The organism is Hymenobacter sediminicola (assembly GCF_014250515.1).
GTDB classification, from domain to species: Bacteria; Bacteroidota; Bacteroidia; order Cytophagales; family Hymenobacteraceae; genus Hymenobacter; species Hymenobacter sediminicola.
On the sequence record NZ_CP060202.1, the window covers coordinates 3,917,501 to 4,148,186 of the forward strand.

A 230,686-nucleotide genomic window follows, 5' to 3' on the forward strand; every position below is an offset into this window, starting at 1 on the left:
CGCCACTAGTGTATTGCTACACCCGTTCGACTTGCATGTATTAGGCCTGCCGCTAGCGTTCATCCTGAGCCAGGATCAAACTCTCCATTGTATAAAAATCCTAATCTGTGGCGAACCACAGACGATGTCGAGTGCTGATCCGACTCGTGTTAACGAGCTGTTTACTTCTTATTTCTACGCGTGGTCTTCTCTCGTGTTCCTGCGCCGAAGCCCAGGGAAAGAAGCCCTTTCATTTGTCTTTCCATCCATTCAAAGAACGTGCGTCGTTTCGCATTTGAAACAACGTAGTGACTCTACTTGTGAGTCGGTGTGCCGGCTTCCGATCGAAGCGGGCTGCAAAGGTAACACCGTTTTTGCTACAACCAAGAAAAAGATGTTCTTTTTTTCTTGGCCTGTCCGCTCCGCCTCTCGGTCGAGGCGCGGCGGGCTGCAAAGGTAACTCCCTTTTCTGACTTTCCAAATCCTGCCAGAAAAACGTTTTAGGGTTTTTCTCAGAACTCGTGCCGCCTCCGATCGAAGCGGGCTGCAAAGGTAGCAGCTTCTTTTCTTTGTTTGCAAGCACGCAAGCAAACTTTTTTTTCGAAGCGGGTTCCGTTTCCTTCCGAAGCGGGCTGCAAAGGTAAGTAGACTTTTCTACGTTTGCTACCCCGCCACTTAACTTTCTTTTCCGGCCCGGCTAGCCAGGCCTCCCCTCCGCGTTTCGGATTGGGAGTGCAAAAGTAGGCAGCGTATACCAGGTTTGCAACACTACTGGCCAACTTTTCTACCCCTAGCTGCGCAGCGGGCCATCCAGCGGGTGCCCCGGACGCTGTGACAGAACTACTTATCCGAAGCCGTTAGTTCACTACGAAGTAAAAAAATGTTAGCGCGCCATTTCTACGCTGAAGAAATCGGTTAAATCTGGGGCATATAAGCGAGGACGTGTAGTTTCATAGTGGTGTATGACTTGGCCTAGTCGCTTTAGAAAAGGCAATCCAACGCTGGTGTATTCGTAGGCACCGTCGTTGATAATGCCATCCTTATTCACGTAGATGACAGCGCTGAGCATAAACTCACTATTCCGGGTAGAGTCGGCGAAGTAGGCTACATCGGCGAGGTAGCCGTGTGACATGCCTACTACATTATATATGTGTACTGCAGATTCAGCAGGTACTTTGGGACTGCGTCCGTAGTAGAGGTACTTTTTGTAGGCATCAAAATACATTTCGGAAGTATAGGGCTGATAACCGGAGCCATGTGGAGTCTGGTGCAGATAGTGGCGCAGGAAGGCATAATCGGCAGCATTGAGCTGAAATTGCTGGTTAGCTGGTATAGCCTCTGGGAATATGATGGCCTTCAGAATATCAGTTACGTTCTGGAGGGGCAGATAATTGGCGGTGGTGAAGTCATATGGTTTCTGAATAATACGGCCACCAGCTTGATGAGCTTTGCCTTTGAGAACTTGGCCTAGCGGATAGTTGAATGCTGTGGCATTGAAAACGGCTTTTTGCTGATAGACTAGCTGCTTCGTGGTGGAGCTGTAGAAGTCGATGGGATTGGTGTGTCGATTAGCAACTGTGTCGCAGGGCGCAAAACGGCGTACAATGCGGGCCTCGGGGTAGCCAAGCTGCGCTAGTCGCTCATTAAGTGGGCGCTGACCTAGAAACTCATACAGACGGTTGTAAGCTCCGTTGTCGCTGACGAGCAACATGCGCTTGATGTAGTTCCCAACTGTATTGACGCGGTCAGAATCTGCGGCCGGATTGTAGGCAGCCGCCGTCTGGCACCGAAAGGCTGTGCGGGTTGCCATGGCACTACGCCGGTTGAGTCCGGGCTGCTTCAGAAGATTGAGCTTTTCGAGTGCCAGCGCAGCAGTTGGTAGCTTCACTAAGCTGGCCGGATTGAAATACTGCTGGGCGTTGAGGTGGAAGGAATGCTGAACGAAATGTGGTTGATTCTGCGCGTCTCGGTTGATTTGGGTATAGATGATCTGCAATTCGTAGTCGGAAGCGCGAGCGACGATAGGCGCTAAGCTGGCATCGGTACGGAGCAAACTATCAAGCAAGGGACTATCTGGTGAGGCCTGAACTGCAGAATGTGACTGACGAGGTACGGAGATACCACCTACCAGTACAAAGGGCCCTGCTACAACAAGTAGCGCCGAAACAACTACCAGAAGAAAATAAGAGGAGCGCATCAGAAGTTGTATTGTCCCAAACGGTTTAAACGCAGAAAGAGGGCATCAGGAGTGCTATTTCGCCCACAGTACGGGCAAACCCAGCAGCGAAGAAGCCACAACCGAGGCTGTGGCTTCCAATGCACTCTATATACTATAGAGTAGTACGCATAAATTAGGAAGAAACTAAAGTGCCTGCTGTCGGCGGGCTAGGAGCAGATTGGAATCGTTCTGACGCCAGTTGTAGCCGGTGCCGAACGGCAGAGGACGCGGCCGGTTGGTGGTATCGGCGTAGGCTTTGGTCAGCTCGGGCTGGTAGCGGTTGGCAAACAGGTTGATGGGCCGCTTGTAGGTGCCATAGTACGTTAGGTGCCAATCGGTGGGGCGGAAATACTTCATGGCAATGCCGGAGTCGTCCTGCAAAATGTAGTTGCTCTGCTGCAGAATGAGGTTGCGGACTTTGCTGAAATACGCTTTGTGCATCAGGTAGGTGGCCGACTTGATGTAGGTAGTGAAAGGCCCGAGGCTTTTGGCGTACTGCATCACAGCCTCCTTGTTGGTTCCCATCTTCCAGTCGCTGATGTCAGCGGAGAAGTAATATACCGTTTGCTCCTCCCCTGTTTTGCTGAGCATGGTCATTTCGACGCCGGGAATGACTTTGGGGCCGGGCTTGCGGATGATGGCACTGTCGGCGGCGGTAAGCTGGCCGTCGGTGTTGAGCTGTACATACCGAATATCCTGAATCTGGTGACCGGTGCGGGTGGCGAACAGCATCATTAGAGGCAGGGCGCCATCTAGCTCCAACGATTTAAGGTCGATGGCCATGTCGTTGGTGCGGAAGAAGCTGAAATTAAGCACTGACCAAAGCGAGGCTTTCACGGCCGGAAACAGCTTGGGGTTTTCGAGAGTAGCACGGCGCGGCACAGAGCCAACCGGCTCCAAGCCTACCAACACGTAGGTTTTGCTGCCCGGGAACATGGTCACCACATTCAGCAGATCGGGGCCACTGAATGGATAGAATACGGTGGAGCTGGCGGCCCGCACTGAATCCAGTTCGGTGGCAGCCCACTGCTCTATTTTGTTGGTGCGGGTTGTATGGTAGTTGGTCCAGCTTTTTTCTGCATCGGTAGCAAAGGCCTGCCAGGCGGGCAGCGCAGTGAGAGGACGCAAGGTGCTGCGTTGGCTCACCTGCTGGCCTGCCAGATAGGCGGCTACATCGTGGGTGTAGGCAGTATCGGGCCGGGCTGGGAGTGGTGGCGGCGCAGCTGCTGTGTCGGGCCGGGTGGCGGCTACAGGCGGGGCAGCTTGTTGCGTTTGAGGCTTCTTCTGCTCAGAGCAGGCAGCTAGCACTACCAGCACGGCCGGCAGAACAAGCCGATGGAAAGTAAACTTCATGGAGAGCAACAGAGGAATGTAAGAACTGAAAGCGCAGGCAATATTAGCAGTCCGCGCTTCAACGTGGGCCAGCGGCAGCAGAAATGGCGTGAGGGAGCATGAAAAAAGGGAAGGAAAGCTCCTCCCCTTTTTTTGGGTAAGCTATATGCAGCGCTGTTATTAGTCGAGCACCACTTTGCGGGTGATGGTGTGGCCCGCAACCTGTACGCGCAGCGTGTACAGCCCCTTAGCCAGATGCGCTACATCGAATGACTGCTTCACTACGCCAGCGCGCACGGCTACCGACTGGACAAGCACGGTCTGGCCAAGCGAGTTGATAAGCACTGTCTGGCCGCTAGTACTGCCACTGGCTCCACGAATATCGAGAGTGAATGAGCCGGTATGGCTGGGGTTGGGGTACACGCTGACCTCGCCGCCCGGCAACTCGTTTTTGCTGGATAGCACGCCAGTACCCGCCTGAATGGTAAAGGCGCCCTGTGGGTCGTTGGAGCCAAAGGCCGACACAGCCACGAAGTAGCGGGTAGCCGCCGACAGGTTGCTTACTACCAGACCGCTAGCGGCAGTGTTCGTGGCAGCAGCTCCCTGGCAGGCAATCTGGGTGAACGGCCCATTGCAGCTGGCCGCCGAGAATACCCGCACCTGGCCGGCTGGCCCCCTACCCACGACAATGCTTACTGGCGTAGCGGAGCCAGCCGGCGTCGTGAATTCAAACCATACGTCTTTGGGAGAGCTAGCCAGCACGCAGCCGATTGCAGAATAACCATTGGGAATGGTAAACGTAGCGCCTAAACTATTGCCAGAGACAACAGCGCCGTAAGTCCCCGTGCCCAGTGGCAGCGTAGTAGCGTTGCAGGGCTCATCGTTGACAGTGGGCGGAATCAGGGTCGTGAAGCTGGCCGTCACCGGCACCGACGTCTGGCCCACAGCGCAGCTGCTGACCACACTCACCGTGTACTGCGTCAAGCCCTGCAAGCCCGTCAGCTGCACCGGAGAACCTGTGCCCGTCACCGTCACGGCCGGACCCGTGCTGGGCGTGGCCACGACCGTGTAGCTGCTCACGCCCGTGATGGGCGCGAAGCTGACCGTGGCGCTGGTGCCGGTGATGTTGCTCACGGCCAGGTTGCTCACCCGCGCGCACGAGGCAATCGACACGTTGTCCAGACCAATATCGGTGGTGCCGTAATCGGAACGAGCCCGGAAGCGAATAACAGTAGTGGCCGAATTGCTACTCAAGGTCAACGTTTTTGGTTGGAAATTGGCTGCTACACCCAAGCGCAACAGTTGCGGGCCGAAGGTCAGGCCGCCATCAGTGGAAATCTGCACCGTCAGCGAGTCGGTGCCGCTGGTGTTGATGTAGTCAAAGCTCAGCTCCCGGTTGCCCGCGCCCGTCATGTTCACATACAAGTCCATCGTCCCGATCTGGCCGCTGGCGGCGTAGTATGTATGGAAGCGGGCTGAGTGAGCACTGCCCTGTGCGCCAGCCTGGGTATAGGCACCAACCGTTGGGCTGGTCCAGGCAGCGGCGGCGCCATCATCTTCGCGGCGCCAGGAGTTGTTGCCGGTCAGGGGCGTGTTGCGCCAGTTGTTGCTGGGCACGTCGCGCGTGTTGCACCGGCTGAGCCAAGTGCTTTCAAACGTCTCGTTGAACGGCACGGCCGCATACAGCGGCGTCACGCAGTCTGTCCGGAACGTAATAGGGCCAACATTTCCAGAAGAAGTGCCACCGCAGTCCTGGCGCACATAGAACTGGTATTCGGTGCTGGCGGTTAGGCCAGCAATAGTGGTGCTGGTACCCGTGATGCCAGTAAGCTGCTGGCTACCCACATCGCCCGGCGTGAAGCCCGTTGGACCATAGAACACGGTATAGGTGCCGGTACCGGCGCTGACCCACGATACGCTTGCTGAAGTGGCTGTGGTGCTTATTACCGCCAGACCTACCGGCGCCAGACAGCCATTCAACGATTCCACCCGCACGTTATCGATGCCGAGGTCGGAGGTGAAAGCAGTGGTTACTTTGGCGCGGAACCGAATGACAGTGGTAGCCGAAGTGCCCGCCAGCGTGATATTCTGAGCCTGGAACCCTTGAGCAACCGTTCCGCTAATGCCCAGCTTAGCCACGGCCGCCCCGAACGTATTGCCCCCATCATTTGACACAAAGACAAACAGCGAGTCGTTGCCGGCAGTGTTGATGTAGTCAAACAACAGACGTTTGGTGCCAGCAGCACTCAAATTGACGAACAGGTCGAGGCTGCCCACGGAATTGGCGCCAGCATAGTAGCTATGGAAGCGCGCGGAGCGGCTGCCTTGGCTGGCTGCGGGCGTATACACGCCAACCGTCGGGCTGGTCCAGCCGGCTGAAGCCCCATCATCGTCGCGGCGCCAGGAGGTATTGCCAGTGGCCGGGTCGTTGCGCCAGCTGGTGGTCGGAATGTCGCTGGTGTTACAGCCGCTGGCCCAGGTATTCTCGAAGCTTTCCAAAACCGGCAGCGTGGCGTAGGTAGGTGGCAAGCAGGCGGTGGTGAAGCTAAACGGACCCGCAGCCTGGCTTACGTCGCCGTTGCCGCAGTTTTTCACCACATAAAACTGATACGCTGTGTTTGGCGCCAAGCCAGTTGCGTTTACTGCAGCGCCGGTAGTGGTGAGGGTAGTGCCGGCTGTAGCCGGGTTGAAGCCCGGCGCGCCATAAATCACCGAGAAGCCAATACCAGCCGTACCCGGCATGAAGCTCAGGGTGGCACCGGTTGTGGTGATGTTGGCGGCGTTCAGGGCAGTGGGCGGAGCGCAGCTTGGAGCGGCTCCAACGGTGATAATGTAGTCTTCGGTTTCGCCCGAGCCAAAATTGACACAGGCGTCGCCGGCACCGTTCACGTTGCCAATGAGGCGGCTACGGATGCGCAGGCCTGTCTGGCCCAGAGGTGCGGTCAGCGGAATCGTGATGGTTGTAGTGGCGGGCTGGCCGGCAATGCTGCTGGTCGTGACCTGCGTCCATTCTGAAGCTTCAAACGTGCCGTTCTGGTTGAAATCAATCCAGGCAGAGATAATACCTGCTTCCGGCGTCGTGACGCCCAACTGGTAAGTCAGGCTCTGGAGCAGTGTGGTGGTGGTGGTGCCCGAAGCGGGGTACGAGGTATAGCCGCTGCCGTTGATGGTGTTGCACCCGGAGTTCAGGTTGCTCAGCGTAGAAATGGTGACGGACGCAATGTTGGCGTTGCCGGTTCCGCAGTAGGCCCCCAGATTGGTGTTGCAGTACGTGAAGGTTGAAGTCGTAGTGAACTTCACTACGGAGCAGCCTGTAGCCGCACCGTTGGCATTGCGCGGCACTATCCGGTAGTAGTAGTCGGTGTTGGCCTGCAGCGCAGCAGGCGTATACGATGTGGTAGTTTGGTTGCCGACAAAAGCGGGAGTTGCCGTGGTGCCGAAATACACGTCGTAGCTGGTAGCTACGCCGCCACCACTGGCCCACGTAATAGTAGGAGTGCGCGCTACGCTAGTGGCATTGTTAGCCGGCACGAAGTTGATAGCACAGTTCGGAGCGCCGCTCAGCACATCCAGCGCCACGTTATCAACGCCAATATCCGTCGTGAAAGTCGTCGTTACCTTGCCCTGAAAACGGACAACCGTGGTGGCCGAGGTAGAAGTAATGCTGGCACTTTGCGGCACTAAGCCTTGCGCCGCCGTACCGCTCATGCCCAACCGCAGCACCGGAGCGCCAAACGTGGCCCCGCCGTCCGTTGATACCAGAATTTTCAGCGAGTCATTGCCGGCGGTGTTGATGTAGTCGAACGTCAGCACTTTGTTGCCGGCAGCACTCATGTTCACATACAGGTCAAGGTTGCCGCTATTACCTGTGCCGGCATAGTAGCTGTGGAAGCGTGCGGAGCGGTTGCCCTGGCTGCCGGTAGGCGTATACAGCCCTACCGTTGGGCTGGTCCAGGCAGCGGAAATACCGTCATCGTCGCGGCGCCATGCATTGTTGCCCGACGCCGGATTGGCGCGCCAGCTAGCGGAGGCAGCATCACGCGTATCACACACATCGTTCCAGGCACTTTCGAAGCTCTGGGTCAGTGGCAGGGTAGCGTAGGCGGGCACATTCACGGACACCTGCACGGGCGCCGACGTAGCCGATTGGCCACTGCACGTGAGGCGGGCCCGGTAGTAGCGCGAGGCCGTGAGAGTCGGGGTTGTGTAGGTGGGGTTGGTAGCACCTGCAATGTCGGTGTACGCACTACCGTTGGCCGATTCCTGCCACTGGTAGTCCATGCCAGTGCCGTACGAAGCCCCCTGCAACGACAGCACAACGGTGGTGCCCGCACAAGGCGAGGTAGCAGAAGCCTGCGCGGTACCGGCCGTGGGCGGGGCTGAGCAAGGGCCACCAGGAGTGTAGGTGATGCGTAGCGTAGGCCGCCGGTCGCCATATGAGACGCTGGTCAGGCTGGTAGCGCCCGTCAGGGCTAGGTTGCTAGCGAAGCCCAAGCCGAAACCGACGGCAGGGTTGGTCACGAAATTGACGGGAGCAGAAGCCGAACCTTGCTTTTCCCAGTCGGTAAGCACCAATAGATTGCCACCTGTGTAGACGAAGGGTTGCGTCAGCGTAACACTAAAATAGTCGCCGGCTACGCCAGTTACCTGCTGCGTATTCGAACTATATACCGAGGACGCAGCAGCCGACAGTGTGCTCCACATTTGGGAGGTACCTAAGCCGGCTAGGCCCGAGTTTTCCAGTAATATGGTGAAGGTGTTGGTGCCCGTCACAGTCCCAGCATCCGATTTCAGCCAAGCCAGCGCCGTGATGGTAGCGCCGGCCGGCAGTCCTAGTTCGGCTGGCGTGTAGAGGTGGGCGTAGCGGGAGTAGTTGAATAGAGAACCTGCATCATTGGCCGAACGATAAATAGGCCCGTACAGGTAGGAACTGGTTGCGGGTGCGCCCACCGGCACCCCAGTAGACCCAACGGTAACCGTCTGGGCCCGGGCACCAGTTGCCGCGTATAGCCAGAATAATAGCAACAGCGGCCAGCAGCCAATAGCCGAACGACAGGACACCTGACACGCGAGTAAGCGTAGATGCATAGAGTAGGAGGTAAAAGTGAAAAATAGTGCTGCCCGAAGTCAGTTCAATTCTAATTTGGGCTAAATATACCTTGAGGCAGCCATTAGCTTTTGCCTATTTTTTATTGGCTTATTGCCTCTCCTGCTTACGAGCAGCAGTGAGGTTAATTTGCCGTTTCTGCCCCGTAAGGGTTTGGAAGCCGGATTTCCAGAAACCGGTCCGGTGCGGCCAGCGGAGCAAACCCGAACTGGGTATAGAGGCTGTGGGCGTCGAGAGTAGCCAGCATGCGGCGGCGCAGCCCTTGCAGCTCAGCCTGTGCCCACACCACCTGCATCAGCCACTTGGAGAGCCCCTGCCCTCGATACGCCGGCAGCACAAATACGTCGCAGAGCCAGGCAAACGTCGCGTAGTCTGTCACGACTCGTGCAAAGCCAGCCTGCTGGCCATCTGGTGCATACAATCCGAAGCACAGAGAATTGGCAATAGCCTTTTCCAACAGAGGCAGCGGTATATTCTTTGCCCAATACGACTCTTCCGCCAGATACTGATGGATGGCCGCTACATCAAGCCGGGAAGAGTCAGTGCTGATGGTGAAACCAGCAGGATGCTGTAAATCGGGAATCGACATAGCAGACAGTTGAAGCAGGAAGGAGTGGTTGAATAAACACTGCCAGGCAGGTCCGGGCTCAGCAAATCTACACGTGAATACCTAACGGAGTTTGTGGCCAAAAACCAATGACGCGCATTCCTAGTATGACAATTATAGTTCCTTCACCATCAACTCCTTTCATTATGAAACGCATTGCTACTCTACTGCTGCTGGCGGGCTTGGCAGGGCCAGCCTGCGCCCAGCAGAATCCGGCGCTGGCCACCTATCCGGTAGGCACCACTACCCTCACGCTTTCCGCACTGAGCACCGGACTTGATACGCCATGGGAAATTCTGTGGGGCCCCGACGGTTTTCTGTGGATGACGGAGCGCGGCGGGCGCATCAGCCGCGTGAATACTACGACCGGCCAGGTACTACCGCTGCTGACTGTGGCCGACGTAACTGAAACCGGCGAGAGTGGCTTGCTGGGCATGGCGCTCCACCCCGATTTCAGCCTTAGCCCTTATGTATACATCGTATACAACTACACGGAAACTGGTACTCTAAAGGAAAAGCTGGTGCGCTACACGTACTCGGCCACGGCGGGCACGCTCTCCAACCCGCTGGTACTACTCGGCAACCTGCCCGCTACCACCACGCACAGCGGTTCCCGCCTGCTCATCTTGCCCGACCAGACGTTGCTGATGACGACCGGCGACGCGCAGCTTCAGCCAGAAGCGCAGAACATTGCCTCACTCAATGGCAAGATCCTGCGGCTGAATCTGGACGGCACGGTACCGGCCAACAACCCGACACCCGGCAGCCCGGTGTATACGTTGGGGCACCGCAATCCGCAGGGCCTGGTCCGGGCAGCAATAGGCCGCCTCTATAGCTCGGAGCACGGACCCAACAACGACGACGAAGTGAACCTGATTGAACCCGGCCGCAACTATGGCTGGCCTAACGTGGAAGGCTTCTGCAACCTGCCAGCCGAGCAAACCTTCTGCACCGCCAACAACGTGCGTGAGCCTTTAGTGGCCTACACTCCTACCCTGGCAGTAGCTGGCATTGCGGCTTATAGCAATCCGGCTATTCCGCAATGGAATAACTCGCTGCTTATGGTCAGCCTGAAAGCCGGTACTCTCACAAATTTGCAGCTCAACACTGCCGGCGACCAGGTAACCAGCCAAGCCAATATCTGGACCGGCACTTACGGCCGCATGCGCGCTATTTGTGTCTCACCACAGGGGCGCGTCTATATCGGTACCAGCAACCGAGACGGCCGGGGAGCACCAGCCACCACCGACGACCGTATTCTGGTGCTTGAAAACCGTGCCTACACGCCCAATTCTGTACGCAGCCGCCAGTCTGATGCGTTGGCTCTGTGGCCTAACCCGGCGGCGGGCTCAGTTTCAGTTCGGTTGCCGGAACCTGCCAGCAGCTCGCTCACGATACATGATGCGCTGGGCCGTGTTGTTCAGACCGTAGCCATGGCCGGCCGCAAAGAAGCCACCCTTGATATCCGCCGATTGGCCCCAGGCCTCTACATGCTGCAGACACAGATGGGCAACAATGTGCTTGCCCGCCAACTGGTGGTGGAATAAGCTCTCCACGCCACTCTACCACACAAAAAAAGAGCGACGCTGGGCGTCGCTCTTTTTTATTCAGGACCTGTAAAGCCGAACTAGTCGAGCACCACCTTACGAGTGATGGTATTTTCGCCGACTTGCAGTCGCAGGGTGTAGAAGCCCTTAGCCAAACCCTGTACGGGCAGCGCTTGGTCTACAGAGCCACCACGTACTGGTACTTGCTGGATCATCACGCGCTGGCCCAATGCATTCAGCATTTCTGCTTTTACCGAGCTAGTCGTGTTGATTCCGCGCAGGCTCAACGTCAGAGTACCGTCGTGGCTGGGGTTCGGGTACACACTAACCTCACCTTGCGGCAACTGCCCTATACCTGTAGAAAGGATAGTGGCAACTGCAATAGTGAACGGTCCTTGTGCATCGCTCGAGCCGAAGCCTGATACCGAGATGTAGTAGGTAGTACCGGCTGTCAGAGCAGGCAGAGTCAGTTGGCCGGCCGCAGTGTTGGGGCCAGCGCTGCCTTGGCAAGCAATCTGGGTGAACGGGCCGTTGCAGCTGGCCGCTGAGAATAGCCGTACTTGCCCAGCCGGGTTACCAGTCACCTGCACCGACAAGGTATTGGAAGAAGCAGGGGCAACAAACCGGAACCATACGTCCTTCGGATTGGCGGCCGTAGAGCAGCCAGGGTTGGCGTAGCCGTTGGCAACAGTAGCAGTAGCACCGAGGTTAGAAGACGCTAGCGGTGCGCTGCCAGTAGTCAGCGTAGTAGCGTTGCAGGGCTCATCGTTGACAGTAGGCGGAATCAGGGTCGTGAAGCTGGCCGTCACCGGCACCGACGTCTGGCCCACAGCGCAGCTGCTCACCACACTCACCGTGTACTGCGTCAAGCCCTGCAAGCCCGTCAGCTGCACCGGAGAACCTGTGCCCGTCACCGTCACGGCCGGACCCGTGCTGGGCGTGGCCACGACCGTGTAGCTGCTCACGCCCGTGATGGGCGCGAAGCTGACCGTGGCGCTGGTGCCGGTGATGTTGCTCACGGCCAGGTTGCTCACCCGCGCGCACGAGGCAATCGACACGTTGTCCAGACCAATATCGGTCGAGCCATAGTCGGCGCGGGCCCGGAAGCGGATAACAGTACTAGCCGAAGTCGTGTTCAGCGCCAGTGTTTTAGGCTGCCAGGCCGTAGCCAAGCCAAAGCGCAACAGTTGCGGGCCAAAGGTCAGGCCGCCATCGGTGGAAATCTGCACCGTCAGCGAGTCGGTGCCGCTGGTGTTGATGTAGTCGAAGCTCAGCTCGCGGTTGCCCGCGCCCGTCATGTTCACATACAAATCCATCGTCCCGATCAAGCCGGCGCTGGAATAGCCGCTGTGAAAACGGGCCGAGTGAGCACTGCCCTGTGCGCCGGTTGGCGAGTACAGATAGCTGCCAACCAAGTCCCAGGCGGCAGCAGCACCATCATCTTCGCGGCGCCAGGAGTTGTTGCCGGTCAGGGGCGTGTTGCGCCAGTTGTTGCTGGGCACGTCGCGCGTGTTGCACCGGCTGAGCCAAGTACTTTCAAACGTCTCGTTGAACGGCACGGCCGCATACAGCGGCGTCACGCAGTCTGTCCGGAACGAGCCAGCGTTGGAGCGGGCTGAAGTGCTGCCCGAGCAGATCTGCGTCACGTAGAACTGATATTCGGTGCTGGCAGTAAGGCCCGGAATGGTTACCGAGTTAGTCGCGCTGGTAATAGTCTGCCCGCCAGTACCCGGTGTGAAGCCTGTAGGACCGTAGTTGATGGAGAACGTGCCACTACCACCCGTCACGGTCCAGCTTACAACAGCGGAGTTAGCCGTAGTAGAAGTTACCGTCAGGTTGCGTGGCGTTGGGCAGCCGGTAGCCGGAGGCGGCGTAAAGGCATACACTTGGCCAGAAGCAGGAACCGTGGCAATCGACGTGGTTTCCACCGTAGAGCTGGCCGTAGGCGAGGCGCTGGTATTGTTCAGCGAGAGGAAGTCAACAGGTGTTGAGGTTCCCGATATGCCGATGGAGGCCGAGGCCGAGTTAGGCGTGCCATTTTCGGGGCGGTACACAAACTCCACGCGGTTGGTGGTTTCGTAGAGCTTCACCTGAAACGAGACGACTGGCGCAGTAGCACTGTAGTTCCATTCCCAGCTCAGCCACTCGAAGGTGAACACGCGGTTCGGGGCCGTGCCTGTGGTCTGGTACTTGGCGGCGCTACCGGTTCCTTCACCGGCCAAGTCGTCCCAGAGGGGCGCTACCAGCGGGCGAATAGCGGCAGCAGCGGCGTCCAGGTCGTTGGTCAGGCTGCTGGAGGCGGCACTGTTGAACGAGAGAAAGCCGTTGGAGCTGGCGTACACGTTGGTGTAGGGCACACCATCGAAGGCAAACGAAAAGCCGATGGGAATAGCGCCCGATATGGCATCGTCATCCTGCACCGCTGCTACTACCGTAGCCGTAGTTGGCAGCGGAGTGAACGTACCCTGGGAAGCGGCAAACTGGTAGGTATCTACCTGGGCCTGTGCTGTACTCATTGCCAGCCCTAAACCAGCTACGGTAGCCAAAGCTCTACCCCAGTAGGTGCGAGCCCGAACTTTAGTCTGTAAAAGTTTCTGCATGCTTGCTAAGTGTTTGAATGGTTGGGTGAAAAAAGAAATGTATCTGGGCGGTATGAAGCTGTAATAAATAGAAAAAACCGCCTATTACATAACCTAACTCCTATTTATTCATCAAAACTTCTCTCTTCTCAGCCACAAGAGCCAACCACTCTATAGCCGAAACCCGATGTTTCTTTAGAACTCCTGTGAGAAAAGCAGTAGGTCACTGACATTACTTGTTAATGCCAGCTACTCATCTACTGTCGAGTTTAGTTTTTAGAGTATTACTTCTGCAATAAATCCCATAATTATGTTATAAATCTCCTAGTTTGAATCATATTCAAGGCATGATTCTTGTGCCTTATTTTTCTAAATGACTGTAGAGTGTATGGTCATTGGAGGAAAATGTGTTTATCTTACCGCTGCGTTTTTCCTCCACCCTGTTTTGTTTCTTTTCCTCACTAACAATTCACCCATGCAAAAACTGTTACGTGCCACCTACCTGCTGGTCACGGCGTTGTGTTTGACTCTTGTCGGGATGCAATCCGTCGAAGCTTCCCACTTTCAGGGTGGGCAGTTGACCTACGAATCCTTAGGCAACAACCGCTACCGCCTTATCCTGCGCGTATTCCGGGATTGCAGCGGCTCTGACCTTTATACCACTGCCCGGTTTGTTTGCCGGCCAACCGGCTGTACTACCACAGGCCCGCTGGTGCAGACTTATACAGTACCTCTGAAGGGAGGCTCTACCATCGGTTCTCCGTACTGCGCTACCGCTCCCGGCGGCACCAGCCCCTGCGACGCCGGCCTGCCCACCAACTACGAAACCGGCCGCTACGACACCGTTGTGACGCTGAACCCCGCCGCCGAATGGCGCATCAGCGTAGAAGACAACGCCCGCCCGGAACTGGCCAACATCAACGGCAATACCAACATCTACTACGAGGCTACGCTGAACAACCTGGCGAACGGCCAGACCATTCAGAACAACTCGCCCCAATTTGACCTGCTGAACGTTCCGGTACCGTTCGTGTGCTGGAAGCAGCAGACTACCCTCAACTTTACGGCTACGGATATTGATGGTGATGAATTGGTGTACTCGCTGGACCGCCCACTGGTGAGCTGCAACAACCCCAACACGTATAATTCAATAGGTGCCGGAACTGGTGGTGTAATTGTGTTGCCCCCCGAAAACGGCCAGCCGTGCGTAGCTATTCTGCCTACTGCTCTGGGCTCCTACAGCCCCACGTTCCCTATTGCTTCTTTCTCAGTAACTGGTAACTGCCCAGCAAAAACGGCTGTTCCCGATTTCCGCTTTAACGCCAGCAACGGCAGCTTTACGTTCACCCCCTACCTCTACACTCCAGGCACTACTACAGCGCAGCAGGCGCAAAACAAGTATGTAGTAGTAGGTAAAGTGTCGGAATACCGGGTTATCAACGGTGTGCGTACGCTCATCGGTTCGGTACGTCGCGACATTCTGGTGGTAGTTATCGACTGCTCGAATGCTATTCCAGGCGCTCCTGTTGCTACCGGCAACAACACCAACTCCGGTGTTTCCATCGTTAACTCCGTCGACTCGACTTTCATTGAAGCTTCGACCTGCAACTACACTCGTGTTCTGGTTCGTTTCACCGACCCGAATCCTGCTGACTTGCTGACGGTAACGTTCCCTCCCCTCGACCCAGGCACTCCGCTGCCAGGCCAGCCTCAGCTGCCTACTTATCTGCCACAGGACGTAGGGACTTTCCGGGTAATTGGCCAGGGCACGCGCAATCCGATTGGTATATTCGATATCCAGCCCGACGTACTGTTCACAAACCAGACGTTCCGCATTCCGGTACAGATCCGCGACAACGGTTGCCCAATCATCGGTCAGCAGACCCGTATCATCGTGCTGTCGGTGAAGCAGCGCAACCCAGCCAAAGTAGTAGCAGCAACGGCCCAGCCTTTCGTGTGCGCCGGTACTCCCGTAAACCTGACGGCCACTCCTACCCGTCCTGACTCCGTATTGGTCAACATTGGTACGCCAAGCGCCTCCGGTAAGTTAGCCACCTACACCTACCAGTGGAGCGCGGCCAATGGTCTGGCTACTGCCGACCAGAACAAGCAAAACGTTACGGTACGCCCGACTCAGACCACGCGCTACTACGTGCGGATTAATGCCACGGACTTCCGTCAGTTCCCGGTAGCTACCTGCGTAGATACCACCTCTATTCTGGTGCGCGTTGCGCCTCCAGTAACTGCTAACTTCACTGCTACTGGCCGCCCCGGATTCAATTTGGATGGTATCACCAGCAAAGAGAGTGTGCCGCCGCGTATCTTCTCCTTCGTGAATACCTCGAAAGGCAACAACCCTTCGCCGGCCGATACGGCTTCCGTTACTTCCCGCTGGACGTACCAGCGCACCGCTGACGCTAACGGCAACCCCGTAACGGAAACGGCACAAGTATTCTCGAACCGCTTTACTCCCCGCGACCTGACCCTACGTGAAGGTGGTACATATGTATTCACGCTGCGCCTTTCGAACCGCGCTGGTACTACCGAGTGTACGCCAAGCCTGAAAACGCAGGAGGTTAAAGTTCCGAGCCTGGTTATCCCGAACGTCTTCACGCCCAACAAAGACGGCAAAAACGACGTGTTCGTGCTGACAACTGAAGAAGTAGGCAGCAAGGTGCAGATCTTCAACCGTTGGGGCCGCCTGATTAAGGAGTATGCCAACTACCAGAACAACTGGGATGGTGGTGAGCAGCCTGCAGGCGTTTACTACTACCTGTTGACCGACAAGAGCGGTAAAACCACGAAAGGCTGGGTAGAGCTGGCTCGCTAGTTCAACTCTCTGCTTTCTTACAAAGGCCCCGCGAATCTCGCGGGGCTTTTTTGTGTGTCGTGTGCTACCCTCCAACCTATTATGACTTTAAGATACCAGACAGCCAGTAGCTCTTTTGCAGCAGTAAGGCAGCGGTAGGAAGCCCCAATTCATATTTTACACGTATCGGCAAACCTTTTCTCACCAGTCATAGTATTTATGTTGCCTTAAAAATATTTTTAGACAAGTCTAAAAACTATATTTGCTTGTCTGTTTCGCTACACACCTCATGACCCCAGCACTACAACCGCCTCCGACCCGGCCAGTACCACCTGCCGACGCGGGCTGGCGGCGCGCCCGCACTTCGGTTTCTCTGAGTGAAGTGCATGCTAGCATCAAAGTTCCGGCTACTGATGCCTCCTTCTGGCGCAAGATGAGGGCCTTTTGGGGACCTGGCTTGATGGTGGCTGTAGGCTATATGGACCCTGGCAACTGGGCTACTGATATTGCCGGTGGGTCGCAGTTTGGCTATACGCTGCTGTCGGTTATTCTGGTATCCAATCTGTTTGCCATGCTGTTGCAGCATCTGGCAGCCAAACTGGGTATCGTGACTGGGCGCGACCTGGCACAGGCCTGCCGGGACCATTTTCCCAAGCCGGTTTCCATGGTGCTGTGGTTTCTGTGCGAAATAGCCATTGCCGCCTGCGACCTTGCTGAAGTCATCGGTTCGGCCATTGCCCTGAATCTGCTCTTTGGTCTTCCGCTACCATGGGGCGTAGTGCTTACCATTCTGGACGTGCTGGTCGTGTTGCTGTTTCAGAGTCGTGGATTTCGTGTGATTGAAAGCATTATTGCTGGTCTGACAGTCGTAATTTTTGGATGCTTCCTATACGAAATCATTGTATCGGACCCTGATTACTTCGGAATTCTGGGTGGCTTAGTACCACAGCCGCAAGTCGTGACCAACCCCAAGATGCTCTACATTGCCATCGGAATTCTGGGCGCTACGGTCATGCCCCATAACCTCTATCTGCATTCGAGCATCGTGCAGACACGTGCCATTGAGCAGACGGAGCCCGGCAAACGCATGGCCATCAAGTTTGCAACCATCGACTCGACCGTTGCGCTTTTCCTCGCTTTTTTCGTGAATGCGGCTATCCTCATTACAGCTGCAGCGGCATTCCACCGCAATGGCCTACACGATGTAGCCGATATCAGCGACGCACACAAACTGCTGGCCCCAGTGCTGGGTGCCGGCGCAGCCAGCGCTGTGTTTGCGGTGGCGCTACTAGCATCCGGCCAGAACTCCACACTGACAGGTACACTGGCTGGGCAGATTGTGATGGAAGGCTTTCTGGATCTGAAGCTGCGTCCTTGGTTGCGACGCCTTATTACCCGGGCTATTGCGGTGGTGCCAGCGCTTATCGTGACGCTGATTTACGGCGAGAAAGGCACTGGGGAACTACTGGTGCTCAGCCAGGTCATCCTATCCTTTCAGTTGAGCTTTGCGGTGGTGCCGCTGGTGCTTTTTACCAGCAGTAAAGCCAAAATGGGCGTATTCGTGAACCGACCATGGGTGCAGGTGCTAGCTTGGATAGTGTCCGGCATTATCATCGTGCTGAATGTGTACTTGCTGTACGAGACATTTTTCGGATAATCTCCCCAGAAACGCAGTGGCTTTTTAGTGCTGCGTTTTTTTGGAATAACGTTTTTAGGCCGTTCTAAAAAATAATTACAGCATAGCCTAAATAACTTCCTTATGAAACAGCTTTTACTTACGCTCCTGCTGATATGGAGCGCTGCTTCTGCGGGTTGGAGCCAGCCGGGAAGTATACGGGGTACAATACGGGCCGAGGGAAAAGTGGTACCGTTTGCCAGCATTGGGTTGAAAGGCACCAGCACTGGTACCACCACCGATGAGCATGGGGCTTTCAGTTTGCCAAAGCTGACTCCGGGCAACTACAGAGTGGTTGTAACGGCCATAGGGTTTCAGCCCGCTGAACGCAACGCAACTGTAGCGGCTGGGAAAGCTACTACGATGGTGGTTGTGCTTTCGGCTTCGAGCAGTGCGCTAGGCGAAGTAGTGGTGAGCGGTACCCTGGGTGAAGTCCTTAAGAGCGAGTCGCCGATAGCCGTGGAATTGTACACGCCTCGCTATTTCCAGAAGAATCCAAGCCCCTGTCTTTTTGAAAACCTAACGATGGTGAATGGCGTGCGCCCCCAGCTCAACTGCAACGTGTGCGGAACCGGCGACATTCACATCAACGGGCTGGAAGGCCCCTACACGATGGTGCTGATTGACGGAATGCCTATCGTCAGCTCGTTGAGCACGGTGTATGGGCTGAGCGGCATTCCGAGTAGCCTAGTGGACCGAGTGGAAGTGGTAAAAGGCCCCGCCTCTACGCTGTATGGCTCAGAGGCAGTGGGTGGCCTGATCAACGTCATTACAAAGAACCCAGCCAAAGCCCCGCGCTTTTCGGCCGATATCTTCGGCACCTCACACCGCGACCTAAACCTAGACCTGGGCACGGCCGCAAAAGTGGGCACCGCTTCTACCCTGCTCAGCACCAACCTATATGGCTACAACCAGCGCCGCGACGTGAACCGCGACGGTTTTACGGATGTGCCCACGCAGCACCGGGTATCGGTGTTTAACAAATGGAGCTGGCAGCGGCCCGAGCAGCGTGCGGCCAGCCTAGCCGGCCGCTACTATTACGAGGACCGGTTTGGGGGCCAACTGGGCTGGCGGCCCGAGTTCCGAGGCGGCGACAGTGTGTATGGTGAGAGTGTGTATACCAGCCGCTACGAGCTGCTGGGCCAGTACCAGTTGCCGGTGGCGAGCCAGAAACTGATGCTAAGTGGCTCGTTTAACCAGCACCGCCAAAACTCAGCCTATGGCACCACGCGCTACAACGCCACGCAACGGGTGGGCTTCAGTCAGCTGACTTGGGCTAAAAACCCAAATATTCGCCACAACCTGCTGCTGGGTGCGGCTTTTCGCTCTACCTGGTACGACGACAATACACCGGCCACCGGTAGCGAGCAGCGCAATCAACCCGACCTGATTAACCTGCCGGGCGTATTTGTACAGGACGAGTTCCGGCTCACGCCCGATGCTACCCTGCTAGCCGGTCTGCGCTACGACTACAATCCGCGGCACGGCAACATCCTGACGCCGCGCCTCAACTACAAATGGGGCACTGTGGACGGTAGCCGCGTATTTCGGGTAGGCATCGGCAATGGTTACCGGGTAGTAAACCTCTTTACGGAAGACCACGCTGCCCTCACCGGAGCCCGCCAGGTGGTAGTGCCAGAAGCGCTGCGGCCGGAACGCAGTTGGAATGCCAACATAAACTACACGCGCTTTGTCACGACCAGAGCGGGTGGCACGCTCACCTTCGATGGCAGCCTGTTCTATACTTATTTCACCAACAAAATCAGCCCCGACTACGACACCGACCCCAACCAGATTATCTACCGCAACCTCGACGGCTACGCTATTTCGCGGGGCATTTCACTGAACACTGATTTCGCCTTTTCGCGGCCTCTGAAGCTGATTGCGGGCGTTACCATAATGGATGTTTTCAGGCGCGAACGACTTGCCGAAGGTGAGGCCCTGCGGCGGGTAGCACAATTCCATGCGCCAGTATTTTCGGGCACCTACACCGCCAGCTACACTTTCACGCAACTGGGCTTGACGGTAGACTATACCGGACAGGTGAGCGGACCGATGCAGTTGCCGGTACAGCCCAACGACTTCCGTGCCAGCCGCTCGCCGTGGTTTTCGCTGCAGAATCTGCAGGCCACTAAACGGCTGGGGCCAGGCCTGGAACTGTACGGTGGGGTGAAAAACCTGCTTGACTTCCTGCCCCGCCACGCGCTGCTACGCCCCTTCGACCCGTTCGATAAAGCCGTGAGCCAGAACAACCCCAACGGCTATACTTTCGATACCAGCTACAACTTTGCGCCGCTGCAGGGCCGGCGTACGTTTCTGGGGGTGCGCTATAGTTTGTAGGTATTTCTGCCTGAACTCAACAACACCTGTCTGCACTGCGTAGGCAGCGCATTTCCCGCTCGTATGCTGCTTACCCTAACATTGGCTTTGAGCCTGGCCAGTTCGCCCACCGCTCCTGACACGCTTAAACGGGCCAGCCAAACTCGTCCGGCTGATGCGGAACAGGGACCAAAACGGCAATTGCGGCCACTCAACGCCGACCGTCCTGGCGTAACAGAGAGCCCCAACACCGTGGGGCGAGGGCGCATGCAGCTAGAAACCGACCTTGTGCGCCTTATTACCAGCAAACCTAGCCAAGAACCCCGTTCACGCGTGATGCGTCTGAATGCCTTTGCCATCCGGGCCGGCCTCACCGACCATACCGAAGTGCAGGTGTTCGTGGACCCGTACACTGTGGAAAAGCAGTGGGAAGCGGGAGAGCCGATGGAACGAAGCGCCGGCTTCGGTGACGTAGCATTGCGCGTAAAGCACAATTTTATTGGCGACGACGACGAAGCTGACGCACTGGTAGTGGCTGCCATCGGCTTTGTGCGTTTGCCCACCGGAGGGAGCCAAGGAACAGGCGGCTACGAATACGGAATACTAGTGCCGGCAACCTACAATTTTCAGCATGAATGGCATATCAGTGCCCAGGCGGCCTCGTTCTTGAGCTACGACCGGGACGCCAAGCAACATGCCGTAGAACTGGCCCCATCCGTTGCCGTTGACCACGGCTTCAACGACTGGCTGGCCGCATTTGCAGAATTCTCAACCAGCAAAAACCTGAAAACCCATCAATGGAATTCGGCGGTCAGCACGGGCCCTATATTTCATATAAGTGAGCGGGTACAACTGGATTTTGGCCGACGTTTCGCTATCAGTAGCAGTGCAGAACGAGAGTATTACGTGGGACTTGTGATAGAGCGTTGATTCAGCTTTATAGGTAGCATAAGCACAAAAGCAACGCCATTAGCTGTCCGGCAGAACTCACAATCAAACAAGTCCTTTCAGGCGCTCAAACCGGCTGCCTAGAATAGCCTGGTCGTCGGCTTCCAGCCAGTCGTGCAGGAGGGTGGCATAGAGGCTGCGGAAGTCGAGTTGGTGGCGTAGGTCTCCATCGAGCAGGTTCTGCAAATCGGGCGCGTTGTTGAGGACGCCTTTCTGCTGCAGCCCGCCGCCCACAAGCAGCACATTGTTGGCGGTACCGTGGTCGGTGCCGTTGCTGGCATTCTGGCTTACGCGGCGCCCAAACTCCGAAAATACCAGCACCAGCGTATCATCGAAGTTGCCTGCTTTCTGCAGGTCTTCGGCAAAGGAGCCCAGGCCTTCCGACAAATCACCGAGCAGCTTGCCCTGCTGCTCCTGCTGGCGCACGTGCGTATCGAAGCCGGTGAGCGAGACATAAAACACGCGCGACTCAATACCGGAATTAATCAGCTCGGCGGTGGTTTTCAGGTTGCGGCCAAATTCCGTGTTTGGGTACGTTACCACCGATTTGTAGACTTTGCTGGTCTGGTACAGATAGTCGGCTGAAGACGAGGTTTCGGCCAGTGTCTTGTACAGATAATCCAGCTCCGACACGGTTCCAGCAGGCTTCTCGTCGCTCACCTGCGCAATAAAACGGTTCTGGGTTATCTGATGAAACTTGGTCGGATTCTTCAGAGCCAAGCCTTTGCGCAGGTCGCCTTTCATGGCCAGACTCAGGGTGTCGTCCACTTCTAGTCCGTTGTACGGCACTTGGCAGGATGGGCAGTTGGAGTCGAGGTAGCGGCCCAGCCAACCCGTGCTCAGGTACTGGTCGGAGGCAGAGCCGCTTTGCCAGATGTCCATGGAGCGAAAATGCGACCGGTCGGGGTTGGGGTAGCCCACGGAGTTGAGCACAGCCACCTGCCCTTGGTCGTAGAGGCCTTTCAGCCGTGTCATGGCTGGGTTAAAGCCGAGGTCTTTATCCAGCGTCAGAATGCCGCTTTGCTCTCTGATGCCGAGCGTGGGCCGGGCTTTGTAGTACAGGTCGTTACGGTACGGAATAACGGTATTCAGCCCATCATTGCCACCGCCCAGCTGCACCACCACCAAGCGGCGGCCTCGTGCGTCGCGCAGGCTTTTAAGGCCTTGCCGGTCCAACGCGTGCAGAAATTTAGGAACGAAGAGCAGGCTGCTGGCCAGCACTGAAGTCTTAAGAAAGTCGCGGCGGGAAGTAGTCATGGAGAGAACTTAGAAATGAGAGCCCAGCACCTAGAAGTGGGGCCACGGAACAATCCGATGTTCTGCGGCCTAAATCCCGAGGTCTGTCTTAATTACATCAACTGGTATTCTGGCAGACTGAGCAGGCTCGTGACCATAGCCCGCAACCTTCCTTCGGCAGGGGCTTTGTCGGCAGCCTGCTGAATGAGAGCCAGGTTTTCGGAGCGAATCGGGACCTGCAACACAAATGCGCTGAGTTGCGCGACCTGCTTTTCCGAGGGTGTTTTGGCCAGAAGCGCCTGCACCGGCCCCAGCTTCACGGTCGTTTTCACCTGCTGCTGAAAGGTGCGGTCGGCCCGCGTCAGGTTAGGAGCTATGTCGTTTTCATCCTGCTTCAGCGCCACATTAAACTCGGCATTTTTGAGCAACACCGAGGGTAGTTGCAGCCGGTACAGCAGCGACGACGAATCTATCCAGTTGCGGCCGCCGGGCCAGCCCGCCACGTTTGGCGGCTCAAATAGCGTTTGCCCCAGGGCCTTCTGAAATACAATGAGCGGTTTGTCATCCGCGAGTTGTAGCCCCATGGTGCGCTTGATACCCGCTAGCAGCTCTACCGGCGACTTGATGCGGGTACCCACATTGGCCGGCGCATAGAACCAGTCGGCTGAGAACATCTGCTCTAGCAGAGCACTGATATCGTAGCCGCTTTTAAGAAATGTTTGTGCCAGCGGCTGAATATGCGCCGGATTAGGCGTGTCGTTCACGAAGAACCGGTAGAGCTTGGTGGTGATGTACTCGGCAGTGCGTGGCTGCTCCAGAATAATGCTTAGTACCTGCTCGCCGGTGAAGTTGCCGGTGCGCCCCAGAAAGGTCTTGCTGCCGTCGTCGTGCTGCTTCTCCCGAAACACAAAATGTCCCTGCGCATCGTAGCCCCAACCCGTGAAAGCGCGAGCCGCTTCCTTGATGTCGGTTTCGGTGTAGTTGCCGCGGCCCATTGTGAAGAGTTCCATCACCTCCCGGGCGAAGTTCTCGTTGGGCCGCTGCTTGCGGTTTTGCTGGTTATTGAGGAACTGCAGCATAGCCGGCTCCTTGCTCACGGCCAGCAGAAGATCAGAAAACTTACCCAGCGCAAGCTGCCGGATAGTGTTGTTGAGGTGCAAAGCGGCATCGGGGCGGCGCACCCGGCAGGCAAAATGGCCGTGCCAGAAGAAAGTCAGCTTTTCACGTAGCTGCGCCGGCGAAGTAGCCATCCGCTCCATCCAGCCGGTATTCATGGCGTAAAAAGCATCCCGAATACTCTGGTTCTGCAGTTTGCGCTGCTGGGCATTCATGTCTTGGCGGCGCAGCAGCGGCGGCTGAGTACGCCCCTTCGGCTGGGCGGGCAGCGCCGAGCGGCTTGGTAGCGCAGGCAGTTCCGTACCGGCAGTCATAGCCGTTTGGTCGGGGGTAGTTACCATGCCTGACTGTGGCGTGCCTGCTGCCGGAGCAACCAACCGAAACTGCGCCAGCGGCTCAGTATAGCGCATGGTTGGGCCATCGAGCAGCTCAACTTTCTCAGAGTCGCGCAGCAATTGGCGCAGGGCTTTGCGCGGCGAAAGGCCAGCGGCTATGTCTTCGGGCCGTGGCCCGAACCCGGCGCGCCAGTACAGGTGCTGCAGTTGCTGTTGCGTCGTCGTCATGGTGCTTGGACGCAATTCTGAGCTACAGGTTTAACTATGCTTCACGCCATGCAGGCGCTGCCAGAAACTCACTCAGAACCGCGCACCCAGCACCACCGTCTTTTTGTATTCTTGCTTGCCGCCGCCACTGGGCTGAAACAGCTCTATCAGTAGCACATAGTAGCCCACGGCCGCTTTCTGGCCCCGGTCGGTGAGGCCGTCCCATTGGAAAAACCCGCTGGTAGCCAATGTTTGGTTGCGAACCAGCTTGCGAGTGAGGCGGCCTTGTGCATCATATACCGTAACGCTGGCCGCATACCCGGTACCATCCAGTTGATAGTTGAGGGTGGTAAAGTCCTGCATACCATCCTCATCGGGGGTGAATACCTCGGGCTCGACACTGAACTGCTGCCCGCCGCCCGTTGCGTCTTGCTGCTGCGAGTTGCGGCGGCCCGGCGTGGCATACCCCACGCTACTGGCGGCCGAGTGGAAATTGGCAGCCGCGCTGGGCCCTTCCGCCCGAATTCGCTCCAACGACACGCCGTTTACATCATCGAGCAGCTTTAGATGCTGGTCTTTGCTGTAGCTGTAGCGGTCCAGCCGCTGGCCGCGGCCGTCGTAAACAGCCACTATACCCGCATCATCCGGGAAAGTAGGAAACGCCGGCATAGCCAGAAATGCGGCCGGGTCGGAGCTGGTCGGATACTGGCTCTGCACGATATCCGGGCGAGTTGTAAGCACTACCAGTTGCCCGGGCGCCAGCACGTAGGCTCCACTGCTTATCTGTTCAGCATCAGCGGTGCTGTCGGGCTTGATGTTGGCCAGCTGCCAGCCTTGCATATCCAGGTACTTGCCGGAGCGGTTCAGCAACTCCACGAAATCCACGGCGTTGGTGCGCGGGTTGAACAGAATTTCATTGATAACGACGTCGCCCGGCGTTGCGGCCGATGGTAGCCCAAACGAAGCAGAAGTAGCCGGTCCGGCCGCATTCCCCACACAGTCGGTGGCGCGCTGCACCGTTACGGTCAGCGCCTGGTTGGCTTGCAGAGCCGTTCCCAGCGTTAGATCTACAGTGCGAAAATCAGGCCCTGCGGGAGCAGCGCGGGTAACCGTAACGGCTGGAGTCAGGCTGTACAGAGCCGCATTAGCCGCCGCAAGACTATCGAGCTTCTCCCCAAAAAACAGCCGGACAGTAGTCGGATTCAGAGCCAATGCGCGTAGTAATACAGGCGCCGTACGGTCAGGGTTGGAGGTGCGCACGGAGTTGGCGCGGCCGGGCGTGCCGCCGCTGGCGTCGGTGCTGGCCGTCCAGTTTTCGATACCAGCGCAAGGGTTGGCAGGGTCTACCATTTCCAGGCTCCACCCTCCCTCCTTCTTACGGCTATCCTTGTACCACGTATCAGAGTAGCTGATTTCGAACAAGGTCCGCCCGTCTCGACTGCGCAACAGCAGCTGGTCACCGGCATTAGTTAGGCTCGGAAAATTACTCAGCCCGAACACCTTGCCGTACGCAGCAAATTGCGGCACCCGAGTGCTGCCGCACACCACCGCGTATTCGCCGGGCAGCAGCGTGGCGCCGGCCGGGAATACTGCCGGGTTGCCGGTCTGGCCCGGTTTCAGGAGTCGCACGCCCGCCAGGTCCAGCACCGCCGTAGCCGATGGATTATGAATTTCCAGATACTCTGAGGACGGCAAGCCCACAACCGGCGTTTCGTCCGCGAATATTTCGGTGATAAGTACTTGGTTGATGGTTGGTGCTACTGCCGTACCAGTATAAGTAAAGCTGATAGCCAAGGGACCAGTGGCGGTATTGCTGTAGAGGTCGGAGATGTTGCGGGCCTCTATGGTATTGGGACCCAGCGGCAACGCGGCGGCCAGCGTCAGGTGCACGAGGGCCGGGTCGGTGGCGTCGCGCTGCGCGGCCGTAACGGCCGGCGCGCCGGTAGCTGTCAGGCGGTAGTTGGCCGCAACCTGGGCAGCGGCTACGGGCTCATTGAAAGTTACGTCCAACTGCTGCGCGCCCGCAACACCGGCACTTAGTAGTCGGGGCGCCGCAGAATCCTGCACCCGAAAATCATCGAAATAGAACGCCCTGTTGTTGGCGGCCGAATACGTGAGGTACACCCCGAAATAAAACCCGCGCTGGTAGGTAGCATCAGAGGCGCTGCCTTCGCTGGTATAGGTAGTGCCGCCCGTCAGGTCGCGCTCTAGGGTCCATACGTCAGTAGCCGAACGGCTTACGCGCACCCGCACCAGGTTGTTGGTGAGCGAGCTGAGAGTGGCATCAGCCCCATTTACGACGTAGACTGGGCTGCCGGTGGCATCCTTACGGAACAGGGACACCTCGTCGGGAGTGCCGCCAAGACGTACGAAATAGCCACGGTTACCAGTTGCTTTCAAATCTGCCTGCTCCGATACCAGCCACACATCGGCGTAGTTGCCACTGCTGGTAGCTAGGCGCAGATTGGCCCAGAATTCCCATACAGTGCCACCTGTAGCGGCTTGGCAAGGCGTCACGAGTTGAAGTTGGGTGCCGGTAGTGGCCGAGCCGTCGCTTTGCAGTTGCTGGCTCGTAACCTGAAAAGAGGTAGCGTCGCCGGTCCAAGAGGGATTTTGGGTAAATTCTCCATCGGCAAAGGTTTCGGTCAGCTGAGCCGTAGCGGCCAAAGGGAGCAACACCGCTAGTAGCGGCAGCATTAGTTTCTTCACGGAGATAAGCAACTACAAATGAGTCCGCACGGCCTAGACGAAGGCAAGTCGCGCAGTGTTAAATAATGCGAAGAGAAATATAGAAAACATTCTATTCCGTACCAAACCCTCATCTTTTCCCGAACTTTGTCTTTCTAAACACGCAATTCCATGAAAGTAGCCGTAGTAGGTGCCACCGGCTTGGTCGGGGGCGAAATGCTGAAAGTATTGGCCGAGCGCAACTTCCCGGTCACCGAACTTCTGCCCGTAGCGTCCGCCAAATCGGTAGGACAGGAAATTGAATTTCAGGGCAGAAAGTACAAGGTTGTGAGTATGGATGACGCCATTGTGGCGCGCCCGGCCGTGGCCATTTTCTCGGCCGGCGGCTCCATTTCCAAAGAGCAGGCGCCGCGCTTTGCCGAAGTAGGCACTGTAGTTATCGATAACTCCTCGGCTTGGCGCATGGACCCCACCAAGAAGTTGGTGGTGCCCGAAATCAACGCCAAAGAGCTGACTGCCGACGATAAAATCATTGCCAACCCCAATTGCTCCACCATTCAGATGGTGGTGGCGCTTAACAAGCTGCACGAGCGGTATAAGGTGGAGCGTATTGTAGTAAGCACCTACCAAAGCGTGACGGGCACCGGCAAGCAAGCCGTAGACCAGCTGCAGGCAGAGCGTGCCGGCCAGACGCCCAGCAACCCCGCCTACCCGCACCGTATCGACCTGAACGTGCTTCCCCACATCGACGTGTTCGAGGACAACGGCTACACCAAGGAGGAAATGAAGATGGTGAAGGAAACGAAGAAAATCTTCGGCGACGACTCCATCCGTGTTACGGCTACTACCGTGCGTATTCCGGTCATGGGTGGCCACTCGGAGGCGGTGAATGTGGAATTTGCCCAGGAATTCGACCTCGACGAAGTGCGCGAAATTCTGCGTCAGACGGAAGGTGTGGAAGTGGTGGATGACGTGAAAAACAACGTGTACCCAATGCCTAAAGACGCCCACGGCAAAGACGCCGTACTTGTTGGCCGCCTCCGCCGCGACGAAACCCAGCCGCGCACCCTCAACATGTGGGTGGTGGCCGACAACCTGCGCAAAGGGGCTGCTACCAACGCCGTACAGATTGCCGAAACCATGCTAAAAATGGGCCTGCTGACAGCCTAAGTCTTTCTATTACGCCCTTATCCGTGGTTATGCATTCGTATTTCCGGCCGCTCCTACTGGGTAGCTTGCTGTTTATTTCTGGTCACACCATTCAGGCCCAGACGCAGGGGCCCATCGAAGACAAAGTATTCAGCTATGTTGAAAAGATGCCGGAGTTTCCCGGTGGTCAGCAAGCATTGTTTCGCACGCTGAGCCAGACGGTACAGTATCCAGAGGAAGCCATAGCGAAGCAACTTGAAGGCCGCGTGCTCGTCAGCTTTGTGGTAGCCTCCACCGGACAGGTGCAGCAGGTGAAACTGGCGCGGGGCCTCGATCCGCTGCTTGATGCCGAGGCACTCCGGGCGGTGGCGGCGCTGCCGGCTTTTATCCCGGGCAAGCAGGCAGGCAAAGCTGTTGCTGTTGCCTACACGCTGCCCATCGTATTTAAGCTACCTCTCGCAACAGAGGCGCCGGCCACGCCAGCCGGTTCACGCCCTGTTGCAGAAGCCCACGCCCCGCATCCGGTAGGCGGCCAAGAGGCCTTGGAGGCTTATTTGCGTACCGCTTCCTTTCCCGGCGCAGCCCGGCAGGCCAACTTCTCTGGGGTAGTCTTCGTGGCTATCAAAGTCGATTCGCTGGGCGCACTTACGTCGGCGAAGGCACAGCCCGGCCCGATGGCCAAAGAGCAGCTCAAGCGCCTGAAACCGGAACTACTAGCTGCTGCCGAAGACTTGCTCAGCAACGGGCCCGCCTGGGCTCCGGCTCTCAAGAAAGGCCAGCCGAGGCGTGGCGGCCACTTGGTTCCATTGGTCTTCGATGCATCGGCCGGTACGGTCAGCCTCTATCCGCGTGTGCGCCTGTTTCCCGATGAGCCACCTACGACCGAAGGGGGCCCGCAGGCACTGTCGAATTTTATTGGACGAAACGTGAAGTATCCTTCCGCCGCTTTGCGCAGCCGAACCAGCGGTACCGTTAAAATTTTCTTTGAAGTGAGTGAGCAGGGGCGCGCTGAAAACCCGCTGGTGCTACAGTCCGTTGCGCCGGCGCTGGACGAAGAGGCACTACGGGTTATTGCTCTGCTACCTCCGATATTTCCAGCTCTGGAAAAGGGCAAGCCCGTGCGGACCTTCTTCGTGGTTCCCGTTACATACCGTATGCGGTAGTGGAGCTCATCGCACCTTGAGCAAACGAGTAATCGTGGTATCCACACGCCTGATGACATCTGGGTAACAGGCATAAACTCTTTATACAGCACAACGCCCTGAAGTATGTACTTCAGGGCGTTGTGCTGTATGCATGAAGATGGGTTGCTCTACTTACTTAAATATCCCACCCGCAAAGTCTACCACGGCGCGGCGCGTCAGCTCCGGCTCCTCGAAGTAGCCTAAGTGCCCAACGTCGCTTAGGAGTAAGGCGTGGCTTTGGGCCGGCAAGGAAAGTTGCGGTAGTAGGCTCTCGGTCGGCACGGCCACATCGTCTTTGCCCGCAATAAACAGGACCGGAAAGCGGGCATCCTGCAGCACCTTGGTACGGTCAGGGCGGTTTTTCATAGCCTCCAGCGCACCCAACACGGTGGCTTCGGGTGTGGTCTTGCCAATTTCTTCCAGAAACTCGCGCTGCTCCAGCATACACTCCCGGTTGGCAGGCGCAAACAGTGGCCGAATAAACGATTCCATGAACTTCTCGACGCCGTGGCGGCGCACAAAATCCATGTTCTTGTCGCGGTTGGCCTTTTTCTCGCTAGTATCAGGCAGGGCAGTGCTATGGAACAGCACAAGGCCAGCCACCATTTCGGGATAACGCTCGGCGAAGGCAAGTGCCACGTAGCCCCCCATACTGTGGCACACCAGTAAAGCTTGATCCACATTCTTCTGTCGAAGCTGCTCAGCCACATAGCGGGCCTGAGCCTCCATGGTATAGTCCCGAATGTCGTGTACGTTGGTACCATGGCCGGGCAGGTTCAGCGTCAGCAGGCGGTAGCCGTCGGGAAAGTCGCGGGTGAATTCAGTCCAGACTTCGCGGGATTCGGCAAAGCCGTGGAGGAACAGAATGGTAGGCTGAGAAGACATAAAGCAAAAAGTGAGGGCGCGATTCAACGCTGATTCAGCCCCCAAGTACGTAGATTCATAGGACTCCGCTGGCGCCTAAACCGGTGGCACTGTCCGTTTAGTCCAGAAACCTACGCTTCCAATCCAGCCACCAATACCGACAACAGCCAGCCTGGAGTAGGCTGGCTGTTGTCGGTATTCTCCTGAAATGCCTCGTTTATCTGTGATTGAGCTGAATAATCTGCTCGCTTGTGGCCTGCACTACCCGCAGGAAATAGAGGCCCCGCGGTAGGTCTGCTACTTCCGGCAGATTTATTTCCTGTGAGCCACTCCCGAGTTCAAGTTTCTTCCGGAATACCTGCCGGCCAGTGCCATCCAGCATTTCAATAGTTGCCGGTCCGGCCACACTAGTCGTTACTACTACGCGGACTGCCTGCTGAAACGGGTTAGGATAAGCTTCAACACTGAGGCCTTTGCCCGTGCCTTTCAACACCTTCACAGAAGAAGTGTAGACCTCACCGGAGGCATCGTGCTGTACTAACCGATAATATAGAACCCCAGTTTTGCTGCGGCTACGTTCGGTGTCCGTGAACGAGTAATTAGTGCGGGCTGTGGTATTGCCTTGGCCAAGCTGCTTATGGATGGCAGTGAAGTTCGTACCATTGAGACTAAGCTCTACCATAAAATGACTGTTATCATTTTCTGAAGCTGTGACCCAGGCTAGGTGCGGCTGCTCCCCCTGCCACACCGCCGTGAAGCTTACCAGCTCAACTGGCAATGGGTTCGGAGTACCGATGTACAGGGTAGTATTGGCAGAATTACAGGTCAGAGCGGAATTGACGGCAGCAGCAGTGTAGGTGGTTTCAGCCGTCGGATTCACGACAATCTGGTTGCCAGCAGCACCTAGCGTGGTTGTTACCCCATTGGATGTTTCTGTCCACACGTATTGCCCGCTGGTACTGCCCTGCGCTGTCAGAGTCACGTACTGGCCCGGCATGATATAGTTGTCAGCGTCGCTGGAGGAAATTGACACTGGAGTGGCAATGTTGATTCTCTGCGTCACGTTGCCGCTACCACAGGTAGGGATATTCGTTTCTACTGTGTAATACGTAGAATTTCTAGCCACAACCGTCAGCGTACCTTCTGTATTAGCATCAATTCTAACACCCGCTGCATCCCGAAAAGTGTAGATCGTATTGGCTGGTGCACCCGTAGCAGTCAGGGTTACTGTAGTGCCAGGGCACACAGTAGACGTTACCGGCGCACCACCCTGCAGCGCAGCAGTAAGGTTTAGCGTGGGCGTGAGATTGACATCGATTGTTGCCAGCTTATTATTCCCGCAATCAATAGTGTGAAAGAAACGAAATTGTGTAGCTCCGGAGGATCCAACCGGTAGCGTGAACGTGTAGCTCTGTCCAGGCAGCGTGGATATGGTTCGGATAACCGAGCCTGTCGTAACACTTCTTATTTCCAGGGTTCCGGCAGCAGTATTGCTAGCTTCCGTCAGTGTAAACGTGGCGTTGCCGCTACCATCCGGGCAGTAGGTAGCATTGCCTGTAGCATTGCCATTCGTGTAATCCTGAGCAGTTGCGCTACCCGGATAGAGAATGGAAAATTGCCCTGAGCATGCCCAAACAGAGTGGGAAAACCCAGCAAGCAGAAGTACCAAACCCAAAAGCTTTTTGTACACAGTTTGCATAGTCACTTGGTTGTAGTGAAGTGTGATTTGTCTTAGAATGAGAAATAGCAATCCACAACGGCCGACTTAGAGCAGTGTCGCCCTGTTAGGCTGCATTATTTCACCCCTTAGTGCCGAGTCGAGTTTGCCTGACAAATTGTAGAAAGAGACGCCAACCACCTACTTCCCACCAATAGCATTTCTTCACTCAGTACCACCCTGCAATGTACATTTTCCTTCTTAACAAATAGTATTATATATAATTATCATTGCAAGTAACTAATAATCAACACATAAACTCACATATATCGAAAGTCAACTAGAACTGATTGTTTTTATTTGTTCATATATATATGATATCATATTATTGCACCTTGATTTGCATAATCCAAGTACAGCATTTAGGGAACACCCCCACTTGTGTAATGCACTGGGAGCTTAACCCAGGTTGGGAAGAACCCTGAAGTTGCAGAATATAAAAAGGGGAGGCGGCCTTTCTGGCCGCCTCCCCTTTTTATATTCTGCAACTCGTTTTACTTAAACAGCAGCTTGCTCGGTCTGCTTCACGAACTGTACGCTGGCCGACAGCTTTACGTCCTCACTCACCACGATGGAACCGGCTTCGGTTACGCCGCTCCAAGTCAGGCCGAAATCTTTGCGGTTAATTTTGCCAGTCACATCAAAGCCGGCTTTCTGGTTGCCATAAAAGTCGCCGGCCTGGCCACCATACTCCACATCGAACGTTACGGGCTTCGTGACACCGTGCAGGGTCAGGTCGCCGGTAAGCTTGTATTCGCCTTCGCTTTCTTTCACAAAGGAAGTCGAAACGAACGTCAGCTCGGGATGGGTAGCAGCATCGAAGAAATCAGCGCTTTTCAAATGCTCGTCGCGCTGCGCCTGGTTGGTGTCAATGCTGTCGATTTTGGCCGAGAAGCGCACTTGAGCATTTTCAAACGAGTCACCTTCGGTAGTAGCGGTGCCTTCAAACTGCTTGAATGAGCCCGTTACCGTCGAGATAACCAAGTGCTTCACTTTGAACTGTACTTCGGAGTGCGTGGGGTCAAGTACCCAGGAGGTAGTAGCCATGATGGTAAGTGGTTGATGTTGGAGACAATTCAATAGACTCAGTCTGCTTTCGACAGCACTAAATCTATGTCAAATGTAGCAACATTATTTCAATCAATGTACATACATGAATAAATATTTTCTTATGGATCATGACCAATATGTAGGAACAGCAAAGCCGGAACTACTGCTCCGGCTTCACGAAAACATATAATAAGTTTGGTTTTACTATAACAGCACCGTTTCTACCGGAGCCTGAGCAACTACCTTTCCGGCCATTTCGCGCAGGGCGGCGGCAATACCGTCAGCGTCGAAGCCGCACTCTTTGTAGAGCTCGTCCTGGGTGCCGTGCTCCACAATGCGGTCCGGGATGCCTAGGCGGCGCACCGGAACAGCATAGCCATGGTCGGCAAGAAACTCCAGTACTGCCGCGCCGAAGCCCCCCTGCAGGCAGCCGTCTTCTACGGTCACAATAGCCTTGTACTGGCGGGCAATATTATGGAGCATTTCCTCGTCCAGGGGCTTGCAGAAGCGCATGTCGTAGTGGCCCGGATTGAGGCCTTCGGCTCGCAGTTTATCAGTAGCTTTTACAGCGTAGTTGCCGATGTGACCGATACTGAGCACGGCCACGCCTTCACCTTCGCGTACTACGCGGCCCGTGCCCACAGTAATTTTTTTCAGCGGTTTGCGCCATTCCGGCATCACACCTTCACCACGTGGGTAGCGGATGCTGAACGGACCGGCGTTTTCGGGCAAGGTAGCCGTGTACATCAGGTTGCGCAGCTCCTCCTCGTTCATCGGGGCCGACACCACCATATTGGGGATGCAGCGCATGTAGGCCAGGTCGTAGCAGCCGTGGTGGGTGGGGCCGTCGGCACCAGCGAAACCAGCACGGTCGAGGCAGAACACTACGTGCAGGTTCTGCAACGCTACATCGTGCAGCACCTGGTCGTAGGCACGCTGCATGAACGAGGAATAGATATTGCAAAACGGTACCAAACCCTGTGTGGCGAGGCCAGCCGAGAAGGTAACGGCGTGCTGCTCGGCAATGCCCACATCGAAGGCACGGTCGGGCATGGCCTTCATCATGATGTTGAGCGAGCAGCCCGAGGGCATAGCCGGCGTCACGCCCATGACTTTGTCGTTCTGCTCGGCCAGCTCCACGATGGTGTGCCCGAACACGTCCTGGTATTTGGGTGGCTGGGGTTTCTCGTAGGTTTTGGTATGGATTTCACCTGTCACCTTATCGAACAAACCAGGGGCATGCCAGAGCGTCTGATCCTTTTCAGCCAGCGCGTAGCCTTTGCCCTTCACCGTCACGCAGTGCAGGATTTTGGGGCCCGGAATGCTTTTCAGGTCATTGAGGATAGTAGCGAGGTGCTGGACATCATGGCCATCCACGGGGCCAAAATAGCGGAAGTTCAGTGCCTCAAACAGGTTGCTCTGCTTGAGCAGGGTCGCCTTCATAGCCGACTCTACTTTGCGGGCAATCTGCTGAGGATTGGGGCCAAACTTACTAAGCTTGCCCAGTACATTCCACAGTTCGTCGCGCACCTTGTTGTAGGTGCGGGAGGTCGTAATATCGGTGAGGTATTCCTTGAGTGCGCCCACATTGGGGTCGATACTCATGCAGTTGTCGTTGAGAATCACCAGCAGGTTGGACTTCTCCACTCCAGCGTGGTTTAGCGCCTCAAACGCCATTCCGGCCGTCATAGCACCGTCACCAATCACAGCAATATGCTGGCGGTCGAATTCCTTCTTGTAGTCAGAAGCAACGGCCATGCCCAGCGCTGCTCCAATGCTGGTAGAGCTATGGCCAACGCCAAAGGCATCGTACTCACTTTCGCTACGCTTGGGAAAGCCCGACATGCCGTGGTAGCGGCGGTTCGTCGGGAACCGGTCGCGGCGGCCCGTAAGGATTTTATGACCGTAGGCTTGGTGGCCCACATCCCACACCAGCTGGTCGTAGGGCGTATTGAAGACATAATGCAATGCAACGGTCAGCTCTACTACGCCCAGCGAGGCGCCGAAATGGCCTCCGTAGATCGAAACCGAATCAATAATGAACTGACGAAGCTCCTGGCTTACCTGCACCAGTTGGTCCTGGCTGAGCTTTTTCAGGTCGGCAGGTGAGTTTATAGCTGCCAGCAATTCACCGGGTTCGACGATCATAAAATGGAAGGAGGCAAGTGGGAATAAGTAGCGGGGCAACAGGCGAGTAGCCCAAAAGGTTAGGACTCTGCTGGGAAAGTACGCGCGCTATAGAGCAAAGGTACGATTTTTCCTGCCTGTCGGTTGGAACGTGAGGGCCATAGAACTACGGCATTTTTATGCTGCTTATTGATGCGTAGAAGGTAGGCAATGGCAACGTATAAACAGAAATTTTTACGGCTCTATAAGTATTTCCAAGCCTGTGTAATGGCTGTGTAAACTATGCACGTGCTGTTCTGCCCTGCCAGAAAATGTACCTTTGTCTCCTCACCTGCCTCCTGCTCATGCCCCAGCCCGCCCCCGTCGACGAACAAGCTCAGGACCAGCAACTACTCGACCGGCTTCGGCCTTCGCGCATCATTCTGCCGGTTCTGATTGGGTTGAGCGTGGTGGGGTTTATGTTCTGGCGTAGCTACAAGCCCGGCGACCTGGCTCCGCTCGCCAATGCCAAGCCCCTGTGGCTGCTTTTGATGCTGGTGGTACTAGTAGCCCGCGATGCCGGCTATGTGTACCGAATTCGGTATCTGACGGAGAAAGTGCTGAGCTGGCGGGCTTCGCTGGACGTCATTATGCTTTGGGAGTTTTCGTCGTGTGTGCTGCCTTCGGCGGTGGGTGGAACGGCTGTAGCGCCAGTACTGCTGCACAAAGAAGGTATTCCACTGGGCAAATCGGTGGCCTACATAATGGCTACGGCCATGCTCGACAACCTGTACTATGTGCTGGCGGTGCCGCTGGTAGTGCTCATTGGAGGCGACGCATTGTATCCGCATGAGGCGCTGCAGGGCGGCCTGATTGCTACGCTGCGTATTGGCTTTATCCTGAGCTACGTATTCGTGACGGTGTATGCAGGGCTGATGCTGTACGCTATTTTCATCAATCCCCGGTCTGTGAAACGGCTACTGATCCGCCTGTTTTCTATGCGGGGGCTGCGGCGGTGGCGCGGCAAAGCGTACAAACTCGGCAACGAACTGATTCTGGCATCGGTGCAGCTGCGTGGCAATGGCCTAGCCTATTGGCTGCGAGCCTCGCTCAGCACCGCCTTCGTCTGGACGGCGCGCTACTTAGTTATCGGCTGCCTGATTGCGGCATTTATTGATGTGTCATGGCCGGAGTTCTGGCTGATTTTTGGGCGGAATCTTACTTACAAAGTTATTCTGCTGATTGCCATTACGCCGGGTGGCGCAGGCATTGCGGAAGGCGCCTTCCCCACATTCTTCGGCAAGTTCATCGGCACTCCCACCATGACGAACTTCATGGTATTGCTCTACCGCATTGTCACTTACTACCTCTACCTCGTGCTGGGTGCCATCTTCCTTCCACGCTGGATTACGCGTATTTTCGGCAAACCAGAAGCGGAGAAGGTCATGTCATCCTAGACGATATAGCCACTACTATCAAACAGAAGAAAGCCCTTTCACATTGCGTGAAAGGGCTTTCTTCTGTTTTCAGACTGTTTCTGGAGCAGCGCTATTCCTTCTCTAAACGCAGTTCAGCTCCGGCACCGCTTTTCAGCGTCAGCTTGTCATCAGTCAGCGTCACGACGTCGAAGGTGTTGCTTTGGGCAGCGCCATCGGGAGTCATGGTGATTTTCTTACCAGCTTGGTCGAAATCATACTTGCCGTTAACAGCTCCGGCAGGTGAGGTCATGTTGTACTGGCCGTTAGCGAAGAAAGTAATCCGCTCGTCTTCCTGCGCGTCGGTCTGCTTCACTTTGTCGCCGGTAGCATCCAGTTCCTTATCGGTCTTCCATACTTTGCTGGTAGTACCGTACAGCATATTTACTCCTTCTACTTTCCCTTCTTTGCTTCCACAGGAAGCCGTGAAGAGCGAAACCAGCACGAGCAGGCTGGCCAGGTAGCGGAACGGATGGGAGAGGGTTTTCATACGTTTCTTGATGGTTGGTTGGGAGATGAGTACTGCTCTTGATGCACGCGCCAAGCACTGGCTGGCATTGTAGCAGTTGTTGGGCTTCTTACGGCAGCAACCCGCAAGTTGTTCAATACTTCAAAGCCTGAATATGACGCACGGATGCTCATAACTTATTGTTGGCCTTGGCGTAAAAAGCCCTGACCAGCAACCGTTGTGTTTCTCGTCAATCTTTCTCCCTCTCATCCAAAACCAACGCACGACTATGGGACTGTTTGATTTTCTCTCGAATGAAGGCGAAAAAAAGCCCGTTGAGCCCGCTAACAAGCCCGCTGCCGGAGGTGGTACCGATTTTTTCGGCAATGCCAACGCGAATGCTGAGCAAGGTGAAACCTACACCGTAGTAAGCGGTGATTCGCTGTCGAAAATTGCCAAAAACCATTACGGAGATGCTGCCAAATGGCACCAGATCTACGATGCCAACAAAGGCATCATCGGTTCTAATCCCGACCACATTGAGGTAGGCCAAGTGCTTACGATGCCTAAATTATAGATTTCCCCACACAGGAAAAGTTATAAAAGCCACTCAAATCTGAGTGGCTTTTTTATTGCTCTAATTGGCCGAAGACACTTGTTTTACCCCTACTGATCCGGGCACTATCAGTATAGTTCTGCCACCTGGTTTGGATGCCTGTGGTTAGCCTGAGCGTAGATCACCATGCATCTAAAAATCATATTACTTTGATTTATAATATGTTAATAGCATTTTATAAATACTGCTAGCAATCTGTGCTGACACGTAAAATATTTTTCGCAGCTATTGCGGATATCAAATTTGCGCGTATACCTTTGCAACACCAACTCGGTACTCCCCCGCTCGCGGCGGGGCAGTTTTCATAGGATTTATACAGAAGCGGCGAGAGAACAGGCTCCCTGACCCGCTGGCAACCTTCGACCGCGCGAAAGGTGCCAATTCCTGCCCGACCGGCTTTTGCCGACGGGGCATATAACTCGAGTGCCATGGAAAACACCCTCGCTTTCGTTCTGCCGTACCCTGCCGCCCCGGTTGCCTCTTGGCATACCGCCTCGCCGCTGGGTTTCCGCGTTTCTGAGCCTGCCATTGCGGCTTCTACTTCTAGACTGCGAAAGCGCTGTTGCGGCGCGTGTTGTTGCTAGCCTGATTTCCGGTTAGCCAGCGCTCCTGCCTTCCCCAACGCCTATGCCCGGCATTCCCGTGGCGGCCGTTGGCGGACCCTCCCACAGTTTACTGTTTGCCGTGCTGCATCGTCAGCCGATACTGAGGCTGTGGCCCCTGTGCGCATTACAGTAGCCGTTTCAGCGTATTTCACTTCGCTTTTCCTCCTGCTTCTTTCTTAAAATCAAAGACTACTATGTCTACTCCAGCCCTTCATTTCGAGACGCTCCAACTCCACGCCGGCCAGCAGCCCGACCCCGTAACCGGGTCCCGCGCAGTGCCTATTCACCAAACTACTTCCTACGTGTTCAAGAATGCAGAGCACGGCGCCAACCTGTTTGCGCTGAAGGAGTTCGGCAACATCTACACCCGTTTGATGAACCCGACTACCGATGTGTTTGAGCAGCGTATTGCGGCGTTGGAAGGCGGCGTAGCGGCGTTGGCTGTAGCATCGGGGCAGGCCGCGCAGTTCATTGCCCTCAACAACATTCTGCAGGCTGGCGACAATTTTGTGAGTACCACGCATCTGTATGGTGGCACCTACAACCAATTTAAAGTGGCCTTCAAACGGCTGGGCATTGAGGTTCGCTTCGCTGATGGCGACCGGCCAGAAAAGTTTGAGGCACTGATTGATGAGAACACCAAGGCACTCTACCTCGAGACCATCGGCAACCCCAGCTTCAGCGTGCCGGACTTCGAGCGGATTGCGGCCATTGCCAAGAAGCACGACCTGCCACTAATCGTCGATAATACGTTTGGGGCGGGCGGCTACTTGTTCCGGCCCCTGGAGCACGGCGCGCACATCGTGGTAGAATCGGCCACGAAATGGATTGGCGGACACGGCACCAGCATCGGGGGCGTGATTGTGGATGGTGGCACCTATGATTTCGGCAACGGCAAGTTTCCGCAGTTTACGGAGCCGAGTGAGGGCTACCACGGGCTGGTATTCAATGAGGTATTTGGCAAAGGCGGGCCATTCGGCAACATTGCCTTTATTATCCGGGCCCGGGTAGAAGGGCTGCGCGATTTTGGGCCTTCACAAAGCCCATTCAACTCTTTCCTGTTATTGCAAGGCCTCGAAACGCTGAGCCTACGCGTGGAGCGCACTGTGGAAAACACGCTGCGCATCGCGACGTGGCTGGAACAGCATCCGCAAGTGGAAGCGGTGAACTATCCGGGTCTGAAAAGCAGCCCCTATTACGGGCTAGCTCAGAAATACCTGACCCGCGGTGCTGGCGGGGTGCTCACCTTCGCCATCAGAGGCAGCAAGGATACGGCGACTCAATTTATCGACAACCTGAAACTGGTGAGCCACTTGGCCAACGTCGGCGACGCCAAAACGCTCATCATCCAGCCCTCAGCTACTACGCACCAGCAGCTTTCCGAAGCCGAGCAGCGCGCCGCCGGCGTTACGCCAACGTTGCTGCGTTTGTCGGTGGGCATTGAGCACTTCGAAGATATTCGCGCTGATCTGGCGCAGGCGTTTGAGGCGGTGCGCAATGCCGTACCGCAGAAAACCCAGACTTCGGACAGCACGCTGCTGCCGGAGCCGCAACCCGAACATGCCGCTACGCTGGAGGTCTAGAGAGAGGGGTAAAGTCCGGCCGTTTTGAGAGGGCGGCCGGCTTCACCTCCAGACTAGCGGTACGCGGGCAAGAAGCTGCTTTTTTTGTGAGAGAGGGAAGTAGCCCTACTTGTCCGCCCATAGCCGGGGCTGAGCTGGCAGAAGCTGGCTCAGCCTGCGGGCTATACTAATAAAAGGCATTCTGAAGCATGGCTTCAGCTGCATTCCGAAATGGGTATCCGTTTCAATTTCATTTGACGAGTTATGAGCGACGAACCGCACTTCTTCCGGCTGCCCCGTGCTTTACGGCTGGAAAGTGGCGCCGTGCTGCCGCAGGTGGAAGTAGCATACCAGACCTACGGCCACCTCAAGCCCACCCGCGACAACGTGGTATGGGTATGCCACGCCCTGACCGCCAACGCCAACGTGCTGGACTGGTGGCCCGGCCTGTTCGGAGCAAGCTGCTATTTCGACCCTGCGGACTGGTTTATTGTCTGCGCCAATGTGGTGGGCTCTTGCTATGGCAGCACCGGTCCGCTTTCCGTGGACGAAACAACCGGTCTGGCGGCTTATCAGGAGTTTCCGCTTCTCACCGTCCGCGACCTGGTGGCGGTGCATGAGGCGCTACGGGAGCATCTGGCCCTGCACCAAATTCATACCCTAATTGGTGGCTCATTGGGCGGGCAGCAAGCGGTGGAATGGGCGGTGCAGCGGCCGGCCTTGTTTGAAAATCTAGTGCTACTGGCCACCAATGCGCGTCATTCGGCTTGGGGCATTGCGTTCAATGAAGCGCAGCGGCTGGCTATTCTCGCCGACCCAAGTTACTCTACCACTGCTCCCGATGGGGGCGCCGCTGGCCTGCGGGCAGCTAGGGCGGTGGCCCTGCTTAGCTACCGCAGCTATGACGCTTACCAGCGGAGCCAGACCGAGCCCAACGAGGAAGCGCTGGACGACTATAGGGCCAGTTCCTACCAGCGCTACCAGGGCGACAAGCTGGTGGCCCGCTTCAACGCCCACTCCTACGTGGCCCTTTCCCGGACAATGGACACGCACCATGTAGGGCGCGGCCGAAGCGGCATTCGGGCGGCGCTGGAGCGGATTCGGGCCCGTACACTGGTGATTGGTATTACGTCGGATGTGCTATTTCCGCCTGCCGAGCAGCAGTTACTGGCACGCTACATCCAGGGGGCCATGTACGCCGAGATGGACTCGCCCTTCGGCCATGACGGATTCCTGATTGAAACCGCTCAAATCACACATGTACTCGAACGATTTTACGTCCAGACCTATGTTCATTGATTCTGTGCCGTTTACCGGGTTATCGGACGGTTTAACTCAACCAGACTATACTTTTCGCTTCGAGGAGCAACCTGCAGCTGCTATTGACAAGGCTTTTGCAGCCAGCTTTGGCCAAACCATCAGCTTGGTAAGCAGTCTGCAGCGCCTCCCCAACGGTCAGATAGTGCAACTGTCTCTTCCTCAACTGGTCAGTTTTACTCCTTCTCTTAGCGCCGAAACAGAGGTGTTCGAGAATGACTTCGCCGCTGGTTTCTCCTGTTTTTCCGATGCGGACCTGTTGTCTGACTTAGAGCTGGAAATCTACCTTCGCACTAAGGAAGAACGGATTATCGACCTGCTTGATTTCAGCGAAATTCTGGAGGAAGCAGATGAGGATGGCTATGTAGTTGGGTACGTAGCCCTGGCACATCTTATCCGGCACCGTGACACGCTGCGCAAATACGGCGTGTATCTGCTGCGCACGGGGCCGCTGCGGGCCGTCAGCGCCGAAACGCAGGAAGTGCTGGCTGCCTCTGCCGCCTAATCTTCTCCCCTGACGCTATGCAACCAAACGCCAGCAGCGGCGCAAAACTCCGATAGTGGGAGTTTCGCGCCGCTGCTTTTTGCATGAAAACGTCTTATTCAGCTATTCGAACAGCAGCCGGACAGTGGGTAGTTGTTCGCCGCGCAGCAGATACGTTCCGGCTTTCAGTCCTTCCCTCAACAGCAACTGGTTAGCTTCTTCCCAGCGGAAGCGGCGTACCACTCGGCCGGTAGCATCCAGTAGCTCTACTTCCTGTGGCCTGAAGACTGTACCGCGCGGCACCGCCAGTCGAATTTCGTTGGAGGCTGGTACTGGGTACGCGCTGGGTGCTTGGCCGGCTGACCTGCTTCCCGATGCGGTGCTCAGGACTGTGCCTGGCTGCCGCAGCAAGGGGCGCAGAAAGTCCCGGATAGTGCGAAATGTAGTATCGGCGTACGCCAGTCCATTGGCGCTGGTGCTTTCGAAAGGAATATGGCCGGCTCCGCGCAGGGTACGTAGGGTGTTGGGCACTCCTACAGCCGTAGCGCGCGGGTTCAGCAGGCCACTGCCCACTACGTATTTGGGCGGCAGCGAGGAGCCTACGCGCCCTTTGAAGTATGGCACCACATTGTCGGCGGTGCCGTGTACGCTGCAGAGTGGTGGGTTGCCGGGCTCGATGTAGCTGGTGCTTTCGGTGGCACCGCTCAGGTTGAGCACAGCCAGCACAGCGCTGCTGTAGCCTGGGTTACCACTCTGCCCCTCAATGCCGCCCAAACTGGCAAGTCCCACGTAGCCCGGTACCTCCGAAGCTTTATCTAGGTAGCCGACCTGCAGAGCGCAGAAGCCGCCAGCGGAGGAACCGCCTACCACGATGTAGCGCGGGTTTGCCCGGTAGAGCCGCGTGGTGGCCGCATCCTGTCGGAAAAAGCGTACGGCAGCGCGCATGTCCTGCATTCCCCGAATGGAAGCTTTGGCAATATTGACGGTATCAAAGGGCAAAAACAGCAGCCGGTAGTCGATGCTGGCCGTGACGTAGCCGAGGCGGGCAAATTGGGTGCACACCTTCACCATGTAGGCATCGGTGCGGCTGCCGGTTACGAAACCACCTTGGTGGGCAAAAATGATGACCGGCCGGCGGCTCACGGTGTCGCCGGTGGGCTGGTAAATGTCCATGGCCAGCGGCTGCACTGCTCCCAGAAAGTTGATGGCGGAACCATACACCACGCCGCTCGTGACCGTTACGTTCGAGAATAGTGGCTGATAGTAGCGCCCGCCAGTCGTATCAATCTGGGCCGAAGCGGCTACCTGCAGGCCCAGCCAAGCAAGTAGCACGAGTAGGAGTTTCTTCATGACTGACGGCTAGCTTTATGAGAAGGTGTACCTTCTCAGGACGTGGAAATGCGAGGCAGGGTTCCGTAAGTTTACAGCTCGTACACTACCTGTTTCTGTTATGCCCGCTACTGCCCCCGCTCCCCTCCGCTCCGGCGACCAAGTGGCCATTGTTTGTCCTGCCCGCTCCGCTTCGCACGAAGAACTGGCTGCTGCCGTGGCCGTGCTCGAAAGCTGGGGTCTACGTGTTGTGCTCGGCGACAGTACCAATATCCGCCACCACCAGTTTGGCGGTGAGGACGACATGCGCCGCCGCGACTTCCAGCAGCAGCTCGACAATCCGGATATACGCGCTATTTTGAGTGCACGCGGCGGCTACGGCACCACCCGCATCATCGACCAGATTGACTTTTCGCGCTTCGCCGACAACCCCAAATGGATAGCCGGCTTCTCCGACATTACTACGCTCAACTGCCATCTATTGCGGCTAGGGCACCAGAGCATTCATGGCGTGATGCCGCTGCTGTTTGACCAAGCAGGAGGCGAAGACTCGCTCGAAAGCCTGCGCCGGGCACTATTTGGAGAAACCGTACGCTATGCAGTGTCCGCACACCCGCTCAACCGCTTGGGCACGGCCACCGGTGAACTGGTCGGCGGCAACCTCAGCCTGCTCCAGACGCTCACCGGCACGCAATCAGACGTTTCTACGGCCGGGCGCATTCTGTTTCTGGAGGACATTGATGAGTACCTGTATGCCATCGACCGAATGATGGTGCACCTGGACCGCACCAATAAGCTGCGCGACCTGGCTGGCCTTATAGTAGGGCATTTCACCAACCCGCAAGACAACACCGTGCCCTACGGCCAAACACCCAACGAAATCATTCAGCACTACGCCGACAAATACCGCTTTCCGGTGGCGCATGGCTTCCCGGTAGGTCACGAGCCCCACAACATGGCCCTTATCTGCGGCCGCAAGGCCCGCCTGACGGTGAGCCCGGACGGAACGCAACTAGAGTACCTCTAAACTCACTTCCGATGGCTATTTCGATTCGACGGGTGCAGACGCCCGAAGCCCTGCCTTTCTTGCTGGAGCTGATTGGTCTGCTGCAGGATTCCGTGGACAACGGCGCTTCCGTGGGGTTTCTGCCACCGCTGGCTGCTGCCGAAGCCACACATTTCTGGCAGGATGTGCTGGATGCGGTGCAGGCCGACCACCGCATTCTGTTGCTGGCCACCGATGAAACCCAGGTGATAGGCTCCGTACAGCTCGACTTGGTAGAGAAGCCCAACGGCCGCCACCGTGCCGAAGTCATGAAGCTGCTGGTACACTCCCGGGCGCGGCGCCAGGGTCTGGGCCGCCAGCTGATGCAGGCCCTCGAAGAGCAGGCCCGCCAGCACCAGCGCAGCACCTTGGTACTGGACACACTACAAGGCGAGCCATCCGAGCTTCTGTACCAAAGCCTGGGCTACGTGGCCGTTGGCGCTATTCCACAGTTTGCCCGTGTAGGCAACGGCGCACTGGAGCCAACGGTCATCTACTACAAGTTGCTAGAAGACTGAGCGACAGGCCAAGCTTAGTTGCGTGTCCGCTGCTGACGCAGGAAACCGAGCACGGTTTCGTTGAAAAGAGGGCCGTTTTCCTGGGGCGCGTAATGCGTCAGGTTGGGCAGGATAATCACCTGCCCCTGCGGAATATGTTGAGCAATCAGGCGGGTATGGGCTTCTTTGATGATATCCTTTTCGCCGGCTACTACCAGCACCGGGGCCGTAATTGCTTGCAACTGCTTGGGAGTCATCTGCGGGTATTTCAGGAGCATAGTAGTCAGCCGATGGCCCAGGTGCCACTCCTTTTTGAATGGTCCTAATAGCGTGAGTAATAGCCGGTCTTGCCGCACTTGGCGCAGCATGGACGCAACCACGGCCGTAGTATCGGAATACAGGTTGGCGCCCATCGTGACGAGCGTGCGCACCTGCTGCGGATAGCGCAGCGCCATACTCAGGCCAGTATTGCCCCCGTCGCTCCAGCCAACGATGTGCGCGGCCGGAATGTGAAGCGTGTCGAGCAATGCGTGCATATCGTCGGCAAACAGGTCGTAGGTAAGCGAGCCTTTCGTGCTGCCCGACTGGCCCTGGTCACGTGTATCCACGGCAATGACCTGATATTCCTGCGCCAATGCCCCGATCTGGCTCTGGAAGCTACCAATCGACTCGCCGTTGCCATGGAGCAGCAAAAGCGGCTCTCCCGCGCCATAGATTTCGTAGTATAGCCGGGCCCCATTCACGGTAGCGTAGCGTCCAGCCTGCGGGTTGTGGCCATAGTGCACAATACCGCGCCCTTCTATCTGTAGAAACCGGTTGTCGGTGCTGTCCGTGGCTAGCTGCCGAGTAAAGCCCAACACAGGCCAGTTATGTTGCCAGCCCGCTGGCAGTCCCGCTCCGGAGATAGGAGCAGCTTCCTCAAAACTGCTATTCCGTAGCGGCACCTGCTCCCACTGGCCTCGGCGGCGCGCTACTTCCAGCCGAAAGTCATCGAACCCGAAGCGTCCATTCAGGTAGTAACCGGCGAAAACAGTGAGCGTATCCGCTTCCTTATCGAGAGTACCCGTGATGGTATAGGTGCGCCACTCGTTGGCAACTGCTTTTTGAGGCAGATATGAGAAGGAACCACTGCGGTGCTTCGTTTTCATCACTGAAGCCGCTAACCACGCATCCGCTTTGCCGGAAGAGTCTGATGCTACCTTGATGCGCGCTGATACGCGGTAGGGCAGGCCAGCATAGGAAGCCACGCTCACTTTTTGCAGAAACCCATCCACTACGGCAATCCTCGGAGCAGATTGCGCCATAACTCCTACGGGCAGAAGCAGGTACACAATGGCTAGCCATATTCGCTTCAAAAGCATATTGGGTGAGGTATAAAGGGGAGGATAATAGTTTTATTAAAAAAGCCCCGGCAACATACGCAGCCGAGGCTTTTCAGTGCTTTGATACCCGGTGCTTACTCGCCGTAAATCGTCTGAAGCACCGTTTGTCCTACTGCCTTTAGCGTGCGTTTGTCGATGACGCTCATGTTGTCCTGGGTGGTGTGGTGGTAGGCCGGAAAGTAGTCGTCGCCGACGGGCAGGTGGTCGATGATGTCGATGGTGCGTATGCCAGCCTGGTTCGTGAAGACGTGGTCATCGGTAATGCCCGGCGAATCCTGGAACAGGAAGTAATCGGAGTAGCCGATCTGGGCGGCAATGTTCCAGACCTTATCTACCACGTCGCGGGCACTCTGGCGCGAGAGGTCTTCACGGCTGAATTTTCCGTTTTTGGCGCCTACCATATCCAGCAGAATGCCATATTCGGGCTTATAGTTGGCGGGCAGCATGTTCTTGGCCCAATACTGCGAGCCTAGGCACCAGCTGGAGCCACCCGACGATTCCAGACCAGCCAGTTGGTTTTTCAGCTCGCCCTGGGTGCTCGAATCATAACCATAGTCCTCCGAGTCGAACAGGATGAAGTCGACGCCGACGGCCGGTGTGAGGCTATCGGGCTGAGCGGCCAGAATCCGGGCCATTTCCAACGCAATACCTACACCGCTGGCGCCATCGGAAGCACCGTCCAGGGGCGCATTTTTGTTCTTTTCATCCTTGTCGGCAAACGGGCGCGTGTCCCAATGCGCGAAAATGGTGACGCGGCGGGCAGCCTGGGGCTGGAACTGCGCGATGATGTTGCGCGACTTCAGCATCTTGCCATCAAACGCCATAGCCTCAAACGGCTGCTCACGCACCGTCAGTCCGTAGGCTTTGAACCTGTTGATAATCCAGTCACCGGTCTTGACGTGCGCTGCCGTATTAGGCACGCGCGGCCCAAATGCCACCTGCTTTGCCACGAAGGCGTACGCCGAATCGGGGTTGAAAACGGGCGCCACCGGTAGCTTGGCCGGCGTTTCTGTTTCGGTGGTGGTTTTCTTGTCGGGGCAGCCGGTGAGCACCAGCAGAGCGGCCAGGGCCAGAGGCGCGAGACGGAAGAGTTTCATTGTATAAGTAAGGCTAAAGAACGTCCTGCAAAGCTTGCCGAAGCCCCTTTACTGCAACGAAGCGGTGGAGGGGCTTCGACAAGCTTCGCAGGACAGGAAATTACTCTTCGCTGTAGGCCCAGTCGATGCCGGCTTTGGTATCCTTCACCACAATGCCCTGCGCCTTGAGGGCGGCCCGAATCTGGTCTACTTTGTCGTAGGCTTTGGTGGCTTTGGCTTCCTGGTAGAACTCCAGCGTAAGGCTGAGCAGGTCCTCGGCGCTGGCGCGGGGCTCATCCACGAGGCCCAGTACATCCTGCACCAACGCGCGGTAGGCTTCCGTGGCTTCCTGCACGGCGGCAGCACTCACCGTAGCCAGCGTGGCCGGGTTGGCATAGAATCCGTTGAGCTTGCGCAGCAGATTAAACAGGCTGGCAATGGCGCGGGCCGTGTTCAAGTCGTCGTTCAGGCCCACAAAGCAGTCGGCTACCAGCTTGCGCAGTTCGTCGTCACCGGCCATGGTATCAGGGGTCTTCCCTTCGGCTACCGGAGCCACCGTGCGTGCTTTTATTACTTCCGAAGAGAGACTGGCTTCGCGTAGCTTGTCCAGCAGGCGCAGGCCGTTCATCAGCTTGCGGTAGCCTTTGCGGGCCGCCTGCAGGCCTTCGTCGGTGATGTCTACGGTGCTGCGGTAGTGCGCCTGCAACAGGAAGAAGCGGGCCGTCATGGGCGAGTATGCCTGCGCCAGCGTGGTATTGGTGCCGTCGAACAGCTGACTAATGGTAATGAAGTTGCCGAGCGACTTGCTCATCTTGGCCCCGTTCACCGTTATCATGTTGTTGTGCATCCACACCTGCGCCTCGTTGGTGGGGTGGTCGCAGGCCTGGCTTTGGGCTATTTCGCACTCGTGGTGCGGAAACATGAGGTCGAGGCCGCCGCCATGAATGTCGAACTCGGCGCCGAGGTACTTGCGGCTCATGGCCGAGCACTCCAGATGCCAGCCCGGAAACCCGTCGCTCCACGGTGAGTTCCAGCGCATGAGGTGGCGCTCATCAGCTTTTTTCCAGAGGGCGAAATCCAGCGGGCTGCGCTTTTCGTCCTGCCCGGCTAGGTTGTCGCGGGAGCCAGCCAATAGCTCTTCTACCACGCGGTTAGAGAGCTTACCGTAGCCGCGCCCAGCGGCATTGTAGGCCGGCACATCAAAATACACCGACCCATTGGCCTCATAGCCAAAGCCGTTGCTGATGATCTGCTGAATCATCTCAATCTGCTCGATGATATGGCCGCTGGCCCTAGGCGTAATATCGGGCGGCAGGCAGCCTAGGGCCTCCATGTGGCCCTGGTAGAGGTTGGCAAATTGTTCGGCCACCTGCATGGGTTCCAGTTTCTGCGCTTTGGCGCGTTTGCTGATTTTGTCCTCCCCCTCATCGGCATCGCCTTCAAGGTGGCCGACGTCGGTGATGTTGCGCACGTAGCGGACGGTATAGCCGAGGTAGCGCAGGTAGCGCGTCAGCACATCGAACACTACCGGGCCGCGGGCATTGCCTACATGAGCCTCGCTGTACACAGTCGGTCCGCAGAGATAAACGCCCACGAAAGGTGCGTGTAGGGGTTCGAAGGGAGCTTTGCGGCGGGTAAGCGTATTGTAAAGCGAAAGAGGGTGCTGCATGGCCGCAAAGGTATCAAATAGAAGCATGAAGAATAAGGAGCAGATGATAAGGATACGCCGCTTCGCTCGCCACAGTATTCCATTCCGTGTCGAGCCTGCTTGCAGATGTAGCGTCCAGTGCCGTTAGCTGGTCTGCTGTACCGTCAGCACCACTTGGAAGGGCCGAAGGCGCGCTACTTATCGACTTTTGCTTTCCGAATCAGCCGATATGTAGCCAAGGTGGGAAAGTGGTCGGAGTAGGGAATTTCGTAGTGCACCCAGAAGTCGTCTACCTGCCACTGAGGCCCGGCAAACTGGTTGTCGATGCGCACAAAAGGCAGGCGGCCGTTGTAGGTGCTGCCGACGCCATTGCCGACACTGGCCCAGGCGTTCTGGAAACGGTCGGCGAGCTGATCGTAGCTATAGCTGTAGGGCAGGTCATTTAGGTCGGCGCAGAGCAGCAGCGGGTATGGGCTGGCCTCGAAGCGGCGGATAAGGGTATCCATCTGCCAGCTGCGGGCTATCATACCGCGCTTAAAGCGGCGCATCAGGCCCAGTCCCTTCTTTTTCAGCCCCGACTTGCTGGAGTAGCTGTCCACGATGTCCTGCTCATCCATGCTCATACTTTGCAGATGGAAGTTGAACACCCGGATAGTATCGCCGGTGGGCAGATGCAGGTCGGCCCACATGGCGTGGTTCTGGGTGAGCTTGCCAAAGCTCACGGTGCCTCGGTGCACAATAGGATAGCGCGAGAAAATGGCCATGCCAAATTCAGAGCCTGCCCCATTGGTAAGCGTTTTGGAAAGGAAGCTTTGCCGCCCGCTCTGCTCCCCAATGCGCTCCACAGAATTGAACACGTTCTTCTCTTTGCTGGTGGAAGTACGCGGCTCGTTGTAGAACTCTTGCAGGCAAAGCACTTCGGCAGGGCTGTCGGCGAGCCACTGAATCATCTTTTTGGAGGACGCCAATTCCTTGTCGCGTAGCTGCGGATACACGTTGAAGATGCGCACGTTGGAGCTGAGCACCCGAACGCGCGGCCCGGTCGTGCTGTCGGCCTCGGCGGAAGGCAGCGGGGCAATACGCAACGGATGCACCGCCAGCCCGCGCTGGAAATGCGGCCACGTGAGCACCGCTACCAGCAACGGCAGCGCTGCCACCCGCCAATTGCGCAGCAGCCAGTAGAACACAGCCAACAGATTCAGGCCGAGGGCTATAGGTAGTGTGAGGGCCCCAAAGGCGGCAGGCCAGAAAGTATAGGCAGGCACCTGCACGCAGGCAATGGCGACAAGGAGCCAGCCAATAATGAGCAGGGTACAGGTGAAAGCAAACGAACGACGCACGGCAGAAGCAGCCCGGCCCATAGGCCGGCAGTGATGCTACAAAGGTAAGCGGAAGCCGGCTAGGCGCAGGGCCCGATTATTGCGCACGAATCAAGACCTGTTTTCGTTGTACTTTTAGCTTCTCTGCTTTACAATTTATTTATGCTTCTTTCTACTGTACGCTTCTTTTGCGCCGGTTTTCTGCTGGCCGCAATTCCCATTTCATACGGTCTAGCCAACCCTATAAAACCTGGTGCTGTGGCCCCCGAAACAGCATCGTTGGAGTTCGTCGAAAACAAAGGCCAGTGGGATGGTCCGGCGCGCTACGCAGCCGCGTTGCCTAGTGGCCGCCTGTTCCTGACTCCAACTGGCTTCACCTACAGTTTCCTCGACCCGAAAGCGCTGGGGCACCATGCTGGCAAAAACGAAGCAGGCGTGGCTCCCAAGCCGTCCAATCCTGACGAGTTACGCGGCCATGCTTATACCGTCACGTTTGAAGGTGCCAACCCCGCCCCGACTATGGCCGGCGAACAAGGTACCCCGGCTCCTTACAACTATTTCCGGGGAAAAGACCCTAAGCGGTGGGCCAGCAACGCCCGCGGCTTCCGGCGCCTCCGCTACACGAATCTGTATCCGGGCATTGAGGCGGTCTTGTATGAAAATGCTGCGCAGAAGCTCGAATACGACTTTGAAGTAGCACCTGGCGGCAAGCCAGCCGTCATTAGAATGCGCTATACGGGCCTGGACAAGCTCAGCCTTACATCGGATGGTAGCCTGCTGGCACAGACTTCCGTAGGGGATGTGACGGAGCAGGCGCCTAAGGCTTGGCAGGAAATAAATGGCCAGCGGGTGGCTGTGCCGTGCGCTTTCGAGTTGCAGGGCAATACCATCAGCTTCCGGCTGGGCAAGTATGACCGGCGCCGGGCCCTTACCATCGACCCCACAGTTATTTTTTCCTCCTTCACAGGCTCTCAGGCTGATAACTGGGGATTTACGGCCACCTACGACGCGCAGGGCAACATGTATTCAGGCGGTGCCGTCTTCGATAGTGGCTTCCCTATTTCGCCCGGTGCATTCCGCACTACCTTCAGCGGGGGTACCGATGTAGGCATCATTAAGTACAACACGGCTGTGAGTGGCTCTGCTGCCCGCCTATATGCCACCTATGTGGGTGGCAACAGCGCAGAGGTACCGCATAGCATGGTTGTTAATCCGCAGGGCGAGTTGGTAATATTGGGCTCTACTGGCTCCAACAACTTTCCTGTGACTGCCGGCGCATACGATATTACTCACAATGGCGGACCGCAAATCAATCCCGATAATGATTATGAGCCGCTCAAATATCACAACGGAGCGGACTTGTTCATTGCCAAACTCTCGGCCAACGGTACTACTCTACTTGGGAGCACTTATGTGGGCGGCTCCGGCACCGATGGAGTGGTTTCGGTTTTTACGGCTGGCGGCACCGTCGACGGATTGCCTGGCTCGCCCGTCGTCAACTACGGCGACCAGTTTCGGGGAGATGTCACGACAGATGGCGACGGCAACATATATGTGGCCTCGGTTACCAGCAGCCCCAACTTCCCTACTCCCAACGGCTACCGCACCAGCTTCCAGGGCGGCTCCTTTGATGCGGTAGTACTGAAACTCTCGGCGGACGTGCGCAGCCTGCTCTGGTCTACCTATCTGGGCGGGGCCAATTCTGATGCAGCTTACTCGCTGCAAGTAGATGCCACGCACGGCGTATATGTAGCTGGTGGCACACTGAGCACCAATTTTCCAACCACTACTGGCACTGCACAGCCCACATTCAGGGGCATATTAGATGGTTTTATCACACATTTGAGCAGCACTGGCTCCTCTGTGCTACAGTCCTCGTACATCGGCACCACTGCCTATGATCAGGCTTTCTTCGTGCAGCTAGACGCGGCTAGCAACGTGTATCTGCTGGGCCAGACGCAGGGCAATATTCCTATCAGCCCGGGCTTATACGGAGCACCGAATGGCCGGCAATTCATTCAGAAGCTCGACCCGGCTCTCAGCAACACGCTCTACAGTACCCGTTTCGGCAGCGGCAGCACCCTTTTTCCTGACATTTCCCTCTCTGCTTTCCTCGTCGATGACTGTGAGCGTATCTACATCAGCGGCTGGGGCGGCAGAGTGAATGATCCGGGAGTTGATGATCCTACCATTCCGCGGAATTTCAGTTCCACGCTGGGGCTTCCCGTTACGGCCAACGCCATTCAGGGCAACACCGACGGCTCTGACTTCTATCTGGCGCAGTTTCGGCCCGGCATGACGGCCTTGGAGTACGCCACGTTCTACGGTGAGCAGGGCGGCCGGGGCGAGCATGTGGACGGTGGCACGTCGCGCTTCGACAAGAAAGGCGTCATCTATCAGGCAGTGTGCGGCGGCTGCGGCGGCACATCTGCCTTCCCAATACCACCGGGCGCCAATACCTATTCGGCTACCAACCGCGCCAACAACTGCAACAACGCCGCGTTTAAAATCGACTTCGGCATTATTGTGGCAGACCCGGGCCCGAGCCGTTACGTGTGCGTCAATAGTGCTCCACTGGCCTTGACAGGTTCACCTGCTGGGGGCACCTGGACCGGGCCCGGCGTTACGGCCATTCCGGGCGGCGGCTACCAGTTCACGCCGGTTCCAGCCCGCCTTGGGGTCAACATTCTCACTTACTCGGTGGCGTCTACCGGTACCTGCGTCAGCACCCGTCCGCTGAAAATCACGGTTACACCGGAGCGGCCCGTTGCTATTACCCCTGTTCCACCTAAGTGCGTTACGTCGGGCAGCGTGAACATGGTAGCAACTCCGGCCGGCGGCACATTCAGCGGCCCTGGTATATCGGGCAATGTTTTCAATCCTGCCACCGCCGGCATTGGCACCCACACGCTCGTCTACTTAGTTTCTGACACATTAGGCTGCGGCGTAGGCACACAAACGGTAGTCGTCAGCCAACTGCCGCAGGTACAGGCCGGCCCTGACACCACGCTTTGCGCCGACCAAACTAATCCGTTTCAACTGCGTGGGATGACTCCGGCCGGCGGCACGTGGAGCGGCACCGGGGTCACCCCAAGTGGGCTTTTCACCCCACCCAATACCAACAACCGGGGTGGTATTTTTTCCCTCACCTACAACTATACATCCAACAGCTGCACCAACTCAGATACGCGCACCGTGTTGCTAGCTCCTACTTCCGCTGCCAATGTATCGTTGAACCTGCCGGAATGCGCGGCCTCGCCACGTTATACCGGACTCGCCCCTTTTACCTGCCAGTTCGAGCCCATCTTGCCTGGCGGCAGCTACGACTGGGATTTTGGCGACGGTTCGCCGCACTCTACCGAAATCAGTCCATCTCACTTGTATGAGAACAGCGGCACTTATAATGTGCGGCTGGTGGCCCGCTATGCCGGCTGTGTAGTAGAAACGGCCTTCGCTCCGGTGGTGGTAGGCGACATACTAGTCCCCAACATCATCACCCCCAACGGCGACTCGCTCAACGATTCTTTCAAGCCACGCTTTAGCTGCAAGCCAACCCGCCTGCAAGTGTTCAACCGCTGGGGCACCATGGTATTCGAAACCAAAGAGTATCATAATAACTGGGGCGGCCAGGGCCTTCCCAACGGCATCTACTACTACTTGCTGCGCGACACGGATAATCGCCGTGCCAAAGGCTGGGTTGAGATAACCCGGTAGGTACTAAAGGCCCAGCAGAAGGCTGGCGCTTGCTTTCGGCGGTTTCTTGCCGTATATTTGCGCAGTATTCTGATTGTGAAGAGGGGACGTAGCGTCCCCTCTTTCTTTTATCACCCGGTTCAAGTCCAGATGAATTTCGATCAAAACCTCATTGCGGAGATGCTTCAGGATAGCCTTGCCGGCTTCGATTTGTTTGTCGTAGACCTGAGCGTATCTGATGCCATCCGGCCCAAAATCACCGTCACCCTCGACAGTGAGCAGGGCCTGGGCATTGATGAGTGTGCGCAGGTGAGCCGCCGGCTGGCCCGGCGCATTGATGAGCACTATGGTGAAGATGCCACATACTCGCTAGAAGTCACTTCACCCGGTGCCGACCAGCCTCTTACCGACCTGCGCCAGTATACCCGGCATGTGGGCCGCACCTTCAGCCTGAAGCTGCAGGACGGTACCGAGAAAACCGGCACGCTGGAAGCCACCGAAGCCGAGGGCATCCAACTGGCCGAAGTAGTGAAGGATAAGAACAAAAAAAAGACGCTCCCTGCCGTTCTGGTGCCGTTTACCGACATTCAGGAGGCTCGAATCGTCATTTCCTTTAAATAGAATGATTGCTCGTTAGAAATTGTTGGTTAGTGTTGAGCATTTCTGCCTTGGCAGTCTGACTCCCACATTCACCCGCCGTTCCCGACCAGTAACACCCAATAACTAACAGTTTAAATCAGATGAACAGCAACGTCCTGATTGAATCGTTTGCCGAATTCGCCCGGAGCAAAAACATCGACCGCCCCACGATGATGAGCATCCTGGAAGATGTATTTCGCACGATGATTCGCAAAAAGTACACCGATGACGCCAACTTTGACGTCATCCTGAACGTGGACAAGGGCGACCTGGAAATCTACCGCAACCGCGAAATCGTGGATGACAATTCGGAAGATATCTGGGACCATGATAAAATTCCGCTGGCCGAAGCACAGAAGATCGAGCCCGACTTTGAGGTAGGCGAACAGGTAACGGAAGAAGTAAAGCTGGAGGATTTTGGTCGCCGGGCCGTGCTGATGGCCCGCCAGACGCTGATTCAGCGTGTGAAAGATCTGGAGCGTGACCACCTCTACCAGACGTATAAAGATCAGGTAGGCGAAATCATTGCCGGCGAAGTGTACCAAGTGTGGAGCCGTGAGGCTCTCATTCTCGATAAAGACGAGAATGAACTGGTGCTACCCAAAGGAGAGCAGATTCCGAAGGACCGCTACCGCAAAGGCGACTCCGTGCGGGCAGTAGTCCACAAGGTGGAAATCATTAACGGGACGCCTAAAATCATCCTTTCGCGGGCTGCACCAGCTTTCTTGGAGCGTCTGTTCGAGCAGGAAGTGCCCGAGATTTACGATGGCCTGATTACCATCAAGAATATTGTGCGCGAGCCAGGTGAGCGGGCCAAAGTAGCCGTAGAAAGCTACGATGACCGGATTGACCCGGTAGGTGCCTGCGTTGGCATGAAGGGCTCCCGTATCCACGCCGTTGTGCGTGAGTTGGAGAACGAAAACATCGACGTGATTAACTACACCGACAATCTGGAGCTTTACATTGCGCGGGCTCTGTCGCCGGCCAAGCTCACGTCGATGAAGATAAACGAACAAACTGGTCGGGTTTCGGTGTTCTTGAAGCCAGATCAAGTCTCGCTGGCTATCGGCCGGGGCGGTGCCAACATCAAGCTGGCTAGCCGCCTCGTCGGTATGGAAATCGACGTATTCCGGGACGCCGGCGACTACGAAGAAGATATTGCCCTCGACGAATTCTCGGATGAGATGGAGTCTTGGATTATTGACGAGCTCAAGAAAATCGGCCTCGATACGGGTCGGTCCGTATTGGCTGTGAGCAAAGAAGATATTGTGCGCCGTACGGAGCTGGAAGAAGAAACTGTAGAAGATGTTTTCCGCATCATCCGCAACGAATTTGAAGGCGAAGAAGAGAGCACCGACGAAGCAGAAACCTCCACTGCCAGCGACAACGCGCAATGAGCGCGCGGGCTTCGGCCCGGCAAAGGCGTTAGATCGAGCCAGCCGGCTTGATTTAACACCGGCTGGCTCCATTTAAAATAGTACCTTTGCACCAAGATAAGAGTATCGTTCGCGAGCATAGAATGGCGGAAGCAGCAACCAAACGGCTTAGTCAGGCAGCCAAAGACCTGAACGTTGGGATGAACACTATTGTGGAAACCCTGACGAAAAAGGGATTTCCGGTAGAAAACAAGCCTACAACCAAGCTGACTTCTGAGCAGGTAGCGTTGTTGGACAAGGAATTTGCGTCCTCGGCTCAAGACAAGCTAGAAGCCGCCAAGCTCAGCCAGGCCAAGCGCCAGAGCGAGCTGGAGGCTTCTTCGCATGCCCGTCCGGCAGAGCCTGCAGCCCCAAAAGCGCCGGCCCCTAAACCAGTTGAAGCACCGGCCCCAGTGCCAGCACCAGTTGCCCAGGCAGCTCCAACTCCAGCCCCTGCACCCGTCCCTGAAGCACCTAAAGCTCCAGGCCTTAAGGTGCTGGGCAAGATTGAGCTTGATGCCAAAGGACGCCCGGTGCCTCCCAAAGCGGCTCCAGTGGCAGCCCCCGCTCCTATTCCGGTAGCAGAACAGGCGCCCAAGCCTGCTCCTGTTCCAGTAGCAGAAGTGAAACCTGCGCCGGCTCCAGTACCAGAGGCTGCTCCGGCCCCCGTTGTTACTCCGGCACCAACGGCTCCGGTTGCTCCTGTAGCTGTAGCGCCAGAGCCCAAACCGGCTCCGGTTGTACCTACCCCTGCACCAGTAGCTGAGAAGCCAACCCCCGCTCCGGAAGCTGCTCCAGTGTCAGCAGTGCCATCTGTGGAATCTACATCTGCGGCGCCTACTGCCGATGCTGCGGGCGAAGAAGCCGGCACTATCGTAGCGAAAGCCGATCAGCTGAAAGGCTTGACGGTACTAGGCAAGATTGAGCTGCCAATGGATTCGTCGCGGCGTGGAGGCCGTGGGGCGCGCCCCGTTGCTTCCTCCGATGTGCGCAAAAGCGGCCTGGCAGCCGACAAAAAGAAGCGGCAGCGTTTGCCTGGCCCAGGAGGCGCTACGCAGCCGGGCTCAGCCAACCAAGGTACCCAGCAGGGCCAGGGCGGCGGCTATCAGGGCAACCGTCCGGTTACTCCAGCTAACCAGCGTCCAGGTGGTCCCGGCCAGCGTCCTGGTGGTCCTGGCCAGCGTCCCGGCGGTCCAGGTCAGCGCACGCAACCTACTGTTCCGCTCACTCCTGAGCAGAACGACAAGCAGATTCAGGAGCAGATCAAGGCCACGCTGGCGAAGCTCAGCGGCGGCCGTGGTGGCAACAATAACAACCGCGCTAAGTACCGCCGCGACAAGCGGGCAGGTGTAGCTGAGGACCGTGAAGCCCAGCGCGCTCAGAACGAGCTGGACGCCAAAACCCTCAAAGTAACCGAGTTTATCTCCGCCAACGATTTGGCGTCGCTGATGGACGTTTCGGTGAACGAGATTATCAAGGTCTGCCTGAACATGGGCATGTTCGTGTCCATCAACCAGCGCCTCGATGCCGAAGCCATTACTGTCATTGCTGACGAGTTTGGCTACGATGTGGAATTCCTGTCCGCTGAGGAAGAGGATACAGTCATCGAAATCACCGACAGCGAGGAAGAACTGCAGCCGCGCGCTCCTGTGGTAACCATCATGGGTCACGTTGACCACGGTAAAACGTCGTTGCTTGACTACATCCGTAGCGCTACGGTAGCCAAAGGCGAAGCCGGCGGTATCACGCAGCACATTGGTGCCTATGACGTGATGACCAAATCGGGCAAGCGCGTAACCTTCTTGGATACGCCGGGTCACGAAGCCTTTACGGCCATGCGTGCCCGTGGTGCCAAGGTGACGGATATTGCCATCATTGTGGTAGCGGCCGACGACTCGGTGATGCCGCAGACGAAGGAAGCCATCAACCACGCACAGGCAGCTGGTGTTCCGATTGTAATTGCCCTCAACAAAATTGACAAGCCTGGTGCTAACCCCGATAAAGTTCGCGAGGAACTGTCGGTGATTAACATCTTGGTGGAAGAATGGGGCGGTAAATACCAGAGCCAGGAAGTTTCGGCTAAAACCGGCCTGGGCATCGACGACCTGCTGGAGAAAGTCCTGCTGGAAGCCGAGATTCTGGAGCTGAAAGCCAACCCAGACCGCAACGCCATTGGTAGCGTTATCGAAGCCTCGCTGGACAAAGGCCGTGGCTACGTGACCACCATTCTGGTACAGACGGGCACCATGAAAGTGGGCGACATCGTGCTGGCGGGTCCGCACTATGGCCGCGTGAAGGCCATGACGGACCACCGCGGCAAGAAGATGAAGCAGGCTGGCCCCTCCACTCCGGTGCAGGTACTGGGTCTGACCGGTGCTCCGCAGGCTGGCGACAAAATTCAGGTGATGGAGTCGGAGCGCGAAGCCCGCGAACTGGCCACGCAGCGTCAGCAGCTGGCCCGTGAGCAGAGCATGCGCACTAAGAAGCACATCACGCTGGACGAAATTGGTCGTCGTCTGGCTATCGGTTCGTTCAAGGAACTTAACGTCATCGTGAAAGGCGACGTGGATGGCTCGGTGGAAGCACTGGCCGACTCCTTGCTGAAACTGAGCACGCCGGAAGTGGCCGTGAATATTCTCAGCAAGAGCGTGGGTGCCATTTCGGAATCAGACGTATTGCTGGCCTCCGCTTCGGATGCCATCATCATCGGCTTCCAGGTACGTCCCTCGCAGAGCGCCCGTAAGCTGGCCGAGCAGGAGCAGATTGATATCCGCCTCTACTCTATCATCTACAATGCCATCAATGAGGTGAAGGATGCCATGGAAGGCATGCTGGCCCCAACGGTGAAGGAAGTAGTGGTAGCCAACGCCGAGGTTCGCCAAGTATTCAACATCACCAAAGTAGGTACCATCGGTGGCTGTATGGTGACGGACGGTACTTTCACCCGCAAAACCAAAGTGCGCCTCGTGCGCGACGGTATTGTGGTGTACGCCGGCGACATTCAGGACCTCAAGCGCTACAAAGACGATGTGTCGGAAGTACGCCAAGGCTACGAGTGCGGTATCTCGATTAAAGGCTTCAATGATCTGCGCGAAGGCGACAACATTGAGGGCTTCGAAGAACAGGAAGTGAAACGGACGCTCTAAGCGTAACCCGTTCTACTAGCTGCAACGCCCCCTACTGCTCCGGCAGTAGGGGGCGTTGTCGTTTGTGGGTGGTTGTCACATCATTATGCTATTGACCTCGGCATGGTAGAAAGATAGTTTTGTATCAGTTCATGATTGGATTGAATTACAACACTTTCATTCAACCGCTTATATGAAAGCAACCCATATTTCACTCTTGGCAGTGGCAGCCTTTACCAGCAGCATTGCAGCAGCCCAAACAAAGCCTGCTGCTCGCACTACATTGGTGAAAACGACTACCAAGACTACCACAACTCAGAAGACTACACCGGCCACTAAAACAACCACGGCACCACGCCCGGCTGCACGGCCCGCTTCAGCTACCCGTACGACTGTCACTGCTAAACCAGCTATTGCCAAGCCTACTTCTCAGACTACTGCTACTACTCCAGCAGCTCCGCTGCCGGCGGCTCCTGCTGAGGCTACAGATAGCAAGGTAGTATTGCCGGGAGGTGCGGTTTCTTTCGCGAAAGGCACTGTGGTTGCTAATCTGGGCGTCGGAATTGGCCATGGCTACGGCTATGGATTCGGGTATGGCGGCGCCCTTAAAGCAACGCCAGCGTTGAGCCTTTCAGTAGAAAAAGGTATTGTGGACGGAATTGGCCCCGGCGTGATAAGCGTGGGCGGCCTGATTGGCTACAAAGGATATAACTACGACTGGAGTGCAGCTGGTGATACGTACGAGGCATCCTGGAAAAACTTCATCGTGACCGTACGGGGAGCATACCACTACAATTTCACGACTAACCCAAAACTGGATACCTACGCAGGCATCAGCTTGGGTGCCCGTATCGAGAACTACTCCAACAATTACAACGACACTGACTTAGGAGGCTCCTATGGTGGCACCTACCTGACCTCAGGAATCTTTCTGGGTGGGCGCTATTTCTTCACCGACAACATCGGGGCCTTTGCTGAACTAGGCTATGACATGAGTTACCTGAAACTAGGACTCTCAGCCAAGTTCTAGCACACTCCGCTCCGCTCCTTTTCCCTACTGCTATGAACAACTTCGCAACTCTTCTGATCCTCACAGAAATATTTCTGCTTGCTTCCTGCGGACAGTTGGATGAGGCCCGCAGTACCTACACTGCCGTAGCTACAAGTGCCCGGGCTGCGAAGAATATGGGAGCCGCACTAGCGGCAGCCGAGAAGAACCGGGCAGTCCGGACCGAACGGGGCGACACAGCTTCCCTCAACTACAAGGACTTGCAGCGGTATCTGCCGGGCAGCATTGCCGGTTTCATGCCGGTAGGTGAACCCAAAGGGGAGTCTGTGAACATGAGTGGTATCAGCTATTCCAGCTGTGAGCAGACGTACAAGAAAGGTGACCAGCACTTAAAGGTGCAATTGATAGACTACAATGGGGCAAATGCCCTCTACGCTGGCGCTACAGCTATGATGTCAGCAGGCTTTTCGCAGGAGAATGATGAAGAACTGATGCGGGGCTGCGACCTGGGTATAGCCAATGTGAAGGGCTGGGAAACGCTGCAGAAGAAAGAGCACAAAGCCAGCGTAGCCTTAGGAGTCGGCGACAGATTCTTCGTGGCAGTTGAGTCGGATGGGCAGAATGACACCGACTTCGTGAAGCAGGTGGCCCGCGACATCGACCTGAATGCGCTGGCTAAGCTGTAGCGCGAGGCGCCTACAAGTCTGCCTCACTCATCGGTAACGTTCTAACCCCTTCGCTATGAGCCGCCCTTGTTCCCCCTTGAGTAAACGCCCTGCTTCCTGCTACTGCTATATGCCAGCTCCGGTCTGCTACCTCTCCCTCTGCACTATCTCAACTGGCCTCTCTACACTAGCTACTTCAGAGCCGTCAATGGCTCTTCCCGGGCCCGGCTGGGACCCAGCCAAGCGTCAACTATCCTAATACCACACCTATTATGCTGCCAGCCATGCAGCACTACCGCAACTCAGTTCTTCTTTAGCAGCATCGAGGGCGAACGGTGGCCTCGAAACCGCTGAAGATGCGAAAAGCCCCGGAGCGATGCGCCGGGGCTTTTTTTCTTTTACATCTTACAGGATTCTTGTGCCTTTAGAAAGGCAAGAACCGCTTCTTCTTTTTGTGATTCAACGGCTTGCCCTTAGGGTCGATGCCAGGAGCAGCACGCCCTTCCCCCTTCTTCATCATGGCATTACGAGTATGCTTGCCTGCCTTAAATTTGCGCACCGTAAATCCACCAGAACCTTTCTCGTACTGCCGCGCCGGACCCGAAGACCGTCCGAAGCTAGTATTGGCCGAACCACCTGCACGTGCCTCCAGCAGTTCAATTTGCTGGTCGCGCTTGGCATCCTCGGGATTCATGTTCATGCGCCGCTGCATGTTGGCAATATCGGCGGAAGAAGCCTTGCGCTTACTTTTGCGTAGGCCCTGCTCGTTGGCCTGCCGCACCTGGTCTTCAGACGTAGGACGAGGAGCCTGAGCGTGAGCGGGCTTACTGAGCAGGCCAGCAGAGGCCAACAAGGTGGTTGCAATCAGTTTTTTCATGCGCTGAAGCGGGTGGAAAAGCATTGAGTACCGACCAAGGAAAGCAAAGGGGGTGGCTTTGGACCTATGGCGCGGCAACGGGTGGGTCCCCAAGTTAGTTCAAAATCTTTAAAACTTGTAAGTCAGTCCGATACCTAGTGTTTCCTTGAACTGTATGCGTCTGCCGCGGGCTGTAGGATCTCCGTTCTGCTCGTCCACGTTTAGAGGCACCAGAATATCATCATCGTATACGAGGGTAGTAGCCACGCTGGCACTGAAGAACTTATTGACCTTGAAATCCAGCAGGTTTTCCCAGTTCACATCCACGTTCTGTGGATTGTGGGCGTAGTTGCTGAACAACTCCAGCCGGGTCTGGTAGGTAATGTTAGGCAGCAGCGGCCGGCGGTAGCGGGCATTGATGTAAGCGCCTAACTCCTCGCGCAGCCTTTCGCCGGTACCAGCTACAGGCCGGCCGTCGGAGCCAAGACGGGCTGCTCGCACGCCAAAAGCACCGGCATCGGCCAGCGCCTGATCGGCGACTACTGTGAACTTACCTGTTACGGGAGAAAGAAACAGTGAAAAGTCATCATTGGGCTTGTACTCAAAGCCCAGAGAAGCCAAGATGTAGGCGGGCGCAAAGAACTTCGACAGCAGTGAATCCGTCCTGACGATATCGTTGGTAGGGGTCAGTTGGGTTTTGAGGTTTAGCTGGCCGGCATAAGACCATTTGGGAGCGAAATTGCGGGCATAGCGTGCATTCAGTTCCAGGCGGTCATCGTTCTTGCGCACTCTCGATTTGCCGGCTTTCAGCAGGCCGTAAATCAGGTTGCCGGCTAAGTCCACGGAGTGCTTGTCTTCGCGGTAATGCGCATAGATGTTGCCCAGACCCAACAACGACAAAGAGCTTTGCCCGCCTGGCGCCCAGTTGCTTAGGCTTACCTGGCTGAAATTAAGCGTACCGGCTCCGCCTCGCCGCCACCCTTGGGCTGTGTCAACTTCAGCAGATATCTTGTACGCGGCTTGCGGAGCCGGTACCCGGTTCGGAATCGGATCCTGACCGTAAGCCAAGGCCACAGGCAACCATACACATAAGGCAGCCAACAGGGAACGTCGGCCGAAGAAATGGGAAACAGTTTTCATATCGTAGGCTGAGAAAGTGAATGAAAGCCAAAAAGCCGGCCTCTGCCCCGCTAGTCAGCAGAGAAAAGGCCGGCTTTTATAAGCGGCAATCGAAACTGGTGTATTAGCTGCGGGTGCGCAGCGCATCCCGGATTTCCATGAGCAGCACCTGGTCTTTAGTTGGGCCCGGATCAGCAACAATTACTTCCTGTGGCTTCTTAAAGCGGTTTGCTAGCTTCACAATCCAGAAGATGGCAAACGCCATCAGTATGAAAGCAATAACAGCGTTCAGAAACAGTCCGTAGTTGACGGTGGCAGCCCCGGCTTTCTTCGCTTCCTCCAGCGTTTTGTAGGTCGAGCCATCGAGCGCAAGGAACCAATCTTTGAAATCCATTCCGCCGGTGAGCAGGCTCAGCACAGGCATCAGAATATCGTCGGTCAATGATTTGACGATGTTGCCAAAAGCCCCACCGATGATAACACCTACGGCCAGATCCAGTACGTTCCCTTTGGAAATGAACTCTTTAAACTCAGAAACGAATCCCATATACGTGAAGGGTTTTGGTGGAAGAGAGAATAGAACTCGGGCAATATAATATCTTTTTAATTCCTTCTACTGTCCGGGTTAGTTCAGCAGTAACAAAATAGTAAGAGCCTTTTCTGCCCTTTTTCTACCAGCACTCCCTAGCTCTATAGCCGGTGTGGCCGCGGGCATGAGGGCTGGCGTTTTGCGCTATCTTTGCTCATCCGCTGATCTATTTCTTCCTTCTGCATGGCCACTTTCGACAATCTGCTGTATGACCTTGATGCTGCATCCGGCATCCTGACCATCACGCTGAACCGCCCTTCCAAGCTGAATGCACTGAATGCTGCCACGATTAAGGAAATCGGCACGGCAATGCAGTTGGCCCTCGATGATACCGCCGTGCGCGGCATTATTCTGACCGGGAGCGGAGAAAAGGCATTTGTGGCCGGAGCAGATATTGCCGAACTAGCGGCTGTTGAGAGTGAGTCGTTGGCGCGCCGAGCGTCAGAATCAGGCCAGGAAGTATTCTGCGCTATTGAGGAAAGCCCGAAACCGGTTATTGCGGCCGTTAATGGCTTTGCATTGGGCGGAGGCTGCGAGTTGGCTATGGCTTGCCATATGCGTATTGCTGCTGATACGGCCCGTTTTGGCCAGCCAGAGGTGAACCTGGGCCTGATTCCGGGCTATGGTGGTACGCAGCGCCTTACGCAGCTGGTAGGCAAAGGAAAAGCACTGGAATTGATGCTGACCGCCGACATGATAAAAGCTGATGAAGCCCTGCGTCTCGGCTTGGCGAACCATGTGGTGCCGGCCGCTGAGCTGATGGACTTTACCCGAGCTTTGCTGGGCCGCATTCTAACCAAAGCGCCTCTGGCCGTTGGGCTGGTCATCGACAGCGTGAATGCCTACTATGCAGATGAGCGCCACGGCTACCAGGTAGAAGCTAATGCCTTCGGGCAGTGTTTTGCCTCCGATGATTTCAAAGAAGGCACTCAGGCATTTCTGGAAAAGCGCCCGGCGGCATTTACCGGCAACTAGTAAAGACCGAAGCAACAACGCCCATGCAGCAGTTTGGCAAAGCCCTTTGTTGGGTTAGAACAGGCACTTTGCTTTGGCGAGATACTCCGGTTATGCCGCTGCACAATCGTCATCAGTACCATATTAAATGAGCGTAGCGAAGAAGCTTGCCTCGCAGACCGCCGTGTACGGTATCAGCAGTATTGTGGGCCGGGTGCTCACCTATTTGCTGGTACCCGTGTACACGGCCCGCTTTGCGGCAGCCGAATACGGCATTGTGACCGGACTCTACGCCTACGTATCTTTCCTGAACGTGGTATTCACGTACGGTCTGGAAACGACGTTTTTCCGCTTCGCCAACCGGGCTGGTGCCGACCGGCAGCTTCTCTATGACAGAGTGCTTAGCCTATTATTGGTTAGCAGCGTGGTGCTTGCTGGGCTGCTGGCGTGGCAAGCTGGCCCACTGCTGCAACTGCTGGGGTTGCCGCCCGGCCACGAGCGGTATGCCGTGTGGCTGGCCCTAATTTTGGGCCTCGATGCGGTGGCGGCTATTCCGTTTGCCCGCCTTCGGTTGGAAAACAAGGCCCGCAAGTTTGCCGCCATTCGCATGGCCAATATCCTGCTGAACGTAGGGCTGAACCTGTTTTTTATTGTAGTGTGCCCCGATGTGCTGGCTGGCAAATACCTGACTGACCTACAGCCGGTGGTAGCACGCCTCTACGACCCCACCATAGGCGTCGGCTACGTGTTCTTGGCCAACTTGGCAGCTAGTGCCTTCACGCTGCTGCTGCTAGGCCGCGAATTGGCCGCTTTCCGGTTCCGCCTGAGCCTGGAGCCTTTGCGCCCATTGCTCACCTACGCCTACCCCATCATGCTGATGGGCCTGGCCGGCATGGTCAACGAGACACTGGACCGGATTCTGCTGCCGACCTGGCTGCCGGAAGGCTTCTACCCAGGCAAGAGCAGCCTGACGGCCGTAGGCATTTATGGAGCTTGCTACAAGCTTAGCATCTTTATGAGCCTCGTGATTCAGGCGTTCCGCTACGCCGCCGAGCCGTTCTTCTTTGCCCAAAGCACCGAGAAGAATTCGCCGGCCACTTTCGCGCAGGTACTGAAGTGGTTCACATTGTGCTGTGCCCTGATTTTTGTGCTCATCAGCGTGAATCTGGAGGTATTTGCGGAGCTATTTCTTAAGCGTGCCGAATACCGCGAGGGTATAGCAGTCGTACCGGTGCTGTTGCTGGCCAATCTGTTTCTGGGGGTGTATTGGAACCTGTCCGTATGGTTCAAGCTCACAGACAAGACCTACTACGGCACCTACATAGGGGCCGCCGGCGCAGTACTGACCATTGCACTGAACTTTCTGCTGATTCCGGTGCTGGGCTATATGGGTTCGGCCCTGGCTACGCTGGCCTGCTACTTTATGATGGCAGCCATCTGCTGGTGGCTGGGCGAACGGCATTTTCCCGTGCCGTACCCGGTAGCGAGGCTGCTGGGCTGGCTGCTGGTGGCCACTGGTGTAGTGGCCCTGGGCTGGCTGGTTTCGGTGGAAAGCTACTGGCTCCGACAGGCGTGGCACGGGCTGCTATGCGCCGGGTTCCTGGGGCTGATGGTGGCCGTCGAGAAGCCGCAGCGTGTGCTAGCCCGGCGCTAGCCGCGGGTGCTTTCCTCCTCCGCACGACCAATTACCTCGCGTGAGTCTGTCTGAATCGACTGGACCGCTAAAACGAGTAATCAAAAACTACCTTTGTCTTATGCAGATTCCCGTTATCAACCGTTCCCACCATCCGCTGCCTGAGTACCAGACAGCCCATGCCGCTGGCCTTGATGTACGTGCCAACCTGGAGGCGCCTATTACGTTGAAGCCCCTGCAGCGCGCCCTGGTTCCAACTGGTCTGTTTATGGAAATTCCGGTGGGCTATGAGGTGCAGGTGCGGCCTCGCAGCGGCCTTGCCTACAAGCACGGAATCGGTATCGTGAACAGTCCGGGTACCATTGATGCTGACTATCGTGGCGAACTGAAGGTGCTGCTGGTAAACCTTTCCGACACGGAGTTCGTGATACAGGATGGCGAGCGTATTGCCCAGCTGGTTGTGGCCCGGCACGAAGTCGTTTCGTGGCAGCCGGCCGAGGTGCTGAGCGAAACGCAACGCGGCGCGGGCGGCTATGGCAGCACAGGCGTGCAGTAGCCAATTGAGTCGAGAAGAGAGAAGCTGACGTGCTGTTAGCGGCTCTGCTACAGAAGATTCAATAGATATTTTTACAATTCACCATCCAAACTCCTCATAACCAACTTACCCGATGAGAATCATTGTCCCGATGGCAGGCATGGGCAAGCGTATGCGCCCGCACACCCTCACTGTTCCGAAACCACTCATTCCCATTGCTGGCAAACCCATTGTGCAGCGTCTGGTGGAGGATATTGCCAAAGTATGCGGCGAGCCGGTGCAGGAAGTAGCTTTCATTATTGGCCGCTTTGGAGCAGAGGTGGAGAAAAGCCTTGTGAAGATTGCAGAGTCAGTAGGCGCCAAGGGCACGATTCATTACCAGGACGAGCCGCTGGGCACGGCACACGCTATTCTATGTGCTCAAAGCGCCCTGACTGGTCCCGTGGTAGTAGCCTTCGCCGACACGCTTTTCAAGGCAGATTTCACGCTTGATTCCAGCGTGCCCGGCACCATCTGGGTGCAGAAAGTAGACGACCCGAAACCCTTTGGCGTGGTCAAGCTGAATGAGCAGGGCCAGATTACAGACTTCGTCGAAAAGCCTCAGGAGTTTGTCTCGGACCTGGCCATCATTGGTATCTACTATTTCCAGGACGGCGAGTATTTGCGTAGCGAGTTGCAGTACCTGCTCGACAATGACATCAAGGACAAAGGCGAGTACCAGCTCACCAATGCCCTCGAAAACATGAAAAACAAGGGCACTACGTTCGTGCCCGGCCGCGTTACGGAATGGCTTGACTGCGGCAATAAGGACGCTACCGTTTTCACCAACCAACGCTACCTGGAGTACCTGCAGGAGCGTGGTGAAAACCTGGTAGCTGACTCAGCCAAGGTGACCAACTCCGTTCTGATTCCGCCAGTGTATGTGGGCGAAGGCGTAATTATCACGGATTCGGTAGTAGGCCCACACGTTTCGCTGGGCAACCAAACCAACGTGCGTGGGTCTGTTATTACGAATTCCATCGTGCAGCAATCGGCCACGGTGCTTCACGCCAATGTCACCAATTCCATGATTGGCAACTTTGCCACCGTGGCCAGCACCCCCGACGACCTGAGCTTGGGCGACTACAATACGCTGCGCGTATGATAATTTAGTAGCCGCTTACGTTACGCAGAAGCGCGGGGCCATTCCGCCGTTTTGGGTATCTTGACCTTCTTCCGTTTCTTCTGACTGGCGGATCTGCTCCGCGCTCCTGTCTTCATGCGTCGCGTTTTTCCTTCCCTATTCCTCCTGCTGGCTTTGCTGTACCTGCCCGAACCGGGAAGGGCACAGCAAAGCCAGTCTGGTACTACGGCCACTCCGAAGGCAGAGGCCAAGCCCCGCAAGCTGAGCCGCAAAGAACGCAAGGAACTGGCCCGTCGGGCCGAGTTGGATGCCGTCAGCAGCCAGCGCCAGCTCACTGAAAAGGACCGTGAGGCCAGTGAAGCCTTCTTCGTGGAGGGAGTGAAGTATGTGATTCTGGAGGACTACAACAAGGCGCTGGAGCGGCTGCTGAAGGCGTATGCCCTCAATCCCGGCAATGCGGCCATCAGCTATAAAATTGCCGAAACCAACCTGCTTAGCGGCAACCTGAAAGACGCCAGCAACTTCGCGCAATCGGCTGTCAAGCTCGACCCCAAAAACGCCTATTATTACCTGCTGCTGGCCCAGACCTACGCTTCGCAGAAGCAGTATGACCAAGCTGCCAAAGTATATACCCAGTTGATTCAGGATGTGCCGGATTCCGGCTACTACCTTTTTAATCTGGCAGATCTGTATCTGGCCCAGGGCAAGCTGAACGAGGCGCTGGCCACGCTGGAACGCGCTGAGAAGCAGTTTGGCCCGCTGGATGAGGTATCGTTCAAGAAACAGCAGATTTACCTCAAGCAGAACAACCTCGACAAGGCGCTGCTGGAAGGCGAAGCGTTGATCAAGGCCAACCCCGACGAAATACGCTACGTGCTGGCACAGGCCGAAATGTATGCTGCCAACAACCGCCTGCCTGATGCTGTGCGGGTAGCCGAACAGGCCCTCCGCCAAGACCCCGAAAGCCCACAGGCCCGCATGATTCTGGCCGATGTGTACCGGCAGCAGGGCAACGCCGCTGAGTCGGAGAAGCAGATTAAGCTGGCCTTCGAAAGCCCGGGCCTCGATATTGATGACAAGGTGCGTGTGCTGGTGGATTTCATTAAGCAGCTGCCCAATCCCAAGATTGAGAAAACAGCCCTAGACCTAGCCGCCATCACGGTGCGGGTGCACCCGAAAGAAGCCAAAGCCTACTCCGTGGCCGGCGACATTCAAACCCTGACCAACCATAAGGAGGATGCCCGCAACACCTATTTGCAGGCCATTAAGCTCGACAACTCCCGCTACCAGATCTGGCAGCAGGTAGTCTTGATTGACGCGGAGCTGAGCCAGACTGATTCGCTGCTGCGACACACGGACCGCGCGCTGGAGCTGTTTCCGAACCAGGCACCGCTTTGGTTTTATAATGGGGTAGCCTACGTGCTGAACAAGCAGCCCGCCAAAGGCGTGAAAGCGCTGGAATATGGCCGCAAGCTGGCCACCGACAACCCCGAGCTGCTAGCCCAGTTTGACACTCAGCTTGGTGATGCCTACCACGAGTTGAAGGAGTATGCCAAGTCGGATGCGGCCTATGAGGCAGCGCTGACATTTGATGCCAACAACGCACAGGCTCTCAACAACTACAGCTACTTTCTGTCGGTGCGGGGCGAGAAGCTAGACCGCGCCAAAGAAATGTCGGGCAAGCTGGTGAAGCAGTTCCCCGATAATGATACGTATCTGGACACTTACGCTTGGGTGCTGTATAAGCAGAAGGACTATGCCGGCGCCAAGCAGTATCTGGAAAAGGCACTACTTACCAGCAAAGATGCCACGGTAATTGAGCACTACGGCGACGTGCTGTTCCAGCTGGGCGACAAGGATAAAGCCCACGCCGAATGGCTGCGGGCGAAAAAGATAGGCGGTGCATCAAGCCTGATTGACCGCAAAATCAAAGACAAGAAACTATATGAGTAAACACATTGCGCTGAGCCTGCTTCTGGCCATCATCCTGCTGGGCAGCTGCACCCGGAAAGCGGTTCCTACCAAATCGGGGGCGACCACCAAGCGGCCTGTTCCGGAAGCCGTGCGCGCTACCAATGTGGAGTTCCGCTTCCTATCGGCGAAAGGCAAAGCGCAGTTCGATTACCAAGGCAACCAGCAGGCAGCCAACATCAATGTTCGTATCCGCAAAGACAGTGTCATCTGGATTTCGGCTTCACTAATTGGCTTAGAGGGCGTACGTGCTTATATCACCCGCGACTCAGTGCAGGTGCTTGACAAGCTGCACCGCGAATATTACGCCGGTGACTATGCCTACCTGAGCAAGCGCTTGAATGTGCCCGTCAACTTCGACATGCTACAGGCGCTGCTTCTTGGCAACTACCTCCCTCCTCTCGACCCAGCCACCGAACCCAAAGTGGCCACGGAAAACTCGATGCAGCGGGTCAATTATGAGCAGGTAGGCCTGCTTGTGCAGCAGCTCATCGAGTTGGGAAAGGCCCGCGTGCAGCAGCTTACGGTAGAAGATCCGGCTACTCAGAACAAGGTGACCGTGGACTACACCGATTTCCGGGTGCTGGAACGGGCGCCGCAGTCTTTCGCCTACAATACGCTTTTGCAGATTCAGCAGGGCCAGAACAAACCCACCACTGCTACGCTCAGCTACCGTACCGTTGATGTAGACAAGGAGCGCCTGCAATTCCCGTTCTCCATTCCAAAAGGCTATGCCCGGAAGAAGTAAGCGCTGGCTGGCAATTGTCTTGCTGTGTAGCCAGCTGGGAGCACTCAGCCTGAGCAGCGTGCTGCTGGCGCAGCGTGCCCAGACTACCCGAAGAACTACGACTACCAAAAAAACGAAGGCCCAGCTTGAGCGGGAGCGGCAGGCCACACTGCGCCGAATTCGTGAAACCAGCCGTATTCTGGAGCAGACCCAACGCCAGAAAGAGGCCTCTTTGGGCCAGCTAAACGCGCTGAAGGAAAAGCTGACTGTACAGCAGGGCGTTATCCGCAATATTTCCTCGGAGCTGTACTACATCAAAACCGATGTGCAGCAAACCGAAACGCAGGTACAGAAAACCAAGCAGAACCTGGAGCAGCTGAAAGCTGAGTATGGTCGGCTTATCTACGCCGGTTCCAAAACGGCCAACAGCTACAACCGCATCATGTTTCTGTTTGCGGCTGAGTCGTTCAACCAGTTTATGTTGCGCCTGCGCTACATCCGGCAATACTCAGAAGTGCGCCAAGCCCAAGCTGCGCAGATTGCAGGCACCCAACAGCGCCTGAGCCAGCAGCTCAACGGCCTGAAAGTGAAACAGGAGCAACAAGGCCAGCTGCTGAACACGCAGGTAGCCGAGAAGAACAACCTGGTAACGCTCAAAACCCAGCAGGACCAAGTCGTAACCAAGCTCAGCAAACAGGAACAGGGGCTACGGCAGGAACTGGCCGACCGCCAGCGCGCCATCAGCCGGCTCGACAACCTGATTGCGGACCGGGTGCGAGAAGAAATTGCGCGTGCCGCCCGGGTGGCAGCCGCCAAAGCAGCAGCACGCGCGGCTGCCCGCGAGCGGGCCGAGCGGGCTGCCGCTTCCACGCCCGGCCGTACTTCCACAGAAGCTCCTGCGCGCACTTACTCTGAACCCGCGGAACCGGCAGAGCCCGTCCGCACCGACCGGGTTACTCTAACTCCGGAAACGGCAGTGCTTTCCTCATCCTTTGCTGATAACCGTGGCAGTCTGCTTTGGCCAGTTGCCAAAGGCTTTATCTCGCAGCGCTTTGGCCGCCACAATCATCCGGTACTCAAGAATGTGGTGGTAGAGAATCGTGGCATCGATATTCAGACCGGCTCTGGTGAGGCAGTACGCTCTATTTTCGATGGCAAAGTGTTGACCGTAGCCAGCGTACCTGGCATGAACAACATCGTCATGATTCAGCACGGCGAGTATTTCACGGTATACGCCAAGCTGCGGAGTGTGAGCGTGAGCGAAGGCCAAACGGTGAAGATGCGCCAGCAGATTGGAACCGTGTATACCTCTTCCGAAGGCACTTCCGAGGTGCAGTTTCAGGTGTGGCGCAACAGCTCCAACCTCAACCCTGAAAACTGGCTGGGACGCCACTAGCGTGCCGTTGCCGCATAAAAAAACACCGCACACGGTACGGTGTCTTTCTGAGCTATGAAAACAAACTTAGCTATCAGCATCTCCTGTGTACCGAACCAGCCAAAGCTGGCCTACAGCAAAACAGGCGCCCACCGATAACATGCCGAAATATAGCATGTTGCCTAGCCAGATGGCAGGAAAATTCGGTGAAAGCCTGATTTTTCACGCTGAACAGTACGCTTTCCTTCTGTCAGTTTTGCAACCAACATTAGATCAGGTTTAGCCGGCTCAGCAGAATGGATTTGTAGGAGTTGCCGATAGGAATAAGCGTGGGAGACTGACGGTCCTGCGGCCGGCCCACGTCCACCTGCACCGAGTCGCCTTCGATGGCCATAATCCGGTCCAGACAGACGATATACTTCCGGTGAATACGGGCAAATTCGCGGGCTGGCAGCTTTGTTTCTAGTTCTTTCATTGTGCTGTACACCGTATACCGCTCCCGCGAGGTATAGATGTTTACATAGTCACCGAGGGCCTCTACGTATCGGATATCTTCTGTATGCACCCGAATCAGGCGGTGCTCCTGCTTCACAAATATCTCGTTGCGGCTTCCCATAAACATCGACTGTGCCGCATCATTGGCCATCCGGATCAGTCCGTCTAGTTTTTGGCTTTCCTGCTCCAGCTGCAAACGGGCGCGCCGCAACTCTAGATGGGTTACCGCTTCTTTGGCCAGAATGCGTAGCGCATCACGTTGCTGGGCCGTAAGCTGGCGGGGCTCGGTATCAATCGTGCAAATCGTGCCCAACGCCTGACCGTCCGGCGTAATCAGGGCTGCGCCGGCATAGAAACGCACGTTCGGGTCATTCACTACTGACGGATAATGCTGAAAGAGCGGATCCTTTTGCGCATCCGGCACCTCAAACACATCATCAATCTGCAGCGCGTACTGGCAGAACGTAAAATTTCGGTCTACTTCTTTGACATCGAATTCCACGTTGCAGGCCTTAATCCATTGCCGCTTGTCATCAATGAAAGACATCATCGACATCGGCGTACCACAGATGTAGGAGGCTAGCCGCACCAGATTGTCGAAGGCGGCCTCAGACGGCGTATCCAGAACCTGGTAGTTACGCAGTGCTTCCAGCCGATCAGCTTCTTTAGAATGAAGGGCGTGTTTTGGAAAGCCAATACTGGTTTCTATTTCCGATGATACTTTAACGGATGTCGACTTCGGCATAAAGCAGAGAAATGAGCGGGATTCAAACGCTAAACGGCAGGTACACCGCTCCGGCAGAAAAGGAAACAACTAAACGATCAACTTGCTTTTTTACACGCCAGACAGCTGCTCTATTCTGTTGAACCAGCCAATTTTCCCGACGAGCATTTGCCTATAAAGATAGGAGTTGTATTCGTTTGCCCTGAGCCGCTGGGAAAGTCTTCCTCGGTGTAACGGGCACTTTTTTTAAAATTATGAGGTACCTTTACCAATCCTATTGTATGTGCGTATGCGTACACTAGGCTTTCAACTCCCAATCGGGCTCATGCCCTCCTCCAGTATGTTACTTTCCTCGCTTTTCCTGATCGGCAATTTCGGTACGACCGAGATTCTGCTGATTGTAGTTGCTATTATTCTGCTGTTTGGTGCCAAACGTATTCCAGAACTGTTCCGGGGAATGGGCCAGGGCATCCGCGAGTTCAAGGACGCCTCAAAGGAGGAAAAGCCAGAGTTTCGTGACCGTCCGGTGAATCCTAACGACTCCAACCAGCCTCGCTAACAACGCACCCACACCATGCAAACGCCACTTCTTTTTATTGGCGACATTGGGGGTAGTGAGCTGATGCTCATCCTGGTCGTCATTCTTATCTTCTTTGGAGCCAACAAGATTCCTGAGTTGGCTCGTGGCCTCGGCAAAGGCATCCGGGAGTTCAAAGATGCTTCTCGTGAAATCCGCAGCGAATTTGAAAACGCCGGCCAGCCCCAACAGCCCTACCAGCAGCAGTTCAACCAGAACTACGTAGCACCGGCTCCGGAGGTGGCACCTCAGCCTCTGCCCGATGACGCTTACACGCCTTCTGACGCCGCTCCGGTTTCGCCCGGCACTGCCTACGTTCCGCCGGTAGCTCCTCCCATGGATGGTGGTATTACGCCGCCAGTAGCTCCTGCAGCTGAGCGTCCCCGTCTTGACCAAATGTCCTAACTGATTTATTCGATTTGAGACGCTTTCATTCTCTCACGGAAGTTCGCCACGAGCTGACGGCAGGCACCACGACCTGCCGTCAGCTCGTGGAGTATTATCTGGACAACATTGAGCGGCAGAATGGCCGCCTCAATGCTTTTCTGGAAGTATGGCCCGATGAAGCACGTGCCCAGGCTGATGCCATAGATGCTAAACTGGCGGCCGGTACGGCCGGCAAGCTGGCTGGTATGGTTATCGGGCTGAAGGATGTGCTTGCCTACAAAGACCACGCCTTACAAAGCAGCAGCCACATCCTGGACGGCTTTAAGTCGTTATACACTGCTTCGGCGGTGCAAAGGCTACTGGATGAGGATGCCATCTTCATCGGCCGCCAGAACTGCGACGAGTTTGCAATGGGCGCTTCCAACGAGACGTCTTATTTCGGGCCGGTACGCAATGCCTTGGACGAAAAGCGGGTTTCGGGTGGTTCTTCAGGAGGCTCGGCTGTAGCGGTACAAGCCGATATGTGCTTGGCTTCTATCGGTTCGGACACAGGTGGGTCGGTGCGTCAGCCAGCGGCTTTCTGCGGCATTGTCGGCTTTAAGCCTACATACTCGCGTATTTCTCGCTATGGTCTGGTTGCCTACGCCTCGTCGTTTGACCAGATTGGTACGCTCACCCGCTCTGTAGATGATGCGGCGCTGCTACTGGAAGTAATGGCCGGTGCCGATAACTTCGATAGCACTGCCAGCCAGCGTGATGTACCCTCTTACAGCCAACTACTGGAACCGGCACCACACTACCGCATCGGCTATATCCGTGATGCAGTAGAACGCCCCGGCCTCAATCCAGAGATAAAAGAAGCACTGGAGCACAAGCTGGAAGAGCTACGTGGCCAAGGCCATGTGGTAGACGCGGTGGATTTTCCCTACCTCGACTACATGGTGCCTACCTATTACATCCTGACCACCGCCGAAGCCAGCTCCAACCTGAGTCGCTTTGATGGGGTGAAGTATGGCTACCGGGCTCCGGATGCTACTGACCTAGCTTCGCTCTACAAAAAGACTCGCTCACAAGGATTTGGCCCGGAAGTGCAACGCCGTATTCTGCTAGGCACCTTTGTGCTTTCGGCTGACTATTACGACGCATACTACACCAAAGCGCAGCAGGTACGCCGACTCATCAAGGACAAAACTGACGAATTACTTCGCCAGTACGATTTCTTGGTGTTGCCAACCGCGCCTACCACGGCCTTCCGTATTGGGGAGGTGAACAAAGACACCCTGGCCATGTATCTGGCCGATATATTTACGGTGCAGGCATCACTAGCTGGCGTACCGGCCGTGTCGGTACCCGCGGGCAATGACTCGGAAGGGTTGCCAATTGGGCTGCAGGTTATAAGTGGCGCGTTCCGCGAAGAACATCTTCTGGCCTTCGCCAAATCCCTTACGGAAACCTTGACTCCGGCATAAACAGGCTGTTTTTAGCATAAAAGCCAAAACGACGAGTGGTGCCTGCCACTCGTCGTTTTGGCTTTTTACCTTGCAGTTGTACTTGCGCTGAGTATATTTAACCCGATTTGAATCAGGGCCTTTCGTTTTATAACACGATACCCCGGACAAGGAAATGAAGAAAAAATTGCTCCGTGTTGTAGTAAGCAGCGGCTTGCTGGGCGCCACTCTTGTGCCGGCAGTGTTGGCCCAGACTCTGCCCGAAAGGCTGCCAGAATCCCCCCGCCCTATCGGTTCTGACGATACCACACAGGTAGTGGATCTGCAACTGCTGCCCGACTCGCTGGTGGCGGCCCCTGTGCTGCTGGATTCGGCGAAGCTGGTCTGGATGCAGACTCCACCGGAGCTACGCGACTTAGTAGGCGACCGTATCAATTGCTTCGAAACCGATGCCCCGCACGCCTTCAATCCGGCTGTTATGCCGTTTGTGCTGTATTTTACGGAGCGCAACCGGAAGTACATGCAAAGGGTACTGGAGCGAGAGAATCTGTATTTCCCGCTGTTTGAGAAATACCTCGCCAAATACAACCTGCCTGTAGACCTCAAATACCTTGCGGTTGTAGAATCGGCCTTGATTCCAACGGCTAAGTCGCACGTGGGAGCTACCGGTCTGTGGCAGTTTATGGGGCCCACAGCCGGCGACCTGCGCCTACGCCGCGACGAGTGGGTAGACGAGCGGATGAACCCGGAGAAGGCAACAGAAGCTGCCTGCAAGCACCTGCGTTACCTCTACGGCGTTTTCCACGACTGGGAGCTGGTGCTGGCGGCGTATAACTGGGGAGCGGGCAGCATGCAGCGGGCTATGCGGCGTACTGGCAAAAAAACGTTCTGGGACCTATATCCACACCTGCCGAAAGAAACGCGCAACTACGTGCCCACTTTCACGGCCATTATGTACTCGATGAAGTACGCGCAGGCCCACAAACTGCACTCACCAGACCTGAACTACCGATACGCCGAAGCTATGGATACGCTGCAGGTAGGCGGCCGGGCCCTCGACCTGCATCGGCTTAGCCAGGCGTGCGGCTTCGCCGATTCCTCAGCGCTATTACGCTACAACCCTGAGTTGAAACGTAGCTGGTTGCCGGAAGGCTACCGGAGCTACGCCGTGCAGGTACCTGCCACGGCCCGCCCACAGCTCGCCATGGTAGACCGGGGCACTCTGTTTGACTACTGCCGTCCTCGCACGGATATACCCACTCCACTGGCCCCGATTATGGCCCGCCTGCAGGGTGTCGAAGCATTTCCGGTGCGCACCATGGCAGCCAGTGGCACGCCACGTGAAGAAGATGCCACTCCTGGCCCACGATTCCGGCGCGTACGCCACACCGTACGGCGAGGCGAAACGGCCGCTGCCGTTGCCGGGCGTTATGATGTTAGTACTGCCCAGTTGGCCCGCTGGAACGCTCTGCGCCAAGGCCGGCCGTTGGTTCCGGGCAAACAGCTGGTGGTATTTGTGCCTGTAGCCATGCCGGCCGCAGCGCCCACTACTGCTACGGCACGTAAGCTGAGTAATCCTGCTCGGCTCCCTATAGCGTCAGCAAAAACTGCCTCTATTTTTCAGCCAGAAAAACAAGCTATTTTATCTACAATAGAAGAAGTAGTGGCAGCGGCAGAACCCGTCAAGAGTGCTGTCCTGAGTGGCAACCCGCAAGCTATTAGCGAGGAAGTAGCGGCCACTGCCGCCACTGCCGCCACGCTAACAACTTCCGACGACAGCCTGCCGGCTTTCTACCTGGTTCGGCGCGGCGACAATCTGGCGAAGATTGCCGAGAAGCGCGGCCTGACGGCAACTCAGCTCATGGCCTGGAACGAGTTGAGTTCGGAGAAAGTAGTACCTGGGCAGAAGCTCGTGCTGCGGGCGCCGGCGAATGAAGAAGCTGAAGCGGTAATAGTGCCAGCCAGAAAGCCCCGTCCTTCTGAAAAAGCCAGTGCAACCGTAGCGGCCAAGTCAGCCCAAGCAGCACGAATGGCCGACAATAAAGTGCACATGGTACAGAAGGGCGATACGCTCTATAATATCTCGCGCCGCTACCAGGGCGTAACCGTGGAACAATTGCGACGCCTCAACAACCTGACTTCGGATGAAGTGAAGCCCGGGCAGAAGCTGATTGTAGCACGATAACAGAACTCAGTACCAGTACCACTCCTGCCGGTTCCGGAATATCCGGGTCCCGGCAATTTTGCGTCCGACGAAACCGAGGCACTAGGCTAATAGTTGTAGGCGCCGGAGCAAGTTGCTCCGCTTCTACCGACTCTACTCATGAAAAAGATACCCATAGAAATCTGGTCAGATATTGTTTGCCCGTTCTGCTACATCGGCAAGCGACGCCTCGAGAAAGCCTTGGCCAGTTTTCCGCACTCCGACGCCATCGAAATCAAATGGCGCAGCTTCGAGCTGGATCCGGAGGCGAACCCAATGCCGGGCGAAAACCAGTACAAGCGTCTTGCAAGCAAGTATGGTAAAACAGAAGACTGGGCCCGGCAGATGAGTGCTAACATGACCCAAATGGCCGCTGAAGAAGGCCTAGCCTTCGACTTCGACCATGCCGTACCGGCCAATACTTTCCGGGCACACCAGTTGGTACACTTGGCGGCACAACATGGCCTACAGGATGCCGCCAAGGAGCGTCTGTTCAAAGCCTATCTAGAAGAAGGTCAGGACATCAACGAGGTGGCCACCCTCATCCGCCTAGCGCAGGAGTTAGGTATCCCCAACGACCAAGCGGAAAAGGTACTGGCCGCCGATGCATTTGCGCAGGAAGTCCGTCACGACGAATACCAGGCCCGGCAGATTGGCGTGCGGGGTGTACCTTATTTCGTCTTCGATGATAAGTACGCAGTTTCTGGGGCCCAGCCCGCCGAAATGTTTGCGGAAGTGCTGGCTCGGGTCTGGGAAGAGGCGCGGCCCCAGCCCGTACAACTTACCGGTACCGAAGGCGCTGCCTGCGACATTGATGGCAATTGCTAGACAATACCTTACCGCACAGAAAACGGCCGCTTCAGCAATGAGGCGGCCGTTTTCTGTGCGGTAAAAGCACATGGTATGTTAAGCTGGTTGCGGCATTTGCTCCAGCTGCTGGCTAATGAACTCTACTTCCTGTGGGGATAGTTGTACGTCAATGGCACGCGCGTTCTGCACAGCTTGCTCTGGGTTGCGGGCTCCTGCCAGCACCACCGAAATACCTGGCTGCGCCAGAGTCCAGCGCAGCACCAACTGGCCAAGAGTGGCATTTTTGCTCTCTGCCATTGGCCGGATTTTGCTCAGAAACGCATTTACACGCGCCACGTTTTCAGAGGCAAAAAGCGGATGCTTGGCACGTAAGTCACTTTCTTCAAACACCTGCCCTGGCTTAATCTTGCCGGTAAGCAGGCCTAGCTGCATCGGGCTGTACGCCAAGATGGCCTTGTGATGCGCCAGGGTGTATGGCACCAAGTCCTTTTCAATATCACGCCGCACCATGCTATAGGGCACTTGGTTGGAAGCCAGCGGCAGCACCTTTTCTGCTTCCTGCATCTGCTCCACCGAATAGTTGCTTACACCCACAGCGCGGACTTTGCCTTGCTCCACCAGCCGAAGTACGGCCTCCATGGTTTCGTGGATGGGCGTGGTTTTGTCGGGCCAATGAATCTGGTATAGGTCAATGTAGTCGGTGCCTAGGCGGCTCAGGCTGTCTTCGCACTCCTTGATGATGCTTTCGGGCGCGGCGTACTTATACACGTCGATATCCTGGCCGTCGTTGTTCTTGGTTTTCATGGCGAAGTCACCTTTTGCCACATCCCAGCGCATTCCAAACTTTGTCAGCAGCTGTACCTTGTCGCGAGGCAGCCCTTTGATGGCTTCGCCCACAATCTGCTCACTCAGGCCCTGTCCGTAAATCGGGGCGGTGTCAATGCTGGTCACACCCAACTCAAAGGAAGCACGAATAGCTCCTACGGCATCATTTTGCTCGGTACCGCCCCACATCCAGCCACCGGCAGCCCAGCTGCCAAAAGCAATGCGTGAAACATGCACCCCGGAATTTCCTAGCTCTGTGTACTCCATAACGTCTGTCTACTGCAGTATTTGGCTCCGTTGCCAGCCTGCGAGGTGAGGTATAAGCCAGTTAGCCGGATAAGGTTCCGGAAATCTGCCCTGTGGCACTTTGTCAAAGCCAAGATGTAGCCTTTGCAGCCGCTCGTCGGTCAGGCACTGATTTTATAACGGAAAAGCCGCTGGCCCAGAAAAGCGGAGCAGTAACGCCAGTGATGCAGAAAGAAATTCTGGCTCGAATGCCTCGCCAATCTTAGCTTGATAGTCCACAGACGTCATCGACTAGCCAAACAGGAGGCCAGCCCTGTTTGACACTACTTAGCATCCCTGTCATCCTGTGTATTCGCCAAGTTAAACCTGGGCAAAAAATAATTGATTGAAGTACCTTTGATTTTGATACTTTCCGTGCCTTCCCCGTATACAGGCAATCTGAAAGGCCTTCTGTTTGTAACTTTATGAAGAAAAGTTTATACGCTCTTTTCCTGTTTTGTGCATTCCTTTTCACTACTCAGGTTTTTGCCGCCGATGGTCCAGTCCTGAACGGCCAGTGGCGTGGCCCATTGAAAGTACCGGGTGGCCAGCTTGAGCTGATCATAACCATCATTCCGCTCACCAACGGTGGCTACTACGCGGCCCTTGATGTGCCGCAGCAGCGTATCTACCGCATGCCGGTGGAAGTGACGGTGAAAGGCAATGAGCTTAGCCTGGAAATCGAGCAGGCGGGCAGCAGCTTCGTTGGCAAGATTCAGAACAATGGAGCCCTGCTTTCCGGCAACTGGAAGCAGCCCGGCCTGAGTGGCCCTCTGCAGTTGCAACGGGCCAAGTCCTCGGAAATGGCCGCCGGGAAAGTTCGCCTCACCCCTCCTTATCGTGAAGACGAAATCAGCTTCACCAATCCCACTGCCCGGCTGCGTTTGAGCGGCATGCTCACGGTGCCGGCCGGTCCGGGGCCTTTCCCGGCCGTTGTGCTGGTTTCCGACTCTGGGCCGCAGGACCGTGACGCCGGCGAGCAGGAATACCGCATGTTCAGTATCCTAGGCGACTACCTGACGCGCCGTGGCATTGCCGTGCTGCGCTTCGACGACCGGGGCACCGGCAAGTCGCAGGGCATTTATCTCACAGCTACCACACAGGATTTGGTAGGCGATGCGCAGGCTGCAATGGCCTTTTTGCGCGGCCGTGAGCTCATTAATCCGCAGGAAATCGGGTTCATTGGGCACGGCGAAGGTGCCAACGTAGCCCTGCTGGCCGCCGCCGATGCTGGCCCCGCCAAACCGGCCTTTGTCATATCGATGGCCGGCTATGGCTTGCCAGGTCGCCACGTTCTTACCCGGCAGCAGTTGGAAATTATGCGTCTTATCGGCGCCAGCCCGGCACAGGTGAAGGCTTCTATGGAGTTGCACGCCGATATGATTGATATTATCCGGCAAACTCCCAACGATGCACAGGCACGCGGCAAAGTGGCGGCTACGCTTCGCATGAGCAATACCGACCTCGACCCGCACATGGCGCGGGCCCGCGCTGTACAGCTCACTTCGCCTTGGTCGCGCTACTTCATCGATTTTGAGCCTATGCGTAAGCTACCGGATGTGAAGTGTCCGGTGCTGGCCATTAACGGGGCCGATGACCTGCAGGTGGAAGCCACAAACAACCTTGCCATGCTGCGCAAAGGCCTGCGTTCCAACCGCGACGTTACGACCCGCCGCCTAACCGGCGTGAACCACTGGCTACAGCCCAAAATGGAAGAATGGGCTATTGTGAACGGAGAACAACAGCCTACCTTCTCGCCGAAGGCGCTGGATGTTATGCGCGAATGGATTGCCAAACGCACTACCCAGCCCAATGCGCTACCCGTCACAGTGAAGCGTGCGGCACCAGCCAAGCCGGCCAAGGCCCCTCGGAAGCCTCGGGCTGCCGCGCAACAGCAAGCCAGCCGCTAGCCTGCAGACTCCACAGGTTGCCGTATACTTGCGTTTCTGATTGCCGACCTTTTATTCCGAGCAGATGAAACGTATTTTTTCAGGAGTACAGGCTTTGCTTTGCGCACTGCTCCTGAGTGGCAGCTTTGGTGCTACCGCCCAAGGCTCAAAGTCGGTGGCGGGTCCTTGGAATGGTATCCTGGAAACGCCAAATCCGGCACAGCTCATTATCAACATCAGCGAACCGCCGAATGGGCCACGTATTGCTGCGCTGAGCGTTCCGCAGCAAAAAGTAACCGATATGGCCTTCTCCGGTGCAGAAATGCAGGGAGACAGTTTGGTGCTGCTTTCCGATTTTCTGGGGCTGCGCTACGCCGCTAAGCTTTCTGTCGATGGCCAGCAACTCAAAGGCCTTTGGAAGCAGAACGGGGAAAAATGGAATCTGACGCTGACCCGGGGCCTGCCCGCCCCACCGCCCCCACCCAAGCGCCCGCAGGACCCGACTCCGCCACTCCCTTACCGCGAGCAGGAAGTTAGTTTTCAGAACCCACGAAGCAACCAGCAACTGACCGGCACGCTCACGCTGCCCGCTGGCAAAGGTCCTTTTCCGGCAGTGGTACTGGTATCAGGGTCGGGGCCGCAGGACCGGGATGAGGCTCTCATGGGCCACCGCCCGTTCCTAGTACTGGCTGACTACCTGACGCGCCGGGGCGTTGCCGTGCTGCGCTACGACGACCGGGGCGTGGGCAAATCAGGCGGCACGTACGCAACGGCTACCACCGCCGACTTCCTGACCGATGCGCAGGCAGCACTGCAGTTCCTGCGTACCCAGCCAGGTATTCAGCCGAAGCGGGTGGGCATGATTGGGCACAGTGAGGGAGGGACTATTGCGTTGCTGGCAGGTGCTCAGCCCGCGCCGCCCGCCTTCATTGTGTCGCTGGCCGGCGTGGGCGTGAGCGGCACCGAACTGCTGATTCGCCAACAGGCTGACCTATTGCGCACGGCTGGCCTCGACACTGCCCATCTGCAGCAGTTGCGCCGCACCCAGCAGCAGGTTCTACAGATTATCACCACTACTCTCGACAACCCGCCTGCTATATCCAAGGTGGTGCCTTTGCTGAAACAGGCCAGCCCCGGCGTTACGGAATCAGCCCTCACAGCCATGGCAACCCAAATGACGGCCCCTTGGTATCGGCATTTCCTAACTCTCAATCCACAGCCCGAACTGGCGAGGGTGAAAGCGCCGGTATTGGCCCTCAATGGCAGCAAAGATTTGCAGGTTGCCGCTGACCTGAACTTGCCCGCCATTGAGAAAGGCCTGAAAGCGGGCGGCAACCGCGACGTGACTATTCAGCAGCTTGATGGGCTAAATCACCTGCTGCAGACTGCTACAACGGGGTTGCCATCGGAGTACGGCCAGCTGGATGAAACCATTTCCCCCGCAGCACTGCAACTCATTGGTAACTGGATAGCCAGCCACACCAAGCGCTAACTGACCACAAAACAAAAGTGGCCTACTCAGCACAATGCTGGGCAGGCCGCTTTTGTTTGCACTCTAGCGCTTACTGCGCTTACGCTGCTAGGCTTTCACCTTCTCTGGAGTCATATCAAGCCGGCGCAATTTGTCGGCGCGCCAGGCCGTGATGCCCACTACCAGAATGGTCATGCCTCCGCCAAACACGACGGAACGCACCACGCCCAACAACCGCGCCGCTGCTCCCGACTCGAACGAGCCGATTTCGTTGCTGGAGCCAATGAAGATGTTGTTCACGGCTGAAACCCGGCCTTTCATGTACTCCGGCGTATAGGTGTGCAGCAGTGTGGAGCGCACGATAACGGAAACCGAATCGAAGACTCCCGTCATAAAGAGCAGGAAAAGCGAAAGCCAAAAGTTGGTAGACAGAGCAAACAGAATAGTGGCTACCCCGAAGCCTGCTACTGCCCACAGCAATTTGCGGCCCGCGTGGCGCTTAAGCGGAAAGTAGGTCAGAAACACTGCCATCAGGACCGAACCCACTGCGGGAGCCGATTCCAGATGCCCTAGCCCGGCGGCCCCTACTTTCAGAATATCCACTGCAAACACCGGCAGCAGCGCCACAGCTCCCCCAAATAGCACCGCAAATAGGTCGAGCGACAAGGCGGCCAACACGAGCTGGTTCTGAAAGATAAACTGCAGCCCACTCAGCACACTGTCTTTCAGGCCCAGCTTCTCTCCCTCCAGCGGCGGCAGCGGCCGTGACGCAATCTGCAGGAACTGCAGTAGTGCCAGGCCCAGCAGCACCGAAGCCACCGTATAAGAAGCAGCCACGCCCAAGTGCGCAATCAGGTAGCCCCCAATGGCCGGCCCCATGACGGAGGCAGCCTGGTACGTTGTGCTGTTCCAGGTCACGGCATTGGCTAGTTTGTCGCGGGAGGGCAGCAACTGCGGCATAAATGAGAATAGCGCCGGCCCCAGAAAGCCGCGCGCAATGCCACTCAAAAATATTACGCTGTAGAGTGGCAGCGTATAAAACGACTCTTTTGCCAGCAGCCCAATGCCGGCCGGCGAAGCAAAGAACCATAGCGCGGCTGCACAGAGCACCAGCACTCCTACCGCAGCCACAATAATGTTCTTGCGCCGCACCGAATCGGCAACATGCCCGGCATACAGCGACACTGTGATACTAGGAATGGCCTCCGCCAACCCAATCAGGCCCAGAGCCAGCGGATCATTGGTCAGCTTGAATATCTGCCAGCTGACGACCAAGCCCTGAATACGCGTAGCAATAGTCAGGAATATCCGCGCCGAAATCAGACGACGAAAGTCCGGTAGACGTAGTGCGGCATACGAGTCGTGGCGCGGAATAGAAGAATCGGGCATAGAAGTGTGTCACAGGCGAAGAAGCGGCAAAGGTAGAGGCTACGCATCGGCAAGCCCCGTATTTCTGCGGCGCTGCTCTTGTTTGCCGGCTGCTTCTTCGTAAAATTGATTGAAACCGGCCCTCTATTATTTCCGGCCGACTTCCCCACCATTATGCCCCAATCCGTTCAGGTCGCCGATTTTGCGGAACTCACTTTCCGGGAAGACCTCCGCGTGCTGCTAGCCCGCTGGCTGCGCCCTATTTCTTCACTTGAGCTGCAACAGAGCTACGAGGCGCTCCTGGCAATGGCAGCACCCCACCGCTGCCGCTTCTGGCTGCTTGATTTGCGCCGCCGTGGCACCAGCACTGAAGACGACACCCATTGGGTACTGGAAATATTTTTGCCACAGCTGGCCCCTCGCTTGGGCGGCCGGATCTATCTAGCCTTTCTTGTCTCGCCGGTTCACTTGGCCGTCATTGACCAGGAGAGCGGTGCACCGCTGGTGGCAAATGCCCATTGCCATGCCCGGCTTTTTACGGATGAAGGACTAGCCTCTGCTTGGCTGGCGCGGCGGCACCAGCATGAGAGTGTATAGCACTAGCACCCATGCTATTTTTTCTACCCCTGAATCAAGTACTTATCAAAAAAACTAGCGGAGCTTACAATAGAAAACATCTAATTGTCAATGTTCTATGAAAAGGTTTTGAAAAACCAGAAAAAAATTTCGCTTTGGGCATTCTAGGCATTGTGATTAGTCCGGCAGTTACATACATTTGGTTCAAGAGGTTCTTCATCATTCGCTCATCTCGAGTTTTTTCACGGTAACTGCACAATATGGCATAAAGCTCTACGTTTCTTAACCTGTAGTTCTTTATGGAAACCATGCAGCCGAGCGACTCCGCTCTTATATCCCTTTACATTGCTGGCAATGAAGAGGCCTTCGCGCATTTGCTCGAACGGCACAAGGCCCGTGTTTTCACGACAATCATGTTGATTGTGCGCGATGAAGACGTGGCCGAAGACCTGCTGCAGGACACATTCATAAAGGCGATTCACACCATGAAAGGTGGCCGCTACAATGAGGAGGGCAAATTCTCCTCTTGGATCTGCCGTATTGCCCACAATCTGGCCATTGATTTTTTCCGTCGGGAGAAGCGTAGCCCCCTACTTAATCTTGACACAGCCAGTCATGCCTTCAATTCACTCTCGCACGCCGAAGAGGGAGTGGAGGCGGCTCTTACGCGGGAGGAAACCTATGCCCGGCTTCGGGAGTTAATACAGGACCTGCCTGCAGCACAAAAGGAAGTACTCGTGATGCGCCATTACGGCGACATGAGCTTTCAGGAAATTGCTGATGCAACGGGGGTAAGCATCAACACCGCCTTGGGGCGGATGCGCTACGCACTGATTAACCTGCGGAAAAAAATGGCCGCACAGCCCGTTTTCTATGATCAAAACCTTTACCCACGAGAAACTGCTCCGGTACGTATACAACGAATTGCCAGCTAATGAGCAGCAAGAGATAGAGCAAGCCTTGCAGCACGACGCCGAACTGGCGGCCACCTGCGCCGACCTGCTGCTAGCCCAACGCACCCTCGACAGCCTGCGCCACAAACCTGGCCAGCGCAGCACCGAGGCTATTCTGCAGTACTCCCGCACGTTTCTACGCTCGGCGTAGGAACTTCTCTCCCCTTTTCGTCATCCTGCCTAGGCTGTTTCACGCACAGCTTAGGCAGGATGCTGTTTTTAGGGGATATTTGTGCGTATTCTTTTGCCATTGCTTTATGCGGAAGTCCGAGCGTTACCGTCGCTTTCTGGAATATTTCACGACCAATTTCCCGCAGCCGGAAACGGAGTTGCATTACCGCAACCCCTACGAACTGATTGTGGCGGTAGTACTAAGCGCGCAGTGTACGGATAAGCGCGTAAATCAAGTAATGCCTGCCCTCCTGGAGCAATTCCCGACGCCTGAGCAACTGGCTGCAGCCACAGCCGACGACATTTTCCCGTTCATTCGCAGCGTTTCCTACCCTAATAATAAAGCCAAGCACCTAGCTGGGCTTGGACGCATGCTCTTGGCTGATTTTGGCGGCGAAGTACCTAGCAGCATCGAGGAACTGCAACGGCTACCTGGCGTAGGGCGCAAGACGGCCAACGTAGTTGTTTCGGTGATTTATAATCAGCCCGCTATGGCCGTGGATACGCACGTGTTTCGGGTTTCGCACCGGTTAGGACTGGTGGCCCGTACGGCTACTACGCCATTGGCTGTTGAAAAGGAATTGGTGCAGCATATCCCGCAGGATCTTATTCCGAAAGCGCACCACTGGCTGATTTTACATGGCCGCTACATTTGTGTAGCTCGCCAACCCAAATGCGCCATTTGTCCACTCACTGAGTGGTGCAAATACTACGCTGAGGTAGTTGCCAAACAAATCACCCCGAATGCAAAACCTGCTTCAGCAAGCCTTAATGCAGAAAATAAACAGGCACCTAGTACAACTTAGTATATAAATGGCCTTCTTAAGCACAAACATCAAGGACTAGCAAGCTTGTTCGAGTATCTTCTGTACCGATACCGCCATCTGCTCGCGGTCAAAGGCACTTATAGCTACTTCACGTCCGGCTTTACCAGCGGCTTCTAATTGTGCAGGCGCAGCAAGCAGCTTAGCGAGCAGTGCGCTCAACGCCGCAGCGTCGCTGGGAGGCGAGTACCAGCCACAGCCGTATGTTTCCACCAAGTCTCGTGTCCAGCCATTATTTGTCACGATGACGGGTGTGCCGACGGCGAGGCTGTCGTAGAATTTCGCCGGCGAATTTGTGTCCAGCACGGACATTCCTAGGAACGATACCACCGACACTTCCGCCAGCCGAAACCAGCTAAATACAGCGTGCCTGGGCTGTGGTAGTACCAACCGTATAGCCGAACAGCGGGCAGCGGCTTCCCGTACTCGTGGCTCATCGAACCCGAGCCCCAGAAAAAGCCACGTCAGGTTAGGCACCTGAGTGGCCAATAGCTCTGCTGCTGCCAGCAGCGTCGGAATATCGTTGGCGCGGCCCAGTGTACCAGCATAAAGCACTATACGGCGTCCTTCCAAACCCTGCTCGCGCCGCAAAGCCTCCAAAGCTACATCAGTTGCGCTGGTGGCCAAATCCAGGTCGGTGCCATTGAGCACCGTAGTAACCTTGGAAGGCAGTGCCAATGGAGCTTCTGCACTTGGGGCTCCCAAAACGGTTTCCACGTAGCGCGTCATGTCCGGCGAAAGTGCCATAATATGCTGAGCGCTCCTGTACAGGCTTTTTTCTAGCGCAAACAAGCGCCGCTGCGCCCAGCGGTTCGGTATAGCGCCCATGGCAATAGGAAACGAAGGCCACAGATCCTGCACTTCGAATACCCAAGGCACCTTTCGCCAGCGTGCTACCCGCGCCGCAGCCCAGGCCGCTGTCAGGGGCGTGCTGATACCCCAGATGACATCGGGCTTATCAATTCGCAGACCTTCCTGCACCGCGTAAGCCGCATATTGCCCGAACGCCAGGCCGCGCCGCGCAACTCCCATCCGGTTTTCATACGGCACTTCAGCAGCCCGCATCTCTACCCCTTCTGGCAACCACGGAAACTGCTGCGTAAGCCGTTGCCGCTCCCATGTGCGCGTCGTAATTAGCGTGATACGATGTGTGCGGGCCAAGTGCGCCAACAGCGAATAGTGCCGGCTGGTGGCCGGGCAATCCGGATTGGTGTGATACTGGCTGAAAACGGCTATGTGCACGTTGTAACAGTTACGAATGATGCCGTGTAAGTCGATGCTGCGCAGCTACTGAACTCTTGCAGAACCGGCTTCTTAGCGCTTTATGCAGCCTTCCCTTTACCGTTCGGCCCGGCGTGGACGCGGCCGGTAGTGCGACTCCGTCAGGATATGCTGCGGGTTCTTGTCGGCCATGAGCTGGGCCAGCGTCACGTTAGGATGTTCAGCCATGTACTTGCGCACAATCTGCCAGCCTACCCAAGCTCCAATCCGGCCGGGGCACGTTTTGTCGATTTCCGGGATATTGGGCCGTTCGCCCACATATTTCTGCACCGTGAACGGAGCTGTATTGTAAAGGAGCTTCTTGTCCAAGAAGTGCGCCCAGATCTTGCCTTCGTTGAAGTACACTCCCTGAAGTTCCTTATCGGTGTAGCCTATCAGTAGCGAATCGGCGGTGCAGGGCAGCACCCGTTCTGCAAAGTAGAGCGACTTGCCATACTGCACCATTTCGCCCAACATAGTCTGGTTGGTTAGCTCCTTCTTGTTGTACTTGCTGCTGATGGCCAGCGCGGCGGTTGGCAGCACGTACTCTGGGCGGTAGCGGCGTAGAATATACTCGGGCACATTAGGGCGGTACTTTGCTTTGTCACCCACGAAGAAGTCCAGCCCCAGCACCATCAGGCTGTCGTTCACAAACATATCCTGACTCAGGCCCGATACAAACGTCTTAACCGGCGGTACCCGGAAATCGGGGAAATTATATCGAATATGCTTGAACATGCCCTCCAGACCGTTTTTCAGCATTTCAGAGTCCTGAAATATACTGTCGGTTTGGCGGCCGAGCTGCTGCAGGCCGGGGTTGGTAGCCAGGCGCGTAAGGGTCGCCGCCAGCATACCGTCGGAAGGAAACTGCCGGCGCTGCAGAAATTGGTTGGCGAACAGCGGATGTTCCACCAAAAAACGCTTTGCATCCCCGTCCGTTCTGATCTGAAAAAACGGCTTTTCCAGCCGCTCCAACTGTACCGGGGCCGATACATTAGCCACCGCCGGGTCCGGCGCACAGGATTTTTCGTTTTGTCCGCAGGCAGCCAATAAGGCGGTACAGAAACTGAGCACAACGGGTAGAACGGGGCGCATAGCTAAGGGAAAGTGAGGCACGCTTCTATCTTTGAGGCGAAAATAGCCAAAACCAAACGCCGGACGACGTAGCTTCGTATCTAACGCCCACTCTAGCCTACTTCTGCCATGAAAAAAATGATTCTCGCTGCCCTCCTTGTTGGAGCATCGGCTGCTACGGCTTCGGCCCAGGTTGAAATCGGGCTGAAACTCTCGCCTTCCGTTACCAGTCTGCGTACCGAGTCTCCCAGTGCCTTGGGCTTCCAGAGCGAAGGCAGCAAGCTTACTATCGGCGGCGGTCTTGTTGTAGACTACTTTTTCGGGCAGAACTATGCCTTCAGCACCGGGGTAATGCTCACGGGCAAAGGCGGCAAATTCAGCTATTACGACCCAGCCACCAACCTGCGCTACGAGCAGAAGCTGGGCCTGCAGTACATCGAAGTTCCGGTTACGGTGAAGCTCTTTACCAACGATATTGCCACCGACACCAAGCTCTATTTCCAGTTGGGCGGCTCCCTGAATGCAGCCATTGCCGGCAAAATAAACGGCAACAAGCGCTATTCCGACCCCGGTAAGAATAACCTCGAAAGCAAAGCTTCTGACCACGCCATTATCCCGGATGCAGCGGTGCTGTTGGGCACAGGCGTAGAGTATCAGGTTGGCCAAAGCACGAAAGTGTTTGCCGGAGTCAGCTACCACCGGGGCCTGCTCAACATCGAAAAGTACTTCGAGGATGAGCGGGACTTCTCGGATGTCTCGCTCAAAAACAACGAATTTAGATTGGATCTAGGGCTCAAGTTTTAGCCATCCATCAGCAACGAAAAAGCCCGTTCTGCAGCATGCAGAACGGGCTTTTCTTCTTTCAGGAGGAGTTGTCGCAGACAACTACGCTTGTTTAGTCGGTGATTTCAATCTCAATTTCGCGGTCCTGCAAGCGGGCCATGGCCGCAGCGGCTGAGTGCAGTTCGATTTCCTCACCATGCTCATCCTCGATGCGGTAGTCCGTCAGACCTAGGCTGGTATCCTTCGTGACTTTAATCCACTTGTAGTACTTGAGGTACCACTTCATCTGCCGGCTTACCAGCCCTTTGGTGTAGTACGCGTGCAGGAACGGATGCACATGCAGCGTAATACCCGACTGGTTTTGCGTCACCAGCAAATCCTCGATGCTGTTGTCGATTTCGTCAGTTACCTGGATCGAAGCCGAGATTTTGCCGGTTCCACCGCAGGTGGGGCATACCTCGCCAGTCACGATTTTTTCGGCTGGACGTACGCGTTGCCGCGTAATCTGCAGCAATCCGAACTTGGTGATGGGCAGAATGGTGAAGCGGGCTTTGTCGTGCTTCATGATCTGATACACAACATCCTCCACCTTCTTGCGGCTTTCCCCCGACTTCATATCGATGAAGTCGACGACGATGATACCGCCCATGTCGCGCAGCCGAAGCTGGCGGGCCACCTCTTTGGCGGCCAGCATGTTCACCATCAGTGCTGTAGCTTCCTGGTCGCTTTCCTGGTTGCTCTTGTTCCCGGAGTTGACGTCGATGACGTGCAGGGCTTCGGTATGCTCAATCACCAGGTAGCCGCCGCCAGGCACCGTCACGGTTTTGCCAAACAGCGTTTTCAGCTGCTTTTCAATCCCGAGATGCTCAAACACCTTCACCTTGCCGGTGTAGTGCTTCAGCAAGCCCAGTTTATCAGGCGCAATCTGCTCCAGATAGCCCCGAATTTCGTCGTAGCGGGCCGTTGTATCTACCGTAATAGCGTCAAACGACTCGTTGAGCATATCGCGCAGCATAGAGCTTGTGCGTCCCAACTCTCCCAGCACCTTGTCGCGCTCCTTGGCGATGCGCAACGCCTGGAAGAGTTGCTCCCACTTGCCCACCATGCTTTGCATGTCCCGGTCGAGCTCCGCTACCTCACGGCCCTCGGCTACCGTCCGGATAATGACGCCAAAATTGTCGGGCTTGATGGAAGCAATGAGCCGCTTGAGCCGCTCCCGCTCCGTCTTGCTGACAATCTTCTTCGAAACACTGATGGTGTTTGAAAACGGTACCAGTACCAAATACCGGCCAGCCATCGAAATGTCGGTGGACAAACGCGGCCCCTTGGTCGAAATCGGCTCTTTTACTATCTGAACCAGCACTTGCTGGCTCTTCTTTAGCGTGTCGGCAATCTTGCCTACTTTATCCAGTGGCTTTTCCAAGCCAAAGGATTTGAGGGCAGCTACCGCTGTTTTCTGCGACTGTACGCCCCGCACCCACTTGCTAAGCGAGGGAAATTGCTCGCCTAGGTCGCCGTAGTGCAGAAACGCATCTTTTTCGTACCCGATGTCAATGAACGCAGCGTTCAGACCGGGCATAACTTTCTTGACCGTGCCCAGGAAGATGTCGCCCACCGAGTAATTGGTGTCGTTGCGGTCGAAATGATATTCGATGAGCCGCTTGTCCTGTAGCAGGGCAATCCGTTCTCCTTCCTGAGTAGAATTAATGATTAATTCGTTACTCAATGGATTGGGTTGTTAGGTAATCCCGAGAGCCACAGCTCGCCCCCGAAACCGGCAAAGGGAAGCCGGTACGCGTAGGTACCGGCTTCCCTTGCAAGCCTCGGGGAAAGCGAACTAGTGGCCACTCTCGGGGATACAAGATGAGAGATAGACGGTGACTTGCGTTTAGCCGACAAGCCCCGCCAGCAGACCCCGCAAGGGATTACTTCTTCTTGTGACGGTTTTTGCGCAGGCGCTTCTTCCGTTTGTGGGTAGCAATCTTATGACGCTTTCTTTTTTTTCCGCAGGGCATGTTTGATGAGGTTAAGGGTTAGTAGAAAAGGTACTTAATTCAATTTCTGAAGCTGCTCGTCAACCGAGGCCGTCAGGCCAGGATCAGTGCTCAGGCTTTTGGCTTTCTGGAAAGCTTTCCGGGCATCTTCTTTCGCTCCAGTCTGAGCTAAAGCGACGCCAAGATAAAACTGTCCGTTGACGTTTTCAGGATTTACCTTCGTTAGCTCCCGAAAACGCTCTACTGCTTTCTCGTATTGATTGCTCTGCATCGAGAGCAGACCAAGGTTATAAATGGCCTTTTCGTTCTGCGGATCAATGGCCAATACTTCGCGTAGCAGCACCACACCCTGCACCGGATTTTCGCCAGCCATGAAGGCCATACCCAGGTTGGTTTTGGCATCCAAGTTCTCCGGGTTGTTTTTCAACACTTTCCCATAGAGCTCTTGGCACTTGGCTCCTAGCTGCTTCTGGCGCTCCTGTGTAGTTGCGAAGCTGAATGCTTCGAAGTACGCATCAGCTGCCCGTTTCCAGGCCTGTTCGCCGGGGCGGGCCTGCGCCAGTTGCTCCAAGTAATACCCGGCGCTGTCGAACTTCTCCACTGCCTTATACTTGATTGCCAAGTCCGAGGCTACCCGAAGCTTGGAAATTGGGTCTTTTTCAGCCGAGTACTTCGCCAGCAAACCGTTGATTTCGCGGCGTTGCGCCGGCGCTACCACCATGTGCGGCTGCTCCGGTGTGGCACCGGGCTCGTCGTGGCTGCCGGCCGGGTGGCCGTGCTCGTCTAGTTCGGTGGTAGAAGGGGCCGCCGCGCCATTGTCGCGGTTAGCAGTGCGGGCAGCACTCTGCGCCAAGTCGCCTTTGCCTTCCTTGGGCTTGACAATCACCTTGGGCAGCAGAAACAGCCCAGCTACCAACGCCAGAGCGACGGCAAGCAGAATCAGCTGATGTGAGTTGGTGCGTGTAGCCATCCGAAAAAAGCAGGCCGCCGGGCTTCCATAAGCAGGATGCCCAGCGGCGCCGCCAGCAGTGCGTTATGCCTGAGCCAGAGGCTTAGGCGTTAGCTAGTTCCTTGATTTTCTTGCTGTTCTTGATCTTACCGATGAACGTTTTCGACGGCTTGAAGCTCGGAATAAAATGCTCGTCAATGATGATTGACGTATTTTTCGAGATGTTGCGAGCGACTTTCTTCGCACGTTTTTTGTTTACGAAGCTGCCGAAGCCGCGTACGTAGATGTTGTTGCCTTCGGCCATCGAATCCTTCACGACTTTGAAGAAGGCTTCCACGGTAGCCGAAACGTCTGCTTTCTCAATGCCAGTCTTGTCGGCAATTTCGGCGATTACTTCTGCTTTAGTCACGCTGGTAGGTACTATGGGGTGAAAAATGAGTGCTGGGCAAAAAGTCCAATTCAAGACGTAAGCCCTTGCCCGGTAAGCTGTTCGCTTGCGAATTGGGGCCACAAAGGTAGCCCCCTTTTTTGGTTTTGCAATAGTTTTCACAGCAATAGAAACGGGCTTCTAAAAACCATACAACTTATTCTTTTTCAAACACTTGAATCATCTACTCTCTTCTGTTACGCACCCCTTTTTTGCTAAGACTCTCTTGGAATGGTACCCGCGGCATCGCCGCGACCTGCCTTGGCGCCATACCCGAGACCCATATGCTATCTGGCTGTCGGAGGTGATCCTACAACAAACACGCGTGAAGCAGGGTCTTCCCTATTATTTCACCTTTATCAACTCCTATCCAACGGTGCAGCACTTGGCTGCGGCTCCTGAAGACGAAGTGCTGCGCCACTGGCAGGGCTTGGGATACTACAGCCGCGCCCGGAACATGCACCACACGGCTCAGCAGGTAGTGCGCGAATACGATAGTCAGTTTCCGACTTCTTATGCAGGCTTGCTACAGCTACGGGGGGTCGGCCAATACACGGCGGCGGCTATTGCTTCCTTCGCCTTCAATGAGCAGGTAGCGGTGCTGGATGGCAATGTGTTCCGGGTGCTGGCTCGCGTATTTGGCCTTACGCAAGACATTGCCGCGCCGGCTAACCGCAAAGTATTTCAGCAGTTGGCTGATACTCTCATTCCGGCGGACCAGCCAGCAGAATTCAACCAGGCCATTATGGAGTTTGGTGCTATTCAGTGCACACCCCTAAAACCTGACTGCCTATTTTGCCCATTGCAGAGCCATTGTTACGCGTTTCAGCATGGCATGGTCAGTGAGCTTCCGGTAAAGAGTAAAGCCAAAGCCGCCCGCACCCGCTTCTTTCACTATCTGGTGCTACGCCATGCCGACACGATATACATGCGCAAGCGGGGCCCTAAAGACATCTGGGAAGGACTCTACGACTTTCACCTGCAGGAAACAGAGTCCGGAGAGCTAGCGGCGGTAGCACTAGTGGCGGCCGTCGAGGCAGTAGGCGGCCAGCTAGATCTACAGCAGGTAGAAGAGCCGGTTCAGGCTATGCGTCACGTCCTGAGTCATCAAAAAGTAGAAGCCAAATTCCATGTTGTATGGCTGCAGGAGCCGCTGCCTGCTTCTAGCCTGCAATCAACGGGGCTAGCCGCTTTCAGTAGCTCAGAAATAGAAGAGTTGCCCAAACCCATTTTAATTGCTAACTATATTAGCAATTCGATTAAATAACCAGCTAATTTATTTGGAATTGCTTCTGAGTTTTAATATCTTTAAAGTAAGATAAAGTGTCTCTCTTACCTTTTCTCACATTATAATATTCTACTGATGGCAGGCATCAACAAAGTAATTTTGGTAGGGAATCTGGGCAAAGACCCAGAGGTGCGCCACCTCGAAGGCGGTAGCAGTGTAGCAAACTTTACGCTGGCTACCAACGAGTATTACCGCGACAAGCAAGGCACCCGCATTGAGCGGACCGAATGGCATAACATCGCCGCTTGGCGGGGTTTGGCTGAAATGGCGGAGAAATACCTCAAAAAGGGCCAACAGGTATATGTAGAAGGCAAAATCCGGACGCGCCAATACCAAGATAAGGACAACCAGACCCGCTATATCACCGAAATCATTGCCGACGAAATAACCATGCTGGGCGGCCGGCCGCACGCTACTGATGGCCACAACAGCCAGCAGGAAGCTGCGGCAGAGGCGCCTCAAACGTTCCGACAGGAGCCAGAACTGGACCAACTGCCCTTCTAATCTGGCTACTCCTACAAAAAGCCCTGGCACGCAGCCAGGGCTTTTTGCGTTGCAACGGTTGCCGAAACCTGTGGCGACGGCCGGAAAATATCCAGCATTTTCACGTTTGGTTTCGCGTTACCTTTGAGTTGTACTTCTGCATTGCTGCCAATGCCTGCTTTCCGATTCTCTTGTGTGCTTTCAGTCTTAGGACTGCTTGCCACGGCTTGCACTTCTTCCGGCTCTGAGGGTGACTATACGCCCAAACCGAAAGGCTACAACCGTATTGACCTGCCGCCGCATGCCTACCAGCCGCTGGCGCCAGGCCACCCCTACACGTTCCAGTATTCGCGCTATGCCAAGGTGCTGCGCGACTCGTCTTATCTGGCGCAGCCGCACTGGATCAACGTGTATTATCCAAAGCTGCAGGCTAATGTGCAGATTACGTATGCAAACATTGCCGGCAAACCGCAGCTCTATACCAAGCTGCTAGAGGATGCGCGCAAGCTTACCAGCAAGCACGAAATCAAGGCTACCGCCATTGATGAAAACATCCTGAAAACGCCCAACGGCATGCGGATAGCCGTATTTGAGTTGCAGGGGGAAGTTCCCAGTCAGTTTCAGTTTTATACCACCGACAGTACAAAACACTTCTTCCGCGGAGCCCTCTACTTCCGTACGGCTACTGCCAACGACTCGTTGGCGCCGGTGATTGACTACGTGAAAAAGGACATTGTGCAGCTGCTGAACACGCTAAAATACCAGTAACCAGAGCTGATAGCTGACTGCTAGTTGCTGTTGGCTATCTGCTCGGTTCCTGGCTAACAGCCAATAGCTAACAGCTATTAGATGAGTAATTTCTTTCAGACCAAGATTGAATACCTGCGCGGGGTGGGGCTGCAGCGGGCTCAACTGCTGCAAAAAGAGTTGAACCTATTCACCTACGGTGATTTGATCCAGCGGTATCCGTTCCGCTACCTCGACCGCACGCAATTTTACAACATCTGCGACCTGCACGACGACTTACCTTACGTGCAGGTGAAAGGCATTCTGCGCAACCGTGAAGTAGTAGGAGAAGGCCCCAAGAAGCGCATGGTGGCCAAAATAGCGGATGCCAGCGGTGAACTGGAGCTGGTGTGGTTCAAGGGAGTGAACTACCTGGAGAAAATCATCAAAAACCACCAGGAATACATCGTTTTTGGCAAGCCTACCATGTTCAATGGGCGGCCCCAGATGGCACACCCAGAACTGGAAGAAGTAACCGAAGCAAAACCAGGCCAGAGCTACCTGCAACCTGTTTACAACACCACCGAGAAGCTCAAGAACTACCACCGCGTGGATAGCAAGGCTATTGCGCGCATGGTCTTCGATCTGCTGAAGCTTGCGCTGCCGCAGGTGCACGAAACGCTTTCGGAAGACTTGGTGCGGCAGTATGGGCTGATGGACAAGGCCACTGCCTACCAGCAGATTCACTTTCCGCAGAGCACCGAATTGCTGCAGGCGGCACGGTTTCGGCTCAAGTTTGAGGAACTGTTCTACGTGCAGCTTAAGCTGCTGCGCCAGCGCGACCAGCGCAAAGTAGAATTGGCCGGACAAATATTCCGGGAAGTGCCGTCCCTGGTGCATTTCTACAAAGAGGTGATGCCTTTTGACCTGACCGGGGCTCAGAAGCGCGTCATCCACGATATCTACAAAGACTTCTGCTCCGGCAAGCAAATGAACCGGCTGTTGCAAGGCGACGTGGGCTCGGGCAAAACTATTGTGGCCTTCATCAGCATGCTAATGGCAGCTGATAACGGCGCACAAAGCTGCCTGATGGCGCCCACTGAAATTCTGGCTGACCAGCACTATGTAGGCCTGAAGCAGTACGCCGACCTGCTGGGTCTCAACATCGGGAAGCTGACCGGCAGCACCCGCACGGCCGAGCGGCGCGTGCTACACGAGCAGTTGCGTTCTGGTGAAATGCACATGTTGGTTGGCACGCACGCGTTGCTCGAAGATGTAGTGCAGTTCCGCAACCTGGGCCTCACCATCATGGACGAGCAGCACCGGTTTGGTGTAGCACAACGCTCCAAGCTCTGGCAGAAGAACCCGCATGTGATACCCCATGTGCTGGTGATGACGGCGACACCCATTCCGCGCACGCTGGCCATGACGCTCTACGGCGACCTAGACGTGTCTGTAATTGATGAGCTACCGGCTGGCCGCAAGCCTATCGTCACGGTGCACCGCTTCGACTCAAACCGCCTGAAAGTGTTCGGCTTCCTGCGCGACCAGATCAACCTGGGCCGGCAGGTATACATCGTCTACCCGCTGATTGAGGAGAGCGAAGCCATGGCCGATTACAAGGACCTCATGGACGGCTACGAAAGCATTGCGCGCGCCTTTCCGGAGTTCCAGATCAGCATCGTGCATGGGCGCATGTCGGCGGCCGAGAAGGATGCTGAGATGCAGCGCTTCGTGGAGCGCAAAACCCAGATTATGGTGGCTACCACCGTCATTGAGGTAGGCGTGAACGTGCCCAATGCTTCTGTAATGGTGATTGAAAGCACTGAACGGTTTGGCCTATCGCAGCTGCACCAGCTGCGTGGCCGCGTGGGCCGGGGCGCTGAGCAGAGCTACTGCATTCTGATGAGTGGCTACAAGCTCAGCAAAGACTCCCGTACGCGCATCGAAACGATGGTGCGCACCAACAATGGATTTGAAATTGCCGATATCGACCTGAAGCTGCGGGGGCCCGGCGACCTGATGGGCACCCAGCAAAGCGGCGTGCTGGACCTGCTGATAGCCGACCTGGCCAAAGATGGCCGCATTCTGGCCGAAAGCCGGGCAGCGGCTCAGGCTCTGCTCAACGACGACCCCGCCCTGGCTAAGCCTGACAATCAGCCCATCCGGCGGCACATCGAGAGTTTACCTGCTACAGCCGTCAACTGGAGCCGAATCAGCTAGCAGCTAGCCTGCTGGCATCGTTGCGGGCTGGGCATAAAAAAAGCGACCCTCAACGGCCGCTTACCGAAAATTCTATTGAAAGCTTGTAGCTGAATGGCTGACAGGCTCCATGGTGTGCCACTGGGAATCCCCCGCCGGGGCGTCGGACTGGACTGTGAGCTGCTGCAGAAGTGACACCGGCTGAACTGGAGTTACCTGGACTGAGCGCATGGCTTTTGCCATATCCGACAGGTTTGATGGTTCTTTTGCTACCTTACCGATGATGATGAGAGCGAAGAGAAGAATGAAGCGAAGTAAAGATTTCATATTGAGTGTGTAGCTGCCCCGACTAGCGAAAGCGCGGCGGAACAAAGTTAAGGCCAAATTTCTTCTCCGCTGGTAGCTTTCTGATTACCAGTAAGCTCTACAGTGGATGAAAACTCCCATTCAATGCTCTGGAGAAAGAAAATTGCCGTCTACTTATTTTTCAGAGAGTAGATAATCAGCACTTCTCATTCTCCTTCCATGCAGGCTGCAATTAATATTTCGCCTGCAAAGTAAACGGAGAGCAGGCGCAAAAGTGACCTTCTCAGCATTATGGAAGCATGAACAAATCGTTACCCGACGGCCGGTTGCCTGAACGGGTGCGGGGCGTGTACGGCAAGAGCTTGGAGTTGGATACCTTTGGAGAATACATTTTTTTGGGTTTTGTCCATTACTCCACGTAACCTGCTTTCTTCGTGCGTTTTAAATATCTACTAGCTGCCAGCTCCCTTGCTTGCGGCCTGCTGTTTACTCCCACTGTAGTGTGGGCTCAGAAAGTAAAGTCAGCCTCTTTCAGCTACATTCCGGAGCAGTCTGATGACCGCTACAACCAGCGTGTAGCACGCAAAACGCTGCCTTTGGCTAAAGGAGGCTTCCTCATTCTGGCGCACAAATCGGCTACAGAATATGCTGTGGAGCGCTACGACGCCGACCTCAAGCTGCAATGGGCTGCCTCTTTGCCCCTCACCGCTGAGCAGGCCATTGACGGGTTTGCCAGCAGCAACAGTCAGGCTGTTGTCGTGATTCATCAGAAAAACGGGGCTTCTCAGACACTGTCGGCGCAGGCTATTGACCTCAGCAACGGACAGAAGGCACCGCTAAAGAAACTGATAGATACCGGCATCCGCGACCGGCGCCCCGGCGTCGCTTTTTCACCCGATGGCAGCAAGCTGGTAGCTTGGCGCTACCTCACCCGCGACGTGCAAATACGGTCCATCAGCGCCAGTGTTTATGACGAAAAGCTAACCAAGGTGAAAGACCGGGCCTACGACTTCAGTGACCAGGGTGCTTTCTTTTCCACTACCATCCACGTCGGCAATGACGGCACGCAGTACGTGACGCTCGTGAGCGACGAGATGAAGAAGCTGACAGTACGCCGCTACCTCAACACAGCCAACAACATCAAAGTAATGTCGGTAGCGGTAGGCGGTGTTTTCGGCGGCAAAGTCGTCAACGTGTTTGACTCTCGCTTTCTGCTGCAGCCCGACAATACCCTGTATGCCGCGGCCATTTGCAACGAGCGGGAGAGCGGACTTTACTACAGCCTGAAAGTGGTCAAGTTTGACTTCTCGGGGGAAGGGGATATGAAGTTTGCGCCCGAGTTTCGCTTCACGCCTGAGTACCTAGCCGAAACCAATAAGGCCAGCGCGACCAATGCCAAGCGCCTAGAAGACGTGTATCTCACGGATTTACTCATTTCGGAAGAGAAACAGCTGGTTGTGGTAGCAGAGAAGAAATATGAGGAAGGCGGAGACGATTCGCCTGGCCATACCCGCGAACTGCATTTGTTTGGATACAATGAGTTTCAGGCCCCTAGCTGGCACAGCATAATTGCTAAAGACCAAGTAGCCCCTGCTACTGAGGGCTTCAGCAGTATCGGCTACCGCGCCACCGTATTCGGGCAGGATATTCAGTTTGTAACCTGGGAGAAACTCAAAAACAAGTCCGATTTGTACCTGCGCCGGGTAAACGCGCAGACAGGCGTAATTTCGGAGCCAAAGGGTTTGGGCCTGAACGTGGCCGCCGACCAGAACCCTTCCTATGTGAAGGATTTCACTGGCTGGCTTGATGCCAAAACCCTCATCGGCGTCAGCCGCCCCAGCAAGAAATCAGCGGCCCTCATGCTGAACAAGATTGTGGTAAAGTAAACCACGGATTCTTTCTGATGTAAAAAAGCCGCCTCTGTTCCCAGAGGCGGCTTTTTCGTTTGTATTGCGGTTGGCTTATGGAAAGATGCCGAGGGACTGGTAGCTGACGCCGATTTTCTCGATGGCGCTGTAGAAAGCGGCTGTGCGTAGGTCAGTGATACTTGGTATGTCATCCATTACCTTACGAATGGACTGGTAGGCGGTAATCATCGTGTCCTCAAGGCCAGAACGCACAAGATCTATTTCGTCGGCGCCGTGGATGATGAGTTGCCGCTCCTCGGGAGTAACGGTTTTGCCGGTGGTGCGCTCAATGGTGGTAACCAAGCGGCGCATAGCAGCCTCCTCAGCGCGTTTGCCCATACGGCCAAACCGCACGTTCGACAGGTTTTTCAGCCACTCGAAGTACGATACTGTCACGCCGCCAGCGTTGAGGTATAAGTCAGGCAGAATGATAATGCCTTTCTCCAGCAGGATTTTCTCGGCTCCCTGCGTGGTAGGACCGTTGGCTCCTTCCGCAACAATTTTGGCCTTGATGTTGGCTGCGTTGCCCTCATGAATCTGGTTTTCCAACGCGGCGGGCAGCAGTACGTCGCACTCGTATTCCAGCAAATCCAGCGACTCAGCTATGTCTTTTGCGCCGGCGAAGCCCAGCACGGAGCCCGTTTCCTGGCGGTGCTTGAACACGGCTGCCACGTCGAGGCCTTTCTCGTTGTAGATGCCGCCTTCCCGCTCGGCAATGCCGGTGATAAGGGCGCCTTCTTCCTGGCAGAAATGCGCCGCGTAGTAGCCCACGTTGCCCAGGCCCTGCACAATAATGCGCTTGCCGGCAATACCGCTACTCAGGCCCGCTTTCTTCAGCATGGGCTCATCGAGCAGCAGTTCCCGCAGGCCGTAGAACACGCCCAGTCCCGTGGCCTCGGTCCGCCCCCGGATACCGCCCTGCCCGACGGGTTTGCCGGTCACACAGCCCAGCGCGTTGGTGTCGCCGTACTTGAACGTCATGTACGTATCGGCAATCCAGGCCATTTCGCGGCTACCGGTACCGTAGTCAGGGGCCGGCACGTCCATGCCCGGGCCGATCAGGTTTTTCTTGATCAGCTCACTGGCGTAGCGTCGCGTTACGCGCTCCAGCACGTTGACGGGCGTGGTGCGCGGATTGATTTTCACGCCACCTTTCGCGCCACCGAACGGCACGTCCACCAGCGCACACTTAAAGGTCATGAGCGTGGCCAGAGCCATTACTTCCTCCTCGTCTACATACACGCTGTACCGGATGCCGCCTTTGCTGGGCAGCTTGTGGTGACTGTGCTGCACCCGGATACCTTCGAACACCTGCACATGACCGTCTACCTCCACCGGGAAGTTGACCTTATAAATGCTGTTGCAGGCCCGGATTTGGGCAATGATGCCGGGGTCGAGTTTGGAAAAGCTTGCCGCATGGTCGTAAAACCGCAGCACGCTCTCGTAAAAGTCTTTGCCCTGTACCTGTTCGTTGGCCATAAGTGGATGGAATGAAGGTGGGAGTATCTCCTTGCAAACGGCAGCCCGGCCGCTGGCGTTGTGCCAAGGTTCGTTTTTGAGCCTGATTTAACGGTGTAGAGACGCGTATTCGCGTCTCGTCATTGCTGATGTTGTTTACCCAACCAGCCAGAATAACTCTAACAGCCCACGCCATAGCCAAAGGTCTGTGTGGTGCGGACGACGAGACGCGAATACGCGTCTCTACACCATCCTGACCTCTAAAACACAACAAGCCGCCCCCGAACCGGGAGCGGCTTGTTGTTACTCAGATTCTCATCGGTTTCACAACCCGCAGAAAGCGCCTGCCAGCACTGTCTACAACATCCGTCAAATCCGATGAATCCGGCTAAATCCCTGATTTAGTAGGTGTACTCGTTGGCGGCAATGAGGTGGTCAGCAATGCGACGACGGGCCTCCTTGGCGTTGTAGAGGTCGGCTTTGGTGAACCGCTTCAGGCCCATAGCCAGCAGGCGCTGCTCGTCACCCTCAGTCATAGTGCCGATGGCGTCTTTGCCAAACTTGTTCACCTGATCTACCGTGTCGTAGAGATACACGCGGGCAATATCGATTTGCGTCGAAACGGCCTCCTCGCCTTTGGTGGCGGCTTCCTTCTCTACGCGCAGCAACGTGCTTTCGGCGGTGTACACCTTGATGGCCATGTCGGCAATGTTCATCAGTACTTCCTGCTCTTTGGCGAGCGAGTTCATGTACTTCTGCACGGCCGTACCAGCTACCATCAAGATGGCCTTCTTCAGCTTGGCAATGGTCTTTTTCTCAGCAGCAAACAGGCCGGTTTCCTCTTCCAGATTGAAGTCCGGAATGGCCATCAGCTCCTGCTGCACGGCCTGGGCGGGGCCCATCAGGTCCAGTTCGCCTTTCATGGCCTTCTTCAGGATCATGTCGACGGCCAGCATGCGGTTGATTTCGTTGGTACCCTCGAAGATGCGGTTGATGCGCGAATCCCGGTAGGCGCGGTCCATGGGGTAATCGGCCGAGAAGCCGTAGCCACCGTAGATCTGTACGCCTTCATCCACCACGTAGTCGAGCACTTCTGAGCCTTCCACTTTCAGAATGGCGCACTCCACAGCAAACTCGCGGGCAGCCCCCAGCAGGGCCTCGTTGTGGCTCTGGCCTTTGCTGAGCAGCTCCTGCTCCATGCGGAAGATGTCCATGCCGGCGCGGTAAATAGCCGATTCTACGGCGTAAATCCGCACGGCCTGCTGGGCCAGCTTGTACTTGATAGCGCCGAACTTGCTGATGGGCAGCTTGAACTGCACCCGCTCGTTAGCATACTTCACACTCAGCGTGGCAGCCATTTTGGTAGCACCCAGGCAAGCGGCAGCCAGCTTGATGCGGCCGATGTTCAGGATGTTGAAAGCAATGAGGTGGCCTTTGCCAATCTCGCCCAGCACCGCCGATTTCGGCACTTTCACGTCGGACAGGAACACCTGGCGGGTCGAGGAACCCTTGATGCCCATCTTGTGCTCCTCGTTGCCGAGGCTCAGGCCGGGCGTGTTTTTCTCCACAATGAAGCCGGTGAACTTGTCACCATCCACCTGCGCAAACACGATGAATACGTCGGCGAAACCGCCGTTGGTAATCCACATTTTCTGGCCGTTGAGCACGTAATGCTCACCGTCCTCGGTGGGCATGGCTTTAGTTTTGGCGCCCAAGGCGTCGGAACCGGAGCCAGGCTCGGTGAGGCAGTAGGCACCCATCAACTCGCCGTTGGTGAGGCCGGGCAGGTACTTGGCCTTCTGCTCGTCGTTGCCGAAGTACAGAATGGGCAGCATGGCAATGCCGGTATGCGCCGCGAAGGCCACCGGGAACGAGTGGCCACCGCCCACACCCTCCGTCACGCGCAGCGACGTGGGGAAGTCCATGTCCAGTCCGCCGTACTGCTCAGGAATGCTCACGCCGAACAGGCCCAGTTGACCGGCTTTTTCCATCAGGCCGCGCATGAGGCCTTCCTCGTGGTTATCGAGGCGCTCCAGCAACGGCTGCACCTCCTTCTCCACGAAGTCGAGAGCAGTCTGGTGCATCATGTTCTGCTCCTCCGAAAAATCGGCGGGCGTGAATACGTCCTGGGCGTCGGTTTCCTTGATGATAAACTCGCCGCCTTTCACAAGTTGGTTGGTTACTTCCATGACCGGGTGAGGGTTGATGTGGGAAAATTCGAAGTCAAAAAGAAGAGAAACTACTCGGCTTACCTACTATTTACCGGCAAGTAAGCCCCGTTGTTTTGTCGTACCGAAAGATACAAAAATTTGTTATGCTTGCCGACTAGTTCACGAAAAGAAAACCCCAGTTTGATGTGGGGTTTCTTTTTGCGGTTCGGCAGAACGTGTAGAGACGCAATATTTTGCGTCTCCTTTTTGCTGACGTTGTTTAGCATGGGCGGTGCCAGCCGTTCAACGACGAGACGCAAAATATTGCGTCTCTACACCGTTCCAACTACGCAGCTTTGGCTTGTGCCGTGAGCGGCTGAGTTTTCCGTCCGAAGCTGGGCTTCGGGCCGCCCACGGCACAAGCTAAAGCATGTGCTGTTACTAGTCGAGCTATGGCTTGTTTTTTAACTGCTCCAAACCACCGCTTTTGATTAGTTGCTGTGTGTCTTTGTACTGGTATTGCATGAAGGCCGCAATTGCCGATAAATAGGCCAGCTGTTTGGTCTCAGGCAATGAATACTGCTTAAGGAAGCTACCATAATCGGACAGTATTTCGGATACTGAGCCATTCCTCAGGATAATGACCTTGCCCTTTTGATTGATAAAGAGCTGGCCGGAATCATGAGAGCCTGACAGGAACATGTAAACACCATCCGTAAACTGTTTCTGTGAACGATTAAGAACATTAAAAACAGGAACGTATAAGTATTCCCCTCCTATTGTCATTGGCGCGCCATCCCGCTTCTCCAAATAGTGACACAGTTGGGCAACAATAGGCGTTGAAACCTTTACTGCTTCACGCATGGAAAAATCGAACCGTTGCGCCTGAGCTTGGTAGTTTGCTGAAACTGTAAGCCAGAAAAAAGTGAAGATGAGCAGCAGTGAAGCACCTTTGTTGCCTGGTAATCGAGACTGATTACTTGTGCGGTAGAGATGCTTCACTGCGTTCAGCATGACGTGCTTTTAAGCTAAAGCATGTGCTACTTCAGCAGCTCGTAGATGCCGGCTACGCCCTGGCCGCCCCCTACGCAGGCGGTTACCATGCCGTACTTTTGGCCCCGGGCGCGCAGCTCGTGGAACAGCTGGATGCTGAGCTTAGCGCCGGAGCAGCCCAGCGGGTGGCCAAGGGCAATGGCGCCGCCGTTCACGTTCACTTTGCTCTGGTCCATGTGCAGCTCGCGCATCACTGCGAGGCTCTGGGAGGCGAAGGCCTCGTTCAGCTCGAACAGGTCGATGTCCTGAAGCTTCATACCGGCCTGGCGCAGTGCCTTCGGCACGGCCTTGATGGGGCCCATGCCCATGATGCGCGGGTCGATGCCTTCGGTGGCGTAGGTCACCATGCGGGCAATCGGCTCCAGATTCAGCTCCTTCACCATGCGCTCCGACATGACGATGACGAAAGCGGCACCGTCGGAAGTCTGCGAGGAGTTACCGGCCGTTACCGAGCCGTTGGCGGCAAACACGGGGCGCAGCTTGCCCAAGGCCTCCAGGGAAGTATCGGCGCGGGGGCCTTCGTCGGTATCGACTACGAACGAGCGGTTTTTCTTTTTGCCGGTGGCTTGGTCGAGGTAGGTTTCCTCCACGGTTACGGGCACAATCTGGTCCTTGAACTTGCCTTCCTGAATGGCTTTGATGGCCTTCTGGTGCGAGTTGTAAGCAAACTGGTCCTGGTCTTCGCGGGTGATGCCGTAATCCTGGGCCACGGCTTCGGCGGTGAGGCCCATGCCGAGGTAGTAGTCGGGGTGCTTCTGGGCCAGGTTGTAGTTGGGCACGGTTTTCCAGCCCACGGTGGGCACTAGGCTCATGCTTTCGGTACCGCCGGCCACGATGCAGTCGGCCATACCAGCGGCAATTTTACCGGCGGCCATGGCAATGGTTTCCACGCCGGAGCCGCAGTAGCGGTTCACGATGAGGCCCGACACATTCATCGGCAGAGCCAGCAGCGAAATCAGGCGGCCCATCTGCAGGCCCTGCTCGGCCTCGGGTACGGCGTTGCCCACAATCACGTCGTCGATGCGGGTGGGGTCCAGCTGGGGCACCGAGGCCACCAAGTGCTTGATGACGTCGGCGGCGAGGTCATCGGGGCGGGTGAAGCGGAAACCGCCGCGGTTGGCCTTGCCAACGGCCGTACGGTAACCGGCTACGATATATGCGTTCATGGTTTCAAGTCTTAGAGAAGGTGGGGAAGTAGAGGTAGGCTACCTCCCCTCCTTGGAAAGGAGGGGTTGGGGGTGGTTGACGGCTGGTAGAACAGTTTTTAGAACTAGCTCTAGTATTGTTCTGACGTCATTCAACCACCCCTAGCCCCTCCTTTCCAAGGAGGGGAACTAGTTTTTAGCTCTAGTTTCTCAAGGGTTTGCCGGTCGTCAGAATCGACTGAATACGCTCCAGCGTTTTCCGCTCGCCGGTGAGGCTGAGGAAGGCTTCGCGCTCCAGGTCCAGCAGGTACTGCTCCGATACTTCGGTGGGACTGCTCAGGTCGCCGCCGCACATGATATAGGCCAACTTGTTGGCAATTTTCACGTCGTGGTCGGAGATGTAGCGGCCTTCCTTCATGGCGTGTACGCCGGTCAGGAACATGCCCAGAGCGCCTTTGCCCTGCACCTTGATGTTGGTTTTCTGCAGCGGCTGGGTGTAGCCATCCTCGGCCAGCTCAATGGCGGCGGCTTTGGCCTGAGCCAGTACGCGGTTGGAGTTCACCACCACTTCGTCGCCGCGGCGCAGGAAGCCCAGGTCGAAGGCTTCGTGGGCCGAGGTGGATACTTTGGCGGTGCTCACCGTCATGAAGGCGTTGCGCAGCAGGTTGTACTCCGGCTCACCTTCCTCGTATTTGAGGGCGGTGCGCAAGGTCATTTCCTTGGTGCCGCCACCGCCCGGAATCAGGCCCACGCCGAATTCCACAAGGCCCATGTAGGTTTCGGCCGCCGCAACTACCCGGTCGCAGTGCAGGTTCAGCTCGCAGCCGCCGCCCAGGGCCAAGCCGTGGGGTGCGCCCACCACCGGAATGCTGCTGTAGCGCATCCGCATCATAGCCTGCTGGAACTGGGCAATCATCAGGTTCAGCTCGTCGTACTCCTGGTCCAGCGCGAACATGTACACGAGGCCCAGGTTGGCCCCAGCCGAGAAGTTCGGCGCGTCGTTGCCCACCACGAGGCCGCGGAAGTCCTTTTCGGCCAGCTCCACGCCTTTCAGCAGGCCCTGGATGACGTCGGAACCCAGTGCGTTCATCTTCGAGTGGAACTCCACATTCAGAATCCCGTCGCCCATGTCGAGTACCGAGGCCCCAGCGTTTTTCCACAGCACTTTGCCCGTGGCGCGCAGGTTATCCAGAATAATGAAGTTCTCCATGCCCGGAATGGCCTGGTAGCTCTTCGACTCGATGTCGTAGAACTGCTTCACGCCCGCTTCGCTCACTTTGTAGAAGGCGGTGTGGCCGGCGGCTACCATCTCCTCTACCCACGGCGCTACGGTTTTGCCTTCAACCTTGGCCAGCTCCAGACCCTTCTGCACGCCCAAGGCATCCCAGGTTTCGAAGGGGCCCAGGTCCCAGCCGAAGCCGGCGCGCAGGGCGTCGTCAATCTTGTAGAGCGAGTCGGTGATTTCCGGAATCCGGTTGCTCACGTAGGCAAACAGACCGGCGAAGGTCTTGCGGTAGAAGTCCCCGGCTTTGTCTTTGCCGGCGGCCAGCACCTTGAAGCGGTCCGCCAGCTTTTCAATCGGCTTGGTGGCTTCCAGAGTGGCAAACTTCACCTTCTGACTGGGCTTGTATTCCAGCGTATTCAGGTCGAGGGCCTGAATTTCCGACTTACCGCCGGCGCCCTTCACTTTCTTGTAGAAGCCTTGGGCGGTTTTGTCGCCCAGCCATTTGTTCTCGGCCATCTTCTTGATGAAGTCGGGCAGCTGAAACACGTGCTTGGCTTCGTCGTTGGGCAGGTTCTGGGCGAGGCCGTTGGCCACGTTGATCATCGTATCCAGACCTACCACATCAGAGGTGCGGAACGTGGCCGACTTGGCGTGGCCGATAACCGGCCCGGTCAGCTTGTCCACTTCCTCCACCGTCAGGCCTAACTCGCTCATCACCTGCACCACGTCCATGATGGCGAAAACGCCCACCCGGTTGGCAATGAAAGCGGGCGTGTCTTTGGCCAGCACTGTGGTTTTGCCCAAGTACAGGTCGCCGTAGTGCATCAGGAAATCCACCACCGACTTGTCGGTTTCCGGCGTCGGGATGATTTCGAGCAGCTTCAGGTAGCGGGGCGGGTTGAAGAAGTGCGTGCCGCAGAAGTGCTTGCGGAAGTCGTCAGAGCGGCCTTCCGTCATCATGTGAATCGGAATGCCCGAGGTGTTCGACGTGATGAGCGTGCCGGGCTTGCGGTACTGCTCTACGCGCTCAAACAGGCTCTTTTTGATGTCGAGACGCTCTACTACCACCTCAATCGTCCAGTCGCAGCCGGCAATGTCCTTGAGGTTATCGTCAAAGTTGCCGGTCTTGATGCGGCTCACGTCCTGCTTGCGGTACAACGGCGAGGGGTTGGCCGCAACGGCCGCCTGCAGCGAGCTGTTCACGATGCGGTTCTTCACGGCCGGGTTGTCCAGCTTCAGGCCTTTGGCCTCTTCAGCGGGCAGCAGCTCCTTGGGCGCAATGTCGAGCAGCAGTACCTGCACACCGATGTTGGCGAAGTGGCACGCAATGCGCGAGCCCATCACCCCGGAGCCCAATACGGCTACTTTTTTGATGGTACGATTCATTCGTGGGGAGGAATGAGGTGGGAAGAAATAAGTTGTTGGTTGTCAGCTATCAGTCACCGGCCCAAGGCCGAAACTAGTCGTCATGCCGAGTTTCTGAACAAACAAGCTCCCTTTCAAGCGGGAAGCCAGCCTATAAAAAAAGCCCCGGTCGCCCGGCTACGCCGGCGACTCGGAGCGCTGAGGTTTCAGCTTGAAATCGTCGTAGAGGGTTTTTCCCTCAATCATGCCCGTAATCTGGGCTACTACCTTGAAGAACACATTCAACTCACTCTGCGGGATTTTCTCGCGCACTTTCAGGTTGAAGTGGCGCACCGTTTGGCGGGAAATTTCCTTGCCACGCAGGCCTTCCTCGGTCAGGAAGATGCGTACCGAGCGTTTGTCCTGGGTGTCAGCCTGTTTATAGATCAGGCCTTTTTCTTCCATAGAGCGCAGAATGCGCGTCAAGGAACGTGTTTCCAATCCTAGCAGCGGTGCTATCTTCGTAGCGGGCGTGCCGTTTTCCTGGTCGATGTTCAGCAACACAAAGCCAATGCTCGTGGTGATGTCGTGCTTGGCCGCCTGCGTATTGTACATACGCGAAATGGCGTGCCAGGCAACTTTGATGTTATAATCGACGGTTTCTTCGGGAGTCATGGGGAGGTACGGCAAGTGCGGTAAACATACAGAAATATGTTATGCTTGCATACTAAGTTACTCAAAAAAGTTTTGTCCTGTACGTGCCTTTGCTCATCCACTTGCTTCTATTGCTGCAAGTGACTAGCGGCCTCACTATACGTCTTGAGTCAAATCAATCAACAAAAAAAGGCCTGGCAACTCAGTGGAGTAGCCAGGCCTTTTTTCAAGAGAATCAAATTGGGATTAGGGCTTTACAGCATGCTGGTACAGACTTTCAATCAGCCCCTTATTATTCTCAGTAATAGCTTTGCGCTTGACCTTCATGGTGGGCGTCATTTCGCCGGTTTCCACGGTCCAGAGCTGGGGCAGCAAGGCAATTTTCTTGACCTGCTCCCATTGTGCGAATCCACCGTTGTACTTGTGCACAAGGTCTTCGTACATCTTCACCACCTTTTCGTTTTTGACTAACTCCTCATTGGAGCAGTTGCAGTCCACACCGTTGCGCTTGCACCAGCCTTTGAGGTCGTCGAAGGAAGGAATGACGAGGGCCGACGGGAATTTCTGGCCGTCGCCGACCACCATGCACTGCTCTACCAGCGGCGACTCTTTCAGCTTGCCTTCCAGCACCTGCGGGGCAATGTATTTGCCGCCCGAGGTCTTGAACATCTCCTTCTTGCGGTCGGTGATTTTGAGGAATTTGCCTTCTACCATCTCGCCGATGTCGCCGGTATGGAACCAACCTTCCTCGTCGAATTCCTTGGCCGTCAGCTCAGGCTTGTTGTAGTAGCCTTTCATCACCGACTCCGACTTGGTTAGAATCTCGCCGTCAGCAGCAATTTTCACCTCGGTGTTGTCGATGATAGGGCCCACGGTGCCAATCATGTTGTTTTCGGGCTCGTAGCCGCCAACTGCAATAACGGGAGAGGTTTCGGTAAGCCCGTAGCCTTCCATCACCCGAATGCCGGCCGACCAGAACACGCGGGCTAAGCGAGGCTGCAGGGCCCCGCCCCCACTCACAATACACCGCAGGTTGCCGCCAAGGGCCTCGCGCCACTTGTTGAAGATGAGCTTATTGGCCAGCTTGAGCTGCGTGTTGTAGAAGAAGCCGTGGTCTTTCTGGTTGTCGTACTTCAGGCCCAGATCCAGGGCCCAGAAAAACAGGCTCTTCTTGACGCCTTCCAGCGTGTGCCCTTTCGCTACAATCTTGTCGTAGACCTTTTCGAGCAGGCGCGGCACAGTGGTAAAGATTTCGGGTTTTACCTCGCGCAGGTTGTCGGCAATGGTTTCCATGCTCTCGGCGTAGTAGATGCTCACGCCGTTGATAAGGTACAGATGCGTTACCATCCGCTCGAAGATGTGGCAGAGCGGCAGGAAACTCAAGGCTTTATCGTCCTTCGTGACGGGCACGAAGCGTTGGGAATTGCGGCAGTTGCTGAGCAGGTTGTTATGCGTTAGCATTACGCCCTTCGGCTGGCCAGTAGTACCGGAAGTATAGATAAGCGTCAGCAGATCTTCAGGCTGCACGGCCGCTTTTATGGGCTCTAAATCTGCAGGATTCCCTTTTTTGCCCAGTTCCAGCAGTTCGGAGAAATGCCGGGCACCTAGTACTTTGTCAAAAGTAAAAATATTGTCAGGCGGAATGTTCAAGCCCTGCGTGGCCTCCCGCACTTTGTCCAGCAACTTCGTATCGGCCACAAAAACGGCTTTTACTCCGGCATCGGTGAAGATGTATTTATAGTCTTCTACCGTAATGCTTGGGTACATAGGTACGCTGGTAGCACCTAGCTGCGCAATACCAAAATCGGCGAACATCCACTCGGGACGGTTCATAGAAATGATGGCGACTTTGTCATCTTTCCCGATGCCTAAGCTGCGCAGGCCGAGGCTCACCAGATTCACCTGTTCTACCACCGTATCGGTGCTGATGGGCGTGTACTGGCCGTTGATTTTGGCCGCGAAGCAGTCAGGTTTGTTGTACTTCTGCTGCAGATTGGGCAGAATATCGAACGTACGGCGAATGTCCATAGAGTGAAAAGGCACTAAGGTGGGACTGGCGAATGAAGGTCAGTTTTGCGTTCCTGCCCAGCCTTACTACCTAAGCCGAACGGGAAACGCTGCTTAAATAACTACTTTTTTCGCGGGAAAGCTCCTATCTGCCGCAGAAAGCCAATAGGGCCGTGGCAGGCTTTTGCGTAGCTTTGTCGGAGTCCGCATCTTCTGTGCCCGATGAATCTGGCCATTTTTTTTGATCCGCTCCACGAAGAGCTACCGTCTGCTACTGCCAGTGCCACTGCGTTGGCAGCATATATTTCGGCTTTCCTGGATGTTTTTCCTGACTGGCGGGCGGCAGATATGGCGCTTATCGGGCTGGATGAATGGCGCGGTAGCGCCGCAGGCCAGCCTGCTCTACAAGGCGCCGATGAAGTACGCCGCCGCTTTTACCAACTGCAGAAAGGCACCGGCCCGGCCCGTATTGTTGACTTAGGCAACCTGCGGCCCGGCCTTACACTCGATGACACCTACCAGCGTCTGCGCGAAATTGTGGCCGTATTGCTGGAGCATAACACAGTACCTATTCTGCTAGGCGGCTCCCATGACTTAGACTATGGGCAGTTTCTGGCCTACGAAACGCTCGACCGGCCTATTAGCTTTGCTGCCGTAGATGCGCGAGTAGATATGGCCGAGCAGGATTGTGCCGTGCCGGAAGAGAGCCATCTGCGGCGCATGCTTATGCATGAGCCTAGCTTCCTGTTCAATTTCGCGCAGTTGGCGCACCAGCAATACTTGGTGGCGCCGGATGTACTAGCGGCGTTGGAAAAGCTGCATTTTGAAACCCTCCGCGTGGGCCAGATCCGCGACGACATCCGGCAGTCGGAACCACTGCTTCGCCAAGCCGATTTCGTGAGCTTTGATATTGCGGCCCTGCGCTGGAACGACGCGCCAGGCTATTATCCGGCCAACCCGTTTGGGCTTACCAACGAAGAGGCCGCCAAGTTGGCTTGGTATGCCGGCTGCAACGACCAACTCAGCTCCTTCGGCCTGTACGGCTACCGGCCTGACTACGATACGCACGGCCTCGCGGCGTCTGTTCTGGCCACTATGCTCTGGTATTTTGTGGAGGGCTACTACCACCGGCGCCGCGAAACCGATTTCCGAGGGCCCAACTTCATCCGTTATGCAGCCGGATTGCACAGCCCTCCTGAGCTTGCTTCTTTAGACGAAGACAAGGAAGATGGGCCCGACCGTATTGTATTTTACAAGTCGCAACAGACGGAGCGGTGGTGGATGGAAGTAGTGAACCTGACTGGGGAAGTGAAGCGCATTGTGCCGTGTAGCTATGAAGACTACTTCCATGCTTCCCAAGGTGACCTGCCCAACCGTTGGATTCTCACGCAGGCCCTGCTCGGCTGATGGTAGCCTGCCAATGCTCCTGCCCATACCCGTCGAACTGAGCACTATATGACCCCGACAACGGAACCAGGAACCATCCAAGCCGAGCTACCCGCCTACACGCGCGGCCAGCTGGCCCTGCGCAACGGCCAGGACCGGGACGAAATATGGGTAGCCTACCGAGGGCTCATCTATGATGTGACACGCTCCCGCCTATGGCGCCGCGGCAACCATTACGAGCATTGGGCAGGCCAAGACCTTACTCAGGAGCTCGACCGGGATGCGCCCCACACGCCTAATGTGTTCGATAATTTTTCTGTTATCGGCCGGCTTGCGTAGAGGAATACGCACCGCAAGTGGCTCTATTATTTTCGCCTAAAACTCCCGTCTCACCCGCCACCCACCTTTCCCATGAACACAACTGAAAGCGCCTCTCTTTTCAATAACCTCGAAACGCTGAGCACACGCGAGCTACTGGAAGGCATCAACAGTGTAGACCAGACCGTGCCGCAAGTGGTAGCCAAGGCCCTACCTCAGATTGAGGCCTTGGTTGAAGCGACCGTAACACGATTAGGCGCGGGAGGCCGGCTGTTCTACATCGGGGCTGGTACCAGCGGCAGACTAGGTGTGCTGGACGCCTCCGAGTGCCCTCCCACATTCGGGGTGCCGCACGGATTGGTAGTTGGGCTGATTGCAGGAGGAGACACGGCCATCCGTAGGGCAGTGGAAAACGCGGAAGATGATGCCGAGCAGGCATGGCGCGACTTGGCAGCCTACGACATTACAGACAAGGATATTGTGGTAGGTATTGCGGCTTCAGGCCGTACGCCCTACGTGATAGGCGGACTGGAACAGGCCCGGCAGCATGGATTGGCCACGGGCTGTATTGTTTGCAATGCGGGCTCTGCGGTTGCGGCCGTAGCGGAGTTTCCGGTGGAAGTAGTAACGGGGCCGGAGTTCGTGACGGGCAGTACCCGCCTGAAGGCCGGCACAGCCCAGAAGCTCGTGCTCAATATGCTGACTACCGCCACATTTATCCGGCTGGGACGAGTGAAGGGCAACAAGATGGTGGATATGCAGCTATCCAATGCGAAGCTGATAGACCGGGGCGAAAAGATGCTGATGGATGAACTGGGCGTCGGCCAGGACGAAGCAGCGCAGTTGCTACAGCAACACGGTTCAGTGCGAGCAGCGTTGGCAGCTAAGCGCTAGAAGCAAGGCACTGTAGCATTCCGAGGTTTTGCTGTTCCAACCAGCTTTTCGGAAACCCGCTGTCTTTCTTCTGAGTTTAGGCACAAAGGAAAGTTGCAGAGACTTTCCTTTCGGTCCTGTGTAAGCAGACGCTTATGCCTCAACTCTCTACCTATGCATACCATTGAGCCGCACTACGCCTGGATAGACCAGTATTCTGCTACTGAAGACCCTCGCTCCCCTCTCTTTGAAGCCGAAAATAGCCTCGACTCGTACGTCAACACAATCTACGGCTACTACATACATCCGCAGTGGGACAGCCTCGATTCCGAGACGCTCTTCCTCAAGATTCTGTTCGTCGACTATGACTTGGGTATTGCCATCATCGAGTTTATCGGTGAATGGAATGATGCCATCGAAAACGACATCATGAATCTTAAGCGTAACATCATTGACTTGATGACGCATGAGGGCATCCGCAAATTCATCCTCATCGGGGAAAGTGTCTTTAATTTCCACGGCTCCGAGGACGACTATTACGAAGAATGGTTCGAGGATGTGGAAGACGGCTGGATTGCGGCCGTTAATTTCCAGGAGCATGTGACGCGTGAAATGCGCCAGTATAACCTTGATTCGTACATCAATTTTGGTGGTCAGCTAGATGAACTGCCTTGGCGCACATACCCACCGCGCAAGCTGTTTGAAGTAGTAGATGGCTTGCTTCAGCGCCGCCTTGGCTAATATTTCCTGTGGCAAGCGTGAGTTGCTGAGTACAATCCGAAACGTTTCCTTAAGCCACCACTGGAGAAATACGTTAGCTGCATACTCAAGGCTTCACTTTGCACTGGACATAAAAAAAGGCTGTTCCTCTGGAGGAACAGCCTTTTTTTATGAGCGCCGAGAGGCGCGTCAGACTACTTAGCGTCTTGCGCGTCAGCAGAGTTTTCCATAGCGTCAGCTTTGGCTTCAGTAGCGTTTTCTACCGAGTCAGCACCAGCTTCGTTGCCAGCATCTTCCATAGCGTCAGCCTTAGCTTCGCCAGCATCTTCTACCTGCTCAGCCTGAGCTTCTTGAGCGTTTTCGGTTTTGCTGTCGCAAGAAGCGAAAGAGAAAGAAACAGCAGCCAGGGCGAGGAACAGTACTTTTTTCATGGTGTTGAAAGAAAAGAGAGGTGAAAATCAGATTTAAAAACTCCTTGCCTTACGGCTGAGAATCGGAGCTTTATATTCAGTTTTGCAGAAGGTAACCTAACTCGTCAGGAAAAATTTAAGATTTCTCCACACCCGCTATCTAACTGCCTTATTTCTTGCGGAATACAATACCAATTGGAACGCCCGTAAAGTCGAAATGCTCCCGCAGGCGGTTCTCTAGATAGCGCGAGTAGCTCTCCTTCACATACTGCGGTAGGTTGCAGAAGAAAGCGAATACGGGGTTGTGCGTGGGGAGCTGCGTAGCGTATTTGATGCGCACCAGCTTGCCTTTCTGAATGGGCGGCGGGTACTTCTCAATTTCCTTCAACATCACCTCGTTCAGCTCCGAAGTCGGGATTTTGCGGCGCTTGTTGTCGTACACTTCAATGGCCATTTCGATGGCCTTGTGCACGCGCTGCTTGTTGAGCACCGAAATAAAAATGATGGGCGGATAGCTGATCGGCGCTATTTTCTCGCGGATTTTATCCTCGAACTCCTTGGCCGTATTGGTTTCCTTGTTCTCAATCAGGTCCCACTTGTTCACCAGAATCACGATGCCCTTGCGGTTCTTATCGGCCAGTCCGATGATGTTCAGGTCCTGGGCTTCAATACCACGGGTAGCATCGAGCATCACGATGCAGATATCCGACTCTTCCAGTGCCCGGATGGAGCGCAATACGGAGTAGAACTCTACGTCTTCGTGCACCTTGGTCTTGCGGCGCAGACCGGCCGTATCCACTAGAATGAATTCCTTGCCGAAAGCATTGTAGCGCGCCTGGATAGAGTCGCGGGTGGTACCCGCAACGTCCGTCACGATGCTGCGCTCGGTACCTAGCAGCAGGTTCACGAACGACGACTTACCCACGTTCGGGCGGCCGACCACGGCAATTTTTGGGATGCCGGCATCGGGCTCCTCTACTCCTTCTTCCTCAAAGTGGCTTACTACAGCATCGAGCAGGTCGCCGGTGCCGGAGCCGCTGGCCGAGGAAACTGCGAATATTTCGCCGTCGCCAACGCCCAGAGCGTAAAATTCGCCCGCCGAGTGGATCCGGGAGTTGGTATCTGCCTTGTTGGCTACTACATAAATGGGCTTTTTGCCCTGGTAGCGGCGCAATACATTGGCAAACTCTTCGTCGAGGCTGTGCACACCAGCCATGGCATCTACCATGAACAGCACGACATCGGCCTCGTCAATGGCCAGCTTTACCTGTTTGTTGATTTCACCTTCGAAGATATCGTCGGAGTTGTGCACGTAGCCGCCCGTGTCGATGACGGTGTAATACTTGCCTACCCAGTCGCCGTAGCCATAGTGCCGGTCGCGGGTGACGCCGCTTTCATCGTCCATGATGGCCTTGCGTTGGCCGACGAGGCGGTTGAAAAGCGTGGATTTGCCCACATTGGGGCGTCCCACAATTGCAATGGTATTCTTCATGTGTCTGACTCCAGCCGCCGGCCCGACCAAATTCGGCAGTGCCCGGAGTAGTTAAGTGAATGTGAGGTCGGAAGTCTTTGTAGAGCTTAGAAACGAGAACTGAGAGCCTAGACCCAATTTCTTGGGTTCTGAATTCTCATTTCTAAGCTATACTTATTGATTGTAGCCGAAGCGGGTGAGAGCCTTCGGATCAGTGCGCCAGTTCTCGTTGACTTTGACGTAGATTTCGAGGAACACTTTTTTCTGGAAAAACTTCTCCATTTCCTCGCGGGCCCAAGTGCCTACTTTCTTCAGCGCCGTGCCCTGCTGCCCGATGATGATGCCTTTTTGACTGGCGCGCTCTACGTAGATGATGGAGCGCATTCGGATGATGTTTTCATCTTCCTTGAACTCCTCAATCTCCACTTCGCAGCTGTAGGGAACCTCTTTCTTATAGAGCTTGAAGATTTTCTCCCGGATCATCTCGGCCGCGAAAAACCGCTCGGGCTTGTCCGTTAGCTCATCTTTGGGGTAGTAAGCCGGGTGTTCGGGCAGCTTAGCCAGCACCAGATCCAGCAGCTCACCGGTCCCGAACTTTTCCAGCGCCGAAATTGGTAGCACGCGGGTGGCATTGGGCAGATGCTCCTGCCAATATTCCACCTTGGCTTCCACTTCGGCCTGGTCGGCCTGATCTATTTTATTGACGAGCAGGAAAATAGGCGTGTTCACCATCTTGCGCAGGCGCTCCACTACCGGCTCCTCGTCATACTTTTCGTAGATATCAGTCACGAAGAGTACAACGTCGGCATCTTCCAGCGACGAGTATACAAACGACATCATGGCGTTGTGCAGCTCGTATTTAGGCTGAATAATGCCGGGCGTGTCGGAGTAGACAAGCTGGAAATTTTCGCCGTTGAGGATGCCCAGGATACGGTGGCGCGTGGTCTGGGCTTTGCTCGTAACGATGCTGAGCCGTTCGCCCATCAGGGCGTTCATGAGCGTGGACTTGCCCACGTTGGGCTTGCCGATAATGCTCACGAAGCCAGCGCGGTGCGGTGTTGGTTCGGTATTCACTTCAGGATCTGAAAATTGGCCTGCAAAGGTACGGGTTTTCGCGTGCCCAGCCGCCGGCCCAGTAAACATCAGCCGGCGGAAGATTGTCTGTACCCCAACTGAAAGATGAGATACATCAGGTTTTAGTTCGCAAATGGTTGTGCGACCTTTGCAGTTCAACCTCCGGAGTCTACTCCCTTTCTTCACCGTTCTGCCGCTCCGGCTATACCCCGGCGCTACCATCTATGCCCACTTCCGCTCCCACTAACGGCCGCATTGGTGTCCTGCTCGTGAACCTCGGCACCCCCGATTCGCCCCAGACCAGCGACGTGCGCCGCTACCTTAACGAGTTTCTGACCGATGCCCGTGTGATTGACATGCCGGCCGCCATCCGCTACCCACTATTTCAGGGGCTGGTGGTGCCGCTACGTGCGCCAAAGTCGGCCAAGATTTACCAGCAACTCTGGACGGAGCGTGGCTCGCCGCTGCTCTACCACGGCTTGGATCTGCAGAAACTGGTGCAGGAGAAGCTGGGCAACGACTACCTAGTGGCTTTCGGGATGCGCTACCAGAAGCCCAGTATCGAAAGTGCCCTGCAGGAACTGCGCGACGCGGCTGTGGATCGGATTATCGTGCTACCGCTGTTTCCGCAGTACGCGGCGGCCAGCACGGGCTCGGTGCAGGAAAAGGTGATGGAGCTGGTAAGCAAGTGGTGGATAGTGCCCAGCATTTCCTTCATCAGCACGTTTGTGGAAGACTCCGGCTTTATTGGCACGTTTGCCACGCTGGGCAAAGAGGAAATGGCTAAGCACGACTACGACCATGTCGTGTTCAGCTACCACGGCATTCCGGAGCGCCACGTGCTAAAGGGCAGCCACAAAAACTACTGCAAACTGGGCACCTGCTGCGCCAGCTACAACAAAAACAACCGCTACTGCTACCGCGCCCAGTGCTTCGAAACGTCGCGGCAGCTGGGTAAGGCGCTGGGCCTACAGCCGGAGCAATACACTACCACCTTCCAGAGCCGCCTGCAAAGCCGCCTCCGCGACCCATGGCTGCAGCCCTACACCGACGAGGTTATCAAGGAAATGCCGGCCAAGGGCATCAAAAGCGTGCTGGCTTTCTCCCCCGCCTTCGTGGCCGACTGCCTAGAAACCACGATTGAGGTGGGCGAGGAATTCAAGGAAATGTTTGAGGAAGCCGGCGGGCAGCACTGGCAGCTGGTGCCCAGCCTGAACTCGCACCCGCAATGGGTGCAGGCCGTAGCCGATATGATTCGGCGGAACTAAGAACTTAGCCCGGGTACGTAGCTAAACAGAAAAGGCCCTCACGCGGAAGCATGAGGGCCTTTTCTGTTTAGCTACGTACATTACCTACGGCTCACGGCGGCGGAAGCTGGCGGGCAGCCCGGCGGGGCGACGGGTATGGTAGAAATGCTGCTCATCGAAGGAAGGCTGCTCGTAGAACGGGCCCGTGAAGTGCTCCGGCAGCTCCAGCCGCAACGCCCGAAGCATAGCTTCTTCGTATTCGCGGGTAATCTGGAACTCCTGATACGGCGGGTAGTCCAGCACCGAGTCCAGCGTGAGCGAAGGCACAAACAGGTTGTCGCCGTCATCGTCCAGCGCGGCTACCCCAATGGGAATCAAGATGTGCCGCTCCCGGTCGTTGATATGAAGGCTCGCATCCAGCTCTACATCCAGGTAGCGTACTTTCAGCGTTTCCTCTTCTACTATCAGCTCCGTGACTTCACCAAACGGGCGGCCGTCGCCGCCACGCACCGTCCAGCCCCGCACATCGGGGTTGCCGTCGGCTACTTCGTAGTCGGTTAGGTCGCGCAGGCGGCGCAGGTGCATACTTCCGGCAGAAGGAATATGAGTTGGTTCCACAGCAGAATGGGGCTTAGGGCTTTATGATATGTGCTTTTCTACGAAGCCGGCTCACTTAGCGTACGAACGATTTCGGCAGCGCGGTCGAAAAACTCCTGTGTCTGCTTTTGGTCGGCCGGCGTTTCGGTGCGGCCTGAGAGCTGCGTAGCACGGCTTACCAGCTCTGCCACGGCGGGCTCCAGCGCCGGGTATCGCTTCTGCTGCATGGCCTGCATAAGACCGGCAGCGGCCACAAACCCAGGACGCACACTGGTATTCGGCTCAGCAAGGCGAGCGGTGGCACTAGTCAGGCCATCACGCTTTTCGCTTACGGCCGCATCGCGCAGGTCGTCACGGTCGGCCAGCTCTACCAAGGCGGAGGTTAATAGCCGAAGTCCTTCGCGCGAGTAGCTAGGCTGCGCGGGGTTGGTTTTGGCGAAGGCCGCCAGCACGTCTGGCGTAACGGGAGCGGCCTCAGAAGCCATATTTCCTACTGCTTCATCATCCGCAGGCCGTGGGCCGGTCTCGGCACCGGTAGTTGTATCGGGAGCCGGACTGACGGTTTGTTCTACTGGGCCAGCCGGCGGGACATTGGCCTGCGGATCATCGTGGCGCAACAGGTACCAGGCAGCGGCACCTACTACGGCCAGCACCAGTAGAATCAGAAGCCAAGGGCTGGGCGAGCTTTTTTTGCGTTGAATGTTGATGTCGGCCATAAAGGGAGCGGGCTAGGGTTTGGGCCATCCATACGAAGGCGGGCTAAAATACGATACGTCTGCAGCTTCAACCATCCTGCTGTTGCGCCCCTGCAATTCGTAAACTGCTATGTTTGGCTGAACACATGCCCATCCTTTCACTTACCTGATATGCACTCTGACCAGCTACTAGCTGACTTGGAAGCCCGCGGTTTGCTCCCGCCGGAACAAGCCGCCGCCATTGCGCAGGATGAACAGAACCGGCCTTTTTCGCTGCACCAGGAGTTGCGGGCGGCGCTGTACTTGGGCATCACGCTGCTCACTGGCGGGCTGGGCGTGCTGCTCTACCAGCACCTCGACGAAATTGGGCATGGAGTCATTATTGCCAGTATGTTTCTGCTGATGATGGCCGGTTTTGGGTACGCGGCACGGCACCGGCAGCCCTTTACGTGGGGGCAGGCAGTAGCCCCTAGCTTCATACCTGATTATGCGCTGTTGCTCGGCTGCCTGCTGTTTCTGGCACTGGAAACCTATCTGCAGGTGCAGTACAATGTGTTCGGGAGTCGCTACGGCCTGGCGACCATGCTGCCGGCCGTGCTATTTTTCGGGCTGGCGTACCGCTTCGACCACCGGGGCGTGCTGGCCATGGGCATCACGGCGCTGGCCTTGTGGGTGGGCGTGAGCATTGCCCCGGTTTCCGCTTTCACAGACAATAATTTCTTCACTACTCGCCTCGGCGGCGTGGCGGTATTGCTGGGCCTGCTGCTAACCGGTGTAGGGCTGGATGCCGACCTCAACCGCCGCAAGCCACATTTTGCCTTCACCTACGTGTCGTTGGGGGCCAATCTGGCGCTGCTGGCCGCCACGGCTGCTTTATTTGATTTCTACCCGCAACCGTTCCTGCCCAAAGTGGTGGTGGTGCCGCTGATTCTGGCGCTGAGTGTGGCCCTGATGTGGTATGCGCGCCGGACACAGTCCTACTTGTTTCTGCTGATGGGGCTGCTGTACGGCTACCTCATAGTATCCTATCTGTTTTTCCGGGCACTTGAATTTAGTCATGGCGCAGGTGCTGAGTTGATCATTACATTCTACTTCACGCTTTCGGCGGTTGGTATCATTCTGCTGTTTGTCAACGGCAAGAAATTTCTGCGACGCATATGAGTTGGAAAGCCTACAATCCTGCCTGGCCGTTGCACGAAGCCATGCAAGCTGCCTCCGCCCGCTGGCACCGCCGGGGCCTGCTCACGGCTGGGCAGCAGCAAGCCATCCAGGTTGCCTATCCGCTAGAGTTCTACCGCCCAGGTCTGTTTCTACGCATCGGGCTGTTCATTTTTGCCTGTATCGGGGCATTGGGAGGCGCAGGCTTCTTTGCCTTGCTCACAGAGCTGGACCACTTCCGGGCTGTAGCCATCCTGGGTGGTTTCGGTACGCTGGCGGCGCTGGAGTTCTTTATCCGCAGCTCCCGACTCTACCACGCCGGCGCCGACCAGGCGCTACTCTACATCACACTGGGGTGGTTCACGGTACTGCTCATCGATATCGTGCATGACATAGTACCCTACTCGTCGCGCTACGGTACCTCACTCGGCACTAGTTATCTGTTTCTGATACTAGGGCCCCTATTCCTGCTGTTTCTGGCCGTTACTATCCGCTACGCCGACCGGCTGGTGGCTGCTGGCACTTATCTGCTGCTACTACTTCTGATGGCCAACTGGCTGCTACAAGTTCCGGCAGGACGGCTGTTGCTACCATTTGCGCTGATGCTGGCTTCGGGGGTAGCCTACTGGTTGGTGAAGCGGCTCAGCCGCCGGCCCGATTATCTGTACTACCGCCGCTGCCTGCTAATGCTGCAGGCGTTGGCGCTGGCTACATTTTACCTAGGTGGCAACTACTACATGGTGCGGGAAGGCAATGCGCATATCAGCGGCGAGTATGTCTCCGCTCAGATTCCGTTTGCGCCGCTGTTCTATCTGTTCACAGCAATTATTCCGCTGGTGTGTATAGCCGTAGGACTGCGCCGACCCAGCCGCATATGGCTGCTCACGGGCTTGGCAGCAGCGGCTTTTTCGCTGTTTACGCTACGCTACTACCGCGCCCTGATGCCACCGGAAGTAGCCGCTGTACTGGCCGGGGCCGTGCTGCTGGCGCTGGCAGCTTGGGCAGTGCGCTACCTGCGTCCGGCCCGCCACGGCCTCACCTCCCGTCCCAATGATGAGCATTCCCCTCATTTCAACCTGGAGTCGTTGGTGGTAGCCCAGACAGCGGTAGTGCCGCAGGCGCCCCCGCCCGGCTTCCAGTTTGGGGGCGGCCACTCCGGCGGTGGCGGCGCCGAAGGCAATTATTAGCCTAGCTGAAGCATAGGATTCCAGGTAACTGACCGCGCAGGTGGCTGCCAATGAGTACTAGCCGTATGTATCTACATACGTACTCTACTTATGCACCGAAGCCTTGAACTCACTGTTCCGCCTGCCGTTACCGAAACCCTGTGCCAGCAGCTTATCGAACTGGACGAAGTCATCAGCTTGAGCGTGCTACCTGGGGCCTCCCGCAAGCCGCCGGGCGACATTATCACCGTGCAGGTGCTTAACCGGGGAGCCGACGAGGTGCTGCGCCGTGCCGGAGCGGCTGTTGCCAAACCCGAGGACTTGTCAGTATCCACGGCGGAGCTGAGCAGCATTATTGCTCCAGCCGAAGGCGAAAAAGTTCTTAACGACAAGGACGAGGCTATTTGGGAAGAAGTGGAAGCCGGGCTACGCCACCAGGGGCGCCCAACGCCCAACTATGTGGCCCTGATGGCACTGGGCGGTATTATGGCGGCTATCGGGCTGGTGTCGGAGCCGGTGCCGCAGGCCGTGGCTTTTATTGCATCCAGCATCATTGCGCCCGGTTTTGAGCCTATTGCCGCTCTACCAATGGGCGTGGTACTGAAACGCTGGCACGTGGTATGGCGCGGCCTTCGCTCCACTCTCATTGGGTATTTTCTCTTCATCCTGACGGCGGGCCTCACGATGTGGCTGCTGGTAGCCAGCGGCGAAAGCTCAGCAGCTGAACTGATGGCCAATCCGGAAGTGCACAGCATTTCGCAGCCCACCCTCAAAAGCCTGCTGATTTCGGCTTGCGGGGCCGCGGCCGGCATTGTGATTATTGCGGCCTACCGGCGTAGCGTCATTGCTGGCGCCCTCATTGCTCTCATCCTGATGCCGGCAGCCGCCCTCATTGGGGCCGGGGTTGCAGTCGGTATATCCAGTCTGGCGGTGGAGGGCCTCATTCGTTTTGGCATTGATGTAGCCTTTGTGCTGGTGCTCGGGTTCATTGTTTTCTACAGCAAACAGAAGATTCTGCACCGCCGTCGGCCTCTGGAATAAGACATAAAAAAGCCGCCTGCGCTACGGTAGCACAGGCGGCTTTTTCGAGTGAATGGCGCACTGTTATACTTTCAATGGCTCTTTGCGGAACATTTTAGCGAGCTGCTCCACAGCGTAGTCTACCTCCTCAACGGTGTTGTATTTGCTCATGGAAAAACGGATGGTTCCCCGGTCGGGGTCAGCACCCAGGGCCTGTAGCACGTGCGAGCCAGCCTGGGCGCCGCTAGTACACGCCGAGCCACCAGACACCGATATATGATTGATGTCGAGGTTGAAAAGCAGCATTTCATTCATAGACGAGGGCGGCAGGCTCACGCTCAGAACAGTATAGAGGCTGTGCTCCGCATCGGCTGAGGTACCATTGAACTGAACACCTTCAATTTCAGCCTGCAGCTTCTCGATGAACCGGTCTTTCAGCCCCTGAATATGGCGCTGATGCTCGGTCATGTCGCGGTACGCAATTTCCAGGGCCTTAGCCAGCCCAATGATGCCATATACGTTTTCGGTGCCCGCCCGCTGGTTGCGCTCCTGCGAACCGCCATGAATCAGGGCGTCCATGGTCTGGCCCGAGCGGCGGTAGAGGAAACCCACCCCTTTCGGACCGTGGAACTTGTGCGCTGAACCCACCAGAAAGTGGGTTTTCAGTTGCTGCACATCGTGCTTGTAGTGTCCCATAGTCTGCACCGTATCGGTGTGAAACACGGCATCGTGGCGGGCACATATTTCGCCGATAGTGGCAATGTCGTTCAGGTTCCCAATTTCGTTATTGGCGTGCATCAGGCTCACGAAGGTGCGTGGGTGCGTGGCCAGCAACTCCTCCAGATGTTCCAGATCCAAGCGGCCCTGCGCATCGTGGCGAAGGTAGCTCAGCTTGGCGTCGCCGCATTTTTCCAGAGCCTGCGTGGTGTGCAGCACCGCATGGTGCTCCAGCGGCGACGTAATCATGTGTTTCAGCCCCAGCGTCCGGACACTGCCGAAAGCAGCATAATTATCGGCTTCTGTGCCACACGAGGTGAATACGATTTCAGCCGGTGCCGCATTAATGAGGTGCGCAATGCTTTTGCGCGCGTTTTCGATGGCTGCCCGCGACTGTCGGCCGTGCCCATGAATACTGCTGGGGTTGCCGAAATGGTCCCGCATAAAAGGCAGCATAGCATCCAGCACTTCGGGGTCTAGGGGCGTGGTAGCGGCGTTATCGAAGTAAACAGTCATGGGCGGCAACGTAGGTTGTGGGTGGCAACGGCCACAAAAATAAAGGATTCCGGCGGGGTAGCCGGAATCCTTCTTTCAAGTTGCAAAAATTGCAGCGACCAGCTTTAGCTCTTCACCGAAATAATTTCCTTGATGTCAGCTATGATTTTATTGGCCAGATGGTCGGCAGTGGCATTGGAATCCGACTCGGCATAAATCCGGATGATAGGCTCCGTGTTCGACTTGCGCAGGTGCACCCACTCCTTATCAAACTCGATTTTCACCCCATCAATCGTGTTGACGGGCTGCTTGGCGTAGCGCTGCTGCATCTGCTCCAGCACTTGGTCGGTATTGATTTCCGGCGTCAGCTCAATCTTATTTTTTGAGATAAAGTAGTTGGGGTAAGAAGCCCGCAGGCGTGTCATGGTGAGACCGGTCTTGGCCAGGTGGCTCAGGAAAAGCGCAATACCTACCAGCGAGTCGCGTCCATAATGCAGCTCCGGGTAGATGATACCGCCGTTACCTTCGCCGCCAATTATGGCGTTGGTTTCCTTCATCTTGGTCACCACGTTCACCTCGCCCACGGCTGCTGCCGCATAGTTGCCGCCGTGCTTTTCCGTTACGTCGCGCAGGGCCCGGGTGCTGCTCAAGTTGCTGACGGTGTTGCCGCCGCCGTTTTGCTGCAGCACATAGTCAGCCACGGCTACTAGCGTGTACTCCTCGCCGAACATGGTGCCGTCTTCGTTCACCAGCGCCAGGCGGTCCACATCGGGGTCTACCACAATGCCCAGATCGAAGGAGCCTTTTTCCATCGTTTTGGCAATTTCCCGCAGGTTTTCGGGCAGCGGCTCAGGGTTGTGCGCAAAGTCGCCGGTTGGCTCGCAGAACAGCTTCTCGATGACCTCCACACCTAATTGCTCCAGCAGCATAGGCACGGCAAAGCCGCCTGTGGAATTTACCGCATCCACTACCACCCGGAAATTCTTGCCCTTGATGGCGGCCTTGTCGACCAGCGGCAGCGCCAGAATGGTGTTGATGTGCTCCTGTAGGAACGTGTCGTCGGTGCTGTATTGGCCCAGCTTCATAACGGGCGCAAAGTCAAATGCCTCCGAGTCGCCGAGGGTCAGTACTTTTTTGCCTTCCTCATCCGATATGAACTCGCCCTTGTCGTTGAGCAGTTTCAGCGCGTTCCACTGCTTCGGGTTGTGCGAAGCCGTTAGAATGATGCCGCCACCGGCTTTTTTAGCTGGCACCGCCATTTCTACGGTAGGAGTCGTGCTCAGGCCCAGATCCACTACGTCGATGCCCAAGCCCTGCAATGTGGCGGCCACCAGCTTGCTCACCATCTCGCCGGAAATGCGTGCGTCGCGCCCGATAACGATGGTATTGTTTTGGGTGGTGTTGAGAACCCACGTGCCAAAAGCCGCCGCGTATTTTACAATGTCGATGGGCGTCAGGCCTTCGCCGGCTGCGCCGCCAATAGTACCCCGGATGCCCGAAATGGATTTAATCAGTGCCACAAGCCAAGTCTGTTTTTTGAATGGGGCAAAAGTAGAGAAACGCCCCTGCTTTCGCTATGAAAGTACGTATTCTGTGCCGCAGCAGTGCGCAGGCAGGTTTGTCACCTTATCTGCTCCGCTGTTCACTCCGCCGTGACGGCCTAACGATAGAGTGTGGCATGGCGTTGTATCTTTGAACTAATGGAATATAACACTCCCAACCGCCGGCCGGCTCAGCTGGAAGCTTTTAGCCGCCTGCTTGATGTGCTGGAACGCCTGCGCGCCGAATGTCCCTGGGACCGAAAGCAAACCCTGGAGAGCCTGCGCCACCTCACCATCGAAGAAACCTACGAACTCAGCGACGCCATTATCCGCCACGACCTGCCGGACTTGCAAAAAGAGCTGGGGGATGTATTTCTGCACCTGATTTTTTACGCCAAAATAGCCTCTGAGACTGGTCAGTTCGACATTGCAGATGTGCTGAATGCGCAGTGCGAAAAGCTTATCTTCCGGCATCCGCATATTTATGGCAGCGTGCAGGCCGAAACCGAAGAAGAGGTGAAGCGCAACTGGGAACAGCTTAAACTCAAGGAAAAAGGCAACACGTCGGTGCTTGGTGGCGTACCTACCTCGCTACCGGCTCTTGTGAAGGCGATGCGCATTCAGGAGAAAGCGCGCGGTGCGGGCTTCGACTGGGAGCGACCAGAGCAAGTATGGGAGAAAGTGCAGGAGGAACTTGGCGAGTTTCAGGCAGAATTTGCGCACGCTGAACCGGCTGCAATCAATCCGGAACGGGCCGCTGCCGAGTTCGGCGACCTACTATTTTCGCTGATCAACTTTGCCCGCCATGCTGGCATCAATCCTGAAGAGGCTCTCGAACGTACAAATCGTAAATTCATTCACCGCTTTCAATACCTAGAAACTGAAGCAGCACGCGCCGGCCATCAACTGCGTGACTTAACCTTGGCTCAGATGGACGTGTATTGGGAGCAGGCCAAAAAGCAAGCTCTCCCCTCCGCTCCTACTGCACCTAAGAAATAGCCTTTTTTCGGGGCCCTACCCGTTTTAAAGCGTTTAAACCCCGATTTCATTTGGCGACACTCCGATTTTTTAATTAGGTTTGCCAAGGATAGACCGAATTTCGGACGGGCCCCGCACACGAGCAGACCCACGTTTTTTGCCGCTGGCAATACGTGCGGGTGAGCGGGGCACTGTTGTCTTTAAGGCTGTCTACCGCTCGTTTACCCATTTTACACCAGTTTACCTTTCACCACAACCCCCCCTAATTCTCCGGAACAATGGAACAAAAGAATGCCCTGAACAAGAACGTGCGGCCTGCCGCTCCTGCCGCGCCTAAGGGTGAGGCGAAAGGCGGATCCGCGTTTGCCGCCATCGTGATTCCGCTGGCCTTCGTTGTAAGCATTATCATCTTCCAATTCGTGCTGGGCAACCCTAGCAACTTTGTGGGCAATGACAACGCTAATGCAGCTCTGCCCGGCAATTACCTTGGTACGGTGTACAAAGGTGGTGTCATCGTACCACTCCTGATGACGCTGTTCCTATTGGTACTGACCTTCTCGATTGAGCGTTTCCTGACCATCAGCAAAGCCAAAGGCTCTAAAGGTGTGGAAAGCTTCGTTCGTACTGTTCGTCAGAAACTGAACGTGAACGACATCACTGGTGCTATTGCCGCCTGCGACCAGCAGAAAGGTTCGGTAGCCGCCGTAGTTAAGTCGGGCCTGCTGAAGTACCAGGAAATGGCACGTGAGCGTGGCATGGACAAAGACCAGAAAATCCTGGCCATCCAGAAGGAAATCGAAGAGTCGACGACTCTGGAATTGCCAATGCTGGAGAAAAACCTCGTTATCCTGTCTACCATTGCTTCGGTATCGACGCTGGTAGGTCTGCTGGGTACGGTATTCGGTATGATCAAGGCCTTCTCGGCTCTGGCTCAAGCTGGTAACCCTGATGCAGTAGCGCTGGCAGAAGGTATTTCGGAAGCACTGATCAACACGGCTATCGGTATTGCCGGTTCGGCCATTGCCATCATTGCCTACAACTACTTCACCAGCAAAATTGACGAGCTGACCTACAGCATCGACGAGGCTGGCTTCAGCATCATTCAGACCTTTGCTGCTCAGCACGGCGAGAAGACGACGGAAACTTATACTGCCTAAGTTGCGGTTAACGCAATAGCAGCGCGTATTTTTCGTTTTTCTGAATATTCTCAACCACGCACGAAATGGGTAAAGTAAAGCCTCACAGAACCGGCCCCTCGCTGGACATGACCCCGATGGTGGATCTGGCCTTCCTGCTGGTGACGTTCTTCATGCTGACTACCAAATTCTCTCCGGAGGAGGTGGTAGTGGTTGACACTCCTGCCTCTACTTCAGACTTTAAGCTTCCCGAAAGCAACGTTATCCGTCTTCTTATTGATAAGGATAAGCGCGTGTTCTTCGGCTTGGAAAGCGACAAGGCTAAGCCCCTATTGCTCGACAAGATGGCCGCTAAGTACGGCGTCACTTTCACACAGAAGCAAAAGAACGCCTTTGGTGGCCTCAATAGCTTCGGTGTACCAGTGCAGCAGCTTGGCTCACTACTCGACATGAGTACTGAGCAGCGCAAAGAAGTAAAGCAGCCTGGTCTGCTTTCCGTTACTGATACTGTTCAGTTGATGGACTGGGTAATGGAAGCCCGCAAAGCCAACCAGGAAGCTGTCGGTAAGCCCACGTTTATTGCCATCAAAGGCGACAACAACGCGGACGTAGCCACGGTGAAGCGTGTCATTCAGCTGATGCAAAACAAGAACATCAACCGTTTCAACCTCATCACCGACTTGGAGAACAAGCCGGTAGTGAGCCGTTAAACCAGCAGCGACATGGCAGAAATACAACAACAAGCCGACTCCGGTAAAGGAGGAAAGAAGCGGGCCAAGAAAATGTCGACCAAAATCGACATGACCCCCATGGTAGACTTGGCCTTCCTGCTTCTGACCTTCTTCATGCTGACCACGACGTTCAACAAGCCGAACGTAATGCAGCTGACCATGCCGGTTAAGGAAAAGAACCCGGACGAACAATCACAGATCAAGGCGTCGGATGCTTTCACTATCGTAATGGGTGAAGCCAACAAGCTTTACTATTATGAAGGCCTGCTGGCCGATGACGTGAAGCCCGAGCTGAAGCTCTCTAATTATTCGGCCGATGGGATCCGCAAGGTCTTGCTGGCCCGGCAGCGCCAGAACCCCAAAACGGTGGTTCTGATCAAGCCGGACGACAAGTCCAACTACCAAAACATGGTAGATATCTTGGATGAGATGAACATCACCGACCAGAAGAAATATGCGTTGGTAGATATCTCGAAGGCTGACTTAGAACTCATTAAAACCTCCGGGCTATGATGGATAATGCGCAAATAGCGCAGGCGAGTCTCAACGACATCGTGTTCGAAGGCCGGAATAAGGCCTACGGTGCATATGTGTTGCGGCGCTTGTACAGCAAGCACGTCACGCGCGCCCTTCTCATCGCAGTTGCCTTTTTTGCCCTGATCGTAAGCTTCCCGCTAATTGCGCGAATCTTCAGCGACAATACAGTGGTAGAAGAGGACAAGATGCTGAAGGAAAACGTCCTGATGGATGCCCCTCCATTGGACCAAACCAAACCACCACCACCGCCCCCACCACCGGAGGCGCCACCACCGCCACCACCGAAGCTTTCCACCATCAAGTTCACGCCTCCGGTAGTGAAAAAAGATGAGGAAGTACGGAAAGAGGAGGAAATTCCGGATCAGAAGGAACTGGAAGACAAGGTAGTTTCTACCGTTACCGTGAAAGGCAACACCGACAACCCAATCGACTTGAATGGGCTGGAAGGTGAAGGCAACAAGGTAGTGGAAGAAGTAGTAGAGCAGAAGGTATACCAGTACGTGGAGCAAATGCCCGTATTCCCTGGTGGCCAAGAAGCCCTGCTGCAATACATTGCCAAGAACATTAAGTACCCAGCGCTGGCTCTGCGGAACCAGGTTGAAGGAAAGGTGTTCATTGCCTTCGTGGTTGGCCCGGATGGCCAGGTATCGGATGTGAAGATTCAGAAAGGTATTGGTGCCGGCTGCGACGAAGAAGCAGCCCGCGTTATCAAGAACCTGCCGAAGTTTGCACCAGGTAAGCAGAACGGCCGCGCCGTTAGCGTATCCTACACCGTACCGGTAACCTTCGCTATCAAGTAAGCATACCAGAATCCTGCTTCGGCTTGATTCGTTTAAACCCCCACTACCAGCGCATGCCGGTTGTGGGGGTTTTTATTTTTAAATTATTTATACGGCTTGCATACTATATAGAAATATGGGGCCGTTATGCCCTTGAAAGCCAGGCGGTGTGAGGTACCGAGAAGTGAAAATGAGCCGGGCTTGGGAATGCGCTGTGTGTATCCGTTTCACCTTTAGCCCATATATTCCATGAACACTCTCGATCTGCGCACCGCCACCCTCGACGACATGGTCTTTGAGGGGCGCAACAAGGCCTATGGTGCCTTTATTCTGCGGCGCCTTTATCACCAGCATTTGGCCCGCGCCTCGGCTACAGCCATTATACTAAGTTTGCTCTTTATTAGCTCGCCTTTGATAATCCGGTGGCTCTTCCCTCCTGTTGTCGAAGCCGCTGAACTGATGGTTCTGCCTCCCACTGCAATAGAGCCAATGCAGGTGCCAGTATTCGAACCGAAAAAGGAAGTAGCACCACCAGTCGCACAAGTGCGACCCATCGTGAGGCCCCCTGCGCAGGATATTGCCACCCAAGTGGTGAAGGACGAATTGGTAAAGCCCGAGATTGTCAAGCCTACCGTTACTGATGTAGGCCCGATAACTGATATTGAAACCATAGCCGGCTCGACTGGCAAACCTGGTACAGGTACAGGCACCGGTGCTGGCACGGGTTCGGGTAAGACAGATTCAGGCACCACTAAGTCGGCAACTCCTCCGGCGCCCTTTATTACAGCAGAGGTTATGCCTCAGTTTGTGGGCGGCAACGAAGCGCTGATGAAGTACATGCAGAAACACCTTAAATACCCTCCGCTGGCGTTGCGCAACAATATTGAAGGAAAGGTCTTCATTTCCTTCACTGTGCAGGCCGACGGCTCCATTGCTGATGTGCAGGTGCTGAAGGGTCTGGGTTTTGGCACTGACGAAGAAGCCATTCGTGTAGTGAAGAGCATGCCATCTTGGGTACCAGGGCAGCAGAATAAACGCTCAGTAGCCGTACGCTATAACATGCCCATTACCTTTCGCTACGACTAACTCGCTTTAGGAGGCAAGAAGCTGAGGCTCACGCTACCGCATTTATAAGCGTACTAAAATTGTTTTTTAACAGGTCAAAAATCAGCCGGCTTCTCTTGAACCGGCTGATTTTTGACTTTTTTTGTGGCAATAATCATCCCTTGGATTCGTTCAGGCGAACCAGCCCCGGGGATTTTCGTGTTATACTGCTGACAAGTTTCTTTGCGCTGAACCACCTGCTATGCTGAACCGCCCCACCACTGAGGAACGCCTGAACCAAAAGGCCCCGAAGCTGCTGCTGCGTTACTTCCTACTTTTCATGACCATCGTATATATGGGATTAGGGGTATGTTTGTGGGTAGCCCCCATAGCCCTTAACCTAACGATGGGTACCCGCCGTATTTTGGGAGGGGTATTCGTGATTTACGGAATCATTAGATTTGCCCGCATCTACCGGGAACATTTCCAGAACCCTTCCTCCAAGCATGAACGCACCCTTCGATAATCTGCGCAACTCCGGCTTGCTACTGGCGTCTGCTGTTCTGCTGCTGGCTAGCTGTAATCAGAACCCGGGAGCTAACACTGGGCCGAATGATGATACGCCTACCAGTGGCCGCATTCAGATCAGTGTTGATGAAACGTTTGCGCCTATTCTGAAGTCGCAGGTAGATACATTTCAGAAGCTTTATACCTATGCGCACATAGAAGCGGCCTATGAAGCCGAAGACTATGTGGCCGATGACCTGATGACTGGCAAGGTGCGGGCCATTGTAATAGCGCGGCAACTGACTGGGGCGGAGAAAGCTAAGCTGGAGAGCCAGAAGCTTATTCCACGCACTACTAAAATTGCTACTGATGGCTTAGCCATTATTGTACATCCCTCGAATCCCGATTCGCTGCTGACTATGGCGCAATTGAAAGCCATTTTTACGGGGCAGAGTGCTTCTTGGAAGCAGATAAGCGGCAAGAACTCACTAGGGCCGATTGATGTGGTATTTGATGCCAACCGCTCGAGCACGACGCGTTACGTGCAGGATTCCATCACACGTGGTACTGCGCTTACCAAGCGGGTTTTTGCTGCAAAATCGAACCCCGCACTGCTGGATTACGTTGCAACTCATCCGAACGCCATTGGTATCGTAGGCGCAAACTGGATTAGCGACCGGGACGATGCAGCTGTACAGCGGTTTCTGAAACGTGTACATGTAGCTGGTATCAGCCGGTCAGATAAGCCTGCTTCGCCCGACGATTATCTGCAACCGTATCAGGCTTACTTGGCACTTAAAACGTACCCACTTCGGCGGGAAGTCTATATTATCAGCCGCGAGGGACGGGCCGGTCTTGGCACCGGTTTTGCATCCTTTGTAGCAGGTACCAAAGGCCAGCTGATTGTTCTGAAGTCAGGACTGATGCCAGCCACCGGGCAAACCCGTATCGTGACTACCACGAAACAGTAAGCCTGCTTCTTTTCCACAAACACACCCTTTTCCAACATCCAATGCTCATGAACTTCAAGCCCTGGAATCTTTCGTTCCTCGTTGCCTTGTCGGTTTCCGGCTCTGCCGCCTTCGCCCAGACTCCTCAGAAGTCTATCGAACTGGAGCGCTACAGTGAAGCCCGTGCGGCACTGCTCCGCCAAGGCTCATCGCCCGAAGCGTCGTTTGAGCTGGGGCGTCTGTACCAGATGCGCGACATGCCGGATTCGGCAGCATTCTACTTCAACCGCATCAGCCTGAATCCGAAGGACCCAATGACGATGGTGGCCGCTGGTCGCGCTGCCTTGGCACAGGGCAAAGCTGCTGAGGCGCAGGTACAGTTTGATAATGCGGTGAAAGCCAGCAAAAGCAAGGACGCCAAAGTGTACACGATGATTGCGCAGGCGTATGCCGAGTCGGATCTGAAGGACGCTTCTAAAGGCCTTGCTTACGTAGAAGCAGCACACAAACTGAACAAAAACAAGGATGATGCTGCGCTGATGATTGCGCGCGGTGACATCTACGCCAAATCGGAAAACGGCGGCGGCGAAGCCATGAACAGCTACGAGCGTGCTCTGATGGCCGACCCCAACAGCGCGCTGGCTAACTTCCGCAAAGGGGAGTTGAACGTTCGTTCGCGTAACTATAACGATGCGCGTACAGCCTTCGAAAAAGCTGTGGCTGTTGATCCGAACTACGCACCAGCTTACAATGCATTGGCCGAGACCTACTTCTACGCTGGTAAGTATGACGATGCACTAGCAACATTCCAGAAATACCAAGGGGTAGCTGAGAAGTCACCTGGTACGGATGCCAAATATGCTTCCTTCCTGTTCCTGACGAAGAAGTATCCGGAAGCCTTGGTTGAAGTGGAAAAAGTGCTGGCTCGTGACCCAAAGAACGTGACCATGAACCGTCTGAAGGCATACTCGTTGTTTGAAACCAACAAGAATGCTGAAGCACTGGCTGCAATGGAGTCGTACATGAAGATGCAGCCCGCCGACAAGCTCATTACCGAGGACTATGTGTACTACGGTAAAATGCTTTCGAAGGCAGGTCGTGCTGACGAAGGAACTGCTGCTATTCAGAAGGCAATTGCTGCTGACCCCAAAAAGGCTGGTGAACTGCAGAATGAGCTAGCGCAGAGCTATATGCTGGCCAAGAACTACCCTGCTGCTATTAAAGCCTATCAGGCCAAGATGAAGGCTGATGGTACGCCTGAACTGACTGACCAGATTCGTCTGGCTGTAGCTTACGGCGGTAACAAGCAGTACGACAAAGCTGACAGCCTCTACAATGCAGTGCTGGTTGCGCGTCCTACATACGTTCCTGGTTACCTGATGCGTGCCAAGGCTAATTACTACATGGACCCAGACTCCAAGCAGGGTCTTGCTAAGCCTTACTATGAGAAATACATCGAAATGGCCAAAGCTGATCCTTCGAAATACAAGGATGGTTTGGTAGAGGCAAATAGCTACCTCGGCTATTACTACTATCAGAAAGGTGACAAGACCACTGCTGCTCCGTACTACAAGGAAGTGTTGGCTCTCGACCCCAATAACGAAAGCGCCAACTCGGTTATCAATTCGATGAAGGCCCCTGCTAAGGCTCCCGCCAAAGCCGCTCCGAAGAAGAAATAGCTTCGTTTGAGCTTCTCATAAAAAAAGCCTGCTACTGTTGTAGCGGGCTTTTTTTATGGCATCTTGCTGTTGCTGGCAGGTACTTAGGAAGCAAATTTTTCCCAGTGTGCTAATAGGGAAGCGAAATCTGCTGGAAGTTCCGTCTCAAACTGCAACTGCTCGTTGGTAGTTGGATGCACAAACCCTAACGATTTGGCATGTAGCGCCTGCCGGGGCATCAACTCAAAGGCTTTCTCTACGAAGGCTTTATAAGCACCAGTCCGCTGGCCGTACAGCACCTTGTCGCCGCCATAGGTGCTATCTGAAAACAACGGATGGCCGATATGCTTCATATGCACCCGAATCTGGTGTGTGCGGCCTGTTTCGAGGTTGCACTGAACCAACGCTACATGGCCGAAGGTCTGCAGCACTTTGTAATGGGTTACGGCGTGCTTGCCTTGGTCGCCCTCCGGAAATATGGCCTGCACTTTCCGGTCCTTCAGGCTGCGGCCGATATTGCTACGAATCGTGCCCTGCTCCTCTTTCGGAATACCCCACACGAGTGCCAGATACGTCCGCTCGATGGTATGATGGAAGAATTGCTGCGACAGGTGCGTCATGGCCCATTCCGTCTTGCCAACGACTAATAAACCCGATGTATCCTTGTCGATGCGGTGTATAAGACCGGGTCGGATTTCACCGTTGCGGCCCGTAGGCAAGTTATTAAGGTGGTGCGCTAAGCCGTTCACCAGCGTACCGGTCCAGTTGCCGAAAGCCGGATGGACTACTAAGCCGGGCGGTTTGTTCACAAGCAATAGAGCATCATCCTCGTAACGGATGTCCAGGTCCATAGCCTCAGGCATCACCTTGTATTCGCGCGGTGGCTCAGGCAGCGTAATCGTAATAACGTCGCCGGGCTTTACCCGGTAGTTCGACTTCACCGCACGGTCATTCACCTGTACCGCTTCTGCCTTGATAGCATTCTGCAGTTTGGTTCTGGTGGCGTGGGGCAGCCGGTTCATCAGGAACTTGTCAAGGCGCAGCAATTCCTGCCGACGGTTGGCCTGAATGCGGTGGTGTTCGTACAGTTCGTCGCCTTCGTCCGCGTCATCCTCTTCAGGCGACACATACTGTTCGGGCAATTCTTCTTCGTGGAGGTCAGCGGAAGTCATATGGCGTCTGGCAGGCCTGATAGAGCCCTTCTATAAACAAGAAAGCCGGAGCACAGGGCTCCGGCCTCTTTGCCGAATAATAATGGCGTAGAAAGCCTTATTTCTTCGTTTTGGTTTTCGTCTTGGTGTTGCTGGCCGGAGCGGCCGGCGTAGTAGCCTTAGGAGCAGCAGTGGGGGCAGTAGGAGCAGCACCCGGCGTTACGCCCATTTTCTTCAGAATCAGGTCCGAAATATCGCCTTCTTTGGGGCCGTGAAGCAGAACTGGGCTGGCACCATCCGAATTCAGCACGTAGGTGTAGCCGTTTTCGTCAGCTACCTGATCAATAGTTTTTTGCAGCTTGTCCAAAGCAGGCTTCAGCAGCGTCTGCTGCTTCTGTTGCAGGCTTTGGTCGGCGCTGCGCTGGAACTCTTGGATAGACTGCTGCATGTTGGTCAGTTCCTTCTCCTTGTCGGCGCGTACTACGTCGGTCATGGTAGAACCGCCCTTCTGGTAGGCTTCTGCCTTGGTCTGGTACTCCTGGTATTTGCTCTTGAGCTGGTTCTCCAGCTGGGTGCTGAAAGCTTTCAGGTCAGATTCGATCTGCTTGCTTTCAGGCATCTGGCTCAGCACGTACTCTACGCTGGTATAGCCAATTTTCAGCGGACCGCTGGTAGTAGTGGCCGCCGTAGTAGGAGCCTGCGCCAACGTAGCCGTCGCCGAAGTGAAAGTGAGGGCGGCCGCAGCCAACGCAACGCGGAACATGTTCATGGTGGTCATCAAAAGGAGAACGTCTGAGAGGGTTAATATTGCAAAGTTAGTTTTTTCGGCTAGCCGGGCGAGTAGTACGGGGAGCAGGCGTGGTGGCGCCCTTCTCGGTATCTACTTCCGCGTCGTCGCCAGCCGGCGTTTTAGGCGTTGCTACGGTTTTCACGCTGCCTTTTTGCGCGGTCTGGTTGCGGTCTTCAGTAGCCAAGCCCAGCTCTTCCATCACGAATTCCGTGTAATCATGCACCGGATTGGTGTAAAGCATGGTCAGGTCGCCGGATTTATCGAACACAATAGCCAACTGCTTTTTCTTGGCCACTTTCTCAATGGCCTCGAAAACCTGGTCCTGCACCGGCTTGGTCAGTTCCTGCCGCTTCTTAAACAGTTGACCTTCGTAGCCAAAAATCTTGTTCTGATACGTTTTGATATCCTGTTCTTTCTTCAGGATTTCGTCTTGCCGCTTCTTTTTCATCGGTTCGGTCAGAAGCACTTCTTCTGCCTGATACGTCCGGTAAAGCTTGTCGAGGTCTTTTTTCTGCGCCTCGATTTCCTTCTGCCAGTTCGACGACAACGTGTTGAGTTCGGTCTGCGCCTGCGCATAGGCCGGCATCTTACTCATCAGGAATTCGGAATCGACGTAGCCAAACTTCTGAGCGAAGGATGAAGAGCCGGTTGCGACCAGCAGCACCAGCGTAGTGGCCAGCGTGGAAAGCAGTTTTTTCATAGGTACAAAAACGTAAAGCCGGCCCGCTGCTGCCATAGTTAGCGAATCTGCTGGCCGATGATGAAGTGAAACTGGTTGCGGTCCTGGGTAGCCTGCGTGCCACTTGTGCGTGGAATAGCATCGAATGCCCGACCATAGTCAAAGCCTAGCAAACCGAATGCCGACATGAAAACACGGGCACCAAAACCTGCCGACCGGTACAATTTATACGGATTGTAGTCGGTGTAGCTGTTAAAGGCGTTGCCTGCCTCCGCGAAGCTTAGAACATAAACCGTAGCCGCCGGGTTCAGCGACACTGGATAACGCAGTTCCATTACGTACTTATTGTAGGCTACCCCGCCGCTGGCACCCGACTGGGCTGTAGGCAGCGCATTCGGGTCGTTCGGGTCAGCGTAACCACGTAGGCCAATGTATTCAGTGCCTACGAGGAAGTTGCCGCCGCCGCCCGCCGCGAGGCCGGAACCGCCGAGCTTGAACCGCTCAAACGGCCCGATGGGGCGGGAACTGTTGTAGGTGCCAATATAGCCGAAGTGCGCACGGGTATTCAGCACTAGTTTGCCTACAATCGGGGTGAACCACGAGGCATCCACCATCCACTTATGGAATTCTACCCATTCGTTCACGTTCGGGTGCGAACCACTGAACACTGAGTATGGCGGTGTCAGGTTAACGCTCATTGCCAGCGACGAGCCCCGACGCGTATAGGTCGGGTTGTCGATGCTATTCCGCGACAGAGTTGTATTGAGCGTGATGTTGTTGGCGTTACCGTTGCTGAATCCCTGGAAATACGGGTAGTTTTTCAGCTTATACTGGCTTACCGACAGCGAATTGCTGAGCGTGAAGTAGTCATCAGGCCAGCGCAGGCGACGGCCCAAGCTAATAGCAGCGCTGTTCACCTTAATAGACTGCTCGGAGTTAGCGTCGAAGCTAGTTCCAACTCGCTGAATGCTCTTATTGAGGCTAAACGACAGCGAATTGGGCTTGCGGCCGCCCAGCCACGGTTCCGTGAAAGAGAAGGAGTATGCCTGGTACTGCAGACCGTTGGCCTGTACGTTCAGCGAGAGGCGCTGGCCGTCGCCGGCCGGAACTGGTGTCCAGTTGCGGAAGTCGGCAGCTTTGCGCAGCGAGAAGTTGTTGAACACCAGACCAACCGTACCAATAAAGCCGGCATAGCCACCCCAGCCACCCGAAAGCGTAATCTGGTCGGAGGGCTTCTCAACCACCGTATAGTTGATGTCCACAGTTCCATCCGCTTGGTTCGGCACCGGGTTGATACCTACCTTCTCGGGGTCGAAGTAGCCCAGTGTAGCAATTTCACGCTGGGAGCGGATCAGCAGCTCGCGGTTGAATTTGTCGCCGGGTAGCGTCCGTAGCTCGCGGCGCAGTACGTGGTCCGACGTTTTGGTATTTCCGGCAATGTTAATATCCTTGACGCGGGCCTGCACTCCTTCGGTGATGCGCATCTCAATATCAATCGAGTCGCCTTCCACCTTCGTTTCTACCGGCTCGATAGAGAAGAACAGGTACCCATCGTTCATGTAGAGCGAGGTGATATCCTGGCCTGTAGGGTTGTAGTTGAGGCGCTTGTCCAGCGTTTCTTTGCTGTATACGCTTCCCTCCTTGATGCCCAGTACTGAAGCTAGGGTCTTATCGTCGTAAAGGTAGTTGCCGGCCCAGCTGATGTTGCGGAAGTAGTATTTCGGTCCTTCATCCAGTTTTATCCGCAGTGCCAGCGCATCCCCGGTCCGCTCGAGCGTATCCGACACAATAACGGCATCACGGTAGCCTTCGGCGTTGTAAAACTCAATAAGCTTCTTCTTGTCTTCTTCGAACTCCGTGCGCTGAAACTTGCCCGAGTTCAGGAATTTAGGAAATTTCTTCTCCTTCGTTTTCTTGAACTTACCCTTCAGCTTGCTGTCTTTGAATGCTTCATTGCCTTCAAAAGCAATGTCTCGAATGCGGATCTTACCGCCTTTGTCCACATTGATTCTCAGCACCACACTATTGGACAGGCTGGAATCCGGTACTTGGGTGATGTTCACTTTGGTATCCAAGAACCCCTTGTTGGTGTAGAATTTCCGGACCTGGGTTCTGGTATTACTCAGCAGTGCATCCGTCACTACTTTACCCCGGATCAGCTTGATTTTCTTCTCCAAGTCGTCGGCCTGGCCCTTGCTGATGCCCGAAAATTCGAACTTCGACAGCCGGGGACGTTCCTTAAGGTTGAAATCAAGAAAAATGCGGTTTCCTTCGGTGCGCTCAATAGAGACACTCACGTCTCCCAAGATTCCCTGGTCCCAGAGTTTGCGAATAGCCTTGCCTATCTCCTCCCCCGGAACAGAAATTGGGTCGCCGATACGCAGACCCGTTAATCCAATCAGCGTGTTCGTATCCAGATAACGGGCACCGCTAATGGTGATGCCCCCCAACTCGTATCGTTTCGGCTCCTCGCCCGTTGTGGCTGGGGCGGTTTGCGCCAGCGTAGCCAACGGAAATCCCAGGCCAAGCGTAACTACTACTGCCGCAACCCGGCCTATTGTATGCAAAGAAGAATTCATTCTGTCGTCGAAACCTTACGAAACGGTTAGCTGCTCACTCGTCTTCCCAAAACGCCGTTCACGGCGCTGATATGCCTTGATGGCCTCCTCGAAATGCGTGCGCCGGAAATCAGGCCACAGCAAGTCAGTTATATAGAGCTCGGTGTAAGCCAACTGCCAAAGCAAAAAATTACTAATCCTCTGTTCGCCACTAGTACGAATCAGCAATTCTGGGTCGGGAATGCCTGCAGTTGTCAGATACGCTGCTACAGTATTCTCCTGTATTTCTTCCGCCTTAAGCTTTCCGATAGCAACATCAGTTGCCATGCGCTGCGCAGCTTGGGTCAGGTCCCAGCGGCCGCTATAGCTTAAGGCAAGCACCAGGGTCATCCGGTTACCATCCTTGGTCAGTTCCTTCGCTTCGGCCAGCTCGCGTTGGCAGGAAGCTGGCAGGCTCTCGATCTGGCCAATGGACTGTAGCCGAATGCTATTTTTAAGCAGCGTCGGAGTCTCCTGCCGGATAGTGTGCACCAGCAGCTGCATCAGTGCCATTACTTCATGCGCAGGCCTAGACCAGTTTTCGGTTGAAAACGCATACAGCGTCAGGTAGCGCACGCCTATCTCAGCAGCCGCCTCCACAGTTTCGCGCACCGCCGTAATGGCACTTTGGTGCCCGAAGATGCGGAGGCCGCCCTTCTGCTTAGCCCAACGTCCGTTACCGTCCATTATAACGGCAACATGGGCAGGAATATTCTGGGGGTCTATTTCGGACCGAACGGCCATTAGTACTTTTTGCGTAAAGAGGCCGCAAGTTACGCAAATGGTTGCATTCGCCCTGTTTATACAACCACTTCTAGCGCAAGAGCTTTGGGTTGTCCTTATACTGCGGTGGGCAGTTGATTTTATAAAAAGTATAGGAGATGCTTATTCCGTTGTAGAAATACCAATCCTGGTCGTGCGAATTACCAACCAAATCAGTCTGGCCGCTGGTCTGCCCATCGATATGGTCTATCTGGTCGCTGAATACTTTGCGTGCTCCAGCTTCCAAGCCTAGATTCCAGTGAGTAGAAACGGCGTATTTAAGACCGAATCCAACCGGCACTGCCAAGCCTATAATGCTGCCGCTTTGGTTTAAAGCAGGCAAGGCAGTATTGTTTGTGGCAGTAGTGGTATTGGCTAAAAAGCCGGCCAACCCCACAAACACATAGGGGGTGAAATGCACTTTGGCTTTCCGATAATGGTAGTCGAAGAAATTATACTCTACTACTGCAGAGGCTTCATACAGGCTACCTTTCATATTGGCCTGCCGATAGGCATGCAACGGAGCAATCTGCCCATTTACCCCCTTAACGTTGCCATCATCGGCACGTAACAGCCCGGCTGTAAGTGCACCTTTTAGCGTAATTGGGGCCGAAATATCCTTCCGGTAAAAAGCAGTAAGCGCAGGTCGGTTATTCTGGAACTGATACCCCGGTGACAGTTCACCCTTGTAGCTGAGGCCTCCCAGCCCTACACCTATTTCGCTAGTGTATTGCGCAACTGCTGATTGGGCAAAAAAAACACTCCCTGCCTGCACGGAGCAAACAAGGAGTGCTTTGAAGAGATTCGCTTTGGTCATCTGACTGGCTGTAGGTGATACTAGCCAGTAAGAATGGCTAGCGGAATTTTGGGCTCTTAACGCGCGGAGCAAGGATGTAGTTTACGGTGATGCCGGTAGTTACATACCAGTCATCCTCGTCGCTCTTGCCACGCTGGCTGCCGGGAGCGTTGAAATTAGTGAATTCGCCGGTAGAGCTGAGTACGTTGCCACCACCGAAATATCTAGCAGCCTCCGAACCCAACGATGACTGGGCTACATATACAGTGCTCACATCATCAAGGTAATCGTTGAAGGTCTTGCGGAAACCAATCTCCAAACCAACATCGAAGCTCTTGTTTACTTTGTAGCGTACACCACCACCGAAAGGAATAGCAATACCGCCTTTGTCATAGGCAACACCTTCCGTTTTCAGAGGCTGCAATGCCACATAGGTACCATTGTACAGGCCTTTAGGATTGCCAATGTAACCGGCAACACCGCCGAATACATAAGGAACCAGATCAGGACGCTTCACATACGTGTTGCGGTTCGGAATCAGGTCGAAGATACCTACAACGGCGAGTTCTGCAATATCATTGCGGAAGCTCATGTTACGGTTGTAGCGGTATTTGCCATCTGGATCATTCGGATCAGCTGCTTTCGAGTCATCACCGGTGATACGGCCATACGACAGACCAGCACGAGCCGAGATACGTGGAGTAAACCGGTGGGTGAAGGTTACGCCCAAGCTAGGACGTGTAGCGCCAAAACGCAGGCTAGGAATGCTCGGCTTAGGCGTAACGTCGCCAAAGTAGTTCATGGCACTCAGGGTCACGCCCACAGAGTTGTATTGCTTTCGCTTACTAAACTGCTGTGCACTCGCCTCGGAGGCTACCAGCGACAGGGCCAGTACCAGCGCTAGGGTGTAGGTGAAGATTTGCTTCATATGGAGCGGTGTTTAAAAATATCAGAGGAGATGATGAGAAAGTGAACCTGGCAGAAACACAGTCGCAGTTGGCGACAAAATTAGAAGATACCGGGAACTAAAAAAACAAATAGTAGAAAAAGAATATCTTCTACACAGGAGTGCCAGCCGGGTTTCTACGGTCAAGACCCCAATTCAGTTTACTGCGCAAGGTACTCAGGAAGTTAACATGATTGAGTTTTACGAGACGAACTGTGAAGTTTTCACGACGAACCGCAATCTGAATACCCGCATCAACGGCGACTGAGCGTGAATCGAGAGAAAGCAGGAATTGGTTGCTCCGGCCTTCAATTTCGAAGGAAATCACGCTGCGGTCCGACACGATGAGAGGGCGCACATTGAGGTTGTGCGGACATACGGGAGCAATAATAAAATTGTTTGTCTGGGGCAACATTACTGGGCCGCCACAGCTGAGGGAATAACCAGTGGAGCCGGTTGGCGTGGCCACAACCAGACCATCGGCCCAGTAAGAATTCAGGTATTCGCCGTCGATGTACGTGTGCACGACAATCATAGATGACGTGTCTCGCTTCAGAATACTGAACTCATTGAGGCCAAAATTGATGCCGTCGAATACTTCTGGATCAGTATCAACCCGGATCAAGCTGCGTTCTTCCAGCACGAAATGCCCTTTGAAGAGAGCATCCATGGCTTGTGCAATTCGGTCGGGGGTGATGGTGGCCAGAAAGCCGAGCCGACCAGTATGAATACCCAGAATCGGGATTTCGTAGCTCCCAACATAGGTTACGGTATCCAACAGCGTGCCATCGCCGCCGATACTGAGCACGAACTGTACTCCGCGCAACGAGTCGCCACGCTGGAAGGTGCGGATGCTTTCGGGTAGCGTGAGACGGGTGCTCAGGTGCTCGAAGAATGCTGCCGCAATAATGACTTCTGTACCGCGGCGAGTCAGGTCATTGAGCAGATCCTGCATGAATGGCAGGCTTTCATCATCGAGGGGCTTTCCAAGAATGGCTATTTTCATAATGAAAGCGTAATCCGAAGAACGGGCAGTAGGATCAGATAGGAAACTCGGAGCGCAGAAAGAAACCACCTTGCCCACGCAGGTTACGGGTATACTCAAGGGAAAACACCCGGTCGTAGTACGTAACCAAGTGCAGCCCTATACCAGCAGATGCCAGCAAACGGTCAGGTAGCTGATTAGCAGACCCACCGGCGGCGCCCCGAACGTAACCAGCGTCGGCAAAGGTATTTAAATACAGCACCAGCGGGATGGTATTGATTTTCGGATTGGCAACTTCTTTCAGTCTTACCCGACCGGCATCAAAAATCCGATAACTCAGCCCCTGCTGCAGCAGTGCGTAATGCCGGCCATCTATTACGTAAGCATCGTAGCCCCGGACCAGCGCGTCATAGCCCAGCGCCCGATTGTCGGCATAGCTCAACTGGCGACTGAAGCGCAACTGCCCTTGCACTGCTCCACTGTAGTAAAAAGGGCCGCCCAATGCTACATACCGGGCATAGCGCCCCTGCACCAATAGCTGAGCCGGAGCTGCCGACGCAAGAAAATGGCGGTAAATAAGCCTGAACTGCGCATAACGGCCAGTGAGCGGGTAGGCAAACGTATTGCGCTGATTGAGTACTGCACTCAGCCCAAAATCGAAATACTCCCGGCTAGTACGGCCCAGGTAATAATCAGGGTTGAGCAGGTTGATGGAATCGGAAATCTGCTCTTGGTGGTAGCTGACATCCAGCGCAGCTAGTAACTGTACTGTGCGGCGCCAGCGCAGCCCGGCAGTCAGGTACTGTCGTTTGATGGGGCTGCCTTCAACGGGCCGGAATGTGGTTAGCTGGTCCCGTACGGTGGCATAGTCGAGGGCGCGGGCTCGATAGTAGGAGCCCCCGACCCCAAGGCCGATTCGCCGACGACGCCCATAGCCGGGAGCTTCATAAAACAGTTCGTATTTGCGGTTGAAGCCCAGCTGCAGGTTGCCGCGCAGTTGCTCGTTGCGGCCCCGAAAGTTATTGCGGGTCAGATGCAGCCCATAATCCACGCGGCTCCAGCGGTCGGAGCGGTTAGCCCAGGCCCGGAAGTTTCGCTCGGCCAAGGAGAAGATGGGTACTGGAAACGTATACCAGCGCTCCTGCATGCTGAACAGGACGGTCAGCTCGCCGTTGCGGCAGGCCAGTTGCACTAGCACCTGATGAAATAACTGCAGATTGAACAGTCGGCGGCGGTTGGCTTCTAGCTGCTTTGCGAGTTGTCGGGCCTGTAGCGTATCACCTTCCCGAAAGTCTAACTCAGCGCGTAGGATCTGCTCTTTCGTCACCTCATTACCAACAAATAGCACTGACGCAACCCGCAACAGACTATAACCAGGGCATTGCGCCTGTATCAGGCTGTCGAGGGTGCCGAGCCGTAGGGAATCAGGAGAAGCTGGAACTGGAGGAGTACCTGCAATTATTCTGGTGCGGGGTGTGGTGGCCCAGGAGGAATGACAGTAGATAAGCAGCCAAGCCAGCAGCCACAGCCTTTTACGCGCCCAGGACGACACCTACAGACTCAGGTATTTCAGCAGCGCATTGTACCGCTCCTGCTCATCTTCACCCAGCTCCCCAACCCCATTAAACTGTGCCGTAATGGCATAGCCAAAACGCTCCAACGTAGCAGCAATACGTGTTAGGCTGGGCGTATTGACCTTTAGCGTAAGCCGGATCCGATATGGGTCGTGCTCATCCTGCGCCACATGAGCACTCAGTATTTTGGCGTTGTTTTCTTCCACATAGCGGCTGATAGTCGCCAGGGAGTAGTCACGTTCTTCCATGGAAAGCACCAGCACAGCTCCCTGCCCAGCAGCAATGGGGGGCTGGCCAAAGGCGGCCAGTGTATCACTTACCGTTACAACGCCCATGTATTCATGGTCTTCATTCAGAACCGGCACAAGCTGCACTTTATTCTGGATGGCCATTTCCATGATGCTGTAGAAATGCTGGTCGTGCTGTACATGCACACTGGCGTAGCCCAACGCAAGCCCCTCTAGCAGTTGGCCGCTGTTATCTGCCTGCTCAAAATCAAGCAGGTCGGCTTCCGTCACTAGGCCCCGGTACTGCCGGTTATCGAGCACCGGTAGCTGGCCCACATGAAATTCCTCCAGCCACTTGGCTGCTTTCCCGACGGTATCCGACACCTTCAGGGGCGGAATCATCTGGTTGAGCAAGTCTTCGGCAATCATCGAGTGCATTGGCGGAAGTATTGGAAGGAGAAAAAGCGAGGGTTCTTGAAGAAGCGAGGCACTAGGGCTAGGCTACCTTGCAAGAAGATACGAAAAGCGGGCAGGGTTGGCGGGTAGGAAGCAGATTTTGTGGAAAAAGGTTTTGCACAAGCATCGGGCCAGAGGAGGAACTTCTCTTCGGCTACTCAAAAAATATCTATTGCTCGCATCACTCAGGTCTGCAATACTCCTTCCGTACGCAGCAAAAACTGCCGTAACAGTTGGTTGAACTCATGCGGACGCTCCATCATGGGAGCATGGCCGCAATGGTCGAGGAAACGCAGTTCAGAGTGCCGGATGAGACGGTTGAACTCATGAGCAACGAGGGGCGGGGTGATAGTATCGTTCAGGCCCCATACCAGCAGAGTCGGCACTTTTATCTCGCTTAGCTCCTTACCGAGGTTGTGGCGCTGTGCCGAGCGGGCAATACTGATGATACGCAGGCACTTGGCATTGGAATTCGTGATGCTGAATACCTCATCCACCAGTTCCTGAGTGGCCACAGTCGGGTCGTAGAAGGTGTATGCTACCCGCTCCTGCACATAGGCATAGTTGCCACGTTTAGGAAAAGAGCCACCCATGCTGTCCTCGAACAGGCCACTGCTGCCGGTGAGTACCAGCCGCGCTACCTGTTTGGGGTTGCGTAGCGTGTACTCCAAGCCTACATGCCCGCCCAGCGAGTTTCCCAGGACCGTGCAGGGCTCCGTCAGGCCGACGGCCCGCACAAATCCCTCCACATATTTCACTAGGCCCGGTACGCCGGCCTGCGTGAGTGGCATATCGTAGATGGGCAGCAGCGGAATAATAACCCGATACGACGGGCGGAACTCGGCCACCACTTCCTGCCAGTTGCTGAGCGCCCCAAACAGGCCATGCAGCAGCAGCAGCACCGGACCAGTGCCCTCCTCTACATACTGAAACTCGTTATGTTCTTTAATCTGCAATTCCATCTTCTCAAAGGGCAGCCGGAAGGATAGAGGCCGACTGGCCCTCATCTACAATGATACAATACCGAACCCAATTGCGCAGCATAGCCAAGCCATGCGTGGTGAGCAGCGCTTCGGGGTGAAACTGAACGCCTGTCAGGGGTAGTGTGGTGTGGCGCAGCGCCATTATTTCGCGGTTTGTATCGGCGGTGTGGGCCAAGGCGCGCAGCGTGGGCGGTAGGTCCTTCACTATCAGTGAGTGGTAGCGCGTGACGGACAGTTTTGCGGGCAGCCCCCGAAACAGCGGCTCGTCCGTGGCGACATCCAGCTCTGTTACTTTACCGTGCATAGGCCGAGCAGCACGGACCAACGTGGCGCCAAAAAATTCTCCCAAAGCTTGATGCCCCAGGCAAACGCCGAGCACTGGAACCCGCTGGTGCCAGGCTGCCAATACATCCATCATATTGCCAGCCAAAGCGGGCGTACCGGGCCCTGGCGACAGTACCAGCGCATCAAACTGCCGCTCCTGCAACGCGGCGGCTGGCGTGTCGTTGCGCACTACATCTACCTCGCACCCCAACTGCCGGAAGTAGTCCAGCAGGTTGTAGGTAAATGAATCGAAGTTGTCGAGCAGCAGCAGACGCATTGGTGGAGAAGAACTGAGTAGCTGAACATGAGCCTGAATAGCCTACTCCCCTACTCAGGTTGTTAAAACACCTCCCGCAATTTGTCGAGTAGCGTACCGGCAAAAGGCATGATAAACCCAACTATTTCCAGTGCTACGGGAGTTGCCTGGCGCACCAGCGGCAGCACTTGCGAGTCGGCAATAAGGGTGGGCGAAATCAATTCCAAACCGGCCATCCCGATGCCGTGCAGCAGCAGGCTCAGGCCCAACACCCACTTCAGCACTCCGGCCAGGGCCCCACCCAGATTGTCGAGCACGCCCAGCGGCGTGAGGTGTACGGCTGTTTTGATGAAACTACCCAGCAGATGTACACCCCATACAATAGCGACGAACACCAGCACAAACGACACGAACGGCAGCAAGCCGAAAGCCTCGCCAACATAGTGCCGCACCAGCGGAATAGCATCATTAAGCAGCACCAACCCTCCGATAGCGCCCAGCACAAATGCCAGCAACGACGCTACCTCCAGCACCAGCCCGCGTCGGAAGCCCTTCACGGCGCCCACTCCCAGCGGAATGAGCAGCAGAATATCAAAAGCAGACACAGGCTTGTGTTTTCAGAGCAGTGGTTTTTCGGCAAACTGACATAGGCGTTGGCTGGAGTTCGGAGACGAAGCCCGACAATAAGCACCACATCAGCCTGTCAAAACCAGACCATCACTTACAGATTCGTGTTGTTGAGCAGGTTGCTGACCACTTGCGAAATCACGCGGCCATCCGCCTGGCCCGACAGTTCCCGCGCCGCAACGCCCATCACCTTGCCCAAGTCCGAAGGGCCGGTAGCACCTACCCGCTGGATAATGCCAACGATATGCTCTACCAAATCAGCTTCGGAAAGCTGCTGCGGCAGGTATTCTTCGATGATGGCCAACTCGTTGAGCTCTACCTCTTCCAGGTCGGAGCGAAATTGCTTCTGGTAGGTTTCAGCGGCCTCACGGCGCTGCTTGGCCTGTTTGGTCAGCAGCTTGATTTCGGCGTCGGGCGTGAGGGCAGCTCCGTGTTGGCCTTCGGCCGTTTCGGCCAGCAGAATCTGCGACTTAATGCTGCGCAGCGTGGTAAGACGCACTTTGTCTTTGGCCAGCATGGCCTTCTTGATATCGGCGTCGATGGTTTCTTTCAGAGCCATAAGTAAAGGGGGAAATGAGGTGCAAGATTACGGTTTTTGCCGCAAGCCGGGGCCGGAAGCCGGCGAAGCGGGCAGAACAGGAGAAACCGGAGAGGCCGGCCGGTAGTTTGGGTACGTATCTTTGGCTACCAACTACTCCGCACAAAGCCTTCCTACGCATGACTAAGCTTAGCGTAAACATAAATAAAATAGCTACCCTGCGGAATGCCCGCGGCCACAACCGTCCCGACCTGCTGCAAGCCGCTCGTGACTGTGAGCGGTTCGGCGCGCAGGGCATTACCGTGCACCCACGGCCCGATGAGCGTCACATCCGCTACCAGGATGTGCGCGACCTGAAAGCGGTGGTGACAACTGAGCTGAACGTGGAAGGCAATCCTACTCCAGATTTTCTGGATTTGGTGCGCGAAGTGCGCCCCGAGCAGGTAACGCTGGTACCCGATGCACCCGACGCCATTACCTCTAATGCGGGCTGGGACACGGTAAAACATCAGATTTTTTTGATTGGGGTGGTGCAGGAACTGAAAGCCCTGGGCTGCCGGGTCAGCATTTTTCTTGACCCCAACCCGGAAATGGTGAAGGCGGCCGTAGCTACTGGCACCGACCGGATTGAGCTTTACACCGAGGACTACGCCCGCCTCTACCCCACCGACCCCGCCGCCGCGCTGGCTCCTTACCGTGCCGCGGCCATCTTGGCTCAACAGCTCGGCTTGGGCCTGAATGCCGGTCACGACCTCGACCTTGATAACCTAGCCTACCTCAAGCAGAACCTACCGGGTTTGGAAGAAGTCAGCATCGGGCATGCCCTCGTTTGCGACGCGCTGTACCTGGGCCTGGAAAACACGATTCAGCTCTACCGTCGGCAGCTGGCGTAAGGAAGAAGCCGGAACGATGCTCCGGCTTCTCCCTTACGCACAACTCACTTCTTATTTCCTCAGGGCGCTGGCTCTGGGTCGCCTATGCCCCGTCTCCCCATTCAGGAATTCCTGCATTACTCTTCCGATGCCCCCATTTTGGATGCCCGTGCACCGCTGGAGTATGCGCAGGGGCACATTCCGGGTGCTATCAGCTTCCCGTTGTTTTCGGATGAGGAGCGCGCCCGCATTGGCACCACCTACAAGCAGATAAGCCAGGATAAGGCCGTGCTGCTGGGGCTGGATTTCTTCGGGCCGAAGATGAGCCGCATGGTGCAGCAGGCTCAGAAACTGGTTCCTGCCAAGCGGGTGCGGCTGCATTGCTGGCGCGGCGGCATGCGCAGCGGGGCCGTTCAGTGGTTACTAGAACTGGCCGGCTTTGAGGTACAGTTGCTCGACAAAGGCTACAAGGACTACCGGCATTTTGCGCTGGCAGAGTTTGCCAGGCAACGCTCGCTGCTGGTGCTGGGTGGCCTCACAGGTTCTGGCAAAACCGATGTACTGCATGAGCTAGCCCAACAACAGCAGCCGGTCCTCGACCTCGAAGGCCTGGCCAGCCACAAGGGGTCAGCATTTGGCAGTATTGGGCAGCCCAGCCAGCCCACGCAGGAGCAGTTCGAAAATGACCTCGCGTGGCAATTAGCCCAACTTCCTACTACTCCCGCTGTGTGGGTAGAGGACGAAAGCCGCACGATTGGCAGCGTACATGTACCAACTCCTCTCTTCGAGCAGATGCACAGAGCGCCGCTGGTACTGCTGGAAATCCCGCGTGAAGTGCGCGTCCGCAAGCTCGCCGATGAGTACGGCCGCCAGGATGCCGGTGCGCTGGCTACCTCTATCTTGCGCATTCGGAAACGGCTGGGTGGCTTGGCTACTAAGGAAGCCCTGTCGGCTATTGCGGAAGACGATATGGAGAAAATGGTCAGCCTCGTGCTCGATTACTACGACAAAACCTACGGCCACGGGCTTACCGGTCGTACAGCCATCCGCGTACCCTCTACTACCTGCGATGCAGCCGTAAATGCAGAACTGGTGCAGCACGCTGTTCGGAATGTAGTGCCAGCCCTCCCGCTCAACAACTAACGTACAACCCACCAGCAGGCGCAGCAGCTTTGCTGTGCCCTCCTTGCAATCATCTGTCTATGTCCTCCTCCGAAACTTCCACCGACCAGATTCGCCTGACCCAATACAGCCATGGGGCCGGCTGCGGCTGCAAAATCGCGCCCAAGATTCTCGACCAAATTCTGCACACCAGCATCCCGCAGCCCCACGACGACAAGCTGCTGGTTGGCAATAGCAGCCGCGACGATGCGGCCGTGTACGATATTGGCGGCGGCCAGGGTCTCATCAGCACCACCGACTTCTTCATGCCCATCGTGGACGATGCGTATGATTTCGGCCGCATTGCTTCCGCCAATGCCATTTCCGACGTGTATGCTATGGGCGGCCGGCCGGTTATGGCCATTGCCGTATTGGGGTGGCCTATTGACAAGCTGGCGCCCGAGGTGGCCCGCCGTGTGATTGAAGGCAGCCGCAGCATCTGCGCCGAAGCTGGTATTCCGCTAGCTGGAGGCCACAGCATTGACTCTCCGGAGCCGATTTTTGGCTTGGCAGTTACCGGGCTACTCGACATCAAAAACCTGAAGCAGAATGACACAGCCACCGCTGGCTGTGAGCTGTATCTGACTAAGCCGCTGGGGGTAGGCATGCTGACTACAGCACAAAAACGCGGCATTTTGCGCCCCGAGCATGAGCAGATTGCCCCGCAGAGCATGATGCGGCTCAATAAGATTGGGGAAGACTTGGGCAAGTTGGAGGCCGTGCGCGCCATGACCGACGTAACAGGCTTCGGGTTACTGGGGCACCTTTCAGAAGTGTGTGAAGGCAGTAACCTGACGGCCGAAATAGACTTCAGCAAAGTTCCGCTGATAGCTGAAGCAGCCGAATATTACGCGCAAAAATCTATCCCGGGTGGCACCGTGCGCAACTGGGACTCTTACGGCCACAAAATTGGTAACCTCACCGATGAGCAACGCGCCTGGCTCTGCGACCCGCAAACCTCAGGTGGCCTGCTGGTCTGCGTAGACCCCGCTGGTCGGGCCGATGTACAAGCTGTGTTTGAGCAGTATGGGCTGGTGCTGGAGCCATTTGGCACCTTGCGGGCACATCAGTTTGAGGAAGCTTGGATTCAGGTACGCTAGCCGCTAGTGAAGACATTCGCACTGCTACGGCCTTTGTTGGAATTTGGCGCCGTAGTAATGGCATTGCTACTGGGTGTGCGCCTGCTTACAGGTCTTTTCCGGGGAAAGCGCCGAAGCTACACGCTCACTTTCCAGCGGCAGGTAGTTTTGCTGTTCTGGCCACTGCTATGCCTGAGTATCGGGCTGCCTTTTCTAGCTTCTTTCCTGTTTGCGGGTGCTATAGCAACCTACGAGTTGGTGTTGTTACTAGCATTTTCGGCACTCATACTAGGGTTTGCAGCGCCGGCCTTAGCACTACACCTGCAGTATTATGTGCGTAACCATGCTACCGAAGTAGTATTTGAGCCGAAGCAGAACATACTGGAAGTATACGAAGCTGGGCAGCGAATTCCGTTTGGCCGCGCCGACTTAGTACGGGTAGAATATGTCCGGTGCACGTCGCGGCGGCTGTTCTGGAGCAACTATGAGTACCTGCAGCTACATCTGCGCAACGGCCAAACGATTACGCTTACTTCACTGCTGCTGAAGCTAGGTCCTTTAGCCGATTTTCTACGTAATGCGAATTTACAAACCCACCAGCGCCTGTTTTGCATAATACGAATATAGAAATAACCAATACACAGATTTAAAACTAAACTCTACTGCAAGCGTCACTCTTTGTATAGCGGCTTAAGACGCATCATATTAACTACGTAGACAGGTCAACAGGGCTTACTCAATTCCCGATATGATAAATAGTAACTCTGAAGTCACTACATTTACATATTGTCTTTTTGTATTTCTGCTTGATGCGGCGCCTGTTGTTCTGGGTATTTCTTCTGTATGGCACCTGTGCGGGCTTTTCCGCGCATGGCATGTCGCAGGCGTCCGACTCTGCTGTCACTAAGCTCATCCGTAAACTAGCTACACAGCCCCGTGACACGGGCCGGGTACGTCTGCTGGCGGCTTTGTGCTATGAGCTACATGATGCACAGCCCACGCGTGCCATACACTATGGTGAGCAGGCCGTGGATCTGGCTACCACTCTGCACGACCAGCCGGGCCTTTTGCGCAGCCTATTGAACCTTAGCAGCTGCTACGCCAACGTGTCCGATGGGCCGCATGCGCTACAACTGCAACAAAAGGCGCTTATGCTGGCACGACAACTGCACGACAACGACGGCATTGTGCGGGCGTATACCGGTATCGGCGGTGTTCACCACGAGCGAAATGATACCACCAATGCCCTACATAATTACACCCGGGCGCTGGCTCTAGCCTATGACAAAGGTGTAAGGGTGCGCACGCAGCTTATGCTGTTCGGCAATCTGGGTAACCTTTACTCTCATCTGCATAATTTTCCGCAAGCCCTGCTTTACACACGCCGTGCACTTCAGCTAGCCCGCACCAGCGGCGACAAAGCCGGCGAGTCGCTCTACTTGGCTCACTTGGGTACCTTCTACTACCAGCAGAACCAGCTTGATACAGCCGAAGGACTACTACGCAAGGCCATTACGCTGGTGGAGCCACTGAAGAACTACCGTATCGAGGCGGGCCATCTGGAGCTGCTTGCCATTGTGCTGCTACTCAAAGAGCAGCTCGATGAAGCCGAAGCCCTAACTGTGCGTGCCCTGCAGCTTGCGCGCCAGACCAACTACCAAGAGCGGATATTGGATGGCTATAACCTGATGGCCGAAATCAAAGTGAGTCAGCGCGAGTATGAGCAGGCCTTCAACTGGCAAAGTCGCTTTCGGGACCTGAATGACTCGCTAAACAGCCGTTCCCGCCTGCAAACCCTTACTGCCCTGCAGGCCCGCTACGACACGAAGGAAAAGGAACACCAAATTCGGCTGCTCACCCAGCGTGGCGAGCTACAGCAGCTCCGGAACCGCGAGTTATGGGCAGTAGTCAGCACCTTGATAGTAGGATTGGGTGGCATAGGCCTGCTCTACTGGCAGCTGCGGCGGAGTCGCTCGGCACTGGCTACCAAAAATGTGGCTCTGCACCAAGCCACCCACGAATTGCGCGAGGTGGCGGCTTCCAAAGACCGGCTTTATGCTATTGTGGCCCATGATCTGCGTGGGCCTGTTACGTCGTTTGTAGGTGTTACAGAACTCATCGAATTCTACTTGCGCCAAGGCGATGAAAAGGGGTTGCGCCGTTTGCCGGCTCTCGTGCGCCAATCAGCCCAGAGCCTCAATGGATTGCTCGATAACCTGCTGAACTGGGCCGTTAGCCAAAACGGCGAGTTGGTGAGCCAGCCAGAATCATTGCCTGTAAACGAGCTATTTGCGGAGATTGAAGAGCTCTACCGCACTACCGCCGAAGCCAAGCAGATTCAACTGCATACTCCCGATCTGCCTGAACTCGACTTACGGGTATGGGCCGACCGCAACATGATACGCACTATTCTGCGCAACCTCGTCGGCAATGCCTTCAAGTTCACGCCCGGTGGCGGCCAGATTGCCCTCACGGCCCATTCTGCTCCCGACGGCAGCAGTATCCTGCTCACCGTAGCCGACTCAGGCCGGGGCATGGCCGCTGAGCAGGTAGAGGCACTGCTGCACAATGGCACGCGGCAGCAGCTGCTACCCGTTATCAGTCACAACACTCGCTCTGGTACCGGTCTGGGCCTACCGCTGTGTCGTGCATTTGTAGAGCGGCTCCATGGCACTTTATCGTTGCAAAGCGTACTAGGCGAGGGCACCACCGTTTGGGTGCAACTGCCGGCCCAGCCGGTAGTATAGCTGGTTGATGCGGGTTTGCCTGCTACTCCCGACCTTTGCTCGCTCTATTTGCCTCTGCTATGCAACTTCATCACCGCGAACAAGGCCAGGGCACACCGCTGGTTATACTACACGGCCTGTTTGGCACTCTCGACAACTGGCAGACGCTGGCTAAACGTTGGGCCGAGGCCGGCCACCGCGTTATCAGTGCCGACCTGCGCAACCATGGCCGCTCCTTTCACACGCCTGAGCACACCTATGAGCTAATGAGCCAGGATGTGTTAGCTCTCTTCGACAGCCTGCAGTTGGGCCCCGAAACTACGCTGCTTGGGCACAGTATGGGTGGCAAAGTAGCCATGCATTTCGCCCTGCACCACCCCGACCGGCTGGCGCGGCTCATCGTCATCGATATTGCGCCGCGTGCTTCCTCCATGGAACACCAGGACAATATTCTGGCCGGCCTGAACGCCGTGCCACTGGCCCAGCTTGAAAGCCGCCAGCAGGCCGACGACGCCTTGGCGCAGCATATTCCGCAGCCCGGTGTACGGCAGTTTCTACTCAAAAACCTGTACCGCAAGGAAGACAACTCTTTCGCGTGGCGCCAAAACCTGTCTGTACTCACGGATAGTATGATGGCTGTGGGCGCCGAAATAAGCGCGCTGCAACCCTTCTCAAAGCCGGCGCTGTTTATACGCGGCGGCAAGTCAGACTACATCAACACTAAGGACAAGCTCTACGGCATTCCAGCCTTGTTTCCCAACTCGCAGGTAGAAACCATAGTGGATGCTGGCCACTGGGTACACGCCGAAAAACCTGACGAAGTATTTGAGCTGGTGGACGCCTTTTGCAAAAGCTGAACACCCTATTCAGGCGTTCAGCTTACGCGTATCTTTAACGACTGTTTCTCTTGAAAACCGGCAACCTTTACCTTATTCCCACTATTCTGGCCGATGACACGGCGGCCCAGGTGCTGCCGCCACAGGTAGCGGAAAGAGTGGCGGCGCTGTCCTATTTCTTGGTAGAAAATGCCCGCACGGCCCGGCGCTTTATCAAAAGCGTAGCGCCCAACCATAGCATTGAAGCCTTGCGCATTAGCGTAATTGATAAGGACAGCACCGAAGCCCAAATTCAGGCGGCGCTGCAGCCACTATTGGCCGGCCAGGATGCAGGAGTTATTTCGGAAGCTGGCTGCCCCGGCATCGCCGACCCAGGGGCCGAACTGGCGCGGGCAGCCCATCAGGCGAGCGTTAGAGTGGTGCCCTTGGTAGGACCATCGTCGTTGCTGCTGGCACTTATGGCGTCCGGCATGAACGGGCAGAGCTTCACGTTTCATGGGTATCTGCCGATAGAGCGCGCCCGGCGGGCAGCGGCCATCAAGCAGCTGGAGCGTTTGGCACTGGCTCAGCACCAAACGCAGCTGTTCATTGAGACTCCTTACCGCAACATGCAGCTGCTTGCCGACCTGCTGGCGCAACTAAGTGGCAGTACACGGCTGTGCGTAGCCGCCAGCCTCACGGGGCCCGACGAATACGTGCGCACCGACACTGTGGCCGGCTGGAAGAAAAAAGGATTGCCGGAGCTGCATAAGCAGCCAGCTGTGTTTCTGATTGGCAAATAGCTCGCGCTAACGCCGCACTATTTCAATACCTGATACACGAGCAGCGAAGCCAGATAGGCTAATCCTGTCATGTACACCAGTTGCAGAATGGGCCAGCGCCATCCTTTGGTTTCGCGGTACGTGGCGGCCAGCGTGCTCATGCATTGCATAGCAAACACATAAAACACCAATAGCGAAGCGGAGCGGGCAGGCGTAAAGAATGGTTGCCCGTTTTCGTCTTTTTCAGCAGCCAGCTTCTGCTGCACGGTCAGTTCGTTGGCATCCTGGCCCACACTGTAAATAGTGCTCATGGTGCCCACAAACACTTCTCGCGCCGCAAACGAGGTGAGCAGCGAAATCCCGATTTTCCAGTCGAAGCCCAGAGGCCGGATGGCGGGCTCGATGAGGTGACCGAAACGGCCGGCGTAGGAGCTTTCTAACTTCTGAGAAGCTACGCGGCTTTCGGTTTCTGCGGGCGTCAGGGCCTGGCTGATGGCTGTGTTGCGGGCCCGGGTTTCGGCCTGCTCCATGGCTTGGCCCGGACCATACGAAGCCAGCACCCACAATATCACCGAAATAGCCATGATGACCTTGCCCGCTTGGAATACAAAGGCCTTCACCTTTTCGATGATGGTCAGGCCCACGTTTTTCCAGCGCGGCCAGCGGTACACCGGAAACTCCATAATGAAGTAGCTGCGCTCCGTCGTGCGCATCAGCAGCTTCATGGCCCAGGCTGAGCCGACCGCCGACACGAATCCCAGCAAGTACAGTCCCATTAGGGCCACACCGCGCAGGTTGAAGATACCCAGCACCGGCTGGTCGGGCACGACCAGTCCAATGAGCACGGTATACACCGGAATGCGCGCCGAGCAGCTCATCAGGGGTGTCACGAAGATGGTAATGAGCCGGTCTTTGCGGTTTTCGATGGTGCGCGCGCTCATGATGGCCGGTACAGCGCATGCCATACCGGAAATAAGCGGCACCACGCTTTTGCCGTTCAGCCCGAACTTGCGCATGATGCGGTCCATCATGAATGTGACGCGGGCCATGTAGCCAGTTTCTTCCAGCACTGCTATGAAAGCAAAAAGCAGCGCTATCTGCGGAATGAAAATCAGCACACCGCCCAAGCCGGCCAGAATGCCTTCCGTCAGCAGGCTGATAAGCGGGCCGTCGAAATTGGTCTGGATCAGGCTATTGATCCACGCGACGCCCTGGTCGATGAGTTCCATCGGGTAGCTGGCCCAGGCGAATACAGCCTGAAACAGCAGAAACAGCACCAATACAAAAATCAGGTAGCCCCACACGCGGTGCGTCAGCACCTTATCAATGCGGTTGCTATACGGCTCGGCCTTTTCCGTGCGCGTCACCAATACCACATTCAGCAGCAGCTCATTGATGCGGTTGTAGCGAGCTATGGTTTCCTGCGCCTGCCGGGCCGTGGGCTCAAATTCGTACTTAGCTACCAGCTCGGCTATGTACGCCTTTTCATCGGGCGTCAGGAAGCTGATCTGGCGGAACTGGTGCGCATAGTGCAGCGCCAGATAGTCGTTGTGCAGGTTGAAATAGTAGCGAATCTGCCGGATCATGGGCAGCAACTCCGGCTCCGGCTCATAGAAAGAGACACTAGGAGCATCCAGCTGCTGCGCCATCACAATTTTCAGAGCTGCTACCCCAATGCCTTTGCGGGCATTCATCGGAATGACAGGCACGCCCAATTCCTGCTGCAACTCGGCCAGATCAATGCTGATGCCGTGCTGCTCGGCCACATCCATCATGTTCAGGGCTAGCACTGCCGGTAAGCCTAGGTCGGCGAGCTGCGTGAACAGCAGCAGATTGCGCCGCAGGTTACTGGCATCAGCCGTTACCACCACAAAGTCGGGATACTGCGCCGAGCCTTGGTCGTAGAGCAGGTCCGTAATGACCTTTTCGTCGAGACTCTTGGGATAAAGCGAGTACGTGCCGGGCAGGTCAATAATTTCGGCGCGGTGCTGGGAAGTAAGCTGGCTTATGCCCGTTTTGCGGTCCACCGTTACGCCGGGGAAATTGCCCACTTTCTGGTTGAGGCCAGTCAGTTGGTTGAACAGCGACGTTTTGCCAGAATTGGGGTTACCGATAAGCGCAATGCGCGTCAGGCGGCCATACCCCGGCAGACGGCCTGCCGCTGTTTCCAGCGCGGCCACCGAAGCAGCCTGCCCGGCCGGGGCAGTTCGGATTCCGGCACTACTCATCGATACGCTACTCCTTCAGCAAAATGGTAGCCGCTTCACTCACCCGCAGCGACAATGTATAATCAGCAGCCTCGCCTACTACCAGCGTAATGGGGCAGCCCAGTGGAGCGCGGCTATTGAGGCGCACTCGGGTTCCCGGAATACAACCCATTTCCAATAGCTTCAGCGCCATTTCCGGGTCTTTCAGGCAGCAGATAGTGCCACTCTCGCCCAGCTGCAAGTCTTTTACACTCCGGCGGGCAGCAGTTTCGGGGGCAAGGGTGGGAGTGGGCATAGCAGCTGAGTTATTTAGACTTGCTTTAAACAAAGGTACCACCCATTTAGGTTTCGGCCAAAATAGTGGGCCACCTCCTGCACAATTCCTTCCTCCGGAAATAAGCGTCCTATAACTATTCCTTCGCGCAATTGCATCTTTATAAATATTTGAAGAATACTTGCCACAAATCGGCATTATCATTTTAATTTTGGCATATAACACTAGTTCTGCCTACCCATGCTCCAACGTTTACTTGCCTTTTTTGCATTTCTCCTACTGTTTCCGGCCCTAGGCATGGCCCAGGAGAACCGTCTCTCCGGTCGCATCGTCGACCAGAAGACCAAGGAGCCGATTCCCTTCGCTTCTATTAGCCTGCGGGAAGAATCGACCGGCGCCCTGACCAATGAGTATGGCTTTTTTCAGATAGCCACTCCTGAGAAGAATGCGCAGGATTCTCTTATCGTTATTGCCTTGGGCTTCAAGCGCATGGCAGTACTAGTGAAGCGCGGCGTTTCCCAAACCGACATCATCATTGAGGTTCCCAAGCGCGTAATTGAGCTGAAGAACGTAACCGTAACCGGCGGTAAGGTGAAAGACCTAGCGCTGGGTTCGAAATCAAGCACTCCGGGGGAAGGCATGATTCAGGGTATGCCGGGCAGCCAATATGCTTTCTTCGTGAAGAATGACAAGTCGAAAAAGCTCGGCAACATTCGTTCGGCTTCGTTTTATATTGGAGAAAACGGTTTTCCGCGGGAGCCTTTCCGGGTGCGCATCTACAAGGCCGATGGCAACTATAATTCGCCTAACACGGACTTGCTTACCGAAAACGTGGTTGTATCTGCTCCTAAAGGCGGTGCCTGGTATACGGTAGACCTGACTTCCTACAACATTGAAGCTCCTACAGAAGGATTCTTTGTAGCCATGGAATGGATTGTGAGCGGCGACAAGTTCTACACCACCAACTTCATGGACACCTACACGCCCTACGGCCAGATCATGCGTCCGACCTTCGAATTTAAGGAGAGCCGCACCTGGAGCTACACGATGGGTAAAGGCTGGAGCCTGCTCACGCTTTCCAGCAACGGCCAGCGCTACAACGCTATGATTAAGGCGGAAGTAGACATGATTAAAGACTAATCGGAGTAGTCTGGATTTAACGGACTACTCACATAAAAAAGAGGCTTGCCAGTTGGCAAGCCTCTTTTTTATGTGGCTATCTGAAGCGGATATGCACTAACTGCGCAATCCGTGAGCTTATTTAATCACGGCAATTTCTACGCGGCGGTTTTGCTGGCGGCCTTCAGCAGTAGCATTGGAAGCCACCGGAGCTGTTTCGCCCATAGGCTCAATGCTAACCCGAGCATCGCCCATACCACCGTTCTGAGAAAGCCATTTCTTTACAGCTTCAGCCCGTTTGGCGCTTAGTTCGCGGTTGTACGACTTGTCACCCCGCGAATCAGCGAAGCCCATTACGCGCACCTGGCTTTTACCGTAGCGCCGTCCTACGGAGGCGGCTATTTCCGACAACGCCCGCGTAGCAGTAGGCTTGATTTCAGCCTTGTCCGTATCAAACAGCACTGTTTCTTCCAGTCCATACACGCTGAACCGGTCGTCGCCGCGCACTGAAATTTCGGGCAAATCGATTTCCTCGTAGGTTTCGTTGGCCAAAGTAGCTTTGGTCATATCCCAGGCGGCATCGGCAGCATTTGCTGTCTTGGTAGCGGCATCAGCCACGATAGCGCCGTCGCGGGCCACCACGGCCGTGTCGGTGGTAGCTTCCTGAAGCTGATCTTTTTCTTCGGGCTTCTTCAGGTCGTTGCAGGCGGAAGCCAGCAAAGCCGTTGCGGCCAGAGCGGAGAGCAAATGTTTTTTCATCGGATGGAGAGAATAAGGGAGAATACGGGTGAAAAAGGTCCGGAACGTAGCCGGCCTTACTTGCCGCCTCCAGTACGGGCAACAATCCAGGAACGGATAATTTCCTGCGTGGCGGGCGAAAAGGTTTCGCGGGGCTGCCCATTTACCAAGGGCCATTCGGCTGGGTCGGACTGGAAAAGATGGTTTACTCCGGGCAGCTTTTTGCTGGTCATGTCACGGTTGCCGCGCAGGGTTTTGGTCAGAGCCGTCAGGTTCGATTCCGCCGCTACGTACAGGTCGGCGGTTCCGTTTAGCAACAGAACGGGGCATTTTACCTTTTCCAGATGCTTCAGCGGGTCGAAACCCAGAAAATACCGGTACCGGAAAGAGGTCAGTTCGGCGGCACTGGCCTGCGCTGCTTCCCCATCTACTGCCGTATTGTTCTGGCGCAGCATATTGGCCACAATAGCTTTGGCCTGTGCCTCATCGGGAGTCTGGCGCACTATTTCAAGCATTGCTTTCTGGCGCTTGGAAGCGGCATCTATCTGCGCCTGCTCCGTGCCCAGCGAACGGAGTAGCGCAGCCTGCTGCTGCACAGCCAGTTCATTTCCCGGCACTCCGTAGGCGGCCAGCGTCACTACAAAAGCGGGCGGCAAAGGCTGCGTAGCCGAGAGTAGCGCCACGTTGCCGCCTTCTCCGTGTCCAATTACGCCAATCTGCGCCAAGTTGATTTCGGGGCGGGTACGCAGAAAGTTTAGACTGGCCTGCACATCACTGACCAGTTCGGCGATGGTAGTGCGGGCCAGGTCGCCGGTGGAGCTGCCGGTGCCCCGGTCATCGAAGCGCAACACGGCAATACCACGGCGCGTGAGGTAGTCGCCCAGGATACCCATCATGCGGTAGGTACCCACGGTACCGTCCCGGTCGTGGGCGCCGGCATCGGAAAGCAGCACCACGGCCGGAAACGGACCCGCTCCGGCCGGAACCGTGAGCATCCCCGCCAGGCGCAGGTTGGCGGGTATATTGGAGTACACTACTTCCTCCTCGCGGTAAGGCGGCGTGAGGCGGGCTTTGGGGGCCGTGTTGATGGCAGCTGCCGTAAACGTGAGCGTAAGCGGCGACTGGTAGCCGGGCTGCCGCCACACCCCGTCTATCTGCTTGCCGCCGGATGCCAGCCGGCCCACAAAGCTGCTGCCGGCCTCTTCAGCGGCAAATATGACCGTGTCGCCCTTTATTTCCACAGCCACGGCTATCTGGCTGACTTTCTGCAGCGGCACATCGAGTGTGGCGAAGTACGAGCCCCCAGTGAGGCTTACCAGCCGAAACACCACCTCCAACTGCCCGCCGGGCACTTTGAGCGGGCCTTTCCACAGCCCATCCAGGGTAGGTGCGGCGGTGGCAGAAAGTGTTGCTGCGCCTCCGAGCAGTAGCCAAAGCCACAGGCAGCGCAGCCAGAAAGCGTGAGTACGTGTTTTCATAAGAGAGGACACAATAGGTGGAGCGTAGACTAGCAACAACAACAACCGCCGGGCGTCGCAGCAATGAGCATCCGGCTTCTACGCAAGATAATTATATCCTTATTGAGTAGGGCTAGCCGGGGAAATTCAGGGACGTTTTTTACCGCAAACCGCCGCTTCTTCTGACAGAAAAAGCGGCGGTTTGCGGCAGGCCGGGTCAGCTACAGCCCTACAGTATATACAGCCTTCAGGTACACAAAGCGGCCATTGAACGGCATTTGCTGCGACTGATAGGGCAGGATATCGAAATCGTAGGGCAGGTTGGAAGGCTTTCCGTACTTGGCCAGGTAGTAGGCATTGAACTCGTCGAACGACTTGAAGCCGTCGGGCGCCCGGCCGTTGCGGGTTGCAGTCATGATGTCGTCGGGATACACGTCGAACACATTGTTGACGCCGGCCGTGAGCGACAGCGCCTTTACGGGCCGGTAGCTCAACGACAGGTCGGTGGTGGTTTTGGGCCGGAACACCATGTACACGCTGCCTTCGTCCAGCGGGTCGAAGTTGAAGTCGTAGCTCTTCACCTGTCCGAAGTAGAAGTTGCGCAGCAGCACGCTGAATTTCTTGATGTCGTAGCCGGTGCTGAGGATGAGCTTGCTGGCAGGATTGCCGGTCTCCAGCAGGGAAAGCTGGCGCTGGTCGAGGTAGTCGTTGCCGGGCTTGAGGCGGCCTTCGCTCGTGCGGTCGGTTTGCAGGTTCTGGAACTGCAGAGGCACCTGCAGGCTACGAATGCGGGTGTTGTTGAAATTAGCAGCCAAGCTCACGTTGAGCGAGCCACGGCCCAGCGCGTTGCGGTAGGTGGCTACCAGGTCGAGGCCGCGGGTACGGGTGTTGGCGGCGTTGGTAAAGAACTGCGCGTTGTCGGCGTTGGCAGCCAGCAAGGCCTGGTTGAGCGCCGGGCGGGCCCCGGTAGTATCAATTCCGAAAATGCCCGACAGCAGAATCCGGTCGTCGATATCAATCTGGTACGCGTCGGCCGTGAACGTGAGCGAGGCGGTAGGCGTGATAACCAAGCCGGCACTGAGGTTGCGCGATTTTTCAGGGCGCAGGCTGCCGATGCCGGCGGCCCGGGCTACGTTGCTCTGGTTGTTGAACAGGCCGCTGTAGCGGGCCCCTTCGGAGGTAGGCAGCAGCGTGAGCTGGCGGTAGAGCACCTGCTGCAGGGCCGGGGCGCGGAAACCGGTGTTGTAGGCCGCACGCACGGCCAGCGCCTTGGCCAGCTGCAGGCGCGTATCCACCTTGTAGATGAAGGCCGAGCCAAAGTCGCTGTAGTTCTCGAAGCGCAGGGCCGTACCAACCGTCCACTTTTTGGTTACGTCGGCTTCCACGTCCGCGAAAGCCCCTACGTTGTTGCGGGTGCCATCTACGGCAAAGGCCGGGTCGAAGCCAATGAAGCCCTGTGCCCCGGCCGATGCGCCTTCCTTGCCCTGGGCGTAATCGAAGTAAGAACCTTTCTCGCCGGCCACTATTTCGTACCGGTCGTGGCGGAATTCGCCCCCAAAGGCGACGTTGGTTCCCGCCAGCAGCTTCGGAAACAGGCGGCTGAACGTGGCATTGCTCACGCTCTGGGTAAAGACCAGGCCGCCGGCGTCAAACTGTCTGGGCGAGTTGCTTCCCAGCGAGCTATTGAGCGTGTTGCTGATGTCGTAGCGCAGCGAGTTGCGGCCCAGCACCTGGCTTACGTCTAGGCTCCACTGGCCCAGCCCGAAGACGAAGCCGGCCGTGCCGGAGGCGTCATGAATGCGCGTGTTGATATTCGGCTGGTAGCCGTACGGGAAAATGCTTTCCACAATATCGGCATCGGCAGAAGCGGGCAGCACCCACGGCGCAACGGCCTCTCCCCTGCGGAAATTGTAGCCCCCAAATGAGTAGAAGGCCACTTTATCGGTGAAGGGCAGGCGCAGGTTGTACATACCCCGCAGGTTGCGGATTTTAGCGTCGCCGTTGACTTGCTCGAAGTCATCGTAGGTTTTGCCACTGGCGGCCAGACGGGCTTTTTCCTCATTGGCATTGTAGGAAAAGACCGGCCATGATACAATGTTGCGGGTGTAGTGGCGGGTGGTAGCGCCGCGGTAGTCGGCGTCGGCCGTCAGATTCAGGAAGCCTTTCTGGCCCAAGCGCAAGCCCCTGTTGAGGCTGAGCAGGCCCGTAAGACCGTCGCCCTCGGTTGTAATACCCGTATTGAGCAGCACGTTGCCCCCCTTGTTGGCCGACTTCAGGGTGAAGTTCATTACCCCAGCAATGGCATCGGAACCGTACTGAGCCGCGGCCCCGTCGCGCAGGACTTCCACCCGGTCCAGCGCATTAGCCGAAATCGTGTTCAGGTCGTAGCCTACGCTGCCCACCCCGCGGCTGCCGAGCAGGTTGATAAGGGCCGTGGTGTGCAGGCGCTTGCCGTTCACGAGCACCAGCGACTGGTCCGGCGCCATTCCGCGCAGGCTGATGGGGTCGACGTGGTCGGCGCCATCGGCGGAGGTCTGTCGGGTTGAGTTGAAGGAGGCCACCGAAAAGTTGAGCAACTGGCTCAGGTCGGTTTGCGGCACTACGGGCAGCAGCTCCCGCATGTCAATCACGTCTACCGGCACTGGCGACTCCAGCACCGTGCGGTCGGTACGGCGCGTACCTACGGCCAGCGTGGCGACGGCCAGCGTAAAGGGAAACTGCACTGTTTGCCCGGCCACCAGAAACACATTGGTGAGCAGCTGCGTCCGGTGCCCCGGATGGGCTACCTGAACGGTGTAGGGGCCGCCAGCCAGCACCTCGGGAATGGCGTATTGCCCGGTACCGTCTGTGGTGGCCGTGCGCCGGATACCGCTGGGCAAATGAATGGCCGCCACGGTTGCCCCAACCAGTATGTCACCGGTTGCCGAACTCACGGAACCGGCAATACTGGTTCCGGTACTCTGGCCCTGCGCTACCTGCGTGAGCAGCAGGAGCACGCCTAGAAGAAGAGAGAAAACGCGGGTAAAGACTTGGGTCATAAAGCAGCAGAACAAGGGTAGGAAAATGCAAAAGGCAAAAATGCAGACGTAGCAGAGCAAGTGCCTCCCAAAAGTAGAAACCCTACTTTCATATAGTGGCGTTTGTTAGACAAGCAGAACGTATTCCTCGCTCAATCCGGCTTGGCGCTGGATGAGCCAAAGCACCAACCGGAATGGATGTGTAGGCATCTATTGAGTTCTTTATGGCCTTTGGCAGCCACCGTCCGGCGCTCGTGAGAAGACAGTATGGCGGGATAAAAACCCACCGTAGCCAGTCGCGGAAAAAGGCTCCCAAATGTAGAAATTTAACTCGTTAAAATTATATATTATATAAAATTTATTATTATCAATTATATAAATATCTAAGTATCAACTTATAATTATTACATAGCCCCTCCTACGGCACACAAAAGCCATACTGTGGGAAGCGCTGGCACTAACGGTATTGCCGGTTCATTGCTCTCTACTCCGCCACAAACACGCGCTTCACCCGCTCGCTCACGTTGGTCAGCAGCTCGTAAGGAATGGTACCGATGCGCACCGCCAGCTCGGACAGCGGCAGCTGCGGCCCGAAGATTTCGGCGGTGTCGCCGGCCTGGGCCCCAATGATGTGCGTGACATCGGCCATGCACATGTCCATGCAGACATTGCCGATAAGCGGGGCGCGCTGGCCCCGAATAACGACTTCGCCCGCGCCGTTGCCGAAGCGCCGGTCGTAGCCGTCGGCGTAGCCGATGGCCAGGGTGGCAATGCGCCGCTCGAAATCAGCAGCTTGGCCGCGGCGGCCGTAGCCCACGGTTTCGCCGGGCGGCAGGGTTTTCACCTGCGAAATGGTAGTGCGCAGCGTACTGACGGGCTGCAGCGCATCCTGCTCGTGGCCGCTGGCTTCCACGCCATAGAGCCCGATGCCGAGGCGCACCATGTCGAAGTGGGCTTCGGGGAAGCGCAGGATGCCGGCTGAGTTGAGGGCGTGTTTGATAATCGGGTAGCCCAGGGCTTCTTCGAGCACGGGCGTCATGCGCTGGAAGGCGGCCAGCTGGCGGCGCGAGAAGTCGTTGTGCTGCTCTTCGTCGGCGCCGGCGAGGTGGGTGAGGGCACTGGCCACACGCAGATGCGCGGCGTTTTCGCGCAGGAGCTGCACGAGTTCCGGCAGATCTTCTTCGGCGAAACCGAGGCGGCGCATCCCGGTATCGATCTTGAGGTGAATGGCGGGCAGCGGCTGCTCCTGCGCGGCGCGCAGGTAGTCGAGGAGCCGCTCGAAGGAATAGATTTCGGGCTCCAGATGGTACTGGCGCAGCTTCTGGAAAGCGTCGGGCGAGGGATTCATCACCATGACGGGCAGGCTGATGCCCTGCCGGCGCAGGTCCACGCCTTCGTCGGTGTAGGCTACGGCGAGGTAGTCGGCGCGGTGAAACTGGAGCAGGTTGGCGACTTCGGCCGAGCCGCTGCCGTAGGCGAAAGCCTTCACCATCACCATGAGCTTGGTGCCGGGCTGCAGGCGGCGACGATAGAAATTCAGGTTGTGGGCCAGCGCATCGAGGTTTACTTCCAGCACCGTACCGTGGATTTTCTGCTGGAAGGCGGCTACAATCCGCTCGAAACCGAAGCGGCGGGCACCTTTGACGAGAATAGTTTCGTGGCGGAAATCGTCGGGGCGAAAGTGACGTAGGAAATCCTCGGTGGTGTCGTGGAAGGCCAATTCTACACCCTGAAAGGCCAGCTGGTGCAGGCGGATTTCGGGACCGATGCCAATGAGCCGGTCGACGCCGTGGGTGGCGAGCTGGGCAGCGGCACGGGCGTAGAGCTTGGGACCGGCAAGACCCGACTCCAGCACGTCGCTCAGGATGAGGGTGCGACGGCCACGGCGGGGCTGGCGCGCCAGGGCATCGAGGGCGAGTGAAAGGCCGGCGAGGTCATTGTTGTAGGTGTCGTCGAGGACGTAGCAGTCGTTTAGAGCCTGCTTCATCTCCAGGCGCATGGCCACGGGCTGGAGCCGGTCGAGGCGGTGCTGGATTTCGGCGGCGGGCACTTGGTGCCAGAGCAGCACCGCCAGGGCGTGAAGGGCGTTTTCGACGGAAGGCTCGTCGGCGAAGGGCAGCGTGAACGTATGCTCCTGGGGCAGCGGGCGGGCCATGCTTACACGCACCACGGTGCGGTCGGCGGAAGCCTCGGCCACCGTCACGGCCACATGGGCAAGGTGTGGGTGCTGGCGGCTCCAGGTGAAGGTGCGGTGCTCGGGCAGGTGGCGGCTGGCAGCGGCATGAATCAGCTCATGGTCGAGGCAGTAAAAGAGCGTATCGACGCCGAGGAAGAGCTGCATTTTCTCTTCTACCTTCTCCTGGGGGCTGCTGAAACCCGCATCGTGGGCAGTGCCGAGGTTGGTAAACAGGCCAAGAGTAGGCTGGATGACGGCGGCGAGACGGGCCATTTCGCCACGCTCAGAGATGCCTGCTTCGAAGATACCGAGGGTGTGCGTGGCATTCAGCTCCCAGACGCTGAGCGGTACACCTACCTGCGAATTGTAGGAACGGGGGCTTTTGCAGAGGAGCTCATCAGGAGCAAGCAGTTGGGCCAGCCACTCCTTCACAATGGTTTTGCCGTTGGAGCCGGTGATACCGAGCACGGGCAGACGGAAGCGGCGGCGGTGGGCGGCGGCCACGGCCTGCAGGGCGGCCAACGCATCTGCAACCAGCAGAATGCTAGCCTCAGGATAGGCCAGCAGACCACCGGGAACTTCCTCTACCCTATCTACCACAAAGAGCCGCACGCCCTGCTTGTAGAGCTCGGGCAGGTAGCGGTGGCCGTTGTGCTGGGGGCCGCGCAGAGCAAAGAACACGCTACCAATAGCCTGACCAACGCGGCGGCTATCCAGGAGCAGCGACTGAATGGGTGCAGGGCCGGCCGGGGCCAACAGCAGGGTGCCGCCAGTGAGGGCAGGCAGGTCGGCAGTGAAATCGAGCATGGTGGGGCAAAGGTACGGCTGGGGGCTGAGGTGATGGGGTAACGCGCAAAAGGCAATACGTATAAGCCTGCACCTGTCACGTGTTACTTGCCACCCGTACCTTTGCGGCTTGTTTTGCTTTTTGAGTCTGCTTTGAAATTTTCACGTCATCATCTGGCCGCGCTGACGGCTTTTCTTATCTGGGGGTTCTTCCCGATTCCGCTGCGGATGCTGGGCGGCTATGCCAGCGGGCAGATTCTGTTTTTCCGGGTGCTGCTTTCTCTGGCGCTGCTGCTTCTGATTCATGGACTGGGGCGGCGCGGCGTAGTACGGGCCACGTGGCGGCAGTGGCAGGCGGCGCCGGCAGCTGAGCGGCGCGGCGTAGGCATCAGCACGGTGCTGGGCGGGGCGCTGCTGACCTCGAACTGGCTGCTCTTCATTTATGTGGTCAACCAGGTGAGCGTGCAGGCCGGCTCATTTGCCTACCTAATCTGCCCGATTCTGACGGCGCTGCTGGGCTTTTTGCTGCTGCGAGAAAAGCTGCGGCCCAACCAATGGGCGGCTATTGCGCTGAGTGCGCTGAGCTGTGCGCTACTAGGTGTGGGCGAACTACGGACCTTGCTCATGAGCCTGGTGGTAGCTTTCACGTATGCATTCTACCTCATCACGCAGCGCCGCCTGCAGGGCTACGACCGGCTGGTGCTGCTGACGGTGCAGCTGGGCCTGGCCGCGCTGATTATTCTGCCGCTGGCACCGCTGCTGGGCGCGCAGCCGCTGGAGGGCTTCGCCGATACACGGCTGCTGCTCGTGACGGCCGTGTTAAGCTCTGTGTTTACCGTGCTGCCGCTGTTTCTGAACCTGTATGCGCTGAACGTGCTGCCTTCGGGCACGGTCGGAATTCTAATGTACGTGAATCCAATTGTAAGCTTTGCGCTGGCATTTCTGTATTTTGGAGAGGCCGCCACGGCGGTGCAAGGCGCGGCGTATGGCGTAATACTAGGATCGGTGGTGCTATATAATTTCCGTTCGCGCCAGTAAAGCCGCGGGCCGTCCGAAGGCCTAATCAGCGGGCAGCTCGCGCTGAAAATGGGTTTTGAGCACTTGATTCACCTTGTCTTTGGTGAGAGGCTTGCTAAGCAGGCCAGCAATCGGGAATTGCTCCAGACGGTGCATATCCTGCGGATGCAGCGACGTAGTGAGCATGACGATGATGACCAACTCCTTGTGCAGCGGAAGCTGCTGGTAGGCTTCCAGGAAATCGAAGCCATTCATGACGGGCATCTTGACATCCAGGAAAAGCAATACCGGGCACTGTGGTGTGTTTTCCTGACAGTTTGCGACCAACACGTCCAGCGCTTCCTGGCCATTGAGGGCTACCAGGAGTTGATCTGATACCTGCAGCTTTTCCAGAAGCCGTCGGTTGAGAAAGTTGGTTGCCTGGTCATCATCAACCAGCAACAGACAGGGAAGCTTTTGCATAACAGTGTCGGAGTAAATCAACTACCCGAAAACGAGAAACAAACGGGGTGGAACTAGCGCGGGAAATACACAAAGAAGGTAGAGCCGACATTTTCCTGGCTTTCGACGCTGATATAGCCGCCGACATTTTCCACCATCTTCTTCACCATGTACAGTCCCACGCCTGAGCCATCTACGTGCGTATGGAAACGCTGAAACATACCAAACAAGTTTTGCTGCTGCTGCTCGTTCAGGCCCAGGCCATTGTCCTGCACACTCAGCACCAAGTAGGCTTCGGTATGCTGGCAACGCACCCGGATACGGGGCGCACGGAGCGGGTGCTGATATTTGAGCGCATTGCTGAGTAGATTGTAGATAACGGAGCGCAGATTTTTTTCTGAGAAGGAAACCATCGGGCACGACGTTACTGCTACTTCCAGCTGGGCCCCGGTTTCGCGAAGCAAGGGGGCCAGATCCAGGCGCACATCTTCTACCACCGTGGCCAGTTGTACCAGCGTGGCCGGCTGGGCATGCTCCTGCTGCAGCTTGCTGATGTCGGTGAGGTGCTCGATGGTGCGTTTGAAACGGTCTACGGAGCCGTGCATCAGGTCCAGAATGTAGGGTACGTCGCCTTGGCGGCTGGCGGCGGGTAGTTCGTCCAGCAGTGTGTGCAGCAACCCTTCAATATTGGTGATGGGCGCTTTCAGGTCGTGCGAGGCAGTGTAGATGAACGTGTCCAAGTCGACGTTGGTGCGGGAGAGGAGGTTGTTGGTATCGCCCAACTCTTCATTGGTTACCTGCAGCTCCTCGTTGGTAGCCTGTAGTTCCTCGTTGATAACGGCCAGTTCCTCGTTGAGAGCTTGTACCTGCTGCCGGGCATGCACTTTCTCCGTCGAGTCGAGGATGAACGCCAGAATACCATGCGTTTGCCCTTCTTCGTCGATGAGCGGCTGATACACGAAATCCACAAAGCGCGGCTCGTTCTGGCCCGTGGCCGAGTTATAAAGCAACGCGGGCATTTCTACCCCTTCGAACGATTCGCCGGTGAGGTATACGTTGTCTAGCAAATCGACGAAGCCTTGCTCTACTACTTCCGGCAACACGTCGGCTACGGTATGGCCTAACTGCGTCCGGCCGCTGGTCAGCGTCTGGTACTGGGCGTTGAAAAAGGTGAATCGATGGTCGGGCCCGGACAGGGTGGCAATAGCCGCCGGCGTCTGGCCCAGAATCTGTTGCAGCAGGCTTTTCTGCATCCGCAGCTGCTCACGCTGCTGGCGAGCTTCGTGCAAAGCGTTTTCTACCTGTTGCGTACGCTCCAGCACCCGCATTTCCAGTTGCTGATTGAGCTGCTGCAGCAACTGCTGGGTTTGCTGCAACTCAGCGTTGCTGCCAAGAAACTCTTCGTTTGAAGCGTGTAGCTCCTCGTTGGCAGCGGCTAGTTCCTCGTTCAGGGTCTGGATCTGCTGGCGGTTCTGCACCTGTGGCGTCACATCGTAGGCAAACACCAGGATACCGTCGATGCTGCCCTGCAGGCTGTGGCGAGCCTGGTAGATGAAGTTGTAGTAGCGTTTTTCGAGATTCTGCGGCGCGGCATTGGCATGGTCCAGCTGCACCAGCATTTCGTGGGCATAGAAGGTTTCGCCGGTCTGGTACACCTGGTCGAGCAGCCCGAATATTGGTTGGCCTTCCAGTTCCGGCATGGCCTCGGCAATGGGCATCCCAAGCAGTGGCCGCTCGCCTACCAAGGCCTGGTAAGGCGGGTTCACGAACTGAAATACATGCTGCGGCCCGTCGAAAATGCAGATCATGGCGGGGGCCTGCTCAAACACGCTGTAGAGCTGCTGGCGCTGCAATTCGGCTTCGGCGCGGGCAGCCTGCTCGCGCACTTTGCTTTCGTGCAGCGCGTTTTCTACTGCGCTACGCTCATGGTCGGCCGTGTCCGTGAAGCTGACAACCAGCAGCTCGCCGCTACGCTGGGCCGACAAGTGGAAGTAGTTGTCGAGTCCGTCGTAGTGGTAGTAGGCCTCATGGTAGCCCGCTTTTCCGGTTAGGAATGTATCCCGGTAGAAGGAGAAAATATGTGCTTCCTCCGCATTCGGATACAGAGTAAGAAAAGTAGTGGCCGGGTACTCCGGCTTCTGTAGCATGCGCTGGGCCGCCAGGTTGAGGCGTACATAGTCCAGGTCAATGATTTCGCCGTTTCCCGCAGGCGAGTAAACGGGTCGAAACAGAATAATCCCGGTGAGCGAAACATCAAGGAGCGTCTGGAGTAGACCGTCGGAAGCAGATAATTCGGCAGAAGGCGAAGCCGGAGTAGCGGGCATAAAATACAAGCGCGAGAAGACGGGAAGAGCGAAGGTAGCAGGTATAGGCAAGGCAAGCGCGACAAACATCAACAGCTTTGCGGTAAGGAATACTCACAATGAGGAGGCAATGTTGCTACCCTCCCAAGCCGCACCTGTCTTGCCTCGAAAGTGGCCAGAGAACAGGCAAAAACGGCATAGCAACCTCTGCTTCGGCCTTGCAATGAAGCTTACTACACGCAAGCGGGCTTCTGCGCACTGGTTCGGGGTCTACAAACAGCTTCTCAAGCCTCCGATTGAAGCCCGTCTATGGCACCTGCCCGCTGCCCTTTGCCTGATTCTCAACCGTAAAAGTCGGCAACAGTTTCAGCGCCTATACGCTGCAGGCAGGAAGTGCGGCGGCGGTGCGGTTTCGTTGTTAACTTCGGGCAGTTTTTGGATCTATACTCCTGCTGAATGACGACCGTTTTTTCTGCGCCGGCCGTGGCGCCCGTTACCGTGCCACTATGGCGGCGGGTGCTGCCTCACCTGCTGGCTGTGCTGGTATTTCTGGCCTTAGCCGTGCTCTACTTCTCCCCCATCGTATTTGATGGCAAGACCCTGAGCCAGCACGACATCGTGCAGTTCAACGGCGGAGCGCATGAGGCGCAACTATATCGGGAGGCTACCGGCAAGGAGGCCCTGTGGACCAATTCCATGTTTTCGGGAATGCCCACGTACCTCATCAGTACCCACTTTACCGGCGACCTGAGCATTTATCTGCAGAAAATCTTTACGCTGGGCCTGCCAGCAGTAGTGGCTAACCTGTTTCTGGCGTTGGTGTGCGGCTATGTGCTGTTCGTGGCGCTGGGCCTCTCGCCAGTGGTGAGCGGTGTGGGAGCCATTGCGCTGGGTTTCACCAGCTACAACCTCGTGATTCTGGCCGCCGGCCACAACACCAAGAGCCTGGCCCTGGCCTACGCGCCGGTGGTGCTGGCGGGCCTGATAGTAGCGTTCCGGCGCAATAAGTGGTTAGGTACGGGCCTGTTTGCGGTGGGCTTGGCCATGAATGTGCGCGCCAACCATCTGCAGATTACCTACTATCTGCTGCTGCTGGTGCTGGTGTGCGGCATTGTGGAGCTGATTGGAGCCGTGCGCGAAAACCGCCTGCCCGATTTTCTGGCCCGTACGGGTCTGCTGGCAGTAGCAGCGCTGCTAGCCGTAGGCGTAAGCTTTGGCCGTCTGTATACCACGATTGAATATGGCAAGTACAGCATCCGGGGCAAGTCGGAGCTGAAAACCCCACCCCCTACTGCCCCCGGCCAACAGGCTGCTACTCCCGCCGGCGACGATGGCGCGGGTGGTTCTGGCCTCGACCGGGACTACGCCTTCGGATGGAGCTACGGTGTGGGTGAGAGCATCACCTTATTGATTCCGAATTTCTACGGCGGCGCCTCGCAGAGCAAGCTCTCCGACGACTCCGAAACGGGCAAGGCGCTGGCCGCCATGGGCCTGCCGCCCGTGCAGCTTTCCGACTACCTGGCCCACATGCCTACCTACTGGGGCGACCAGCCCATTACGAGCGGTCCGGTGTATGTGGGGGCTATTGTGTGCTTCCTGTTCGTGCTAGGCCTTTTCGTAGCCGACCGGCGCCTGCGCATCTGGTTGCTGGTAGGCACTATTCTATCTATTGTATTGGCCTGGGGTAAGAACTTCGAGAGCTTCAACTATTTGATGTTCGACTATTTCCCGGGCTACAACAAGTTCCGCTCGGTGAGTATGGCCTTGGTAATTGCGCAGCTGGCTATGCCGCTGCTGGCCGTGCTGGCGTTGGCTCGTGTACTGCGTAGCCGCGCTACGGCCACTAGCGCTGCCGGAGCCAGTATGCACCCCAGCCTGGCCGCGCTGAGCGCCAAAACCACTACCGACGCACCCGAAACCGCCGACCTGAAGCGCAAGCTGCTGCTGGCACTTGGCATTACGGTGGGCGTGTGCCTGCTGGCTTTCTTGATAGGGCTGGGAGCTGATTTTGCCTCACCAATTGACGCACAGCTGCAGCAGCAGGGTTTCCCGCTGGATGCCTTGCGCCAAGACCGTGCCGCCATGCTGCGCGGTGACGTATTCCGCTCCATCGTATTTATTGTGCTGGCCGCCGGTGCGCTGTGGTTCTATCTGCAGCGCAAGCTGTCGGCGGTCATGGCGGCGGCGCTGGTGGGCGTACTCACGCTCGTGGATCTGTGGTCCGTGGATAAGCGCTACCTCAACGACGCCAACTTCCAGCGCGAAACCGTGGCCCAGCAATTTGTGCCCTCCGCCGCCGACCAGCAGATTCTGCAGGACAAGGACTTGAGCTACCGGGTGCTGAATGCGGCCAACCCCTTTAACGAGGCCAATACGTCGTATTTCCACAAGAGCATCGGGGGGTATCATGGCGCCAAGCTGCGGCGCTACCAGGACCTGATTGACCGGCAGATTTCGCTGAACAACACGCAGGTGCTCAACATGCTGAACACTCGCTATGTGATAGTGCCCGCGCAAGCGCCCCAGCAGCAAGGCCAGCCCGGTCAGCCGGAACAGGTGCAGCGCAACCCAGGCGCGCTGGGCAATGCGTGGTTCGTGAACGACATCCAGAAAGTACAGACTCCTGATCAGGAAATTCAGGCGCTAACCGGCCTAAATGCCGCTACTACCGCCGTGGTGGACGCCACCAAGTTCCCGCTGGCCAAAACCAGCTACGCGGCTCCTGGCTCCACCATTGCCCTTACCAACTACTCGCCCGACGCCCTGACGTACCGCGCCACCGCCACCGCCGATGCCTTTGTGGTGTTTTCGGAAATCTATTACGCCGATGGTTGGAACGCGTATCTGGATGGCAAGCTAGTACCGCACCTGCGGGCCAACTACGTGCTGCGCGCTATGCCGCTGCCAGCCGGCACGCACACCATCGAGTTCAAGTTTGAGCCCACTGAATACGCCATCGGAAATACAGTGTCTCTGGTGTCTTCGGTGCTGCTGATTCTGGTGCTGCTGGGGCTGCTGGTGTACACAGTGCGGCAGCCCGCTGAGCACAACGAGCCGGCTTTCGTGTAGCGCTTTCAGCTTTGGCTGAGAAAGCGCCGGGGGCTGCAGGAATAGCGTCGCTCCTATATTCACTGGCCTACTACCAACGTTACAGTGCTATGAAGTTGCTCCTATTCCTGCCATTGGTATTTGCTGGTCTGACTGATGCTGCCGCGCAACACGCACCAACCACTGTGCTGCATCCCCAGCTAAGCAAAACGCTTGACAGCCTGGCTAGCGTCGACCAGTGGCCTATGCAGCGGCTGTTTAATCAGCAGCCCGACAGTGCCGGGCGGGATTTGGTGCAGGTCGAGAAAGAGAATTTCGCCCGGCACCAGCCCATACTGGAGAAAATTGTGCGCCAATACGGGTATCCTGGCTTTCGGCAGGTAGGCGAAAAAAGCTCCAACAACTTCTGGCTACTGGTGCAGCACGCTGACGCTTACCCCGAATTTCAGCGTAAGGTGCTCAAGCTGATGCTGCCTGAAGTAAAGCGTAAGAACGCTGCCGCTTCTAACTATGCCTACCTCACTGACCGTGTCGCCATCAACTCAGGCCAGCTAGAAGAATACGGCACTCAGGTTGAGTACAAAGGCCCTGGCCTGGGCAAAGCTGTGCCGAAGTCATTGCGCGACCCTGCCCATGTGAATCAGCGCCGCGCTGCCATCGGCATGGAGCCGCTGGAAAACTACTTGGGCATGATGACCCAGATGCACATAGAAATGAACACGCCTAAGTCGCCGGTTGAGTAGGCTTATTTGTTTATTCTAGAAAGCGGCGACGCTTGATTGGCACTTTCTGAAAACAAGATTTGGGTAAGGGGGAGCCGCAGTTAGTGAGGGTTTTTCGTTGTCTGCCTTGCTGCCTCCCATGATTCTGCAACCGCTACACGAACCTGAAGCCGCCCGCCGCAACATCCGGCTTCTGCTCCTACGCGACGACCTAGCGCACCCCGAGTTACCGGGCAACAAGTGGCGCAAGTTGAAATACAACCTCACGGAAGCCCGCCGGCTGGGCCACGATACGCTGCTGACGTTTGGGGGCGCGTTTTCCAACCACATTGCGGCCGTAGCGGCGGTCGGACGACTCACTGGGCTGCGTACCATCGGCATCATTCGGGGTGAAGAAACGCTGCCGCTCAATCCGACGCTGGCGCGGGCCGTAGCCAACGGTATGACGCTGCGCTACCTCGACCGGGAAAGCTACCGCCACAAGCAGGAACCGGAATTTCTGGCTGAATTGCTCCGGGAAACAGGCCCAGCCTACGTTGTTCCCGAGGGTGGTTCCAATGCGCTGGCGCTGCCCGGCTGCGCGGAGTTGGTTTCGGAACTGGCTGCGGAAACCAACTTTAATTACCTGTGTGTGGCCTGCGGCACGGGCGGCACGCTGGCCGGATTGCTCACCGGCCTAGCCCCGAATCAGTACGCAGTGGGAGTGGCAGCGCTGAAAAACGGTGGTTTCCTGCGCACTGATGTGGATGCACTGACGCAGGCTGCTTCTGGACGCACCTTCTCCACTTACGACTTACGCACGGAATACCACCTAGGTGGCTATGCCCGCTTCTCGCCGGAACTGCTGCGCTTTATTCAGGAATTTCAGGCCCGCTATGGGGTGCTGCTGGACCCAGTTTACACCGGCAAGCTGCTGTTTGGGGTGCTGGACTTATTGCGGCAGGATTATTTCTCGGCGGGTTCTACGGTGGTGGCAGTGCATACCGGCGGCCTGCAGGGCTGGGCCGGGTTCCGGCAGCGGTTCGGGCACCGTAGCGTGTGGTGGCCGGAGGGCATTCTGCCCTCAGGATGACGGAAAGTTGAGGATTCTTACAACCGAAACCTGTTCTCTAATCGGCGCAGCCAGGGCTGGGCACCTAAGGCGGCCAGCAGAAACCAATGCGACAAAACCGGAGCCGAAAACCGGATATCCCAGTCTTCCACCGTCATCATCACGACTACAGCTTGGAGCAGAATGACGGCGGCGGCGTACACGCGGGCGGGCCGCGCTACGGTGTGCCGGGCCAGTCCGCGCAGGGCTAGCCAGTAGATGGGCGCCAGCGTGGCGGCCAGCATCAGGCAGTGCAAGGCGGAGTAGTACGGCTTCGGAAAGCCCATGAAATATGTGAGCTTGAGGGCCGCCAGCTGCGCAAACCACCGTGGGTTTTGCCCGATAAATGATAGCAGCCGCCACAGCGGCGGGGCGGCGGGGTCGGGCAGGTGCAGCGTGCCGCCATGGTGCAGATCAGCCTGCGGATAGCCGAAGATGATAAGGCCCTGCTCGTAGGTTTCGATGAGCGTGAAAGTGCGCAGCAGCTCGTTGAGCACCACCCAGGCTAACGGCAGCAACACCAGGCCCACCAGAAGCCCGGCGCGCAGCCACTTCCGCTGCCCGTGAGCCCGCAGCCACGCCAGAGCCGCTACCCCCGCCGCCCCGAAGGCCACGAAACCGTTGGGCCGGATGGTGGCCGTAGCCAGCAACAGCAGCACCGCCAGCAGCACCCCGCGCCAGGTGCGCGCCCGTGCCACAGCCCATAGCGAAAACACGAGTAAGCTGGTAAACAACGACTCAGTGAGCAGAAACGGGTTGGCGCGCTGAATATCGGTCCAGCCGATGAACAATAGCGCCGCCAGCGCCGCCGTGAGCCAGTGCCCACCGCTCAGGCGCCGTGCCGTGTCGTACAGCGCCCGCGCCGCCAGCCCCGACAAGGCTACCTGCGCCAGCCCGATACCCCACCAGCCCAGCCGCAGCTTCAGAAACACGCTCATGAACAGCGGATAGCCCACGTAGCGCAGGTAGTGCCCGCCCTCAAACGTGCCGGTTTCGGCCAGCCGGGTGGCATATTCGAGGTACTGCTTACTGTCGCCACTGAAGCGCGGGCCCTGGTAGAGGCGCCAGCACCAGGCCTGCACCAGCAGCCATAAGCCCGCCAGCAGCCAACCGTGCCAGCGGCGCAGCCAGCTCCGCCCCAACTCCGCCGCTGGTGCAGGCACGGTATTCAGGTTGGCAGAAGGGGCTGGTTGGCTCATCGGCGCAAAGCTACGCTTAGGGTGCTATACCTAGCTTGCGCCTAGCGTGGCGCTTCGGCAGAACTTCCGGGCTTCGCGTATACGGTTGGGTTCTGCTCTCACTTCTCTCCCCGCATGCACGCTTCTCTTCTGCTTCGCCGCCTGCTGCCACTGTTGTTTCTGGTAGGCCTGGGCTGGTTTCTCTGGACGAAAGTTCGCCCGGCCCTCTCCGATTTCGAAAACCCACTCAATCCCACGCCGCGCGTCACGGTCACGCACAACACGGTGCTGCAAAAGGTGGAAAGTCTGGGCCGGCTGGAACTGGTGCGCTACCATTTCAAGGATGTGGTGGAGTATAAGAAAAGCACCTACCGCTTCCTGCCCGATGCCAAAGTAGCCCTCATCGTGGCCGGCGACGCCGTGGGCTGCCTCGATTTGCGCAAGGTGCGGGACCAGGATGTAGTATTCGAGGGCGACTCCGTGGTGCGTATTGCGCTGCCCGCCGCCGAGTTGTGCACCTGGCAGGTCGACCATAGCCAGAGCCGCGTGTACAGCGTCAAAAACGGCTTTTTTCAGGATGCGGAGCTGGTAGATGCGGGCTACAAATACGCCGAGCAGAATGTGCGTCGGGCTGCCCTGCAGTCGGGCATTCTGGCCCAGACCGAACAAAACGCCCAGCAGATTCTCAAGCCCATGCTCGAAACCATGACCGGCCGCCGCGTGGTGCTCACCAAACAGATGCAGAACCCGCTGCGACCGGCGAAGCAGTAAGTAAGCAGCACTAGTCCTCGTCCTCTTCGGGCGCTTTGCCCAAGTCGTCGAGGGCCATTTTGATGAGGTCGGATTCGTAGCCTTTGGCCGTGAGGAAGAGCTGGATTTTCTGGCGGCGCACCCGCGGGTTGCGCTCCTTTTCCTGGCGGTCCTTCTTTTCCAGCACATCTACCAGGTTCTGGTAGTACTCGTCGCCGTCGATTTCCTTGAGGCCCGACTTAATGCAGTAGTCGGAAATGCCCTTTTGCTTTAAATCCTGCACAATACGGCGGCGACCCCACTTTTTCTGGTTCACGTGGCCCCGCACGAAGGCCTTGGCAAACCGTTCCTCGTCCAGCAGTTTTTCGCGGCTCAGTCGGATAATAATTTCGCCGGCTTCGTCCTCATCCAGGCCGTAGCTGCGCAGCTTGGCCTCCACTTCTTTCTGGTTGCGCTCCTGGTAAGCACAGAAGGCCGCTATTTTCTGAAGCGCCTCGCCAGGCGTATAGGTTTTCTGCTTTTTATCCTGCTGGTTGCGGTTCATCATAGAGCAAGGTAACGCGGATTGCGAGTCAGAAGTGCGTTTTTTTCGGCTTTCCGCTACCACATCCCGGCAGCGGGCCGCCAAACCGTGACGGCTCCGGGCGGTTGTTGCTGCATCACCCGTTTCCGCTATGCCGTTGCTCTCGCCGGGCGTCCGTTACATGCTGCTCAGCACGCTGTTTTTCGCGCTGCTGAACGTGTGCGTGAAGCTGCTGCCGCACTTGCCACCTCTCGAAATCATCTTTTTCCGCTCGGTGCTTTCGCTGGCCCTGAGCTACGGGGCGCTCCGGCAGGCACGGGTAGCGCCGTGGGGCCAGCCGCAGAGCCGCTTTTATCTGCTTTCGCGCGGCACTACGGGGGCGCTGGCGCTGGTGCTGTATTTCTATACGCTCCAGACGATGCCACTGGCTTCGGCCGTCACCATTCAATACTTGGCGCCCATTTTCACGGCGGTGCTGGGCATTTTTATCGTGAAGGAAAAGGTGCAGCCCTGGCAGTGGGTGTTTTTTCTGCTTTCGTTCGGGGGCGTGGTGCTAGTGAAGGGCGTCGATACGCGCATCGAGCCGCTGTATCTGGCCATGGGCGTGGCGTCGGCGGTGTTTTCGGGGCTTTCCTACAACTCCATCCGCAAGATGGGCGGGCGCGAGCATCCGATGGTGATTGTGCTGTACTCGCAGCTGGTGGTCGTGCCGTTCAGCGCGGTGTATTGCCTGCTGCACTGGACTACGCCGGTGGGCTGGCAGGACTGGAGCGTGCTGCTACTCACGGGCATTTTCACGCAGCTTTCCCAAGTGTACAAGACCAAAGCCTACCAGGCCGGGCCGCTGGCCAGCATCAGCAGCCTCGACTATTTGGGTATTCTGTACGCGCTGGGGTTGGGCTTTACATTTTTCGGCGAAACGTTCGGGCTGCCTTCGTACGCCGGTATGGCGCTGGTGCTGCTGGGCGTGGCGCTCAATGCTGCCTACACCTTCCGGCAGTCGCGCCGGCCAGTGCCAGCAGTACCGGTGGTAGAGGAAGTGGCTACCTAGCCACACGTGGGCAGCCGCTTGAAGCCGGATAATAACGGGCCAATACAACCCTGCGGCTATGTATTCTATCTATCTTGGCACCAACTGTCTTTATCTGCCCGATGCACCGCTATTTACTCCTGCTTTTCTTTCTGTTCAACACACTGGCGGCACAAGCCGGCATTATCAAGGGGCGTGTCACGGATCCGCAGGGCACGGGGCTGGCCTTCGCCAATGTGGCAGTGCGCACCACTACCACCAGCACCGCCACCAATGAGCAGGGCAACTACCAGTTGCGGATGCCAGCCGGCACCTATGAACTGGTATACCAGTATGTAGGGTATAAGCCACGCATAGAAACCGTACGTGTAGCGGGCGGCGACACAGCCACCACGCTCAACATTACGCTGGAGCCCGAGGCGTATAAACTGCGCGAAGTGGTAGTGCGCGCCTCCGACCGGGACCCAGCCTACGCCATCATTCAGCAGGCCCAGCAGTGGCGGCGCTACCACCTGCGCGAAGTGTCAGCCTTCAAAACTCGGGCGTATATCAAGGCGCTGGGGCGGTTTGCGGAGGTGCCGGGCAAGCTGCTGGGCCTTGTGAAAATCGGGCCCGATTTCAAGCCGGGAATTTTCTATTTGTCAGAATCGGTGTCAGAGCTGAGCTTCCGGCAGCCGAACGTAGTGCAGGAGCGCATGATTTCCTCCCGCGTGAGCGGCGACACCAAAGGCATCAGCTTCAACCGCGCCGGGCGCGGGGCGGGCCTCAATTTCTACGAGAACGTACTGAAAAGCGGGTTTTCGGAGCGCGGCTTCGTGTCGCCGGTTGCCGATGGTGCCCTGCTGTTCTATAAGTACGAGCTGGAAGGCAGCAGTCAGCAGGGCGGCGTGCTGGTACATAAAATCAAAGTCACGCCGCGCCGCCGCACCGACCCGGTATTTTCCTCCGGCCACATCTACATCGTGGACGGCACGTGGCGGCTACACTCTGTGTCGCTCAACCTCGATAAAAACGCCCAGCTCGACTACGTTGACAATTTCCACATCGAGCAGCTGTTTGCGCCCGCACCCGGTGCGCCCCACGTCTGGGTGATTCAGTCGCAGAAGATTACGGTGGGCTTTACTGCGTTTGGCTTCAAAGGCAGCGGCTACCTGACGGCGGTGCTCAGCAACTATAAAGTGCAGCCCACCTACCCCAACCGCCCGGCACCAACTGCCCTGCCAGTTGCCCCTGCTACCAAAGAGCCCGCCGAAGCCCCCGTAACGCGTGAAACGGCCGCCGAAATCAGAAAGCAGAAGCCGAAGCTGAGCGGCCTGAACCGGGAGGTGCGCCGCCAGAGCAAAGCGGCGGAGCGCGACACGGCCGGCCTGAGCATCGGGCAACTGAAGCGCGGCGAAATAATGCTGGTAGAGAAAGGCGTGAACGAGCGGGATTCCAGCTACTGGGACACCATCCGGCCCATTCCACTGACCGAGGAGGAACAGAAGGACTACCAGGTAAAAGACAGCACCGAGGTAGTGCGCAACTCACGGCCCTACCAAGACTCGCTGGACCGGGTACGTAACGAGCTAGAAGTAAGCAAGTTTCTGCTGACCGGCTACACCTATTCCAATACGTTCCGTAAACGCTCGTGGTACGTGGCACCGGTGTTCAACATCCTGAACTACAACACGGTAGAAGGCACTGTTATCAACCCCGAAGCCACGTTTACGCAGCGCACCGACGACCGGCGTTCCTACTCCATCACGCCGGCCGTGCGCTACGGATTCAGCAATAAGCTGGTTAGTCCTAGCCTTGCGGGTACCTGGCAGCTGCATCCGGTGCGCGTGTCGCGGCTCACGGCCCGTGTGGGGCGCACCATCGACAACTTCGACCCTAACACGCAGCTCACACCCTTCATCAACACCTACTACACGCTGCTCGAAAACCGCAACTACGCCAAAACCTACCGCCGCGACGGGGGCCAGCTGGGCTATCAGGCCGAGGTGTTGAACGGCCTGACGCTACAGGGCACGCTGAGCTACTACGGCCGGCACGAGCTGGAAAACACCACCATCGACCTGTGGCGCGACAAGGCCGGCGTGGCTTTCACGCCCAACGACCCGCGCAACGAGGAGCTGCCCGATGGCACCGGTTTCGGCCGCAACCAAGCCCTGACCTGGGAGCTAGTAGCGTCATTTCGGCCCGGCCAACGTTACATCACGCGCCCTGATGGCAAGATTAATCTGGGCTCGAAGTCGCCGACATTTGTGGGTATCTGGCGGCAAGGCGTAGGCGGCGTGCTGGGCTCTGATGTGCGCTACACGCTGCTGGAACTCGGCATCCGGCAGAACATCGGGCTGGGGCTGCTGGGCACGAGCAGCTACAAAGTGGCGGCCGGCGGCTTTGTGGGCACGCCCGAGCTGTCGTTTATGGACTTCCGCCACTTCAGCGGCAACCGCACCTACCTAGCCGCCGATTTCAGCCAGTTTCAGCTCCTCGACTACTACCGTTTCAGCACGCAGCGCCGGTTTTTGGAGGCGCACTACAACCACCATTTCAACGGCTTCTTCCTGAATAAAATCCCGCTGCTGCGGCAACTGAAATGGCAGGAGGTGGCCTCACTCAACTACCTTACTACCGCGCAGGTCGGCCACTATGTGGAGCTGGGTGTGGGCCTCGAGCACGTGTTCAAGGTAATGCGCGTGGACTTCTACACCGGCCTGCAGTCGGGGCAGCGCGTAGGGACGGGCGTGCGGGTAGGCATCGGGTTTTAAAGGCATGAGATAAACAAGCAAAAAGGCCCTCTACCGCATTGGCAGAGGGCCTTTTTGATGACAGCAGACCGGCTTATTTCACTTCCTCGAAGTCCACGTACTCACCGCCCTTGAACTCCTTGGGCTGTGCGGGTTTCTGGCGAGGCGGCACATAGTCTACGTGGACGTCGCCGCTGGCGGTGCGGGTTTGCTCCGACGCGTTGGGAGCAGCTTCAAACGGGGCACCACCGAACTGTTGCGCGTGCCGGCGGGCCTGCTTTTGCAGGAACCCGACCACCAGATAGCGCATCAGCACGGGCAGCACAAAGCGCAATACCAGCGCCAGCAGGAAGAAAATGAGCAGGAATTTAATCAGCATGGATCAGCCGGGGCTTAAACAGGTTGAAAGTAAAAATCGGCGGTGACGGCGCTGCTTAGCTGCGCCTCCAAGCACGGCACGAGTTCAGAACGCTCCGACAGCACGAATGGTTTGTAGCCCAGCTTATCGAGCACCGCTACCACGGCGCGGCGGTTTTCCAGGCCATTCAACTCCGTTTGGATGAGCGGCCGGAAACGGCGCAGCGTGGCCTGCATGTGCCGGAATACCTCGTGCTCGAAGCCTTCCACGTCGCACTTCACGAAGTCGAGGCGCGGCAGGTGGGCCAGCAGGTCATCAGGCACGCGCATGGGCACGTCGTAGGTGCGGGCGTAGTGCTCATCGGGGTTGCTGGCGGCTACTTTGGTCATGCCGTGGTGCAGCAGGCCGTTGCGCTCGGGTGTGCCCATCTGCACGGTAGTATTCTGGCCGCCCAGCGCGTAGGGCAGCAGCGTGAGGTTGGGGTAGCCGCTGATCTTCACGTTATCCTGCCAGATAGCCTGGAAATCCGGAATCGGCTCTACGGCCAGCACCTGGCCCTCCGCCCCTACCAGCCGCGAAAGCGCCACCGAGTAATAGCCCAGGTTGGCCCCGATATCGAGGCACACAAAGCCGGGCTTGATAATCTTCTCCAGGAAAAACAGCTCCGGATATTTCTGCCGGCCCCAGCCCGCGCCCACCAGCCGCAAGTACACGCGGCTCACGAAACGGATGTACCGCTCGAAGCCGAGCGCGCGGACCAGAAGTTTACGGAGTGCTTTCATAGAGGCGGTAAAGGTAGTAAGCCCGGCCGGCTCTACGGAATTCGGTGTGCCTCACCCCTGCTGCTGCTTCCTTAGCTACTTACACATTCTCTTTGCTCAGTTGCTGCGCCACTACTCCTGCCACTATGCCACCAACGGTGTACCACGCTACGGTCATGGCTTTGGTTTGGGGCGTGCGGTTGCTGGGACCTTCGCCCAGACCCAGCGGCCCGGGCAGCACCACGCCGCCAATACCGGCGGCCAGCCCCAGGGCCGTTCCTCTTCCCAACGCCCCTTTGCCAGTCCCGACTAAGCTGTAGCACAGGCCATTGCTCACCAAATCACCAAGCATGGTCAGGCCGTACGCAGTTTCTTCATCAGGCTGTGGTGCGTCAGCTTTAGCCAGAAGCTTGCGAAGGCCACGCATACCCAGCACATCCATGCGGGGCGCGTCTTCGGGGCGCAGGCGACGGACGGTTTCATGCAGAACCGTGAGGGCTACAGCGCCAGCCATTCCGCCAAGTAGCGCGGGCATTAGGGTAGTATGTGGCTTAGTCATTGACCGTATCGAGAAGAGGTTTTTTGTGTTTACGAACGCCAAATTGTAGCAGCGGGTTAGGCTGAAACGGAGTTGTCCGGACAATTTGCAGCAGCAGCGGCGCAATTGATACGATGCTATCTATCCGGAAGCGCCGAAAAAATGCGCCCAAGGGTTGCTTGGTTTTCCGCGGGGTTTCTATCTTTGCTGCCCCTGACGGATATGCCGCCTCGGAAATGCCTGTTTAGCTCAGCTGGTAGAGCAGCTCATTCGTAATGAGCAGGTCGTTGGTTCGAGTCCAATAACAGGCTCAGTGAATAAGAACGCCTTTGCAAATCCTGTATTTGCAAAGGCGTTCTTGCGTTTAGGCCTTTCCCTCCAGGTCTGTCATGCACACTAGCCTGACGGACTCAGTCGCCCGGTTTACAACCGGAATCCTTACTGCACGTTTTCTGTACTGTAAGCTTAACTGTGTGGCCAGTATTTGAGCCGCCTCATTTCTATTCTGCTATGAAACGCACTTTCCTTGTGGCGCTGGCTGGTCTGGCAATGTTGAGTGGCTGCCAGCAAACCCCTTCTGCCGAAAGCACGCAAACACCGTCCGCACAACAGGCCCAAGAGCAAACCAGCGCAACTGGGGCGCCCACTGCCACTGCTGCCCGCGCTGCCGTGGGCCAATACTTGCAGGGCCAGCCGAACGCTGCGCTCTACGTCCTCGACTCGGCCAGCGTGGTGGAGGTAGACGACCGTTGGCAAGTGCTGGTACCGCGCACCGACTGGGCTGGCCGCATGCCCAACCGTGCGGCCTTCGAGGTAGACAAAAGCACCGGCACAGTGAGCACCTTGGCCGTAAAGTAGGTCCTGAACGGGCATAACGAAACTAACTCGCGCTGGGCGAGTGTTGGCAAAATCATAGTCCAGCTTCCGGAAATTGCCTTCACTTATGCACCATCTTATATATAGCAGTACGTCCGCAGTACCTTTCTCTGAAGAGCAACTACACACCTTGCTCAGTCAAGCCAGAGCTAACAACGAGCAGCAGGGACTGACGGGAATTCTGTTATATCATGCCGGGCAATTCATGCAGTTGCTCGAAGGCCCGCCGGCCGCTGTGCATGCGCTGTATAACCATATTGCGCAGGACCCGCGCCATACAGGCATTATCAAGCTAGCCGACAAACCCGTAGAAAACCGAAGCTTTCCCGATTGGTCGATGGCGTTCCGGGTAGTGAATGATGAGCAGTTTAATCTCCTACTAGGTTACCAGTCGCCTGAAACAACTAACATCGCTCCATCCGGCCTGAGTGCTGCCGACTCCTTACTACTGGGGATTATGCATGCCTTTATGCTGCGAGACGACTCGGAACAGGAAACACCAGCACAATAAAAACGCCGCCAGCAAAGATGCTGGCGGCGTTTTTTGTTTAGTATCCCAGCTTAGTCAGCCGGAGTACATGCCATGTCTAACGTAGGCGAAGCGCCTAGAAGGTGTCATCTTCACTATTGTGCAGCGAGGATGTTGTGCCACGATATACCGATTCGCTGCTGGACTTCCATTTGGACTCACCTTTAGGCGTGTAGCGCGAGTCACTGGCTACCGATGTTTTGCCGCTTTTGCCGCGCAGCGCCAGCCAGCTCAAACCGCTTACCAGTAAAGCACCACCAACTACCTTTTGGGTAGTCGAGAGGCTATTCACTTGCTCCAATGCTTTGTTTCCAAAGTCCTTGAGCGACTGGGGCAGTTGATCTACACTCTTAGCCCACTGCTCCTGGTCGAGCCAGGATTTGCGCTGGGTATCCTGATTTTGCTCGTTCTGATTGGCAGGTGTAGTGCTTTCTGCCTGTGGTTGGCGCGAAGCAGCGCTATTGGAAGTTGAGGTGGGCTGCTGGTTCTGACGGCCGGAAGAAGCACTATTAGATGTGTTTCCTGAGGGAGTAGCTGAACCGCTGGTGGAAGGAGTAGTAGACTGCGAAGCGGGCTTGTTGGCGGCGCTGGAAGACGAGGAAGAAGACGTGCCGGAATTCGGCTGGTTTTGCTTGTTGTCCATGATAATGAAAGAGTAAGGAGTACAACTAAGTAACGGAGCGGCCTTCCGGCTGCTCCTGCCCTCTATTCGAGAAAACCTTCTTTTGGGTTGCGGATCAGACGTATGGGTTTTTGGCTTACGGCTTCCTCCGGGTCACATATTTCGCCTGCTAATGCCACCAGCCAGCCGATAGCGCCGCTTTCTGCCTCCAAATGAGGCACTGCCGAAAAACTTCTGCGCTACCTAGGCGTTTCTGCGTAGGCCGCCGGTAAGCGCGGCCTTTATTCGTTTTTGAACAGCAGTATGCAGCAGCGTTTTCAAGATAAAGTGTGCTTCGTGACGGGCGCTACTTCCGGTATTGGAAGGGCCGTAGCAGTCCAGATGGCTCAGGAAGGGGGCCGAGTGGCCATACTAGGCCGCGACGCACAGGAGGGCCGAGACGTAGTGCGTGAGATAAAAGCGGCTGGAGGAACGGCTATGTTTATCCGTACAGACGTGGGCCGCGATGCGCAACTAGTGGCAGCCGTAAACAAAACGCTGGCTGCTTGGCATAAAATAGACGTTCTGGTCAGCAATGCCGGTATGATGACCTTCGATACCATCCTTACGCTCAAGCCCAAGAGCTGGGACACGCTTTTGCAGGTGAATCTGCGCAGTTTGTTTCGGCTCACGCAGTTGTGTCTGCCGCATATGAAGCACGGCAGTATCGTGGCCGTCAGTTCGGTACATGCCCATCAGACTACTCCCAACGTTATTCCATACGCCACCAGCAAGGGCGCCATTGAGGCCTTTGTACGGGGCTTGAGTCAGGAAATTCCGCACACGCACACTCGCATCAATGCTGTAGCGCCTGGTGCCGTGGATACGCCAATGCTTTGGAGCAACCCGAACGTGAAGAGCGGCAAAGAGAAAATCACTGGTCAGGTAGGCACTCCTGAAGAGTTGTCGGCCGCCATTTGCTTCTTGGCTTCCTCCGAAGCCAGCTTCATCAACGGCACCACTCTGGTAGCTGACGGTGGGCGTCTGGCAACTTTATAGAGCCCTAACGCTGCTCAGCACCTGTACAATTACCTCCGGATAGGCTACTCACTGAGTAGCCTATCCGCTTTATGTTGCCTTCGGGCCTTGGTGCATGGTAGCCGGGTCGGGCAGAGGGCGGCCTTGTGCGTATTGTGCCGCATTTCGGTGGCCTGCTTCACGGGCCTGCGCTTCAAAAGGAATGTTATAGTACCCGTGCCGGGCCCACCCCACCATGTATCGCCACAGAAACCCCAACCGGCCATATTCCTGAAACTGGCGGATATGCTCCATTTCGTGCGCCACCCAATACGGATCATTTAAAAACTCTTCTTTAGTGGCTCCACTCAAATGAATGCTATTACCGAGCACCATAGCCACGCTACGCGTGCCCAGTTTGAGGCGGGCAATACGGGCCAAAGGTGAGTTTTCAATAATGCGCGGAGAGGTCATGAGGCAAGAGAAAAACAGGGCGGAGTATACGCACCAAACAGCCTATACGGTTACACAGGTTGCACGTATTATCAAATAATAAATTGCCTTTAAATAAGAACTTTGTCAAAAACGGCAGGCAAAACTAGGCTAGTCCAAAATTTTAGGCCTAGCTTTAACCATCGGCGGAAATAGAGCCTGCTCTTTTTCGTCGTTTTTTCACCGATTTACGCTTCCTTTTTTCATCCGCTTCTATCGACGAAAGAAGTACTTCCCGGTTCCATCGGCCCCTACCGAAAACCGATTTTGCCACCTCCACGACGGACAATGAAGAATATTTCCCTGTATTGCCTCGCCGCGGCCGCCATGGCCCTCTCTTTCCTCTTCGAACAAGCTCCTTCTACCGCTACCTCCGCTTCGGCCCCTGTACATGCTGAAGCGTCCTTCCTGTCTGGTTTCTCACTTGACGAGGAAGAAAAGCCTGCCGCCGCTGCCAGCGACTCCGCTGCATACGACTATTACGGCCAGGCTCTCGGACTCCGCCTGGCCCGCACCGAGAATACTACTCTGCTCCGCACCGTACTTGACTGGATGGGCACCCCCTACCGCTACGGCAGCAACAGCAAAAAAGGCACCGACTGCTCCGGTTTTGTAACCCGCGTATTCAAAGAAGTATACGGCATCACGCTGCAACGCAGCTCCCGCTCCATGTTTCAGAGCGTGAAGCGAGTAGACAAGGACGAAATGGAAACCGGTGATTTGGTTTTCTTCCGTCGTGGCCCGGGCCAGCCGATTTACCACGTAGGCATCTACCTGAAAGATGGCAAGTTTGCTCATTCTGCTACCAACGGTGGCGTGATGGTCAGCTCCCTGAACCAGGCGTATTACCACCGCAACTTCTACGCTGCCGGCCGTGTGGCCACCAACTAACAGGCTTGCGTACTGGCTATTTGATGCCTCGCTCCTTTCCGGGCGGGGCATTTTTATTGGTAGTCTGCCCGCGGATAACCATTTTGCGGCGAAACAGTATAGGCAGGCAGTAGCCCTATGCTTTACCAGCGCAGGGACCCAACCTTACGTTCTCTCCTTTTCCCGTTATGGATAAGCAAACCCCCAAAGGCGAACAAGTAGCTGATTCGCCAGTATTCAAAAAGTTCGTTGGCAAGGCGGAGGAATACATCAAGAAGCCCACCCGCATCAAGCAACTGCTGAACGATGCCTACGAGAAGGCCAGCGAGAAAAACGACATAGGCAGCCTGGCGCACGAAGCCTGGGAAACACTGCAGACACTGTTTCGTCTTATTCGTGCTTCGGTTTCAGGCGAGTACACCGGCCTGCCCACCAGCACCGTCGTAGCAGCCGTAGCGGTTACTATCTATTTCATGAGCCCCATCGACCTGATTCCGGATTTTATTCCGGTGCTGGGCCTGCTGGATGATGTGGCACTAGTAGCGTGGTTCAGCTCTACCATTAAGGAGGAGATGGATAAGTTTGCGGAATGGGAAAAAACCCGCCCCGAGCTGGTAGAAGATGCGCAGGTAATAGAGGACGAAAAACCTGCTGCGTCTCAGCATGCCGCTCCTAAGGCGGAACCAGCCAAACCTAGCCCAGCAAAGCCGGTCCAACCCAAACCGCACACCGACACTGCCGCCAATACGACCGACAGTACCCGCGAACCAAACCAGTCTACCGATGCCCGCCCGGACGGCGGCGACACGGGCGGCAACGTTCGGTAAGAGGAAAACTACTTAGCCAGAAACACAAAAGCGGCCCGGAACAATGTTCCGGGCCGCTTTTGTGTTTCTGCAGAGAAGAAATTACGCTGCTTTAGCGTGAGAAGCCACATAGCTCACAAAGTCGCCGACCGTAGCCAGTGGCACTTCATCAGGAATGGTGATGTGGAAATTGCGTTCCAGCTCCAGAATAATGTCTACCACGTCTACCGTGTCGAAGCCTAGTTCGCGGCTCAGGCTGCTGCTGATACGCAGGCGCTTGGACTTGATAGCCTTGCGCTTGCTGATGATACGCAGCACCTGCTGCTGAATGGATTTGGGGGCGGAAGTTGTCGTGGCAGCAATCATAGGAGAGTACGACATGGTACTGGTAGAGAAAAAGTGAGAGGTGGTAGTGGGCGCAGGCACCTGGCTATCAGGGCCAGACGGCCCTTTGCCCACTACCAACTACCCGGGTTATGCTTCGGTCAGCTCCCGCTGCCGAACCGTAGAGTCCTGCTCCAACGAATCGGTTGCATCGGTATTGGCCGGTTTGCCGAAAATTTTCAGCTTCAGGGATTCTGTTATCAGATACATCACCGGTACTACTACCAGCGTGATGACGGTGGCAAACACCAGACCGAAGATGATGGTCCAAGCCAGCGGCCCCCAGAACGTCACCGATTCGCCCCCGATGAAGAAGTGAGGCTGGAACGAATTGAACAGTTCGTAGAAGTCGATATTCAGACCAATGGCCAGCGGAATCAGGCCCAGTGTAGCGGCGGTGGCCGTCAGAATTACCGGGTTCAGACGGGTGCGGCCGGCCATTACGATGGCCTCGCGGAGCGGCATGCCCTGGCTACGCAGAATGTCGGTGAACTCGACCAGCAGAATCCCGTTTTTCACCACGATACCTGCCAGGGCAATGATGCCTACGCCTGTCATTACGATACTGATATTCATACCCGTAATGGCCAGGCCCAGCATTACCCCAACCACCGAGAAGATGATTTCGGTGAGGATGATGACCGGCTTGCTCACCGAGTTGAACTGCATTACGAGCACCAGGAAGATGAGGGCAATGGCGCCTACAGCAGCTACACCGAGGAAAGAGCTAGTTTCCTCCTGGTCTTCCTGCGCGCCACCCATTTTCACGATGTAACCCGGAGGCGTTGGGAAGGCTTTGAGCGAAGTTTCAATCTGACGCACTACATCAGGGCCGGTGAAGCCGTTGAGCACGTTTGAAGAAATGGTGATAACACGCTTCACGTCTTTGCGCTTGATGCCGCCGTAGGTGGTACCGTAGCGCACATCAGCCACCGACGAAATCGGAACTTGGCGAATGGTACCGGTAGCGTCGCGGAAGGTAAGTGGCGAGTTCAGGATGGCGTCCACGTCGGAGCGGTAGGGCTCGGCGTAGCGCACCTGAATCGGGTACTCATCATCGGGAGTCTTGAACTTGCTGGCCTCGGTGCCATAGATAGCCGTGCGCACTTCGGAGCCAATCTGGGCGGTACTGATGCCTTCCCGGTTAGCGCGAATACGGTTGATATCCACGGCAATTTCGGGGTTGCGGTCTTCCAGGTTGGAGCGCAGCTGCTCAATACCCCCAATTTTTTTGGACTCGATGTAGCGGGTCACGTCTTTCGACAGCTTAATCAGCGTGGGATAGTCGTCGCCGGCTACCTCGATGGCAATGGCTTTGCCCTGCGGCGGGCCACTGGCTTCCTTGTCCACCGAAATTTCGGTACCAGGGATGCCTTTCACCGCTTCCCGAATTTTATCCATATAGGTGCTCGTGGCCGGGCCGGTCCGCTCGCTCATCTCCTTGAACGCCACAGCCACTTTGGCCAGGTTCGATTGGGACGTGCCCGAAGCAGAAGCCTCACCTGGATCTGAGGCGCCGATGGCTACGTTGGTAATCACTGATTCCACGTCGGGATTGTCCTTGCCGATAACCTTATAGATGCGGTTTTCCAGCACGCGGGCCACCGAGTCCGTTACTTCTACCCGCGTACCTACTGGCATCTTGAGGTAGGTGTACACGAATTTCGGGTCGCCGGAGGGGAAGAAGTCAACTTTGGGGCTACGGGCACCTACTGCGAAGATGGATATGAAAAACAGCACCACCATGCTCACCATCACCAATACCGGGTGGCTGATGGCCCAGTTCACGAGGCTGGCGTAGCCGTTCTGGAAGCGAGGCAGCACCTTCGTCTGGAAGCCCGCAATCATGTGCACGAATACGAACTTGTCGAGGAAGCAAAGGATGATGATAAACACGCTCAGGTTTCCGACGAATGGCGAACCGGCGATGTAGCCAATGATGGCAATCAGCAACAGTACCCCCATGGCAATGAGGAAATTCTTCGTCAATTGAGGCTTTTCGCCGCTGTGGTGGTCTTCGCGCTCCATGAAGCTCACGGCAAACACCGGGTTCATGATGAAGGCCACGATGAGCGACGACATCAGAGTGAGAATGAGCGTGACGGGCAGATAGAACATGAACGAGCCCACAATACCCGGCCAGAACATGAGCGGCACAAACGGCGCTACCGTAGTGAGCGTGCCGGCCAGTACCGGAATAAACACCTCACCGGCAGCATACTTCGCAGCCTGGGCGGTAGTCAGTTTCGGATGCTCGTGAAGTAAGCGGTGAGTGTTTTCGATAACCACAATGGCGTCATCCACCACAATACCCAGGGCCAGCAGGAAAGCGAAGAGCACAATCATGTTCAGAGCAAACCCAAACACCGGCAGCATCACGAAGGCCAGGAACATGGAAATCGGCACCGAGAGGCCCACGAACAGCGCGTTGGTCGTGCCCATGAAGAACATCAGAATCAGCGTCACGAGGATGAAGCCGATGATGATGGTGTTAATCAGGTCGTGGAGCGTAACGCGGGTATCGTTGGACGTGTCGCCGGTAACGGTAATGCTCAGCTCGTTGGGCAGGCTCGTTTTCGAGTCCTTGATGATTTCCTTGATTTTATCGGAGGCATCAATCAGGTTTTCGCCCTGGCGCTTGATAACGTTCAGGGTAATAGCCGTTTTGCCATCGAGGCGAGCATACGATTCGCGGTCCTTAAAGGCATCCGTAACGGTAGCAATGTCGCCGAGACGCACAGCCGCGCCGTTCAGGTTTTTCACCTGAATGTTGGCAATATCAGCGGCCCGGGCATACTGGCCAGCCACACGCACGGCGCGTTTCTGGTCGCCCACATTCACCGAGCCGCCCGAAATAGTAATGTTTTCACGCGCAATGGCGCTGCTGACGTCGCTGAAGCTGAGGCGGGATGCCCGCAGGCGGTTCAGGTCCACGTCCACATTCACCTGCTGGTCCAGGGCCCCGATGATGTCAACCCGGGTAATTTCGGGCAGGGCCTCAATCTTGTCCTGGAAGTCGTCGGCGTACTTTTTCAACTGGCTAACCGGCAGGTTGCCGGCCAGGTTGATGTTCATGATGGGCAGCTCAGACAGGTTTACTTCCTGCACAGTAGGCGGCGAAGGCAGGTCGTTGGGCAACTCGTTCTGGGCCTTATCAACGGCATCCTTGATGAGCTGCTTGGCATACTGCACGTCCACGCCGGAGTTGAACTCCACATCTACGATGCAATAGTCCTGGTTGGAAGTGGAGCTGATTTTCTTCACCCCGTTCACGCTCTTGATTTCCTTCTCCAGCTGGCGCGTGACAAGGTTTTCAATATCGGTCGGCGAAGTACCCGGATAAATCGTGGCCACGATGATACGCGGAATCACGATGTCGGGGAACTTCTCCTTGCCCAGCTTGATGTAGGAGAAAATACCCGCCACGCAGAGCAGCAGCGTGATGATGTAAATGGTCGTCTTGTTATCAATGGACCAACTGGTGGGCCCGAATTCTTTTTCTACGTCCTGCATGATATAGTCTTTGCGGGGTGGACGAAACGCTCTTCCTCAATGGAGGAAGGGGGTCGCTCTGCTACAGGCTCACCGCCTGGCCTTCGTTCAGGTTCTGATACCCAGCAGAAATTACCTGGTCGCCGTTTTGCAGGCCGCTGGTAACTTCCACTTTGCCATTGTAGGTGTTGCCCACCTGAATGATGCGCTTCTTGGCGACTTGCTTGCCACCTTCCGAAGCCACCACCAACACGTAGCTATTCTGTTCGTCTTTCTGTACCAGATCTACGGGCAATACTGTAGCGTTTTGGCGGTCGTAGTTCTGAATGCGCACATTGGCCACCATGTTGGGGCGCAACTGGCCAGTTTTAGCGTTGTTTAGGCGCAGCTCCGTGGTGAAAGTCCGGCTGGTAGGATTGATGGTGCTGGTCACGACGCGCACCGTAGCGGGAGCTTCCTCAGTTCCCAGGTCCGGAATGGTCACCAGCGCCTTGTCGCCGACTTTGATGCGGTTGGCGTAGGCTTCCGATACATCCACGATGATCTTGCCAGTGCCACCGCCGCTCAGCAGCTTCACTACCGGAGCGCCGGGCGCCACGGCTTCGCCCAGTTTGGGCAGCACATCGTCAACGGTGCCGCTGAAGGGAGCCACTACGCTGTAAAGGGCGCGCTGCTGGTTCAGCGTAGACAGGTTGCGCTGCAGCGCCTGGTAGTTGTTTTTGGCCTGCAGATACTGAATTTCGGTCCCAATCTGCTGTTTCCAGAGACGGTCCTGCTTCTCGTATATCACGCGGGCGAGGTCCATACGGGTGCGCAGTTCGGCAATGTTGGCGTCCAGAATGGAGGCATCTACGGTAGCCAGCGTCTGGCCTTTGCTCACCCGGTCGCCGCGCTGCACGCGCAGGCTGGTAAGCGTACCGGCAGCCCGGGCAGCCACGGTGGCATTCTGGTCGAAATCTACACGGCCCTGTACCTCGAGGTAGCTCTTAAAGCTCTCAGGAGCCACTTTTATCACCGAAACGGGAGTCGTCAGTACGGCGGCCTCTTCACCGGTTTTGCCGGATTTGGCTTCCAGTTCGGCAATCTTGGCCTGGTTAGATGCCTGTTCCTGTTTCAGTTTGGCCAGTTCGGCGGCGGGGTCTTTCTGACCACAGGACGCCAGTAGCGCCAGTGCCAGCACGGCCGCGGAGGTAGAGTATTTCATATGCAAAGAAGAGAGTAGCATGGAGTTGAGGAGCAAGAACGAAGTTGTACAAGACTGGGGCAGAAGCGTGTAACACGTGGCATCTGCCGCCCGGCGGCTTACTTCTGCGACTGGTTGTACAGCTCGCCGGTAGCTTTGTCACGGTCTACTTTCGCCACCAGCACATCGTAGATAGCAGCGTAGTAGTTGGTCTGGGCCTCCCGAAGCGAGGTTTCGGCCGTCACGACTTCCAAGTTGGAGCCTACGCCCTCCTGGAACTTGATGCGCGATACGCGGGCCACATCCTGAGCCAAATCGAGGTTGGCTTTCTGGTTGTCCAGTACGTCCAGGGCGTTGATGAGCGTGGTGCGGCTCTGGGCATCCTGCAGGTCGATACTCTGGCGCAGGGTCTCGAATCCTTTTTCAATGGTCAGCTGCTGAATACGCGCCTGCTGCACTTGGTATTTGCGGCGGAAGCCGTCGAAGACCGGAATCTGCAGGCTCAGGCCCACGTTGCCGAAGCCAAACCAGTTCTGGTTGGGGAAGCCGTTAGACGCCCGCGAATCAGGACCGCGGAAGGCAAACAAGTCGCCGGCGTTCTTGGCCGAGCCCGAGAAACCGTAGGCCGCCGTAGCCAGCAAGCGGGGGTATGCACCAGCGCGGCGGTTGGCCAGGTCGAGGCCAGCCAGGGCCTGCTGGGTTTCCAGCGTACTGAACTCGATGCGGTTGTTATAGTTGAAGGCAGCGGCTAACTGACCAGTGCGGGCACCGCTGAGGGCCGTCTGCTGGTCCTGCTGGCGCTGCGCGTCGGTGTTGCCAGAGTTAATAGTTGGCGCAGTCGGCACACCACCCAGGCCCGTCACACCACCACCAGTAGTGGGGCTGGCAGCGCCCAGGCGCTGACGCAGGGTGCCAGCATTTACGACAGCCGTTCCGAGCGAGTCGGTGAGCTGTACGCTCTGGTCCTGGGGCAGACCCATCTGGAACTTGAGCAGCGCAATGCTCAGGTCCGTTAGGCGCTGGGCTTTCTGCTGTTCTACTACCAAGTTATTGCGCTGCACACGCAGCCGGTCCACGTCAAGCTTTTCAGCGAAACCTGCTTTGAAGGTTTCGTTGGTCTGAAAGAGCACCGTATCGAGGCGCTGCACGTTGCGGCCCAGCAGCGCCAGCCGCTCCCGGGCTACCAGCGTGCTGTAGTAGGCTTTGCTTACCTGCTCCACCACGTCAATTTCGGCCTGTTGCGTCTGCTTTTTGGCGAGTTCCTCATACACTTTGGCCGCTTTCAGGCCAATGAGGTACGCACCATCGAACAGCAACTGCGACACCGAAGCGCTGGTGTTGCCGGCCCATTGCAGACCAAAGGCAAACGCCTGCGGTGGCACCGGCTCCGAAGGCACCGTTACTGTTCCCAGGTTTACCGTTTGGCCGCTCTGGGCTGCCGTTACGTCGGCGGGGGTAAGTGCCGTGGCCGATGCTCCGCCGCCCAGCGCCCCAAAGTCTACCAGCGCCTTCTGCAGCTTGAAGTTGTCGGCTACGTTGGCCGCCACGTTCACCTGCGGCAAACCGGCAGACCGGATTTCGCCTACTTTGGCCTTTGCGGTTTGCTCGCCGAGGCGCGTGGAGAGTAGCGTCGGCTTGTTTTTGACGGCGTAGTCGATGGCCTGCTGCAACGACAGCGAAATAGTGCCCACCTGCTGGGCCTGGGGCGCGCCGCCTACCTGGGCCTGCGCGGCTGCCAGAGGTCCGCAGAGCGCCGTAGCCAGCAGCAAGGGTCGGATGATTCGTTTCATAGAGTGGTGAAACTGGAGCAGAAAGGGTTTATTCTTCCTCCGTCACATGACGGAATTTATTGATGAGTCGGTGCCCTTTGAGGGTGGCCACTCCCAGCATGAAGTGTTCCTGCGTGGTCAGAATCACACGCTTGGGGTCAAATTCGCTGGGGGGGAATACTTGGGCGTTGAACGCCAGCTCCACCTGCGAGAGGCGCAGCCGGGCTAGCACTTCCACGTCGAGGTCGGCGCGGTAGAGGCCCTCAGACATGCCCCGCCGCAGGTTGGCTATTATTTGAGCCAGGATGTATTTGTTTTTGTGTTCCAGCCACAGCTGCCACGAAACCGGGTAGTATTTCTGCATATCGTGGAAGATGCTGGGATGGATATCGGCGAACTGGCTTTTCATCCAGTCCAGCATCCCAAACAGCTCCCCAATAGCCGACGAGGCCTTGCCAATCAGCGCTTCGCATTCGCCCTGGGTTTGGCCCAGGTGCTGCCGTATCACGCCCTCTACTATCTGGTCCTTGTTTTCGAACCATTTGTAGAGCGTTTTTTTCGACATGCTCAGGTGCGTGGCAATATCATCCATCGAGACGCTCCGGATGCCATTGCGCGTAAACAGCTCCCGCGCTGCCAGTAAAATTCGGTCTTTGATTTCCATGAGTTACTTCCGGGCCCAAAGGTACAACGGAAACTTTTATTGTTTCCAAAGTTTCCATATCTTTTTTCTTAGTGCTTTTGGGCCCCGGAAAGTTCCATCTTCCTCATGGACGATACAGGCGGGATTTTACTTTAAAACCGACTGATTTTTTCTGTCTTTCTGGGTCACTCAGCCTTTCCGCCGTCCCTACAATTGCCGCTACAGGCACGCTGCGTTCCTGATTTAGAGGCTACGTGCCGTCGGCGCTTACCTTTGCGCGGTAGCCAGCCAGCGCCGGTTGGCTTTCTGTAGATTCATCTTTTCTTTTCCGCATGAAAATCCGGACCGGCTTCGGCTACGACGTTCACCAGCTTCAGGAAGGCCTGCCGTTCTGGCTCGGCGGCATTCAGGTACCTCATACCCACGGTGCCCTTGGCCACTCCGATGCCGATGTGCTCATCCACGTTATCTGCGACGCGCTACTGGGCGCGGCCAACCTGCGCGACATTGGGTTTCACTTCCCCGACACCGACCCCCAGTACAAAGGAATCGACTCGAAGCGGCTGCTGGCCGAGGTAGTGCGGCTGCTACGTGAGCGGAGCTACAGCATCTCTAATATCGACTCTACGGTTTGCCTCGAAGCACCCAAAGTGAATCCGCACATTCCGGAAATGCAGCGGGTACTGGCCGAAGTAATGGGCATCGAAGCCAACGACATCAGCATCAAGGCGACTACTACCGAAAAGCTGGGCTTTGTGGGCCGCCGCGAAGGAGTAGCTGCCTATGCTTCGGTACTCATTGTGCAACCCTCCTGATGACTTCGTGACTTAGTGAGATACTACGTCACGCATCCGCAACTTTCTCTTCTTCCTTCTATGAACAGACATTCCTTCTTGGCGCTGTTGCTGGCGGCCGGCCTGGCTTCATCGGCCGTGGCCCAGCAGGCACCCGAAAAAGTAAAGGTCAAGAATAAGCGCAAGGCCAAAACGGAAGCCACCGTGCAGCCGGTGCCGGCCACTCCGGCGCTAGCCGGCCAAATCGACCAGTCGGCCCAAACCGACTGGGCCAATGCCTACGCCGAAACCATTACACAGAACGACCTGCGCGAGCACCTGACCGTGCTGGCCTCCGACGCCTATGAGGGCCGCGAAACCGGTGAGAAAGGCCAGAAAATGGCGGCAGACTATCTCAGCACGGAGTTTAAGAAGCTAGGCTTGGTAGGCCCGGTGAAGGACTCTGACAACCCGTATCTGCAGCACTTCACGATGGTGCGCAGCACCTGGAACGAGGACGCCACCCTCAAGCTGGGCGGCCAGACCTACAAGTGGCTGGTGGATTTCTATGCCATGGGCAACTCGCCTTTTCAGCAGGAAACCACGGTGCAGCCCGTATTTGTGGGCTACGGAATCGAGCAGGAAGGCTATTCTGACTACGCTGGCAAAGATGTGAAGGGTAAGGACCTAATCATCCTACTGGGTGAGCCCACCTCTCCCGACGGCAAGCCCGTGCTCAGCAAAGACCGGAGCACTACCAAATGGGGCAACGGCTACCGGGCCAAGGCGGCTATGGCCGCTGAAAAAGGCGCCCGCAGTGTATTTTTTATTGACTTTGACCCCAACAGCAACTTCGATAAGCTGGTGCCGCGCATGATGCCCTTCATCCGTCGGCCCGGTATTTCGTTCAAGGATGCCAAATCTGAAGCCCGTCCGACAGCCTTTTTTGTGTCGCCGAAGGTAGGCTACAAGCTGCTGGGTACCACGGCTCCGGCGGTTACAAAGTATATGGCGGCGGCAGGCAAGGCCAGCAAGCCAGTGGTCAGCACCTTCAAGCCGACGAAATTTGCCATCAAGGCAGCTAAAAAGCAGGAGGATTTCACCACCGAAAACGTGCTGGGCTTCTTGGAAGGCTCCGATAAGAAAGACGATGTGCTGGTGCTGTCGGCCCACTACGACCACATCGGCATCATTGATGGGGAAGTGCACAACGGCGCCGATGATGATGGCTCGGGTACTGTAACGGTGCTGGAAATGGCGCAGGCGTTTGCCAAGGCCAAGGCCGAAGGCCATGGGCCACGCCGCAGTATCTTGTTTCTGTGCGTAACGGGCGAGGAAAAGGGCCTGCTTGGCTCTGAGTACTACACCGACCATCCGGTTTTCTCGCTCAGCCAGACGGTAGCGGACCTGAACACCGACATGATTGGCCGCACCGACAAAGACCATGAAGGGAAAGGCGACTACGTGTACGTTATCGGCTCGGATAAGCTTTCGTCGGAGCTGCACGAAATTGTGCTCAACTCCAATGAAAAGTACACCAAAATGGAGCTTGACTTCCGCTTCAACGACCCTGAAGACCCAAACCGCTTCTACTACCGTTCCGACCACTACAACTTTGCCAAGCACAAAATACCGGTGGCCTTCTTCTTTAATGGCGTGCACGATGACTACCACGGTGCGGGCGACGAAGTAGAGAAAATCGAGTTTCCGAAAATGGAAAAGCGGGCCCGTCTCGTATTTCACTCGGCCTGGGAGCTGGCCAACCGCGACACGCGCGTGGTGGTGGACTCGAACAAGCCATAAGCACTCCGAAACGAGCCGCCGGCCGTAAATAAAACCCGCCGCGCCCTTCCAGGGCCGGCGGGTTTTTATATTTGTTGGTATCTGCTGGTCTAACTGCTGCACGCCATGAACCCGACGACGACCACCTCAGCCAATAAAGCCGCCCAATTCCTGGCCGATTCCGATGCCAAGGCCTTCGACCTGGAGCACCGACGCAAAATTCGCTTCAACATTGGCAAGTACAATGCGGCCGTCAGCACCGGCCTGGGCTTCTACCAAGACCACGAGTTGGCGCGGGAGCGGGCTTCTTACCTGAAATCCAAGGTAATTAACCACCTAGATGAGTACCTGCTGGAGTTTGAGCGCAACTTCACGGCGCGGGGCGGCAAAGTAATCTGGGCACAGAACGCTGACGAGGCCCTGCGCGAAATCGGAAAGATTATGGCGCGCCGCCACGCCCGCACCGTGGTGAAGGCCAAGAGCATGACCACCGAGGAAATTCATTTGAACCACTTTCTGGAACAGAATGGCATTGAGTCGGTGGAGACAGATTTGGGCGAGTTTATCGTGCAGCTAAACGGCGAGCGGCCTTACCATATCGTGACGCCGGCCATGCACCTGAGCAAGCTTGATATTGCCGATATCTTCGTCAAGCACCTCGGCACCGAGTATACTGATGATGCCCAGAAGCTGGTGCTCACGGCCCGCCACCTGCTGCGCAACAAGTACACCACGGCCGAAGTAGGTATTACGGGCGGCAACTTCCTGATTGCGGATACCGGCGCCGTGTGCGTCACCGAAAACGAAGGCAACGCCCGGCTGTCGGCCACCTTTCCGCGCACGCACATTGCCATTGTGGGCATCGAGAAGGTGATACCGAAGCTGGAAGACCTGGATTTGTTCTGGCCGCTGCTGAGCACGAGTGGCACCGGCCAGCAAGTGACGGTGTACAACACCATCTATACCGGCCCGCGCCAGCCGCTGGAAAAAGATGGCCCCGACGAAATGATTGTGGTGCTGCTCGACAACGGGCGCACCAACCTGCTGGCTCAGCCGGCCCAGCGCGAGGCCCTAAACTGCATCCGGTGCGGCGCCTGCCTCAACATCTGCCCGGTCTACAAGAATATTGGCGGCCACACCTACGAAACCACGTACTCCGGCCCCATTGGCTCGGTAATCAGCCCGCACTTGAGCGGCATGGCTGAGAATAAACACCTGAGCTACGCCAGCAGCCTGTGCGGCGCCTGCACCTCGGTGTGCCCGGTCAAGATTCCGATACATAATCTGCTGCTGCAAAACCGTCAGCAAGCCGTGCGCGAGCAGCTCACGGAGAAGGACGAGCGGACGGCTATCCGGCTGTGGCTGATGGCCATGAAAAACCGCCGCCTGCTGGACCTGTTACCGGCTCGTGCCAAGAACTGGGTGTTGCTCCGCCTGCTCAGCCAAGTAGGCTGGAACAAGCGCCGCGACGCGCTGGAAGTAGCTCCACAATCTTTCCGGAAGCTATGGAAAGCGCGGAACCGCTGAAAACAGGCTGGACCGGTAACTAGTAAGACCGATACCAGAATAAGCTAAATACGTCTCAGATTCCTTAAAAAGCCAGCCCATAGGAAGGGTTGGCTTTTTAATTGGATGTAAGATGGATAGCACTGCTTGAATAATGCGCTAGAACCTGTATTTTTCAGGCCCTTAAGTTTTCGTTCTTTTCTTGGGCGGCATATGTCCTGCTTCCAAGGTTATCTGTCTTTCTCGTTTTGCTTTCATGCGCTTTTCTATCCCCAGTATCTATCTGCCGCAGATATTCGAAGCGCTGATTCTTTAGCCGCTCTATCTTATAGAAGTCGGGCACTTTTAGCCCAGCCGGTATGCTCACGGCCATTTTGCCTTCGTTGCTCCCGCTTGCCAACACGCCTTACACGGCTGCATAGCCCTTGTAAGAACTACTGATTTCCCTTACCCTGTTTTCACCCATTTTTTCACCAACCCTTTTTCCCTTTTATGCACACACCTTTACGCACGTCTGCTCTGGCTGGTCCGCCCCCGGCTACAGAGCGGCGAACCGGCCGCTGGTTGCGGCGCCTGCCAGCCCTGGCGCTTTTGGGGCTATTGGGCGCTTCTGCCGCGCAGGCGCAGGTAGTTCGCACACTACCCGGTACTTACGCTAGCCTCTCGGCCGCCATCACCGACCTGAACACTAATGGTGTTCCAGCTGGTGGGGTTACCATCAACGTAGCGGCAGGCTACACCGAAACGGCTATCAACCTGACCCTGACGGCCACCGGCACCAGTGCCAACCCAATTGTGTTTCAGAAAGCCGGAACCGGCACCAACCCGTTGGTAACGGCCGCTACTGGCAGCACCAGCACGACGCTGGATGCCATCATCAAGCTGGTAGGCTCCGACTACGTTACGTTCGACGGTATTGACCTAGCTGAAAGTGCGGCCAACACGACGGCCGCCACGCAGGCCGAGTTTGGTTACGCGCTGTTCCGTGCTTCTGCCACGGATGGCAGCCAGTACAACGTCATCAAGAACTGCGTGGTGACGCTGAACAAGACCAACGCCAACACCATCGGTATCTATAGTGCCAACTCGCTGTCTACCGCCACAACGGCCCTGGCCGTGACCAGCGCGGACGGTAGCAACTCCAACAACAAGGTGTTCGGCAACGTGGTGAGCAATGCAGCCACGGGTGTTCAGTTTTCGGGTAGCTCGGCCGCGGGCTTCCTGGATGCCAACAACGAAGTCGGGGGTACCGTCGGCAACACGATTGGCAACTTCGGCAGCACGACTACCAACTGGGGCATCGGGGGCTCCAACCAGCTTGGCTTCAAAGTGGTGGGCAACACCATCAACAGCACGCTGAACTATACGTCGGCCACGGCTTCCACGCCGGTAGCTGCCTCCACCGTGACCAGCACCCTGCGCGGCGTATATACGCCCTCGGGCACATCGGCCAACATCGACATCACCAGCAACATCATTACACTGGCTAGCGGTGGTACCACGGCGCAGATGTCGGGGGTTGAAAACGGAGCCGGGAATACGGCGGCCAACAACACCGTCAACATCAGCAACAACACCGTTTCCCTGACCTACACCACCGCTACTTCGGCTACGGTACATGGCATTTATAACTCTGCGTCGCCGGCTACGGTGATAATGAGCGGCAACACGCTGAGCGCTACGCTCTCGAACACCGGCACCACATTTATGCTGGATAACAACTCGAGTGCGGCCACCATCACGGCACTGAACAACCAGGTAACGAGCCTGAGCCGCACGGGTGCATCCGGCGCGGTGTATGGCTACTACAACAATGCCTCGGGCACCGGCACCCAAACGGTTAGCAACAACACGTTCAACAACGTGACGGTGGCGGGTACCAGCACGTTTTACGGCGTGTACTCCAACACGGCCGCTACCGAAACGCAGATCCGCACGGGCAACACTGTCAGCAACGTTACGGGTGGCACAGGCGCGATATACGGCATGTTCACGGCGTATGGCACTGCGACTTCGCAGTTCAGCAACAACATCGTAACCGGTATCAGCACTGGCGGCACCATTTACGGACTGTATTTCGGCAACACCGCTTTTGCTGGCTATGAGGCTTTCGGTAACACTGTAAGCGCGCTAAGCTCTACTGGTACCTCCAGCATTATCTACGGTATCTACACCTCGTCCACCACGTCCAATGTCTTCCGCAACAAGGTATATAACCTGTCGGGTACGGGCACGGGCCTCACGGTTTATGGCATCGGGGTGCTGGGCGGTACTACGGTAACAATTCACAACAACCTCGTTGGCGACCTGCGGGCCCCAGCAGCTACGGGCACGGCGGCCATCAGCGGCCTGTACGTGAATGCCGGCACCAACGTGAACCTGTACTACAACACCGTATACCTGAATGCCACGAGTTCCGGTGCCATATTCGGCACGTCGGGCTTCTATTTCGCTACCGCGCCTACTTCACTGGACCTACGCAACAACGTAGTAGTGAACAAAAGCACCGCGGCGGGTACGGGTGGCTACACGGCGGCCCTGCGCCGCGCTTCCGGCACAGCCGGCACGGTACCGGCCAACCTGGCTACTACCACCAACAATAACCTCTATTACGCCGGTACGCCTTCGGCCACGAACCTGATTTATGTGGAAGGCACTACTACCGCTACCAACGCCAGCCAGACACTGGCAGACTACAAATCATTTGTAGCACCACGCGAATTGGCTTCCCAGACGGAGGACGTGCCGTTCCTGAGCACCACCGGTACCGACGCCACTTTTCTGCACATCAACCCAGCCGTTCCAACGCTGGTAGAAGGCAAAGGCCAGCCCATCAGCAGCATCACCACCGACTTTGACGGTGACACGCGCAACACAACTACTCCCGACCTGGGCGCCGATGAAGGCACCTTTATACCGGGTGGAGCTTCAGTAGATGTGGCCGCCAGCGGCCTTGTTTCGCCAGCAGCCACGGGCTGCTACGGTCCGGCAGAGAGCGTGACGGTAGCCATCCAGAACAACGGTACGGCAGCGCTTGATTTCGCCGCGAATCCAGCTACGGTGACGGTAAACGTCACGGGTCCTGTGACCCAGACGCTGACGGCGACCGTGAATACCGGCACCCTCGCACCAGGCGCTACGCAAAGCGTCTCGGTTGGCACACTCAACATGAGCGCCGCCGGCACGTATTCCTTCGCCATTTCCGCCACCGCCACCGGCGACGGAAATACGGCTAATGACAACATTGTCGTAACGCGCAGTAAAACTGCCGTAGCTGCTCAACCACAGCAGCTCAATTTCACCGGTCTTACGGCCACGAACTTGTCAACGCTCTACCCAGGCTGGTATGAGGCTACGGGCGCTACGCTGCCCACCGGCACTACTTCGGCCTGGACCGCCGACGACTTTGGCAACGTGGTAAGCGGACCGAATGGAACGGCTGCTAAAATCAACCTGTTCTCCACCGGCAAAAACGATTGGATTGTAGGGCCGCGCATTCTGGCCACAGCCAGCACCCTGCTGAGCTATGATCTGGCCCTGAATACGTTTGGTGCCACTACCGTCGGCACGCTGGGCTCCGATGACCGGCTGGAAGTACGTGTTTCGGCCGATTGTGGCTTGACATTTACGACAGTAAAAACCTACACGGCCAGCACCGCCATCAGCAACACTGGCCAGCTAGAGCAGATAAACTTGGGCAACTACGCGGGGCAGGAAATCATTGTGGCTTTCTTCGCTACCGAAGGCACCGTAGATGATACGAACGACAACGACCTGTTTATCGACAACGTGAACCTGGGCAACGGCGCGGCCGTTGATCTGGCACCCGTAGCGCTACTGACACCGCCTACCGGCCAGACGTGCTACAGCACGGCCGAGAACGTAACGGTATCGGTGCGCAACATTGGTACGGCAGCGCTTGACTTCGCCGCGAATCCGGCCACGGTGACGGTAAACGTTACGGGTCCTGTGACCCAGACGCTGACGGCGACCGTGAATACCGGCACCCTCGCACCAGGCGCTACGCAAAGCGTCTCGGTTGGCACACTCAACATGAGCGCCGCCGGCACGTATTCCTTCGCCATTGCCGCCACCGCTACCGGCGACGGAAATACGGCTAATGACAATCTGGTTACCGCACCTACCCGTGTAGTAACGGCACCGGTTGCGGGCACTATAACTCCCAGCGCAGCCTCGCTGTGCGTGAGCGGCACCGTGACACTGACACTGACGGGCTCCAGCAATGGCAGCATCCAGTGGCAGCAGTCCGCCGACAACGTGACCTTCACCGACATCAGCGGGGCTACTTCAGCTACCTACACGTCGGGTGTGCTCACAAGCACTACGTATTTCCAGGCCCGCACTGTATGTAATGTAGCCGTAGCTACTTCCAACGTAGCTACCGTCACCATCAACAACCCACAGATAACCACTACCAACTCGCCGGTAGCCATCTGTGAGGGCAGCACGGCCACTCTAACAGCCACGGCCGCAACTGGTACCACGGTACGCTTCTTTGATGCTGCTTCTGGCGGCACAGCGCTGGCTACGGGTACCTCCTTCACTACGCCGGCTCTCACAGCTTCGCGTCAGTATTTCGTGGAAGCTACCACGAGCAGCACCGAAACCGTTGGCCGCCTGGCACCTGCTGCTACTACCAGCACTACCGCCTCCAGCTACGGTCTCGTGTTCAATGCTACCGCTGCTACGCAATTGCAATCAGTTGATGTGTATCCGGCTGGCACTGCTGGCAACCTAGTAGTACAGGTGCAGGACAATACCGGCATTCTGATTCCGGGCCTGACGGCTACAGTAGCTATTCCGGCCGGCACGGGCACTACGCCGTTCACAGTACCCCTGAACTTCAACATTCCGGCTGGTACCGGCATGCGGCTGATTGCCGTGAGCAGCCCGGCCATGGTGCGCGAGTCGAGCCTGGGTGGTTTTCCTTACGTGTCGCCTAGCGGCAATGTGAGCATTACCAATGGCTACATCTCAGGTACTTCCACTACTTATTACTACTTCTACAACTGGCAGGTATCGTCGGAATGTATCGGAACGCGTACGCCTATCCAGGTGAACGTAACGCCGGCCCCGACGGCTACGCTACCTGCTACGGCCACTACGTGTGCCGCCACGGCGTTCCAGCTTACCGGAACGGTAGGCGGCTCGGCTACTACCGGCACGTATACCAGCACGGGTACAGGCACCTTCTCGCCTAATGCTACCACGCTGAATGCCACGTACACGCCCTCCGCAGCTGATGCCACGGCTGGCAGCGTTACGATTACGCTCACGGCTGATCCGGCCACTGGCTCGGGCTGCTCCACGGCTACGGCTCAAACCGTACTAACGATTACTCCAGCTACTACAGCAACGTTCAGCTACGCGGCCACGACGCTGTGCGTGAGCGGCACGGCCAGCACGCCCACCATCACGGGCACGGCCGGCGGCACATTCAGCAGCAGCACGGGTCTGACGATTAATGCTACGACCGGTGTGATTACGCCCGCCACCAGCACGCCCGGCACTTACACTGTGACCTACAGCGTGGCCGGCAACTGCCCGTCCTCGGCTACCACGACCGTGACCATCACCACGGCGCCCGTTGCCAGCTTCTCCTACGCTAACGCCGCCTACTGCCTCGGCGCTACCGGCTCGGCTGCGCCTGTCTTTGGCACCGGTGCCTCGGCTGGTACGTTCTCGGCCTCAGGCACGGGCTTGGTGCTTAACACCACCACTGGCGCTATCAACCTGGCTACCTCGGCCGCTGGCACCTACACCGTGACCAACACCATTGCCGCCAGCGGTGGTTGCGCCGCCTCGACGGCCACGTTCTCGGTGACCATCAACGCCCGGCCGGCCCAGCCGACGGTGGCCCCGGCCTACAACGGCACGACCACCACGCTCACCAGCTCCAGCGCCACGGGCAACCAGTGGTACCTGAACGGTGCGCTCATCCCCGGGGCCACCAGCCAGACGTACGTGGTCAACTCGGCCGCCCAGTTTGGCCAGTACACGGTGGTCGTGACCAACGCCACCACCGGCTGCGCCTCGCTGCCTTCAGCCCAGCTGCTGGTTAACTCCAGCGTTAAGGTGCTGGCCGGCTCCTCGCTGAGCGTGTATCCGAACCCAACCACCGACGGCAACGTGACGGTGGAGCTGAGCGGCTACACCAACGCCACCGAGCTGCACGTCTACAACGCCGTGGGGCAGTTGGTGCATCACACCACGGCCGCCGGCAAGAGCGGCGTGCAGACTGCCACGCTGGACCTGCGCCAGCTGCCAGCCGGCGTCTACATCCTGCGTGCCCGCACCGAAGGCGGACTTGATGTGCGCCGCATCACCAAAGAATAGGTAGTAGCCTTTCGTAAGCGAAAAGGGCTTTCCCGATTGGGAAGGCCCTTTTTTTATTGGCAGCTACTTGGAGTTACAGTGACTTACTCTCCTTCGTCGGGCAGAATCTGTACGTCCTGCACCAACACCATTTTCTCGATTTCGCGGCCCCGGGTGGTATTGGCTAAGCCGCCCAGCGCGGTTTCCTTGTAGCGGGTTTCCATGCTCTGGCCCACCTCGCCCAACGCCGCCACGCACTGATCGACGGGAATGACAGGGTTGACGCCGGCAATGGCAATTTGGGCAGAGCTGAAGGCAATAGCGGCAGCCGACGCGTTGCGCACGATGCAGGGCACTTCCACCAGTCCGGCCACTGGGTCGCAGATGAGGCCGAGCATGCACTGAATGGTGATGGCCACGGCTGCAAACGTCTGGTCAACATCCCCACCAAGACAGTACACGATGGCTCCGCTGCCCATAGCGGCAGCCGAACCGGTTTCGGCTTGGCAGCCACCTACGGCGCCGGCTAGCGAGGCATTTTGCTCGATGATAAGCGCAATTCCGGCCGCTACCAGCAAGCCTTCCAACACCTGGCGGTCCGTCAGCTTATGTAACTCCTGCAGCGTTACGAGCACGCCGGGCAGAATGCCGGAAGCGCCGGCTGTGGGTGCCGCCACCACCCTTCCCATGCACGAATTCACCTCTTTGGCGCCCATAGCCCGGGTCACGAGCTGCTTGAACTCTGGCGAAAGTACCGTGACAGGTGAAGCAGCTATTTTTTTGGCCCCATTATTCACCATGCCCGAGCGGGAAGTCATGTCCTGGGTGAGGCCGGTTTGCACAGCGTCGCGCATGACGTCGTAGGCCCGTTGCAGGCCATTCCAGATTTCTTCTTCGGTGCGGCCTTTCTGCTCTATTTCGTAGGCTAGCACGGGCTGGTAGAGCGCCTCACCGGTAGTAGCACAATGCGCCTGCCAGGAAGCAAAATCAGTGAAGAGAAGTGACATGATGGGGTGGGAAAGGAGGAAGTGAGGATCAGGAACAGGCCTGCCGGATAAACGCACGAGCGCCGACAGGGGTGCGAAAGTCGGTAGTTTTTCTTCAGGATGTGGTCAAAAGCAAAACCGTCGTTGGCTGCGCAGCCAACGACGGTTTTGTTAAGTAATTTCTGTGGCCAAGTATGAGGCACCCCTCTATACCGCTTGCGCCTCGCTTACGAGCTTTACCGATGCCGAATTGATGCACAAACGCAAGCCGCCGGGCGGCGGGCCATCGGGGAAAACGTGGCCCTGGTGGGCGTCGCAGACGTTGCAGAGCACTTCCACGCGGGTCATGCCGTAGCGGGTGTCTTTCTTGTAGCGAATGGCGTTTTCTTTGACCGGCTGTGTAAAGCTGGGCCAGCCGGTGCCGGACTCAAACTTGGTACGCGAATCATAGAGCGGGGTGCCGCAGCACACGCAGGCGTAGAGGCCGGCCTCGTGGGCTTCACAGTATTCGCCCGTGAAAGCCCGCTCCGTGCCATGCTCCCGCGTAACATGGTACTGTTCGGCCGTGAGTTGGGCTCTCCACTCGGCGTCGGTTTTTTCTACACGCCGGTCGGGGGCAGGGCTGCCGTGGTTGGCCAGCCGGATAACATCGTTCCAGGTTTGCATATCGTTGTGAAGCTTGGTTCAGATAGATCAGTCATCAGTGCAAACGCGCCAGGTTGGCCGGAAGTTTTCACCTATTGAGCCATACTCGCCTAAAACTGGTCGAACTCATCCTGCACAGACCACTTACGCCACTGCTGCCGGGCAAAAAGCAAAAACGCTACTGGCGCCTTTCGAAACTCTTTTTCTGATTTATAGCATCCGGCAAACAGCTTATACCCATCAGGAGCATTTAGCTGGCGTTGGCTGATGGTATCGAGACAGCACGGATTGGCAGGCGTCCGCTCACTTACGGGAACGGAGTCGTAAGCCACTACCATTTGCCCACGCAGCGCATACTTCGCCGCTCCTTCACGCATAATCAGCTTCAGGCCAGAAGGACTTACATCACTGCGGCAGGTGAGCTTGTAGAGTAGCGTTGTTTCAGTTTGTCCATCCTTGTCTAAATCGGTGATGGACGTAGCACCGGGCAGAGGCCCCAGCCACATGTCAAACGGACAATCTTGGACGGCATCCTGCAGGCGCCACAGTTCCTTGTAGGTGCCACCGGCCAGCACATACTGCCGCGCTGTAAGCTGCGCAGAACGCTCAAAGTCTTCTATATCCTGCACGTCGCTCGAATCGGGCGGCGCGGCGGCCAACTGCTGCCGGGACTTGGTTACGGTCCGGAACACTACCAGCAGGTTTTCGCCCTGGCTATCCGTCCAGCGCCATGCTTCCAGCAGCTGGCCCGGCAGCCGCAGTTGGGCCGGCAGATGCGCCAGCAGCACCTTTTCGGCCACAATCGGTGCTGCTGAATTGACAGCAGAGTCCGGGGCAGCTGCCGCAACAGGCGTTTCGGCTGAGTGAGTGGTGGGTTCCCCTTTCTTATCGGAGCAGGCAACGGCCAGCAGGAGAAGCAGACCGAGAAAGTAATTGTGCATGAGAAAATAGTAGTCAGGTATCAGGGAAGCAGCCAGTACCGCCCGCTAGTTTGACAGGGCCCACGTTTGGGTATTGCCGGCGGGGTCTTTGGCGATGAGCAGGTAACGGCCTTTGGCTAGCGCCAGTGCTTTCCTGTCTTCAGGCTTCTGCAGCTCTATAATGTCCACTGGTATAGCATCTGCTGAGTTTTCGGCCGCTGTATAGGCCAGTATCAGGCACGGAAAACCCACCTTGGCGGGCTTTGCTACCACTACCGGCTGGCGACCAGCACTGAACACCCACTCCGGCCGGCCCGACCGGTACGTGGTCCGCGGGTGGAATACGTTTACATCCGGTGACATTTGAGAGCCAGCCGCCGCAAATGGCTGCTGCTGCACATCAATAAATACAGAACTAGTCGGCGCTTTCGCCAACCGGTAATAGGCGTACTCCCCACCAGGCGTACCAGATTCGGTCAGCGCCGTCTGGTCGATGGTAAAGGGGTTGAGGCCGGTTAGCTTCCTGAGGTGGCCAGCCATAGCCATTTGCGTGTACATGCCGTTGGGTCCTTCATTCACGTGACTGAAGCCGCAATGCACCACAATTTTCGCCTTGGGGTCTGCCTGCAGGATGCGTTGAATGTTACGGGCCTGGGCCGTTTCACGGGCCAGAATACCCGCGGCCGGGTCACTTTCATGGACGAACCCGTAGTCGTAAGGCACCAGTTGGAAGCCGGTTTGCAACGCTGTGCGCAGCAGATGCGCGAATTGCGGCTCCTTGGTGTAGTAGCCCGTTTTGAGTGTCGGATAGCCCCGCTGGTTCAGTAGGGAATCATTCCTGTCGAGGCCTTCTGCCGCAAAGTATCGAAAACCCAGCCGAGCCAGTTCCGGCAGCAACGATGCCGTGAACACGCGGTGGCGAGGATTATGATGCGCTTCATTGATGATAATAATCTGCTCGGTGCGGGCCCGCTGCAGAATGTACTCATGCGCGTCGGCAGCCCGGAGCGCCAAGAAAGCCAGACTGTCGGCCGCCGAAACTGGCCGCAGCTTTTGGCCCGGTCCATCCCAGGTCTGCAAAGCCGTCTGATACTGGCCAATGTAGGAGTAGTCCCAGGCGGCAAACTGGTTGGCCCCGGGCTGGCCGCTCTGCTCCTACCGATGGATGTCGGCCGAAAACTTGTAGCTGGCTGTGTTACGGCTCTGGATCTGACTCTGGCCGTGCAGGCAGCTCAGCAGGCTGAGTAGAAAAAGTAGTTTCTTGGGCATAAGACAAACCGCCAACGGGATAAAAACGATATCAGGGGCTAATAAACACAACTTTTGCGGATGGCCTCCAGCTGTTGCCTTACTAGGCGCTACCGGACTGCTACTTCCACTCCTGCTTTATGAAAATTCTTACTGCCCACCAGACGCACGCTCTCGACCAGGCTACACTACAGGCCCAGGGCATCAGCTCCGATGCGCTGATGGAGCGCGCCGCTACCGCCTGCACTACCTGGCTTCTCGACCAGCTCCAACCGGCTTTTACCACGCCCTTCCATATTTTCTGCGGCCCCGGCAACAATGGCGGTGACGGTCTGGCTATAGCGCGCCAGCTGCACGCGGCTGGCTACACGCCCCAGGTGTGGTTGCTGCCTGCCACGAAGCACTCCCCCGATTTCTTGCTGAACCGCCAACGGCTGCCGCCGCAGATTTCCTGCACTGAGCTTAGCGCCCGCACGATGCCAGCTCTGCCACCCGAAGCCGTAGCGCTAGATGCACTGTTCGGTACCGGCCTCAGCCGGCCGCTGGTTGGCCTTGCGGCCGACATTGTGGCGCACCTCAACCAGTCAGGCGCGACTCTACTTGCTGTGGATGTGCCTTCCGGTCTGTTTGCTGATAGCTCCCAGCCCGCTGGTAGCCCGGTGGTACAAGCCCGCTACACCCTGAGTTTTGAGCTACCCAAGCTCGCATTTCTGCTCCCCCAGAATGCTGGGTTCGTAGGCGACTGGACTGTGCTGCCCATTGGGCTCGACGCCGACTTTATCCACAAGGAGGCTGTGGATAACCACTTTGTGGATGCCGGTTTTCTGCGCGGAAGACTACCGCAGCGTGGAAAGTTTTCCCACAAAGGCACATTCGGGCACGCGCTGCTGCTGGCGGGCAGCTACGGTAAAATGGGAGCCGCTGTGCTAGCCGCGCGGGCTTGCCTGCACAGCGGCATAGGGCTGCTCACGGTACGAGTGCCCGCGGTTGGCTACGATATTCTGCAGATTTCAGCGCCGGAGGCCATGGTGCTTCCTGACCCTGCCCGGGAATTTGTAACAGAGCTGCCGGAGCTGAAGCCGTACGCAGCCGTGGGTATGGGCCCTGGCCTGGGACAGGAAGCTTCCACCGCTGAAGTGCTTCGGCAACTGCTGCAAAACGCTTCTGGACGCCCGCTGGTACTCGATGCCGATGCCCTGAACCTGCTGGCGACGCATCGTGAGCTGCTGGAACTGCTGCCGCCCAACAGTCTACTCACGCCCCACCCCAAAGAATTTGAGCGCCTCACCGGCGAGCCCGCCCCCGGCGATTATCACCGCCTGGAGCAGTTGCGAAATTTCTGTACGCAGTACCGCTGCTACTGTGTACTTAAAGGAGCCTACACGGCTTTAGGCACGCCCGATGGACCGGTTTACTTCAACAGCACCGGTAACCCCGGCATGGCCAGTGGCGGCAGCGGCGACGTGCTGACCGGTGTGCTGCTGGCATTGCGCGCCGACAAACGCCTCTCCCCGCTCGACGCAGCCCTGCTTGGCATCTTCGCCCATGGCCGCGCCGGCGACCTTGCCGCCGCTGAAACCGGCCAAGCCGGCCTCACCGCCAGTGACCTGATACGCTACATTGGTCCTGCTCTGCAAGAGTTAACCGGCGGCTAGCGGCAGCATGTTTTTCCATTTTCGGATTGTTGGAAGAATTTCTGAGCGCCATGCAAGTAGTTCAGGTAGCCCAGTACACGGCCAGAAACTGCACAATCATCACGCCGTCGGTAAGGAGCGCGAAGTAATAGTCCGGGCGGGTTTCGTCGGCGTACCAGATGACTGCCGCCGCCAGCACTGAGGGTAGCAGTAGGGCCAGCAGATGGGCATAGCTGACTCCCCACGGCAGTAGTACATTGGCTACGGCCAGCACAGCCAGCGCAAACAGCTTGGTGGCCCTTACCCCAAAGACGCCCGGAAACGTAAGCGTACCGGTGAGCCGGTCCTTGGTATAGTCGCGAATATCGAAGACGAATGCTAGGGCCAGGATGAAGCAGAAGCGCCGCGCGAACAGTACCAGCACGAGCGGTGCGGCAAGGGGTTTTCCCAAGTACAGCGCCGGAATCCAAACCGTAACGGCGGCCCAGACATAAGCAATCAGGAATACTTTCAGCAAGGGTAGGTCGCGGAGGGCACGCCAGCGGCCGCGCCATTTCACCAGCGGCAGCGAGTAGAGCAGTGAAATAGCCGCTAAGTGCCCCAGAAACAGGGTCAGATGCTGCCAGCCATCCAGAAAAAACAGTACCCCCGCTACCACCAGTGCCGCTATGGCCAGCGCAAACAGCTCGCGGCGGTGCGTCAGCATCCAACGCTTGCGCCCGCTCAGCACCAACTGTTGCTGGAACTTGTAGGGCAGCACGCTGTCGATGTTATACAGGAAGAGCGTGGCCGCAAAAATGAGCACCGCCAGCCGCCACGGAATATCTACCCGCCAAAACAGAAACGTGGCCCATGTGAGAGCCAGTGCGGCCAGCGCCAGCCACGTGCTGCTGTATAGCACAGCGTCGGTCCACTGCCGCAGAGTGGCAGTCCAGGGCAAAGCGCCGGACGAGGCAACACCGGAAGGCTTATCGGAGGAAGGACGCATAGGGCCGGGGCAAGCAACAGACGAAAAACCCGTGGGCCCAAAAGTACGACAGCCTCAGCTTTACTCGCCCGTTTCGTCGTGGCTCGCATCCACAGGCTTCGACTCCGGAGAACCTTTCTGCCGCAGAAAGATGGAAAGGCCCACAATGGATACAATGCTTAGCATCTCGCTCTGCCAGTTCTGAAACGACTCGAACCAGAACCGCGTGGTCCCCATGTAATCTAGTGTAGATACGGCCGGTTTGCCTTCCTGTTGTTGTTCGATACTGTAGACCTCGGCCCCACCGCGTGCATGCAGCCACACCGACCCCAGGAACAGTAGAAAAAACGCCAGCGACAACGAATGCTGGTAGAGGGCCAGTTGCCAGCCACCGCGCTTCACGGGGCCGGGGGCATCCTTCTTTGTAGGGTCTGGTTCCCGGTCTACTTCCTCCTTTTCATATAGTTTCTTCGACTCAGAGGAGCCTTTTTGCCGCAGCCAGATGGTGAGCAGCACGTACAGGCCCATCTGCAGAAACTCGCTTTCCCAGTTCTCGAACGTGGCTTCCAGGAAGTGACCAGAGCCCATATACTGCCCCAGCGTGAGCTCCGGCAGTTTCATCTGCTGCAGCTCGTCGTTGTAGTCGTGCCAGCCAGTGAACGTCTGGCCCACCATGGAGGCCAGCATGAGCAGCGTACCGACCAGCAGCAAGCTATTCTCGTACAAAAACCGGATGACGGGCGAGGAAGAGCGTGTAGGAGCCATGCAGCGGCGTACGTCGAAATGGCGAAAAAGGCGGCTACCGTTGACCTTGGGCTACCTGATGCTCCCTTCAGCCCAGTTGCGTACAAATCGAAACGCCTCTCCCAACCAAGTGGTCAGGAGAGGCGCTTCGGGTAGCGTAGTAGTACCGCGAGCCTACAGCTCGACGCCAGAGGTCTGCTTGGCAGAAGCCGCAGATGCGCCGTTCGGGAACGTCTCGTGATAGAGTGTGATGCTGTCTTCGATGATGCGGTAAGCATCTTCGCGGCCCATGAAACGCTCCACGGTCACGTGCTTGTGCTCCAGAGCTTTATAGTCCTCGAAAAAGCGCTGCATTTCGTTGAGCGTGTGCGGGGGAAGGTCGGCAATGTCGTTGAAGTGGTTCACGGAAATGTCGTGAGCGGCTACCGCAATGATTTTGTCGTCCTCTTCGTCGCCGTCAATCATCTGCATTACGCCAATAACCTTGGCTTCCACGAGGCACATCGGCACGATATCTACCGAGCAAAGCACCAGAATATCGAGCGGGTCCTTGTCGTCGCAGTAGGTCTGCGGAATGAAGCCGTAGGCGGCCGGATAATGCACGGCCGAAAACAGCACACGGTCCAGTTTCAGCAGGCCGCTGTCTTTGTCCAGTTCGTACTTGGCCTTCGAGCCTTTCGGAATTTCGATGATACCGTTTACAACTTTGGGAGCGTCGTCGCCGCGCGCCACATCATGCCAGGGATTGAAATGAGCCATGAGAAAAAAGCAGGTGCCCGTTGCACCTAATGGTATGAGTAAGTAAGTGTATGACGCGGAGGTGCCTGCCCGGAATACGGACCGGCGGGTTATTTGGCCGAAAGAACTTCCAGCAGTGGCTCGCCAGTACAGCCGTTGGGTTCCTGAATGTGGAGCCAGCGGGCTACGGTAGCTGCAATATCGGTGATTTTGGCCGGGTGACTCGACTCGCCCTGCTTCACGCGCCAGCCCCAGAACAGCATGGGCACGTGCGTATCGTAGTTGTTGAGGGAGCCGTGGGTAGTGCCTTTATTGACGGGGTAGGAATACGATTCCAGCCAGCCCGGCTGTAGCACCACCAACACGTCGCCGCTACGCTTGGGGTAGTAGCCATTTTCCAGATACATCAGCATGCCGCTTTCCCAGTGCGACTTCTGCACGTCGTCGGCCGTGATGGCGCGGTTGACACCGGCCAGCTGCCCGGCAATGTCCACTACTTCGTCCTGCACCAGACGCAGATTCAGCTTCTTTTCGGCAATAAGTGGGCGGTTGAGGTATACTTGCTGGTTTTCGTAGCTGAGCACCCATTTGCCGGGGCCGTGGCGGCGTATGAGTGCCTGCTGAATCGAGTCCTGCATGAGGCGTGGGCCCACCGAACCACCGGGCAGGTGATGGTCGGCGAGGAAACCGGGCGCATGCGCGGCAGCGTGGTCAGCGGACAGAAACACCAGCGCCTGACCTTTGCCTACCGTTTTATCAAGGTAGGTGAGCAGACGGGCAATGTCTTGGTCGAGACGTAGGTAGGTATCTTCGGTTTCAATGGCATTCACCCCAAACTGGTGCCCTACATAGTCGGTACTGCTGAAACTCAGAGCCAGGAAATCAGTCTGGCCGCGTTGGCCCAGCTGCTCGGCCCGTACGGCTTCCAGCGCAAAGTCCAGTGTGAGCGAGTTGCCGAAAGGCGTGGAACGAATCAGGTCGAGGTTGCGAGCAGGAGTTACCTTCTCCCCTTCTGCCTGTAGGGCGCCCTGCACCGGCTTGGGCAAAGTGGCGCTCAGGGTAGGAAGATCGTGCGGAAATACCGGCTTGGTTTCGCCCCGGAACGCCGATTCCCAGGCCACGTCGTCGGGCGAGCTTTCGGTGTACTGCCCGATAGGTAGTAACGTATTCCAGGGCTGGTCAAGGTAGCGGGCAGCGCGGTTTTCACTGTTGAACTTCGTTACCCATTCGGGCAGCGTATTCTGGTAGTAAGTGCTGCTGATGAAGGCGCCATTGCTGCCGTCGTACCAGTAGGCAGCATTGGCTGCGTGCCCAGCTGGCAAAATGGAGCCCCGATCTTTAATGCAGACCCCAATCACCTTGCTCTGGAAATTGGTAGCCAGCCGCAGCTCATCGGTGATGGTGGAGGTCAGCATATGGCGCGGCGACATCTGGCCCTGCTCGCTGGTGCTGCCCACCGACTTCACGCTCCGGTCTTCGGTGACGTAGGTGCCGCGGCCGGTTTCACGTTCAAACCAGTTGTTGCCGATGATGCCGTGGAACGAGGGAGTCGTGCCTGTGTAGATGCTGGCATGGCCCGGCCCAGTATAGGTGGGCACGTAGTTGTAGTGGGCGTTTTCATAGCTGAAGCCTTCGCCCAGCAGCCGCCGGAAACCGCCGCTGCCGTACTTGCTCCAGTAGCGGTAGAGGTAGTCGTAGCGCATCTGGTCTACCACAATACCTACCACCAGCTTCGGCCGCGCCAAGTCTTTTCCTTTTTTCTGCCCCACGGCAGACCCCGCCACCAGGGCGGCCAGCAACAACAACAGGCTCTTTTTCAAATCAGAAGGCAATTAGGCAGCGCCACCGAAGCAGCACTCCGCGTAAGCGGCCCCAAAGATAGAGGCCAACGACCGGAATTGCTTCGCTGGCAGCTAAATCGTAACCGCCGCGTAAAGGAATAGCGGAAGCCCGGCTTCGTTTCATCAGAACTTTTCACAGCCGAAGCGGCTGCTTCGGCGCACTCTTTTGCTATGCCCGACCAGCCTTACGCCCTCCTTTTCGACATGGATGGCGTGCTCATCGACAATACGCCCGAGCAGGCCCGCGCCTTTCAGCTCCTGTTTCGTGACCTGGGCCTAACTACCAACGCCCGCAAGCTGCTGGAACGCCTCAACGGCATGCCCGCCACCAACATCCTCAAAACGGTCTTCACTACCCCTGTTCCGAAGAAGAAACTGGAGGAGTACGCCGCCCAGCGCGAGTTTCTCTACCGCACGCTCTCCTGGAATAAGCGCCGCGAGTTGGCCGGTCTCACGCCATTTTTGCAGGCCGCCCGCGCCGCCGGCTTCCGCATCGGGCTGGGCACCGGCTCAGGCTCCGACACCATTTCTTACATCATCGACCACCTCGACCTGCGCCGTTACTTTGATGTGGTGGTGGGCAAGGACGACGTGCAGCGCGGCAAGCCCCATCAGGACACCTTCGCCGAAACAGCCCGGCAGCTGGGTGTGCCGCCGGAGCGTTGCGTGGTCTTCGAGGACGCAATTCTGGGCGAGCAGTCGGCCTACAAGGCGGGCATACGCGTTATCGGGGTCAGTACTAATCTCCGGCCGGAGCAATTCCAGGCCCCGCTCACAGTCATTCGGGACTTCACGAAAATCACGCCGGAGCAGGTGTTGGCGCTGCTGGCTCAGCACCCCGAAACGCCTCGCCCCAGCAAGGAATTGTCGAAAAGGAAGTACATGAAGCTGTAATAAAAAAAGCCCTGACGCTGAGCGACAGGGCTTTTTTGTTGACGAACGACCTATGCCTTACCGGCTTGCGGCCAGCGCCTCGGCACCACCTACGATTTCGAGAATCTCGGTAGTGATAGCCGCCTGACGCGTCCGGTTATAAGTTAGCTTAAGCGACTTGAGTAGCTCGCCGGCATTTTCGGTGGCTTTCTCCATGGCCGTCATGCGGGCGCCGTGCTCCGAAGCGTTGCTTTCTAGTACTGCCTTGTATAGCTGCACCTTCAATGACTGCGGAATCAGGGTCTGCACAATCTCCTCTTTTGAGGGCTCGAAGATGTAGTCCACGTTTGAGGTCTGTACGGCGGCTGGGTTCGGCTCGGCGGGTACCAGTGGCAACAGTTGCTCAGCACGTACCACCTGCGTGGCCACGTTCTTGAACTCGTTGTACACCATCACTACTTCGTCGTACTGGCCAGCCCGGAAACCATCCATAGCCTGCTCGGCTGCTTCGCGCACCGTATCGAACGACAGTTTGCCGAATACGTGCGTGTAGTTGCCCACCAGCGGACCACGGCGCCCGAAGTAGTCGTGCGACTTCTTGCCGATGGCCATGTAGGCCACATTGCCAGCAGCGGCCTGCGCGGCGTAGCGCTCCTGCACCAAGGCATTCACGCCCTTAAACACGTTGCTATTGAAGGCACCGGCCAAGCCACGGTCCGAAGTGATGGCAATCACCAGCACCCGGCGCACTTGGCGCTGCACGGCATATTCGCTCACCACGTCGTCGCCGACCTGGGCCGTCAGATTCGTCAGGATGCTGTTGAGCCGCTGCGCGTAGGGGCGCATACGCAGGATATTGTCCTGCGCCCGCCGCAGCTTGGCCGCCGCCACCATCTTCATGGCTTTGGTGATCTGCTGCGTGCTTTGCACCGATACGATGCGGTTACGGACTTCTTTTAAGCTAGCCATTCTCGTGAAAATGAGTTGTCAGTTGCTCGTTGCCGGTTGTCAGTTTTAGTGAAGCGGCCTTGCGGCACCTTCTTCCTGACAACTGACAACCAGCAACTGACAACTAATGAATTACTTGGTAGCGTATACCGCCGACAGGTCTTTAGCAACCTGACGGATGGCACCAGTGATGGTGTCGTCCAGCTTACCCGCCTTCAGGCCTTGCAGCACCTCAGGGTGACGGTTGGTGAGCACCTGCACGAATTCCTTCTCGAACTCGCGCACCTTGTTTACGGGCACCTGGTCAAGCAGACCGTTGGTGGCGGCGTAGATAACAGCCACCTGATCTTCCACGCGCTGTGGTGAGAACTGGGGCTGCTTCAGGATTTCGAGGTTACGACGGCCGCGCTCAATGGTGAGCTTGGTCGAGGCATCGAGGTCGGAGCCGAACTTGGCGAAGGCCTCCAGTTCGCGGAACTGGGCTTGGTCAAGCTTCAGCGTACCGGCCACTTTCTTCATCGACTTGATCTGGGCGTTACCACCCACGCGCGATACCGAGATACCCACGTTGATAGCAGGACGGATACCGGAGTTGAACAAGTTGGTTTCGAGGAAGATCTGGCCGTCCGTAATCGAAATTACGTTGGTCGGGATATAAGCCGAAACGTCACCAGCCTGGGTTTCGATGAGCGGCAGAGCGGTCAGCGAGCCACCACCTTTCACAAGGTGTTTGATGCTGTCCGGCAGGTCGTTCATGTCGCGGGCGATGGTGTCGGAAGCGTTAATCTTCGCGGCACGCTCCAACAGGCGGCTGTGCAGATAGAACACGTCACCAGGATACGCCTCACGTCCGGGAGGACGACGCAACAGCAGCGACACCTCACGGTACGCTACGGCCTGCTTCGACAAGTCATCATACACTACCAGAGCCGGACGGCCCGTGTCGCGGAAGAACTCGCCGATGGCAGCACCCGTGAAGGGCGCGAAGAACTGCATCGGAGCAGGGTCAGAAGCCGAAGCCGAAACCACCACCGTGTAGTCCATAGCACCGCCTTTGGTCAGGGCGTTTACTACCTGAGCTACGGTGGACGCCTTCTGGCCTACGGCTACGTAGATGCAGAAAACCGGCTCGCCGCGCTCAAAGAACTCGCGCTGGTTCAGGATGGTGTCGATGGCTACCGTCGACTTACCCGTCTGACGGTCACCGATGATCAGTTCGCGCTGGCCCCGGCCAATCGGAATCATGGCGTCAATAGCCTTGATACCGGTCTGCATCGGCTCCGTTACGGGCTGACGGAAAATTACACCAGGAGCCTTGCGCTCCAAGGGCATATCGTAGGTCTGGCCCTGGATGGGGCCGCGGCCGTCGATAGGCTGGCCCAGCGTGTTTACCACGCGGCCCACGATGCCCTCCCCCACCTGAATGGAGGCAATTTTATTGGTGCGGCGTACCGTGGCTCCCTCGCGGATTTCGCTGTAGTCGCCGAGCATTACGGCACCTACGTTGTCTTCTTCGAGGTTAAGAACCAGGGCCTGCAGGCCGTTTTCAAATTCGAGCAATTCCCCCGACTGGGCTTTACCCAGGCCGTAGATGCGGGCTACACCGTCGCCAACCTGCAATACCGTACCAACCTCTTCGAGTTCGGCTTCGGTTTTGAAGTTGGACAACTGCTCCCGCAGAATGGCGGATACTTCATCCGGACGTACTTCTGCCATGTGGATTATAGTTGAGATTGGTAGGGGTTCTTCGAGAATTCGGTGCGCAGCTTGCGCAGCCGGAAGCTCACGGAGTCATCTATCTGCCGGTCGCCAACACGCAGCACAAAGCCGCCAATAAGCGAAGCATCTACTTTCTCGGTGAGAATAACTTGCTGAAGACCTGTCTGCTGGCGAACCAGCGACTCTACTTCAGCGCGCAGCTCTGGAGTCAGCGGCATGGCCGTTGTCACTTCAGCAGTTTGTACGCCGCGCAGGGTGTTGTATTGGGTCAGAAACTCGGAGCCGATGAATTCCAGTGCGCTTTCGCGGTTCTTCTGGGTCACAATAGTGAAGAATTTCTCAGTGAGAATCGACACTTTGCCCCCGAACACGGCGCGTAGAATAGCCAGCTTCTTGTCGTGCTTGACGATGGGGTTGCGCAGCAATAGGCGCAGGTCACGATTTTCGTTCAACGTTTTGTTGAACAGGTCCATGTCCTGCTTTACTTGCTCCAGCGTACCCTGCTCCTCGGCCAAATCGAGCAACGATTTGGCATATCGGGAGGCAACTCGTAGTTCAGACATTGATTTTAGCTATTGAGTAGTTGGTAGCAGATAGTGAGCTTTATGGTGTTCGGCTGACCGAAACACGCTGCTCACTACCTAATACTCACTACTAATTCAATTTTACTTCCTTCAGGTACGAGTCCACGAGTTGCTGCTGAGCCGGTTGGTCAGTCAGCTCGCGGCGCAGAATACGCTCCGCAATATCAATGGACAGCTTGGCAGCGGTGTTTTTCACCTCAGCCAGAGCCGCGTTCTTTTCGTTCTGAATGGCTTCGCGGGCCTGTACAATCATACGGCCGCCTTCTTCCGTCGCCTTGGTTTTCGCCGTCTCGATGAGCTGGTTAGAAATTTCCGTGGCTTCCTTCAGAATACGGTCACGCTCCAGACGAGCTTCGGCTAGCAACTTTTCGTTACCGGCTTTCAGCTGCTGCATTTCGATCTTGGCCTGGTCGGCCATACGCAGCGCACCTTCGATGGAATCTTCCCGTTCGCGCAGCGAGCTAAGGATAGGTTTCCAGGCAAACTTCGTCAGCAGGAAAAGGAGAATCAGAAAAATGACCAGCTGCCAGAACAGCAGGCCGAAACTAGGGTTGGTAAGCATTAGCGCTCAGCAAAATTGGTGAATAATCGGGCTTCGGCTCGTCGCGTTTTAGCGCTCCACAAAGCCCGCTACAACCCAAAGAAAACGCAAGCCCGACGCACCTGCCGCCTAGCAATGCTAGGGGCCGGTGAGTCGGGCCGGGCGGCTTCTCTACTGAAGCTTCAGAGCAATCAGCAGGCAGACTACTACTGCGAACAGAGCAGCACCTTCAACCAGAGCGGCCACGATCAGCATAGCGGTCTGGATTTTGCCGGAGGCTTCCGGCTGACGGCCGATGGCTTCCATGGCCGAGCCACCGATGCGGCCGATACCCAGACCAGCACCCAGAATAGCCAGACCGGCACCGATACCGGCACCCATTACAGCCAGACCAACAGCATTAACAACCTGCAGCAACAGAGAGAGCAGCATAAGACAAAGAGTTTGAGGGGAATGTGAAATGAAAAAACGCAGGAAAAAAGCGGAAATTAGTGTGCCGAATGGCCCGAAACGTGAGCCGGTGCGTCAGCGTCGTCGCCACCGATGCCATAGTCATGGTCATGGTGCTCTTCTACTGCGCCGCCAATGTACATAGCGGTGAGCAGCGTGAAGATGTACGCCTGCAGGATAGCGACCAGCAGCTCCAACACGTTGATGAACAGACCAAAGGCAATAGACAGCGGCGCAATACCAATGGTATTGAAGATGAAGATCAGTGCAATGAAGCTCAGAATGATGATGTGACCAGCCGTGATGTTGGCAAACAGTCGAACCATCAGAGAGAAGGGTTTCGAGATGACACCAATCAACTCAACCGGAATCATAATCGGGCGTAGCCAGAGCGGAACACCGGGCGTCCAGAAAATGTGCGACCAGTAATACTTATTGGAGCTGAACGTCGTGATGCACAGCGTAATAAAAGCAAACAAAAAGGTTACGGCCAGATTACCGGTAAGGTTGGCAGCGCCCGGCAGCAGGCCCAGCAGGTTGTTGAACCAGATAAAGAAGAAGATAGTCAGCAGGTACGGCAGATACCGCTCGTACTTCGGGCCGATGGCCTTCTTGGCTACTTCGTCGCGCACGAAAATGATAATCGGCTCGAAGAAAGACTGTACACCCTTGGGAGCCCGGCCGTGGTTTTTGCGATATCCGGCCGATACGGAGAAGAACACAATCAGTAGCAGAGCAACGCTAATCAGCATCGATGCTACGTTTTTCGTGATGGACAGGTCGTATACTTTGCTGCCATCCGTAGCTTCCAGCGTTTCGTGCTCTAGCTTGAGGCCTTCATGCACGGTGCCTTCTGGGTAGAGGTGATGCGAAGAGAATACCGATACGCCTTTAGCGGGCTGGTAAGCAATGATGGGTAGCGGCAGCGTGAAGTGTGCCCCTTCACCGGCTTCCCCGAAAAAGTGCCACTCGTGCGCGTCGCCGATGTGATGGAGAATCAACTCCCCAGCATTGAAGCCTTCCTTCTCATTTGCCTCGTGTTTGGAGACGGTCTGGTCCTGGGCGGAAACCGAGAACGAGAGCAAGCAGAAAAGGGCTACAAATAAACGCTTCATTCAGAATGACTTAAGTCAGTGTTCACCAGAAACTCACAAAGAGCTTTCACCCGGTTTTGAAAACGGGCGCAAGTTAGTCAGAACGCTCCAGACTTCAAACCCGGTAAAGAGAAAATAGCCGATAAAAAAGGCCCCAAGGAAGGTGTAGGTGCCCATGCCTTCGTGTGCGCCACCTTTGTATAAGTATACCAGCACAATCCCCATGCTGAGTAGCATCCGGAGCACCATGGAGCCAAAATAGGCCGCCATGAAATTATCGGGACTAGCTTTCACCATACGGGCGGTTACCCAGTAGATGATGGCCGTAAGCAACGCAAAGTACCCCATAATGTAGGCCGCCAGCGGATGCACCACATCAGTCCCATAGCGGGCATTGAGCAGGTAGAGCGTGCCGTAGAGCAGCAAACCAAGCAGCAACAGGTTACGGAAGAAGCGGAGCAATTCGGGAGTCGTGGCGGTTGATGGGGCCGCAAAGGTAAGGCAACGGAAGCTACCGTGCGTCCTTCTTGCTCATTTTCACTAGAAAGAGTGACGAACCAGCTTATGCCGATTGCCTGACTGTGCAGCTAGCAAGCACTGGAAATCAGCGTACAGAGACTAACAGGCCCGTTTTACTTATCGGACACCTCTCGTATTACAAAATACATGGCCGTAAACACGCCCAGCAGTGTAAGCACTACCGTACCCCACGGACTGCTGCCAAAACGGCCATCGAGCCAGATACCCAGCCACGTACAGACACCTATTGTAGCCAGCATCTGGAATCCGAGACCTGTGAAACGGGCAAAGTTGCCCCCACGGGGCGGCTGAGAATCGGGAGTGGGCATGTCAGACATGGCTGGGAGCAGGAGACGACGAATGTAGTAGGATTGTTCGTGTCTTGGTTGTGTACGGCAAACGCCTATTGGGCAGCAACTGCACATGGCTGGGAAAAAGGCGTAATTTTACCCAACGTGCGTCGTTATGACTGCTATGCCACGCATGAGCTGAACAAACTGATTGGTTTTCAGCGTTGGCGTATTCGTAAGTTATGCTCCCGACTTCTGCTTTGACTGTATCCTACTTTTCCCATTTGCTCACCCGACCACTGGCAGTCCTGCTTCTCCTGGCGGGCGTAGGCGGTTGCGCTTCTGAGCGACGTAGTGTGGTAGGCCATGCCTACGACAACGTGGTGGCCCGCGACAATGCCTATTTCCTGGCCCGTGAGAAAATGCGGGAGACAGAGGAAAAGCTCTATACTGCCCGCCAGAACGACTACAACCGGGTGCTACCTCTTTTTCCGACAATGGATGAGGCCAGTGCCAAGACGGTAGCCACGGATATGGAGGATGTGGTGAAGAAGGCCTCGCTACCGATTCAGCACCGCGCTGCCTCCGACTGGACGGATGATGCCTACATCCTTATTGGTAAGAGCCGCTTCTATACGATGGAGTATGAGGATGCGGCCAAAACCTTCAAGTATGTCAACAGCACCAGCAAAGACCCCAATGCCAAGCATGAGGCGCTGATTTGGCTGATGCGCACTTTCGTGACCACCAAAGAGTTTGAAAACGCCAAGGCCGTATCGGACCTGCTGGATAAGGAAGAGGGCCGCGAGGCAAATGCCAAGGAACTGTTTCTGACCCGTGCTGACTATTATATTAAGGTAGAGGAGCCAGCCAAAGCCATTGAGAACTTAGAGAAGGCTATTCCGCTGATTGAGCAGAAAAACGAACAGTCGCGCACACGCTACATCTTGGCGCAACTCTACCAGAACCAGGGTGAGGACAAGAAAGCGTACGCCGAACTGAACCGCATTCTGAAGAAAAACCCACCTTACGAACTGGATTTCTTCGCCAAGCTGATGCTGGGTCAAGTGTCAGACCTCAACAATACAGACAAGGCCCGGCTGGACAAGTATTTCGCCAAGCTGCTGAAGGACTCCAAAAACAAGGAGTACCGCGACAAGATCTATTATGAAATGGCGCGCCTCGACTACCGGCAGCAACGCTACACTGAAGCCCTGAAATTGCTGGAACAGTCGGCGCGGGCAACTTCCACCAACCGGGCCCAAAAGTCCTACACCTACCTGCTGGCTGGCCGCATTTACTACGAAAACCTGCAGAAGTACCGGCTGGCTGCCGCGTACTATGACAGCACAGTGCAAAACCTTCCGAAGGAAGCACCGGGATATGCTGCTACAGCTGAACGGGCTTCCATTCTAAAGGATTTTGCCCAGCAGTACACCATCATCGAAACACAGGATAGCCTACAAGCACTAGCTCGTTTGGATACGGCAGCCCTGCGCACTCGTCTGTTGGCGTTTGCTGATGCTGAATTGACTGCTCGCCGCAAAGAGGCAGATGCTTTAGCGGCTAAGCAGGAATTGGAGAGCCGCCGCCAAACGGCCACGGGCCCCAGTTCTTCCCGTGACCTGCAGACTGGTATCGACCCCGAAGATTTTATCAACGGCAGTACCGGCGTAAAATGGTATTTCGACAATCCGACGTCGTTGAGTACTGCCCGAGCCGACTTTATCCGGAAATGGGGCGACCGGCCCTTGCAGGATAACTGGCGAACGGTGAGCGTAGCTAGTTCCTCGCCTGTAACAGAACGTGGCGGCAGCGTGCCAGTGAGCATTGCGGGGGCGAACAAAACCAACGTAACAGCAGGCGCGACAAACGGAGTGGGCCAGGCCATAGAAGATCCAGCTGTGCAGCAGCGTGACCTAGTGGCTAAATACCGCCAAGCCTTGCCACTTACTCCCGACCTGATGAAGGCATCGGAGCAGCAGGTAGAGGAGGCGTTGTTTGCGTTGGGTGGCATCTACAATCAGCAGCTTCGGGAGCCGGTGCCTGCCGCGCAGACCTATGAGAAGCTTACCACTCGTTTTACGGCCAGCAAGCACCTGCCAGAAACGTATTACAGCCTCTATCTGATCTATAAAGAGCAGAATGAACTGGCAAAAGCGGAGCTGTATGCGCAGCGCCTGCGGCAGGACTTTCCGAATACGGCCTACGCACGCCTAGCCGCCGACCCAGAGTATCTGCGCCGCACGTCGCTGGTGAATCAGGAGGTAGCGGTACACGTCGATTCGGCTTTCGTGTTCTATAAGGCGCAGGAGTTCAAGAAAGCCTCTGCCGTATTGGCTCGCACCAAGAAACGCTACCCCGAAAACGACCTGAACGACCGGATGGCCTACCTCAACGCTTTGATTGCTATGCGGACTCAGCCGCCGCTGGTAGCCAAAGCCACGTTGGAGAAGTTTACCAAAGATTACCCTGCAACCCCGCTGGGCAATGATGCCCGCAACTTCCTGAACTCCTACAAAAAGTATGAGGCAGGCGAAATCGTAGGCGCTTTAGCATCTACTCAAAAGCCGGTAGTATCCATTTTTCGCCCCGGCGAGGTGAATAACCGGATGCGCATTTATTACGCAGAGAATGAAACGCCTGCCAGCGTAGCCCCTTCGGTAGTTCCTGCCAAACAGCCGGAAACACCCAAACCGAAGGAGCCTACCATTCCGGCTAATAAAACGGAGACTCCTAAAGACAGCACGGCAGCTGTGTCTTCTACGAAAGTAGAATCCACCAAAGCGGAGCCCGCAGTTGACCCTGTGAAAGCAGCCCGCATGGCGGCAGCACAGGCTAGGGCGCGCGGCAAGAAAACGCCTAAGGCACCAACCCCATCCAAATCTGCAGTTCCGGCAACGGACTCAGCCGCCGCTCGGGCTGGTGCCGCCCCAACAAATACCGCCACACCTTCCGTTCCTGCTCCTACTACTACAGCGCCTGCCCCAACAGTAGCTGCTACCCCACCAATGCCGGCCTCGCCTTATGCTGCCGTTCCGGCAGCGGGCCATGCTGTTGTGCTGGTGTTTCCCAAAGGGGCAGCGCCGGCGCAGACCCTACCCGCTCAGCTTGGCACCTACAACAGCCGCTATTACCAAGCCAGCAAGCTACAGGTACTGCAGCAAGTCCTCGGCGACTCTCTGGACCTGATAGTAGTGCAGAGCCTGCCCAATGCCAAAGTAGCGCAGAGCTATGCCCTCAAGCTGCGAAGCCCTCAGTCGCCGCTCAGTAAGCTACGCGGCGCGGGTTACCAAACGCTCATCATCGGTATTGATAATCTGCCAGTGCTGCTGCAGCGCCGCAACGTGGAAGAGTATCAGCGCTTCTACCAACAGACTTACTCCAAATAATTCCGAATTACGCCTTCTTATCAGACAGTTGCCTGCTCCTCGGTGCAGTGCAGACTGTCAATCGGAAGGCAGATTCTTCATTTAGAAGTTCCGAATGGCTTACCCCGCCACCAAAACCAAGGCTAACTCCCGCAAACCACAACGCCCGGGCCGTTTTACGGCACTCACCCGCACGATGTGGTTGCTGTTCGGCGGCGGTGTACTTGCTTTTGTACTGTTTGTATTCGCAGTTAGCATCAACTTCGCCGACCTGTTTGGGCAGATGCCCAACCTGAAGACTCTCGAAAGCCCCCGTAGCGAGCTAGCATCAGAAGTATACTCTGCCGATGGAGTGCTCATGGGCAAGTACTTCCGTGAGAACCGTACACCAGTCAGCTATGAGGAACTGGCTCCTACAACCATCGATGCCCTTATTGCCACAGAGGATGCGCGCTTTGAGGTGCATTCCGGCATCGACCCCAAGGCTATGGCCCGGGTAGCCTCCGGCCTAATTGTAGGCGGCAAGAGTGGTGGCGGCTCTACGCTCAGCCAGCAGCTAGCCAAAATGCTGTTCCGCACCCGCGAAGACCTGAACGACGGCCGTCTGAACGATGTGCGGGGCCTGGGTATGGTTATCACCAAAACCAAGGAGTGGATTCTGGCAGTGCGCCTGGAGCGAAACTATACCAAGCGCGAAATCCTGCGCATGTATCTCAACACGGCCGATTTCGGGTCCAATGCCTTTGGCATCAATGTAGCGGCCAAAACGTTTTTTAATAAGAAGCCTAAGGCACTTACGCTTGAAGAATCGGCTCTGCTCGTAGGCTTGGTAAACGGTCCGTCGTGGTTTAACCCGGTACGTAACCCGGAACGCTCCAAAAAGCGCCGTAACTGGGTATTGGGCCAGATGCAGAAAGCCAACTACATCGATGCGCCTACCTACACTGCCGCCATCGAGAAGCCCATAAAGCTCGACTATAAGGTAGAAAACCAGAACGAGGGTATTGCTCCGTATTTCCGCACCGAACTCAGCAAAACACTGCGCGACTGGGCCAAGGAAACCGAGCACGACCTATATGCTGACGGACTGAAAATCTACACCACGATTGATTCGCGGATGCAGAAATATGCCGAGGCGGCTGTGGCTGAACATATGAAGCTGCAGCAGAAGTGGTTTGATGCACATTGGAAAGGTCAGCAGCCTTGGCGCGACGAAAATGGCCGCCTGATTGCGAATTTCCTCAGCACTTCCATGCAGCGGACGGCCCGCTACCAGTCGCTCAATGCCCGCTTCGACGGTAACAAGGACTCCATCAAATACCATCTGAACAAGAAGTATAAGATGAAGGTGTTTACTTGGAACGGTGGCGAAAAGGAGGTGACGATGTCGCCGATGGACTCGCTGGCCTACTACAAGCGTCTGCTGCATTCGGGCTTCATGGCCATGAATCCGCTCAACGGCCAGATCAAAGCCTGGGTAGGCGGCATCAACTACAAATACATCAAGTACGACCACGTGAAGCAGGGTAAGCGCCAGCCTGGCTCCACGTTCAAGCCCTTCGTCTACGTAGCTGCCATCGACCAAGGGTACTCCCCCTGCTATCAGCGCCCCGACGTAGCAACGACGTTTCCGGCTGAACGTGGCCGGGCCGCTTATACACCCCGCAACTTCGAGGGCTCATTCTCGGGCCGCACCTTCACGCTACGGCAGGCACTGGCCCGCTCCATGAACTCGATTACGGCGTGGCTCGTGCAGAAACTCGGCCCCGATGTAGTGGTCAGCTATGCCAAACGCCTCGGCATCACCTCCCCTATTGATGCGGTGCCTGCCATCGGCTTCGGCTCTTCTGATGTCAGCATTTTCGAGATGACCGGAGCCTACAGCACGTTCGTCAACAAAGGCATCTGGACTTCCCCCATGATGGTGACGCGTATTGAGGATAAAAACGGCAACGTCTTGCGCGAATTTGTGCCGCAGACCCGGGAGGCCCTCAGTGAAGAAACAGCCTACCTGATGACGTATATGCTGCGCGGCGCTACCGAAGAGCAGGGCGGCACTTCCATTATCCTCAAAGGCGGCTTCAAATTTCCGTATGAAATGGGCGCCAAAACCGGTACTACCAACAACTATTCCGACGGGTGGTTTATGGGCCTTACGCCTGATCTGGTGTGCGGCATGTGGGTGGGCGGGGAAGACCGCAGCATTCACTTCCGCACAGGTGCCTACGGACAGGGCTCACGCTTGGCACTGCCGCTCTATGGTATCTTCATGAAGAAAGTCTACGCCGACAAAAACATCGGCATCAGCAAAGGTGCTTTCCCCAAACCCGATACGCTGAGCGTAGAAATAAACTGTTCACGCTACTACAACGGCGCGGGCCAGCGGGATACCATTCCGTACGACCAGAAACTCAACCAAGTAGAACTGGACGACCTGAATGAACAGGATATTTAAGCGGAGTTATTTTAGAATTCAGAAACGTGGCCGGGACTTACCGGCCACGTTTTTTGTTTACACTCGCACCAGCACACGGTTTCTACGTATTTCCACCGGCAGTTCTGTCGCTTAATGCGCATAGCTCTGCTCTGTTACTGCGTACCTACTCCATCTGTCCCAATCAGCATTATATGGCTGCTAAAGAGCATCTGCAAGAGCAAATTCGCCAGCTCCCCCACCGCCCGGGTGTGTATAAGTACTTCGATGATGAGGGCATCATCTATGTGGGCAAGGCCATCGACCTGCGGAAGCGGGTGAGCAGCTATTTCACTAAGCAAGATCACAACAAGAAGACGCAGCAGCTGGTCAAAAACATCAAGCGCATCGAATTCACGATTGTGGACAGTGAGTCGGATGCGTTTCTGCTGGAAAACAACCTCATCAAGCAGCACCAGCCGAAGTACAACATCCTGCTGAAGGATGGCAAAACTTACCCGTATCTACTGCTCACTAACGAGCGTTTTCCGCGCCTGATTCCAACCCGCAACAAACGCCCCGGCGACGGCCGCTACTACGGCCCCTACGCCAACCTGACGGCCATGAACGTGCTGCTGGAGATGATCCGGATGCTGTATCCGCTGCGTACCTGTACCTACAATCTGTCGCCTGAGAATGTAGCGGCCGGCAAGTTCAAAGTGTGCTTGGAGTACCACCTCGGCAACTGCAAAGGCCCGTGCGAGGCCAAGGAAGATGAGGAAACCTATCAGCAGTACATCCACCAGATCCGGCAGATTCTCAACGGCGACCTGCGCCTGCCCAAGCAGTACTTCCGTGAGAAAATGACGCAAGCGGCTCAAGAAATGCAATATGAGCAGGCCCACCAGTTCAAGCTCAAGTTGGACCGGCTCGATGATTTCCAGGCCAAAAGCACCATTGTCAATGCGTCGTTGTCCAACATCGACGTGTTCAGCATTGCCTCTAATGAGAAGCTAGCCTTTATCAACTACCTCAAAGTGATGAACGGCTCCATTATCCTCACGCAGTCGGTGGAGGTGCAGAAGAAGCTGGATGAGCCCGATGATGAGATTCTGGCCCCCATGATTATGCAGATGCGAGAAGAGTTTGAGAGTCAGTCGAAGGAAATCCTGACCAACGTGCCCGTGCCCGACCTGCCGCTGCCCGGCGTAGCTATTGCGCAGCCCCAGATCGGCGATAAGCGGAAGCTGCTGGAGCTTAGCATCAAGAACGTGCTCTACCTGCGCAAGGAAAAGGAAAGCATGACCGACCGCAGCAAAGACCTCAATGAGGTCCGGATCATGGAAACCGCCAAGAAGGATTTACGCCTGAAAGAGCTGCCTAAGCACATCGAATGCTTCGACAACTCCAACTTCCAGGGCGACAACCCAGTGGCTGCTATGGTGTGTTTCCGTAACGCTAAGCCCAGCAAAAAGGACTACCGCCACTTTCATATCAAAACCGTCGTCGGCCCCAACGACTTCGATTCGATGTACGAAATTGTGACCCGGCGCTACCGCCGCCTCCTAGATGAAGGAGCTTCGCTTCCGCAGCTTATCGTGGTGGATGGTGGCAAGGGCCAGTTGGGTATGGGCGTGAAAGCGCTGAAGGATTTGGGAATCTGGGGTCAGATTCCCATCATCGGTATTGCTAAGCGGCTTGAGGAAATCTACGTTCCCAACGACCCGCTGCCGCTTTATATCGATAAGAAAAGCGAAACACTACGCCTCATCCAGCGCATGCGCGACGAGGCCCACCGGTTCGGTATCACTTTCCACCGCAGCCGCCGCGACGCTGCGACGCTCAAAACTGAGCTGACGGATGTGAAAGGCCTGGGCCCCATTACTGCTGATAAGCTATTGACTAAGTACAAGTCGGTTAAGAAAATAAAAGAGCTTTCTGAAGCTGACCTTACAGCTGAAATAGGCAAAGCCAAAGCCCGGGTTTTACTCGACTATTTCAGCCAGGAAGCTACGCCTGAGTAGAGCATCTCTCCATTAACTGTACATACAAAAAG

Annotated in this window: 182 protein-coding genes, 1 tRNA gene, 1 rRNA gene, 2 pseudogenes and 1 riboswitch (1 of these 187 only partly in view); of the genes and pseudogenes, 91 read left to right on the forward strand and 95 right to left on the reverse strand. The window is 56.4% G+C overall.

Annotated features, from left to right (window positions below):
• From H4317_RS16820 to H4317_RS16840, 5 genes are all read right to left on the reverse strand, one after another.
• Positions 1-91: ribosomal RNA gene (locus tag H4317_RS16820) — 16S ribosomal RNA — on the reverse strand; it reaches 1,422 nt to the left of the window's first position.
• Between the two features lie 771 nt (positions 92-862).
• Positions 863-2,032 (reverse strand): serine hydrolase, encoded by a 1,170-nt coding sequence (locus H4317_RS16825; RefSeq protein WP_185887714.1) that lies wholly within the window; start codon positions 2,030-2,032, stop codon positions 863-865.
• Between the two features lie 309 nt (positions 2,033-2,341).
• Positions 2,342-3,550, reverse strand: coding sequence for a hypothetical protein (locus H4317_RS16830; RefSeq protein ID WP_185887715.1), 1,209 nt, complete (start codon positions 3,548-3,550; stop codon positions 2,342-2,344).
• A 159-nt stretch (positions 3,551-3,709) separates the two neighbouring features.
• Positions 3,710-8,617 carry a beta strand repeat-containing protein gene (locus H4317_RS16835; protein WP_185887716.1) on the reverse strand — a complete coding sequence of 1,636 codons (4,908 nt, stop codon included), beginning with the start codon at positions 8,615-8,617 and terminating at the stop codon, positions 3,710-3,712.
• 143 nt (positions 8,618-8,760) lie between these two features.
• Positions 8,761-9,225, reverse strand: coding sequence for a GNAT family N-acetyltransferase (locus H4317_RS16840; protein ID WP_185887717.1), 465 nt, complete (start codon positions 9,223-9,225; stop codon positions 8,761-8,763).
• A 164-nt stretch (positions 9,226-9,389) separates the two neighbouring features.
• Between H4317_RS16840 and H4317_RS16845 the strand changes: the two genes are divergently transcribed.
• Positions 9,390-10,790, forward strand: a complete 1,401-nt coding sequence (locus H4317_RS16845) for a PQQ-dependent sugar dehydrogenase (RefSeq protein ID WP_185887718.1) — start codon at positions 9,390-9,392, stop codon at positions 10,788-10,790.
• Between the two features lie 80 nt (positions 10,791-10,870).
• Here the strand turns inward: H4317_RS16845 and H4317_RS16850 are convergent, their stop codons facing one another.
• Positions 10,871-13,390 carry a fibronectin type III domain-containing protein gene (locus H4317_RS16850; protein ID WP_185887719.1) on the reverse strand — a complete coding sequence of 840 codons (2,520 nt, stop codon included), beginning with the start codon at positions 13,388-13,390 and terminating at the stop codon, positions 10,871-10,873.
• Between the two features lie 454 nt (positions 13,391-13,844).
• Here H4317_RS16850 and H4317_RS16855 point away from each other — a divergent pair, with 454 nt between their 5' ends.
• The 4 genes from H4317_RS16855 to H4317_RS16870 all read left to right on the forward strand — a co-directional run bounded on the left by H4317_RS16855 (position 13,845) and on the right by H4317_RS16870 (position 21,102).
• On the forward strand, positions 13,845-16,199 hold the full coding sequence (locus H4317_RS16855; protein ID WP_185887720.1) for a T9SS type B sorting domain-containing protein: 2,355 nt from the start codon (positions 13,845-13,847) through the stop codon (positions 16,197-16,199).
• Positions 16,200-16,467: 268 nt separating this feature from the next.
• Positions 16,468-17,835 carry an Nramp family divalent metal transporter gene (locus tag H4317_RS16860; protein ID WP_185887721.1) on the forward strand — a complete coding sequence of 456 codons (1,368 nt, stop codon included), beginning with the start codon at positions 16,468-16,470 and terminating at the stop codon, positions 17,833-17,835.
• A gap of 102 nt (positions 17,836-17,937) precedes the next feature.
• Entirely contained in the window at positions 17,938-20,193 is a 2,256-nt protein-coding gene (locus H4317_RS16865; RefSeq protein ID WP_185887722.1) for a TonB-dependent receptor, read from the forward strand.
• Between the two features lie 63 nt (positions 20,194-20,256).
• Positions 20,257-21,102, forward strand: a complete 846-nt coding sequence (locus H4317_RS16870; RefSeq protein WP_185887723.1) for a transporter — start codon at positions 20,257-20,259, stop codon at positions 21,100-21,102.
• A gap of 63 nt (positions 21,103-21,165) precedes the next feature.
• Here H4317_RS16870 and H4317_RS16875 read toward each other — a convergent pair whose 3' ends face one another.
• From H4317_RS16875 to H4317_RS16885, 3 genes are all read right to left on the reverse strand, one after another.
• Positions 21,166-22,377, reverse strand: a complete 1,212-nt coding sequence (locus tag H4317_RS16875; protein WP_185887724.1) for a DUF1501 domain-containing protein — start codon at positions 22,375-22,377, stop codon at positions 21,166-21,168.
• Between the two features lie 92 nt (positions 22,378-22,469).
• Positions 22,470-24,035: a DUF1800 domain-containing protein gene (locus tag H4317_RS16880; protein WP_185887725.1), complete on the reverse strand. Its 1,566-nt coding sequence runs from the start codon at positions 24,033-24,035 to the stop codon at positions 22,470-22,472.
• Positions 24,036-24,107: 72 nt separating this feature from the next.
• On the reverse strand, positions 24,108-26,723 hold the full coding sequence (locus H4317_RS16885; protein ID WP_185887726.1) for a lamin tail domain-containing protein: 2,616 nt from the start codon (positions 26,721-26,723) through the stop codon (positions 24,108-24,110).
• 150 nt (positions 26,724-26,873) lie between these two features.
• Between H4317_RS16885 and H4317_RS16890 the strand changes: the two genes are divergently transcribed.
• The gene (locus H4317_RS16890; protein WP_185887727.1) at positions 26,874-27,872 is read left to right on the forward strand and encodes an aspartate-semialdehyde dehydrogenase; all 999 of its coding nucleotides are present in this window, start codon (positions 26,874-26,876) and stop codon (positions 27,870-27,872) included.
• Positions 27,873-27,901: 29 nt separating this feature from the next.
• A complete protein-coding gene (locus tag H4317_RS16895; RefSeq protein ID WP_185887728.1) occupies positions 27,902-29,014 on the forward strand; it encodes a TonB family protein in 1,113 nt (370 codons plus the stop codon).
• Between the two features lie 153 nt (positions 29,015-29,167).
• Here the strand turns inward: H4317_RS16895 and H4317_RS16900 are convergent, their stop codons facing one another.
• From H4317_RS16900 to dxs, 4 genes are all read right to left on the reverse strand, one after another.
• Positions 29,168-29,920, reverse strand: a complete 753-nt coding sequence (locus tag H4317_RS16900; RefSeq protein WP_185887729.1) for an alpha/beta fold hydrolase — start codon at positions 29,918-29,920, stop codon at positions 29,168-29,170.
• 196 nt (positions 29,921-30,116) lie between these two features.
• Positions 30,117-30,932: a T9SS type A sorting domain-containing protein gene (locus tag H4317_RS16905; RefSeq protein ID WP_185887730.1), complete on the reverse strand. Its 816-nt coding sequence runs from the start codon at positions 30,930-30,932 to the stop codon at positions 30,117-30,119.
• Between the two features lie 1,182 nt (positions 30,933-32,114).
• Positions 32,115-32,663: a YceI family protein gene (locus H4317_RS16910; RefSeq protein ID WP_185887731.1), complete on the reverse strand. Its 549-nt coding sequence runs from the start codon at positions 32,661-32,663 to the stop codon at positions 32,115-32,117.
• A 207-nt stretch (positions 32,664-32,870) separates the two neighbouring features.
• Positions 32,871-34,814, reverse strand: a complete 1,944-nt coding sequence (gene dxs, locus H4317_RS16915) for a 1-deoxy-D-xylulose-5-phosphate synthase (protein WP_185887732.1) — start codon at positions 34,812-34,814, stop codon at positions 32,871-32,873.
• A 323-nt stretch (positions 34,815-35,137) separates the two neighbouring features.
• Between dxs and H4317_RS16920 the strand changes: the two genes are divergently transcribed.
• Positions 35,138-36,229, forward strand: a complete 1,092-nt coding sequence (locus H4317_RS16920) for a lysylphosphatidylglycerol synthase transmembrane domain-containing protein (protein ID WP_185887733.1) — start codon at positions 35,138-35,140, stop codon at positions 36,227-36,229.
• Positions 36,230-36,320: 91 nt separating this feature from the next.
• On the opposite strand, the gene H4317_RS16925 is transcribed toward H4317_RS16920, so the two are convergent.
• Complete coding sequence (locus H4317_RS16925; RefSeq protein ID WP_185887734.1) at positions 36,321-36,737, reverse strand: lipocalin family protein; 417 nt, start codon at positions 36,735-36,737, stop codon at positions 36,321-36,323.
• 247 nt (positions 36,738-36,984) lie between these two features.
• On the opposite strand from H4317_RS16925, the gene H4317_RS16930 reads away from it, so the two are divergent.
• The 4 genes from H4317_RS16930 (at position 36,985) to H4317_RS16945 (ending at position 41,300) form a co-directional block, all read left to right on the forward strand.
• Positions 36,985-37,272, forward strand: a complete 288-nt coding sequence (locus H4317_RS16930) for a LysM peptidoglycan-binding domain-containing protein (RefSeq protein ID WP_185887735.1) — start codon at positions 36,985-36,987, stop codon at positions 37,270-37,272.
• A 347-nt stretch (positions 37,273-37,619) separates the two neighbouring features.
• A riboswitch (SAM riboswitch) is annotated at positions 37,620-37,732 on the forward strand.
• Positions 37,733-38,110: 378 nt separating this feature from the next.
• On the forward strand, positions 38,111-39,499 hold the full coding sequence (locus tag H4317_RS16935; protein ID WP_185887736.1) for an O-acetylhomoserine aminocarboxypropyltransferase/cysteine synthase family protein: 1,389 nt from the start codon (positions 38,111-38,113) through the stop codon (positions 39,497-39,499).
• A 243-nt stretch (positions 39,500-39,742) separates the two neighbouring features.
• Entirely contained in the window at positions 39,743-40,777 is a 1,035-nt protein-coding gene (locus H4317_RS16940) for a homoserine O-acetyltransferase family protein (protein WP_185887737.1), read from the forward strand.
• The gene (locus H4317_RS16945; protein WP_185887738.1) at positions 40,767-41,300 is read left to right on the forward strand and encodes a hypothetical protein; all 534 of its coding nucleotides are present in this window, start codon (positions 40,767-40,769) and stop codon (positions 41,298-41,300) included. Before H4317_RS16940 ends, H4317_RS16945 begins: the two co-directional genes overlap by 11 nt.
• A gap of 102 nt (positions 41,301-41,402) precedes the next feature.
• On the opposite strand, the gene H4317_RS16950 is transcribed toward H4317_RS16945, so the two are convergent.
• On the reverse strand, positions 41,403-42,629 hold the full coding sequence (locus H4317_RS16950; protein WP_185887739.1) for an alpha/beta hydrolase: 1,227 nt from the start codon (positions 42,627-42,629) through the stop codon (positions 41,403-41,405).
• Between the two features lie 100 nt (positions 42,630-42,729).
• Here H4317_RS16950 and H4317_RS16955 point away from each other — a divergent pair, with 100 nt between their 5' ends.
• Positions 42,730-43,635: a S66 peptidase family protein gene (locus tag H4317_RS16955; RefSeq protein WP_185887740.1), complete on the forward strand. Its 906-nt coding sequence runs from the start codon at positions 42,730-42,732 to the stop codon at positions 43,633-43,635.
• An 11-nt stretch (positions 43,636-43,646) separates the two neighbouring features.
• A complete protein-coding gene (locus H4317_RS16960) occupies positions 43,647-44,171 on the forward strand; it encodes a GNAT family N-acetyltransferase (protein WP_185887741.1) in 525 nt (174 codons plus the stop codon).
• A gap of 14 nt (positions 44,172-44,185) precedes the next feature.
• Here the strand turns inward: H4317_RS16960 and H4317_RS16965 are convergent, their stop codons facing one another.
• The 4 genes from H4317_RS16965 to H4317_RS16980 all read right to left on the reverse strand — a co-directional run bounded on the left by H4317_RS16965 (position 44,186) and on the right by H4317_RS16980 (position 49,596).
• The gene (locus H4317_RS16965) at positions 44,186-45,454 is read right to left on the reverse strand and encodes an alpha/beta fold hydrolase (protein ID WP_185887742.1); all 1,269 of its coding nucleotides are present in this window, start codon (positions 45,452-45,454) and stop codon (positions 44,186-44,188) included.
• A gap of 152 nt (positions 45,455-45,606) precedes the next feature.
• Positions 45,607-46,629, reverse strand: a complete 1,023-nt coding sequence (locus H4317_RS16970) for a M28 family peptidase (protein ID WP_185887743.1) — start codon at positions 46,627-46,629, stop codon at positions 45,607-45,609.
• Positions 46,630-46,729: 100 nt separating this feature from the next.
• Complete coding sequence (gene cysS / locus H4317_RS16975; RefSeq protein WP_260625713.1) at positions 46,730-48,304, reverse strand: cysteine--tRNA ligase; 1,575 nt, start codon at positions 48,302-48,304, stop codon at positions 46,730-46,732.
• A 146-nt stretch (positions 48,305-48,450) separates the two neighbouring features.
• On the reverse strand, positions 48,451-49,596 hold the full coding sequence (locus tag H4317_RS16980) for an endonuclease/exonuclease/phosphatase family protein (RefSeq protein WP_185887744.1): 1,146 nt from the start codon (positions 49,594-49,596) through the stop codon (positions 48,451-48,453).
• A 141-nt stretch (positions 49,597-49,737) separates the two neighbouring features.
• Between H4317_RS16980 and H4317_RS16985 the strand changes: the two genes are divergently transcribed.
• The 6 genes from H4317_RS16985 to H4317_RS17010 all read left to right on the forward strand — a co-directional run bounded on the left by H4317_RS16985 (position 49,738) and on the right by H4317_RS17010 (position 60,142).
• A complete protein-coding gene (locus H4317_RS16985) occupies positions 49,738-53,289 on the forward strand; it encodes a DUF7948 domain-containing protein (RefSeq protein ID WP_185887745.1) in 3,552 nt (1,183 codons plus the stop codon).
• 129 nt (positions 53,290-53,418) lie between these two features.
• Positions 53,419-53,889: a ribosome maturation factor RimP gene (gene rimP, locus H4317_RS16990; RefSeq protein ID WP_260625714.1), complete on the forward strand. Its 471-nt coding sequence runs from the start codon at positions 53,419-53,421 to the stop codon at positions 53,887-53,889.
• A 119-nt stretch (positions 53,890-54,008) separates the two neighbouring features.
• Positions 54,009-55,304, forward strand: a complete 1,296-nt coding sequence (nusA, locus tag H4317_RS16995) for a transcription termination factor NusA (protein ID WP_185887746.1) — start codon at positions 54,009-54,011, stop codon at positions 55,302-55,304.
• Between the two features lie 122 nt (positions 55,305-55,426).
• Entirely contained in the window at positions 55,427-58,468 is a 3,042-nt protein-coding gene (infB, locus tag H4317_RS17000; protein ID WP_185887747.1) for a translation initiation factor IF-2, read from the forward strand.
• 172 nt (positions 58,469-58,640) lie between these two features.
• Positions 58,641-59,477, forward strand: a complete 837-nt coding sequence (locus H4317_RS17005; protein ID WP_185887748.1) for a hypothetical protein — start codon at positions 58,641-58,643, stop codon at positions 59,475-59,477.
• 32 nt (positions 59,478-59,509) lie between these two features.
• Positions 59,510-60,142: a hypothetical protein gene (locus H4317_RS17010; protein ID WP_185887749.1), complete on the forward strand. Its 633-nt coding sequence runs from the start codon at positions 59,510-59,512 to the stop codon at positions 60,140-60,142.
• A gap of 403 nt (positions 60,143-60,545) precedes the next feature.
• Here the strand turns inward: H4317_RS17010 and H4317_RS17015 are convergent, their stop codons facing one another.
• The 3 genes from H4317_RS17015 to mscL form a co-directional block, all read right to left on the reverse strand.
• Positions 60,546-60,998: a hypothetical protein gene (locus H4317_RS17015; RefSeq protein ID WP_185887750.1), complete on the reverse strand. Its 453-nt coding sequence runs from the start codon at positions 60,996-60,998 to the stop codon at positions 60,546-60,548.
• Between the two features lie 108 nt (positions 60,999-61,106).
• Positions 61,107-62,117, reverse strand: a complete 1,011-nt coding sequence (locus H4317_RS17020; protein ID WP_185887751.1) for a DUF3078 domain-containing protein — start codon at positions 62,115-62,117, stop codon at positions 61,107-61,109.
• A 103-nt stretch (positions 62,118-62,220) separates the two neighbouring features.
• On the reverse strand, positions 62,221-62,643 hold the full coding sequence (gene mscL, locus H4317_RS17025) for a large conductance mechanosensitive channel protein MscL (RefSeq protein WP_185887752.1): 423 nt from the start codon (positions 62,641-62,643) through the stop codon (positions 62,221-62,223).
• Positions 62,644-62,868: 225 nt separating this feature from the next.
• On the opposite strand from mscL, the gene H4317_RS17030 reads away from it, so the two are divergent.
• The 7 genes from H4317_RS17030 to H4317_RS17060 all read left to right on the forward strand — a co-directional run bounded on the left by H4317_RS17030 (position 62,869) and on the right by H4317_RS17060 (position 71,024).
• Complete coding sequence (locus H4317_RS17030) at positions 62,869-63,660, forward strand: enoyl-CoA hydratase/isomerase family protein (protein WP_185887753.1); 792 nt, start codon at positions 62,869-62,871, stop codon at positions 63,658-63,660.
• A gap of 127 nt (positions 63,661-63,787) precedes the next feature.
• Entirely contained in the window at positions 63,788-65,293 is a 1,506-nt protein-coding gene (locus tag H4317_RS17035; RefSeq protein WP_185887754.1) for a polysaccharide biosynthesis C-terminal domain-containing protein, read from the forward strand.
• 100 nt (positions 65,294-65,393) lie between these two features.
• The gene (gene dut, locus H4317_RS17040) at positions 65,394-65,828 is read left to right on the forward strand and encodes a dUTP diphosphatase (RefSeq protein WP_185887755.1); all 435 of its coding nucleotides are present in this window, start codon (positions 65,394-65,396) and stop codon (positions 65,826-65,828) included.
• 112 nt (positions 65,829-65,940) lie between these two features.
• Positions 65,941-66,951 (forward strand): sugar phosphate nucleotidyltransferase, encoded by a 1,011-nt coding sequence (locus H4317_RS17045; RefSeq protein ID WP_185887756.1) that lies wholly within the window; start codon positions 65,941-65,943, stop codon positions 66,949-66,951.
• A gap of 114 nt (positions 66,952-67,065) precedes the next feature.
• Positions 67,066-68,883 (forward strand): tetratricopeptide repeat protein, encoded by a 1,818-nt coding sequence (locus tag H4317_RS17050; protein WP_185887757.1) that lies wholly within the window; start codon positions 67,066-67,068, stop codon positions 68,881-68,883.
• Positions 68,876-69,649 (forward strand): lipoprotein insertase outer membrane protein LolB1, encoded by a 774-nt coding sequence (gene lolB1 / locus H4317_RS17055; RefSeq protein WP_185887758.1) that lies wholly within the window; start codon positions 68,876-68,878, stop codon positions 69,647-69,649. The genes H4317_RS17050 and lolB1 overlap by 8 nt, the downstream gene beginning before the upstream one ends.
• Entirely contained in the window at positions 69,633-71,024 is a 1,392-nt protein-coding gene (locus H4317_RS17060; protein WP_185887759.1) for a murein hydrolase activator EnvC family protein, read from the forward strand. The genes lolB1 and H4317_RS17060 overlap by 17 nt, the downstream gene beginning before the upstream one ends.
• Positions 71,025-71,271: 247 nt before the next feature.
• Here H4317_RS17060 and H4317_RS17065 read toward each other — a convergent pair whose 3' ends face one another.
• On the reverse strand, positions 71,272-72,243 hold the full coding sequence (locus tag H4317_RS17065) for a GAF domain-containing DNA-binding protein (RefSeq protein ID WP_185887760.1): 972 nt from the start codon (positions 72,241-72,243) through the stop codon (positions 71,272-71,274).
• Positions 72,244-72,547: 304 nt separating this feature from the next.
• Here H4317_RS17065 and H4317_RS17070 point away from each other — a divergent pair, with 304 nt between their 5' ends.
• The 5 genes and pseudogenes from H4317_RS17070 (at position 72,548) to H4317_RS17090 (ending at position 77,665) form a co-directional block, all read left to right on the forward strand.
• Positions 72,548-72,781 (forward strand): Sec-independent protein translocase subunit TatA/TatB, encoded by a 234-nt coding sequence (locus H4317_RS17070; RefSeq protein WP_285891472.1) that lies wholly within the window; start codon positions 72,548-72,550, stop codon positions 72,779-72,781.
• Positions 72,782-72,796: 15 nt separating this feature from the next.
• A complete protein-coding gene (locus H4317_RS19495; RefSeq protein WP_185887761.1) occupies positions 72,797-73,204 on the forward strand; it encodes a Sec-independent protein translocase subunit TatA/TatB in 408 nt (135 codons plus the stop codon).
• Between the two features lie 14 nt (positions 73,205-73,218).
• Positions 73,219-74,655 (forward strand): Asp-tRNA(Asn)/Glu-tRNA(Gln) amidotransferase subunit GatA, encoded by a 1,437-nt coding sequence (gatA, locus tag H4317_RS17080; RefSeq protein WP_185887762.1) that lies wholly within the window; start codon positions 73,219-73,221, stop codon positions 74,653-74,655.
• A 499-nt stretch (positions 74,656-75,154) separates the two neighbouring features.
• Positions 75,155-75,469 (forward strand): annotated as a pseudogene (locus tag H4317_RS19555) (lytic transglycosylase domain-containing protein); the annotation flags it as partial.
• Positions 75,470-76,957: 1,488 nt separating this feature from the next.
• On the forward strand, positions 76,958-77,665 hold the full coding sequence (locus H4317_RS17090; RefSeq protein ID WP_260625715.1) for a DsbA family oxidoreductase: 708 nt from the start codon (positions 76,958-76,960) through the stop codon (positions 77,663-77,665).
• A 78-nt stretch (positions 77,666-77,743) separates the two neighbouring features.
• Here H4317_RS17090 and H4317_RS17095 read toward each other — a convergent pair whose 3' ends face one another.
• On the reverse strand, positions 77,744-78,739 hold the full coding sequence (locus H4317_RS17095; protein WP_185887764.1) for an aldo/keto reductase: 996 nt from the start codon (positions 78,737-78,739) through the stop codon (positions 77,744-77,746).
• Positions 78,740-79,182: 443 nt separating this feature from the next.
• Here H4317_RS17095 and H4317_RS17100 point away from each other — a divergent pair, with 443 nt between their 5' ends.
• The gene (locus tag H4317_RS17100; RefSeq protein WP_185887765.1) at positions 79,183-80,667 is read left to right on the forward strand and encodes an alpha/beta hydrolase family protein; all 1,485 of its coding nucleotides are present in this window, start codon (positions 79,183-79,185) and stop codon (positions 80,665-80,667) included.
• Between the two features lie 64 nt (positions 80,668-80,731).
• Positions 80,732-82,138: an alpha/beta hydrolase gene (locus tag H4317_RS17105; protein WP_185887766.1), complete on the forward strand. Its 1,407-nt coding sequence runs from the start codon at positions 80,732-80,734 to the stop codon at positions 82,136-82,138.
• Between the two features lie 87 nt (positions 82,139-82,225).
• On the opposite strand, the gene H4317_RS17110 is transcribed toward H4317_RS17105, so the two are convergent.
• Positions 82,226-83,506, reverse strand: coding sequence for an MFS transporter (locus tag H4317_RS17110; protein ID WP_185887767.1), 1,281 nt, complete (start codon positions 83,504-83,506; stop codon positions 82,226-82,228).
• A 153-nt stretch (positions 83,507-83,659) separates the two neighbouring features.
• On the opposite strand from H4317_RS17110, the gene H4317_RS17115 reads away from it, so the two are divergent.
• The 4 genes from H4317_RS17115 (at position 83,660) to nth (ending at position 85,991) form a co-directional block, all read left to right on the forward strand.
• Positions 83,660-84,082 (forward strand): hypothetical protein, encoded by a 423-nt coding sequence (locus H4317_RS17115; protein ID WP_185887768.1) that lies wholly within the window; start codon positions 83,660-83,662, stop codon positions 84,080-84,082.
• A 278-nt stretch (positions 84,083-84,360) separates the two neighbouring features.
• Positions 84,361-84,996 (forward strand): RNA polymerase sigma factor, encoded by a 636-nt coding sequence (locus H4317_RS17120; protein WP_185887769.1) that lies wholly within the window; start codon positions 84,361-84,363, stop codon positions 84,994-84,996.
• The gene (locus H4317_RS17125; RefSeq protein WP_185887770.1) at positions 84,935-85,165 is read left to right on the forward strand and encodes an anti-sigma factor; all 231 of its coding nucleotides are present in this window, start codon (positions 84,935-84,937) and stop codon (positions 85,163-85,165) included. The genes H4317_RS17120 and H4317_RS17125 overlap by 62 nt, the downstream gene beginning before the upstream one ends.
• 106 nt (positions 85,166-85,271) lie before the next feature.
• Positions 85,272-85,991, forward strand: a complete 720-nt coding sequence (gene nth / locus H4317_RS17130; RefSeq protein WP_185887771.1) for an endonuclease III — start codon at positions 85,272-85,274, stop codon at positions 85,989-85,991.
• Positions 85,992-86,027: 36 nt separating this feature from the next.
• Here the strand turns inward: nth and H4317_RS17135 are convergent, their stop codons facing one another.
• Positions 86,028-87,251, reverse strand: a complete 1,224-nt coding sequence (locus H4317_RS17135) for a glycosyltransferase family 4 protein (protein WP_185887772.1) — start codon at positions 87,249-87,251, stop codon at positions 86,028-86,030.
• Positions 87,252-87,347: 96 nt separating this feature from the next.
• Positions 87,348-88,364, reverse strand: a complete 1,017-nt coding sequence (gene gldB, locus H4317_RS17140; protein WP_490707433.1) for a gliding motility lipoprotein GldB — start codon at positions 88,362-88,364, stop codon at positions 87,348-87,350.
• A gap of 108 nt (positions 88,365-88,472) precedes the next feature.
• On the opposite strand from gldB, the gene H4317_RS17145 reads away from it, so the two are divergent.
• Positions 88,473-89,147: a porin family protein gene (locus tag H4317_RS17145; RefSeq protein WP_185887774.1), complete on the forward strand. Its 675-nt coding sequence runs from the start codon at positions 88,473-88,475 to the stop codon at positions 89,145-89,147.
• A 91-nt stretch (positions 89,148-89,238) separates the two neighbouring features.
• Here the strand turns inward: H4317_RS17145 and H4317_RS17150 are convergent, their stop codons facing one another.
• From H4317_RS17150 to H4317_RS17160, 3 genes are all read right to left on the reverse strand, one after another.
• Positions 89,239-90,852 carry an Rne/Rng family ribonuclease gene (locus tag H4317_RS17150; protein WP_185887775.1) on the reverse strand — a complete coding sequence of 538 codons (1,614 nt, stop codon included), beginning with the start codon at positions 90,850-90,852 and terminating at the stop codon, positions 89,239-89,241.
• Between the two features lie 323 nt (positions 90,853-91,175).
• Entirely contained in the window at positions 91,176-92,090 is a 915-nt protein-coding gene (locus H4317_RS17155; RefSeq protein ID WP_185887776.1) for a tetratricopeptide repeat protein, read from the reverse strand.
• 82 nt (positions 92,091-92,172) lie between these two features.
• Positions 92,173-92,478: an HU family DNA-binding protein gene (locus tag H4317_RS17160; protein WP_044014459.1), complete on the reverse strand. Its 306-nt coding sequence runs from the start codon at positions 92,476-92,478 to the stop codon at positions 92,173-92,175.
• A 244-nt stretch (positions 92,479-92,722) separates the two neighbouring features.
• Between H4317_RS17160 and mutY the strand changes: the two genes are divergently transcribed.
• The 4 genes from mutY to recG all read left to right on the forward strand — a co-directional run bounded on the left by mutY (position 92,723) and on the right by recG (position 97,216).
• On the forward strand, positions 92,723-93,763 hold the full coding sequence (gene mutY / locus H4317_RS17165) for an A/G-specific adenine glycosylase (protein WP_349772196.1): 1,041 nt from the start codon (positions 92,723-92,725) through the stop codon (positions 93,761-93,763).
• A gap of 96 nt (positions 93,764-93,859) precedes the next feature.
• The gene (locus tag H4317_RS17170) at positions 93,860-94,288 is read left to right on the forward strand and encodes a single-stranded DNA-binding protein (protein WP_185887778.1); all 429 of its coding nucleotides are present in this window, start codon (positions 93,860-93,862) and stop codon (positions 94,286-94,288) included.
• A gap of 150 nt (positions 94,289-94,438) precedes the next feature.
• Positions 94,439-95,035, forward strand: a complete 597-nt coding sequence (gene gldD, locus H4317_RS17175; RefSeq protein ID WP_185887779.1) for a gliding motility lipoprotein GldD — start codon at positions 94,439-94,441, stop codon at positions 95,033-95,035.
• Between the two features lie 81 nt (positions 95,036-95,116).
• Positions 95,117-97,216 (forward strand): ATP-dependent DNA helicase RecG, encoded by a 2,100-nt coding sequence (recG, locus tag H4317_RS17180; protein WP_185887780.1) that lies wholly within the window; start codon positions 95,117-95,119, stop codon positions 97,214-97,216.
• A gap of 72 nt (positions 97,217-97,288) precedes the next feature.
• Here recG and H4317_RS17185 read toward each other — a convergent pair whose 3' ends face one another.
• Positions 97,289-97,522, reverse strand: a complete 234-nt coding sequence (locus H4317_RS17185; protein ID WP_185887781.1) for a hypothetical protein — start codon at positions 97,520-97,522, stop codon at positions 97,289-97,291.
• 278 nt (positions 97,523-97,800) lie between these two features.
• Between H4317_RS17185 and H4317_RS19430 the strand changes: the two genes are divergently transcribed.
• Together H4317_RS19430 and H4317_RS17190 are read left to right on the forward strand one after the other, a co-directional pair.
• On the forward strand, positions 97,801-97,923 hold the full coding sequence (locus H4317_RS19430) for a hypothetical protein (RefSeq protein WP_260625718.1): 123 nt from the start codon (positions 97,801-97,803) through the stop codon (positions 97,921-97,923).
• Between the two features lie 12 nt (positions 97,924-97,935).
• Complete coding sequence (locus H4317_RS17190) at positions 97,936-99,387, forward strand: hypothetical protein (RefSeq protein WP_185887782.1); 1,452 nt, start codon at positions 97,936-97,938, stop codon at positions 99,385-99,387.
• 75 nt (positions 99,388-99,462) lie between these two features.
• Here H4317_RS17190 and H4317_RS17195 read toward each other — a convergent pair whose 3' ends face one another.
• From H4317_RS17195 to H4317_RS17225, 7 genes are all read right to left on the reverse strand, one after another.
• Complete coding sequence (locus H4317_RS17195) at positions 99,463-100,887, reverse strand: Glu/Leu/Phe/Val family dehydrogenase (protein WP_185887783.1); 1,425 nt, start codon at positions 100,885-100,887, stop codon at positions 99,463-99,465.
• 380 nt (positions 100,888-101,267) lie between these two features.
• The gene (locus tag H4317_RS17200; RefSeq protein WP_185887784.1) at positions 101,268-103,055 is read right to left on the reverse strand and encodes an acyl-CoA dehydrogenase FadE; all 1,788 of its coding nucleotides are present in this window, start codon (positions 103,053-103,055) and stop codon (positions 101,268-101,270) included.
• 411 nt (positions 103,056-103,466) lie between these two features.
• Positions 103,467-104,030 (reverse strand): hypothetical protein, encoded by a 564-nt coding sequence (locus H4317_RS17205; RefSeq protein WP_185887785.1) that lies wholly within the window; start codon positions 104,028-104,030, stop codon positions 103,467-103,469.
• A gap of 26 nt (positions 104,031-104,056) precedes the next feature.
• Positions 104,057-105,235 carry an acetyl-CoA C-acyltransferase gene (locus tag H4317_RS17210; RefSeq protein ID WP_185887786.1) on the reverse strand — a complete coding sequence of 393 codons (1,179 nt, stop codon included), beginning with the start codon at positions 105,233-105,235 and terminating at the stop codon, positions 104,057-104,059.
• Positions 105,236-105,416: 181 nt separating this feature from the next.
• Positions 105,417-107,825, reverse strand: a complete 2,409-nt coding sequence (locus tag H4317_RS17215; RefSeq protein ID WP_185887787.1) for a 3-hydroxyacyl-CoA dehydrogenase/enoyl-CoA hydratase family protein — start codon at positions 107,823-107,825, stop codon at positions 105,417-105,419.
• A 156-nt stretch (positions 107,826-107,981) separates the two neighbouring features.
• Complete coding sequence (locus tag H4317_RS17220; protein WP_185887788.1) at positions 107,982-108,458, reverse strand: MarR family winged helix-turn-helix transcriptional regulator; 477 nt, start codon at positions 108,456-108,458, stop codon at positions 107,982-107,984.
• A 225-nt stretch (positions 108,459-108,683) separates the two neighbouring features.
• Positions 108,684-110,465, reverse strand: coding sequence for an AMP-dependent synthetase/ligase (locus H4317_RS17225; RefSeq protein ID WP_185887789.1), 1,782 nt, complete (start codon positions 110,463-110,465; stop codon positions 108,684-108,686).
• 201 nt (positions 110,466-110,666) lie between these two features.
• Here H4317_RS17225 and H4317_RS17230 point away from each other — a divergent pair, with 201 nt between their 5' ends.
• The 4 genes from H4317_RS17230 (at position 110,667) to H4317_RS17245 (ending at position 113,762) form a co-directional block, all read left to right on the forward strand.
• Positions 110,667-111,851, forward strand: coding sequence for a formimidoylglutamase (locus H4317_RS17230; protein WP_185887790.1), 1,185 nt, complete (start codon positions 110,667-110,669; stop codon positions 111,849-111,851).
• A gap of 48 nt (positions 111,852-111,899) precedes the next feature.
• On the forward strand, positions 111,900-112,169 hold the full coding sequence (locus H4317_RS17235) for a cytochrome b5 domain-containing protein (RefSeq protein WP_185887791.1): 270 nt from the start codon (positions 111,900-111,902) through the stop codon (positions 112,167-112,169).
• A gap of 72 nt (positions 112,170-112,241) precedes the next feature.
• Complete coding sequence (gene murQ, locus H4317_RS17240; protein ID WP_185887792.1) at positions 112,242-113,042, forward strand: N-acetylmuramic acid 6-phosphate etherase; 801 nt, start codon at positions 112,242-112,244, stop codon at positions 113,040-113,042.
• Positions 113,043-113,195: 153 nt separating this feature from the next.
• Positions 113,196-113,762 carry a hypothetical protein gene (locus H4317_RS17245; RefSeq protein WP_185887793.1) on the forward strand — a complete coding sequence of 189 codons (567 nt, stop codon included), beginning with the start codon at positions 113,196-113,198 and terminating at the stop codon, positions 113,760-113,762.
• Between the two features lie 173 nt (positions 113,763-113,935).
• Here the strand turns inward: H4317_RS17245 and H4317_RS17250 are convergent, their stop codons facing one another.
• The 3 genes from H4317_RS17250 to era form a co-directional block, all read right to left on the reverse strand.
• Positions 113,936-114,172: a hypothetical protein gene (locus H4317_RS17250; protein WP_185887794.1), complete on the reverse strand. Its 237-nt coding sequence runs from the start codon at positions 114,170-114,172 to the stop codon at positions 113,936-113,938.
• 148 nt (positions 114,173-114,320) lie between these two features.
• Positions 114,321-115,643: a ribosome biogenesis GTPase Der gene (gene der / locus H4317_RS17255; RefSeq protein ID WP_185887795.1), complete on the reverse strand. Its 1,323-nt coding sequence runs from the start codon at positions 115,641-115,643 to the stop codon at positions 114,321-114,323.
• Between the two features lie 153 nt (positions 115,644-115,796).
• The gene (era, locus tag H4317_RS17260; RefSeq protein ID WP_260625719.1) at positions 115,797-116,696 is read right to left on the reverse strand and encodes a GTPase Era; all 900 of its coding nucleotides are present in this window, start codon (positions 116,694-116,696) and stop codon (positions 115,797-115,799) included.
• Positions 116,697-116,920: 224 nt separating this feature from the next.
• Between era and hemH the strand changes: the two genes are divergently transcribed.
• Positions 116,921-117,964: a ferrochelatase gene (hemH, locus tag H4317_RS17265; protein WP_185887797.1), complete on the forward strand. Its 1,044-nt coding sequence runs from the start codon at positions 116,921-116,923 to the stop codon at positions 117,962-117,964.
• Positions 117,965-118,048: 84 nt separating this feature from the next.
• Here hemH and H4317_RS17270 read toward each other — a convergent pair whose 3' ends face one another.
• Positions 118,049-118,528 carry a PRC-barrel domain-containing protein gene (locus tag H4317_RS17270; protein WP_185887798.1) on the reverse strand — a complete coding sequence of 160 codons (480 nt, stop codon included), beginning with the start codon at positions 118,526-118,528 and terminating at the stop codon, positions 118,049-118,051.
• 71 nt (positions 118,529-118,599) lie between these two features.
• Positions 118,600-119,256, reverse strand: coding sequence for a hypothetical protein (locus tag H4317_RS17275; RefSeq protein WP_185887799.1), 657 nt, complete (start codon positions 119,254-119,256; stop codon positions 118,600-118,602).
• Positions 119,257-119,406: 150 nt separating this feature from the next.
• Between H4317_RS17275 and H4317_RS17280 the strand changes: the two genes are divergently transcribed.
• The 3 genes from H4317_RS17280 (at position 119,407) to H4317_RS17290 (ending at position 122,600) form a co-directional block, all read left to right on the forward strand.
• Positions 119,407-120,396, forward strand: a complete 990-nt coding sequence (locus H4317_RS17280; protein ID WP_185887800.1) for a DUF2157 domain-containing protein — start codon at positions 119,407-119,409, stop codon at positions 120,394-120,396.
• The gene (locus H4317_RS17285; RefSeq protein WP_185887801.1) at positions 120,393-121,580 is read left to right on the forward strand and encodes a hypothetical protein; all 1,188 of its coding nucleotides are present in this window, start codon (positions 120,393-120,395) and stop codon (positions 121,578-121,580) included. The genes H4317_RS17280 and H4317_RS17285 overlap by 4 nt, the downstream gene beginning before the upstream one ends.
• A gap of 90 nt (positions 121,581-121,670) precedes the next feature.
• The gene (locus H4317_RS17290) at positions 121,671-122,600 is read left to right on the forward strand and encodes a DUF389 domain-containing protein (RefSeq protein WP_185887802.1); all 930 of its coding nucleotides are present in this window, start codon (positions 121,671-121,673) and stop codon (positions 122,598-122,600) included.
• 63 nt (positions 122,601-122,663) lie between these two features.
• On the opposite strand, the gene H4317_RS17295 is transcribed toward H4317_RS17290, so the two are convergent.
• Positions 122,664-123,812, reverse strand: a complete 1,149-nt coding sequence (locus H4317_RS17295; protein ID WP_185887803.1) for a cysteine desulfurase family protein — start codon at positions 123,810-123,812, stop codon at positions 122,664-122,666.
• 104 nt (positions 123,813-123,916) lie between these two features.
• Positions 123,917-125,311 carry a phosphoglucosamine mutase gene (gene glmM / locus H4317_RS17300; protein WP_185887804.1) on the reverse strand — a complete coding sequence of 465 codons (1,395 nt, stop codon included), beginning with the start codon at positions 125,309-125,311 and terminating at the stop codon, positions 123,917-123,919.
• A 180-nt stretch (positions 125,312-125,491) separates the two neighbouring features.
• Between glmM and mazG the strand changes: the two genes are divergently transcribed.
• From mazG to H4317_RS17340, 8 genes are all read left to right on the forward strand, one after another.
• On the forward strand, positions 125,492-126,331 hold the full coding sequence (mazG, locus tag H4317_RS17305) for a nucleoside triphosphate pyrophosphohydrolase (RefSeq protein WP_185887805.1): 840 nt from the start codon (positions 125,492-125,494) through the stop codon (positions 126,329-126,331).
• Positions 126,332-126,588: 257 nt separating this feature from the next.
• Entirely contained in the window at positions 126,589-127,467 is an 879-nt protein-coding gene (locus H4317_RS17310; RefSeq protein ID WP_185887806.1) for a MotA/TolQ/ExbB proton channel family protein, read from the forward strand.
• Between the two features lie 65 nt (positions 127,468-127,532).
• Positions 127,533-128,156, forward strand: coding sequence for an ExbD/TolR family protein (locus tag H4317_RS17315; RefSeq protein WP_185887807.1), 624 nt, complete (start codon positions 127,533-127,535; stop codon positions 128,154-128,156).
• A gap of 12 nt (positions 128,157-128,168) precedes the next feature.
• On the forward strand, positions 128,169-128,690 hold the full coding sequence (locus H4317_RS17320; RefSeq protein ID WP_185887808.1) for an ExbD/TolR family protein: 522 nt from the start codon (positions 128,169-128,171) through the stop codon (positions 128,688-128,690).
• Positions 128,687-129,514, forward strand: coding sequence for an energy transducer TonB (locus tag H4317_RS17325; RefSeq protein ID WP_260625721.1), 828 nt, complete (start codon positions 128,687-128,689; stop codon positions 129,512-129,514). The genes H4317_RS17320 and H4317_RS17325 overlap by 4 nt, the downstream gene beginning before the upstream one ends.
• 228 nt (positions 129,515-129,742) lie before the next feature.
• On the forward strand, positions 129,743-130,579 hold the full coding sequence (locus H4317_RS17330) for an energy transducer TonB (protein WP_185887809.1): 837 nt from the start codon (positions 129,743-129,745) through the stop codon (positions 130,577-130,579).
• A gap of 464 nt (positions 130,580-131,043) precedes the next feature.
• Positions 131,044-132,015, forward strand: coding sequence for a PstS family phosphate ABC transporter substrate-binding protein (locus H4317_RS17335; RefSeq protein ID WP_185887810.1), 972 nt, complete (start codon positions 131,044-131,046; stop codon positions 132,013-132,015).
• A gap of 47 nt (positions 132,016-132,062) precedes the next feature.
• A complete protein-coding gene (locus H4317_RS17340) occupies positions 132,063-133,673 on the forward strand; it encodes a tetratricopeptide repeat protein (RefSeq protein ID WP_185887811.1) in 1,611 nt (536 codons plus the stop codon).
• Positions 133,674-133,756: 83 nt separating this feature from the next.
• Here H4317_RS17340 and H4317_RS17345 read toward each other — a convergent pair whose 3' ends face one another.
• The 14 genes from H4317_RS17345 to H4317_RS17410 all read right to left on the reverse strand — a co-directional run bounded on the left by H4317_RS17345 (position 133,757) and on the right by H4317_RS17410 (position 147,364).
• On the reverse strand, positions 133,757-134,824 hold the full coding sequence (locus tag H4317_RS17345) for an RluA family pseudouridine synthase (protein WP_185887812.1): 1,068 nt from the start codon (positions 134,822-134,824) through the stop codon (positions 133,757-133,759).
• A gap of 97 nt (positions 134,825-134,921) precedes the next feature.
• Positions 134,922-135,581 carry an OmpH/Skp family outer membrane protein gene (locus H4317_RS17350; RefSeq protein ID WP_260625722.1) on the reverse strand — a complete coding sequence of 220 codons (660 nt, stop codon included), beginning with the start codon at positions 135,579-135,581 and terminating at the stop codon, positions 134,922-134,924.
• A 37-nt stretch (positions 135,582-135,618) separates the two neighbouring features.
• The gene (locus tag H4317_RS17355) at positions 135,619-136,293 is read right to left on the reverse strand and encodes an OmpH/Skp family outer membrane protein (protein WP_185887814.1); all 675 of its coding nucleotides are present in this window, start codon (positions 136,291-136,293) and stop codon (positions 135,619-135,621) included.
• 38 nt (positions 136,294-136,331) lie between these two features.
• Positions 136,332-138,851: an outer membrane protein assembly factor BamA gene (bamA, locus tag H4317_RS17360; RefSeq protein ID WP_185887815.1), complete on the reverse strand. Its 2,520-nt coding sequence runs from the start codon at positions 138,849-138,851 to the stop codon at positions 136,332-136,334.
• A 15-nt stretch (positions 138,852-138,866) separates the two neighbouring features.
• Positions 138,867-139,613 (reverse strand): undecaprenyl pyrophosphate synthase, encoded by a 747-nt coding sequence (uppS, locus tag H4317_RS17365; RefSeq protein ID WP_185887816.1) that lies wholly within the window; start codon positions 139,611-139,613, stop codon positions 138,867-138,869.
• Positions 139,614-139,683: 70 nt separating this feature from the next.
• Entirely contained in the window at positions 139,684-140,520 is an 837-nt protein-coding gene (porG, locus tag H4317_RS17370) for a type IX secretion system protein PorG (protein ID WP_185887817.1), read from the reverse strand.
• Entirely contained in the window at positions 140,486-141,355 is an 870-nt protein-coding gene (locus H4317_RS17375; protein WP_185887818.1) for a DUF6089 family protein, read from the reverse strand. The genes porG and H4317_RS17375 overlap by 35 nt, the downstream gene beginning before the upstream one ends.
• Positions 141,356-141,485: 130 nt before the next feature.
• A complete protein-coding gene (locus H4317_RS17380) occupies positions 141,486-142,379 on the reverse strand; it encodes an NAD kinase (protein WP_185887819.1) in 894 nt (297 codons plus the stop codon).
• A 34-nt stretch (positions 142,380-142,413) separates the two neighbouring features.
• A complete protein-coding gene (locus H4317_RS17385) occupies positions 142,414-143,706 on the reverse strand; it encodes a BamA/TamA family outer membrane protein (protein ID WP_185887820.1) in 1,293 nt (430 codons plus the stop codon).
• A gap of 204 nt (positions 143,707-143,910) precedes the next feature.
• Entirely contained in the window at positions 143,911-144,597 is a 687-nt protein-coding gene (locus tag H4317_RS17390; RefSeq protein ID WP_185887821.1) for a CBS domain-containing protein, read from the reverse strand.
• Positions 144,598-144,800: 203 nt separating this feature from the next.
• A complete protein-coding gene (locus H4317_RS17395) occupies positions 144,801-145,577 on the reverse strand; it encodes an alpha/beta fold hydrolase (RefSeq protein ID WP_185887822.1) in 777 nt (258 codons plus the stop codon).
• 4 nt (positions 145,578-145,581) lie between these two features.
• Positions 145,582-146,199: an anthranilate synthase component II gene (locus tag H4317_RS17400; protein ID WP_185887823.1), complete on the reverse strand. Its 618-nt coding sequence runs from the start codon at positions 146,197-146,199 to the stop codon at positions 145,582-145,584.
• 62 nt (positions 146,200-146,261) lie between these two features.
• Positions 146,262-146,783: a CvpA family protein gene (locus H4317_RS17405; protein ID WP_185887824.1), complete on the reverse strand. Its 522-nt coding sequence runs from the start codon at positions 146,781-146,783 to the stop codon at positions 146,262-146,264.
• 116 nt (positions 146,784-146,899) lie between these two features.
• Positions 146,900-147,364 carry a GatB/YqeY domain-containing protein gene (locus H4317_RS17410; protein WP_185887825.1) on the reverse strand — a complete coding sequence of 155 codons (465 nt, stop codon included), beginning with the start codon at positions 147,362-147,364 and terminating at the stop codon, positions 146,900-146,902.
• 158 nt (positions 147,365-147,522) lie between these two features.
• Here H4317_RS17410 and H4317_RS17415 point away from each other — a divergent pair, with 158 nt between their 5' ends.
• From H4317_RS17415 to H4317_RS17445, 7 genes are all read left to right on the forward strand, one after another.
• Positions 147,523-148,236 (forward strand): pyridoxine 5'-phosphate synthase, encoded by a 714-nt coding sequence (locus tag H4317_RS17415; RefSeq protein ID WP_185887826.1) that lies wholly within the window; start codon positions 147,523-147,525, stop codon positions 148,234-148,236.
• Between the two features lie 84 nt (positions 148,237-148,320).
• Positions 148,321-149,358, forward strand: coding sequence for a tRNA 2-selenouridine(34) synthase MnmH (mnmH, locus tag H4317_RS17420; RefSeq protein ID WP_185887827.1), 1,038 nt, complete (start codon positions 148,321-148,323; stop codon positions 149,356-149,358).
• Between the two features lie 59 nt (positions 149,359-149,417).
• Positions 149,418-150,476 (forward strand): selenide, water dikinase SelD, encoded by a 1,059-nt coding sequence (gene selD / locus H4317_RS17425; protein WP_185887828.1) that lies wholly within the window; start codon positions 149,418-149,420, stop codon positions 150,474-150,476.
• 33 nt (positions 150,477-150,509) lie between these two features.
• A complete protein-coding gene (locus H4317_RS17430) occupies positions 150,510-151,082 on the forward strand; it encodes a PH domain-containing protein (protein ID WP_185887829.1) in 573 nt (190 codons plus the stop codon).
• A gap of 248 nt (positions 151,083-151,330) precedes the next feature.
• On the forward strand, positions 151,331-153,202 hold the full coding sequence (locus H4317_RS17435; RefSeq protein WP_185887830.1) for an ATP-binding protein: 1,872 nt from the start codon (positions 151,331-151,333) through the stop codon (positions 153,200-153,202).
• A 59-nt stretch (positions 153,203-153,261) separates the two neighbouring features.
• Positions 153,262-154,038, forward strand: a complete 777-nt coding sequence (locus H4317_RS17440) for an alpha/beta fold hydrolase (protein WP_185887831.1) — start codon at positions 153,262-153,264, stop codon at positions 154,036-154,038.
• Positions 154,039-154,088: 50 nt separating this feature from the next.
• Entirely contained in the window at positions 154,089-154,799 is a 711-nt protein-coding gene (locus H4317_RS17445; protein WP_349772185.1) for an SAM-dependent methyltransferase, read from the forward strand.
• Positions 154,800-154,816: 17 nt separating this feature from the next.
• On the opposite strand, the gene feoB is transcribed toward H4317_RS17445, so the two are convergent.
• Together feoB and H4317_RS17455 are read right to left on the reverse strand one after the other, a co-directional pair.
• Positions 154,817-157,006, reverse strand: a complete 2,190-nt coding sequence (gene feoB / locus H4317_RS17450) for a ferrous iron transport protein B (protein ID WP_185887832.1) — start codon at positions 157,004-157,006, stop codon at positions 154,817-154,819.
• 7 nt (positions 157,007-157,013) lie between these two features.
• A complete protein-coding gene (locus H4317_RS17455; RefSeq protein WP_185887833.1) occupies positions 157,014-157,280 on the reverse strand; it encodes a FeoA family protein in 267 nt (88 codons plus the stop codon).
• A gap of 219 nt (positions 157,281-157,499) precedes the next feature.
• Between H4317_RS17455 and H4317_RS17460 the strand changes: the two genes are divergently transcribed.
• A complete protein-coding gene (locus H4317_RS17460) occupies positions 157,500-158,399 on the forward strand; it encodes a carboxypeptidase-like regulatory domain-containing protein (RefSeq protein WP_185887834.1) in 900 nt (299 codons plus the stop codon).
• A gap of 117 nt (positions 158,400-158,516) precedes the next feature.
• Here the strand turns inward: H4317_RS17460 and H4317_RS17465 are convergent, their stop codons facing one another.
• The 4 genes from H4317_RS17465 to H4317_RS17480 form a co-directional block, all read right to left on the reverse strand.
• Entirely contained in the window at positions 158,517-159,137 is a 621-nt protein-coding gene (locus tag H4317_RS17465) for an OmpA family protein (RefSeq protein ID WP_185887835.1), read from the reverse strand.
• Positions 159,138-159,193: 56 nt separating this feature from the next.
• Positions 159,194-160,594 (reverse strand): alpha/beta hydrolase family protein, encoded by a 1,401-nt coding sequence (locus tag H4317_RS17470; RefSeq protein WP_185887836.1) that lies wholly within the window; start codon positions 160,592-160,594, stop codon positions 159,194-159,196.
• A 200-nt stretch (positions 160,595-160,794) separates the two neighbouring features.
• Entirely contained in the window at positions 160,795-163,611 is a 2,817-nt protein-coding gene (locus tag H4317_RS17475; RefSeq protein ID WP_185887837.1) for a TonB-dependent receptor, read from the reverse strand.
• 463 nt (positions 163,612-164,074) lie between these two features.
• Complete coding sequence (locus tag H4317_RS17480) at positions 164,075-166,573, reverse strand: bifunctional UDP-N-acetylmuramoyl-tripeptide:D-alanyl-D-alanine ligase/alanine racemase (protein ID WP_185887838.1); 2,499 nt, start codon at positions 166,571-166,573, stop codon at positions 164,075-164,077.
• Between the two features lie 132 nt (positions 166,574-166,705).
• Between H4317_RS17480 and H4317_RS17485 the strand changes: the two genes are divergently transcribed.
• A complete protein-coding gene (locus H4317_RS17485; protein ID WP_185887839.1) occupies positions 166,706-167,590 on the forward strand; it encodes an EamA family transporter in 885 nt (294 codons plus the stop codon).
• Between the two features lie 21 nt (positions 167,591-167,611).
• Here H4317_RS17485 and H4317_RS17490 read toward each other — a convergent pair whose 3' ends face one another.
• Both H4317_RS17490 and H4317_RS17495 read right to left on the reverse strand, forming a co-directional pair.
• The gene (locus tag H4317_RS17490) at positions 167,612-168,031 is read right to left on the reverse strand and encodes a response regulator (RefSeq protein WP_185887840.1); all 420 of its coding nucleotides are present in this window, start codon (positions 168,029-168,031) and stop codon (positions 167,612-167,614) included.
• Between the two features lie 53 nt (positions 168,032-168,084).
• Positions 168,085-170,334, reverse strand: coding sequence for an ATP-binding protein (locus H4317_RS17495; RefSeq protein ID WP_185887841.1), 2,250 nt, complete (start codon positions 170,332-170,334; stop codon positions 168,085-168,087).
• A 435-nt stretch (positions 170,335-170,769) separates the two neighbouring features.
• Here H4317_RS17495 and H4317_RS17500 point away from each other — a divergent pair, with 435 nt between their 5' ends.
• The 3 genes from H4317_RS17500 to H4317_RS17510 all read left to right on the forward strand — a co-directional run bounded on the left by H4317_RS17500 (position 170,770) and on the right by H4317_RS17510 (position 175,155).
• Entirely contained in the window at positions 170,770-173,382 is a 2,613-nt protein-coding gene (locus H4317_RS17500) for a YfhO family protein (protein WP_185887842.1), read from the forward strand.
• Positions 173,383-173,471: 89 nt separating this feature from the next.
• Complete coding sequence (locus H4317_RS17505; RefSeq protein WP_185887843.1) at positions 173,472-174,104, forward strand: DUF6624 domain-containing protein; 633 nt, start codon at positions 173,472-173,474, stop codon at positions 174,102-174,104.
• Between the two features lie 118 nt (positions 174,105-174,222).
• The gene (locus H4317_RS17510; RefSeq protein ID WP_185887844.1) at positions 174,223-175,155 is read left to right on the forward strand and encodes a 1-aminocyclopropane-1-carboxylate deaminase/D-cysteine desulfhydrase; all 933 of its coding nucleotides are present in this window, start codon (positions 174,223-174,225) and stop codon (positions 175,153-175,155) included.
• Positions 175,156-175,172: 17 nt separating this feature from the next.
• Here H4317_RS17510 and H4317_RS17515 read toward each other — a convergent pair whose 3' ends face one another.
• Complete coding sequence (locus tag H4317_RS17515) at positions 175,173-176,372, reverse strand: hypothetical protein (protein ID WP_185887845.1); 1,200 nt, start codon at positions 176,370-176,372, stop codon at positions 175,173-175,175.
• A 114-nt stretch (positions 176,373-176,486) separates the two neighbouring features.
• Between H4317_RS17515 and H4317_RS17520 the strand changes: the two genes are divergently transcribed.
• Positions 176,487-177,122: a DUF4230 domain-containing protein gene (locus H4317_RS17520; protein ID WP_185887846.1), complete on the forward strand. Its 636-nt coding sequence runs from the start codon at positions 176,487-176,489 to the stop codon at positions 177,120-177,122.
• A gap of 10 nt (positions 177,123-177,132) precedes the next feature.
• Here the strand turns inward: H4317_RS17520 and H4317_RS17525 are convergent, their stop codons facing one another.
• The gene (locus H4317_RS17525) at positions 177,133-177,648 is read right to left on the reverse strand and encodes a regulatory protein RecX (protein ID WP_260625724.1); all 516 of its coding nucleotides are present in this window, start codon (positions 177,646-177,648) and stop codon (positions 177,133-177,135) included.
• A gap of 127 nt (positions 177,649-177,775) precedes the next feature.
• Between H4317_RS17525 and H4317_RS17530 the strand changes: the two genes are divergently transcribed.
• A complete protein-coding gene (locus tag H4317_RS17530) occupies positions 177,776-178,675 on the forward strand; it encodes a DMT family transporter (RefSeq protein ID WP_260625725.1) in 900 nt (299 codons plus the stop codon).
• A 101-nt stretch (positions 178,676-178,776) separates the two neighbouring features.
• On the forward strand, positions 178,777-181,410 hold the full coding sequence (locus H4317_RS17535) for a DUF5686 and carboxypeptidase regulatory-like domain-containing protein (protein WP_185887847.1): 2,634 nt from the start codon (positions 178,777-178,779) through the stop codon (positions 181,408-181,410).
• Positions 181,411-181,483: 73 nt separating this feature from the next.
• On the opposite strand, the gene H4317_RS17540 is transcribed toward H4317_RS17535, so the two are convergent.
• The 3 genes from H4317_RS17540 to H4317_RS17550 all read right to left on the reverse strand — a co-directional run bounded on the left by H4317_RS17540 (position 181,484) and on the right by H4317_RS17550 (position 183,043).
• Positions 181,484-181,768, reverse strand: a complete 285-nt coding sequence (locus tag H4317_RS17540; RefSeq protein WP_185887848.1) for a DUF4834 family protein — start codon at positions 181,766-181,768, stop codon at positions 181,484-181,486.
• A 14-nt stretch (positions 181,769-181,782) separates the two neighbouring features.
• Positions 181,783-182,529 (reverse strand): FkbM family methyltransferase, encoded by a 747-nt coding sequence (locus H4317_RS17545; RefSeq protein ID WP_185887849.1) that lies wholly within the window; start codon positions 182,527-182,529, stop codon positions 181,783-181,785.
• A gap of 79 nt (positions 182,530-182,608) precedes the next feature.
• Positions 182,609-183,043 carry a hypothetical protein gene (locus tag H4317_RS17550; RefSeq protein ID WP_260625726.1) on the reverse strand — a complete coding sequence of 145 codons (435 nt, stop codon included), beginning with the start codon at positions 183,041-183,043 and terminating at the stop codon, positions 182,609-182,611.
• 241 nt (positions 183,044-183,284) lie between these two features.
• Between H4317_RS17550 and H4317_RS17555 the strand changes: the two genes are divergently transcribed.
• The 3 genes from H4317_RS17555 (at position 183,285) to H4317_RS17565 (ending at position 184,433) form a co-directional block, all read left to right on the forward strand.
• A tRNA-Thr gene (locus tag H4317_RS17555) sits at positions 183,285-183,357 on the forward strand.
• Positions 183,358-183,556: 199 nt separating this feature from the next.
• Positions 183,557-183,904: a membrane lipoprotein lipid attachment site-containing protein gene (locus H4317_RS17560; protein WP_185887851.1), complete on the forward strand. Its 348-nt coding sequence runs from the start codon at positions 183,557-183,559 to the stop codon at positions 183,902-183,904.
• A gap of 85 nt (positions 183,905-183,989) precedes the next feature.
• On the forward strand, positions 183,990-184,433 hold the full coding sequence (locus tag H4317_RS17565; RefSeq protein WP_185887852.1) for a BLUF domain-containing protein: 444 nt from the start codon (positions 183,990-183,992) through the stop codon (positions 184,431-184,433).
• Positions 184,434-184,527: 94 nt separating this feature from the next.
• On the opposite strand, the gene H4317_RS17570 is transcribed toward H4317_RS17565, so the two are convergent.
• Positions 184,528-185,094 (reverse strand): hypothetical protein, encoded by a 567-nt coding sequence (locus tag H4317_RS17570; protein ID WP_185887853.1) that lies wholly within the window; start codon positions 185,092-185,094, stop codon positions 184,528-184,530.
• Positions 185,095-185,376: 282 nt separating this feature from the next.
• Here H4317_RS17570 and H4317_RS17575 point away from each other — a divergent pair, with 282 nt between their 5' ends.
• Positions 185,377-186,111, forward strand: a complete 735-nt coding sequence (locus tag H4317_RS17575) for an SDR family NAD(P)-dependent oxidoreductase (RefSeq protein WP_185887854.1) — start codon at positions 185,377-185,379, stop codon at positions 186,109-186,111.
• Between the two features lie 69 nt (positions 186,112-186,180).
• On the opposite strand, the gene H4317_RS17580 is transcribed toward H4317_RS17575, so the two are convergent.
• On the reverse strand, positions 186,181-186,543 hold the full coding sequence (locus H4317_RS17580) for a hypothetical protein (protein WP_185887855.1): 363 nt from the start codon (positions 186,541-186,543) through the stop codon (positions 186,181-186,183).
• Between the two features lie 306 nt (positions 186,544-186,849).
• Between H4317_RS17580 and H4317_RS17585 the strand changes: the two genes are divergently transcribed.
• Together H4317_RS17585 and H4317_RS17590 are read left to right on the forward strand one after the other, a co-directional pair.
• Positions 186,850-187,452 carry a C40 family peptidase gene (locus H4317_RS17585; protein WP_185887856.1) on the forward strand — a complete coding sequence of 201 codons (603 nt, stop codon included), beginning with the start codon at positions 186,850-186,852 and terminating at the stop codon, positions 187,450-187,452.
• Positions 187,453-187,859: 407 nt separating this feature from the next.
• Positions 187,860-187,973: pseudogene (locus H4317_RS17590) on the forward strand (YkvA family protein); the annotation flags it as partial.
• Between the two features lie 366 nt (positions 187,974-188,339).
• Here H4317_RS17590 and H4317_RS17595 read toward each other — a convergent pair.
• From H4317_RS17595 to H4317_RS17615, 5 genes are all read right to left on the reverse strand, one after another.
• A complete protein-coding gene (locus H4317_RS17595; protein WP_260625727.1) occupies positions 188,340-188,618 on the reverse strand; it encodes an acyl carrier protein in 279 nt (92 codons plus the stop codon).
• Between the two features lie 93 nt (positions 188,619-188,711).
• Positions 188,712-192,134 (reverse strand): efflux RND transporter permease subunit, encoded by a 3,423-nt coding sequence (locus H4317_RS17600; protein WP_185887857.1) that lies wholly within the window; start codon positions 192,132-192,134, stop codon positions 188,712-188,714.
• Between the two features lie 61 nt (positions 192,135-192,195).
• Complete coding sequence (locus tag H4317_RS17605) at positions 192,196-193,317, reverse strand: efflux RND transporter periplasmic adaptor subunit (protein ID WP_185887858.1); 1,122 nt, start codon at positions 193,315-193,317, stop codon at positions 192,196-192,198.
• Between the two features lie 98 nt (positions 193,318-193,415).
• Positions 193,416-195,086: a TolC family protein gene (locus tag H4317_RS17610; protein ID WP_185887859.1), complete on the reverse strand. Its 1,671-nt coding sequence runs from the start codon at positions 195,084-195,086 to the stop codon at positions 193,416-193,418.
• A gap of 28 nt (positions 195,087-195,114) precedes the next feature.
• Complete coding sequence (locus H4317_RS17615; RefSeq protein ID WP_185887860.1) at positions 195,115-195,729, reverse strand: TetR/AcrR family transcriptional regulator; 615 nt, start codon at positions 195,727-195,729, stop codon at positions 195,115-195,117.
• 311 nt (positions 195,730-196,040) lie between these two features.
• On the opposite strand from H4317_RS17615, the gene ispF reads away from it, so the two are divergent.
• The 4 genes from ispF (at position 196,041) to H4317_RS17635 (ending at position 206,126) form a co-directional block, all read left to right on the forward strand.
• Positions 196,041-196,523, forward strand: a complete 483-nt coding sequence (ispF, locus tag H4317_RS17620; protein WP_185887861.1) for a 2-C-methyl-D-erythritol 2,4-cyclodiphosphate synthase — start codon at positions 196,041-196,043, stop codon at positions 196,521-196,523.
• 60 nt (positions 196,524-196,583) lie between these two features.
• A complete protein-coding gene (locus H4317_RS17625) occupies positions 196,584-198,284 on the forward strand; it encodes a M28 family peptidase (protein WP_185887862.1) in 1,701 nt (566 codons plus the stop codon).
• Between the two features lie 105 nt (positions 198,285-198,389).
• Positions 198,390-199,790 (forward strand): LutB/LldF family L-lactate oxidation iron-sulfur protein, encoded by a 1,401-nt coding sequence (locus tag H4317_RS17630; RefSeq protein ID WP_185887863.1) that lies wholly within the window; start codon positions 198,390-198,392, stop codon positions 199,788-199,790.
• Positions 199,791-200,261: 471 nt separating this feature from the next.
• Positions 200,262-206,126: a DUF8696 domain-containing protein gene (locus tag H4317_RS17635; protein ID WP_185887864.1), complete on the forward strand. Its 5,865-nt coding sequence runs from the start codon at positions 200,262-200,264 to the stop codon at positions 206,124-206,126.
• 83 nt (positions 206,127-206,209) lie between these two features.
• Here H4317_RS17635 and sdaAA read toward each other — a convergent pair whose 3' ends face one another.
• From sdaAA to H4317_RS17655, 4 genes are all read right to left on the reverse strand, one after another.
• Positions 206,210-207,112 (reverse strand): L-serine ammonia-lyase, iron-sulfur-dependent, subunit alpha, encoded by a 903-nt coding sequence (gene sdaAA, locus H4317_RS17640; protein WP_185887865.1) that lies wholly within the window; start codon positions 207,110-207,112, stop codon positions 206,210-206,212.
• Between the two features lie 186 nt (positions 207,113-207,298).
• Positions 207,299-207,757: a peptide-methionine (R)-S-oxide reductase MsrB gene (msrB, locus tag H4317_RS17645; RefSeq protein ID WP_185887866.1), complete on the reverse strand. Its 459-nt coding sequence runs from the start codon at positions 207,755-207,757 to the stop codon at positions 207,299-207,301.
• 89 nt (positions 207,758-207,846) lie between these two features.
• Positions 207,847-208,677 (reverse strand): M949_RS01915 family surface polysaccharide biosynthesis protein, encoded by an 831-nt coding sequence (locus tag H4317_RS17650; protein ID WP_185887867.1) that lies wholly within the window; start codon positions 208,675-208,677, stop codon positions 207,847-207,849.
• A gap of 45 nt (positions 208,678-208,722) precedes the next feature.
• Positions 208,723-209,736: a TraB/GumN family protein gene (locus H4317_RS17655; RefSeq protein ID WP_185887868.1), complete on the reverse strand. Its 1,014-nt coding sequence runs from the start codon at positions 209,734-209,736 to the stop codon at positions 208,723-208,725.
• A 308-nt stretch (positions 209,737-210,044) separates the two neighbouring features.
• Between H4317_RS17655 and H4317_RS17660 the strand changes: the two genes are divergently transcribed.
• Positions 210,045-211,559, forward strand: coding sequence for an NAD(P)H-hydrate dehydratase (locus H4317_RS17660; protein WP_185887869.1), 1,515 nt, complete (start codon positions 210,045-210,047; stop codon positions 211,557-211,559).
• 61 nt (positions 211,560-211,620) lie between these two features.
• Here the strand turns inward: H4317_RS17660 and H4317_RS17665 are convergent, their stop codons facing one another.
• From H4317_RS17665 to pafA, 4 genes are all read right to left on the reverse strand, one after another.
• Positions 211,621-212,526, reverse strand: a complete 906-nt coding sequence (locus H4317_RS17665; RefSeq protein WP_185887870.1) for a UbiA prenyltransferase family protein — start codon at positions 212,524-212,526, stop codon at positions 211,621-211,623.
• 60 nt (positions 212,527-212,586) lie between these two features.
• Complete coding sequence (locus H4317_RS17670; RefSeq protein WP_185887871.1) at positions 212,587-213,270, reverse strand: DUF6766 family protein; 684 nt, start codon at positions 213,268-213,270, stop codon at positions 212,587-212,589.
• A gap of 153 nt (positions 213,271-213,423) precedes the next feature.
• Positions 213,424-214,008 (reverse strand): inorganic diphosphatase, encoded by a 585-nt coding sequence (locus H4317_RS17675; RefSeq protein WP_185887872.1) that lies wholly within the window; start codon positions 214,006-214,008, stop codon positions 213,424-213,426.
• 89 nt (positions 214,009-214,097) lie between these two features.
• Positions 214,098-215,807 (reverse strand): alkaline phosphatase PafA, encoded by a 1,710-nt coding sequence (pafA, locus tag H4317_RS17680; RefSeq protein ID WP_185887873.1) that lies wholly within the window; start codon positions 215,805-215,807, stop codon positions 214,098-214,100.
• Positions 215,808-215,999: 192 nt separating this feature from the next.
• Here pafA and H4317_RS17685 point away from each other — a divergent pair, with 192 nt between their 5' ends.
• Positions 216,000-216,722 (forward strand): HAD family hydrolase, encoded by a 723-nt coding sequence (locus H4317_RS17685; protein WP_185887874.1) that lies wholly within the window; start codon positions 216,000-216,002, stop codon positions 216,720-216,722.
• A 57-nt stretch (positions 216,723-216,779) separates the two neighbouring features.
• Here the strand turns inward: H4317_RS17685 and atpG are convergent, their stop codons facing one another.
• The 8 genes from atpG to H4317_RS17725 all read right to left on the reverse strand — a co-directional run bounded on the left by atpG (position 216,780) and on the right by H4317_RS17725 (position 222,894).
• On the reverse strand, positions 216,780-217,670 hold the full coding sequence (gene atpG / locus H4317_RS17690) for an ATP synthase F1 subunit gamma (protein ID WP_185887875.1): 891 nt from the start codon (positions 217,668-217,670) through the stop codon (positions 216,780-216,782).
• A 111-nt stretch (positions 217,671-217,781) separates the two neighbouring features.
• On the reverse strand, positions 217,782-219,365 hold the full coding sequence (atpA, locus tag H4317_RS17695; RefSeq protein WP_185887876.1) for a F0F1 ATP synthase subunit alpha: 1,584 nt from the start codon (positions 219,363-219,365) through the stop codon (positions 217,782-217,784).
• 5 nt (positions 219,366-219,370) lie between these two features.
• Entirely contained in the window at positions 219,371-219,931 is a 561-nt protein-coding gene (gene atpH, locus H4317_RS17700; protein WP_185887877.1) for an ATP synthase F1 subunit delta, read from the reverse strand.
• 91 nt (positions 219,932-220,022) lie between these two features.
• Positions 220,023-220,514, reverse strand: a complete 492-nt coding sequence (locus H4317_RS17705; RefSeq protein WP_185887878.1) for a F0F1 ATP synthase subunit B — start codon at positions 220,512-220,514, stop codon at positions 220,023-220,025.
• 150 nt (positions 220,515-220,664) lie between these two features.
• On the reverse strand, positions 220,665-220,925 hold the full coding sequence (gene atpE / locus H4317_RS17710; protein WP_044511419.1) for an ATP synthase F0 subunit C: 261 nt from the start codon (positions 220,923-220,925) through the stop codon (positions 220,665-220,667).
• 56 nt (positions 220,926-220,981) lie between these two features.
• On the reverse strand, positions 220,982-222,058 hold the full coding sequence (gene atpB / locus H4317_RS17715) for a F0F1 ATP synthase subunit A (protein WP_185887879.1): 1,077 nt from the start codon (positions 222,056-222,058) through the stop codon (positions 220,982-220,984).
• 33 nt (positions 222,059-222,091) lie between these two features.
• Positions 222,092-222,499: a hypothetical protein gene (locus H4317_RS17720; protein ID WP_185887880.1), complete on the reverse strand. Its 408-nt coding sequence runs from the start codon at positions 222,497-222,499 to the stop codon at positions 222,092-222,094.
• A 170-nt stretch (positions 222,500-222,669) separates the two neighbouring features.
• The gene (locus tag H4317_RS17725) at positions 222,670-222,894 is read right to left on the reverse strand and encodes an AtpZ/AtpI family protein (RefSeq protein WP_221899173.1); all 225 of its coding nucleotides are present in this window, start codon (positions 222,892-222,894) and stop codon (positions 222,670-222,672) included.
• A 212-nt stretch (positions 222,895-223,106) separates the two neighbouring features.
• Here H4317_RS17725 and porW point away from each other — a divergent pair, with 212 nt between their 5' ends.
• From porW to uvrC, 3 genes are all read left to right on the forward strand, one after another.
• A complete protein-coding gene (porW, locus tag H4317_RS17730; protein ID WP_185887881.1) occupies positions 223,107-226,238 on the forward strand; it encodes a type IX secretion system periplasmic lipoprotein PorW/SprE in 3,132 nt (1,043 codons plus the stop codon).
• 94 nt (positions 226,239-226,332) lie between these two features.
• Complete coding sequence (locus H4317_RS17735) at positions 226,333-228,672, forward strand: penicillin-binding protein 1A (RefSeq protein ID WP_349772186.1); 2,340 nt, start codon at positions 226,333-226,335, stop codon at positions 228,670-228,672.
• A 173-nt stretch (positions 228,673-228,845) separates the two neighbouring features.
• Positions 228,846-230,654, forward strand: coding sequence for an excinuclease ABC subunit UvrC (uvrC, locus tag H4317_RS17740; protein ID WP_185887882.1), 1,809 nt, complete (start codon positions 228,846-228,848; stop codon positions 230,652-230,654).
• Positions 230,655-230,686: the final 32 nt, after the last annotated feature.

Bases quoted from the DNA above. Each gene is read 5' to 3' on its own strand.
- H4317_RS16830 (WP_185887715.1), bottom strand. From the start codon at position 3,550: ATGAAGTTTACTTTCCATCGGCTTGTTCTGCCGGCCGTGCTGGTAGTG.
- H4317_RS16835 (WP_185887716.1), bottom strand. From the start codon at position 8,617: ATGCATCTACGCTTACTCGCGTGTCAGGTGTCCTGTCGTTCGGCTATT.
- H4317_RS16840 (WP_185887717.1), bottom strand. From the start codon at position 9,225: ATGTCGATTCCCGATTTACAGCATCCTGCTGGTTTCACCATCAGCACT.
- H4317_RS16845 (WP_185887718.1), top strand. From the start codon at position 9,390: ATGAAACGCATTGCTACTCTACTGCTGCTGGCGGGCTTGGCAGGGCCA.
- H4317_RS16850 (WP_185887719.1), bottom strand. From the start codon at position 13,390: ATGCAGAAACTTTTACAGACTAAAGTTCGGGCTCGCACCTACTGGGGT.
- H4317_RS16855 (WP_185887720.1), top strand. From the start codon at position 13,845: ATGCAAAAACTGTTACGTGCCACCTACCTGCTGGTCACGGCGTTGTGT.
- H4317_RS16860 (WP_185887721.1), top strand. From the start codon at position 16,468: ATGACCCCAGCACTACAACCGCCTCCGACCCGGCCAGTACCACCTGCC.
- H4317_RS16865 (WP_185887722.1), top strand. From the start codon at position 17,938: ATGAAACAGCTTTTACTTACGCTCCTGCTGATATGGAGCGCTGCTTCT.
- H4317_RS16870 (WP_185887723.1), top strand. From the start codon at position 20,257: ATGCTGCTTACCCTAACATTGGCTTTGAGCCTGGCCAGTTCGCCCACC.
- H4317_RS16875 (WP_185887724.1), bottom strand. From the start codon at position 22,377: ATGACTACTTCCCGCCGCGACTTTCTTAAGACTTCAGTGCTGGCCAGC.
- H4317_RS16880 (WP_185887725.1), bottom strand. From the start codon at position 24,035: ATGACGACGACGCAACAGCAACTGCAGCACCTGTACTGGCGCGCCGGG.
- H4317_RS16890 (WP_185887727.1), top strand. From the start codon at position 26,874: ATGAAAGTAGCCGTAGTAGGTGCCACCGGCTTGGTCGGGGGCGAAATG.
- H4317_RS16895 (WP_185887728.1), top strand. From the start codon at position 27,902: ATGCATTCGTATTTCCGGCCGCTCCTACTGGGTAGCTTGCTGTTTATT.
- H4317_RS16900 (WP_185887729.1), bottom strand. From the start codon at position 29,920: ATGTCTTCTCAGCCTACCATTCTGTTCCTCCACGGCTTTGCCGAATCC.
- H4317_RS16910 (WP_185887731.1), bottom strand. From the start codon at position 32,663: ATGGCTACTACCTCCTGGGTACTTGACCCCACGCACTCCGAAGTACAG.
- dxs (WP_185887732.1), bottom strand. From the start codon at position 34,814: ATGATCGTCGAACCCGGTGAATTGCTGGCAGCTATAAACTCACCTGCC.
- H4317_RS16920 (WP_185887733.1), top strand. From the start codon at position 35,138: ATGCCCCAGCCCGCCCCCGTCGACGAACAAGCTCAGGACCAGCAACTA.
- H4317_RS16925 (WP_185887734.1), bottom strand. From the start codon at position 36,737: ATGAAAACCCTCTCCCATCCGTTCCGCTACCTGGCCAGCCTGCTCGTG.
- H4317_RS16930 (WP_185887735.1), top strand. From the start codon at position 36,985: ATGGGACTGTTTGATTTTCTCTCGAATGAAGGCGAAAAAAAGCCCGTT.
- H4317_RS16935 (WP_185887736.1), top strand. From the start codon at position 38,111: ATGTCTACTCCAGCCCTTCATTTCGAGACGCTCCAACTCCACGCCGGC.
- H4317_RS16940 (WP_185887737.1), top strand. From the start codon at position 39,743: ATGAGCGACGAACCGCACTTCTTCCGGCTGCCCCGTGCTTTACGGCTG.
- H4317_RS16945 (WP_185887738.1), top strand. From the start codon at position 40,767: ATGTTCATTGATTCTGTGCCGTTTACCGGGTTATCGGACGGTTTAACT.
- H4317_RS16950 (WP_185887739.1), bottom strand. From the start codon at position 42,629: ATGAAGAAACTCCTACTCGTGCTACTTGCTTGGCTGGGCCTGCAGGTA.
- H4317_RS16955 (WP_185887740.1), top strand. From the start codon at position 42,730: ATGCCCGCTACTGCCCCCGCTCCCCTCCGCTCCGGCGACCAAGTGGCC.
- H4317_RS16960 (WP_185887741.1), top strand. From the start codon at position 43,647: ATGGCTATTTCGATTCGACGGGTGCAGACGCCCGAAGCCCTGCCTTTC.
- H4317_RS16965 (WP_185887742.1), bottom strand. From the start codon at position 45,454: ATGGCGCAATCTGCTCCGAGGATTGCCGTAGTGGATGGGTTTCTGCAA.
- H4317_RS16970 (WP_185887743.1), bottom strand. From the start codon at position 46,629: ATGAAACTCTTCCGTCTCGCGCCTCTGGCCCTGGCCGCTCTGCTGGTG.
- cysS (WP_260625713.1), bottom strand. From the start codon at position 48,304: ATGCTTCTATTTGATACCTTTGCGGCCATGCAGCACCCTCTTTCGCTT.
- H4317_RS16985 (WP_185887745.1), top strand. From the start codon at position 49,738: ATGCTTCTTTCTACTGTACGCTTCTTTTGCGCCGGTTTTCTGCTGGCC.
- rimP (WP_260625714.1), top strand. From the start codon at position 53,419: ATGAATTTCGATCAAAACCTCATTGCGGAGATGCTTCAGGATAGCCTT.
- nusA (WP_185887746.1), top strand. From the start codon at position 54,009: ATGAACAGCAACGTCCTGATTGAATCGTTTGCCGAATTCGCCCGGAGC.
- infB (WP_185887747.1), top strand. From the start codon at position 55,427: ATGGCGGAAGCAGCAACCAAACGGCTTAGTCAGGCAGCCAAAGACCTG.
- H4317_RS17005 (WP_185887748.1), top strand. From the start codon at position 58,641: ATGAAAGCAACCCATATTTCACTCTTGGCAGTGGCAGCCTTTACCAGC.
- H4317_RS17010 (WP_185887749.1), top strand. From the start codon at position 59,510: ATGAACAACTTCGCAACTCTTCTGATCCTCACAGAAATATTTCTGCTT.
- H4317_RS17015 (WP_185887750.1), bottom strand. From the start codon at position 60,998: ATGAAAAAACTGATTGCAACCACCTTGTTGGCCTCTGCTGGCCTGCTC.
- H4317_RS17020 (WP_185887751.1), bottom strand. From the start codon at position 62,117: ATGAAAACTGTTTCCCATTTCTTCGGCCGACGTTCCCTGTTGGCTGCC.
- mscL (WP_185887752.1), bottom strand. From the start codon at position 62,643: ATGGGATTCGTTTCTGAGTTTAAAGAGTTCATTTCCAAAGGGAACGTA.
- H4317_RS17030 (WP_185887753.1), top strand. From the start codon at position 62,869: ATGGCCACTTTCGACAATCTGCTGTATGACCTTGATGCTGCATCCGGC.
- H4317_RS17035 (WP_185887754.1), top strand. From the start codon at position 63,788: ATGAGCGTAGCGAAGAAGCTTGCCTCGCAGACCGCCGTGTACGGTATC.
- dut (WP_185887755.1), top strand. From the start codon at position 65,394: ATGCAGATTCCCGTTATCAACCGTTCCCACCATCCGCTGCCTGAGTAC.
- H4317_RS17045 (WP_185887756.1), top strand. From the start codon at position 65,941: ATGAGAATCATTGTCCCGATGGCAGGCATGGGCAAGCGTATGCGCCCG.
- H4317_RS17050 (WP_185887757.1), top strand. From the start codon at position 67,066: ATGCGTCGCGTTTTTCCTTCCCTATTCCTCCTGCTGGCTTTGCTGTAC.
- lolB1 (WP_185887758.1), top strand. From the start codon at position 68,876: ATGAGTAAACACATTGCGCTGAGCCTGCTTCTGGCCATCATCCTGCTG.
- H4317_RS17060 (WP_185887759.1), top strand. From the start codon at position 69,633: ATGCCCGGAAGAAGTAAGCGCTGGCTGGCAATTGTCTTGCTGTGTAGC.
- H4317_RS17065 (WP_185887760.1), bottom strand. From the start codon at position 72,243: ATGCCGAAGTCGACATCCGTTAAAGTATCATCGGAAATAGAAACCAGT.
- H4317_RS17070 (WP_285891472.1), top strand. From the start codon at position 72,548: ATGCCCTCCTCCAGTATGTTACTTTCCTCGCTTTTCCTGATCGGCAAT.
- H4317_RS19495 (WP_185887761.1), top strand. From the start codon at position 72,797: ATGCAAACGCCACTTCTTTTTATTGGCGACATTGGGGGTAGTGAGCTG.
- H4317_RS17090 (WP_260625715.1), top strand. From the start codon at position 76,958: ATGAAAAAGATACCCATAGAAATCTGGTCAGATATTGTTTGCCCGTTC.
- H4317_RS17095 (WP_185887764.1), bottom strand. From the start codon at position 78,739: ATGGAGTACACAGAGCTAGGAAATTCCGGGGTGCATGTTTCACGCATT.
- H4317_RS17100 (WP_185887765.1), top strand. From the start codon at position 79,183: ATGAAGAAAAGTTTATACGCTCTTTTCCTGTTTTGTGCATTCCTTTTC.
- H4317_RS17105 (WP_185887766.1), top strand. From the start codon at position 80,732: ATGAAACGTATTTTTTCAGGAGTACAGGCTTTGCTTTGCGCACTGCTC.
- H4317_RS17110 (WP_185887767.1), bottom strand. From the start codon at position 83,506: ATGCCCGATTCTTCTATTCCGCGCCACGACTCGTATGCCGCACTACGT.
- H4317_RS17115 (WP_185887768.1), top strand. From the start codon at position 83,660: ATGCCCCAATCCGTTCAGGTCGCCGATTTTGCGGAACTCACTTTCCGG.
- H4317_RS17120 (WP_185887769.1), top strand. From the start codon at position 84,361: ATGGAAACCATGCAGCCGAGCGACTCCGCTCTTATATCCCTTTACATT.
- H4317_RS17125 (WP_185887770.1), top strand. From the start codon at position 84,935: ATGATCAAAACCTTTACCCACGAGAAACTGCTCCGGTACGTATACAAC.
- nth (WP_185887771.1), top strand. From the start codon at position 85,272: ATGCGGAAGTCCGAGCGTTACCGTCGCTTTCTGGAATATTTCACGACC.
- gldB (WP_490707433.1), bottom strand. From the start codon at position 88,364: ATGCGCCCCGTTCTACCCGTTGTGCTCAGTTTCTGTACCGCCTTATTG.
- H4317_RS17145 (WP_185887774.1), top strand. From the start codon at position 88,473: ATGAAAAAAATGATTCTCGCTGCCCTCCTTGTTGGAGCATCGGCTGCT.
- H4317_RS17155 (WP_185887776.1), bottom strand. From the start codon at position 92,090: ATGGCTACACGCACCAACTCACATCAGCTGATTCTGCTTGCCGTCGCT.
- H4317_RS17170 (WP_185887778.1), top strand. From the start codon at position 93,860: ATGGCAGGCATCAACAAAGTAATTTTGGTAGGGAATCTGGGCAAAGAC.
- gldD (WP_185887779.1), top strand. From the start codon at position 94,439: ATGCCTGCTTTCCGATTCTCTTGTGTGCTTTCAGTCTTAGGACTGCTT.
- recG (WP_185887780.1), top strand. From the start codon at position 95,117: ATGAGTAATTTCTTTCAGACCAAGATTGAATACCTGCGCGGGGTGGGG.
- H4317_RS17185 (WP_185887781.1), bottom strand. From the start codon at position 97,522: ATGAAATCTTTACTTCGCTTCATTCTTCTCTTCGCTCTCATCATCATC.
- H4317_RS19430 (WP_260625718.1), top strand. From the start codon at position 97,801: ATGAACAAATCGTTACCCGACGGCCGGTTGCCTGAACGGGTGCGGGGC.
- H4317_RS17195 (WP_185887783.1), bottom strand. From the start codon at position 100,887: ATGGCCAACGAACAGGTACAGGGCAAAGACTTTTACGAGAGCGTGCTG.
- H4317_RS17200 (WP_185887784.1), bottom strand. From the start codon at position 103,055: ATGGAAGTAACCAACCAACTTGTGAAAGGCGGCGAGTTTATCATCAAG.
- H4317_RS17205 (WP_185887785.1), bottom strand. From the start codon at position 104,030: ATGCTGAACGCAGTGAAGCATCTCTACCGCACAAGTAATCAGTCTCGA.
- H4317_RS17210 (WP_185887786.1), bottom strand. From the start codon at position 105,235: ATGAACGCATATATCGTAGCCGGTTACCGTACGGCCGTTGGCAAGGCC.
- H4317_RS17215 (WP_185887787.1), bottom strand. From the start codon at position 107,825: ATGAATCGTACCATCAAAAAAGTAGCCGTATTGGGCTCCGGGGTGATG.
- H4317_RS17220 (WP_185887788.1), bottom strand. From the start codon at position 108,458: ATGACTCCCGAAGAAACCGTCGATTATAACATCAAAGTTGCCTGGCAC.
- H4317_RS17225 (WP_185887789.1), bottom strand. From the start codon at position 110,465: ATGGACATTCGCCGTACGTTCGATATTCTGCCCAATCTGCAGCAGAAG.
- H4317_RS17230 (WP_185887790.1), top strand. From the start codon at position 110,667: ATGAATCTGGCCATTTTTTTTGATCCGCTCCACGAAGAGCTACCGTCT.
- H4317_RS17235 (WP_185887791.1), top strand. From the start codon at position 111,900: ATGACCCCGACAACGGAACCAGGAACCATCCAAGCCGAGCTACCCGCC.
- murQ (WP_185887792.1), top strand. From the start codon at position 112,242: ATGAACACAACTGAAAGCGCCTCTCTTTTCAATAACCTCGAAACGCTG.
- H4317_RS17245 (WP_185887793.1), top strand. From the start codon at position 113,196: ATGCATACCATTGAGCCGCACTACGCCTGGATAGACCAGTATTCTGCT.
- H4317_RS17250 (WP_185887794.1), bottom strand. From the start codon at position 114,172: ATGAAAAAAGTACTGTTCCTCGCCCTGGCTGCTGTTTCTTTCTCTTTC.
- der (WP_185887795.1), bottom strand. From the start codon at position 115,643: ATGAAGAATACCATTGCAATTGTGGGACGCCCCAATGTGGGCAAATCC.
- hemH (WP_185887797.1), top strand. From the start codon at position 116,921: ATGCCCACTTCCGCTCCCACTAACGGCCGCATTGGTGTCCTGCTCGTG.
- H4317_RS17270 (WP_185887798.1), bottom strand. From the start codon at position 118,528: ATGCACCTGCGCCGCCTGCGCGACCTAACCGACTACGAAGTAGCCGAC.
- H4317_RS17275 (WP_185887799.1), bottom strand. From the start codon at position 119,256: ATGGCCGACATCAACATTCAACGCAAAAAAAGCTCGCCCAGCCCTTGG.
- H4317_RS17280 (WP_185887800.1), top strand. From the start codon at position 119,407: ATGCACTCTGACCAGCTACTAGCTGACTTGGAAGCCCGCGGTTTGCTC.
- H4317_RS17285 (WP_185887801.1), top strand. From the start codon at position 120,393: ATGAGTTGGAAAGCCTACAATCCTGCCTGGCCGTTGCACGAAGCCATG.
- H4317_RS17290 (WP_185887802.1), top strand. From the start codon at position 121,671: ATGCACCGAAGCCTTGAACTCACTGTTCCGCCTGCCGTTACCGAAACC.
- H4317_RS17295 (WP_185887803.1), bottom strand. From the start codon at position 123,812: ATGACTGTTTACTTCGATAACGCCGCTACCACGCCCCTAGACCCCGAA.
- mazG (WP_185887805.1), top strand. From the start codon at position 125,492: ATGGAATATAACACTCCCAACCGCCGGCCGGCTCAGCTGGAAGCTTTT.
- H4317_RS17310 (WP_185887806.1), top strand. From the start codon at position 126,589: ATGGAACAAAAGAATGCCCTGAACAAGAACGTGCGGCCTGCCGCTCCT.
- H4317_RS17315 (WP_185887807.1), top strand. From the start codon at position 127,533: ATGGGTAAAGTAAAGCCTCACAGAACCGGCCCCTCGCTGGACATGACC.
- H4317_RS17320 (WP_185887808.1), top strand. From the start codon at position 128,169: ATGGCAGAAATACAACAACAAGCCGACTCCGGTAAAGGAGGAAAGAAG.
- H4317_RS17325 (WP_260625721.1), top strand. From the start codon at position 128,687: ATGATGGATAATGCGCAAATAGCGCAGGCGAGTCTCAACGACATCGTG.
- H4317_RS17330 (WP_185887809.1), top strand. From the start codon at position 129,743: ATGAACACTCTCGATCTGCGCACCGCCACCCTCGACGACATGGTCTTT.
- H4317_RS17335 (WP_185887810.1), top strand. From the start codon at position 131,044: ATGAACGCACCCTTCGATAATCTGCGCAACTCCGGCTTGCTACTGGCG.
- H4317_RS17340 (WP_185887811.1), top strand. From the start codon at position 132,063: ATGAACTTCAAGCCCTGGAATCTTTCGTTCCTCGTTGCCTTGTCGGTT.
- H4317_RS17345 (WP_185887812.1), bottom strand. From the start codon at position 134,824: ATGACTTCCGCTGACCTCCACGAAGAAGAATTGCCCGAACAGTATGTG.
- H4317_RS17350 (WP_260625722.1), bottom strand. From the start codon at position 135,581: ATGACCACCATGAACATGTTCCGCGTTGCGTTGGCTGCGGCCGCCCTC.
- H4317_RS17355 (WP_185887814.1), bottom strand. From the start codon at position 136,293: ATGAAAAAACTGCTTTCCACGCTGGCCACTACGCTGGTGCTGCTGGTC.
- bamA (WP_185887815.1), bottom strand. From the start codon at position 138,851: ATGAATTCTTCTTTGCATACAATAGGCCGGGTTGCGGCAGTAGTAGTT.
- uppS (WP_185887816.1), bottom strand. From the start codon at position 139,613: ATGGCCGTTCGGTCCGAAATAGACCCCCAGAATATTCCTGCCCATGTT.
- H4317_RS17375 (WP_185887818.1), bottom strand. From the start codon at position 141,355: ATGAAGCAAATCTTCACCTACACCCTAGCGCTGGTACTGGCCCTGTCG.
- H4317_RS17380 (WP_185887819.1), bottom strand. From the start codon at position 142,379: ATGAAAATAGCCATTCTTGGAAAGCCCCTCGATGATGAAAGCCTGCCA.
- H4317_RS17390 (WP_185887821.1), bottom strand. From the start codon at position 144,597: ATGCACTCGATGATTGCCGAAGACTTGCTCAACCAGATGATTCCGCCC.
- H4317_RS17395 (WP_185887822.1), bottom strand. From the start codon at position 145,577: ATGGAATTGCAGATTAAAGAACATAACGAGTTTCAGTATGTAGAGGAG.
- H4317_RS17400 (WP_185887823.1), bottom strand. From the start codon at position 146,199: ATGCGTCTGCTGCTGCTCGACAACTTCGATTCATTTACCTACAACCTG.
- H4317_RS17410 (WP_185887825.1), bottom strand. From the start codon at position 147,364: ATGGCTCTGAAAGAAACCATCGACGCCGATATCAAGAAGGCCATGCTG.
- H4317_RS17415 (WP_185887826.1), top strand. From the start codon at position 147,523: ATGACTAAGCTTAGCGTAAACATAAATAAAATAGCTACCCTGCGGAAT.
- mnmH (WP_185887827.1), top strand. From the start codon at position 148,321: ATGCCCCGTCTCCCCATTCAGGAATTCCTGCATTACTCTTCCGATGCC.
- selD (WP_185887828.1), top strand. From the start codon at position 149,418: ATGTCCTCCTCCGAAACTTCCACCGACCAGATTCGCCTGACCCAATAC.
- H4317_RS17435 (WP_185887830.1), top strand. From the start codon at position 151,331: ATGTCGCAGGCGTCCGACTCTGCTGTCACTAAGCTCATCCGTAAACTA.
- H4317_RS17440 (WP_185887831.1), top strand. From the start codon at position 153,262: ATGCAACTTCATCACCGCGAACAAGGCCAGGGCACACCGCTGGTTATA.
- feoB (WP_185887832.1), bottom strand. From the start codon at position 157,006: ATGAGTAGTGCCGGAATCCGAACTGCCCCGGCCGGGCAGGCTGCTTCG.
- H4317_RS17455 (WP_185887833.1), bottom strand. From the start codon at position 157,280: ATGCCCACTCCCACCCTTGCCCCCGAAACTGCTGCCCGCCGGAGTGTA.
- H4317_RS17460 (WP_185887834.1), top strand. From the start codon at position 157,500: ATGCTCCAACGTTTACTTGCCTTTTTTGCATTTCTCCTACTGTTTCCG.
- H4317_RS17465 (WP_185887835.1), bottom strand. From the start codon at position 159,137: ATGAAAAAACATTTGCTCTCCGCTCTGGCCGCAACGGCTTTGCTGGCT.
- H4317_RS17470 (WP_185887836.1), bottom strand. From the start codon at position 160,594: ATGAAAACACGTACTCACGCTTTCTGGCTGCGCTGCCTGTGGCTTTGG.
- H4317_RS17475 (WP_185887837.1), bottom strand. From the start codon at position 163,611: ATGACCCAAGTCTTTACCCGCGTTTTCTCTCTTCTTCTAGGCGTGCTC.
- H4317_RS17480 (WP_185887838.1), bottom strand. From the start codon at position 166,573: ATGCTCGATTTCACTGCCGACCTGCCTGCCCTCACTGGCGGCACCCTG.
- H4317_RS17490 (WP_185887840.1), bottom strand. From the start codon at position 168,031: ATGCAAAAGCTTCCCTGTCTGTTGCTGGTTGATGATGACCAGGCAACC.
- H4317_RS17495 (WP_185887841.1), bottom strand. From the start codon at position 170,334: ATGCCCGCTACTCCGGCTTCGCCTTCTGCCGAATTATCTGCTTCCGAC.
- H4317_RS17500 (WP_185887842.1), top strand. From the start codon at position 170,770: ATGACGACCGTTTTTTCTGCGCCGGCCGTGGCGCCCGTTACCGTGCCA.
- H4317_RS17505 (WP_185887843.1), top strand. From the start codon at position 173,472: ATGAAGTTGCTCCTATTCCTGCCATTGGTATTTGCTGGTCTGACTGAT.
- H4317_RS17510 (WP_185887844.1), top strand. From the start codon at position 174,223: ATGATTCTGCAACCGCTACACGAACCTGAAGCCGCCCGCCGCAACATC.
- H4317_RS17515 (WP_185887845.1), bottom strand. From the start codon at position 176,372: ATGAGCCAACCAGCCCCTTCTGCCAACCTGAATACCGTGCCTGCACCA.
- H4317_RS17520 (WP_185887846.1), top strand. From the start codon at position 176,487: ATGCACGCTTCTCTTCTGCTTCGCCGCCTGCTGCCACTGTTGTTTCTG.
- H4317_RS17525 (WP_260625724.1), bottom strand. From the start codon at position 177,648: ATGATGAACCGCAACCAGCAGGATAAAAAGCAGAAAACCTATACGCCT.
- H4317_RS17530 (WP_260625725.1), top strand. From the start codon at position 177,776: ATGCCGTTGCTCTCGCCGGGCGTCCGTTACATGCTGCTCAGCACGCTG.
- H4317_RS17535 (WP_185887847.1), top strand. From the start codon at position 178,777: ATGCACCGCTATTTACTCCTGCTTTTCTTTCTGTTCAACACACTGGCG.
- H4317_RS17540 (WP_185887848.1), bottom strand. From the start codon at position 181,768: ATGCTGATTAAATTCCTGCTCATTTTCTTCCTGCTGGCGCTGGTATTG.
- H4317_RS17545 (WP_185887849.1), bottom strand. From the start codon at position 182,529: ATGAAAGCACTCCGTAAACTTCTGGTCCGCGCGCTCGGCTTCGAGCGG.
- H4317_RS17550 (WP_260625726.1), bottom strand. From the start codon at position 183,043: ATGCCCGCGCTACTTGGCGGAATGGCTGGCGCTGTAGCCCTCACGGTT.
- H4317_RS17560 (WP_185887851.1), top strand. From the start codon at position 183,557: ATGAAACGCACTTTCCTTGTGGCGCTGGCTGGTCTGGCAATGTTGAGT.
- H4317_RS17565 (WP_185887852.1), top strand. From the start codon at position 183,990: ATGCACCATCTTATATATAGCAGTACGTCCGCAGTACCTTTCTCTGAA.
- H4317_RS17570 (WP_185887853.1), bottom strand. From the start codon at position 185,094: ATGGACAACAAGCAAAACCAGCCGAATTCCGGCACGTCTTCTTCCTCG.
- H4317_RS17575 (WP_185887854.1), top strand. From the start codon at position 185,377: ATGCAGCAGCGTTTTCAAGATAAAGTGTGCTTCGTGACGGGCGCTACT.
- H4317_RS17580 (WP_185887855.1), bottom strand. From the start codon at position 186,543: ATGACCTCTCCGCGCATTATTGAAAACTCACCTTTGGCCCGTATTGCC.
- H4317_RS17585 (WP_185887856.1), top strand. From the start codon at position 186,850: ATGAAGAATATTTCCCTGTATTGCCTCGCCGCGGCCGCCATGGCCCTC.
- H4317_RS17595 (WP_260625727.1), bottom strand. From the start codon at position 188,618: ATGTCGTACTCTCCTATGATTGCTGCCACGACAACTTCCGCCCCCAAA.
- H4317_RS17600 (WP_185887857.1), bottom strand. From the start codon at position 192,134: ATGCAGGACGTAGAAAAAGAATTCGGGCCCACCAGTTGGTCCATTGAT.
- H4317_RS17605 (WP_185887858.1), bottom strand. From the start codon at position 193,317: ATGAAATACTCTACCTCCGCGGCCGTGCTGGCACTGGCGCTACTGGCG.
- H4317_RS17610 (WP_185887859.1), bottom strand. From the start codon at position 195,086: ATGAAACGAATCATCCGACCCTTGCTGCTGGCTACGGCGCTCTGCGGA.
- H4317_RS17615 (WP_185887860.1), bottom strand. From the start codon at position 195,729: ATGGAAATCAAAGACCGAATTTTACTGGCAGCGCGGGAGCTGTTTACG.
- ispF (WP_185887861.1), top strand. From the start codon at position 196,041: ATGAAAATCCGGACCGGCTTCGGCTACGACGTTCACCAGCTTCAGGAA.
- H4317_RS17625 (WP_185887862.1), top strand. From the start codon at position 196,584: ATGAACAGACATTCCTTCTTGGCGCTGTTGCTGGCGGCCGGCCTGGCT.
- H4317_RS17630 (WP_185887863.1), top strand. From the start codon at position 198,390: ATGAACCCGACGACGACCACCTCAGCCAATAAAGCCGCCCAATTCCTG.
- H4317_RS17635 (WP_185887864.1), top strand. From the start codon at position 200,262: ATGCACACACCTTTACGCACGTCTGCTCTGGCTGGTCCGCCCCCGGCT.
- sdaAA (WP_185887865.1), bottom strand. From the start codon at position 207,112: ATGTCACTTCTCTTCACTGATTTTGCTTCCTGGCAGGCGCATTGTGCT.
- msrB (WP_185887866.1), bottom strand. From the start codon at position 207,757: ATGCAAACCTGGAACGATGTTATCCGGCTGGCCAACCACGGCAGCCCT.
- H4317_RS17650 (WP_185887867.1), bottom strand. From the start codon at position 208,677: ATGCACAATTACTTTCTCGGTCTGCTTCTCCTGCTGGCCGTTGCCTGC.
- H4317_RS17660 (WP_185887869.1), top strand. From the start codon at position 210,045: ATGAAAATTCTTACTGCCCACCAGACGCACGCTCTCGACCAGGCTACA.
- H4317_RS17665 (WP_185887870.1), bottom strand. From the start codon at position 212,526: ATGCGTCCTTCCTCCGATAAGCCTTCCGGTGTTGCCTCGTCCGGCGCT.
- H4317_RS17670 (WP_185887871.1), bottom strand. From the start codon at position 213,270: ATGGCTCCTACACGCTCTTCCTCGCCCGTCATCCGGTTTTTGTACGAG.
- H4317_RS17675 (WP_185887872.1), bottom strand. From the start codon at position 214,008: ATGGCTCATTTCAATCCCTGGCATGATGTGGCGCGCGGCGACGACGCT.
- H4317_RS17685 (WP_185887874.1), top strand. From the start codon at position 216,000: ATGCCCGACCAGCCTTACGCCCTCCTTTTCGACATGGATGGCGTGCTC.
- atpG (WP_185887875.1), bottom strand. From the start codon at position 217,670: ATGGCTAGCTTAAAAGAAGTCCGTAACCGCATCGTATCGGTGCAAAGC.
- atpA (WP_185887876.1), bottom strand. From the start codon at position 219,365: ATGGCAGAAGTACGTCCGGATGAAGTATCCGCCATTCTGCGGGAGCAG.
- atpH (WP_185887877.1), bottom strand. From the start codon at position 219,931: ATGTCTGAACTACGAGTTGCCTCCCGATATGCCAAATCGTTGCTCGAT.
- H4317_RS17705 (WP_185887878.1), bottom strand. From the start codon at position 220,514: ATGCTTACCAACCCTAGTTTCGGCCTGCTGTTCTGGCAGCTGGTCATT.
- atpE (WP_044511419.1), bottom strand. From the start codon at position 220,925: ATGCTGCTCTCTCTGTTGCTGCAGGTTGTTAATGCTGTTGGTCTGGCT.
- atpB (WP_185887879.1), bottom strand. From the start codon at position 222,058: ATGAAGCGTTTATTTGTAGCCCTTTTCTGCTTGCTCTCGTTCTCGGTT.
- H4317_RS17725 (WP_221899173.1), bottom strand. From the start codon at position 222,894: ATGTCTGACATGCCCACTCCCGATTCTCAGCCGCCCCGTGGGGGCAAC.
- H4317_RS17735 (WP_349772186.1), top strand. From the start codon at position 226,333: ATGGCTTACCCCGCCACCAAAACCAAGGCTAACTCCCGCAAACCACAA.
- uvrC (WP_185887882.1), top strand. From the start codon at position 228,846: ATGGCTGCTAAAGAGCATCTGCAAGAGCAAATTCGCCAGCTCCCCCAC.